The sequence below is a fragment of the Halogeometricum limi genome (genome assembly GCF_900115785.1).
GTDB classification, from domain to species: Archaea; Halobacteriota; Halobacteria; order Halobacteriales; family Haloferacaceae; genus Halogeometricum; species Halogeometricum limi.
On the sequence record NZ_FOYS01000001.1, the window covers coordinates 753,491 to 939,581 of the forward strand.

The 186,091-nt window shown below is 67.1% G+C and carries 195 protein-coding genes, 2 tRNA genes and 1 pseudogene; 94 read left to right on the forward strand and 104 right to left on the reverse strand.

Annotated features, from left to right (window positions below):
* Positions 1-496 precede the first annotated feature (496 nt).
* From BM282_RS19005 to BM282_RS03920, 4 genes are all read right to left on the reverse strand, one after another.
* A complete protein-coding gene (locus BM282_RS19005) occupies positions 497-736 on the reverse strand; it encodes a HalOD1 output domain-containing protein (RefSeq protein WP_089876937.1) in 240 nt (79 codons plus the stop codon).
* A 51-nt stretch (positions 737-787) separates the two neighbouring features.
* The gene (locus BM282_RS03910) at positions 788-1,081 is read right to left on the reverse strand and encodes a DUF7344 domain-containing protein (RefSeq protein ID WP_089876939.1); all 294 of its coding nucleotides are present in this window, start codon (positions 1,079-1,081) and stop codon (positions 788-790) included.
* 95 nt (positions 1,082-1,176) lie between these two features.
* On the reverse strand, positions 1,177-1,836 hold the full coding sequence (locus tag BM282_RS03915) for a helix-turn-helix domain-containing protein (RefSeq protein ID WP_089876941.1): 660 nt from the start codon (positions 1,834-1,836) through the stop codon (positions 1,177-1,179).
* Positions 1,837-2,033: 197 nt separating this feature from the next.
* Positions 2,034-2,885, reverse strand: coding sequence for an IS5 family transposase (locus BM282_RS03920; RefSeq protein ID WP_089876943.1), 852 nt, complete (start codon positions 2,883-2,885; stop codon positions 2,034-2,036).
* 49 nt (positions 2,886-2,934) lie between these two features.
* On the opposite strand from BM282_RS03920, the pseudogene BM282_RS19010 reads away from it, so the two are divergent.
* A pseudogene (locus BM282_RS19010) lies at positions 2,935-3,111 on the forward strand (transposase); the annotation flags it as partial.
* Between the two features lie 266 nt (positions 3,112-3,377).
* Here BM282_RS19010 and BM282_RS03930 read toward each other — a convergent pair.
* On the reverse strand, positions 3,378-5,051 hold the full coding sequence (locus BM282_RS03930) for a histidine kinase N-terminal 7TM domain-containing protein (RefSeq protein ID WP_089876945.1): 1,674 nt from the start codon (positions 5,049-5,051) through the stop codon (positions 3,378-3,380).
* A gap of 334 nt (positions 5,052-5,385) precedes the next feature.
* Between BM282_RS03930 and BM282_RS03935 the strand changes: the two genes are divergently transcribed.
* Positions 5,386-6,861 (forward strand): S8 family peptidase, encoded by a 1,476-nt coding sequence (locus BM282_RS03935; protein WP_245758289.1) that lies wholly within the window; start codon positions 5,386-5,388, stop codon positions 6,859-6,861.
* A 30-nt stretch (positions 6,862-6,891) separates the two neighbouring features.
* On the opposite strand, the gene BM282_RS03940 is transcribed toward BM282_RS03935, so the two are convergent.
* The 3 genes from BM282_RS03940 to BM282_RS03950 form a co-directional block, all read right to left on the reverse strand.
* The gene (locus BM282_RS03940) at positions 6,892-7,266 is read right to left on the reverse strand and encodes a hypothetical protein (RefSeq protein ID WP_089876949.1); all 375 of its coding nucleotides are present in this window, start codon (positions 7,264-7,266) and stop codon (positions 6,892-6,894) included.
* Positions 7,267-7,320: 54 nt separating this feature from the next.
* Positions 7,321-8,316, reverse strand: a complete 996-nt coding sequence (locus BM282_RS03945) for a hypothetical protein (RefSeq protein WP_089876951.1) — start codon at positions 8,314-8,316, stop codon at positions 7,321-7,323.
* A 171-nt stretch (positions 8,317-8,487) separates the two neighbouring features.
* A complete protein-coding gene (locus BM282_RS03950) occupies positions 8,488-8,961 on the reverse strand; it encodes a redoxin domain-containing protein (RefSeq protein ID WP_089876953.1) in 474 nt (157 codons plus the stop codon).
* Positions 8,962-9,191: 230 nt separating this feature from the next.
* On the opposite strand from BM282_RS03950, the gene BM282_RS03955 reads away from it, so the two are divergent.
* From BM282_RS03955 to BM282_RS03965, 3 genes are all read left to right on the forward strand, one after another.
* A complete protein-coding gene (locus BM282_RS03955) occupies positions 9,192-9,944 on the forward strand; it encodes a CPBP family intramembrane glutamic endopeptidase (RefSeq protein WP_139229686.1) in 753 nt (250 codons plus the stop codon).
* 94 nt (positions 9,945-10,038) lie between these two features.
* Positions 10,039-10,869: a DUF2391 family protein gene (locus BM282_RS03960; protein ID WP_089876957.1), complete on the forward strand. Its 831-nt coding sequence runs from the start codon at positions 10,039-10,041 to the stop codon at positions 10,867-10,869.
* Complete coding sequence (locus BM282_RS03965; protein ID WP_089876959.1) at positions 10,866-11,246, forward strand: hypothetical protein; 381 nt, start codon at positions 10,866-10,868, stop codon at positions 11,244-11,246. Before BM282_RS03960 ends, BM282_RS03965 begins: the two co-directional genes overlap by 4 nt.
* 254 nt (positions 11,247-11,500) lie before the next feature.
* Here the strand turns inward: BM282_RS03965 and BM282_RS03970 are convergent, their stop codons facing one another.
* Both BM282_RS03970 and BM282_RS03975 read right to left on the reverse strand, forming a co-directional pair.
* A complete protein-coding gene (locus BM282_RS03970; RefSeq protein WP_089876961.1) occupies positions 11,501-12,295 on the reverse strand; it encodes a transcriptional regulator FilR1 domain-containing protein in 795 nt (264 codons plus the stop codon).
* A gap of 299 nt (positions 12,296-12,594) precedes the next feature.
* Entirely contained in the window at positions 12,595-13,404 is an 810-nt protein-coding gene (locus BM282_RS03975; protein WP_089876963.1) for a DUF502 domain-containing protein, read from the reverse strand.
* 122 nt (positions 13,405-13,526) lie between these two features.
* On the opposite strand from BM282_RS03975, the gene BM282_RS03980 reads away from it, so the two are divergent.
* The 4 genes from BM282_RS03980 to BM282_RS03995 are packed head-to-tail and all read left to right on the forward strand — an operon-like array spanning position 13,527 to position 16,888.
* A complete protein-coding gene (locus BM282_RS03980) occupies positions 13,527-14,504 on the forward strand; it encodes a DUF4129 domain-containing protein (RefSeq protein ID WP_089876965.1) in 978 nt (325 codons plus the stop codon).
* Positions 14,501-15,070, forward strand: coding sequence for a DUF7269 family protein (locus BM282_RS03985; protein WP_089876967.1), 570 nt, complete (start codon positions 14,501-14,503; stop codon positions 15,068-15,070). The genes BM282_RS03980 and BM282_RS03985 overlap by 4 nt, the downstream gene beginning before the upstream one ends.
* On the forward strand, positions 15,067-16,338 hold the full coding sequence (locus BM282_RS03990) for a DUF58 domain-containing protein (protein WP_089876969.1): 1,272 nt from the start codon (positions 15,067-15,069) through the stop codon (positions 16,336-16,338). The genes BM282_RS03985 and BM282_RS03990 overlap by 4 nt, the downstream gene beginning before the upstream one ends.
* A 16-nt stretch (positions 16,339-16,354) precedes the next feature.
* Positions 16,355-16,888 (forward strand): DUF7519 family protein, encoded by a 534-nt coding sequence (locus BM282_RS03995; protein ID WP_089876971.1) that lies wholly within the window; start codon positions 16,355-16,357, stop codon positions 16,886-16,888.
* 11 nt (positions 16,889-16,899) lie between these two features.
* On the opposite strand, the gene BM282_RS04000 is transcribed toward BM282_RS03995, so the two are convergent.
* Complete coding sequence (locus tag BM282_RS04000) at positions 16,900-17,799, reverse strand: halocarboxylic acid dehydrogenase DehI family protein (protein ID WP_089876973.1); 900 nt, start codon at positions 17,797-17,799, stop codon at positions 16,900-16,902.
* 46 nt (positions 17,800-17,845) lie between these two features.
* Positions 17,846-18,796 carry an AAA family ATPase gene (locus BM282_RS04005; RefSeq protein ID WP_089876975.1) on the reverse strand — a complete coding sequence of 317 codons (951 nt, stop codon included), beginning with the start codon at positions 18,794-18,796 and terminating at the stop codon, positions 17,846-17,848.
* 104 nt (positions 18,797-18,900) lie between these two features.
* On the opposite strand from BM282_RS04005, the gene BM282_RS04010 reads away from it, so the two are divergent.
* A tRNA-Ser gene (locus BM282_RS04010) sits at positions 18,901-18,985 on the forward strand.
* A 34-nt stretch (positions 18,986-19,019) separates the two neighbouring features.
* Here the strand turns inward: BM282_RS04010 and BM282_RS04015 are convergent.
* The 4 genes from BM282_RS04015 to BM282_RS04030 all read right to left on the reverse strand — a co-directional run bounded on the left by BM282_RS04015 (position 19,020) and on the right by BM282_RS04030 (position 22,569).
* Positions 19,020-20,000: a hypothetical protein gene (locus BM282_RS04015; RefSeq protein ID WP_394327782.1), complete on the reverse strand. Its 981-nt coding sequence runs from the start codon at positions 19,998-20,000 to the stop codon at positions 19,020-19,022.
* Positions 20,001-20,077: 77 nt separating this feature from the next.
* Positions 20,078-20,335 (reverse strand): DUF4177 domain-containing protein, encoded by a 258-nt coding sequence (locus BM282_RS04020; RefSeq protein WP_089876979.1) that lies wholly within the window; start codon positions 20,333-20,335, stop codon positions 20,078-20,080.
* 87 nt (positions 20,336-20,422) lie between these two features.
* A complete protein-coding gene (locus tag BM282_RS04025) occupies positions 20,423-21,421 on the reverse strand; it encodes a Gfo/Idh/MocA family protein (RefSeq protein ID WP_089876981.1) in 999 nt (332 codons plus the stop codon).
* Positions 21,418-22,569, reverse strand: a complete 1,152-nt coding sequence (locus BM282_RS04030) for a DegT/DnrJ/EryC1/StrS family aminotransferase (RefSeq protein ID WP_089876983.1) — start codon at positions 22,567-22,569, stop codon at positions 21,418-21,420. Before BM282_RS04030 ends, BM282_RS04025 begins: the two co-directional genes overlap by 4 nt.
* Positions 22,570-22,788: 219 nt before the next feature.
* Here BM282_RS04030 and BM282_RS04035 point away from each other — a divergent pair, with 219 nt between their 5' ends.
* Positions 22,789-23,751 carry a glycosyltransferase family 2 protein gene (locus BM282_RS04035; RefSeq protein WP_175501349.1) on the forward strand — a complete coding sequence of 321 codons (963 nt, stop codon included), beginning with the start codon at positions 22,789-22,791 and terminating at the stop codon, positions 23,749-23,751.
* 37 nt (positions 23,752-23,788) lie between these two features.
* Here BM282_RS04035 and BM282_RS04040 read toward each other — a convergent pair whose 3' ends face one another.
* Positions 23,789-25,312, reverse strand: a complete 1,524-nt coding sequence (locus tag BM282_RS04040; protein ID WP_089877381.1) for a lipopolysaccharide biosynthesis protein — start codon at positions 25,310-25,312, stop codon at positions 23,789-23,791.
* A gap of 239 nt (positions 25,313-25,551) precedes the next feature.
* Here BM282_RS04040 and BM282_RS04045 point away from each other — a divergent pair, with 239 nt between their 5' ends.
* Entirely contained in the window at positions 25,552-27,147 is a 1,596-nt protein-coding gene (locus tag BM282_RS04045; RefSeq protein WP_089876987.1) for a molybdopterin-dependent oxidoreductase, read from the forward strand.
* 98 nt (positions 27,148-27,245) lie between these two features.
* Positions 27,246-27,422: a hypothetical protein gene (locus tag BM282_RS18395; RefSeq protein ID WP_175501350.1), complete on the forward strand. Its 177-nt coding sequence runs from the start codon at positions 27,246-27,248 to the stop codon at positions 27,420-27,422.
* Between the two features lie 38 nt (positions 27,423-27,460).
* Here BM282_RS18395 and BM282_RS04050 read toward each other — a convergent pair whose 3' ends face one another.
* The 4 genes from BM282_RS04050 to BM282_RS04065 all read right to left on the reverse strand — a co-directional run bounded on the left by BM282_RS04050 (position 27,461) and on the right by BM282_RS04065 (position 30,820).
* Positions 27,461-29,029 carry a (R)-citramalate synthase gene (locus BM282_RS04050; protein WP_089876989.1) on the reverse strand — a complete coding sequence of 523 codons (1,569 nt, stop codon included), beginning with the start codon at positions 29,027-29,029 and terminating at the stop codon, positions 27,461-27,463.
* Between the two features lie 75 nt (positions 29,030-29,104).
* Complete coding sequence (locus BM282_RS04055; protein WP_089876991.1) at positions 29,105-29,455, reverse strand: DUF192 domain-containing protein; 351 nt, start codon at positions 29,453-29,455, stop codon at positions 29,105-29,107.
* 205 nt (positions 29,456-29,660) lie between these two features.
* Entirely contained in the window at positions 29,661-30,014 is a 354-nt protein-coding gene (locus BM282_RS04060; protein WP_089876993.1) for a HalOD1 output domain-containing protein, read from the reverse strand.
* Positions 30,015-30,130: 116 nt separating this feature from the next.
* Positions 30,131-30,820 (reverse strand): helix-turn-helix domain-containing protein, encoded by a 690-nt coding sequence (locus tag BM282_RS04065; RefSeq protein ID WP_175501351.1) that lies wholly within the window; start codon positions 30,818-30,820, stop codon positions 30,131-30,133.
* Positions 30,821-30,902: 82 nt separating this feature from the next.
* Between BM282_RS04065 and BM282_RS04070 the strand changes: the two genes are divergently transcribed.
* Positions 30,903-31,463, forward strand: coding sequence for a DUF7097 family protein (locus BM282_RS04070; protein ID WP_089877384.1), 561 nt, complete (start codon positions 30,903-30,905; stop codon positions 31,461-31,463).
* A gap of 5 nt (positions 31,464-31,468) precedes the next feature.
* On the opposite strand, the gene BM282_RS04075 is transcribed toward BM282_RS04070, so the two are convergent.
* Complete coding sequence (locus BM282_RS04075; RefSeq protein ID WP_245758292.1) at positions 31,469-32,653, reverse strand: lysylphosphatidylglycerol synthase transmembrane domain-containing protein; 1,185 nt, start codon at positions 32,651-32,653, stop codon at positions 31,469-31,471.
* On the opposite strand from BM282_RS04075, the gene BM282_RS04080 reads away from it, so the two are divergent.
* Positions 32,634-33,185 carry a GMP synthase subunit A gene (locus BM282_RS04080; RefSeq protein WP_089876999.1) on the forward strand — a complete coding sequence of 184 codons (552 nt, stop codon included), beginning with the start codon at positions 32,634-32,636 and terminating at the stop codon, positions 33,183-33,185. The two genes, BM282_RS04075 and BM282_RS04080, sit on opposite strands and share 20 nt — an antisense overlap.
* 40 nt (positions 33,186-33,225) lie before the next feature.
* Positions 33,226-35,136 (forward strand): DUF2070 family protein, encoded by a 1,911-nt coding sequence (locus tag BM282_RS04085; RefSeq protein ID WP_089877001.1) that lies wholly within the window; start codon positions 33,226-33,228, stop codon positions 35,134-35,136.
* A 47-nt stretch (positions 35,137-35,183) separates the two neighbouring features.
* On the opposite strand, the gene BM282_RS04090 is transcribed toward BM282_RS04085, so the two are convergent.
* From BM282_RS04090 to BM282_RS04140, 11 genes are all read right to left on the reverse strand, one after another.
* On the reverse strand, positions 35,184-35,384 hold the full coding sequence (locus tag BM282_RS04090) for an HVO_0649 family zinc finger protein (protein ID WP_089877003.1): 201 nt from the start codon (positions 35,382-35,384) through the stop codon (positions 35,184-35,186).
* Between the two features lie 71 nt (positions 35,385-35,455).
* On the reverse strand, positions 35,456-35,722 hold the full coding sequence (locus tag BM282_RS04095) for a DUF3194 domain-containing protein (RefSeq protein WP_089877005.1): 267 nt from the start codon (positions 35,720-35,722) through the stop codon (positions 35,456-35,458).
* Between the two features lie 4 nt (positions 35,723-35,726).
* Complete coding sequence (locus BM282_RS04100) at positions 35,727-36,116, reverse strand: prefoldin subunit beta (RefSeq protein ID WP_089877008.1); 390 nt, start codon at positions 36,114-36,116, stop codon at positions 35,727-35,729.
* A gap of 67 nt (positions 36,117-36,183) precedes the next feature.
* Complete coding sequence (locus BM282_RS04105; RefSeq protein WP_089877010.1) at positions 36,184-36,435, reverse strand: KEOPS complex subunit Pcc1; 252 nt, start codon at positions 36,433-36,435, stop codon at positions 36,184-36,186.
* Positions 36,436-36,463: 28 nt separating this feature from the next.
* On the reverse strand, positions 36,464-36,598 hold the full coding sequence (locus BM282_RS04110) for a DNA-directed RNA polymerase subunit P (protein WP_006056430.1): 135 nt from the start codon (positions 36,596-36,598) through the stop codon (positions 36,464-36,466).
* Positions 36,599-36,631: 33 nt separating this feature from the next.
* Positions 36,632-36,913 (reverse strand): 50S ribosomal protein L37ae, encoded by a 282-nt coding sequence (locus BM282_RS04115; RefSeq protein WP_089877012.1) that lies wholly within the window; start codon positions 36,911-36,913, stop codon positions 36,632-36,634.
* 87 nt (positions 36,914-37,000) lie between these two features.
* A complete protein-coding gene (locus BM282_RS04120; RefSeq protein WP_089877014.1) occupies positions 37,001-37,723 on the reverse strand; it encodes a DUF2103 domain-containing protein in 723 nt (240 codons plus the stop codon).
* Positions 37,724-37,852: 129 nt separating this feature from the next.
* The gene (gene truD, locus BM282_RS04125) at positions 37,853-39,247 is read right to left on the reverse strand and encodes a tRNA pseudouridine(13) synthase TruD (protein WP_089877016.1); all 1,395 of its coding nucleotides are present in this window, start codon (positions 39,245-39,247) and stop codon (positions 37,853-37,855) included.
* Between the two features lie 65 nt (positions 39,248-39,312).
* Positions 39,313-40,692 carry a PAS domain-containing sensor histidine kinase gene (locus tag BM282_RS04130; RefSeq protein ID WP_089877018.1) on the reverse strand — a complete coding sequence of 460 codons (1,380 nt, stop codon included), beginning with the start codon at positions 40,690-40,692 and terminating at the stop codon, positions 39,313-39,315.
* An 89-nt stretch (positions 40,693-40,781) separates the two neighbouring features.
* A complete protein-coding gene (gene pth2 / locus BM282_RS04135; RefSeq protein ID WP_089877020.1) occupies positions 40,782-41,120 on the reverse strand; it encodes a peptidyl-tRNA hydrolase Pth2 in 339 nt (112 codons plus the stop codon).
* A 109-nt stretch (positions 41,121-41,229) separates the two neighbouring features.
* Entirely contained in the window at positions 41,230-42,375 is a 1,146-nt protein-coding gene (locus BM282_RS04140; RefSeq protein ID WP_175501352.1) for an AI-2E family transporter, read from the reverse strand.
* A gap of 237 nt (positions 42,376-42,612) precedes the next feature.
* Here BM282_RS04140 and dcd point away from each other — a divergent pair, with 237 nt between their 5' ends.
* The 3 genes from dcd to BM282_RS04155 are packed head-to-tail and all read left to right on the forward strand — an operon-like array spanning position 42,613 to position 44,863.
* A complete protein-coding gene (gene dcd / locus BM282_RS04145; protein ID WP_089877024.1) occupies positions 42,613-43,272 on the forward strand; it encodes a dCTP deaminase in 660 nt (219 codons plus the stop codon).
* Entirely contained in the window at positions 43,272-44,180 is a 909-nt protein-coding gene (locus tag BM282_RS04150; RefSeq protein ID WP_089877026.1) for a thiamine-phosphate synthase family protein, read from the forward strand. The genes dcd and BM282_RS04150 overlap by 1 nt, the downstream gene beginning before the upstream one ends.
* Positions 44,181-44,182: 2 nt before the next feature.
* Positions 44,183-44,863 (forward strand): class I SAM-dependent methyltransferase, encoded by a 681-nt coding sequence (locus BM282_RS04155; protein ID WP_089877386.1) that lies wholly within the window; start codon positions 44,183-44,185, stop codon positions 44,861-44,863.
* A 202-nt stretch (positions 44,864-45,065) separates the two neighbouring features.
* On the opposite strand, the gene BM282_RS04160 is transcribed toward BM282_RS04155, so the two are convergent.
* Entirely contained in the window at positions 45,066-45,992 is a 927-nt protein-coding gene (locus BM282_RS04160; protein WP_089877027.1) for a sulfide-dependent adenosine diphosphate thiazole synthase, read from the reverse strand.
* Positions 45,993-46,145: 153 nt separating this feature from the next.
* Between BM282_RS04160 and BM282_RS04165 the strand changes: the two genes are divergently transcribed.
* The 3 genes from BM282_RS04165 to BM282_RS04175 all read left to right on the forward strand — a co-directional run bounded on the left by BM282_RS04165 (position 46,146) and on the right by BM282_RS04175 (position 49,014).
* Positions 46,146-47,123, forward strand: coding sequence for a glutathione S-transferase family protein (locus BM282_RS04165; RefSeq protein WP_089877029.1), 978 nt, complete (start codon positions 46,146-46,148; stop codon positions 47,121-47,123).
* Positions 47,124-47,179: 56 nt separating this feature from the next.
* Positions 47,180-48,298, forward strand: a complete 1,119-nt coding sequence (locus BM282_RS04170; RefSeq protein WP_089877031.1) for a molybdopterin-dependent oxidoreductase — start codon at positions 47,180-47,182, stop codon at positions 48,296-48,298.
* Positions 48,299-48,402: 104 nt separating this feature from the next.
* Positions 48,403-49,014 (forward strand): DUF998 domain-containing protein, encoded by a 612-nt coding sequence (locus BM282_RS04175; RefSeq protein WP_089877032.1) that lies wholly within the window; start codon positions 48,403-48,405, stop codon positions 49,012-49,014.
* A gap of 29 nt (positions 49,015-49,043) precedes the next feature.
* On the opposite strand, the gene BM282_RS04180 is transcribed toward BM282_RS04175, so the two are convergent.
* The 5 genes from BM282_RS04180 to aspS form a co-directional block, all read right to left on the reverse strand.
* On the reverse strand, positions 49,044-49,793 hold the full coding sequence (locus tag BM282_RS04180; protein ID WP_089877034.1) for a 4-phosphopantoate--beta-alanine ligase: 750 nt from the start codon (positions 49,791-49,793) through the stop codon (positions 49,044-49,046).
* Between the two features lie 57 nt (positions 49,794-49,850).
* Positions 49,851-50,732, reverse strand: coding sequence for a pantoate kinase (locus BM282_RS04185; protein ID WP_089877036.1), 882 nt, complete (start codon positions 50,730-50,732; stop codon positions 49,851-49,853).
* Between the two features lie 74 nt (positions 50,733-50,806).
* Complete coding sequence (locus BM282_RS04190; RefSeq protein WP_089877038.1) at positions 50,807-51,232, reverse strand: SHOCT domain-containing protein; 426 nt, start codon at positions 51,230-51,232, stop codon at positions 50,807-50,809.
* Positions 51,233-51,280: 48 nt separating this feature from the next.
* Positions 51,281-51,871, reverse strand: a complete 591-nt coding sequence (locus BM282_RS04195; RefSeq protein ID WP_089877040.1) for a hypothetical protein — start codon at positions 51,869-51,871, stop codon at positions 51,281-51,283.
* Between the two features lie 372 nt (positions 51,872-52,243).
* Positions 52,244-53,548 carry an aspartate--tRNA(Asn) ligase gene (gene aspS / locus BM282_RS04200; RefSeq protein ID WP_089877042.1) on the reverse strand — a complete coding sequence of 435 codons (1,305 nt, stop codon included), beginning with the start codon at positions 53,546-53,548 and terminating at the stop codon, positions 52,244-52,246.
* Positions 53,549-53,691: 143 nt separating this feature from the next.
* On the opposite strand from aspS, the gene BM282_RS04205 reads away from it, so the two are divergent.
* The gene (locus tag BM282_RS04205) at positions 53,692-54,414 is read left to right on the forward strand and encodes a DUF4013 domain-containing protein (protein ID WP_089877044.1); all 723 of its coding nucleotides are present in this window, start codon (positions 53,692-53,694) and stop codon (positions 54,412-54,414) included.
* Between the two features lie 24 nt (positions 54,415-54,438).
* On the opposite strand, the gene BM282_RS04210 is transcribed toward BM282_RS04205, so the two are convergent.
* On the reverse strand, positions 54,439-55,164 hold the full coding sequence (locus tag BM282_RS04210; protein WP_089877047.1) for a phosphoglycerol geranylgeranyltransferase: 726 nt from the start codon (positions 55,162-55,164) through the stop codon (positions 54,439-54,441).
* A 226-nt stretch (positions 55,165-55,390) separates the two neighbouring features.
* Between BM282_RS04210 and BM282_RS18120 the strand changes: the two genes are divergently transcribed.
* The gene (locus BM282_RS18120; RefSeq protein ID WP_139229687.1) at positions 55,391-56,104 is read left to right on the forward strand and encodes a hypothetical protein; all 714 of its coding nucleotides are present in this window, start codon (positions 55,391-55,393) and stop codon (positions 56,102-56,104) included.
* Here BM282_RS18120 and BM282_RS04215 read toward each other — a convergent pair.
* Entirely contained in the window at positions 56,101-58,608 is a 2,508-nt protein-coding gene (locus BM282_RS04215) for a DNA topoisomerase I (RefSeq protein ID WP_089877048.1), read from the reverse strand. The two genes, BM282_RS18120 and BM282_RS04215, sit on opposite strands and share 4 nt — an antisense overlap.
* Before the next feature lie 232 nt (positions 58,609-58,840).
* Between BM282_RS04215 and BM282_RS18125 the strand changes: the two genes are divergently transcribed.
* From BM282_RS18125 to BM282_RS04240, 3 genes are all read left to right on the forward strand, one after another.
* A complete protein-coding gene (locus tag BM282_RS18125; protein ID WP_175501353.1) occupies positions 58,841-61,756 on the forward strand; it encodes a PQQ-dependent sugar dehydrogenase in 2,916 nt (971 codons plus the stop codon).
* A gap of 85 nt (positions 61,757-61,841) precedes the next feature.
* Positions 61,842-63,236, forward strand: a complete 1,395-nt coding sequence (locus BM282_RS04235; protein ID WP_089877389.1) for an MATE family efflux transporter — start codon at positions 61,842-61,844, stop codon at positions 63,234-63,236.
* Positions 63,237-63,310: 74 nt separating this feature from the next.
* Entirely contained in the window at positions 63,311-63,490 is a 180-nt protein-coding gene (locus BM282_RS04240) for a hypothetical protein (protein ID WP_089877053.1), read from the forward strand.
* Between the two features lie 157 nt (positions 63,491-63,647).
* Here BM282_RS04240 and gatB read toward each other — a convergent pair whose 3' ends face one another.
* Positions 63,648-65,138, reverse strand: coding sequence for an Asp-tRNA(Asn)/Glu-tRNA(Gln) amidotransferase subunit GatB (gene gatB, locus BM282_RS04245; protein WP_089877055.1), 1,491 nt, complete (start codon positions 65,136-65,138; stop codon positions 63,648-63,650).
* Positions 65,139-65,257: 119 nt separating this feature from the next.
* Here gatB and BM282_RS04250 point away from each other — a divergent pair, with 119 nt between their 5' ends.
* From BM282_RS04250 to BM282_RS04265, 4 genes are all read left to right on the forward strand, one after another.
* Positions 65,258-66,082 carry an alpha/beta hydrolase gene (locus BM282_RS04250; RefSeq protein WP_089877057.1) on the forward strand — a complete coding sequence of 275 codons (825 nt, stop codon included), beginning with the start codon at positions 65,258-65,260 and terminating at the stop codon, positions 66,080-66,082.
* A 140-nt stretch (positions 66,083-66,222) separates the two neighbouring features.
* Positions 66,223-66,696 (forward strand): DUF7518 family protein, encoded by a 474-nt coding sequence (locus tag BM282_RS04255; RefSeq protein WP_089877059.1) that lies wholly within the window; start codon positions 66,223-66,225, stop codon positions 66,694-66,696.
* 30 nt (positions 66,697-66,726) lie between these two features.
* Positions 66,727-70,320, forward strand: coding sequence for a chromosome segregation protein SMC (gene smc / locus BM282_RS04260; RefSeq protein ID WP_089877061.1), 3,594 nt, complete (start codon positions 66,727-66,729; stop codon positions 70,318-70,320).
* Positions 70,313-71,251, forward strand: coding sequence for a segregation and condensation protein A (locus BM282_RS04265; RefSeq protein ID WP_089877063.1), 939 nt, complete (start codon positions 70,313-70,315; stop codon positions 71,249-71,251). The genes smc and BM282_RS04265 overlap by 8 nt, the downstream gene beginning before the upstream one ends.
* 16 nt (positions 71,252-71,267) lie before the next feature.
* Here the strand turns inward: BM282_RS04265 and BM282_RS04270 are convergent, their stop codons facing one another.
* From BM282_RS04270 to BM282_RS04285, 4 genes are all read right to left on the reverse strand, one after another.
* Positions 71,268-72,515 (reverse strand): ABC transporter substrate-binding protein, encoded by a 1,248-nt coding sequence (locus BM282_RS04270; RefSeq protein WP_089877065.1) that lies wholly within the window; start codon positions 72,513-72,515, stop codon positions 71,268-71,270.
* Between the two features lie 87 nt (positions 72,516-72,602).
* On the reverse strand, positions 72,603-73,463 hold the full coding sequence (gene mtnP / locus BM282_RS04275; protein WP_089877067.1) for an S-methyl-5'-thioadenosine phosphorylase: 861 nt from the start codon (positions 73,461-73,463) through the stop codon (positions 72,603-72,605).
* Between the two features lie 46 nt (positions 73,464-73,509).
* Positions 73,510-74,466 carry an AEC family transporter gene (locus BM282_RS04280; protein ID WP_089877069.1) on the reverse strand — a complete coding sequence of 319 codons (957 nt, stop codon included), beginning with the start codon at positions 74,464-74,466 and terminating at the stop codon, positions 73,510-73,512.
* A gap of 69 nt (positions 74,467-74,535) precedes the next feature.
* Positions 74,536-75,249: a phosphoribosyltransferase gene (locus tag BM282_RS04285; RefSeq protein WP_089877071.1), complete on the reverse strand. Its 714-nt coding sequence runs from the start codon at positions 75,247-75,249 to the stop codon at positions 74,536-74,538.
* Between the two features lie 176 nt (positions 75,250-75,425).
* On the opposite strand from BM282_RS04285, the gene BM282_RS18400 reads away from it, so the two are divergent.
* From BM282_RS18400 to BM282_RS04295, 3 genes are all read left to right on the forward strand, one after another.
* Positions 75,426-75,581, forward strand: coding sequence for a DUF7563 family protein (locus BM282_RS18400; RefSeq protein ID WP_175501354.1), 156 nt, complete (start codon positions 75,426-75,428; stop codon positions 75,579-75,581).
* 89 nt (positions 75,582-75,670) lie between these two features.
* Entirely contained in the window at positions 75,671-76,570 is a 900-nt protein-coding gene (locus tag BM282_RS04290) for a PhzF family phenazine biosynthesis protein (protein WP_089877073.1), read from the forward strand.
* A 72-nt stretch (positions 76,571-76,642) separates the two neighbouring features.
* Positions 76,643-76,951, forward strand: coding sequence for a DUF7344 domain-containing protein (locus tag BM282_RS04295; RefSeq protein ID WP_245758293.1), 309 nt, complete (start codon positions 76,643-76,645; stop codon positions 76,949-76,951).
* A gap of 20 nt (positions 76,952-76,971) precedes the next feature.
* On the opposite strand, the gene BM282_RS04300 is transcribed toward BM282_RS04295, so the two are convergent.
* The 5 genes from BM282_RS04300 to BM282_RS04320 are packed head-to-tail and all read right to left on the reverse strand — an operon-like array spanning position 76,972 to position 79,211.
* Entirely contained in the window at positions 76,972-77,727 is a 756-nt protein-coding gene (locus BM282_RS04300; protein WP_089877077.1) for a proteasome assembly chaperone family protein, read from the reverse strand.
* A gap of 4 nt (positions 77,728-77,731) precedes the next feature.
* Positions 77,732-77,914: an RNA-protein complex protein Nop10 gene (locus BM282_RS04305; protein WP_089877078.1), complete on the reverse strand. Its 183-nt coding sequence runs from the start codon at positions 77,912-77,914 to the stop codon at positions 77,732-77,734.
* A gap of 5 nt (positions 77,915-77,919) precedes the next feature.
* Positions 77,920-78,717 (reverse strand): translation initiation factor IF-2 subunit alpha, encoded by a 798-nt coding sequence (locus tag BM282_RS04310; protein ID WP_089877080.1) that lies wholly within the window; start codon positions 78,715-78,717, stop codon positions 77,920-77,922.
* Between the two features lie 24 nt (positions 78,718-78,741).
* Positions 78,742-78,927 (reverse strand): 30S ribosomal protein S27e, encoded by a 186-nt coding sequence (locus tag BM282_RS04315; protein WP_089877081.1) that lies wholly within the window; start codon positions 78,925-78,927, stop codon positions 78,742-78,744.
* A gap of 2 nt (positions 78,928-78,929) precedes the next feature.
* The gene (locus tag BM282_RS04320; RefSeq protein WP_089877083.1) at positions 78,930-79,211 is read right to left on the reverse strand and encodes a 50S ribosomal protein L44e; all 282 of its coding nucleotides are present in this window, start codon (positions 79,209-79,211) and stop codon (positions 78,930-78,932) included.
* Positions 79,212-79,492: 281 nt separating this feature from the next.
* Between BM282_RS04320 and BM282_RS04325 the strand changes: the two genes are divergently transcribed.
* Positions 79,493-80,854, forward strand: a complete 1,362-nt coding sequence (locus BM282_RS04325) for a PQQ-dependent sugar dehydrogenase (RefSeq protein WP_089877084.1) — start codon at positions 79,493-79,495, stop codon at positions 80,852-80,854.
* 33 nt (positions 80,855-80,887) lie between these two features.
* On the opposite strand, the gene BM282_RS04330 is transcribed toward BM282_RS04325, so the two are convergent.
* Complete coding sequence (locus BM282_RS04330) at positions 80,888-81,136, reverse strand: hypothetical protein (protein ID WP_089877086.1); 249 nt, start codon at positions 81,134-81,136, stop codon at positions 80,888-80,890.
* A 311-nt stretch (positions 81,137-81,447) separates the two neighbouring features.
* Here BM282_RS04330 and BM282_RS04335 point away from each other — a divergent pair, with 311 nt between their 5' ends.
* Positions 81,448-81,705: an HAH_0734 family protein gene (locus BM282_RS04335; protein WP_089877088.1), complete on the forward strand. Its 258-nt coding sequence runs from the start codon at positions 81,448-81,450 to the stop codon at positions 81,703-81,705.
* Here BM282_RS04335 and BM282_RS04340 read toward each other — a convergent pair whose 3' ends face one another.
* A complete protein-coding gene (locus BM282_RS04340; RefSeq protein WP_089877090.1) occupies positions 81,706-84,102 on the reverse strand; it encodes a DUF2298 domain-containing protein in 2,397 nt (798 codons plus the stop codon). It abuts the gene before it with no gap.
* 151 nt (positions 84,103-84,253) lie between these two features.
* On the opposite strand from BM282_RS04340, the gene BM282_RS04345 reads away from it, so the two are divergent.
* The 3 genes from BM282_RS04345 (at position 84,254) to BM282_RS04355 (ending at position 85,639) form a co-directional block, all read left to right on the forward strand.
* Positions 84,254-85,048, forward strand: coding sequence for a glycosyltransferase (locus tag BM282_RS04345; RefSeq protein ID WP_089877092.1), 795 nt, complete (start codon positions 84,254-84,256; stop codon positions 85,046-85,048).
* The gene (locus tag BM282_RS04350) at positions 85,045-85,494 is read left to right on the forward strand and encodes a GtrA family protein (protein WP_089877094.1); all 450 of its coding nucleotides are present in this window, start codon (positions 85,045-85,047) and stop codon (positions 85,492-85,494) included. Before BM282_RS04345 ends, BM282_RS04350 begins: the two co-directional genes overlap by 4 nt.
* Positions 85,495-85,564: 70 nt before the next feature.
* Positions 85,565-85,639, forward strand: a tRNA-Met gene (locus BM282_RS04355).
* A 511-nt stretch (positions 85,640-86,150) separates the two neighbouring features.
* Here BM282_RS04355 and BM282_RS04360 read toward each other — a convergent pair.
* The 6 genes from BM282_RS04360 to BM282_RS04385 all read right to left on the reverse strand — a co-directional run bounded on the left by BM282_RS04360 (position 86,151) and on the right by BM282_RS04385 (position 91,680).
* The gene (locus BM282_RS04360) at positions 86,151-86,570 is read right to left on the reverse strand and encodes a Rieske (2Fe-2S) protein (RefSeq protein ID WP_089877096.1); all 420 of its coding nucleotides are present in this window, start codon (positions 86,568-86,570) and stop codon (positions 86,151-86,153) included.
* Between the two features lie 49 nt (positions 86,571-86,619).
* Complete coding sequence (locus tag BM282_RS04365) at positions 86,620-87,612, reverse strand: aminotransferase class IV (RefSeq protein WP_089877097.1); 993 nt, start codon at positions 87,610-87,612, stop codon at positions 86,620-86,622.
* The gene (locus BM282_RS04370) at positions 87,605-88,222 is read right to left on the reverse strand and encodes an anthranilate synthase component II (RefSeq protein WP_089877099.1); all 618 of its coding nucleotides are present in this window, start codon (positions 88,220-88,222) and stop codon (positions 87,605-87,607) included. Before BM282_RS04370 ends, BM282_RS04365 begins: the two co-directional genes overlap by 8 nt.
* Entirely contained in the window at positions 88,219-89,871 is a 1,653-nt protein-coding gene (locus BM282_RS04375; RefSeq protein ID WP_089877101.1) for an anthranilate synthase component I family protein, read from the reverse strand. The genes BM282_RS04370 and BM282_RS04375 overlap by 4 nt, the downstream gene beginning before the upstream one ends.
* An 80-nt stretch (positions 89,872-89,951) precedes the next feature.
* Positions 89,952-90,827 carry a helix-hairpin-helix domain-containing protein gene (locus BM282_RS04380; RefSeq protein ID WP_089877103.1) on the reverse strand — a complete coding sequence of 292 codons (876 nt, stop codon included), beginning with the start codon at positions 90,825-90,827 and terminating at the stop codon, positions 89,952-89,954.
* 52 nt (positions 90,828-90,879) lie between these two features.
* Positions 90,880-91,680, reverse strand: a complete 801-nt coding sequence (locus tag BM282_RS04385; protein WP_089877104.1) for a shikimate dehydrogenase — start codon at positions 91,678-91,680, stop codon at positions 90,880-90,882.
* Positions 91,681-91,843: 163 nt separating this feature from the next.
* Here BM282_RS04385 and BM282_RS04390 point away from each other — a divergent pair, with 163 nt between their 5' ends.
* The 6 genes from BM282_RS04390 to BM282_RS04415 all read left to right on the forward strand — a co-directional run bounded on the left by BM282_RS04390 (position 91,844) and on the right by BM282_RS04415 (position 97,590).
* A complete protein-coding gene (locus BM282_RS04390) occupies positions 91,844-92,806 on the forward strand; it encodes a calcium/sodium antiporter (protein WP_089877106.1) in 963 nt (320 codons plus the stop codon).
* Positions 92,807-92,864: 58 nt separating this feature from the next.
* Complete coding sequence (locus BM282_RS04395; RefSeq protein ID WP_089877107.1) at positions 92,865-94,187, forward strand: sodium:calcium antiporter; 1,323 nt, start codon at positions 92,865-92,867, stop codon at positions 94,185-94,187.
* Between the two features lie 44 nt (positions 94,188-94,231).
* Positions 94,232-95,563: a D-aminoacyl-tRNA deacylase gene (locus tag BM282_RS04400; protein WP_089877109.1), complete on the forward strand. Its 1,332-nt coding sequence runs from the start codon at positions 94,232-94,234 to the stop codon at positions 95,561-95,563.
* A gap of 99 nt (positions 95,564-95,662) precedes the next feature.
* Entirely contained in the window at positions 95,663-96,823 is a 1,161-nt protein-coding gene (ftsZ, locus tag BM282_RS04405; protein ID WP_089877110.1) for a cell division protein FtsZ, read from the forward strand.
* 145 nt (positions 96,824-96,968) lie between these two features.
* A complete protein-coding gene (locus tag BM282_RS04410) occupies positions 96,969-97,142 on the forward strand; it encodes a protein translocase SEC61 complex subunit gamma (RefSeq protein ID WP_089877112.1) in 174 nt (57 codons plus the stop codon).
* Between the two features lies 1 nt (position 97,143).
* Entirely contained in the window at positions 97,144-97,590 is a 447-nt protein-coding gene (locus tag BM282_RS04415) for a transcription elongation factor Spt5 (protein ID WP_089877114.1), read from the forward strand.
* A 60-nt stretch (positions 97,591-97,650) separates the two neighbouring features.
* On the opposite strand, the gene BM282_RS04420 is transcribed toward BM282_RS04415, so the two are convergent.
* Positions 97,651-97,953, reverse strand: coding sequence for a DUF7565 family protein (locus BM282_RS04420; RefSeq protein WP_089877116.1), 303 nt, complete (start codon positions 97,951-97,953; stop codon positions 97,651-97,653).
* 265 nt (positions 97,954-98,218) lie between these two features.
* Between BM282_RS04420 and BM282_RS04425 the strand changes: the two genes are divergently transcribed.
* The gene (locus BM282_RS04425; RefSeq protein ID WP_175501368.1) at positions 98,219-98,953 is read left to right on the forward strand and encodes a PHP-associated domain-containing protein; all 735 of its coding nucleotides are present in this window, start codon (positions 98,219-98,221) and stop codon (positions 98,951-98,953) included.
* Here the strand turns inward: BM282_RS04425 and BM282_RS04430 are convergent.
* Positions 98,950-99,483, reverse strand: coding sequence for a metal-dependent hydrolase (locus BM282_RS04430; RefSeq protein ID WP_089877392.1), 534 nt, complete (start codon positions 99,481-99,483; stop codon positions 98,950-98,952). The genes BM282_RS04425 and BM282_RS04430 overlap by 4 nt on opposite strands.
* Positions 99,484-99,580: 97 nt before the next feature.
* Entirely contained in the window at positions 99,581-100,108 is a 528-nt protein-coding gene (locus BM282_RS04435) for a CinA family protein (RefSeq protein ID WP_089877119.1), read from the reverse strand.
* Between the two features lie 84 nt (positions 100,109-100,192).
* On the opposite strand from BM282_RS04435, the gene BM282_RS04440 reads away from it, so the two are divergent.
* Positions 100,193-101,317, forward strand: coding sequence for a pyridoxal phosphate-dependent aminotransferase (locus BM282_RS04440; protein WP_089877121.1), 1,125 nt, complete (start codon positions 100,193-100,195; stop codon positions 101,315-101,317).
* 93 nt (positions 101,318-101,410) lie between these two features.
* Positions 101,411-102,622, forward strand: a complete 1,212-nt coding sequence (locus tag BM282_RS04445) for an ArsA family ATPase (RefSeq protein WP_089877122.1) — start codon at positions 101,411-101,413, stop codon at positions 102,620-102,622.
* Positions 102,623-102,672: 50 nt separating this feature from the next.
* On the opposite strand, the gene BM282_RS04450 is transcribed toward BM282_RS04445, so the two are convergent.
* The 4 genes from BM282_RS04450 to BM282_RS04465 all read right to left on the reverse strand — a co-directional run bounded on the left by BM282_RS04450 (position 102,673) and on the right by BM282_RS04465 (position 106,342).
* The gene (locus BM282_RS04450) at positions 102,673-103,518 is read right to left on the reverse strand and encodes an SDR family oxidoreductase (RefSeq protein ID WP_089877124.1); all 846 of its coding nucleotides are present in this window, start codon (positions 103,516-103,518) and stop codon (positions 102,673-102,675) included.
* Between the two features lie 120 nt (positions 103,519-103,638).
* A complete protein-coding gene (locus tag BM282_RS04455) occupies positions 103,639-104,406 on the reverse strand; it encodes an endonuclease V (protein ID WP_089877126.1) in 768 nt (255 codons plus the stop codon).
* A gap of 10 nt (positions 104,407-104,416) precedes the next feature.
* The gene (locus BM282_RS04460; protein WP_089877128.1) at positions 104,417-105,325 is read right to left on the reverse strand and encodes a rhomboid family intramembrane serine protease; all 909 of its coding nucleotides are present in this window, start codon (positions 105,323-105,325) and stop codon (positions 104,417-104,419) included.
* Positions 105,326-105,808: 483 nt separating this feature from the next.
* Positions 105,809-106,342, reverse strand: coding sequence for an inorganic diphosphatase (locus tag BM282_RS04465; protein ID WP_089877129.1), 534 nt, complete (start codon positions 106,340-106,342; stop codon positions 105,809-105,811).
* A 310-nt stretch (positions 106,343-106,652) separates the two neighbouring features.
* Here BM282_RS04465 and BM282_RS04470 point away from each other — a divergent pair, with 310 nt between their 5' ends.
* Positions 106,653-107,009: a PadR family transcriptional regulator gene (locus BM282_RS04470; RefSeq protein WP_089805097.1), complete on the forward strand. Its 357-nt coding sequence runs from the start codon at positions 106,653-106,655 to the stop codon at positions 107,007-107,009.
* Between the two features lie 25 nt (positions 107,010-107,034).
* Here the strand turns inward: BM282_RS04470 and BM282_RS04475 are convergent, their stop codons facing one another.
* Positions 107,035-107,616 (reverse strand): DUF7108 family protein, encoded by a 582-nt coding sequence (locus BM282_RS04475; protein WP_089877131.1) that lies wholly within the window; start codon positions 107,614-107,616, stop codon positions 107,035-107,037.
* Positions 107,609-108,202, reverse strand: a complete 594-nt coding sequence (rnhA, locus tag BM282_RS04480) for a ribonuclease HI (protein WP_089877132.1) — start codon at positions 108,200-108,202, stop codon at positions 107,609-107,611. The genes BM282_RS04475 and rnhA overlap by 8 nt, the downstream gene beginning before the upstream one ends.
* 218 nt (positions 108,203-108,420) lie before the next feature.
* Between rnhA and BM282_RS04485 the strand changes: the two genes are divergently transcribed.
* The 3 genes from BM282_RS04485 to BM282_RS04495 all read left to right on the forward strand — a co-directional run bounded on the left by BM282_RS04485 (position 108,421) and on the right by BM282_RS04495 (position 111,107).
* Entirely contained in the window at positions 108,421-109,296 is an 876-nt protein-coding gene (locus BM282_RS04485) for a transcription initiation factor IIB (protein WP_394327783.1), read from the forward strand.
* 122 nt (positions 109,297-109,418) lie between these two features.
* The gene (gene nreA, locus BM282_RS04490) at positions 109,419-110,684 is read left to right on the forward strand and encodes a DNA repair protein NreA (protein WP_089877135.1); all 1,266 of its coding nucleotides are present in this window, start codon (positions 109,419-109,421) and stop codon (positions 110,682-110,684) included.
* Between the two features lie 105 nt (positions 110,685-110,789).
* The gene (locus tag BM282_RS04495; RefSeq protein ID WP_089877137.1) at positions 110,790-111,107 is read left to right on the forward strand and encodes a DUF7344 domain-containing protein; all 318 of its coding nucleotides are present in this window, start codon (positions 110,790-110,792) and stop codon (positions 111,105-111,107) included.
* A 21-nt stretch (positions 111,108-111,128) separates the two neighbouring features.
* On the opposite strand, the gene BM282_RS04500 is transcribed toward BM282_RS04495, so the two are convergent.
* The 4 genes from BM282_RS04500 to BM282_RS04520 form a co-directional block, all read right to left on the reverse strand.
* Positions 111,129-111,782 carry a helix-turn-helix domain-containing protein gene (locus BM282_RS04500; protein WP_089877139.1) on the reverse strand — a complete coding sequence of 218 codons (654 nt, stop codon included), beginning with the start codon at positions 111,780-111,782 and terminating at the stop codon, positions 111,129-111,131.
* Between the two features lie 429 nt (positions 111,783-112,211).
* Positions 112,212-112,664, reverse strand: a complete 453-nt coding sequence (locus BM282_RS04510) for a DUF302 domain-containing protein (RefSeq protein WP_089877143.1) — start codon at positions 112,662-112,664, stop codon at positions 112,212-112,214.
* Positions 112,665-112,746: 82 nt separating this feature from the next.
* Positions 112,747-113,343, reverse strand: coding sequence for a CPBP family glutamic-type intramembrane protease (locus BM282_RS04515; RefSeq protein WP_089877394.1), 597 nt, complete (start codon positions 113,341-113,343; stop codon positions 112,747-112,749).
* A 113-nt stretch (positions 113,344-113,456) separates the two neighbouring features.
* Entirely contained in the window at positions 113,457-113,738 is a 282-nt protein-coding gene (locus BM282_RS04520) for a DUF5789 family protein (protein WP_089877145.1), read from the reverse strand.
* Positions 113,739-113,901: 163 nt separating this feature from the next.
* On the opposite strand from BM282_RS04520, the gene BM282_RS04525 reads away from it, so the two are divergent.
* Positions 113,902-114,774 (forward strand): DUF7139 domain-containing protein, encoded by an 873-nt coding sequence (locus tag BM282_RS04525; protein WP_089877146.1) that lies wholly within the window; start codon positions 113,902-113,904, stop codon positions 114,772-114,774.
* A gap of 47 nt (positions 114,775-114,821) precedes the next feature.
* Here the strand turns inward: BM282_RS04525 and BM282_RS04530 are convergent, their stop codons facing one another.
* The 3 genes from BM282_RS04530 to BM282_RS04540 are packed head-to-tail and all read right to left on the reverse strand — an operon-like array spanning position 114,822 to position 117,507.
* A complete protein-coding gene (locus BM282_RS04530; protein WP_089877149.1) occupies positions 114,822-115,316 on the reverse strand; it encodes a Mut7-C RNAse domain-containing protein in 495 nt (164 codons plus the stop codon).
* Complete coding sequence (gene polX / locus BM282_RS04535; protein WP_089877151.1) at positions 115,316-117,064, reverse strand: DNA polymerase/3'-5' exonuclease PolX; 1,749 nt, start codon at positions 117,062-117,064, stop codon at positions 115,316-115,318. Before polX ends, BM282_RS04530 begins: the two co-directional genes overlap by 1 nt.
* The gene (locus BM282_RS04540; protein ID WP_089877153.1) at positions 117,064-117,507 is read right to left on the reverse strand and encodes a DUF5788 family protein; all 444 of its coding nucleotides are present in this window, start codon (positions 117,505-117,507) and stop codon (positions 117,064-117,066) included. Before BM282_RS04540 ends, polX begins: the two co-directional genes overlap by 1 nt.
* A gap of 266 nt (positions 117,508-117,773) precedes the next feature.
* Here BM282_RS04540 and BM282_RS04545 point away from each other — a divergent pair, with 266 nt between their 5' ends.
* Complete coding sequence (locus BM282_RS04545; protein WP_089877155.1) at positions 117,774-119,123, forward strand: alkaline phosphatase family protein; 1,350 nt, start codon at positions 117,774-117,776, stop codon at positions 119,121-119,123.
* A 139-nt stretch (positions 119,124-119,262) separates the two neighbouring features.
* On the opposite strand, the gene BM282_RS04550 is transcribed toward BM282_RS04545, so the two are convergent.
* Positions 119,263-120,348, reverse strand: coding sequence for a tubulin/FtsZ family protein (locus BM282_RS04550; protein WP_089877156.1), 1,086 nt, complete (start codon positions 120,346-120,348; stop codon positions 119,263-119,265).
* 76 nt (positions 120,349-120,424) lie between these two features.
* Between BM282_RS04550 and BM282_RS04555 the strand changes: the two genes are divergently transcribed.
* The 12 genes from BM282_RS04555 to BM282_RS04610 all read left to right on the forward strand — a co-directional run bounded on the left by BM282_RS04555 (position 120,425) and on the right by BM282_RS04610 (position 133,790).
* On the forward strand, positions 120,425-120,931 hold the full coding sequence (locus BM282_RS04555; protein WP_089877158.1) for a DUF7310 family coiled-coil domain-containing protein: 507 nt from the start codon (positions 120,425-120,427) through the stop codon (positions 120,929-120,931).
* A gap of 1 nt (position 120,932) precedes the next feature.
* Positions 120,933-121,409, forward strand: coding sequence for a DUF7311 family protein (locus BM282_RS04560; protein ID WP_089877160.1), 477 nt, complete (start codon positions 120,933-120,935; stop codon positions 121,407-121,409).
* A 32-nt stretch (positions 121,410-121,441) separates the two neighbouring features.
* Positions 121,442-123,397 carry a type II/IV secretion system ATPase subunit gene (locus BM282_RS04565; RefSeq protein WP_089877162.1) on the forward strand — a complete coding sequence of 652 codons (1,956 nt, stop codon included), beginning with the start codon at positions 121,442-121,444 and terminating at the stop codon, positions 123,395-123,397.
* Positions 123,394-125,112, forward strand: coding sequence for a type II secretion system protein (locus BM282_RS04570; RefSeq protein WP_089877164.1), 1,719 nt, complete (start codon positions 123,394-123,396; stop codon positions 125,110-125,112). The genes BM282_RS04565 and BM282_RS04570 overlap by 4 nt, the downstream gene beginning before the upstream one ends.
* Positions 125,113-125,166: 54 nt before the next feature.
* On the forward strand, positions 125,167-125,646 hold the full coding sequence (locus tag BM282_RS04575; protein WP_089877166.1) for a DUF7283 family protein: 480 nt from the start codon (positions 125,167-125,169) through the stop codon (positions 125,644-125,646).
* Positions 125,624-126,070, forward strand: a complete 447-nt coding sequence (locus BM282_RS04580; RefSeq protein ID WP_089877167.1) for a DUF7285 family protein — start codon at positions 125,624-125,626, stop codon at positions 126,068-126,070. The genes BM282_RS04575 and BM282_RS04580 overlap by 23 nt, the downstream gene beginning before the upstream one ends.
* Positions 126,067-126,939 carry a DUF7284 family protein gene (locus BM282_RS04585; RefSeq protein ID WP_245758295.1) on the forward strand — a complete coding sequence of 291 codons (873 nt, stop codon included), beginning with the start codon at positions 126,067-126,069 and terminating at the stop codon, positions 126,937-126,939. Before BM282_RS04580 ends, BM282_RS04585 begins: the two co-directional genes overlap by 4 nt.
* Positions 126,939-129,950, forward strand: coding sequence for a DUF7286 family protein (locus tag BM282_RS04590; protein WP_089877171.1), 3,012 nt, complete (start codon positions 126,939-126,941; stop codon positions 129,948-129,950). The genes BM282_RS04585 and BM282_RS04590 overlap by 1 nt, the downstream gene beginning before the upstream one ends.
* A 50-nt stretch (positions 129,951-130,000) precedes the next feature.
* The gene (locus BM282_RS04595) at positions 130,001-130,432 is read left to right on the forward strand and encodes a DUF5791 family protein (protein ID WP_089877397.1); all 432 of its coding nucleotides are present in this window, start codon (positions 130,001-130,003) and stop codon (positions 130,430-130,432) included.
* Between the two features lie 6 nt (positions 130,433-130,438).
* On the forward strand, positions 130,439-131,341 hold the full coding sequence (locus BM282_RS04600; protein WP_089877173.1) for an SDR family oxidoreductase: 903 nt from the start codon (positions 130,439-130,441) through the stop codon (positions 131,339-131,341).
* Between the two features lie 82 nt (positions 131,342-131,423).
* A complete protein-coding gene (locus BM282_RS04605; protein ID WP_089877174.1) occupies positions 131,424-132,617 on the forward strand; it encodes a DHH family phosphoesterase in 1,194 nt (397 codons plus the stop codon).
* A gap of 78 nt (positions 132,618-132,695) precedes the next feature.
* Positions 132,696-133,790 (forward strand): aldo/keto reductase, encoded by a 1,095-nt coding sequence (locus BM282_RS04610; RefSeq protein ID WP_089877176.1) that lies wholly within the window; start codon positions 132,696-132,698, stop codon positions 133,788-133,790.
* 52 nt (positions 133,791-133,842) lie between these two features.
* Here BM282_RS04610 and BM282_RS18405 read toward each other — a convergent pair whose 3' ends face one another.
* Positions 133,843-134,013, reverse strand: a complete 171-nt coding sequence (locus BM282_RS18405) for an HVO_0758 family zinc finger protein (RefSeq protein WP_175501356.1) — start codon at positions 134,011-134,013, stop codon at positions 133,843-133,845.
* Between the two features lie 190 nt (positions 134,014-134,203).
* On the opposite strand from BM282_RS18405, the gene BM282_RS04615 reads away from it, so the two are divergent.
* The 8 genes from BM282_RS04615 (at position 134,204) to BM282_RS04655 (ending at position 142,195) form a co-directional block, all read left to right on the forward strand.
* Positions 134,204-135,400: an MFS transporter gene (locus tag BM282_RS04615; RefSeq protein ID WP_089877177.1), complete on the forward strand. Its 1,197-nt coding sequence runs from the start codon at positions 134,204-134,206 to the stop codon at positions 135,398-135,400.
* 56 nt (positions 135,401-135,456) lie between these two features.
* Positions 135,457-136,554 (forward strand): glycosyl transferase family 2, encoded by a 1,098-nt coding sequence (locus BM282_RS04620; RefSeq protein ID WP_089877179.1) that lies wholly within the window; start codon positions 135,457-135,459, stop codon positions 136,552-136,554.
* Positions 136,551-137,045 carry a DUF7109 family protein gene (locus BM282_RS04625; RefSeq protein WP_089877180.1) on the forward strand — a complete coding sequence of 165 codons (495 nt, stop codon included), beginning with the start codon at positions 136,551-136,553 and terminating at the stop codon, positions 137,043-137,045. The genes BM282_RS04620 and BM282_RS04625 overlap by 4 nt, the downstream gene beginning before the upstream one ends.
* A gap of 748 nt (positions 137,046-137,793) precedes the next feature.
* A complete protein-coding gene (locus BM282_RS04635) occupies positions 137,794-138,234 on the forward strand; it encodes a DoxX family protein (protein WP_175501357.1) in 441 nt (146 codons plus the stop codon).
* Positions 138,235-138,528: 294 nt separating this feature from the next.
* Positions 138,529-139,128, forward strand: coding sequence for an NUDIX hydrolase (locus tag BM282_RS04640; RefSeq protein WP_089877186.1), 600 nt, complete (start codon positions 138,529-138,531; stop codon positions 139,126-139,128).
* 214 nt (positions 139,129-139,342) lie between these two features.
* Complete coding sequence (locus BM282_RS04645) at positions 139,343-140,125, forward strand: DUF7388 family protein (RefSeq protein ID WP_089877187.1); 783 nt, start codon at positions 139,343-139,345, stop codon at positions 140,123-140,125.
* A 97-nt stretch (positions 140,126-140,222) separates the two neighbouring features.
* The gene (locus BM282_RS04650; protein ID WP_089877189.1) at positions 140,223-141,002 is read left to right on the forward strand and encodes a creatininase family protein; all 780 of its coding nucleotides are present in this window, start codon (positions 140,223-140,225) and stop codon (positions 141,000-141,002) included.
* Positions 140,999-142,195 (forward strand): NAD(P)/FAD-dependent oxidoreductase, encoded by a 1,197-nt coding sequence (locus BM282_RS04655; protein WP_089877191.1) that lies wholly within the window; start codon positions 140,999-141,001, stop codon positions 142,193-142,195. The genes BM282_RS04650 and BM282_RS04655 overlap by 4 nt, the downstream gene beginning before the upstream one ends.
* A 1-nt stretch (position 142,196) precedes the next feature.
* Here BM282_RS04655 and BM282_RS04660 read toward each other — a convergent pair whose 3' ends face one another.
* The 3 genes from BM282_RS04660 to BM282_RS04665 form a co-directional block, all read right to left on the reverse strand.
* Entirely contained in the window at positions 142,197-142,784 is a 588-nt protein-coding gene (locus tag BM282_RS04660; RefSeq protein ID WP_089877193.1) for an Hsp20/alpha crystallin family protein, read from the reverse strand.
* Complete coding sequence (locus tag BM282_RS18410; protein ID WP_175501358.1) at positions 142,781-142,939, reverse strand: DUF7559 family protein; 159 nt, start codon at positions 142,937-142,939, stop codon at positions 142,781-142,783. The genes BM282_RS04660 and BM282_RS18410 overlap by 4 nt, the downstream gene beginning before the upstream one ends.
* 81 nt (positions 142,940-143,020) lie before the next feature.
* Complete coding sequence (locus BM282_RS04665) at positions 143,021-143,611, reverse strand: GNAT family N-acetyltransferase (RefSeq protein ID WP_089877195.1); 591 nt, start codon at positions 143,609-143,611, stop codon at positions 143,021-143,023.
* 166 nt (positions 143,612-143,777) lie between these two features.
* Here BM282_RS04665 and BM282_RS04670 point away from each other — a divergent pair, with 166 nt between their 5' ends.
* Together BM282_RS04670 and BM282_RS04675 are read left to right on the forward strand one after the other, a co-directional pair.
* On the forward strand, positions 143,778-144,626 hold the full coding sequence (locus BM282_RS04670) for a DUF429 domain-containing protein (protein ID WP_089877196.1): 849 nt from the start codon (positions 143,778-143,780) through the stop codon (positions 144,624-144,626).
* Positions 144,627-144,699: 73 nt separating this feature from the next.
* Positions 144,700-146,427, forward strand: a complete 1,728-nt coding sequence (locus BM282_RS04675) for a radical SAM protein (protein WP_089877198.1) — start codon at positions 144,700-144,702, stop codon at positions 146,425-146,427.
* 15 nt (positions 146,428-146,442) lie between these two features.
* On the opposite strand, the gene BM282_RS04680 is transcribed toward BM282_RS04675, so the two are convergent.
* The 5 genes from BM282_RS04680 to BM282_RS04700 form a co-directional block, all read right to left on the reverse strand.
* Positions 146,443-146,745: a hypothetical protein gene (locus tag BM282_RS04680; protein WP_089877199.1), complete on the reverse strand. Its 303-nt coding sequence runs from the start codon at positions 146,743-146,745 to the stop codon at positions 146,443-146,445.
* 243 nt (positions 146,746-146,988) lie between these two features.
* Positions 146,989-147,396 carry a TRAM domain-containing protein gene (locus BM282_RS04685; protein ID WP_089877201.1) on the reverse strand — a complete coding sequence of 136 codons (408 nt, stop codon included), beginning with the start codon at positions 147,394-147,396 and terminating at the stop codon, positions 146,989-146,991.
* Positions 147,397-147,535: 139 nt separating this feature from the next.
* Positions 147,536-148,222 carry a YkgJ family cysteine cluster protein gene (locus BM282_RS04690; RefSeq protein WP_089877203.1) on the reverse strand — a complete coding sequence of 229 codons (687 nt, stop codon included), beginning with the start codon at positions 148,220-148,222 and terminating at the stop codon, positions 147,536-147,538.
* Between the two features lie 37 nt (positions 148,223-148,259).
* Positions 148,260-149,045: an MBL fold metallo-hydrolase gene (locus tag BM282_RS04695; protein ID WP_089877204.1), complete on the reverse strand. Its 786-nt coding sequence runs from the start codon at positions 149,043-149,045 to the stop codon at positions 148,260-148,262.
* A gap of 106 nt (positions 149,046-149,151) precedes the next feature.
* Positions 149,152-149,424 carry a winged helix-turn-helix transcriptional regulator gene (locus BM282_RS04700; RefSeq protein ID WP_089877400.1) on the reverse strand — a complete coding sequence of 91 codons (273 nt, stop codon included), beginning with the start codon at positions 149,422-149,424 and terminating at the stop codon, positions 149,152-149,154.
* A gap of 137 nt (positions 149,425-149,561) precedes the next feature.
* On the opposite strand from BM282_RS04700, the gene BM282_RS04705 reads away from it, so the two are divergent.
* From BM282_RS04705 to BM282_RS04715, 3 genes are all read left to right on the forward strand, one after another.
* Positions 149,562-149,954, forward strand: coding sequence for a PPOX class F420-dependent oxidoreductase (locus BM282_RS04705; protein ID WP_089877206.1), 393 nt, complete (start codon positions 149,562-149,564; stop codon positions 149,952-149,954).
* A gap of 204 nt (positions 149,955-150,158) precedes the next feature.
* Complete coding sequence (locus BM282_RS04710; RefSeq protein WP_089877208.1) at positions 150,159-150,875, forward strand: class I SAM-dependent methyltransferase; 717 nt, start codon at positions 150,159-150,161, stop codon at positions 150,873-150,875.
* 65 nt (positions 150,876-150,940) lie between these two features.
* Positions 150,941-151,843, forward strand: a complete 903-nt coding sequence (locus tag BM282_RS04715; protein ID WP_089877210.1) for a glycosyltransferase family 2 protein — start codon at positions 150,941-150,943, stop codon at positions 151,841-151,843.
* An 18-nt stretch (positions 151,844-151,861) separates the two neighbouring features.
* Here BM282_RS04715 and BM282_RS04720 read toward each other — a convergent pair whose 3' ends face one another.
* Complete coding sequence (locus BM282_RS04720) at positions 151,862-152,695, reverse strand: amidohydrolase family protein (RefSeq protein WP_089877212.1); 834 nt, start codon at positions 152,693-152,695, stop codon at positions 151,862-151,864.
* A 240-nt stretch (positions 152,696-152,935) separates the two neighbouring features.
* On the opposite strand from BM282_RS04720, the gene thsA reads away from it, so the two are divergent.
* A complete protein-coding gene (gene thsA / locus BM282_RS04725) occupies positions 152,936-154,498 on the forward strand; it encodes a thermosome subunit alpha (RefSeq protein ID WP_089877213.1) in 1,563 nt (520 codons plus the stop codon).
* An 86-nt stretch (positions 154,499-154,584) separates the two neighbouring features.
* Here thsA and BM282_RS04730 read toward each other — a convergent pair whose 3' ends face one another.
* Positions 154,585-155,202, reverse strand: a complete 618-nt coding sequence (locus BM282_RS04730) for a trimeric intracellular cation channel family protein (RefSeq protein ID WP_089877402.1) — start codon at positions 155,200-155,202, stop codon at positions 154,585-154,587.
* A 33-nt stretch (positions 155,203-155,235) separates the two neighbouring features.
* A complete protein-coding gene (locus BM282_RS04735) occupies positions 155,236-155,775 on the reverse strand; it encodes a nicotinamide-nucleotide adenylyltransferase (protein WP_089877215.1) in 540 nt (179 codons plus the stop codon).
* 168 nt (positions 155,776-155,943) lie between these two features.
* On the opposite strand from BM282_RS04735, the gene lonB reads away from it, so the two are divergent.
* The 4 genes from lonB to BM282_RS04755 all read left to right on the forward strand — a co-directional run bounded on the left by lonB (position 155,944) and on the right by BM282_RS04755 (position 160,053).
* Positions 155,944-158,043: an ATP-dependent protease LonB gene (gene lonB / locus BM282_RS04740; protein WP_089877217.1), complete on the forward strand. Its 2,100-nt coding sequence runs from the start codon at positions 155,944-155,946 to the stop codon at positions 158,041-158,043.
* A gap of 6 nt (positions 158,044-158,049) precedes the next feature.
* Positions 158,050-159,084 carry a CPBP family intramembrane glutamic endopeptidase gene (locus tag BM282_RS04745; RefSeq protein WP_089877218.1) on the forward strand — a complete coding sequence of 345 codons (1,035 nt, stop codon included), beginning with the start codon at positions 158,050-158,052 and terminating at the stop codon, positions 159,082-159,084.
* A 44-nt stretch (positions 159,085-159,128) separates the two neighbouring features.
* Positions 159,129-159,461 carry a hypothetical protein gene (locus BM282_RS04750; RefSeq protein ID WP_089877220.1) on the forward strand — a complete coding sequence of 111 codons (333 nt, stop codon included), beginning with the start codon at positions 159,129-159,131 and terminating at the stop codon, positions 159,459-159,461.
* Between the two features lie 100 nt (positions 159,462-159,561).
* Positions 159,562-160,053, forward strand: a complete 492-nt coding sequence (locus BM282_RS04755) for a DM13 domain-containing protein (protein WP_089877222.1) — start codon at positions 159,562-159,564, stop codon at positions 160,051-160,053.
* A 23-nt stretch (positions 160,054-160,076) separates the two neighbouring features.
* Here the strand turns inward: BM282_RS04755 and BM282_RS04760 are convergent, their stop codons facing one another.
* Positions 160,077-160,529: an MGMT family protein gene (locus tag BM282_RS04760; protein WP_089877224.1), complete on the reverse strand. Its 453-nt coding sequence runs from the start codon at positions 160,527-160,529 to the stop codon at positions 160,077-160,079.
* A gap of 84 nt (positions 160,530-160,613) precedes the next feature.
* On the opposite strand from BM282_RS04760, the gene trpC reads away from it, so the two are divergent.
* The 4 genes from trpC to BM282_RS04780 are packed head-to-tail and all read left to right on the forward strand — an operon-like array spanning position 160,614 to position 164,320.
* Positions 160,614-161,396: an indole-3-glycerol phosphate synthase gene (trpC, locus tag BM282_RS04765; RefSeq protein ID WP_089877405.1), complete on the forward strand. Its 783-nt coding sequence runs from the start codon at positions 160,614-160,616 to the stop codon at positions 161,394-161,396.
* Positions 161,393-162,640 carry a tryptophan synthase subunit beta gene (trpB, locus tag BM282_RS04770; RefSeq protein WP_089877226.1) on the forward strand — a complete coding sequence of 416 codons (1,248 nt, stop codon included), beginning with the start codon at positions 161,393-161,395 and terminating at the stop codon, positions 162,638-162,640. The genes trpC and trpB overlap by 4 nt, the downstream gene beginning before the upstream one ends.
* A gap of 1 nt (position 162,641) precedes the next feature.
* Positions 162,642-163,484 carry a tryptophan synthase subunit alpha gene (gene trpA / locus BM282_RS04775; protein ID WP_089877229.1) on the forward strand — a complete coding sequence of 281 codons (843 nt, stop codon included), beginning with the start codon at positions 162,642-162,644 and terminating at the stop codon, positions 163,482-163,484.
* A gap of 41 nt (positions 163,485-163,525) precedes the next feature.
* Positions 163,526-164,320, forward strand: a complete 795-nt coding sequence (locus BM282_RS04780; protein WP_089877231.1) for a 2-amino-3,7-dideoxy-D-threo-hept-6-ulosonate synthase — start codon at positions 163,526-163,528, stop codon at positions 164,318-164,320.
* A 68-nt stretch (positions 164,321-164,388) separates the two neighbouring features.
* Here the strand turns inward: BM282_RS04780 and ppk2 are convergent, their stop codons facing one another.
* Positions 164,389-165,222, reverse strand: coding sequence for a polyphosphate kinase 2 (gene ppk2 / locus BM282_RS04785; RefSeq protein WP_089877232.1), 834 nt, complete (start codon positions 165,220-165,222; stop codon positions 164,389-164,391).
* A 210-nt stretch (positions 165,223-165,432) separates the two neighbouring features.
* Entirely contained in the window at positions 165,433-166,545 is a 1,113-nt protein-coding gene (locus BM282_RS04790; protein ID WP_089877234.1) for a winged helix DNA-binding domain-containing protein, read from the reverse strand.
* A gap of 179 nt (positions 166,546-166,724) precedes the next feature.
* Here BM282_RS04790 and BM282_RS04795 point away from each other — a divergent pair, with 179 nt between their 5' ends.
* Complete coding sequence (locus BM282_RS04795; RefSeq protein ID WP_089877236.1) at positions 166,725-167,909, forward strand: 3-dehydroquinate synthase II; 1,185 nt, start codon at positions 166,725-166,727, stop codon at positions 167,907-167,909.
* 43 nt (positions 167,910-167,952) lie between these two features.
* On the opposite strand, the gene BM282_RS04800 is transcribed toward BM282_RS04795, so the two are convergent.
* The 3 genes from BM282_RS04800 to BM282_RS04810 form a co-directional block, all read right to left on the reverse strand.
* Entirely contained in the window at positions 167,953-168,390 is a 438-nt protein-coding gene (locus BM282_RS04800) for a DUF7575 domain-containing protein (RefSeq protein ID WP_089877238.1), read from the reverse strand.
* A 28-nt stretch (positions 168,391-168,418) separates the two neighbouring features.
* On the reverse strand, positions 168,419-169,114 hold the full coding sequence (locus tag BM282_RS04805; protein ID WP_089877240.1) for a type I 3-dehydroquinate dehydratase: 696 nt from the start codon (positions 169,112-169,114) through the stop codon (positions 168,419-168,421).
* A gap of 150 nt (positions 169,115-169,264) precedes the next feature.
* The gene (locus tag BM282_RS04810) at positions 169,265-170,227 is read right to left on the reverse strand and encodes a transcription initiation factor IIB (RefSeq protein WP_089877407.1); all 963 of its coding nucleotides are present in this window, start codon (positions 170,225-170,227) and stop codon (positions 169,265-169,267) included.
* Positions 170,228-170,530: 303 nt separating this feature from the next.
* On the opposite strand from BM282_RS04810, the gene BM282_RS04815 reads away from it, so the two are divergent.
* Positions 170,531-171,319, forward strand: a complete 789-nt coding sequence (locus BM282_RS04815) for a cobalamin-binding protein (protein ID WP_089877241.1) — start codon at positions 170,531-170,533, stop codon at positions 171,317-171,319.
* Positions 171,320-171,355: 36 nt separating this feature from the next.
* Positions 171,356-171,865, forward strand: coding sequence for an inosine/xanthosine triphosphatase (gene yjjX, locus BM282_RS04820; protein ID WP_089877243.1), 510 nt, complete (start codon positions 171,356-171,358; stop codon positions 171,863-171,865).
* Positions 171,866-171,874: 9 nt separating this feature from the next.
* Here the strand turns inward: yjjX and BM282_RS04825 are convergent, their stop codons facing one another.
* Positions 171,875-173,710 (reverse strand): flippase-like domain-containing protein, encoded by a 1,836-nt coding sequence (locus BM282_RS04825; protein WP_089877244.1) that lies wholly within the window; start codon positions 173,708-173,710, stop codon positions 171,875-171,877.
* A gap of 246 nt (positions 173,711-173,956) precedes the next feature.
* Here BM282_RS04825 and BM282_RS04830 point away from each other — a divergent pair, with 246 nt between their 5' ends.
* Positions 173,957-174,205: a DUF7123 family protein gene (locus tag BM282_RS04830; RefSeq protein ID WP_089877246.1), complete on the forward strand. Its 249-nt coding sequence runs from the start codon at positions 173,957-173,959 to the stop codon at positions 174,203-174,205.
* Positions 174,206-174,276: 71 nt separating this feature from the next.
* Here the strand turns inward: BM282_RS04830 and BM282_RS04835 are convergent, their stop codons facing one another.
* The 7 genes from BM282_RS04835 to pyk all read right to left on the reverse strand — a co-directional run bounded on the left by BM282_RS04835 (position 174,277) and on the right by pyk (position 182,179).
* On the reverse strand, positions 174,277-174,897 hold the full coding sequence (locus BM282_RS04835) for a winged helix-turn-helix transcriptional regulator (RefSeq protein WP_089877248.1): 621 nt from the start codon (positions 174,895-174,897) through the stop codon (positions 174,277-174,279).
* 88 nt (positions 174,898-174,985) lie between these two features.
* On the reverse strand, positions 174,986-176,203 hold the full coding sequence (locus BM282_RS04840; protein WP_394327784.1) for an SPFH domain-containing protein: 1,218 nt from the start codon (positions 176,201-176,203) through the stop codon (positions 174,986-174,988).
* A 96-nt stretch (positions 176,204-176,299) separates the two neighbouring features.
* The gene (locus tag BM282_RS04845; protein WP_089877251.1) at positions 176,300-176,935 is read right to left on the reverse strand and encodes an NfeD family protein; all 636 of its coding nucleotides are present in this window, start codon (positions 176,933-176,935) and stop codon (positions 176,300-176,302) included.
* A 47-nt stretch (positions 176,936-176,982) separates the two neighbouring features.
* Positions 176,983-178,164 (reverse strand): restriction endonuclease, encoded by a 1,182-nt coding sequence (locus tag BM282_RS04850; protein ID WP_089877254.1) that lies wholly within the window; start codon positions 178,162-178,164, stop codon positions 176,983-176,985.
* Between the two features lie 34 nt (positions 178,165-178,198).
* Positions 178,199-179,992 (reverse strand): DUF7282 domain-containing protein, encoded by a 1,794-nt coding sequence (locus tag BM282_RS04855; protein WP_089877255.1) that lies wholly within the window; start codon positions 179,990-179,992, stop codon positions 178,199-178,201.
* Between the two features lie 130 nt (positions 179,993-180,122).
* Entirely contained in the window at positions 180,123-180,350 is a 228-nt protein-coding gene (locus tag BM282_RS04860) for a DUF7312 domain-containing protein (RefSeq protein WP_089877257.1), read from the reverse strand.
* A 68-nt stretch (positions 180,351-180,418) separates the two neighbouring features.
* Complete coding sequence (gene pyk, locus BM282_RS04865; RefSeq protein ID WP_089877259.1) at positions 180,419-182,179, reverse strand: pyruvate kinase; 1,761 nt, start codon at positions 182,177-182,179, stop codon at positions 180,419-180,421.
* A 143-nt stretch (positions 182,180-182,322) separates the two neighbouring features.
* Between pyk and BM282_RS04870 the strand changes: the two genes are divergently transcribed.
* Positions 182,323-183,150, forward strand: coding sequence for a cytochrome bc complex cytochrome b subunit (locus BM282_RS04870; RefSeq protein ID WP_089877261.1), 828 nt, complete (start codon positions 182,323-182,325; stop codon positions 183,148-183,150).
* Here BM282_RS04870 and BM282_RS04875 read toward each other — a convergent pair.
* Positions 183,126-183,485: a hypothetical protein gene (locus BM282_RS04875; RefSeq protein WP_089877263.1), complete on the reverse strand. Its 360-nt coding sequence runs from the start codon at positions 183,483-183,485 to the stop codon at positions 183,126-183,128. The two genes, BM282_RS04870 and BM282_RS04875, sit on opposite strands and share 25 nt — an antisense overlap.
* A 107-nt stretch (positions 183,486-183,592) precedes the next feature.
* Here BM282_RS04875 and BM282_RS04880 point away from each other — a divergent pair, with 107 nt between their 5' ends.
* On the forward strand, positions 183,593-183,829 hold the full coding sequence (locus tag BM282_RS04880; protein WP_089877265.1) for a hypothetical protein: 237 nt from the start codon (positions 183,593-183,595) through the stop codon (positions 183,827-183,829).
* Between the two features lie 56 nt (positions 183,830-183,885).
* On the opposite strand, the gene metG is transcribed toward BM282_RS04880, so the two are convergent.
* A complete protein-coding gene (gene metG, locus BM282_RS04885) occupies positions 183,886-185,958 on the reverse strand; it encodes a methionine--tRNA ligase (RefSeq protein ID WP_089877411.1) in 2,073 nt (690 codons plus the stop codon).
* Positions 185,959-186,091 lie beyond the last annotated feature (133 nt).

Consider the following 186,091-nt stretch of genomic DNA (forward strand, 5'->3'; position numbering starts at 1 on the left):
GGACGCGAGTCTGTCAACGGCCACATCCGGCTACCAACTCCTGCGGCTAGAACTACGGTTTGCACACGTCCCCTACGAGGATGGGTGGAAAATCTGGCCTTGTTGAAATCCTCAAACGATGATAGGTTTCAGCACCCGCGCTGAATAGAGGAGGAAGCGTCGATCACGTGACTTTCCGGCACTCGGTGTTACGTACAGAGGTGTACTCAGCAGGACTCAGTGATCGAAGTTCAACTTCACGGTTGAACAACTGTTAGAATGGGCTTGTGACCCTCCCAGTTGTTTCAGACGACGGCGACGAATAAGGGGATATAGACGAACAGGACAAGAACCCCAGGATATGCCTACTTGCCAACCAGGATGAGATACCGAGATTGCCAGTGCGAAGACGTGGCTGCGTGACGAAGGCGAGACGGACGACGGCATCAAGGGCGTGTGTGGCGTATGGGGCGGGTGTCCGTCTCGGGGGAGTGTCGTAGCGCCGGATGACCCGCTATTATTCGAGACTCACGTCGCCGTTTGCGGTGACAGTGACTGTGTAGTCGCAGTACGTGAACGTCACAGTGCCGTCTGTCGGGGTTTTGTTTGCGAACAACGAATCTAACGAGCCGGGGTCGACCACGTCGTATAGTTTCTCGGGCAATTCAGTGGGGTGAACATCCATCTCCGTGGCGACAGCCTCGATTACGGCGTAACTCCTCGCATTGGCTGATGAAGTGGGTGATGACGGACTCATGTATAGTATGGGTATGCGACTACGCGTACGAAAGCAATCACCTCTTCGTCGTCACTCCGCGTCGTCGGAGGCGATGCATTCGAGCAATGGCCGGATCTCGTCGAACTGCGGCCCTTTGACGATTTGACCTGTCTCTTCGTTCCACTCGATGTAGCCGTGGTCTTCGAGTTTTGGCAAGTGGATGTGAAACATTTCGATCTGCTCTCGTTGCTCGGCGTCGGTCAGCACTGAGTGTCCTGTAGGGGATTCAAACCCTGCGTCCTGCGGGTTCGATTCGAGGAGGGCGAGCAAGAGCGTACGGCGCTGTTCGTGCGCGAGTGCCTCGAAGTCGAGATCTGCATTCATTATAATCACACAAGGTACTAGGGGCAATCAGGCTGCCTTTTTCGTACACAAACCGTACTTACTCCCTTTTTCGTACACAAACCGTTTTTACCTACTCACTCGGGGTTGACTGTAAGGCCCGAGAGCGCGTCCCCGAGGACTGCCTTGATCCCTCCACGGAGGCGGGAGCCGACGGCCTGCTGTGAGATGCCGAGTTCCTCGCCGAGGGCTTCCAACGTGACCTCGCGGGGAGACTCGAAGTACCCCCGGTCGTAGGCAAGCACCAGCGCCTCTAGCTGGGTGTCAGTGAGGATGACTTCGATCGCCGTCTCAACCGGGGTGAGTGCGGTTAGTGACGTCAGCGTGATCGGGATATCCAGCTCTCGACAGCGCCGTTGAAATTCTACGATGTCACGTTGCTCATCACCGCGGACATCGAACGTCCACTGTTTGTTTGTACCGATAGCCTCGATCAGTGGAATCGATGTCTCTGCCAGTACGGTTAGCACGTCATCGTACTCCAGCGTCCATTCGACGCGTAACAGGTACTCGTCCTCGACAGAGTCGACGAGCCGGATCCCCTGCACGCCGGGGTGTTCAGTGAACGCACTCTCGATGTCAGCGACTTCGGTTCCCCGCACCCAGAAGTAGGGAATCACGACGTCCTGGGCGGGGACGAGTCGCTCCAGCTCGACCGTCACGTTCGGCAGTTGGTTGAACACTGTCCCCAGCGGGAACTGGTCTGACGGAACCGTGAACGTCGCTTCAGTAACCATTGTCTGTCCCATGGGCTTCCAGCTGTAAAGACCTGCTACTGATTGGCACGCGTTTTCGCCCACCGTTCGCGGACGCATCATCTCTCGGCCCCGTATTCGGTACATGGTCCACCCCGGCCCAACCAGTGGGTTCACCGATACGGGATCCGACGTCGGTACCAGCACCCGTTCTATTCAGCAGTCCGCTCCTCTCAGAATCACAGACGCTCGTACTCGTCGCGTGAAATTGCGAGGGCGCGTTCCACGTTGTGAACAACGCATTTGATGACGAGCTCACGGAACTGCTTCCACCAGCGTCGTGAACGGACGAAGGCACCGTACTTGCGTTTGAGCCGAGAGTTCACCGTCTCATTCTGACTACGCTGCCCGTAGAGAGTGGCGTCGATCCGAGCGTTCCACGCCTTGTGGAGCGACGAAAACGTGCGGTGCTTAATGAGCGGACGAACATCCTGCTCGTGGGCAAGCGTTCGAATCTTCTGGTCGTCGTACCCTTTATCTCCGAGGAGAACAACTACTTCGTCGGTATTTCGCTTGATGAGGGACGGTGCGATTTGCGAGTCGTGTTTCCGTGTCGTCGTCACGTGTACGTCGATAATCGCGTTCGCTCTCGTGTCTACGAGAACCGTGACTTTCAACTGCTGAATCGTCAATTTCGTTCGCTTCGTGTAGTGTTTTGAGGCATGACTGCGGTCGAACCCGGAGGCGTCGATCCCGACGATACCGTTGGTCGGGAGAAGCGTAACGGAGAGGTTGAGGAGAACCCGCCAGACAGCCATATTGAGCCGGTTGAACGCTTTACACAACGTCGAAGGAGAGGGGAGTTCTTCAAGATCGATGGCACGTCGAATCCGAGGCATCTCGATGAGTTCGTCGAGAAGCATCCGATACGTCGTGTTCTTCCGGACTTTGAGGCAGAGTAAAACGATGTGTTGGTGGAGTGTGTACCGTCGTTTCGAGAACTTCGAAGAGTATCGAGCGGTTGCTCGACGAGCAAAGTGATACGCCTGCTCAACGAACCGGAGCAACCGAGACTTCGGGAGGGCCTGCATTCGGTCAAACTACTGCTCGGTCCTGTAACTCTCTGAGGATTTCAACAGAGCCAAGAATTTCGTACTGCGGTTCTTCTACTTCGCATTCGCCTGTCTGCTGTACTCGATTTGGAGAGCCGTTGACCTCCTCGTTCAGATCGAGTTGACCGGGAAATACGTTCGGTCACCGATAGTGACGGCGAATACGGTTCTCATGTTGTTGAATAAGCAGACGGGCATAGGATAATCATCTGTCCGCGATAAGCGACCGCCCGGTGGTGAGCGGCGGCGCTATGTCGACGACCGCTACTCCGCACGAGTAGTTAGAATCCCGAAGTGATTCTTCGGTTGAATCTGAGATCGAAGCGTCTCTCCTTCCCTGCTTCACCCAAAACCACGCACCAGAGCCGCTCTCTCCCCTCCGTGGTCTCAACTCCTCCATCGGTCGGAGAGACGGCTTCCGTGGACCTGAGGGTTCGGATGCCGGCCGTCGACTCCGCCCGGTGACCCGACTCACGCCCCGTCTCTCGGCACCCGAACCGTCGCCGTCGCCCCCTCCCCGAACAGCAACTCGCAGCCGAGAATCTCCGCGCCCCAGCGGACCATCCAGAGGTCGAGACTGCTGGCGTGGTTCAGCGCCGTCTCAGACTCGGCGGTCACCGCGTCGACTTCGTGGCTCGGAAGCGGCGTCGCCGTGTGGAACTGGAGGCCGTACGCGTCGTCGGTCACGTCGAGTCGCACGTCGACGTCGCAGTCGGTGTACTCCGCCAGCGCCAACAGGAGGCGGGCGGCCATCGTCGAGAGGAGGTCGGGGTCCGTGCGAGCCACCGCGTCCTCGTCCACCTCGACGGTCACGGTTCGGTCCACGTCCGCGTCGGCGACGGCGGCGTCGACGACGCGCCGGAGCGAGACAGCGTCTCGGGTCACGTCGGTGCGGTCGACGACGCGGTCTATGGTGCGCGCGTCTTCGGCGAGTTCGAGGAGGCCGCTCGCGTAGCGTTCGGCGGTCGCGAGTCGGTCGTCCCGTTGCGTCCGCGCGTGCTGTCCGCCGTCGGCCGAGACGCTCGTCTCCGAGCGGGCGAGTTCGAGGTTGCCGACGACGACGTTGAGGTCGTTTCTGATGTTGTGCCGGAGGACGCGGTTGAGCACGTCCAGTCGTTGCTCGCGGCGACGCTGGGCCGTGATGTCCTGAAAGACGACGCTGTGAGCGACGACGGTTCCGCTCGGGTCGGTGTGCTCGGAGGGGGTGATGGCCAGGTACTGCAGCGAACCGTCGACCCGCGTCGAGATGGTCTGGTCGGTCGCGTCGAGGTCGACGGCTGTGCCGACGAGTTCGTCGAGGTCCCTCTTCAGCGCGGCCGACTCGGCGACGCCGAAGACGGCCGTCGCGGCGGCGTTGAGGTTGATGACTCGGCGGTCGCGGTTGACGACGACGACCGGCGATTCGAGGTGGTCGAGTTGCGTGTTGTCGACGACGCGCCGGGTGGTCGGGTTGAACTCGAACATGTCCGTCCCGAGGACGGCGTAGCCGTCGACGAGGATGTGGGGGATAAATGCGAGGGGGACGAGGTTCAGTTGCGGGTACGGCCCGAGGCTGAGGAGCCAGGCGACTTCGGCGATGCCGGGCGGAATCGTACTGAGGGCGATAGCGATGGCCTCGACGCGGTACAGCGAGTAGCTCACGGCGGTGTCGACGAGGACGAGCGCGCCCGTCGCGGCGATGAAGATACCGAGGACGACGAGTGCGACGCCGACGGGAACCGGGGTGTACACGACCGTCGAGAGACCGGCCGTCGGCACGACGCGGAACGCGGGCCAGATGAGGTGGTGGTACGGATTCGTCAGCATGAGACCGCCCGTCACCACGGGGAACAGGAAGACGACGTGAAACGTGCGCGTGTCCACGAGATGCTCGCGGCCGCTGTAGGAGAGCGTGAACGCGAGGAAGGAGACGACCTGTATCGCGAGCGCCGTCCAGACAGTCGTCTCCAACAGCAGACGAGTCGGGGGGTCCGAGACGAGGTAGCCGACGCCCGTCGTCGCGCAGAACACCGCTTGGCTCGACAGCGTGACCGCGAGCCACGTCGCGCCGGGTTTCTCGCGGTAGGCGAGAAGCACCGTCGCCAGGAACGCAGACCCCAACGCCGCGACGGCGGCGGCGACGACGGGCCAGAGCGCCGGGCTCATCGCCCCCTCTCCGGGCGGCCGTCGTCCCCGACGCGACCCGTCACCGTCGCGGCCGACGCCGGACGGACGCCGAGCGTGACACCTCGTCGGGACCCATACATCGAACAACTGTTAGTTATCGTGACGAACAATAAATCGTACTGATGCGGGAGCGAGGGCGACCCGACGAGAGCGAGAGCGGACGAGGCGAGCGTACGGGGACTCTCGTGTGTTCTCACTGCCTCCGGGAGAGCGAACCGACACGGACGGAACGTGTCGACTTCCGTGAAACCAGCTGACAGTTTCAACCCGTTTGAAAAATCATTAATAATCTCGCTTCGGACAGCGGGACGTTATGTCTCCACTTAGCAGACGAACGTTCTTGAAAGGTGCCGCGAGCAGTGCAGTCGCGCTCACCGCGATGGGTACGGCCAGCGCCGCCGACGGCCGAGACCAGTTCGTCGTCACGTCCTCCGGAAAGGGTGTCCTGAAGCGACTCGAACGCGAGGGGTTCGAGGTAGTGAGTTCCGTCGCCGACGACTCCGTCCACCTCGTCGTCGCCGACTCGGCGTCCGCGCTCTCGAAGGTGAAGGGAGTGAACTCCGTCGACCCGAACGCGGGCTATCGGCTCTCCGGCCCGGCACGCGAGGCGTCGAGTACCGAGGAGTCGACGAACGACGACGACGCGGACATCCAGTGGGACAAGATGGACGACACGACGGGCGCGTTCCGGGCGCACGACACCGCGACCGGAAAGGGTCGGTCCGTCGCCGTCATCGACACCGGTATCGCGACGAACCACCCTGACCTCGACACCGCGACGGGGCGCGGCAAACTGTTCCGCGCGGACGGCGTGTTCGGCAGTCCCGTCGTCGACGGCGACCGGACCGTCGCGGCGCGGTACCCGAACGGACCGGAGATTGCTTCGTACACGTATCTCGGTGCTCCGGCGACGAAGGACCAAGCGGCCGCCGACGACGTGCAGTCGCACGGGAGTCACTGCGCCGGCATCGCGACGGCGAAGAACGAGGAGAAGGTCGGCATCGCCGGGATGGCGCCCGACGCGGAGGCGATTCCGCTCCGCGTGTTCTACTGGAAACAGCTAGACGGCTACCCGTACGACGAGGACGGCGACGGCACCGAGGAAGAGGTGACCGTCACCGTCCTCTACACGACGGACTTCGACATCCTGAGCGCCATCGACTACGCGGCCGACGTCGGTGCAGACGCGGCGAACATGAGCCTCGGCGGCGGCGTCATCAAGGGTTCGGAGCACAGTTCCGGGGAACACGTGGCCTACCAGCGCGTGGTTCAGAGCGCCGTCCAGCGCGGCACCGTCGTCACCGCCAGCGCGGGCAACGCCTCCTCGAACCTCCAGCAGGGCGGGTACTACACGCTCCCGAACAGCGTTCCGGGGGCGATGAGCGTCTCCGCGACGGCGCCGAACAACAAGCTGGCGTTCTACTCGAACTACGGCACCAGCGACATCGACGTGGGCGCGCCCGGCGGTGCGTACGAGACGTTAGAAAAGACGCTCGCGACGGACACGGCGTGGCCGTTCCCGCTGAACCTCGTCTACTCGACGGTTCCGAGAGACCTGAGCGGCGGCACCGGCTACGGGTTCAAAGCCGGCACGTCGATGGCCGCCCCGCAGGTGGCCGGACTGGTCGCACTCGTCCGCGAAGTCGCGCCCGGCCTGAACGCGAAACAGGTGCAGAACGTCATCGAACGGACGGCGCGGTTCAGTAACGGCAACAGCGACGCCGACATCGGCGCCGGTGTCATCTACGCGCCGGACGCACTCGCCGAGGCGCAGAAGTTCGCGAAGTAACTGTCCGCTCGGACGCGACTTTTTTGACGATTAGAACTCTTCTGCGGTGTTCACGCCGACGACGATACCGACCTCTCCCTCGTCGAAGCCTTCGGTCGCGTGCGTGGCCGAGGCGAAGAACTGGTCGGCCTGTTCGGTGTGGGCGCGGACGACGGCCGCCTCGATACGCTCGTCGAAGGTGAAGTCGTTGAGAACCGTCTGCAACCGCTCTCGGCTGATGCGGTACGCGCGGGTGTCGTCGACGGAGACGTAGTCGCCGCTCCGTTCCAGCGTCGAGTGCTGGCCGATGAGCGTCGCGTCGAGTTCGACCAGCGCGGCCATCAGGCCCTCGCTGTCGACGCCGGACTCCTCGGCGACGCGTTCGACGACCGACGACTCGATGGGTATCGCAGTCTCGTCTGTCATGGTCGGTCGAACGGACGGGGCGGGGGTGGTTCGGTCTTTTGGCCCGTCTCCGACTCAGTTTTCGCCCGCCTCGTCCAGTCGCAGTCGGTACTCGAAGTACTCGTCTCCGTACCGGACGACCGTCCGCCGCGGGTAGTCGTCCGCGCCGCCGTCCTTCGAGACGTTGCCGTCGGCGTACGCCCGTTCGTCCAGTCGCTTCAGGAGGGAGACGAACGCGTCGGGGAACGGATGCTCGGCGACGTACCCGTCGGTGCGGGCGTCGCTGAGAATCTCGCGTTCGGACTCCGAGAGCGACTCGGGGTCGAGTCGCGCGCCGACGAGTGTCCCCCGAATCACCGCCTCCATCTCCGCGTCGCTCTCGGCGACGGGTTCGGCGACGGGTCGGTAGACGGCTTCGTGGAACGTCTCCGTCGCCAGTTCGACCGCCCAGACCCGGTCACGGAAGGTGACGTACGACGGTGCGTCGTCGGCGAGGAGGTCGCTGTCTTCGGTCGCCTCGCCGTCGCGGTAGACGTAGCCCCCGCGTTGGACGAGACCCCACGGAACGCCGCCGACGTTGCCGCGGGCACGGGCCGCCATGTAGGCGACTTGGACGGCTTTCCGGTCGACCTGTGGGAGGTCACCGTGGTCGACGGCGGGCGGTGCGCCGGACTCGTCCTCGCTGACGCGTCGCTCTTCTTGCAGTCTGAGTACCGGGTGGGTGACCTCTTCCTCGCCGACGACCACCTCGTCGAGGTGGTAGTACGTCCCCCCGAACTCGGCCCACACGGGTTCGCGCGTCGGAAACGGTTCGACGTACTGCGTCGTGTACTCGCTGTCGTTTCGGGCGGCCGCGAACGCCGCCTCGTCCCACGGCACGCGGGTCTGATTTAGGTCCGTGACGTACCGGTCGCGGAGTCCGGTGTCGAACGGGAACACGCGAAACGTGAGCGTCGAGGCGTCGCCGCCCGTCTCCGTCGCGAGTCGGTCCGAACACCCGGCGAGCGTCGCGAGTGCCGTCGTTCCGGCGGCGGCGAGAAACCGTCGTCTCCCGATTTCGGTGGAGGGCATCGCCCGTGGATATTCCTCTCAGTTGAAGTATCTTGTGCGTCCGGCGGCGACGCCACCGGGTGTCGAACGGTCGAAGAGTCGCGCTGTCGGGTGGTCGAGCGGTCGGGTGGTCGAACGGTCGAATCAAAAGGAAAACGAAAACGAGCGCGTATCGCGGGGTTCGCGCGGCGTCTACGCCGACTGCACCGCGTCGACCAACTCGTCGTAGTCGGGTTCGTTCTCGGGGGATTCGGCCTCCCACGCGTAGCTGATTTCACCCTCCTCGTCGACGACGTACACCGCGCGGTTGGCGACGCCGTACAGACCGAGGTCCTCGATGTCGGTTTCGAGGCCGTACGACGATATCGTCTCTCGATTCATGTCGCTCACGAGCGAGAACGACAGGTCGTGTTCGTCGCGGAAGGCGTTGAGCGAGAACGGCGAGTCCGCGCTGACGCCGTACACCGACGCGCCGGCGTCCTCGAAGTCGTCGATGTGGTCCTCCAGTGCGACCATCTCGTTCGAACACGGCGGCGTGAACGCGCCGGGGAAGAACGCGAGGACGACCGGTCCGTCACCGACCGCGTCGCTCAGCGAGAACTCCTCGACGTCGCCGTTCGCGACTTTGTTCGTGAACTCGGGTGCGTCGTCGCCTTCTGAGACCATACCCTCGCTTGGGTCTTCGGAGGGATAAACAGCAGACACGTCGACATCCTGACCGGGAGCGTGAGCCTTTTCTGCGGCCGAGAGTGGTACTTGAGCGTTGTTGCCGCGGCGTCGGAGTCGCGCGAGAGAGGCGACGGCCGACCGCACCGAGCGAGCACGTCGCAGGCTACAGTCAAGCCCCGAGACGACGTATCTCTCCGCGTCGGCGGACGTGTCCGCCGGTGTTCATCATGAGTACTCAGTTCCCCACAGCCGAACCGAAACCGCGGCGCACGGGCGCCGCGCGGGCCGTCGCCGTCGCCGTCGGCCTCTTCCTCGCGGGGTTCCTCGCGAACCTCGCGTTCGGACTCGCCGTCGCACTCCCACTCGTGTTTGTCGGCCTCGCCCTCACCGGCGGCGCCGTCCTCGTCGCTCTCACGGCCGCCGGCCAACTCGGGTTCGCCGCCGTCGGGGCCGTCTACCTCCACCGGTGGCTCTCCGGCATCCCCGTCCGCCGGCCGACGCGCGCGGACCTCCGCACGGCCGGCGGCTACACCGTCGCGGTCCTCCTCGTCGCCGTGGCGTTCACCGCCGTGAGTCAGTACCTCCCCATCGAACCGACGTCGACCGTCCTCTCGGACGCCGTCGTGGCCGACCCGCGCCTCCTCGTCGTCTTCGCGGTGCTGTCGATACTCCTCGTCGCGCCCGCCGAAGAACTGCTGTTCCGCGGGGCCATCCAGGGCCGACTCCGCCGGACGTTCGGCCCCGTCGCCGCCGTCGTCGGTGCGGGACTGCTGTTCGCGGCGCTGCACGTCCTCAACTTCGGGACGCTGAACAGCGGGGCCGCCGTCGCCCTCGTCGCCATCTTCACCGTCGGCTGTCTCCTCGGGTGGGCGTACGAGCGAACCGAGAACCTCGTCGTCCCCGTCGTGATACACGCGCTCTACAACAGCGTCCTCTTCGTCGGGACGTACGTCGTCTACCTGTTCACCGGGTCGCTCTGAGCGACTCCGGACCGATTCGACCCGACTCGCGTCGGCGTCCCGTCCGTCCGACGGCCTCTCGGTTTATATCCCGACCGGGCGAACCGCTCTGGCGATGCGTGACGACGTGGTCGAAGAACTCAGAGAGCAGGGCAGAGGAGTCGTCGGCGGCTTTCTCGTCCTCGGTCTCTCGGCGGCTTACACACACGAGATATGGTGGTTCGCGCGTGGCCTCCCGGCCTGGTACGTCCTGGCGTACGCCGTCGTCGGCCTAACACTCGTCTACGTCGTGATTCGCGGCGTCGGCTTCCGCGAGGACCACGAACAACATCCGCGACCGTTCGGTCGTCCCGCGTTGACGGACTTCTCGGAGGTGATTCTTCAGAGTCTCGTCGCCGCCTTCCTCGTCCTCTTCCTGTTCGGTGTCGCGGAGGTGGGCGACTCGCCGACGCTCCTCGCCCGCCTCGGCCTGTTCCTCGTCGTTCCGTTCGCGTTCGGAGCGTCGCTCGCGAACTCGCTTCTGACCGACGACGGGCGGTCGAACGGGGTCGCGGAGTCGTTTCCGGGCGACCTCGCGGTGTTCGTCCTCGGCGCGGTGTTCGTCGCGTTCCCCATCGCCCCGACCGACGAAGTGGTCGTGGTGGCGACGCAGATTGGCTGGGGTCGGACGCTCGCACTCGCCGGGGTCGCTCTCTCGACGACGTTCACGACGCTGTACATCCTGGAGTTCCGCGGGCAGTCGAACCGAATCCGCGGGCGGAGTCTCCCCCTTCAGGTGGGAAACACGTTCGTCGTCTACGCCATCGGCGTCGGTGTCGCCGCGACGCTCCTCGCCGCGTTCGGTCGGTTCGACGGTGTTCCGTTCGCCGTCGGTCTCCGTGAGACGGTCGTTCTCGGGTTCGCGTCCACGCTCGGCGCGTCCGGCGCACGGGTGGTGATTACGTGACCCGGGACGACGGCGAGGACGACCGGGAGGCGGTCACCCGCGTCGAACTCGGGGTGATGCTCCTCAGCGCCCTCCTGACCGTCGCGTTGTTCGGCCTCGTCGTCGGAGCCGCGCTCACGACGCCGCAGGCGGCGGCACCGACGGCGACCGTCGACCGGGTCGAGACGGCCGAAAACGGGACCGTCCACGCGACGGTTCGCTTCCTGAATCGCGGCAACACGGGTATCGAGCGCTCGCAGGTCGAAGTGACGTGCGGAGACGAGTCGCGGCAGGTAACGTTCGCGAACGTCCCCGCGAGCGACGAACGCCGGGCGACGGTCGTCTGTCCCGCCGGCTCGGACCCGACGGCCGAACTCCTGTGGTGGGTCGACCCGTAGGCGGCGTTCGCCCTCGTCCGGTGGCGAGAAGTCGATATCGGTGTCGGTGTCCGTATCGGCGTCGGTTACCCCCTCGACCTCCGCTTCGTCGAGCGCCTCGTCGCCCACGCGGAGGCCGAACTCCGCGGCCCGTTCGCGCCAGCACTCGCGGTAGCCCTCTCGCTCGACGGCCCCGGGCATCGACGTTTCTAGACGATGATAGTTCGACGCGGTGAACCACGCGCGAGGCGTCCGTACGACACGGGGGCGCGGACTCAGATAGAACGGGTCGTGGTCACGTCGTCGATGGGTGTCGCGTCCCGCCAGACGGCCTCGAACAGGTCGGTTCCGAACCGGACGGCGTCGTCGCCGTCGGCCACCAGTTCGCTGCTCGGGTCGTACGACCCGTCGAGGCGGGGCAGCGAGAGGAACGTCGTCTCGTTCGCGACGGCGAGCGCGAACGACGCGTCGGCGACGCGTATCGTGAGTCGCTCGGGGACGACGACGTCGCCGCCGTAGCGGTGTATCTCTTCGACCACGTCGGGCGTGACGAGGAGACGACCCGGCCGGTCCGCGCAGACGTCTCGAAGCGTCTCGCCGAGGCCGGGGAAGTGAACGGGGCTGACGACGGCGACGGAGTCGGCCGCCTGAAGGTTGTCGTGTATGAGTCGAACCGCCCCCGCGGGGTCCGTGTCGGAGACGCGAAACACGTCGTGGTCGGCGAGTTCGGTCAGGCGCGCGCGGAACGTCGACGGGAGCGCTCGAACGTCGTGCGTCCGCCAGTAGTCGCGGTCCGTCTCCACCAACGCCTCCACGCTCCGTCGGCGTTCGAGGAAGTCGGCGACGACGTGGCCGAGGCCGGTGAGTCGCAGTCGGTCGTCCGTCGCTTCGACGACGCCGTTCTCTCGGAGGCCACCGGTCGCCGCGTAGACGCCGGACTCGCTGGCGTCGAGCGTCGTACAGAGCGTTCGCGTCGTCTTCGGACCGTCTGTGAGCGCGTCCACGACGGACTCACGAGTCGACGAACTCGTGACGTACCGCACGACGGAGGAGCACGCTGTCTCGGTCACTTTCGACAGTTCGGCGGTGAATCGACCTAAACCCAACGGTGCGGTCGCTGGTGACCGCGTGGAGGGCCGAAGGAAAGCGGGGAGTGGGGCGGCAGACGAGGTGCGCGACGTTGACTGGCGGCGTCAACTGAGGGGTCTCTCGTCCCGCGGACGCACCTGCACGGTGCACGCCTCGGGACAGATAGACACAGACACCGGTCCTACTTCAACCTTTATCAAATCTGACAATAATTTTCCGAAACGGTTCGAAAATTCCAGTCGGACTGGAATCGCGGCCGCGGCGAGAGGCGTCCGGCGTCTCAGTCCGGCGTCCCCGGGAGGTCGTCGGGACTGATTCCGAGGTCGGTCAGGTCGTCGATGCTCATCCCCGAGTCCTCCGTCGGCGAGGTGGCGATACCGCTGGTGACGATGCTCCGGACGCCCTCCTCGACGGTCATGTCGACGTCCATCACCTGCTCTTCGGGAAAGTGCGAGAGGAACCCGCCCATCACGGGGTTCGGCGCGAGGGGGACGAAGAGCGTCACCATCCCCTCGGTGTCCGTCACCTCGCAGATGCTCGGCGGCGACTGGGCCGTCTCGAACCCGATGACGTAGCTTCCGTCCGTGGGGAACTCGACGACTTTCACCGACTGGAAGTTCTCGGTGCCGTCGTCCAGCATCACGTCTCCCATCCGGCGGAAACTGCGGTAGACGGCACCGACGCCGGGAATCTTCGTGATGAAGTAGTCGAACATACCGATGACGTGTTCGCCGTACCGGTGTCGCGCGAGGAGGCCCGCGACGACGACGACGACGGCGAGGAAAGCGAGCGCGATGAGTTCCGAGACGAACCCCACCTCGCTGGCGATGAGTTCCGTCTCCAAGAGAAAGCCGACGAACGGCTGACTTCGAATCCCCTGGATGATACCCGCCCACTGCAACAGACGAACGAGCGGTTCGAGCGCGCCCGAGACGAACCCGAGTGCGAGGTCGAAGATGTATATCGTCACGACGACGGGCATGATGACGACGATTCCGGTCACGACCACGTCTATCGCCGTCTCGTAGGCCGACCGGCCGGTCTGCTTGGCTCTCTCCGCGTACTCTCTCTGTGGTCCCGATGCCGACATGCGTCTCGTGCGTAGGGCCGTCACCCCTCGTCAAAGCCGTTCGGGTCTCGTGACTGTCTTCCTGTCATCTGAATCACTACAATCTCGAAACTCATTTACTGTGTGTCCCGGTACGTCGTGACGTGGATAGACACGCCGCCAGAACCGTCGCCCTCGCCCTCCTCGCCGTCCTCGCCCTCGGCGTCGTGGCGGCCACCATCGACTCCGCCGTGACCGGCGGCGGGGGCGGGTTCGGCGGCGGCACGTCCGGTGCCACCGGTCTCGGTCCCTCGGACCAAGACAGCGTCGGACTCGACGACACGCAGGGCGGCGGACAGCCGTTCGGTTCGCTCTGCCTCCCGATTCTGACGCACCCCGCGGTGATGCTCGGCCTCCTCGCCCTGTTGGCGGGCCTCCTCGCCGTCGTCTACTACGACACCAAGTCGCTCCTCCCCGTCGCCGCCGTCGCCGTGACGTTCGGCCTCCCGGGCTACGTGTTCTGGATGTTTCTCACCGTCTGTGGCCCCGTCGACTTCGGCGGCGCGAATCTCGGCCCCGGGGGCGGGAACTTCTCGCTCCCGCAGGGCGGCGGCGGTATCGGCGGGTCCGGCGAGGGGGCCGTCGCGCCGCCGACGGCGATGTTCGGCTTCCTCCTCGTGTTCGTCCTCCTCGGAGCCGTCGCCCTCCTGTTCTTCTCGACGGGCGACGACGCCGCCGAGGAACGCAGGACCGTCGAAGACGAGGAGGCGGACGTCGACGTCCGCGAACTCGGACGGGCCGCCGGGGCCGCGGCCGACCGAATCGAGGACGACGCCGACGTGGAGAACGAGGTGTACCGAGCGTGGGCCGAGATGACGGGCCTCCTCGACATCTCCAACCCGCGGACGAGTACGCCCGGCGAGTTCGCGTCCGCCGCCGTCGACGCCGGGATGGCGCGCGAGGACGTCGACGAACTCACGCACCTGTTCGAGGAGGTCCGGTACGGCGGGGAGTCGGCCACGGTGACGAGAGAGGAACGCGCCGTCACCGCGCTGAGACGTATCGAGGCGGCGTACGCCGACGCCGACGAGGCCGGCGGAGGCGACACCGCCGAAGGCGACGAGTGGGGGCGTGACTCGTGAACGCCGATACGCTCGCGGCGGCCGTCGGCGTCGTCGCCGTCCTCGGCGGACTCGCCGGCCTCGCGGGGTTCGTCGTCCCCGGACTGAGTGCGACGTTCGTGTTCGTCGTCGTCGTCGGACTCGTCGCCGGGGTGCAGGGCCTCCGGTACGCCCTCCGTCGCCGCAGCGTCGACTACCGGTCGACGGACACCGGCGACCCCGAACTCCGCTACCGCGTGCCGACGCCCGGCGACGACGTGGACCGCGACCTCTCTCGGACGGGCGGGTGGGGGTCGATGGGCGGAACCGACCTCCGCGTCCGCCTCCGAGAGGTCGCGATAGAGTCGCTCGTCCTCCACGACCACTGCTCCGTCGAACGGGCCGAACGGCACGTCGACGACGGCACGTGGACGACGGACCCCGTCGCGGCCCGATACCTCGGCGGCGACGTTCCCCTCGCGTTGTCGACTCGACTCCGCCTCGTCGTCCGCGGCCAGTCGTCGCCGGCGGCGCGCGCCGCGCGGACCGTCGCCGCGATAGAGGCGATTCACGACCGAGCGGACGCCCTCCCGGAGGCCGACGGATGACCCCGTTCGACACGAACCGCTGGACCGGAATCGAGGGTGCGGCCCTCCTCGCCGGGGCGGCGGGCGTCCTCTTTCAGCAACCCCCGTTGCTCCTCGTCGCCGGCCTCGGCGTCGCCTTCACGGCGTACGCGTGGTTCACCGACGCGCCCGAACCGACGCTGACGGTCACGCGGGAACTGTCGGAGACGGCTCCCGACACCGGAACGGACGTCCACGTGACGGTCACCGTCCGGAACGTCGGCGACGGCGCGCTGACCGACCTCAGACTGATAGACGGCGTCCCTCCCGCCCTCGAAGTGACCGACGGGTCCGCGCGCCTCGGCACCGCGCTTCGCCCGGGGAAGTCGGCGACGTTCTCCTACACCGTCGAGGCCGTCCGCGGCGAACACACGTGGGACCCCCTCCGCGCCGTCGTCCGCAGTCCGAGCGCGGAGACCGAACGGAGCGCGGAACGCTCGCCGGAGACGGCGACGGTGCTCCGGTGTGCGCCGTCGCTGGACGCCACCGCGGACCTTCCGCTCAGGGGGTTGACGACCCAGTACACCGGCCGCGTCGCCACGAACGTCGCGGGCGACGGGCTGGAGTTCTACTCCACGCGCGAGTACCGCCGCGGCGACCCCCTCAACCGCATCGACTGGAACCGTCGCGCCCGGACGGGGAAGATGGCGACGCTGGAGTTCCGCGAGGAACGCGCCGCCACCGTCGTCCTCCTCGTCGACGCCCGCACGGAGTCGTACGTCGCGCCCGAGGAGGGCGAACAGAACGCCGTCGAACGCGGCGTCGACGCGGCGACGCGGGCGTTCTCCTCGCTCCTCGACAGCGGTGACCGCGTCGGCGTCGCGGCGCTCTCGCCGCACGAGTGCTGGCTCTCGCCGGGGACCGGTTCGGACCACCGCGTCCGCGCCCGACGGCTGTTCGCGACGAACTCCGCTCTCGCGCCGACGCCGACGGACGAGGCGTACTTCCCTATCGTCGCGATTCGCCGCCTCCGACGACGGTTGCCGGCGGACGCGCAGGTGCTGTTCTTCTCGCCGTTGGCGGACGACTTCGCCGTCACCGCCGCGCGACGCCTCGACGCCTACGGCCACCTCGTCACCGTCGTCAGCCCGGACGCGACGGTGGACGACACGCCGGGTCACCGCCTCTCGCGGGTCGAACGCGAGAACCGCCTCGCCCGACTCCGCCGGGCGGGCGTCCGGGTGGTCGACTGGGGCGAGCGACCGCTCGCGACCGAACTCGCCCGCGCCGGACGGCGGTGGTCGCGATGAACGGAGGAGGCACGCGATGACCGAAATCACTCGCCGGCCGTCGCTGACGGGCATCTCCGTGTCCCTCGTCGCGGCCGCCGTCGGGTTCGTCGGCGTCGGCGTCGCCTCCGCGGGAGCGGTCGCACCCGCCGCCCTCGGCGTCGTCGTCCTCGCCGTCGGCGTGTTCGTCGCCTCTCGCCGCCTCGTCACGCTCGGGACGACGGCGCTGTTCGCGGGCGTCCTCTACGCCGGCGCCCAGGGCGGGGCCGCCGAACCCCTCCTCGTGGCCGCACTCGGCACCGTCGTCTCGTGGGACGCGGGCGAGTACGCCATCGGCGTCGGCGAACAACTCGGCCGCGACGCCGAGACGGCGCGACTCACGCTCGTCCACTCGGCGACGACGCTCCTCGTCGGCGTCGTCGGCATCGCCGTCACCTACGCCGCGTACCTCTCGGTCGGCGGCGGCCAACCCATCGCCGTGCTGGTGCTCTTGCTCCTCGGCGTCGTCGCACTCGTGGCCGCACTCCGCGGCGGCCGGGACGAGGGACGGCGAGTCCGTCGCGGGCGGTAGCGTCTCCGCTCCTACAGCAGGTCGCGTTCGCCCGACGCGCCCACCGTCGCGGCGAACACCGGCAGTCCCGGAAGCACCGTCTGGACCGGACCGCCGTTGAACTGCCGGAACAGCGCTTGCGCCGACGATATCGTCTCGTCGTCGAAGCCGGCGCGTTCGAGGTCGGCGGGCGCGAGTCGGGGGCGGTAGGGGGTGGTGTCCACGAACGACGACACGAGGTCGTCGGTGCGCTCGCACGCCGTCTCGAAGGCGTCGCTCTCTAATCGAGGCTCTGTGTCCGCCCACATCCGCTCGAAGAACGACGGCCACTGCGCGAGCGTCCGGTAGATGCTGGGCAGTTGGTCGTCGAACCCGTGGAACGTCTGTACCGCGTCGACGGTGTCGCTCAGCGAGTCGGGGACGTCCTCGGCGTCGAGCAACGTCGGCGCGCGTCCCCGGTCGGCGTCGAGCCAGTCGGGGAACGGTTCGGTCGCCGCCCGGTCTTCGGCGGGGGCGTGACCGACCGGTTCGTCGTGGAGCGCACGGTCCATCGTCTCGAACAGCACCGCGAGACGGGGCGCGACCACGTCGTACGTCGCGAGTTGCCCCCGCAGTTCGCGGTAGGCGGCGGGTTCGAGGCCGACGTCGCCCGGACGGTACGTCGCAAGCGCGTCCTCGGCGCTCGGTTCCGCGTCGTCCATCGCTTCCAGCACGGCGTCCCGGTACCGGACGGTCAGTCTCGCGAACGCCCGCGTCTGGAAGACGGGTTTGACCTGTCCCCACGCGTGGCGCAGGAACGCCGGTTCGTTGGCCATCGTCGTCCGGAATATCCAGTTGACGATGGGGGCGCGAAACGTCCGTTTGACGTCCGCGTACAGGCCCCGCCGCCATCCGCGGGCGTCCAGTTCGTGCAGTTGCTCGTCGGTGTCCATACGGGACGGTCGGACGGCAGGTACGTAGCTGTCGTGCCCGACGCCGCTACTCGACGGTCGGTACGTCCACCCGGCCGAGGACGTCCGAGACGACGTCTGCTTTCGCTACGTCGTTCACCTGCGCGTCCGGCGTGAGGACGAGACGGTGCGCGAGGACGGCCGGCGCGACGCGCTTTACGTCGTCGGGCGTGACGAACGCTCTCCCCGAGAGGACCGCACGGGCGCGGGAGGCTTCGAGGAGTCGCTGCGTCCCGCGGGGGGAGACGCCGACTTCCACCCGCCGGTCGGTTCGCGTCGTCCGCGCGACGTCGGCCATGTACCGCAGCAGGTCCTCGTCGACGCGCACGTCTTCGGGGACGAGGCGCACGTCCATCACTTCGTCTCGCGTCAGGACCGACCGGACGCTCGGACTGCGCGACTCGCGGCCGACGCGTCGGCGGAGGAGTTCGACCTCGCCGTCGGCGTCGGGGTAGCCGATTTCGGTCTTGACGACGAACCGGTCTATTTGCGCTTCGGGGAGCGGGAACGTCCCCTCGCTCTCGACGGGGTTCTGCGTCGCGATGACGAAGAACGGCTTCGGGAGTTCGTGCGTCTCGCCGTCGACGGTCACCTGCGCCTCCTCCATCGCCTCCAGTAACGCCGCCTGCGTCTTCGGCGGCGCGCGGTTTATCTCGTCGGCGAGGACGACGTTCGCGAATATCGGCCCCTCGGAGAACTCGAAGGACTTCTCGCGTTCGTTGTAGATGTTCGTCCCCGTCACGTCGGAGGGGAGGAGGTCCGGCGTGAACTGCACGCGGGAAAAGGAGAGGCCGAGGGCCGTGGCGACGCTCCGCGCACTCAGCGTCTTTCCGGTGCCGGGGACGTCTTCTAAGAGGACGTGACCGCGGGAGAGGACGCCGAGCATGATTCGCTCGAAGAACTCCTGCTCGGCGATGACGGCCTTCGAGACCTCTGCGAGGACGTCGCCGCACGCCTCGCTCGCTTCGGGGATATCCATACCACGTGTGGAGTCGTCACGTGACTTAGTCCTCCGGGTGACTCCCACGTGGGCCGTCGAAACCGAAACCGATTAAACGCACCACCTCCCAACAGAGAATGCAAGCCGAGGTAGCCTAGCCCGGCCAAGGCGGTAGATTCGAAATCTACTGTCCATTCGGACACGTGAGTTCAAATCTCACCCTCGGCGCTTTCTCACGGACTCACCACTCGGAGCGGCGCGTTCACCGCTGTGAATCTCGCAGAATCAGCGGTTCGATGGCGAGCGTTCGCTTCGCGACGGTGACGATGCGGAGGACGTAGGACGTGAACAGCAAGAACGGAGTCAGCGTCAGCGTGAACGCCGCGCCGACGAGGACCGTCATGTGTTCGACGCCGAACGTCGTCCCCGGGAACGTCGCCGCCTCGACGACGGTGAGCATGACGCCCGCGACGACCAACGCGGGGACGGCGACGTACAGTATCATCTGCGAGAGACTGATGAGCGCCCACTGGAAGTAGAGCGTCTTCACGTGTTCTCGCGCCGGACCGAACAGCGACAGCGCCGTCTTCAGGTCGTGGAGGAGGTCCTCTTCGGGTTCGCCGAGGTCCTCGGCGTGGTCGTGCGCCAGCCGTTCGACCTGGTATATCTTCCAGCCGTAGTTGTAGTTGAGCGCGGCGAACAGCACGTCGAACGTCCCGAACGTCGCGCCGTCGAGTTGGTCGCGAACCGTCTCGGAGTTGCCGACGACGCTGTCGGTGAACTCGTCGACTTCCCACTGCAGTTGCTCGCTGTCGATACCGCTCAGGCCGTCTCGAACCGCCTCCGCTCTCTCTTCTGCGACGTTCACGAGGTCACGGAGGAACGTCGAGGGGTCGGCGGGACTCGGCGTGCCGATGAGTTCCTCGGCGTAGTCGCGAAAGTCCATCGAGTTCTCCATCCGTTCGCGCTGGTCTCCGAGGGGGCCGTTCTCCTGCGAGATGACCAACTGACCGATGGTGACGACGAGCGTCACGCCGGTGATGATGGCGCTGATCATCGTCGAGAACATCGTCTCTATCGTGTCCTGTGCGTCGAGTTGCGGGAGGAGCGACGGGGGGACGACTTCCACGAGGAGGACGAACGAGACGAACACGCCGAGTGCGAGCACCGCGGTGACGTGCAGGCGGTTCGCGGCCAGCAACACCCATATCTTGAACCGGCTCTCTCCTGCCCGGTCACGCATCGTGTTGGCCGTGCTCACGTCGACGCTCCGGTCGACGTCGTCGGAGTACTCCGCGTTGGACCCGCTCGACCCGTCGCTCACCATTCGCCCTCCTCGTCCGCGCGGGTGTCTCCGTTCGCCTCACCGGGCGCGTCGTCGCCGGTGCGAACCGGCCGTTCGAACACGAAGTACTTCGTCCCGCCGCCGGTGTAATCCACCGTCTCGACGAGTCGCCACCCGTCGGCGGCGAGTTCGTTCAGCACCGACTTCGGGTCCTCGGCTTCTTTCTTGGTCTCTCCTCTCGGCGGTCTGATGACCTCGTACTCCCACCGCTCGGTACGGTCGTCTGTCACCATCGTCGAAGTCCACTCTTCGAAGCCCAATAACGGTACTCGCCGTCTGTCGCGCGGACCGTCAGTCGGCTGGCAGGACCGGACTCGGCCTCATCGCTCGACGCTGACGCGTTCTGCGAGGTCGTTCGACCGCTTCGCGGCTTCGAGAAGTTCCACGGTGACCGCGCCGACTTCTCCCGACGCACGCGGCACCGTTCGTGTCTCGCACGCGTCGATGAACGCCTCCACCTCCGCACGGAGCGGTTCGTCCGGGTCCGTCTCGTGCCGTTGCTTTCCCTCGTTCCACTCGCGGAGAACGCCCCCTTCCTCGATAATCTCGGAGTCGTACAGTTCCAGTACGGTATCTTCGAGGTAGTCGATGTACGCCGACCGTTTCGTTCCGACGACGGTCACGTCGCGACGCTTCCCGAACACGGGTACCCGCCACGACTCGTTGATGACGCCGGTCGCCTGCCCGTACGAGAGGAGGACCGTCGCCGTCTCGTCGACGTCCGGTCGAATCGTCGAGTCGAGTTTGCAGTAGATGCTGTCGGGCCACTGTCCGAGGAGGAAGTTGTAGACGTCGATGTCGTGGACGGCGAGCGAGAACAGTACGCCCGTGTCCTCTCGCGGAACTCTGAACGCGAATCGATTCGTGGAGAGATACCGTATCTGTCCGAGTTCGCCGCGGTCGATACGCCGTTTCAGTTCGAGCAGTGCCGGGTGGTACCGGAAGATGTGCCCGACGCCCAGCACGCGGTCGTTCTCCGCCGCCGTGTCGACGATGCTCCACGCATCCTCGCTGTTCTGCGCGAGGGGTTTCTCGACGAGGACGTCGATGCCGTCTTCGAGGAGGTCCGTCGCGACCCGATAGTGCGTCGGTGTCGGCGTCGCGACGACCGCCGCGTCGACGCCCATCGACGCGAGTTCGGCGTAGTCGACGGTGTAGGACACGCCGTAGTCCGCCGCCGACTGCGACACCCTGTCCTCGTTCGTGTCGCAGAGTACGACGGACCCGACGAGTCCCTCGTCCAGCAGTTCGGCGGCGATACGAGCGTGGTTGCTCCCCCAGTAGCCCATCCCGACGACGGCGTAGCAGCGGTCGGTCACCGCCGGTCTCCGTCGCCCTCGCGGCCGTCGTCGCCGTCGAAGTACGCCTCGACGGCCGAACAGACGCGGTCGATTTCGACTTCGGTAATCCGGGGGTGCATCGGGAGCGAGACGATGCGTTCGTACAGTCGGTCGGTGACCTCTAGCGTCGTCTCCTCGGCGTGACCGGCGAGACTCGGGTGGCGGTGAAGCGGCGTCTCGTAGTGAAGTCCCGTCTCGATACCCTGTCTCGCCAGCGACGCTCGGAACTCGTCGCGTTCGCTCGCGGGGACCTGAACCACGTAGAGGTGGTAGACGTGGAACGCACCGTCTCGTTCCGTCGGCGTGACCACCTCGGGGACCGAACCGAGCCGTTCGGTGTAGCGCTGCGCCGCCCCGTTGCGCCCCTCGTTCCATCGTCTGACGTGCCGCAACTGTTCTCGACCCACGGCGGCGTGAACCTCGCTCAGTCGATAGTTGAGTCCGAGCGCTCGGTGGACGCCGTCGCCGTCGCGGCCGTGGTTCCGCAGTCTTCGCGCGGACTCAGCGACGTCGTCTCGGTCGGTGACGAGCATCCCGCCGTCGCCGCCGACGGTCATGTTCTTCGAGGGGTAGAAGCTGAACGCGCCCGCGTCGCCCGCGGTTCCCGCGACGTGTCCGTCGCGTTCGGCGAAGTGCGCCTGACAGGCGTCTTCGACGACGACTAAATCGTAGTCGTCGGCGACGGCGGTGATGGCGTCGACGTCTGCCAGATGGCCGTAGATGTGGACGGGCATCACCGCCGAGGGGTTCTTCGCGCCGGCGACCTTCTCTTCGAGGTCCGCGGGGTCCATCGTGTACGTCTCGGGGTCGACGTCGACGAACACGGGCGTCGCCCCAAGTTTGAGCGCCGGAGACGCCGTCGCGAAGAACGTGTTTCCGGGGACGAACACCTGTTCGTCCTCGCTCCCCCCGACGCCGGCCGCTTCCAACGAGAGGAGGAGGGCGGCCGTCCCACTGCTGACGCCCACGGCGTGTTCGACGCCGCACTCTTCGGCGAACTCTCGCTCGAACGCCTCCAGTTCCGGTCCCTTCACGTACCGCGTGCTTCGAAGCGCGTCGGCCACTCGGTCGACGATAGCGTCGTCGACGTAGATATCGGTGAACGGAACCGAATCGGGGTCGCTCATCGTTCTCCGAGAAGCCGTTCGTATCCGTAGTGAGGGGCGTCGTCGGCAAATCGTGTCAATATAAAACTACGAACGGTCATACACTCCGAGTCGTCCTGATTCTCGATAAACACTTCGGGAATCGTCTCTCTTTGATACATTCTTCGTCTCTAGTACAATCGTCTCAGAACGCTGAACGTAGGAGAATTGATTTAATCTGGCTTCATGTATATTGGCTGTATGACAAGTGTGAGTGTCCTCATCCCGACGTACAACCGGGCGGCGTACGTCGGCGGAGCCATCGACACCGTCCTCGAACAGACGTACTCGGATATCGAAGCGGTTGTCGTGAACGACGGTTCCGACGACGACACGCGGGCGGTTCTCGACGCGCGCGCGGGTGACCGCGTCCGCGTCTTTCACAACGACGAGAACCGGGGCATCTCGTACAGTTTCAATCGGGCGGCGGCGGAGGCGAGAGGAGAGTATCTCTGTATCCTCGGCGACGACGACCGGTGGCACCCCGTGAAGGTCGAGCGGCAGGTTCGGCGAATGGAGTCGCTCGGAGACGAGTACGGCGTCGTCTACACCGGCGGCTTCTGCGTGCGAGACGACGTCGTGACGGACGTCTCTCGGCCGTCGTGGCGCGGTGACATCTATCCCGAGATACTGGGAACGTTCGGCGTCGGTCCTCACTCGGGACACATGATTCGTCGCGAGGCGTTCGAGGCCGTCGACGGATTCGATACGGCGTTCCCTCGCGGCGTCGACTGGGACATGTCGATTCGACTGGCGAAGCGGTATAAGTTCGACTACCTCCCGGAACTGTTCGTCAGGCGGACGCTCCACGACGACAACATCTCGCGCGAACCGGAGCAGATGGACCTGTACAGTCTCGTCCTCGACAAGTACGCCGACGAACTGTACCGCCATCCCGACGCACTCTGCCGACTCTACTCGCAGTGGTACTATCAGAAACGGGCCACGCACGCGTTGCACCGGGGAGAGACCCGACGGGCCGCCCGGTACTTTCTCTCGGCGTTCCGTCTCCGCCCGACGGCCACCCTCGCGCTCTCGTGTCTCGTCTCGATGCTCGGGCCGCGGGGGTTCGACGCGGCTGGCACCGTGCGTCGGCGGATGACCGACTGGCGAATCCGCGCTACCGGCGAGTATCCGTGGACCGGCGTCTCGTCCGGACCCTGACACGCCGACGCCCTGACGACCGGGCGACACTCTCCCGTCACGTCGACAGCGCACCGACTATCGTCCGACCCAGCGTCCCGATGTCGTAGTCGAACCAGCGTTCGAGGAGAAGGACACAGAGACCGTACGTCACCACCCCGACGGCGACCAACACGCAGAACTCCAGGGCGTCCGAGCCGAGGGAGACCGATTCTCGGGTCGCGTACACCGCCGCGCCCATCACCGCACTCGCGGCCGCGGGGTAGCCGAGGACTTTGGCGAGACGAGCGTAGCTCCCGTCGATGGTCTTCATCGCCAGATAGTATACGATGGGCTCGGAGAACAACAGCGCGTTCAGCACGACGACCAGCGCCGTCCCTTCGATACCGAACCGCGCCGTCGCCGGGTAGATGAGGACGGCGACGATGAGCGCCTTTCCCAGCTGAATCTTCGTCGAGTAGTCCGGCCGACCGACCGCGCGAAAGAGCGGGCCGCTCGTCGACCCGAGCGCCCGGACGAGTCCCCAGACGGTCAGCAACTGCAGGGTCAACACGGCGGGTACCCACTCGTCTCCGAGGAACCCGCGGACGAACGTGGGGGCGACGACGACGATACCGACGGACATCGGAATCGAGAGAAACGCCGTCAGCGTGAGCGCCCGGAAGTAGCCCTCTCGGAGTCTATCGCGGTCCGTCTGGACTTTCGAGTACGTCGGGAACGCCACCGTCGAGATGAGCTTGCTCACCATCGTCGCGGGGGTGTTCGACAGCCGATAGGAGTACTGGTACAGCCCCAGCGCGGTCGACCCAAGAAACCACCCCACGAACAGGTCGTCGCCGGAGTTCGTCAGGAAGACGAGGATGCTCCCGCTCGTTATCCACTTCCCGTAGGAGAGCAGTTCTCGGAGGCGAGTCACTTCGAGCGCGGGCCGCGGCCGGTAGTCGTGGACGAGGTACGAGACGACGAGTTGGACGGCCGCGCCCGCGACGGAGCCCGCGACCAGCGCCCAGACGGACCCCGTGGTGAGGGCGACGCCGACGGAGACGCCGGCGCTGACGACGGCGAGACTCGACTGGTAGAGGAACTCCCGGTGGAACTGCAGGTCCTTCTGGAGGTAGACGAGCGCAGGGTTCTGGAGCCCCGCCAGCAACGGCACGACGCTCATCACCCTGAGAATGGGAACCACCCGCGGTTCGCTGAAGAACGCGCCGACCCAGGGCGCAGCGGCCACCAGGACGACGCCGAGAACGACGCCGCGGAGCGACTGGACCGTCCACGCGGTGTCGAGGTAGCTGTCGACGCGCGCCTCCGCCCGTTGGACGAGCGCTTCGGAGAACCCCAGTTGGGTGACTTCCCGGAGTGCGGCCATCGTCAGGACGGCGAGACCGACCAGTCCGAAGTCGCGCGGCGAGAGCAACCCCGCGAGCACGACCAGCTTTCCGATGTTCAGAAACTGCGTGAGACCGTTGGTGACCCCGAGCCAGACGCCGCTCTTCACCGCCTGCTGTGTCACGCTGCCGGCCGGCCGGAGCCGTCGGACGAGCGCGACGAGCGACTCCCTGAGCGACTGTAGCGATATCATGTCTGCGCACTTCCCGTCTCGACCGCGTCCCGACCGCACGTCGTACGGCGACGACGCGGCGTCTCCGGGCTGAAATCCAGAGCGGTTCGGATAGATATGTCTGTGAAACCTGATGAATCTGTGCGTCCCGACGCGCCTCGCTCGCTTCCCCCCTCGCGGCGTTTCCCGTGAGATTCGACGCGAAGTTGGGTGAGATTCTGAAGAAGGTACATCCCCGTCGGACTCCCACTAGCGAACAGATGACACGGAACCGCCTCGGCCGACGACTCGACTCGACGCACGCCACCGCCCTCTTCGCCGGTATCGCGGCCGTCGCCGGGTCGTACGCCGCCGCCGGGTTCACCCCCGCGTTCGTCGTCGCTCCCGTCGAGGCGTTCCTCACTCGGACCGTCCCCGACGCCGTCCTCCGGTTCGCCATCACGACGCTCGGCACGTTCGCCGGCATCGACCACTTCGGACAGTTGCTCAACCTCGCACTCGCCGTCGGCCTCGCGACGGCGGTACTCGCGGGGGCCGCCTTCGCGGCACTCCTCGCTGGCCGCCGACTCGACAGCGCTCTCGCGTCCGTCGGTCTGGCTGGGGGGTTCGCGTGGGGACTGACGGCCGTCCTCACCGGCGCGCCGTCGCTCGCACTCGGTGCCGGCGCGGGGAGTGCAGTCGTCGTCGCCGCCGCGGAACTGGCGGCCGCGACGCCCGCGTCGACGACGGACACCGTCTCGTCCGCCCGGCGACGCGTCCTCGGCGGTCTCACGACGGCACTCGGCGTCGGAGCCGTCGGGTACGCGTTCGGCGACACCGAGACGGCCGGACGCGGTGAGTCGAACGCCGCATCGGTGGACGACTCCGCGGGTTCGGGAACGCGGGGGTCGGACTCGGCGTCCTCGACGGACACCCGGTTCGGCGACCCCGACGCGACGCGCGAACTCCTCGACGAGGCGGACCGCAGGACCCTCGACGTCGAGGGACTCGAAGGACTGGTCAGCGACGACTTCTACCAGGTCGACATCAGCAACGTCGACCCCAACCTCTCGGCGGACGACTGGACGCTCTCGGTCACCGGCGCGGTCGAACGCCCCGCCAGCTACACCTACGACGAGTTGGTCGCACTCGGGGCCGAACAGCGCTTCGTCACGCTCCGATGCGTCAGCGACCCCGTGAACGGCAAGCTGATGGACACCGACCTCTGGACGGGCGTCCCCGTCTCGCGCATCCTCGAAGAGGTGAACCCGCGGGGGACGCACGTGATGTTCCGCGCGGCCGACAACTACTACGAGGAGTTCCCCGTCGAAGCGCTCCGAGAGAGTTTCCTCGCCTACGGAAAGCACGGGGAGGCGCTCCCGCGCGGGCACGGCTACCCCGTCAGAGCGCTCGTCCCGGGCCACTGGGGGGAGATAAACGTCAAGTGGATAACCGAGATAGAGGTGCTCGAGGGGCCGGAGAAGGGCTTTTGGGAGAAGCGGGGATGGCACGGAACCGGCCCGGTCAACACCGCCGCGAAACTGCACGCGACGAACCGACTCGGAGACCGAATACAGGTCGCCGGGCACGCCTACGCGGGCACGCGCGGCATCGACCGCGTCGAAGTCTCCACCGACGGCGGCGACTCGTGGACGGGCGCGACGCTGTCGGACCCCCTCCCCGCGGGAACCGACGAGGCGGGCGAGTTCGCCGAGGACGCGTGGCGACAGTGGGAACACACCTACGACGACCCCGGAGAGAGACACACCGTCGTCGTCCGCGCGACCGACGGCACCGGGACGCTCCAACCCCGCGAAGAAGAGGGACCGTATCCGAGCGGGTCGACCGGATGGGTGTCGAAGTCGATATCGAAGTGAGACCGCCGGCGACTTCGCAGTCGATGCTTCGCAGTCTTCCGATTACACTTTCACTCCGCTAGGATTGGCTACTTATCCGTTCTCGTGAATGTGGATGTATGAACGCGCTCGCCGCCGAGCGACCAGACGAACGCACGAGGCAGACACGCCGCATCGACGTGACCGAGTTCCGGACGAAGCGCGTCGCCGAGTACGCCGCCGCGCGGTTCGACGGCGACGTTCGGTTCGAACGGCGCGGCGGGTGGACGTACCTCGTCGGCGAAGAGCGTCGCTGACGAGGGAGCGAAAGAACGCGAAACGCGAGGGTGCCGACTCAGTCGTCCGCGCGCGGCGGCGACTCGGCGGTGTCGTCGGCGTCGCCCTCGGCGACGAGGAGTCGGTCGAGCGCTTCGACCATCGCCTCGACGCTGCAGCGCGTGATGTCGGAGTCGCTGGTCGCGACGGTGACCGAGCGGTCGGCGTACGACATCTCCACCTCGACGGTGACGACGGCGTCCGTGCCGCCGGTGATGGCGTCGACGTGGTACGAGTCCAGTTGCGCGTCGGCATCGGGGCCGAGCGCCGAGCGGACGGCCTCGACGGCGGCGTCGACCGGACCGCTCCCGGTCCCCGAGGCCACGCGTTCGTCGCCGTCCACGCGGAGGCGGACGGAAGCGGTTGGCGTCCCGCCGCCGGACGCGGCCGTGAGGTCGAGGAGTTCGACCCGGCGGTCGCGCTCTCTGCCCTGTACGTCCTCGGCGATGGCGAGGAGGTCGGCGTCCGTGACGCGCTTGCCGCGGTCGCCGACCGTCTTCACGCGCTGGACGACGGCGGCGAGTTGGTCATCGGTGACGTCGACGCCGTGTTCGTCGAGGGCGGCCGCGACGCCGGCGCGTCCGGCGTGCTTGCCGAGGACGAGACGACGCTCTCTGCCGACCGTCTCCGGCGCGTACGGTTCGTACATCGCGTCGTCTTTCAGCGTCCCGTCGGTGTGGATACCGCTCTCGTGCGTGAAGGCGTTCTCGCCGACGACGGCCTTGTTCGGCGGCAGGGGGACGCCCGTCGCGCGGGCGACTTTCTGCGCCAACGAGTAGAGTTCGTCGAGTTTCGCCGTCTCGACGCCGTAGCAGTGCGAGAGCGCGATAGCCACCTCTTCGAGGGCGACGTTGCCGGCGCGTTCGCCGATGCCGTTGACCGTTCCGTGGACCATGTCGGCCCCGGCGGCGAGACTGGCGTAGACGTTCGTCATCGCCAGTCCCAGGTCGTCGTGCGTGTGCGTCGACACCGGCCCGAGTTCGGCGAGCGCGGAGACGTACTCGTACGTCGTCTCGGGACTCGCGTGGCCGACGGTGTCGGCGTAGCAGGTCCGGTCCGCACCGGCGTTCAGGGCCGCCTCGGCGATGTCGACGAGGAAGTCGAGGTCGGCGCGAGAGCCGTCTTCGCCGATGACCTCGACCCAGAGGCCGTGGTCTTTCGCGTAGGCGACGAGGTCACCCGTCGTCTCGACCACCTCTTCGCGCGTCGTCCCGACCTTGCCCTCGACGTGCTTGTCGCTGGCGGGGACGACGATGGTGACGCCGTCCACGTCGCAGTCGAGTGCGAGGTCCACGTCGCGGCGGACGCCGCGGGCGAAACTCGTTATCGTCGCGTCCAGACCGAGGTCGGTGACGCGGCGAATCGTCTCGCGTTCGCCCTCGCCGGTACAGGCGCTTCCCGCCTCGATGTAGGCGACGTTCGCTCTGTCGAGTGCGCGGGCGATGTCGGCTTTCTCCTCCGGCGAGAGCGAGATACCCGGCGCTTGCTCGCCGTCGCGGAGCGTCGTATCTAACAGCTGTACGTCGTCGTCAGAATCCAGGACGGATGCGAGGGGTGTTGTGGGGTTACCCCCGAATAAATCGACCACGAGTCATGTGCTCACACGCTCCGAGGCCGTGGACGCACTTAAACGAGACCCTCCCGACAGTTTTCGCCGTTCCGATTACGGGTCGACGAGACGGACGGTGTCGCCGCGACTCACGCCGTCGGCGGCCCCGGCGGGCAGTTCGATGATTCGGTCGGCGAGTCCGAAGCCGACCCCCGTCCACCCGGAGAGTCGCTTCACCTTCGTCACCTCTTCGCCGACCAACCAGAGAGCGTCGATGTCGAACGGGACGAACACCATGTGGAGACTCCGCCTGTCGACGTCGTCGAACTCGAAGACGAGGCCGTAGTCGTCGGGGATGCGGCGACGGAACATCAGTCCGCGAGCCTTCGAGAGGAAACTGTCCGCGACTTCCACGTCGCTAGCGAGGGTTCGACCTGTTCCGTTCCGGCGGTGTTCGACGCGCACGAACGGGCCGTCACCCGGCGACTACATAAAATATCCGTGCGACGGCGTCCTCTCGGTCGTCGCGTGCTTCGACGCGTCCCCGTGGCGTTCCCCCTCTGGGAGGCGTCAGAGGCGAGTTGTCGGTCGTGATTTCCCGTCTTCGGTAGGCGGCGAGTCCCCAGTTCGGTTGCGTCCGGTCCCACCGGCCGTCGCTCGGGTTCCGTCCTCAGTCGTTCGCGAGACGTCTCGCGTCCGTCGAGATACCGCCCCAGTCCTCGGCGGCGTCGTAGATGGTGAGCGTGCGGTCGGACTCGACGACGAGTTCGTGGCCGTAGGCCGAGAGTGTCACGGTGAGGTCGGTGGTCGGCCCGTCGAGGAGCGTCGCGATGGCCTCTGCGTCGACGCCTTCGCGGTGAAGCGGCGGCAGTTCCATCGGGTCGTTGCCGGTGGCGGCGGCGACGGCTTCGATGATGGCCGCCGTGAGGTCCTCGGTCGGCCCGATTTCGCGGACGTGTCGCCGCGCCGAATCTGTCGATGGACCTATACCTGATTGCGTCGAGTCGGAGTTTCCATGATGCATGAGTTGTCTCGCCCCGCGGCTGATGTGTGTTCTTTGTGACACTCTCGCCCCGGGCCACCCGCGTCTAGAAGAGACGTCGGCATGAGTGCTCGTCTTCGCTGTCGAAGGAGTTGAAGTCAGTCCCCCGACCGAGGGGAAGACGTAGGTCCGTCGGCTTCGGCGTCGGGGTGGGCGACGAGCGTACTCGCGAGCAGTCGCCCCGTCCCCCGACGGATACGTCCGGACAGCGCTCGGCTGCTCACGTCGAAGTGTCTCGCGAGTTCTTCGGTCGTCGTCTCTCGCGGTTCGGCGAAGTACCCCGCGTGGTACGCCGTCGTGAGCGTCTCGCGCTGGGCCGCGGTCAGACCGTACGTCTCTTCGCTGAGTTCGTGGAGACTGTGAACCTTGACGACGCTCACGTCGATGTCGCGTTCGTTGCAGAGCGTCTGGAACGTCGCGAGATTCTCGCGCTCCGAGAACCGGAGTTCGAACCGCCAGCCCCGCACGTCACCGGACGCCTCCAGCACCGTCCCATCGGCGTCGATGATAGTCGTGATGAACTGGTCCATCGTCGGGTCCCACCGGAGACGGTACAGCGTCACGTCCTCGAACGACTCGACTCGTCTGGCGTTCGCGATACCGTCGATTTCGGCGGCGACGCGTCCGAATTCGTCCGCGCTGTCTCCTCGCACCCAGACGTAGGGGAGCACCCCCCCGTCGACGGGGACGACTCGCTCGAGGTCGACTCTGACGGACGGAATCGCCTCGATGACCCGTCCGAGTGCGAACGTCTCGCCCCCGAGTTCGAACGCCGCTATCGCGCCCATACAATTCCTGGCTCGTGCGCGCGAAATAATCATATCGGTGGCGGTCCGCGCATTGAAGACGGACGGCGCGGAACGAGAACGCATGGAGAAGACGCCCACGGGAACGCCCGTCGGCGTGGACGACCCGTACGACCACGCGGGCGTCTGCGACCACCTCACCGGCGACGGCCGCTGTCGGTTCGCCCTCGACCGTGCGGGCGACGACCCCGAGTTCGCGGCGGCCAGGCGAGCGGACGACTACGCCTGCGTCGCCGCCGACGAGGACGCGTCCTTCCGCGACTGTCCGCACTACCGGTCGACGACGGACGGCCGCGAGTGCGTCCGCTGTGGACTCGAAGAGGTTCGGATGGCCCACGAAGCGGGCGAACGAGCGCTCCTCGAAGAACACCACCTCTCGTACGGCGAGGCCGCGAGCGACGGCGGCGTCCCGTCCCACGAGATAACCGTCGCGCTCTGTCGGTGGTGCCACACGAAGGTCCACAAGTCGTTCGCTCGCGTCGACGACGACGCCTCGCCCGACCCCGAGGCGTTCGCCGCGCGCGAGGCGCGTCGCTCCCGCGAGCGAGCGGAGTTCGGATTCAGTTCCGCGGCGGAGCGATACGGCGCGGACGGGGAGAACGAGCGGACCGACGGCGAGCGGTGACCCGGTTACCGGGGGTACAACGCGGCTAACAGTCCGGTCGCGGCGGCGTCGACGGCGACGACGACCCAGTAGCTACAGACGCGGTACAGCAGTGCGACGGCCGCGGCGGTGCTGACGGGGACGCCGGCCGTCGCGACGAGTCCCGCGGTGACGGCGACTTCGATGCCCCCGGTTCCGCCGGGGAGCGGCGACCACCCGACGAGGCCCGACGCGGGGGCGACGAACAACGCGGCGGCGACGGGGACGTCCGCGCCGAGTGCGGCCGCCGCGAGCGCGAGTGACGAGCCGAATCCGACCCATCCGACGGCCGCGAAGAGGCCCGTCAGCGCCACCCGTTTGCGGTCCTGTCCCACCTCGTCCAGCGTCCGGAAGTAGCTCTCGACGCGCCGTGAGACGCTCTCGGGGTGGAGGTGCCGTTCGAGCGTCGAGATTCCGAGTCGCGTCGCGAGTCGATAGCCGACGCCGAAGACGCCGCCGACGACGCGTTCGAGCACGTCGCGGCGGCGCGTGACGAGGGCGAGGACGCCCGCCGCGACGACGACGGCGCCGACGAGGCCGGCGACGAACGTGCGAACGTCGCCGATGCCCGACCCGACGACGAGGACGACGAGGCCCGTCGCGGACACCGTCACCGCCGTGAGGAGGTTCAACAGGTCCGCGACGGTGACGGCGGCCAGCGCCTCCTCGTACTTCAACTCGAACGGACGCGAGACGGCGTAGCCGATTATCGCCGACCCGCTCAGACGACCCATCGGGAGTATCTGTCGGGCGAAGTCGCCCGAGAAGTACGCGAGGCGGTAGCGGAGGCCGCCGATGACCTTCGTCGTTCGGACGGCGTGGCGGAGCGACTCTCCCCACGAGGCGATGGCGGCGACGCCGGCGAACCCGGCGGCGGCGACGAGCGAGAGGTCCGCGCGAGCGACGGCGGTGAGGACCGCTCGCCCGCCGGTGAGGCTGACGAAGACGGCGAGAACGACGAGAGCGAGACCGACGCCGACCACCGCACGGACGGCCGGGCGGGCGCGGGTGAGCACGCGGGGTGGGTTCACGTCCCCACGGACGGCGGCGAGTGACTTCAGTTGCGTGCCGTCGCCCGGTTGGGCGACGAGCGATTCCGTCGGCGCGTTCCGGACGCTTTTTGACCACCACCCGACTACCAGTTCGCAACTGATGACTCGCATCGTCGTCATCGACAACCACGGCCAGTTCACCCACCTCGAACACCGAGCACTCCGTGACCTCGGTATCGACACCGAACTCGTGGACAACGACACACCGCCCGAAGAGCTAGACGCCGACGGTATCGTCCTCTCGGGCGGCCCCGACATGGACCGCATCGGCAACTGCCCCGACTACCTCGAACTCGACGTTCCCGTCCTCGGCATCTGCCTCGGGATGCAGATACTCGCCGCCGAACTCGGTGGAACGGTCGGCGGCGGCGACTACGGCGGCTACGCGGACGTGAACGTCGACATCCTCGACGAGGACGACCCGCTTCTCGGCTCGCTGGCCCCCGAAACGCGCGTCTGGGCGAGCCACGCCGACGAGGTGAAAGAAGTCCCCGACGGCTTCACCCACACCGCCACCTCCGACGTGTGCGACATCGAGGCGATGAGCGACACGGACCGCGACCTGTACGGCGTCCAGTGGCACCCCGAGGTGGCACACACGGAGGAGGGCGAAGCCGTCTTCGAGAACTTCCTCGCCATCTGCGAGCAGTAATCCACCGGTTTTACCAGATTACCCCGAGTCTCTCTCGACAATGACTGCCACTCAGAGCGATTTGGCGGGGCTCTCACGGTACATCTTCCGTGCCCCCAACTGGTACACCAGCCTCGCCTTCGCCCTCCTCCTCGCCGCGATGGCGGGCGTCGCCGCGTTCGACTCCGGCGAGACGATGCGGACGTGGCGCGGCATCTTCTTCCTCGGCAAGGACGCGTGGGAGGGCATCTTCTTCATCGGCATCCCCACCGTCGTCGCCGCGTTCGCCACCTCGGGCGTCGACCGATTCGTCGGCGGGACGCTCACGCCCAACCGCTCGTCGCTTCTCGCACTCGTCTGCGAGATACTCATCGTCGCCATCGTCACCGTCGCGGCCATCATCTCGGTGTTCACGGGCCTCGGCCAGCGGTTCGTCTTCGACGCTCTCGTCGTCGCCCTCGCCTCGGTGTTCGCCTTCCGCCTCCTCGTCGTGATGGCCGTCTCCCGGTCGTCGCTCCTCGTGGCGGCCGTCCCCGCGAGTCTCCAGACGCTCGCGTCCGCCGTCCTCCTGTTCGTCTACAGCGGAACGCTCACCTTCCTCTCCGTCGGCGGACCCATCCTCGACGCGTACCTGAAGCCGTACCTCGCCCGCGCCGACAGAGCGCCCGCGGCGCTGTCGGCCGTCTCGCCGGACCACTTCCTGCTTCTCGCCGTGATGTGCGTCGTCTACGCGCTCTGCGTCTACGTGTTCATCCTCGTCGTCGACCGCCCGTGGCGACGCAGTCTCGGCGTCTCCGTCCTCGACTTTCTCCGGGGGTTCATCGGTCACATCGCCGAGGGGTCCCGAGAGCTAGAGGAGTTCTTCGAGCAACTCGGCGAGGAGGCTATCGTCCCCGTGACGGTGCTCGCGTTCCGGTCCGCAGAGCGGGAGAAAGCCCGGTTCATCCTCCCGATGATTCACCCCGGGCCGATGGGCGAAATCGGCGGCGGGAACTTCCCCGAACGCGTCGCCAACCGCTCGGAGGGGGTGGCGTTCCCGCCGCACGCCACCGCCGGCCACGACTTCAACCTCGTCACGGAGCGCGAAGTCGACACCATCCTGCAGGCGGCCGACGCCGCGCACGACCGAATCGAGTACACGGCCGACGCGACGCAGTCGCTCCGCACGCGGTCCGGCGAGGCGAACGTGCTCGGACAGGGGTTCGGCGACGACGCCGTCCTCGTCTCCTCGTACGCGCCCGCGTTCGCGGACGACGTGGAGTACGCCGTCGGCCTCTCCGCGGCGGCGGAAGCGCGAACGACGGGCTTGGACGACGTGCTCCTCGTCGACGCGCACAACAGCAACGACGGACTGAACGGTCCGGACCTCGGACACGTCACGCCGGGATCGAAGCGCTCGTTCGACATGATAACCGCCGCGGGACTCGCCGGAGAACGGATGGCGGAGGCGACGCGCGGCGACCTCTCGATGGGCGTCGCGTGGGACGAGACGCCGTGGACGCCGATGGAGGGTATCGGCCCACTCGGCATCCGCGTCGCCGTCACGGAAGTCGAGGGGCAGACCACCGGCTACGTCCTCGTCGACGGCAACAACATGGAACCGGGTCTGCGCGACGACATCCTCTCGGACCTGACCGAGGGGGAGGACGCACTCGTCGACGTCGCGGAGGCGATGACGACGGACACGCACATCGTCAACACGGTCAAAGCGGACAACCAGGTGGGGGCGGCTATCGACCAGTCCGACCTCCGCGAACTCATCTGCGACCTCACGCGCGAGGCCGTCTCTGACCTCGAACCGGTGGAGGCGGGAATGGCCGTCGAACGCGCCGAGGTGACCGTCTTCGGCAACGACCGAACCGAGACGCTCGCCAGTCACGCGAACGCCGTCGTCGCCATGGGCGGCGCGTTCGCCGTCTCCATCATCCTCGTGGCGATGACCGTGAGTATCCTCATCTTCCTGTTCGCCTGACGGCGACGTTCTCGAACCGAGCCGATTTCCCGTCTACGCCCGTGCGCTCAGGTCGTGATGACCACGCTGTCGACGTAGCCACAACTCGGGCAGGTGTGTTCGTACGTCACTTTGCTCCCCGTCGTCGCCGCCGTCCATCCGCCCTCCGTGTCGTGGAATCCGCACTCCTTACAGCGCATCTGGGTTCGGTCGTATCGCTCGCGGAGGCGGTCGAACGGCGTCCCGCCGAGGCTACCTTTGACTGCCATACGGTAGCATACACCAACGTAGTTGATAACGATTCCTCACGGAATCGTGAACGTGAGAGAAGAGACGCGGGCTACGCCGCGTCGGCTTCGAACAGTTCGTCAACGGCTTCTCGCGCGGCCCGCGCCGCCTCGTCGGCGACGGCTTCGGCGTCCGCCTCCGCTTCGTCGGGCGCGTTGACGTAGACGTCCACTTCGAGGACGCCGTCCTCGAACGTGACGGTCACGTCGAAGTCCTTCACCTGCGACTGCTTGTAGCGGGCGAAGATGACGCCTTCGGCGGCTTCTGCGGCCGTCTCGACGACTGTCTCGTCTGTCGGCTCTGTCTCGTCCGTCGGCATGCGCTTACGCGCCGCCTGCGCCGCCGGGGCCCATCGGGCCGCCGCCCGCGCCGCCCTGCAGCATCTGCTGAAGTTCGCTCTGGAGGCTCTCGAACTGCTCCTGCACGCGCTCTTCCTGTTTGCTCAGCTGTTCGACGCGGACTTCGAGGCTCTCGACCTTGTCGCTCAGGTCTTCGTGCGCCGACTCGTAGTCCGTCTCGACGAGGAGTTCGCCGACTTCGCGGTACATGACGGTGTCCTCGTCGATGTCGTCGAGGGCTTCGAGCGCCGTCTCGGACTCCGAGAGCGTGGACTCGGCCTGCTGTTTCTGCGCGGCGACCTTCTGTGCGGTCTCCTGAAGGTCCTGCAGTTCTTCGAGCTTCTCCTGCGCTTCCGGCGGCAAATTACCCTGCATACCCCGACCCACGAGATGCGGACTGAAAAAGACCCGTATTCTCTTCTCTCGGCCGCGCCGCGTGCGACTACGTCACACCCGTCGCGACGGCCTCTGCGACGCCGACGAGATGCGACCACGTGTTCACGCCCGCCCGGAGGGCGACGAGGTCAGCCGCCTCCACGCACACCCGGACGACGCGGCCGTCGCGGTCCACCGTCGCTGCCGACCGGTCGTCGGCTATCTCGCCGACTTCGACCCGGACGCTCTCGGCGACGGTGCGCGCCAGTCGCTCGTCGGGGTAGGTGAACGCGAGCGTGGCGTCGTGACGAGATGACATCGAGAAACGAGACGCGACGAGGCGAGAGTTATTCGACCGGGACTTCCTTGACGGTCGGTGCGCGCTCTTTCAGGAGGACGCGGTGACCGCAGTAGGGACACCGCACGCCGCCGTACTCGTCGAGTTCGACGTCGCGCTTACACCGAGAACACTTGTAGCTCATCGTATGGGTAGTGGTGGGTCGCGGTGATGTGTCTTACGCGCTCTCCTCGTCGCCGTCACTGGAGAGTGCGGCGCGGATGGAGCGACGAACCTGCTTGCCACCGGGCGTCTCGGGACGGTACGTCCCGCCGGTGAACTTCTCGCCGGTCTTCTCGTTCTTCCAGATGCCGGTGCCGACGCGTTTGACGGATTCGCCGTCGACTTTCGCGTCGCGCATGTCGGCTTCGATCTCTTTCACACGTCGGCGGGCGACGCGCCCGTAGCGCGCACCGAACCGCCCGGCACTCCCAACTTTTCGTGCCTTCTTTTCGGCCATAGTATCGCGATGTATCCGTGGTACCGGGATAAAGCCTGCGAGTCGGCCTCGCCGAGTGGGTCCCCCTCACACGCCGGCGCGGACGTCTTACTCCTGTAACTCGGCCTCGCGCAACGCCTCGTTCAGGTCGTCGCGGACGAACTCGCCCGTCTCCGTGTCCATCGCCGTCGTGACGATGCGGTTCTCCTGCACGCTGGACCCGTCTCGGAGGAGGAGGCGGACGTTGCCGTTGGCGTCCGCCCGCGTCACCTTCGCTCTGAGACTCTTCTGCGACCCCATCCCCCCGGCGTCGATGGGGCCGGGGATTATCTTCTTCACGTGCGGGTGGTCCGCGACGACGGCGATGGCCCGCCGTCCGTCTCGGCCGCCGATGAGCGTCGAGTGGGTCCCGCCCACCTTCTCGCGCGGCGGCGTCTCGACGACTTCCAGAGAGCGCTCGCCGCGCCGTTCGAGGACGCGTTCGACGGGGTTCTCGGTCGCCACGCGGTAGAACTCGTGGTGCAACTGCGCGCGCGTCTCTCTGAGCACGTCCCTGTCGCCCGCGGCGTACACTTCCTCGGGTCGTTTCCGTCGAATCTCGTCGGCGACGAGGCCGGCGAAGTTCCGGAGTTCGACCACCTGTGCGTCCCCCTCTTCTTCGGGTATCGTCGTCACCGCCGTCGTTCCGACGACGTCCTCTTCGTCAAGCATCGTCAGTTCCGCTCTGTCCCGTTCGAAGGCGACGACGACGGTGTCGCAGTTCGCGGTGCCGCACGTCAGACAGTAGTCTCCCGGTTTCTCTAACGGCGTGCCGCACCGCCCGCAGTCCATATCTGTGGGTGTCGGTGTGCACGTAAAAGCACGATTGTTCGGGCCGACTGCGTGACCGGCGCAACCGTCGGCCAGTGACCGCCGTATCCGTCGACCAGTGACCGCCGTATCCGTCGACCGCCGCGCGACTCAGAGGTCCTGCGGCGTCGTCTTCAGGTACTCTCTGAGGAGGACGGTCGCGTACGACCCCGAGGGGAGAGAAAAGGAGAGTTCGTAGCCGTCGTCTCCCACCGACGTCTCCACGTCCGTCCGCAGGAGGACGGCCCGACGCGTCCCCGTGGAGTCGAACTCTCCCGGCAGGTCGAAGTCGACGGGCGAGAGGTCGAGTTCGTCCAAAACCGCGCGTTCCACCTCGCCGGCCTCGCCGTCCGCCAGTTCCGTCTCGGTGCCGACGAGTGGCGCGGTGACGAACGCTCGGCCGCGTTCGCAGTGTCGACTCATCACCTCCACGCGACGGCCCGTCGCCACCTGCGTCCGGTCGGGGTCCGCGCGGTACAGACTGTCGGGCACGTCTCGGTCGGCGAAGCAGACGACGTCTCCCTCGACGGGTCGCGTGAGGGGAATCCCGCGGTCCAGTCGCTCCGAGAGGATGCGGTTGAACACGTACGACTGCGCGGCGTTGACGAACAGTCGCTGGAGGTTTCGGGGGACCGCCTCTAAGGCGTGTCGCCAGTCGTCGGCCGTCTCGTCGCCGTCCTCGGCGAGGCGGTGCAGCATCGACCGCTCGAACCGCAGACGGTTCGGCATCTCGGCGAGGGCGGCGTGCCAGTCGGGGTCCGCCGAGTCGGCCTGTTCGTCCACGAACTCGCGCGCGGCCCGCGTCCCTTCCGGTTCCGCGGGGGCGGGGTTGCCGATGTACGCGAGGACGGCCTCGCGCCACTCCTCGCGGGCGACGTGCAGGCCGACGACGTGCGTCACGGGTCGGCGACTGCCGAATCGCTGGTGGCCGAAGTAGTTCGGGACGGCCACCGAAACGGCGTCTTCGGTCGGGGTCGGCGCGTCTCCGTCCGCGTCGGTGTCGGCGTCGTCGCTCAGGAAGGCGGCCAACTGCGCGGTGACGGCGGCGGCGTTCTCCGGGGCGTCGGCGTCGCTGACGCGGATGTCGAACTCGTTGCCGGCGAGGTCACCGAAGTGGAGGTCACGGCCGATGCGGCCGAGCACGTCCACGTCGGCGTTCCGAATCTCCGGCAGGTCGTCGGGCGAGACGTCGCGGACGGAGAACAACTGCGTCGTGACGGCGTACTTGTCCTTCGTCCCCGCCCACGCGACCCGTTCTCGGCTGACGCCGAGGGCGTCCGAGAGGCGGCGCGCGAAGTCGTTCGTGTCCCACTCGCGGAGCGTCACGCGGAGGAGGAGGTACGGGTAGTCGCCGGGGTCCTCGTCCACGTCGACGGCGGTCATCCCCTCGACTTCGCGCACGCGGAAGTCCTCGGGGTCGACCCGGAGACGGCCGCACGTTCCGTCCGCGTCGCTCACGTAGTAGTCGATACCGACCGTCCGTTCCGTCGAGTGTGCCTCGCGCATCGTGTCTCCGGTCCGTGCGGCGCTTTCGCTCGCGCGGGTAAGGCCTCTCCGGTTCGTCGCCCGAGTCACTCGGACAGGCCGGTTATCTCGAAGCACGCGCCGCCCGCGTCGCTCTCGCCGACGACCACGTCCCAGTTGTGTGCGTCGGCAATCTCGGCGACGATGTTGAGTCCGAACCCCGTTCCGTCGGTGTTCGTCGAGTAGCCGTAGTCGAACACGTCGTCACGTTCGTCGGGCGGGATGCCCGGGCCGTCGTCGCAGACGGCGAACCCGTCCGGCAGGCGACGCACCTCCACGACCACGTCGTCGCCGGCGTGGCGGATGGCGTTGTTGAACAGGTTCTCCAGCAGGCGACCGACGCGCGGTCTGTCGCCCTCGACGACGCCCAACTCGTCGTCGACGACCAGCGTGGCCTCCGGCGTCCCGGCGGTGTTCCACGCCTCGCCGACGACTTCCGGGAGGGAGAACGCCTCGGGGTCGGTGACGTACTGGCCCTCGCGGGCGAGCGTCAGCACGTCGTCGATTATCTCCGCCATGCGGTCGGTCAGTTCTTCGAGCGTGTCGACGTACTCGCTGTCGCAGCCCTCGACTTCGCGGAGGAGGGTCAACTGCGCCATCGCGGCGTTCAACGGGTTCCGCAGGTCGTGACTGAGGACGCTCGCGAACCGTTCGAGTTTCTCTTCGCGGCGCTTGCGACGCGTGATGTCCCGAGAGACGCCGACCGCGCCGCCGAACTCGCCGTCGTCCGTCGGCGGCAACAGCGCCATGTTCGACTCGATAGTGCGCTCTGTCCCGTCGTCCCGCGTGATGGTGCCTTCGAGGCGGACGGAGTCGTCTTCGCCGTCCTGCAACTCGTGGATGGCCTCAAGATGTTCGCGCGTCTGCGCTTGGTCGACCGACAACTTCCGCGGGTGCGCCCCGACCAACTCCTCGCGCGAGTGTCCGGTGAGCGCCAGCGTCGCCTCGTTCACGTAGTCGATGCGGTCGTTCTCGTCGAACGTGAACACGGGGTCGGAGATGAGCGAGACGAGCCGTTCGTACCGTTCGAGTTCGAGTTCGTACTCTTTCCGTTCGGTCACGTCTCTGACGACGCTCACGAGGACGGACTGCCCCTCGAGTTCCGTCCGCGAGATGTTTATCTCGGTCCAGAACTCGCTGCCGTCGGCGCGCTTCGCCTTCCACTCGAAACTCGTCTCTCCGTTCATCCGCGCCTCGTCGACGAGTTCGAGCGCGCGCTCTTGGGTGTACTCCGGCGGCCCGGCGCTGTACGCTTCGATAGAGAGGTCACGGAACTCCGCCGCGGTGTAGCCGTACATCTCTTCGACAGCACCGCTGACGGCGAGTGTCTCGCCCGTCTCCGCGTCTCGGACGGTGATGACGTCGTTGACGTTCTCCAGAATCTGGAGCAGCGTCTTGCCCGAGTCGGACGCGGCGAACTCCCTCATGACTCCACTGTCGGGTGTGACTCGTTGTAAGTCGTTCGGCTGTCGAGTCGTCACAAAACTGACCGCTCATCCATTTATCCGCGAATTTTTCAGTACAGCGAGAGTTCGCCGGTCACCGTATCGACCAGGTCGTCTCTTCCCGGGCCGACGGCGAGACAGGTCACCGTCCCCGGTTCCAACTGGGTGTGCCCCGCGTCGCGCACGATGGCGTGCGGAAGCCCCTGTCGCTCCGCCTCGTCGGCGAGGCGAAAGAGGGCATCCTCGCCGTTGGCCTTCAGAACGATTTTCTTCTGTCCGGAGCCTTTCCACTCGCTTCGCGCCTTTCGGTCGGCGTCCTCGTACGCCGAGAGGCTCGCGTGCGCGACCTGTGCGGCGAGTTTTCCTCTCCCCATGCCGAGGTCGGCCCGCGCGACGATGGCCTGCTTCATGCGCCGGAGTCGCTGCCCCGACGATAAAGCACTGCCGAGTCGCGGTCGGCGGGAGGGGCAGAGACGTCTCGGCGGGGACCGCCACGGGCCTTGCAGGCACCTATGGGTGTCAGTCGCTGGAGCCCGACGACCCGGCGTCACCGCCGGACGGTTCCGGGTCGGACGACCCGAGGTCCTCCGCGGCGTCGACCGTCGGCGTCAGCGGGTTCTCGTGCACGAGGTCGGTGAATATCACCCTGATAACCTCGACGACGAGGACGACGACGAGAGGGAGGAGGAAGAAGCCGTACCAGCCCCAGACGATGGGGCCGAGGATGTACGCGAAGAGCAGGAGGCCGGGATGTAGCTTCCGGCCCGTGACGTACGGTTGAATGAGTCCCTGCGGGAGGAGGTCCAAGAAGACGACGCAGACGACGAGGAAGCCGCCGACGAACGCGAGGTGGTTTCCGCCGGACGCTCGCATCGCCGAAATCGCCAGATAGAGCGTGACGGGGACGTAGACGAGTTTGCCGACGACGAGCGGAACGAGGCTCGACACGCCGGTGAGGACGGCGAGGACGAGCGGCATCGGCACGGCGAGGTTCGCGGGCGCGAGCAGGTTCGTCCCGAGGTAGACGACGGCGGCGATGACGGACATGACCACGACGAACAGGAAGTTCCCGAAGTACAGCGACTCTAAGTCGCTGTCGACGGCCGCGGCGTACGTCCCCGTCGCCGACTCTCTGCGGGCGACGTTCTCGTGGAACCACGCGGCGATTCTGTCGTCGTCGCGGAGGAAGTAGAACGCCATCGACAGGGCGAGAACCAGGTGTAGGAGGCCGTTCGCCAACGCGCCGAGGACGGCCGCCCCCTGTTGCAGCATCGAGACGACGGCCTGCCTGTCCATCGCGAGCGACGACCCCGGATTGTCGAGCAGGTTCGACACCGTCGCTAACTGGGCGCTGGGTATCGACTGGACGCCGGTGAACCGCTGAAGCAACGCCTGAAGCGGCCCCGGAAGGCTCCCGAGCATCGACTGGACGCTCGTCGCGGTGTGAAAGCCCGCGTACGCGAGGAGCAGGACGATGGGGAGGACGAACCCCAACACCGTCACCGTCGCGGCGATACCGTCCGAGTCGATTCGCCGACTCAGTCGGTCACAGAGCGGTCGCGCCGCGTAGTACGCGAAGATACCGAGGACGAACGTACCGACGAACGAGTAGACGACGAACCCGGCGACGACGGCGAGCGAGAGGACGTATATCCACCACGCCACGCGAGCACGCTCGGACGACGACTCCGACGAGAGAGGCCACATCGTACGCGGTTGTTCACCCGACCCACCGGAATGAGTTGTGGCCGCCGGTCGGTCCGTCGGACAGTCTGACGGGGGGACTGGTCGCCGTTCGCGACTGTCGGAGGCCCGCCGTCGCCTCGCCCTCGTCTCGCCGTCACCTCGCCGTCGCGGACGGAGAGGAGTGGCTTTACGTCACCCGAACGCGCCTCTGCCAACATGATACTGTCCGACGCTGATATCCTCGAACGACTCGGGGAGGGGGACCTCGTCGTCGACCCACTGGACGACGTCGACATGCAGGTCCAACCGGCGAGCATCGACCTCAGACTGGGCGAGGAGTTCCTCGAATTCCAGCGGACGAACATCTCGTGTATCCACCCGAACAGAGAAGAGGAGGTCTCGAAGTACGTCCGCGAGACGCACGTCGACGAGGGCGACGAGTTCATCCTCCACCCCGGCGACTTCGTCCTCGGGACGACGAAAGAGCGCGTCGAGATTCCGCCCGACCTCCTCGCGACGGTGGAAGGTCGGTCGTCGCTCGGCCGTCTCGCCATCGTCATCCACGCGACGGCGGGCATCGTCGACCCCGGCTACGAGGGACAGATAACGCTCGAACTGTCGAACCTCGGCACCGCTCCCGTCGCCCTCTCGCCGGGGATGCGCGTCTCGCAACTCGTGTTCACGGAGTTGAAGAACCCCGCGGACCGGCCGTACGGGGTCGAACGCGGGTCGAAGTACCAGAACCAGCGCGGTCCGCAGGCGTCGCGCATCGGGGCCGACCCCGAGTTCGCGGCGGCGCGAGAGGCGGCCGAAACCGAAGCCCAAGACGCCCCGACCCGCGACCCGAGCGGCGACGACCCGCCGGAGGAGGAGTGATGCGCTTCATCGAGGAGATAGTCGTCGACGAGTTCCTCCCGACGTTCCGGTCGATGCTGGCCGAGGAACTCCGCGAGCGAGGGTTCACCCAGCGAGAGGTGGCCGACGCGCTCGGAATCAGCCAGTCGGCCGTCTCGAAGTACGCCCACGGCGAGGTGAGCCGAAACGAGGAGTTCCTCGAAGACGAGCGAGTGCAGAACCTCGTCGAGCGAATCGCCGAGGGCCTCTCGACGGGGGACATGACGCCCGTGCAAGCGCTCGTCGAAACCGAGGTGCTCATCCGGCGACTGGAGGAGGGTGACCTCCTCGCGACCATCCACGAACGCGAGATGCCGGCGCTCGCCGAGTACGACGGCGCGCTGAGCGTTCACGACCCCGACAGCACGCTCCGAACCGCAGAGCGCGTGCGGTCGTCGGTCCGTCGCGGTCTGCGAGCGCTCACGAACGCCAGCGGGTTCGCGGGCCTCATCCCGAACGTCGGGTCGAACCTCGCGGAGTGTCTGCCCGACGCCGACGGCATCGAGGACGTCGCCGCGATTCCGGGTCGCATCTTCGACGTGAAGGGGCAAGCGACCGTCCCCGGCGACCCCGAGTTCGGCGTGAGCGAACACGTCGCGTCGGTCCTCCTCTCCGCGCGAGAGGCGGGCCGAGACGTGCGCGGCGCGGTGAACATCTGTCACGACGACGACGTCGTCGCCTCGCTCGAAGCGGCCGGCTACGACGCCGTCGAGTTCGACCCGGACGCGCCGACGGACCCCATCGTCCACGCCCTCGAGGGACGCGACGACCTGACCGACACGTTCGTCCTCTACCAGCGCGGAGCGTACGGAATCGAGGCCATCACGTACGTCCTCGGACCCGACGCGCCGACGGTCGCTCGGGCCGTTCGGGGGCTCCTCACCGAGTGACCGTGTCCGACGGAATCGCCGCGACGCAGGAGTTCTACACCCGGTACGCGGCGCTCTACGACGCCATCGCGCGGCACACGCCGGGCGCCGGGAGTCTCCGAGCGTCCGTCGCGGACGCCCTCGCACCCGAACCGGGCGACACCGTCGTCGAGATGGGCTGTGGGACGGGCGCGAACTTCCCCTACCTCAGAGAGCGAGTCGGTCCGACGGGAACCGTCGTCGGCGTCGACTTCACGCCGGGCGTCCTCGCCGTCGCTCGCGAGCGAATCGACGAGGCGGGGTGGGAGAACGTTCACGTCGTCCGCGGCGACGCCACCAGACCGCCGGTTCGGGACGCCGACGCCGTCCTCGCGACGTTCGTCTCGGGGATGCTCGGGGACCCCGCGGCGGCCGTCCGGACGTGGGCCGGACTCGTCGGCCCCGGCGGGCGACTCGCACTCGCCGACCTCGGCCGAACGACGACGACGCCGTTCAGGCCGCTCAACGCGATGTTCAAGGGAATCGTCCGGGCGTCGTCACCGCCGGGGACGCGGAGTCAACTCGACCGGTCGCCGACCGAGATGCTGGACGCGCGACTCGCCGCCGCCCATCGACAACTGGACGACCTGTGCGAGGACGTGCAGTACGAGACGCGAGCGCTCGGGTTCGCGCGGGTGACCGGCGGACGGGTGCGGGAGGAGTAGGGAGACGAGGCGTCAGTCGGGGGTCGCGTTCGCGTCGGCGGTGACCGTACCGCGTAGTGCGGGCCGGTCGTCGCAAGCAGTCGTACCGCGACGAGCGTAGCGAGTCGCGGCAGGTTTTTGGTCGAGCTTTTTTCCGACGAGGGTTCCCACAGGGCCGCGAAGCGGCCCGAGGAAACCCGAGTGTGGAAAAAAGCTCGTGGTTCTAGTCGTCCGCGGGCGCGGCGGGCGCGAAGTCGATTTCGGGGCCGTCCCGGCCGAGTTCGTCCAGACAGGCCTGCGCGGCGCGCTTGCCCGAGACGAGCATCGCGCCGAACGTCGGCCCCATGCGCGGCAGGCCGTAGACGGTGGCGACGGCCATCCCGGAGGCGACGACGCCGGGGTGGACGACGCCGGTGTGTTCGACCACGTCGTCTTCAGAGCGCCCGACCCACATCGAGTCGTGCCCGGGCGAGTCGTGCCCGGGCGCGCCGTACTCGCCGTCGCTCGTCTTGTCCATGCCCGTGTTGTGCTCTTTCGCGTGTTCGATTCCGGGCGCGTCGAGGACGCCGCGTTCCGCGAGTTTCGAGATGACCACGGCGTCGTGACCGGTGGCGTCGACGACCAGGTCGGACTCCACGGCGACGGGGTCGACGCAGGTGAGTTCGCGCGGGAGGGCGTGGACGGGCGTCCAGTTGAGGACGACGCCGCCGACGCGGTGGTCCTCGCGGACGACCACGTCAGTGAACTCGGTCATGTTCTGCACGTTCGCACCGGCGTCGCAGGCCGCCTCGATGAGCGCGGAACAGGCGTGCGGGCCGTCGGCGACGTACAGCCCCGGCGCTTCGTCGGACTCCTCGTACGGTACCCCGAGTTCGTCGAGGATGGCTTGCGCGGGGTCGCGAACCGTCACCTTGTTCATCAGGAACCCGCCCAGCCAGAACCCGCCGCCGAGGTAGTTGTTCTTCTCGACGATGGTCACGTCCACGCCGCGTTCGGCCAGTTCTTTCGCCGCCACGAGACCGGACGGACCGCCGCCGACGAGTATCACCTCGGTGTCGATGCGGTCCACGAACTCGTCCGTCCAGTCGCTCGCGATGGCCCGCGTCACCTGTGCTTCGCTCACGTCCGCGAATCCGCTGAACTCCGTCATACAACCTAGTAGTATTACTCGATAATAAATAGTTGTCGCTCATCTGTCGGTTCGTTAGACGGCGGTCGCAACGGCCGGTGTCGAACGGTTTACCGGGGTACGGGCCCAACTGCGGACGATGACACGACGACGCTCGCTGCGAGGTGACCGCCGATGAACATGCTCGTCGACGGGGAGTGGCGCACCGACGCCTACCAGACGACGAACGACGACGGCGAGTTCGACAGACAGGAGACGTCGTTCCGCGACTGGATTTCGGCCGACGAGGACGCCGAGTTCCCCGCGGAGTCGGGGCGGTACCACCTGTACATCTCGCGGGCGTGTCCGTGGGCGCACCGCGCCGCGATGACGCGCCGACTGAAGGGACTGGAGGACGCCATCTCGCTGTCCGTCGTCGAACCGGTCCGCATCGACGACGGCTGGGAGTTCTCCGAGGAGTACCCGGACCCCCTCCACGGTGAGGAGTTCCTCCGAGATATCTACACCCGCGCGGACGACGACTTCACCGGGCGCGTCACCGTGCCCGTCCTCTGGGACAAAGAGGCGGAGACCATCGTGAACAACGAGTCCCGCGAGATAATGCGGATGCTCGACACCGAGTTCGACGACCACGCGAAACGCGACGTGGACCTGTGGCCCGAGGGCTACCGAGAGGACGTCGACGACGCCATCGACAGCATCTACGACCCCATCAACAACGGCGTCTACCGCGCCGGATTCGCCGACACGCAGGACGCCTACGACGAGGCGGTGGCCGAACTGTTCGACGCCTTGGACCACTGGGAGTCCGTCCTCGAAGACCAGCGATACCTCGTGGGCGACGTGCTGACCGAAGCCGACGTCGCGATGTTCGCGACGCTGATTCGCTTCGACCACGTCTACCACACGCACTTCAAGTGCAATCGGAGAGCCATCCACGAGTACCCGAACCTCTGGAACTACACGAAGGAACTCGCGCAACTGCCCGGCGTCGAAGAGACCATCAACGTCGAGCACATCACGCACCACTACTACCGGAGCCACGGCGACGTGAACCCGAAGCGTCTCGTTCCCACCGGCCCCGACATCGACTTCTTCGAACCCCACGACAGAGACCGACTCGACGCGGACCTGCCCGAAGCACTCCAGTAACTCCGCACTCTCGACCCGGCGACGGCTTCTTTCTCTCCGACCCGCTAGAGGGTCGTATGAGCGCGCGCGCACGAGAACTCCTCGCGGCCCTCGAACCGCCGCCGCGACTCGTGGACTGGTCCATCCTCGCGTGCGTCCTGTTCGAGGCGGGGAGCGGCGTCCTCAGTTTCGGCGCGGGCGCGCCGGCGAACTGGCCGCTCTTCGAACTCCACGCGCTCGTCGGCCTCACGCTGGTCTTCTTGCTCTTCTACAAGTTCCGCCGCGTCCGCCGCCGCGTCACCGACTCACGCCTCTGGGACCGCGCGACCGGACTCTCCGTTCTGACCGCCACCGTCGCCGTCGCCGCCCTCTTCACGGGGTCGTGGTGGGTGCTCGGCGGCAACGCGCGCGTTCTCGGCTACTGGAACCTGCTGAACCTCCACGTCGGCCTCGGGCTCGTCCTCCTCCCACTCGTCCTCGCACACCTGTACACCCGCTTTCGGACGCCGACCCGCGCGGACTTCGAGGGCCGCCGAACCGCGCTGAAGTACGGCACGCTCCTCGTCGGTGGCGCACTCCTCCTCCGCGTACAGGAGTTGGTCAACGCCGCCCTCGACACCGGCGGCCGGGTGCGACGCTTCACCGGGTCGAAACCAATCGAGAACGACGGACTCGCTCCCGAGGGTGACGTCGGCGACGGCAACGCCTCGTTCCCGGTGACGAGTTGGGTCGCCGACGACCCCGACCCGGTGGACGAGGAGACGTGGCGAATCCGCGTCGGCGGCGACGTCGACTCTCCCGTGCAACTCGCCGCGGCGGACCTCACCGCCGACGCCGACACCGAACGTCGCGTCCTCCTCGACTGCACCAGCGGGTGGTACGCCGAACGCGACTGGCGCGGCGTCCGCCTCGGCGACGTTCTCGACGCCGCGGGACCGACGGCCGAAGCGCGGTGGGTGACAGTCCACTCGGTGACGGGCTATCGCTGGTCGTTCCCCATCGAGGAGGCCGAGGAGATGCTGCTGGCGACGCACGTCGGCGGCGACAGACTCTCTCACGGCCACGGATTTCCGGCCCGTCTCGTCGCGCCCGACAGACGAGGCTTCCAGTGGATAAAGTGGGTCGACGGTATCGAGGTTCGACGGCGGCGCGACCCGGCGCAGTGGGTCGCGGTGTTGGTCAGCGGGTTCGAGTGACCTCTCTCAGAGTTCGTCGGTACCCGACCGACCGTCTCCCGTCTCTGCACGCACCGGTGTATCTATCTCCTCGTCGTCGGTAGGGAGTCACCGAGCGCACATCGATGAAGGATATTCGCCTCGGCGTACGTCCCGGCATCGTCGCCTGTCTCTCGGCGTCGATGCTCGCGTTGGCAGTCGCTCCGCTGTTCGTACCGGCGGGCTACTCGTGGGTCGCTCACACGACCAGCGAATCCGCTGCACAGGGAGTCACGGGTGCGTGGGTCGCCAGACTCGGCTTCCTCCTGTTCGGTCTGGCGGTCGTCAGGTTAGCGGTCGAACGGCGGTCGGACTGGGGGCGACTGGCCGCCGTGTTCCACTTCGGATTTGGTCTCTCGATGGTGACCACTGCGACGTTCTCTACGAGAGCGTGGGACCCGGCGGTACCGTTCGACCCGGTCGAGGACGCGGCCCACTCGGTTGCCGCGACGGCGGTAGGGTTCTGCTTCGCGTTCGGCGTCCTCGCCTTCGTCTACCGTCGTTGGACTGCAGGTCGTCCCGTGCGTCGGCTTGATTTCTCCGCTCTCTTTGCGACAGTTGCGGTTCCCGCCTCGATGGCCGTGTTCGCGGGATACGCTGGCGTCCTCCAGCGATCGATGTTCGCCCTCGCGTACGTGTGGTATCTCAGAGAGTGTCGGGTCCACTCGGACGACACTGGTGGCGACCCGGCCGAGTGACCCCATGTGCGGACGCTCGTCCGGTTCGGCTACGCCAACTCGCCGCCGCGAATCGCCTTTTCGGCCTCCGCTAACGCCGCCTCCCGGTCGAAGTCCTCGACGATAGCCTCTAGCTCCTCGCGGGAGGTGCCCTCCAGTTCCCGCGCGTGCTCCGTCACGTTCGGAATCGCGCGGACGATGTTGTCGATTATCGGAATCGCCGCCGACTGCGCGGAGCGAGACATCGGGTTCAGGTCGACGACTATCTCGACTTTCCCCATCGCCGCGAGGGCTTCGGCCCTGTCGCCGTCTTCGAGGGGGACGAGGACGACGTCCGCCGACCCGATGCCGTCGGCGTCGACTTTCGCGCGTTCGTGGTCGAGGTTCGGAATCCGGCCGTCGGCGGTCTGTCCCTTCACCGCGTCGGCCCCGTGGTCGCGCAGATGCGAGACGATGGCGTCGATTCGCTCGTCCGTTCGGTTGAACAGGTTCACTTCGAGGTCCGCACCCACCGCCTCGGCGAGTTCGACCATCTCGCCGGGGACGAGGGCGGCGACGTTGCCGTTCACCGAGAGGACGGGGTGCTCCGCGAGGAGCAACTGCGCCGCGGCGGCGCGTTCGGCGGCGTCGGCCGAGGGGATGGTCTCCTCGCCGAGCAGGTAGTCGAACGCCTCGCCGCGGCCCTCCGCGATGAGGCCCTGCTTGGAGGTGATTCCCTTCTCGACGCCCTCCTCGATTCGGTGTCTGGTGAGAAGCGAGAGATAGCGCGGGTGGCTCTCCGGAATCTCGATGTCGCTCATAGGCGAACGTGTGCGGTCGGACGAGAAAAACGGGCCGACTTCCGGAGCGACGCTCGCTCACTCGGTGACGAGACTCGACCCCGCGGGGTGGACCGCACACACCTCGGGGTCGTATCCGGCGTCCGACAGCGCCGTCCCGAACCCGAACACGGTGTCGCCGAGCATCGCCATCGCGGCGTCGCCGCCCGCGGCCCGGACGTCCTCTACGGCCGCGGCGACGCGGTCCGTCATCAGTCCCGCCTCGTCGGCGAACCGCCGCGAGAGCGACAGCAGCGTCTCCGGCGTCGGGTCCGCCCGCAGGTCCGACAGCGCTCGCTCGCCCGCCCTCGTCAGCGCCGTCGTGTCCCCGGAGAGCACGTCCGCGGTGGAGAGTTCGCCGAAGGCGACGTACTCGACGCGCGGGCGCGCCGGGACGCCGTCCATCTCGCCGTGGCCGGGCGCGCCGGGTTCGAGTCGAATCGGGAGGCCGCCGCGGGCCTGCGCGACCACGTCTCCGAGTCCGGTCCCGGCCGCAACCTCCGCGCAGTGGGCGGCGGTGACGAGTTCGTTCTCCGACCGACCGCAGTCGAAGACGGTGTTCGCGGCGTAGGCGGTTCCGAGCGCCATCGCACCGCTGACGCCGAACCCCGCGCCGAGCGGAAGCGGTGTCTCCGCGACGACTGTCGCCGCCGGGACGCCCAGTCGGTCTCGAACGCCGGAGACGGGCGGCATCCGAACCGGGTCGCCGTTCAACGTCGCCCTCGGGTCGCTTCGCTCCGTCGCGTCTCGCTCTCCGGTCGCGCCGTCCGTCTCGGCGGTCCGTCGGACCGTCACACGCACGCCGTGCGTGAGAGCGACGCCCGCGCCACGCGACCCGGCGACCGCGGGGTCGTCGTGCGGATGGGCGCTGAAGAATCCCGTGACGTGTCCGGGGACGAAGGCCGTCGCCTCGTCGGTCATACCGTCTCTCGAACGTCGACCGTTATGTCGGGTCCGATTTCGGGTCGAGCGTCGGAGCCACGACGGACGGAGCGTTACTCCGTTTCGCGCTCTCGTTCGGGGCGGGTGCGGACGTACGCCGCGGCGTCGGACGCCGTCTCCGTTCCGAGCAGTCGTTCGACTCGTCGCTCGAACTCGTCTTCGTCTATCTCGCCCGTCGCGTACCGGCGACGGAGCGTCTCTAAGGCGGACCCCGGCTCCGACCGTTCGGCCTCGCGCCGCTTCGCTTCCGCCTCCCGTCGTCTCTCGTACAGTCGCGTGAGGCCGATAGCCATCGGCAACACGCCGGCGAACCCGACGGGGAAGACGACCCAGAAGAAGGGGTAGCCGACCGCGAGGAGCGCGAACCCGACGAGCAGGATGGCTCCGATGACGACGCCGGCGACGACTTCCTGTAGCGGCGTCTCCTCGTCGGATTCACGCCGTTCCTCCCGCGACGCTCGCCCTCCGTGTGTAGCCATGGCATACGTTCTACCGGCGAGAACATCGCTCTTTCGTCGGCGGTGTTCTCAGTCGTGGTCGACGCCGGCGAGTCTGACGCTCGCGTCCGGGTGTTGGTCGGCCCGTTCGGCCAGCGTTCCCTCCTCGCGGTGGCGTTCGAGTTGCTCTTTCGTCTCCGTACGGGTGAGCGGTCCGAGGGCGGTGGCCGCGTTCAGGAGGATGCGTTCCGGGACGCCGACGTCGTGGCCGCCGCGGTCGAACGCCGACTCCGAGTCGCCCACCTCAGCGAGGATGACCTCGACGAACCGAATCAGGTCGTCTTCGCCTTCCAGCGTCTCGTGCCACGCTCTCGGATACGGACTCACGTGGTCGTCGCCGGTGACGTAGAGGTGGTCGGCGTCGACCCACGACTCGCTGCCGGTCGTCTGCTCTGCGAACGCTCGTTCGACGTCGTCGGCGTCGATTCGACGCTCGCCGTCCGGAAGTGCCGCCGCGTACGCCACCAGTCGAGTTCTCGAAATGCCGTACGTGTCCGACTCCTGCGGGAAGGGGTCGTGCCGCATCGCCAGTATCGCTAACTCTCTGACGACGAGGTTGTCCCCGCGGTCGGCAGCGGCTTCGACGACGGTGTCGACGAGGTCGACGTCTGTCTCGGTCATCGTACTCGGGGCTTCGTCTGCGTAGTAAAAGGCGGCGTGCCCGCAGATTGAAGTACCCGTCTGGTCGCGACGGTCGACCGGATAAGAGAACGGAATCGACCGGACGGCTCTCGTCTCTCGTTTCGACACGCGTCCGAAACGACTCTACGGAGAGATTCGGTGGCGCTCCTCTCGATGGTTCACCACGCCTTCGCCTACGGAGTCAGACGCTGACGGTCTCGCGGGAATCCACTCGCGAATCGATGATTCGCTCGCCGTTTCCGCTCGCAGAAACGCCTTCGTCTACGGACTCAGGCGCTGTCTGTCCCGCGGGAACCCACTCACAAATCAGATATTTGCTCGCTGTTCCCGCGTTCGTCGCCGCGGCGTCGCTTACGGCGACAGCCGCTGACGGTCACGCGGGAACAACACGGCCTCGCGGATGTTGTCGAGACCGAGCATCGTCATGACGAGACGCTCGCCGCCGAGACCCCAGCCGGCGTGCGGGGGCATGCCGTACTTGAACATCTTCGTGTAGTACTCGAACGCGTCGGGGTCGAGCCCCTGCTGTTCGAAGCCGTCGACGAGGCGGTCGTAGCGGTGTTCACGCTGGCCGCCGGAGACGAGTTCCATGCGGGGGTGCATCATGTCGAACCCCGTCGAGAGCTGGTCGTCGTCGTCGTGGTCCTTGATGTAGAACGGCTTGATCTCGGAGGGCCAGTCGGTGATGAAGTAGTGCTGGCCGACGTCGTCGCCCAGCGCACGCTCGCCTTCCGTCGGCAGGTCGTCGCCCCAGACGAGTTGCTCGTCGAGTTCGCCCGTCGCGTTGATTCGCTCGATGGCCTCCTCGTAGGTGAGACGCGGGAACTCGCCGTCGGGGACCTCGAACTCGTCTTCGAGACCGAGCGCTTCGAGCTCTTCTTGGCAGTTCTCGGCGACGCCCTCGTAGGCGGCCTTGACGACGTGTTCGCAGGCGTCCATCGCCTCCGTGTGGTCGAAGAAGGCCGACTCGAAGTCGATAGACGTCGCCTCGTTCAGGTGTCGCGGCGTGTTGTGCTCTTCGGCGCGGAAGATGGGGCCGACCTCGAAGACGCGTTCCAGACCGGAGCCGACCATGAGCTGTTTGAAAAGCTGCGGCGACTGGTTCATGAACGCCTCCTTACCGAAGTACGTGATGGGGAACAGTTCCGTTCCGCCTTCGGTTCCGGTGGCGACGATTTTCGGCGTGTTGATCTCCGAGGCACCGAGGTCGCGGAACGCGTCGCGAACCGAGCGGAGAATCTCACCGCGAATCTCGAAGATGGCCTTCACCTCGTCCTTTCGGAGGTCGAGCGTCCGGTTGTCGAGTCGCGTCGAGAGTTCCGCGTCGACCTTCCCGGACGGGTCGAGGGGGAGTTGCGTGTCCGCCTCGGCCAGCACGTCGATGCTCTCGGGGACGATTTCGACGTCCGTCGGCGCGCGCGGCTCTTCTTTCACCTCGCCGGTGACGGAGACGACGCTCTCGCGGGAGACGTCCAGTCCGGTCTCGACGAGTTCCTCGTCCATCTCGTCTTTCTCTAACTTGACCTGAATCTTCCCGCTCTTGTCGCGGAGGATGAGGAAAGCGATACCGCCGAGGTCACGAACCTCGTGGACCCACCCTGCGACGGTGACGCTGTCGCCGGGTTCGGCGTCTGCCGTGTGCGTTCGGTTCTGCATGTCCCGTGCTTCCCGCTGGCCGGTGTTAAAAACGATTGTTTCGGGTCGGCGTGCGGGTCGCAGACACACACTGCGGGGGCCGTCCGCTCGACGCTCCGACGGTGCGTACGTTTATATACTGACCCGCGGCCAGACGGCACAGCATGACTCAGAGACTCGACGACGCGATTCGCGCACCGTTCGACGGCGACAGCACCGACACGCTCGTCGTCGGAACGCTCCTGACGCTCGCCAGCGTCTCGACACCCGTCCTCGGCGTCCTCCTCGCCGGCTACGCCGTCCGAGCGATTCGCCGTCGCGCCCGCGGCGACGGACTCGCCGCGTTCGACGACTGGCGGGGCCTCGCGGGCGACGGCGTCCGCGTCGCCGCCGTGACGCTTCCGCTTCACCTCCCGGCCGTCGGCGTCGTCGCACTCGTCGGTCTCGACCGAACGCTGATGAGCATCTCCTCGCTCGCGCACTTCGGCAGTCCGTTCCTCGCTCCGGACTACGCCGCGGTCGCCGCACTGCTCTTCGTCGTCGTCCTCGAACTCCTCGCGGGCTATCTCTCGGTGGCGGGACTCGTCCGCGTCGCGCAGGTGGGGTCGCTCCGCGGATACCACGTCGGCGACGTGGTGGCCCTCGCGCGCGACCCCGGTTTCGCCCGCGCGTTCGCTCTGGCGTGCGTCGTCGGCGTGGTCGCACGTCTCGCGGGACTGGCCGTCGCCGCCCTCCCGTTCGTCGGCGTCCCACTGGGCGCGTTCGTCGCCTTCGTCGGTCTCGTCGTCGCCGCGTCCGTCCTCGCCGGCGTCGTCCCGACGGACGGCGACGGCCGACTCACGGTCTCGACTGCGACTCGCTCGACGCGGACGCTCTCGGAGGGCTGAGCGCCGACAGGAGAAGAGACGCCGTTACTCGGCTTCGGAGCGCTCTCGCATCGCGTCGCGCGCGCCTTCGACCGTCTCGCGGACCGCGTCGACACCCTCGTCGTGCAGGAGGTCACCGACCACGACGACGTCGGAGTACTGGCCCATCTCGTACGCCGCGTCGTAGTCGCTGACGCCGCCGCCGTAGAACAGCGTCGACTCGTCCAGCGCGTCGTGTGCGGCCTTCACCTTCTCGGTGTCGCCGAACATGCCGGAGTACTCGACGTAGATTATCTCCTGGCCGAACATGCGCTCGGCGACGGCGGCGTAGGAGGCGACGTCGTCCACCGCGAGGTCACAGTTGGCGTCGGTCAGTTGCGCGACGGAGGCGTCGGGATTGAGGACGATGTACGCCTCGGTGTGCGTGCGGTCCCAGTCCATCCCGTTCTCGATGCGGACCCACTCTTTGTGGGCGCCGGTGATCCAGAAGGCGTCTTTCGCGTTGAACACCGTCGGGATGAGGTAGCCGTCCAGCGCGTCGTCGTCGACGACGACGCCGGGGTTCGACGGTTCTTGGTAGAGGGGGACGTCGTGTTCGGCGCAGGCGTCGACGACCCGTTGCATCTTGTCCGCGGTGATGTCCAGCGTGCCGCCGATTTCGATGGCGTCCGTGCCGGTCTGACAGACGTCCTCGAACGTCTCTCCGTCCACGAGGTCCTTGTCTGGGTCCACTTTGAGTACGTGGTTCCACTCGGTCCAGGGCCCGGTCATTGGACGTACTACCAGTTGGCACCGTTAAAAATGGCGCGGATGGGGTCTCTGCGTAGCCCGAAGACGTGCGCGAGGGTCTGACGAACGACGTCGAAACCGTCGAACGCGCCGAAGAACTGGAGGAGAAAATCGAACGAACCGACGAACTGTACGGCCTGACCAACGGAGTGAGAAAAATCGTTGAGGAGTCGGTAAATTCATAGAAGACGAGTCGAACCCCACCCAGATGGATGTTCACGATTCGAACAACATAATCGCTGAGCGAGTTCGACTCTGCCTCACCTCATTCCCTGCGAAATTTCGGGACGTAAACGAGAGTGGAGAACTTCAGAACGTACTTACGACAACTAGAAATCTAAGTGGTCCGCGTGTTCAACAGAGCCCTGAAGATTTCACAGAACAATATCTGATCGAGCCAGTACTCCACGGACTCGGTTTCTTCAATCCCACGAGCGAGAAGTATGATGGACAAAAACCGCACTTCGTTCGTCGACCCACCACGTTCTCGAAGATTGAGCCGAAGCAACCTGATTATCTTCTGAAGAACGTCTCTGACCGACTCATCTGTATTCTCGAAGCAAAAGCAGCCAACAGAGAGCAGTTGTCCGGAAGCAAAAGGGAGGCGACGAGTGATATCGAGGGGTACCTCGAATCAGACACCTTCTGCAAGTATCTGCTGGAACGGGAGAGCCGCTATCTCGTTGGTCTCGGAACCGACGGTTTGCGGTGGACACTCTGGTGGAAAAATCTCTCTACCGGAGAAGTCTTTCGAGAATGCCCCACGGTCGACTTATCTCCTCTCATCAAATCATTAGCCAGAACAGATTCAGTGATTGCAGGCGAACCGACTCACTCTAATCCCGAAATACGGAAATTACTCAGAGAAGAGTTCGTGCCGTATTTCGCAGCGGAAAATCTACCGGAACATGTCGCCGATTAATCTGCTGCGGATTGCCACTTCCGCACCGTATCCGGCCCCACTCCGTCCATCAGGTCGGCCAGCGCGTCGGGTTCGGCCTCTTTCAGCGAGGGCACGTCGTCGATGCCGGCGTCTTTCAGTTTCTCGGCCGTCTTCGCGCCGATGCCCTTCACGCTCTGCAGTTCGTCGCCGTCGACCTGTTCGGCCTGGTACTCACGGTAGTTGCAGATGGGACAGCCGAGTTCCCACGGTTCTCTGTCGCTGTCCTCGTAGGTGATGCGAATCTCCGGCAGGTCGTGTTCCTCGCACTCCTCGTCGGTCACTTCGATGTCGCCCCGGCGCGGGAGGGGAAGCGAGTAGTCGCAGTCGGGGTAGCGGGTACAGCCGACGAGTCTGGACCCGGAACGCAGACGTTTGATGGCCAACTCGCCGCCGTGTTCCTCGCCGCAGTCCGGACAGGTCCCGATGACCAAATCCTCCTCCTCGTCGGCCTCCTCGGCCTTACAGAGCGGACAGCCGTGGACGAACGTCTTCCGCCCGGCCAGCATCTTCACGTGGCTGAGGCCGTGTTCCTCGCACTCCTCCTCTAAGATGAGCGGTTTGCCCGTCGAGGGAAGCGGGAGGGTGTACGTGCAGTCGGGGTAGCCGTCACAGCCGATGAAGTACGACCCGCGTCGACTCTTTCTGATCACCAGGTCGTGGTCCGATTCCGGACAGGAACCGACCGTCTTGTCGGCCTTCAGCGACTTCTGGAGGTGTTTGCCCACCTCGTCGCCGGACTCCATCAGCCCCTCGAACACGTCTTCGAGAATCTCTCTGGACTCTTCTGTCACGTCGTCGAGGGTGGCCTCGCCGCGGGCGATGGCCTGCATGTCCGCCTCCAACTGCGCCGTCATCTCCTCGGACACGATGAGTTCGGCGAACTCCTCGGAGGCTTCGACGACGGCGCGGGCGAGGCGCGTCGGGCGCGGCGGGTCGCTCTCGATGTAGTTGCGGTCGTACAGTTTCTGGATGACGTCGTGGCGCGTCGCCTTCGTTCCGATGCCCATCTGCTCCATCGTCTCGATGAGGCGCGACTGGCCGTAGCGACGGGGCGGTTGGGTCTGTTTGGCGTCGATGCTCGTCTCCGTGACGACGAGTTCCTCGCCCTCGTCCACGTCGGGGACGAACGACTCCGAGGAGTTGAAGTACGGATACACGTCGTGGTAGCCCGCTTTCACGAGACGTTTGCCGTTCGCCTTCAGCGACAGGCCGTTCGCGTCGGCGACGACGCGCAGGTGCTCCCACTCGGCGGACTCCGCGACGGTGGCGAAGAACCGTCGGACGACGAGTTCGTACACCTCCCACTCGTCTTCCGTCAGGTCAGCGCGCGAGGGGAGTTCGCCCGTCGGGTGGATGGGCGGGTGGTCGGTCGTCTCGTTGTCGCCGGCGGTGGGCTCTATCTCCTCCTGTTCGAGGAGATGCTCGGCGTCCTCGCCGAACGTCCGGTTGGCGGTGAACTCGCCGAGGAGTTCGCGGGGGTCTAAGTCCTCCGGGTAGACGGTGTTGTCCGTCCGCGGGTAGGTGATGTAGCCCGCCGTGTAGAGGTCTTCTGCCATGCTCATCGCCCGTTGCGCGGAGTAGCCGATGGAACTGACCGCGCGGATGAACTGGGTGGTGTTGAACGGGGCCGGCGGGTCGTCCGTCCGGGTGCGACGGCGGACGGAGTCGACCGTCGCCGTCTCCGCCTCGCGGAGCGTCTCGTACGCCGTCTCCGCGTCGTCGCCGTCCCAGACGCGTTCGGCCTCGTTGCCGTCCTCGTCGAGGTAGAAGTACTGCGCCTCGAACGACTCCGAATCCTTCTCTAGGTCGGCGAACAGTTCCCAGTAGTCCTCGGGGTCGAACGCGTCAATCTCGCGTTCGCGGTCGACGATGAGTTTCAGCGTCGGCCCCTGCACCCGGCCGACCGAGATGAAGTCGTCACCGAGTTGTCTGGCAGAGAGCGAGAGGAACCGCGTCAGCGCCGCCCCCCACACGAGGTCGATTATCTGTCTGGCCTCGCCCGCGGCGGCGAGGTCGAAGTCGAGTTCGTCGGGGTTCTCGAACGCCTCCGTCACTTCGCGCTGGGTGATAGAGGAGAAGCGAACCCGGTCGACGGGGACGTCCTCGTTCACCTCGCGGACGAGTTCGTACGCCTCCTTGCCGATGAGTTCGCCCTCGCGGTCGTAGTCCGTCGCGATGACGACGCGGCGGGCGCGGCGGGCGAGTCGTCGCAGTGCGGCGACGATGTTCTCCTGCGTCGGGTGTTTGGCGACGGGCGCGTCGATGAGTTCGACCGGTTCGACGTCGCGCCAGTCGTTGTACTCCGGCGGGAAGTCGACGCCGACGACGTGACCGGACAGCCCGATGCAGCGTTTTCCACCCCACTTGTAGACGTTGACACCGTTGACACGCTCGGCCTCCGCGGACTCGCCGCTCAAGATGTCCGCGATACGCCGAGCGGCGTTGTCCTTCTCCGTGATGATGAGTTCCGGGCCGTTGCTCATTGAGCGGCGATATGCGAGGGTGCGGCCTAAACTTTTCGCGGTCCGGCTCGCGGCTCACCACCGAGCGGTCTGCGAAACGGTCCGTTTTCACCCTCCGGCTCACCCGACCGATGGACCGGTGTCCGGCCGAGGACATTCGACGACGCCCGACAATATCAAATGCACGACATTCTTGGACGTCCCCGAATACGTATTTGAGCGTCCCGCGCGCCAGTTCACTGTTGGTCGAAATATGACAAGAACTCCGTCTCACCGAACGACGTTGGCAGTCCTCCTCTCGGTTCTCGTGCTCGTCTCGACGGCGAGTGCGACCGTCGGGGCGACGGGAATGCCCACCGGCGGCGCCTCTCCGCTCGAAGCAGACGAGACGCCGTCGCTCTCTTCGGACCGACCGCGGGACGACCGTTCCGCCGTCACGAACCTGACGCGCCAACTGGCACAGATCGAACCGCAGGCGGCCGGGTCGTTCCGGCAAGAGACGGTGTTCTCGGGGCTCTCACAGCCGATGGACGTGGCGTTCCTCCCCGACGGGAGAGCTCTCGTCATCACCAAGACTGGACGCGTCGTCGTCGGCAACCCCTCCAACGGACAGTACCAGACGTACATGCAACTGCCGAACGTCGACACCGCGCGCGAACGCGGGTTAGAGAGCATCGCGCTCGACCCGAACTTCGCGCAGAACAAGTACGTCTACCTGTACTACGTCCGCGCGTCGAACCCGCACCGCGCCCGGGTGTCGCGCTTTACGCATCAAGAGAACCAGGGTGGACTGTCGAGTCGCGGAGCGGTCGGCTCCGAACGGGTCGTCTGGCAGGACAACGCCGACCCGAAGAACTGCTGTCACTTCGGCGGCGGGATGGGGTTCGGACCGGACGGGAAACTCTACTTGACGACGGGTGAGGAGTTCGACCCCACGCAGTCGCAGGACCTCTCGCAGTCCGGTGGAAAGATCATCCGCGTCAACAAGGACGGCACCGTCCCGACGGACAACCCGTTCGCGGGGGACGGGAAAGCGTCCACGCTCGACACTATCTGGGCGTACGGGCTCCGGAACCCCTTCCGCGCGTCGTGGGACCGACAGACCGGCCGGTTCTACATCGGTGACGTGGGCGGTAACGACGACAGAGTCGCCCAAGAGGAAGTCAACGTGGGTAAGAAGGGGGCGAACTACGGGTGGCCCTACTGCGAGGGGCCATGCTCGCGGGCGGGGACGACGAACCCCGTGTTCTCGTACCCACACGCGGGCGGTGAAGCCGCGATAACCGGCGGCTTCGTCTACCGCGGCGCGCAGTTCCCGAGCGCGTATCAGGGGGCGTACTTCTACGGCGACTACGCGCGCGACTGGATTCGATATCTCAAGTTCGACAGTAACGGGAAGGTCACCGGGAGTTACTCGTTCTCGACGGGCACCGAAAGCATCGTCGACCTCTCTCAGGGACCCGAAGGCGGCCTCTACTGGGTGAGCATCAGCCAGGGGCGGGTATCTCGGTTCGTCTACCAGTCCGCCGGAAGCGAAGCGCCGACGATAACGCGGGCCACCGGCCAACCCACCTCCGGTCCCGCGCCGCTGACGGTTCAGTTCGCCGGGTCGGCGACCGACCCGAACGGTGATAGACTCACCTACCGATGGGTGTTCGGTGACGGCACCAGTGCGTCGGGCGCGTCGGTCTCGCACACCTACCAGAAGAAGGGCCGATACACCGCCTACTTACGCGTCTCCGACGGGACGACCACCGTCGACTCCGGACCCGTCGTCGTCTCGGTCGGTTCCGGGCCCGACGCGCGAATCACCGCTCCCGCCGGCGGAACGACGTTCCGCGCGGGCCAGACGATTTCGCTCCGCGGGACCGGCACCGACCCCGAAGACGGGACGTTGAGCGGAAATGCGCTCACGTGGAACGTCGAGTTCGTTCACTCGGACCACACCCACCCGGTCATCACCGACGCGGTCGGCGGGTCGGCGAGTTTCCAGGTCCCGACGACGGGCCACGACTACCACGGGTCGACGGCGTACCGAATCTCGCTGACGGCGCGGGACTCGGACGGACTCACCGACACGGAGACGGTGACCGTCGCTCCCGAGAAAGTCGACCTGACGCTCAGAACCCAACCGGCGGGGTTGACGGTGAACCTCGATAGCGCTCCCCGGACGACGCCGCTGGTCTACGACACGCTGGTCGGGTTCAGACACGCCGTCGAGGCGCCCGCGACGCAGTGCGTCGCCGGGACGCAGTACCAGTTCCAGCGGTGGTCCGACGGCGGCGCGCGCGCCCACACGGTGACGGTACCCACGTCGGCGACAACGCTCACCGCGACGTACGCCACCGCGGGGTCGTGCACCGGCGGTTCGACGGGAGCCATTCCGACGAACGGCCTCGCACTCAGGTTAGAGTCGGACGGGATTACGACTCGAAGCGGCGGCATCGTGACCGGGTGGGCCGACACCTCCGGCCGCGGCAACGCACTCACTGCGGGCGGCGACCCGACGCTCGCGAAGAGTCCCTCGGGGCAGAACGTCGTCGCCTTCGACGGGAACGGTGACCTCCTCCAGCGGACGAGTCTGACCGCGTTCCCCACGGGCAACACGGACCGAACGGTCGTCATGGTCGGGAGATACGACAGTCCCGGCTTCGGTGGCTTCGCCTACGGTTCCGCCTCGTGTAACCGCGCGTTCGGGACCGTCGTGGACAAGAGCGGGAAGCTGGCTCTGCAGGGTTGGTGCTCCGGTAACGACTTCTCGTCGGCCGCCGGCGGCACCGGCGCGGGGTGGCTCGTCCAGAGCGCGACGCTCCGGTCGGGAACGTACACGCACTTCAAGAACGGACGGCAGATAGGGACGGGGTCGCACACGTACGCGACGACGGGTAACAGCCTCGTCCTCGGGGCCGAACTCTCCCCCGGACCGTACCTCGACATGGACGTCGCCGCCGTCGTCGTCTACAACCGCGCTCTCAGCGACACCGAGCGAAAGCAGGTCGAAAGCTACCTCAGACAGAAGTACCTCGGCGGGACGGCGGCGTCCGTGACGACTGCCGGTATCGCCGTCGATTCGGCCGGACTCGACCGCTCTCGTGACCGCTCGGACACCGGGGACAATTCCCCGACGTTCGAGGCGTCGGCCGCTTCAGTCGCGCGCGGGGACCGGTAGCGGCAACGCCGTGGCCAACCCGAACAGATAGGCGAGCGCTCTCCTTCTCGACAACTCCGTGTCGGACCGCGAGAGCCGAATCGATATGACCGAGGGCGCAGTGACGCCCAAACTCGTCTCGCTCTCGTGGCCTCTCGTCGCCGGCAACCTCCTCCAGACGTTCTACAACCTCGCGGATATGTTCTGGGTGGGCCGCGTCGGCCCCGAAGCCGTCGCCGCCGTCTCGCTCATGTTCCCGACGGCGTGGATGTTCGTCTCCGTCGCGATGGGCGTCACCGCGGCGGCAGTCGCACTCGTCTCCCGACACGTCGGCGCGGGCGACGACCGGGCCGCAGAGCGAGTCGTCGGTCAGACGCTCCTCCTCGCCGTCGCCGTCGGCGTCCTCCTCGGCTTCGTCGGCTACCTCGGCAGGCGTCCCCTCCTCGCACTCATCGGCGCGGAGGGCCGCGTCTACACCGAGGCGCTCGCGTACGCCGAAGTCCTCTTCGTGACGCTCCCGTTCACGTTCGTCTTCTTCGCCTTCCGCGCCGTGCTCCGCGGCGCGGGCGACACTCGGACGGCGATGTGGCTGGTCGTCGTCAGCGCGGGTCTCAACGTCGTCTTGGACCCGCTCTTCATCCTCGGCTACGGTCCGTTCTCGGCGATGGGGACGCGCGGCGCCGCCGTCGCGACGCTGGTCGCGCGAATCGTCGCCGCCGCCGCCGGACTCGCCATCCTCCTGCACGGCGGGTGGGGCGCGCGCCTCAGACTCGCCGACCTTCGGCCGGACCCGGTCTTGCTCCGGAAACTCGTCGACGTGGGCTATCCCGCCACGCTGGACGGCCTCGCGCGCAGTTTCGCGGCCGTCGCCCTCGCGGCCCTCGTCGCTCGATTCGGCGCGGTGGCCACCGCGGCGTACGGCATCGGACTCCGACTCATGTCCGTCTCGTGGACCGTCTCGGGGGCCGTCGGGCAGGCGGCGGCGACGGGCGTCGGCCAGAATCTCGGCGCGGAGACGCCCGACAGGGCCGCGGAGGTGACGTGGAAGGCGACGGCCGGGACGATGGGGATACTCGGCCTCGCGGGGGCCGTCGTCTGGGCGTTCCCCGCCGTCTTCATGCGCGTGTTCATCGGCGACGCCGCCGTCGTCGCCGCAGGCGTCGAGATGCTCACGATAATCGCGCCGTTCTGGGCGTTCTTGGGCGGACTGATGGTGATTCAGGGCGCGTTCCGCGGCGCGGGGCAGACCCGCGTCTCGATGGCGTTGTCGCTCGTCTCTCGGTGGGTCGTCCGTTTCCCGGCGGCGTTCGTCCTCGCCTACGCGCTCTCGTGGGGCGTCGTCGGCCTCTGGTGGGCGCTGTCGCTCTCGGGCGTCGTCACGTTCGCACTCGGGTGTCTGTGGTTCCTCCGCGGCGACTGGCGCACCGCCGTCGTCGACGACGCCGCCGACGAGGGACGGCGTGGCTCCGACGAGACGACTGCGACCGGCACGACGGACTGACGACGACCACGCTCGACCGACTGTCGCCTCGACCCTGCAAAATCGACAAGGTTCCGTCCGACGTGTTCTCTGCCGTGTCTCACTCACCAGACCTTCCGGACCGCTACGTCTGCGAACGCTGCCACGCGGTCTACGCGGGAACCGTCGTCCGCGACGACGACGACACGCGACACTTCGAGGCGCCGTCGGAGTGTGCGGCCTGCGGTTCGACGGCGTTCGTCGCCTTCGAACAGTACGTCCACGCGGACGTCTGAGTAGCGTCCGTCCCGCCGGGTCCGTCTCCCGCCCGTCTCACGGGCGGACCGTCCACGCGTAGGCGTTCCGACAGGGAGCGCCCGGTGCGTACGTCACCTCGCTCTCGCCGTAACTCGGTGACGCCGCGCGGGACCAAGACGGCGAGGAGCGAACCGCTTACTCGTCTAACTTCTCGCGGAGCATCTGGTTCACGTCGCCCGGGTCGGCGCTTCCGCCCGTCTTCTGCATCACCTGACCGACGAGGAAGTTCACCGCGCCGCCCTCGCCGGCGTGGTAGTCCTCGACGGCGTCGGGGTTCTCCTCGATGGCCTCCGCGACGGCGGTGACGACTTCGTCGTCGTCGGCCGCGCCGAGACCCTCGCGGTCGACGATGTCGTCCGGGGCGTCGCCGTCGTCCAGCATCCCGCGGAGGACGACTTCCTCGGCGTTCTTCGTCGTAATCGACCCTTCGGCGACGAGTTCGACGAGGCGGGTGAACTCGTCGAGTCGGTGCGAGACGTCCGTAATCTGCATGTCGCGGTAGTTGAGTTCGCCGAGCAAGTTGTCGGCCACCCACGTCGCCGCCAGGTCGGGGTCGAACTGCTCTGCGACGTCCTCGTAGAAGTCCGCGACTTCCTTCGTCGAGGTGAGTTTCGAGGCGGACTCGGCGTCCAGACCGTACTCCTCCCGGAAGCGTTCGCGGCGGGCGTCGGGGAGTTCCGGGATGGCTATCTTCTCCTTCCAGTCGGCGACTTCGAGGGGTGGCAGGTCGGCCTCGCGGAAGTAGCGGTAGTCTTTCTCCTCTTCTTTCGAGCGCATGGAGACGGTGATACCGCGAGATTCGTCCCAGTGACGCGTCTCCTGTTCGACCGCGCGGCCGCGCGAGATGGCGTTCTTCTGCCGCGTCACCTCGTAGGCGAGGGCCTTCTCCGCGCCCTTGTGACTGGAGATGTTCTTCACCTCGGTGCGGTTCGCTTCCGCGAGCGTCTCGTCCGAGATAGCGCCGTCGTCGCCGACGTTCTCGGCGGGCACCATCGAGATGTTCGCGTCGATGCGGAGCGACCCGTCGCGCGTCGCGTCGAAGATGCCGAGATACTCCAGCACCTCCTCTAACTTCGCGAGGAACGCCCGCGTCTCCTGCGGACTGCGGAAGTCCGGCTTCGTAACAATCTCCATCAGCGGCGTCCCCGCGCGGTTGTAGTTGACGAGCGTGTAGTCGGCCGTGTCGATGCTGCCGCCCTTGTGCTGGAGGCTGCCCGGGTCCTCTTCGAGGTGGGCGCGTTCGATGCCGATGTCGCGGCGTTCGCCCTCGACGGAGACTTCCAGCGTCCCCTCCGCGCAGATGGGGGCGTCGTACTGCGTTATCTGGAAGTTCTTCGGCAGGTCGGGGTAGTAGTAGTTCTTCCGGTGAAAGCGGGTGTGCTCGGCGACGGTGGCGTTCAGCGCCTTGCCGACCTTGACGGCGGCTTCGACGGCACCTTCGTTCAGGACGGGCAGCGCGCCCGGCAGTCCGAGGCAGACGGGGCACGTCCGCGTGTTCGGTTCTTCGTCCTCGGCCGCGTCGGTCGAACACCCACAGAATATCTTGGTGTCCGTTTCGAGCTGGACGTGAACCTCCAGCCCGATGACGGTGGCGAGGTCGCGTTGAGAGAGCGCCTTCGCGGTCATTGAGCGCGATTTGGCGGCGGGCGGCTAAAGACTAACGGGATTGGCGAGTCGTCGCGTCTCGGACGGCGTCGGCGAGACAAGCGCAAACTATTCTATCTCGGAGAATGACGCGCGGACAGATGCGCGACTCGTTCGGTTCTCCGCCCGTCGAAGTCGTCCGGGACGCCGCGTTCGCCGCCCCACCCGAGCGAACGCTGTCGCTGGACCTGTACCGGCCCGCGGGCGAGTCTTTCGACGCCTCGCGTCCTCCCCTCGTCGTCCTCCTGCACGGCGGCGGCTGGCACGCGGGCGACAAATCCGACCTGACCGAGGTGGCTCTCTCACTCGCAGAGCGGGGGTTCGCCTGCGCCGTCCCCGACTTCCGCGGGAGCGGCGAGGCGACGTTTCCGGCGCAGATTCGCGACGTGAAGGCCGCGATTCGGTGGTGTCGCGCGAACGCCGCGCGGACCGCCACCGACCCCGACCGACTCGCCACGTTCGGCACGTCGACGGGGGCGCACCTCGCCGTCCTCGCGGCGCTTTCCCCCGACGAACCGCGGTTCGCGCCCGACCCGGCGAACGTCTCGGCGGCCGTCGCGGACGCCTCCGACGCCGTCGTCGCCGCCGTCGGCGTCGGCGGCCTGTACAACTTCGAGCACACGCCCGAACGCGCCGAACTCGCCGCGCTGTTGGGCGGGTCTCGGAGCGACGTGCCGGAGAAGTACGAACTGGCCTCACCCTCCTCGCATCTCGACGGCGGCGGCCCGCCGACGCTGCTCCTGCACGGCGGCGACGACGACGTGCTCCCAGCGATGGCCTCCGAGTTGTTCTACGACGGTCTGGAGGCGGCGGGCGTCGACGCCGAGTGCGTCGTCGCCGACGGCGTCGGCCACGACGTCCTCCGCGAACAGTTCGACTGGGTGCTGGAGTGGTCTGCGGGCTTTCTCGACCGAGAACTCCGCTGAGTCGCCGGCGGGCCGGCCGCCACCTCGCTGTCGGGTCGGCCACCGCCTCGCCGTCGGCCCGCCGTTCATGACCCATTTCTGTCATATTACGTCTGTATGTCTGACGTACGTTTATGTGGGCGCGGACGGGGTGTACACGCATGAGTAACCGGGTGGAGGAACTCGAATCAAAAGTCGCGGAACTGCAGGCTGCGGTCAACGGCCTGACGGAAGAACTGGTCGAGACGAAAGAGCGCGTTCGACTGCTCGAAGACCAGGTCGAAGTCGACCTCGCCGCAGGCTCCCGCCCCGTGGGACACGCCTCCCCTGACCCCGACCCCGAACCAGACGCACAGCCCGACACGACCGCCGACACCGACGCCGACGCCGACGAGGCGGACGAACCCGAGAACCCCGCGCTCCGCGAGTCGCCGGCGCAGGCGCAGTCTCGGGGTGCCACCTCTGAGCAACCCTCCGACGACGCCAGCTTCATCGACGCCGACTCCGCCGAGGCTCCCGCCGCAGAGCCGGAGCCGTCCGAGGAATCGACGGACGATGCAGTCAAGTCCGACGAGTCCCAGGAGGAAGACGAGACGGAGTCAGCCGAAGACGACAGCGATATCATCGTCGCGTAACTGGGTGGCTCTGTCCCTCACGAGCAACCCATGCACATCAAAGAGCTCGTCCTTGACGGTTTCAAGAGCTTCGGGCGCAAAACCCGAATTCCGTTCTACGAGGACTTCACGGTGGTCACCGGCCCCAACGGGTCCGGAAAGTCGAACATCATCGACGGCGTGTTGTTCGCGCTCGGTCTCGCGCGCACGCGAGGTATCCGAGCGGAGAAACTGACGGACCTCATCTACAACCCCGGCCACGCCGACGAGTCCGGGGGCGGGACCGGCGGCACCAAAGAGGCCAGCGTCACCGTCGTCCTCGACAACTCCGACGGCAAACTGGACCGCTCGCAGGTTGTCAACGCCGCCGGCAGCGACAACGTCGGCGACGTCTCCGAGATACGCGTCAAGCGCCGCGTGAAAGAGACCGACGACAACTACTACTCGTACTACTACCTGAACGGTCGCTCCTGCAACCTCTCGGACATCCAGGACCTCCTCGCGCAGGCCGGTATCACTCCCGAGGGCTACAACGTCGTCATGCAGGGCGACGTGACCGAGATAATCAACATGACGCCCTACCAGCGACGGGGCATCATCGACGAGATAGCCGGCGTCGCGGAGTTCGACGCGAAGAAGGAGGACGCCTTCGGCGAACTCGACGCCGTCGAGGAACGCATCGACGAGGCCGACCTCAGAATCGAGGAGAAGCAGGCCCGCCTCGACCAACTCGAAGACGAACGCGAGACGGCGCTGAAGTACCAGTCGCTCCGCGAAGAGAAAGAGGAGTACGAGGGCTTCCTGAAGGCGGCCGAACTCGAAGAGAAACGCGCCGACAGAGAGAAGACCGAGGCGAGAGCCGAGAAGAAGGAGACGAAACTCGAATCGCTCCGCGAGGAACTCGACAGGCGGCAGGGGAGAGTCTCCCGTCTCGACGCCGAACTGGAGGAGCTCTCGAAGGAGATAGAGCGGAAGGGCGAAGACGAGCAACTCCGCATCAAATCGGAGATAGAGTCGGTCAAAGGCGAAATCGACCGACTGGAGAACGCCATCGAGGCGGCCGAAGACCGAATCGACGAGGCCGAGACCGAACGTCGAAAGGCGTTCGTCGAACTCGACCGCAAGCAGGAGAAGATAGACGACGTCGAAGACGACATCCGCGCGGTCAAAGTGGAGAAAGCGTCGGTCAAATCCGAGATACAGTCTGAGCAGACCGAACTCGCCGAAGTCGAAGCCGAGATAGCGAGCGTCGACACGGAGTTCGACGAACTCAAAGACGAACTCGCCGCGAAGAAAAGCGAGTTGGAAGAACTGAAGACCGAGAAGAACGACCTCCAACGCGAGAAAGACCGCCTCTTGGACGACACGCGTCGCCGCTCTACCGAGATTTCGGAGACGCAGTCGAAGGTGGCGGAGGTTCGAGAGGAGATTCCGGACCTGAAGGCGAAACTGTCGGACCTCCACTCGGAACTCGACAAGGCAGAGAAGAACAAACGGAAGATAGACGGTGTCATCGAGGGCCTCCGCGAGGACCGCTCGGACCGCAAAGACGACCTCTCGGAGGTCGAAGACGACCTGCGGGCCAAGCAGTCCGAGTACGCCGAACTCGAAGCGCGCGCCGGGAAAGACGGGGACAGTTCGTGGCCGCGCGCGGTCACGACCATCCTCAACGCCGGACTGTCCGGCGTCCACGGCACCGTCGGTGACCTCGGGTCCGTCCCCGGCGAGTACGCCACCGCCTGTGAGACGGCCGCCGGCGGGCGTCTCGCGCACGTCGTCGTCGACGACGACGGCGTCGGGTCGTCCTGTATCGACTACCTGAAGTCTCGAAACGCGGGCCGAGCGACGTTCCTACCCATCACGAAGATGGACGACCGGGGCCTGCCGCGGAAACCGAACGACCCCGGCGTCGTCGACTTCGCGCGCAACATCGTGGAGTACGACTCCCGGTACGAACCCATCTTCTCGTACGTTCTCGGGTCGACGCTCGTCGTCGAGGACATGGAGACCGCTCGGTCGTTGATGGGCGACTACCGGATGGTGACGCTCGACGGCGACTTGGTCGAACGCTCCGGAGCGATGACCGGCGGGTCGGGCGGCGGGTCTCGCTACTCGTTCTCGAAGTCCGGGTCGGGCCGCCTCGAACGCCTCGCCGTCGAAATCTCCTCGCTGGAGGACGACCGCCGCGAGATTCAAGACGAGATTCGCGAGATAGAGTCCACGCTCGACGACGCCCGCGAGAAGGCGTCGGACGCCGCCGACCGCGTTCGGTCTGTCGAGGGCGACATCGAACGCGCCGAGGCCGACGTGGCGGAGGCCGAAGACGAAATCGAGCGACTCGAAGCTCGTATCGACGAACTCCGCGAGAAGCGCGGCGACGTGGACGACGAGATGCAGTCGCTGGATGCGGACATCGAGTCCGTCGACGCCGATATCGACGCGGTGCAGTCCGACATCGACGAGTTGGAGGCGGAGTTGGCCGACTCCGAGATTCCCGAACTGACGGCGAAGGCCGACGAGATTCGCGCGACCATCGACGAGAAGGAAGACCGGATGGACGAACTCGACGGCCGCCTCAACGAACGGCAACTGGAGAAACAGTACGCCGAGGAGGCCATCGAGGACCTGAACGAGACGGTCGAAACCGCCCAAGAGCGGAAGGCGGACGCCCGCGACACCATCCGCGAGAAAGAGGAGAAAATCGAGGAGAAAGAGGCGGTCCTCGACGAGAAACGCGAGGCCGTCTCCGACCTCGAAGCGGAACTGACGGAACTGAAAGCCGAACGCGAGGAACTCCGCGAAGACGTGCGCGAGGCGAAGGCCGAACGCGACGAGCAACGCGACGAGGTGGACCGGGTGGCGTCGCAGGCCGAGAGCCTCAGAGAGAGCGCCGAACGCCTCGCGTGGGAGATAGACGAACTGGAGTCGGAAGTCGGCGACTACGACCCCGAGGCGATTCCGGACCACGACGAGGTCCAAGAGAACATCCAGCGACTGACGGGCAAGATGGAAGCGCTCGAACCCGTCAACATGCTCGCCATCGACGAGTACGACGAGGTGCAGGCCGACGTCGAGGAGATGCAGGAACGCCGCGACGTCCTCGTCGAAGAGCGAGACGGTATCGAGGAGCGAATCGACCAGTTCGAAGCGCAGAAGAAGGAGACGTTCATGGCGGCGTTCGACGCCATCAACGACAACTTCACCGACATCTTCGAGCGACTCTCCGACGGGACGGGCGACCTGCACTTAGAGAACCCCGAGGACCCGTTCGAGGAGGGGTTGACGATGAAGGCGCAACCGGGCGACAAACCCATCCAGCGACTCGACGCGATGTCCGGCGGGGAGAAGTCGCTCACGGCGCTGGCGTTCGTGTTCGCCATCCAGCGACACAACCCCGCGCCGTTCTACGCGCTGGACGAGGTGGACGCCTTCCTCGACGCCGCCAACGCCGAACGCGTCGGCGAGATGGTCGACGACTTGGCGGGCCGCGCGCAGTTCGTCGTCGTCTCGCATCGCTCGGCCCTCTTAGAGCGGTCCGAACGCGTCATCGGCGTCACGATGCAGGGCGACAACGTCAGCGCCGTGACCGGCATCCAACTCGGAGACGAGAGCGACGCCGACGAGGAGGTGCCGGCGGATGACTGAGGACGTGACCGCCCGCGAGGCGGTCATTCCCGACGGCGTCGACGCCCCGAGCGACGACGACGAAGTCGAACCCGTCGAACTCCTCGTCCAACTCGCCGAAGAGGGCGAGATAGACCCGTGGGACATCGACGTCGTGGACGTGACCGACGCGTTCCTCGACCGTCTCGACGCGACGGACCTGCGGACGTCCGGGCGCGCCCTGTTCTACGCGTCGGTCCTCCTGCGGATGAAGTCCGACGCCCTGTTGGAACCGGACGCAGAGGAGGAGGACCCGGAACTCGAACCGTGGGAGATGGCGCTCGAAGGCGGCGGCGAGATGGCCGGCGGCGACGAGGGCGGCGCGCCCGGATTCGACCCGGTGGACGCTCTCGAAGCCGAGATGGACCGCCGTCTGGAGCGAAAGCAGGCCCGCGGCTCGCCCGAGACGCTGGACGAACTCGTCCGGGAACTCCGCGAGGCCGAACGCGAGTCGTGGTGGAAGCGCCGTCGGCAGTACGACACCTCCGATTCGCCGCGCGGGTATCGCCGCGGGACGCAGACGCTCGACTACCGGACGGCCGACGACTTCCGCGCGGACGACGAACCCACCGCCGCGGACGTGACGGGGACGGCCCACACAGAAGACATCGAGTCGACCATCGACGACGTGGAGGCGGTGCTCCGCGAGCAGTACGAGAACGGCCGCAAGGAGGTGCTGTACGCGGAGATTCGCTCGACGGCGGCGACGCCGGTGACGACGTACCTCGCGCTCCTGTTTCTCTCGCACCGAAGCACCGTCCGTCTCCAACAGGACGACCTGTTCGGCGACCTGTGGGTACAGGACCCCGCACAGGTGGAGGCGGAATCGGAGGCGGACGGCGAGTCGGACGACGACGCGGCGGGCGAGTCGGACGAGGACGGAGAAGAGGCGGTCGAAGCGATAGCGGACTGAATCGGGCGAAGGGCCGTTACAGGTCGCCGTTCACCGCGCCGGCGACGTCCGCCCGCGAGAACAACCGTTCCTCTTCGGGAATCTCGGGGTACGGTTCGCCGTCGGTGTACTCCGGCCACTCGCCGAACTGCTCCGGATAGAGTTGCTTTGCGCCCATCTCTAACTGGAACAGGTTCATGATAGGTCCCTGATAGCGCATCCCGGCGGGGTAGACGCGTCCCTCCTCGACGGCCGTCAGTTGGCTCCCGACGGGGTGGTCTCTCAGCGCGGACATCGTCTCTTCCATGCTGTAGTTCGGCGTCATCCCCCAGAGGTGGAGGATGACGTCCGGGTCCGCTTCTGCCAGGGCCTCGAAGTCGACGGTACCCCACAGACCGCTCCAGTTCTGGTCTGCGAACGCGTCCGTCGCACCCAGCGGTCGGGTGTCGGCCAGCCAGTACCCCGGTTCGTTCAGGTGGTACGTCCAGAACGTCTCGTTCCCCGCGGAGTAGGTTGCGCGAACGGCCGTCGGCCGGTCTTCCTTCGGCGGGAGGTTCGACCGGATAGTCGAGACGAGGTCCTCGTGGACCGCGCGCAGTGCCTCGTACCGTTCTCGCTCTCGGAACACGTCGGCGACGTGCCCGAACATGTCCCACAGCGTGTAGTAGTCGTAGCCGTCGCGGTAGCCCTCGGGCGGCGACCCGTTCGTTCCGCTGTAGAAGTTGCCGAACCACGGGGCGACCTGTGCGCCGAGTTCGTCCGCGTCGGCGGCGTCCCACCCTTCCTGCGTCGACACCCACGCGGGGTCTGCGAGGTGGACGTCGCTGTCGAGTTCGAAGAGCATCTCCTTTCCTAGTCCGTCCGCAAGCGGGTCGACGAGGCCCTCCCAGTCGAAGGAGACGCCGTCCAGACGCTCGTAGTAGTGATTCATCGTCGTCCCCGACATCTCGGGGACGTACACCGCGTTCAGGGCGTCGCCGTGGCCGAGGGCGACGGCCATATCGGCGTACTGGGGGAACACCGCGAACACGTCCTCCGGAACGGCGTCGAACGTCACCTCACCCATCGGTCGCATCGACGCGGTGTAGGACTCCTGCGTGTCCGTTTCGGTGTCCGTTTCGTTCGTCGTCTCCGCCTCTGTCGTCGTCTCCGTGCCCGTCGAATCGGTCGAACTCGACTGGCCCGCGGACGCGTCGGTGTCGCCGGAACACCCGGCGACGAGTCCCGCGGCGGCGACTGCGCTCGCCCGCTTCAGATACGTCCGTCGAGTCGGTGTGTCTCTCATCTGTTTTAGGCAAACCTAAACAAGTGCAAAGAGGTTTCGATTCGCCTAACAGAACCGGGGCGGACGCGTGGCGTCCGCAGTCGCCTCTCAGTCGACGTACTCGCCGATGAGGGGTTCGAGGTCCGTCTTCACCTGGGGGTCGATGGCGTCGTCGGGGGTGTTGATGGTCCCGTCCAGCGAGGTGTGACAGTCGCACTCGTGGTCTTCGGGGATGGCCTCGATGGCCGCACGGACCGTCTCTTTGATGGCCGTCTCGTTCTTCGCGGCGTTCTTCAGCACCTCTTCGAGGGTGACTTCGCTGTCTTCGTTCCAGACGTCGTAGTCGGTGACGCCCGTCACCGTCGCGTACGCCATCTCGGCCTCGCGGGCCAGTTTCGCCTCAGGGATAGTCGTCATCCCGACGACGTCCCATCCCTGCGCCCGGTAGAACTCGCTCTCGGCGCGCGTGGAGTACTGGGGGCCTTCGATGCAGACGTAGGTCCCGCCGCGAACCACTTTCGCGTCCGTCGCGGACTCGGCGGCGTCGGTCAGAATCTCGACCAACTCCTCGCAGTAGGGGTCGGCGAACGGTTGGTGGACGACGACGCCCTCGTCGAAGAACGTCAGGTCGCGGCGCTTCGTCCGGTCGTATATCTGGTCGGGAATCACGAGCGTCTGCGGCGGCAGGTCCTCGCGGAGGCTCCCGACGGCGTTCGACGCGAGGACGTGCGTGACGCCCATCTCCTTCAGCGCGTAGATGTTCGCGCGGTAGGGGAGCGTCGTCGGCGACCGCTGGTGGTCCGGGCCGTGGCGGGGGACGAAGACGACTTCACGGCCGGTGTCACCGAACTCGCCCACCGTGAGAGGGGCGGAGGGGTCGCCGAACGGCGTCTCGACGTCGACTGTGCGCGTGTCTCGAAGCGGCAGGGCCTCGTAGATTCCACTGCCACCGATGAATCCGATGGTCATATTTGACACTTCACGCGACGGCAGGTAAAACGTGGCGAGTTCCGTCTCAGAACAGGAACCCCGACTCCAGGACGGCGATGGTCACCGTGAGGAGGGGGATGCTGACGAGGGTGGTGACGAACACCGCCGTCGAGACGAACTCCGCCAGTGAGACGCCGGCGACTTGGCCCTCAGAGAACTCCGCGACGAGGATGAGGGGGGTGACCGCCGCGGGCATCGCCGTCTCCAACACGATGGTCTTCGCGACGGTGGGGTCCGAGAAGCCGACGGCGGTCACGACGCCGACGCCGACGACGGGTGCGACGACCATCTTCAGCGCCGTCACCACGCCGACGGTTCGGAGCGTCTCTCCCACGTCGGTCTGAGAGAGTTGGATGCCGAGCATGAGGAGCATCAGCGGAATCGAGGCGTCGCCGACGAGTTTCAGCGTCACCATCGCCGTCGATTCGGTCGGCGGAGCGACGCCGAAGTAGCGGACGAGAAGCGCCGCGAGGACGGCGTAGACGAGCGGAATCTTGAACACGCGCTTCACGCCGTCGAGGCCGCCCCGGCCGCCGCCGCGCGAGGCGATGAACACGCCCAGCGTGTAGATGAGGACGCCCTGAACCGACAGGAAGAGGACGGCCGTCGCCCGACCGGTCTGGCCGAACGCGAAGTTCGAGACGGGGATGCCGTAGTTCCCCGAGTTCGAGAACGCCGACACGAGGACGACGGCGCTCAGTAGCGGGTCCGTCTCGCCGAGGGCGCGTCCGACGCCCTCGGCGAGGAGAATCATCACCAGGTGGTAGGCGACCACCGCGACGACGACTTGCAGGAGCGTCGACTCGGCGATGGTCGTCGTCGCGAGACTGTGAAAGACGAGTGCGGGCGCGAGGACGTAGACGACGACGGTGTTCAGCGGGTCGGTCTGGACGTCTTTGACCCGTCCGAGGACGAAGCCCGCGGCACCGACGGCGAGAATCGGCAGGATGGCGGTCGCGAAGATAGAGAGTACTGAGGCCACGTTCGAGGATTACGAGCGACCGTCTCAAGCCCTTCGGAGACGGCGCGGTTTACCGGTGCGGGGGACGGGCTACGCGCCGACGCCTTCGTTCTCGACGAGACGCCAGGTCCCCTCGTCGACCGATTCGATGTAGCCTCGCCGCTCCATCTCGGAGACGACTTCGGGCATCCGGTCGGGTTGGGCAATCTCCATCTCGATGCGGTCCACGTCGTGGAACTCCGCGAGGTAGTGGCGGATGGCCTCCATGTCGAACGTCTCCTCGTCGGCTTTCTCCATCACGCCCGTCGTGAGGTCTATCATGTCCTCGATGAAGTTCCACGGGTAGACGACCCACGCCCACTCTTCGAGGCGTTCGCCGACGAAATCCGGTTCGAACTCGCTCGTCTGGAGGAGTTGGAGGGTCGCGGTCCGAACCTCGCCCGCGCCGCGTTCGGTCACGTACTCGTGGGCGCGTTCGATAGAACCGCCGGTGTCCGCGATGTCGTCGATGATGAGCACGTCTTTGCCCTCGACGCTGCCTTCCGGCATCGGGTAGCGCACTTCGGGTTCGTTCGACTTCTGGGCCGTCCCCACGTAGTGCTCCATCTTGAGGCTCGTCAGGTCGTCCATTCCGAGGAAGTCGCAGATACATCGACCCGCGAACCACCCGCCGCGCGCGAGTGCGACGACCACGTCGGGGTCGAACTCGGCCGCCTTCACGTGGTCCGAGACGTCGCGGCAGAGCCCGTAGATATACTCCCAGTTCGTGATGGTACAGTTAAACTCGTCGGGGAGGTCGCCCATTGACTTCGTTCACCAGTTCGTGAACGGGGCGTAGCCCCCTTTAACGTGTCCGTCTTCGACGAGGACCCATCAACGCGACAGACAGTCTCGACTGGTCGGGTGGAGCTGTCGCATAGCACGCATATATTTTTATAATGCCGTGTTGTATGGTAACGTGCAACAAGATGTGACTGCCAATGTACACGTGCAACAACTGTGGTGGCTTCGTAACGCGCGACTTCGTCCGCGTCTTCGGCGACAGCGACGACGAGGTGTTCGGTTGCCCTTCGTGCATGAACATGCGCGAGGTGATGGAGGGCGGGGCGTCCCGCCCGCAGGTAGCGACCGAGTAACCGACACGTCGCGTCCGAACCCACCACGACCGCCCTGATAGACGCCCGAACCGCCGGGATTCATACCCGCGAGGTCCGTGGACTCGGCCATGCAGACCCGCCGGACGCTCCTCGTCGACGCGTTCACGACGGAACCGCTCTCGGGCAACGCCGCCGGTGTCGTTCCCGACGGTGACCTCGCCGAATCGCAGATGCAAGCCGTCGCCCGCGAACTCGCCGTCAGCGAGACGGCGTTCGTCCAGCAGTCGAGTAGCGCGGACAGGCGGCTTCGATTCTTCACTCCGACCTGTGAGGTCGACCTCTGCGGTCACGCCACCGTCGCCGCCCACGCGCACCTCTTCGCCGACGGCGCTATCGACGCGGGGACGCACACCGTCGAGACGAACGTCGGCGTCCTCGACGTCGAGGTGGAATCCGACGGCACCGTCTGGATGACGCAGGACGACCCGACCGTCGAGACGGTCGACCTCGACTACGACCGAGTCGCGTCGGCACTCGGCATCGACCCCGCGGCGCTTCGCGACGTCGGCGAGGACGTCCCCTCCGCCGTCGCCTCCACCGGACTCCCGTTCCTCGTCGTCCCCGTGAACTTCCTCGAACATCTCTCCGCGTCCGACCCCGACTTCGACGCCGTCGAGGAACTCACCCGCGAGTACGACGTTGCCGGCGTCTACGCGTTCACCTTCGACGCACTCGGCGCGGAGTCGACGCTCCACGGACGGATGTTCGCCCCCGGCGTCGGCATCCCCGAAGACCCCGTGACCGGCACTGCCAGCGGTGCCTGCGGCGCGTACCTCCGGCACGTCGACGTCTTCGAGGGCGACCTCCCCGAGGAGATGGTGTTCGAACAGGGTCACTTCGTCGACCGGCCGGGACGCGTCCGCGTCCGCGTCGGCACCGACGTCCGCGTCGGCGGCCGCGCGGTCACCAGTCTCGACGGGTCGCTGACGATACCCCCCGCCGCGGACGACGACATTTTAGAAGCCTGATACTACCAGGCCGCTGTGACTAATGTAATAATATATAACCTTCGGCCGTATATTGACTTTCGTGTGACACGAATGGCCCGCATAGACGACCGATTCGGTGCGTTCGCCGACGCGACGCGGCGGCGCGTTCTGCGCGTTCTCTGTACTTCCTCCGACGAGGCGTCCGAGTTACCGCTCGACACGCTCGTCACGAAGGTGGGGGAGAGCGAGCGACTGGGGAACGAAGACGGACAATTGAGACTTCACCTCGTCCACGTCCACCTGCCGAAACTGGAACGGGCGGCGCTCGTGGACTACGACGGTGAGACGGTTCGTCTCACCGTCGAGACGGACGTGGTGACGGACGGATTGCGACTCGCGAAGCGGTTCGAGACGGGGTGAGGTGGGGATTCAGGCGACGCTCAGCCGATGTACCGCAGGTCGTCGTCGCTCATCCCCTGCTGTTGGTTCTGCATCTCCTGAATCTTGCCGACGACTTCCTTCATCTCTTCTGCGCGTTCTTCGAGGGACTCGAATCCCACCTCGAAGCCGATGGCTTCTTGCAACACTTCGAGGACGGCCTGTGCGCTCTGGGGGTCCACGAGGTAGCCGCTCGTCTCGCCCATCAGACAGGCGACGGAGAACCCGCGACGGCCGCCGAGGCCCAAGAGGAGGCCGCTGACGCCGACGATGCCGCCCGCGGGTTCGTCCTCGCGGAACTCGACGTCCGCCGCTTCGAGGCGTTCGACGTCGGCTTCGTCGGTGACGGCACCGAGGACGCTCGGTTCGTCCACGAGTTCGCCCGTCGGGACGCCCCCGAGCGCGTAACCCTCCTCGACGCCGAACGACTCGGCGATGTCGAGGAAGGCGTCGGTGACGTGGTAGTGCCCGGCGTTCGTCTGCGCCTGGTGGTCGCCGGTGAGGACGAGCACGTCGCGTTCGCCCGCGTCCACCGCGTGGAACTCCGCGCGGGCCAACTGCGCGACGCTGTCGTCGTTCATCGTCACCTGTGGCGGGAACTCGTCGGCGTAGACGTATCTGACGGGTTCGCTGTCGAACTCTTCGAGAAGGTGTTCGGCGGCGAGTTTGCCGACGTGGCCGACGCCCGGGAGTCCCTCGACCAGCACGGGGTCCCGAAGGTCGGGGTCTGCGAGTGTCTCCACTTCGATGTCTTCCATGCCCCTACTCGCGGACGCGTCGTTTAAGAGCGCGTCGGTACTCCCCGTACGGGTCTTCGGGGTTGAAGCGCGCGGGTGCGCTGTTGACGGCGTCGGCGCCGCAGTCGGGGCAGGCCTCAGAGAGCGTGTAGACGGGTCGCTCGTGGCGCTCGCGCCACTCGCCGCAGACGCGGATGTCGGACTTCACGGCCGTTACTCGTCGTCTTCGTGGCGTTCGCGGTGGAACTGCGCGGTCCCGCCGGCCGCCTCGATGACGTCCTCGGCGCGCGCCGCGGCGTCTTCGAGGGCGCCTTCGGCCGTCTTGTAGTCCGGCGCGCGCACCTTGATTCGGTACTCGGGCGCACCGACGTAGGTGACTTCGAGCTGAATCTCCTCGGGCACGTCGTCGCCTTCGGCGGCCTTCAGCGCGTCTTTGATGTGGTCGACGCCGTCACCGGTCGGGCACCGGAGGTCGACGTACCCCGTGACGTTGACGTACGGGACCGAGACGTTCTGTCTGGCCGTCTGGACGATGGCTTCGACTTCGTCTTCGTCCAGGTCGACGTCTTCGAGGGCGGCCGTACCGTGGATTGCGGCCTGCTCGAAGCCGTCGTAGAGCGTCTCGTACTCCGCGAGGACCGCGTTCGCGACGGCTCCGTACTCGTCGTCGGAGACGTCCTCGCCGAACGCGATGCTCATCCACTTGTCGGCCTTCTGCTCGTTCTTCCACTCCTGGATCTTCTCTTTGCGCTGGTGTTCGTTGACGTCCTTGATGGTGAGGTCTATCTGCTGGGACCCCGTATCCACCTCTAACACTTTGGCGACGACCGTCTGTCCCTCGCGGACGTGGTCGCGGACGTTCTTGATCCAGCCGCTGGCGACCTCGCTGATGTGGCAGAGACCGCGCTTGTCTTCGTACTCTTCGAGGTCGACGAAGACCCCGAAGTCGGTTATCTCGTCGACTTTGCCGACGACGAGTTCACCGCTGTCGGGCCAACCGCTGTACTTCATGTGTAAATACCTCCAGAGGGGAGCTTACGCCTCGGCCGAGCGTCGTTCGACGGTCTCTACGACGTCGCCGTGAATCTCGGCGTCGCCGCCGGTCGGCGTGGCGAGCGTCGTCCCGCAGACGGCGCAGTTGACGACCGACGACGCCTTGCCGAAGACGACCTGTTCGTTGTCGCAGTCTGTGCACTGAACGAGGTAGAAGTTACCCGCCATGATTACTCCTGGAACTCCAGACGGCCTGCGCGCCAGCCCTCACGCATGTGAGCCTTGCCACAGTCCGAGCAGATGTACTTCAGGTGGGTCTTCTTCGTCGGCTTGTCTCCACCGGGCACCTTCGAGAACTTACCGGCGTTCCCGATGACGGCTTTTCCGCGACGGGTCTGACGGGCGTTCCACTTCATTCCCGTCGGACGTCCTTTGCGGACCTTTTCGACTTCGTGTTCGTGATGCCCGTTGCAGTTCGGGCAGTACGTGTTGAATCGGCGTGGCATCTGCATAGATATCGACCTTGTGCGTGTTTCGATATCGCCCGTTAAAACCCGTTTGGTTCGGCGGCGTCGTTCTCCGCCGCCGTGTGTGGGTATGACGTGCCCCGACGCCGCTCGATTCGAGTTCACCGGTTCGGGTTCGGTCCCGTGCGGCCGAGCGATACGCCGCAACGACGAATCGCGCCCGTATCGACCGTTTCATCCCCACCTGAAGCACCCGTTACGGTCCGTTAGCGGGGGGATATTTATCAGTCGATACGACAGAACATACGGTAGAGCTGTCACTCACTATGAAACGAAGAACGTTTCTGGCCGGTCTCTCCGCACCGGTGTGTCTCGCCGGACTCCTGAACGGCAGGACACGCTGGGAAGCGCACCGCCCGGAGACGAGTCGAATCGAGACCGGACCGGTGGTCGCGACCGAGACGGTCGCGGAGGGGTTCGACCAGCCGATCGGTTTCGCGACGGCACCGGTTCCGTCGGGGTACTACGTCGCCGACAAGACCGGGCGAGTCTACCTTCACGAGGCGGGAGCGACTCGGGAGGAACCGTTCCTCGACGTCCGCGACCGACTGATGGAGTCGACGTCGTGGGAGCAGGGGCTGATCGGGTTCGAACTGCATCCGGAGTTCGCGGACACGCGACGGTTCTACGTTCGGTACAGCGCGCCGAGACGTCCCGGCACGCCGGCCGACTACGACCACACGTTCGTGCTGTCCGAGTTCACGGCGACGGCCGACTACCGGGGGACGGTCCCGGATTCGGAGCGGACGATACTGGAGATTCCGCAACCGGGCCGAAACCACAACGCGGGCGCTATCGCGTTCGGCCCGGACGGCTACCTCTACGTCGCCACGGGCGACGGGAAGCACGGGAACGGTGACCAGGGGCGGGGGCACGCCACCGACTGGTACGCGCTGAACGGCGGCGGGAACGGACAGGACGTGACGGAGAACTTACTGGGGAGCATCCTCCGTATCGACGTCGACGCACGCGACGACGAGGAACCGTACGCGATACCGCCGGACAATCCGCTCGTGGGGCGAGACGGCCTCGACGAGCAGTACGCGTGGGGCTTTCGCAACCCGTACCGGATGTCGTTCGACGGCGACGACCTGTACGTCGGCGACGTCGGGCAGGACCAGTTCGAGGAGATAAACCTCGTGCGCCGCGGCGGCAACTACGGGTGGAACGTGCGCGAGGGCACGCGCTGTTACAGCAACCGCCGGTCGGTGCACGCGCTGTCGAGACTGACGGGCGGCGACCGCTCGTACCCGTACTGTCCGCGCACGACGGCCGACGGCGAACCGCTCGTCGACCCCATCGTCTGTTACCCGCACCACCGCGACGGGCGGTCCTTCGGGTCCGCCGTCATCGCAGGCTACCGCTACCGCGGCGACGACGTCCCGGCGTTGGACGGGACGTACGTGTTCGGCGACGTCGTCGGGTCGCTGTTCGCCGCGACGCCCGCCGACCGCGACGGCGAGATGTGGTCGATGGAGACGCTCCGCCTCTCGTCCGACGAAGGGGAGGCGTTCGAGGGGGCGCTACTCGCCTTCGGGCGGGACGACGCGGGCGAACTCTACGCGCTGACGAGTCAGTTCGCGCCCGGGACGGGTGCGGTGCACCGACTCCGCTCGGCCGAGCGGTGACCGCGGACGTCCGTCGACGGTGGTTCGTGACGACTAGTCGTCTCCGTCGCGGACGCTAGCGACGTGGTCGACGTGGACGTACAGGTCGTCCGTCCGGACCGCGACCTCCTCTTGGCAGAGGTCTCCGAGAGCGGACTCCGTCGCCTCGACGGTTCCGTCCGCGAGACTCGCGATGGACTCCGCGTCTCGTGGCTCGCCTGCGACCGCCAGCGCTGCGCTCACGCGGTCGCACAGAGTGGCGGTGTGGACCCACGAGCCGATGTCGTAGCCTGACTCGTCCATTAGCTATACACGACGATTCGGAGGCATAAGGCGAATGCCTGATAATTCATAGAGCCGCCCTAAATAATGTCTATACGATACAAATTCAATCTGCATAAGTTTGAAAAATATTGCGTGCGGCGTTCTCTGGGCGTTTATTCGAGCGTCACGTGAAAGCGGTGAGCGGACGCCGTCGTCGCCCGTCGACGGAGCGGTTCGCATCGGGCGTTTCGCGTCGGACGACTCGCAGTCTGTCGTCGCCGGACCGATTCGCTCCGCTCCGTGTGCGGGTCTTAGACAGTTTTATGTTCGTTTGCGCGTGAGAATCGCTCATGAAGAAAGTCATCATCCGCGGCGACCCCGGCATCCGGCGGGACGCGGTCATCGAACTCGACGGCGAGGAGGTCGTCTGCTTCTCCATCGACCGACAGGGTGACTACCACGGCCCCGACACCGTCCAACTCTGGTGTACCGTCGGCACCGAAGACGAACGCGAAGCGTTCGAGAAGCGCGAGTTCGTCCCGCACTTCCTCGACGTGGAGGCGATTGACGCCGACGCACTCACGGTTATCTCGAAGCGCGGCGCGTAGTCAGGCAGCCGTCGACTCGTTCGCTAACGCTTCCTGTTCGACCTCGTATATCGTCACCGACCCCGACTGGTGAGCGACGCTGATGGCGTCGGAGTCGAACTCGATGTCGCCGTACCGGGCGCGTTCGCTCGGACCGACCCAGATGTACCGGACGTCGTACTCCCGGAGGAGGCGCGCCCGTACCTCCGCGTCGTCGGTCGTGTACATGACGTCCACGTCGCCCACGCGCGCGTAGTAGGCGTCGGGTCCGCGGTAGCCGACTTCGTGCGCCCATCCCGCGACGGTCGGAAGGCCGGTCAGACTCGACGTCGGGTTCGCGTTCCAGTTGTACATCACTCGCTCCCGGCCGTCCGTTCCGCTGGCGTAGTACTTCGTCCCCGGCGCTTCCAGCAGGACGGGTGCGCCCTCTCTCGCGTCCATCCAGTCGATGGCCTCGTCGTACTCGGGGTGGTACGTCTCGACGAACTGCGTCGCGTCCAACGTCGTCCCGCCCGGCGGTCCCTGTTCGAGGTGCGCGCCGACGGCGGCGACGCCGTAGACGCTCGTCGAGACGACGAGGAGGACGGCGAAGACGACGGCCGCGGGACGACGCCACGCGGCGTCGCCGGAACCGTCGGTGACGACGCTTCGTTCCCCTGCGGCGGCGGCCTCGCGCACGCGAGAGACGACTGTCGCACCGCTCGGAACGCCTCGAATCAGTCCCGGGACGACGACGCCCATCGCCGTCGCCCACAGCACCCACACCTGCATGTACGTCTTGAACACGGTGTTCATCCGCCCGGGCCCGGCCTGTTCGTTCACGAAGACGAGTTCCACCAGCGTGACCAGTCCCGCCCCGGCGACGACGAGGACCGTCTCGTAACCCACCGGTCGGTCACCGCGGAGCGCGACCCACCCGAGGACGACGAGCGGAACCGAGACGACGAGCGCGGCGAACCCGACGTCGAGGCCGACGTAGCCGAGGGCGAGGAGGGAACCGACGAGGTACAGGGGGCGTCGCACGCGGAGACGGGAGACGAGGTAGACGCCGAAGGCGGCGACGAACGCGCCGTGGACGAGGAGGAGTGCGCCGAGACTGCTCCGCATCTCCGGACCGAGGAGGTCCACGGAGCGTTCGCTTCCGCTCGCGGCGGCACCGAGCAAGAACGGCGCGGCAACGACGACGGCGACGGCGGCACCGGCGACGGCGAGGCCGAGGGCGACGGCGACGCGCGCCGTCTCCTCGGTGAGACGAGAGCGGTCGGCGAGTCGCTCGCCGACGCCCGAGAGGCCGGGGACGAGCGTCCACGGGTCGGCGGGGGCGAAGACGACGGCCAAGGTTCCGAGCGCGAGGACGCTCGGGAAACTCCACGTGTTGTGGACGGCCTGCCAGCCCGCGACGACGGGGAGCGTCGCGAGGAGGGCGCGACGACGCCGAACGGCGGGTTCGGGGGTCCTGAAGTAGGCGTAGCCGATAGCCGCGGCGAGGAGCAAGAAGGCAGTCCCCGTCATGTGCGCGTGGAGGTCGCCGTTCAGCCACGCGAACAGGGGGAACTCGTTGATGGTTCCGGGGATGACGCGCGAGGCGTCCCAGTAGGAGAACGACTCGGGACCGGCGAGAATCTGCGCCACCGTGTAGTCGGTTCGGGCGGCGACGAACTCGGCGGTCGGTCGGCGAACGCTCTCCGGGAGGAGGACCACCGCGAACCGCCCGGCCGTGACGAGGTTGCTCGCGAACCCGACGAAGAACGCTGCGAACGTCCCGGTGACCCGCCGCGAGAGGCCGTGGTCTTCGCCCACCGTCGCGGCGAGTTCGAAGGCGGCCGTGACGAGCATCGCGTAGAACCCCGCGAGTGCGAGATTGTAACTGAACTGCGTCGACGTCGCCGTCAGCCACGCGAACAGCGTCGTCACGAGGTGGCCGCCGTAGTAGTACTTCACCGTCGTCCCGGCGAACCACATGTCCTCTGGCGGAAGCGTCGCCGAGCGCTGGAGGCTCTTCAGGAGGCCGTAGTCGAGGAACTTCTCCCCGCCCACCGGGAAGACAGCGGGGTCGAACGCCCGCACCACGACGAGGAACAGAAAGGAGGCGGTGAAGACGACGGCGACGTCGAGAACCGGTCGACGCGGGACGGAGACGGCGAGTTCGAGACGGCCGTCTCGGAGCGCGTCGCGGTCGGCGGCGGCGAGGAGGGACGCCGCGAGGAGGACGACGACGCCTGCGACGAGGGCGGGCAGGCCGAACGCGACCTGTCCGACCCAGTAGGCGGGAATCGTGAGGAGGAGCGTCGCGATGGGGAGTGCGAGTCCGACGCCTCGGCCGCGCGTGTCCGGCAGGAGGCGTGCAGCGAGCGGGAGTCCGGCGGCGAAGAGGGCCGCGTAGAGGACCAACCAGCGAAGGACGAGGGCGTACTCCATACTCTTACCGTCACTCGCACGGGCCGGCGTCATACGCTTTATGATGCGGCCACGTTCGTCCTCGCGAACGGGTCAGACGGCGGACCGGACAGTTCGGTGGCTAATCGCGCGAGCGGTTCGTTTTTTACCCCCGCGGTCGGTACTCCAGCCAATGAGCCGTTCTGTCGGGGTCGTGGTTCCCGCGTACCGCCCGGACCCCCAACGACTCGCCGACTACGTCGACGCGATTCGGTCGCACCTCTCGCCCGCGGCCGTCCGCGTCGAACTCGACGCGCCGCGCCCCGAGATGCTGGACCGACTCGCCGCCCTCCCGGCGACGGTCAACGCCGTCGACGTACGGCGCGGTAAGGGCGCGGCTATCACGGCCGGATTCGAGGCGCTCGTCGACGAAGTGGACGTCCTCGCGTTCGCCGACGCCGACGGCAGCACGCCCGCGGCGTCGTTCGCCGCCGTCGTCGACCCCGTCCTCTCCGGCGCGTACGACGTCTCTACGGGGTCGCGCCGTCACCCCAACGCCGACGTCGTCTCCCACCAGACGTTCGCCCGACGGCGACTCGGCGACGGCTTCGCGTGGATTGCGCGCCGCCTGCTCGACGAACACCTGTACGACTACCAGTGCGGCGCGAAGGCGCTCTCGGCCGACGCGTGGCGGTCCGTCCGCCCCCACCTCTACGAGGCGGGCTTCGCCTGGGATATCGAACTCGTCGCCGTCGCGGGTGCGCTCGGCCAGCGAATCTCGGAGGTGCCCGTCCGATGGGAGGACCAACCGGGGTCGACCGTTTCGCCGGTGCAGACGTCGATTCGCCTCGCCGGTGCGCTCCTCAGTTCCCGACACCGCGCGCGGACGATTCGAGAGCACCGACTCCACACGTTCCTCGAGTCGACCCGCGAGCACGAACCCGCGCTGGTCGACCGACTCGGAGAGACGGCCGACGCCTCCGAATGAGTTCTCGCACGTTCTCCGCGCTCCTGTCGGGCGTTCGATTCGGTAAGTTCGCCTCCGTCGGTGCCGTCGGCGCGGTGTTCGACGTGACGACGACGACGGCGCTCATCGTCCTCTTCGACGTGCTGAACGAGTACGCGAAACTCGTCGGCGCGGAGGTGGCCATCGTCGTGATGTTCTTCGTCAACGAGAACTGGACGTTCGCCGACGCGGGCGAGTCGGGCATCCTCCCGACGCTTCGACGACTGCTCACCTCGAACGTCGTCAGAAGCGGCGGCCTCCTCGTCCAGTTTCTGGTCGTCCGCGCGTTCCGAGAAGCGGGATTCTCGTTTCTCGTCCTCGGCTTCGACGTCTGGGAGCTGCTGCCGATTCCGCTGGCTATCGGTGCCTCGATGCTCCTGAACTACGTCGCCGAGAGCGTCTTCACGTGGCGTATCGGTCAGTCGTGACGACCGGTGGAAATTAGCATACGACGGTCGAATCACAACCCTTAACCGTAACCCCGGATTGTGTTGATACAGCGGGATGGGATAGCCAGGAGATTCCGCCGGGCTCATAACCCGGAGATCGGTAGTTCAAATCTACCTCCCGCTATGGTTTTGCCGAACTCAACTCCGAAGCGCCGAGTCTCGTCTCGGCGTGTCCCACGAGTTCGGCCCCATAGTGTTCGAGGGAATTTGAACCAGGGAACGACGTGAGCGCTAGCGAACGAAGTGACCAGGGTTCAAATCTACCTCCCGCTATTTTCGAGATACCAACCTCCGAGCGCCGAGTCTCGTCTCGGCGCGCACGAGCGGTATCTCGGAAATAGACTACTGGTAGTTTGAACGAGAGAACCGAGCGTCAGCGAGGTTCGCGTCGTTCAAATCTACCTCCCGCTATGGTTTTGCCGAACTCGAACTCACAAGCGAGGCGTCTCGTCGCCGAGCGACGAGCGAGTTCGGCCCCATGGCTCTCTCGTTCTCCGCGCGTTCGAACCACGCGACGCTCGACGGTCCATCCGAACTCCGTCGCGACGTTCGTACTCGTTCTCTGTCCGTCGGGTGCCGTCGTCGTCGGCTACGCGCTCACGGTCCTCTCCTCGACGGAGTGGGTGGTTCTCGGTTCAGCTTCCGGTGAAGTCGATTCGACTGCCCGACGAACGCTCGTGGTCGCCCGACTCGCCGAGGTGGTCGAACTCGTACGCTTCGTCCGTGAGGTAGACGACGCCGTCTTCGACGTCCACGTCGAACGTCGAGAGCACCGACCCCTCGCAGGGGCCGAAGTCGCAGTATCCCGAGTCACGTTGGAACGTCGCGCCGTGTTTCTGACAGACGAGTTCGCCGTTTCTGACGTAGGCACCGGACCCCTTGTCGAGTCGAACGTCGGTCCAGTGCGGACAGGTGTTCTCGAAGGCGACGACTGCGCCGTCGCCGAGTTTGGTGAGGATTGCTTCGGTCGTCTCCGTGCCCTGTCTGAGGGTAACGAGTACGGTCCCGTCTTCGGGAACGTCGTCCGCGGCGATGATTCGACGCGCGTCGTCCATGGGCGGCGTAGGAAGGGAGGCGATTCAAACCTAGCGGTCTCGGAACCGTCTACTCGTCCGGGCCGGTGTCGTCTGCATCGCCCGCGTCGTCCACGTCGTCCGCGTCGTCTACGCCGCCAGCGTCGTCTCCCTCGTCCGCGTAGTGTTCCCGTTCGACCCGCGCGTCGAACAGACGGGAGAGGAGGGTGGTGACCGGGCCGCCGCCGAGTTGGATGCCGTCGACCGACGCGACGGGTCGGAGTTCCCACGTCGTGTTCGTGACGAACGCCTCGGACGCCTCCCGGAGGTGGTCGGGTCTGTACGACCCCTCGCGGACGGGGATTCCCTCCTCGCGGGCGACGTCCAACACCTCGGCGCGGGTGACGCCCGGAAGCACGGGGCCGTCGAGGCTCGGCGTGCAGAGGGCGTCGTCGCGGACGAAAAAGAGGTTGCTCGTCGCCCCCTCGGCGAGGCGGCCGTCGTCGTCCAGCATCACCGCTTCGTCCGCACCGGTGACGCGGAGTTCCAGACGCGCGAGGATGCCGTTCAGGTAGTTGTGCGTCTTCGCGTGCGCGGGAATCGCCCGGTCCGGGACGCGCCGCGTCTTCACCGTCTGGAGCGTCGCCGGCCCGTCCCACACGTCCGACCTCTCGCGGCCACCCCGCGGGAGCGGTTTCACCTGCACGACGACGGTGGGGTCCACTTCCTCGCCGGGCGTCAGCTTTCCCGGTTGGACGCCTCGTGTGACCGAGAGTTTGACGTAGGCGTCCGTCAGGTCGTTCGCGTCCAGCGTCTCGTCCACCCGACGCTTCAGGTCCGCATCCGTGAGGCCGTGGTCGAGTGCGAGTGCGTCCGCTCCCTCGGCGAGTCGGTCCGCGTGCGCCTCCCAGCGGAACACCTCGCCGCCGTAGGCGCGGAGCGTCTCGAACAGGGCGTCACCGTACATGAACCCCCTGTCGCGGACGTTCACCGTCGCCTCCGACGCGGGGACGAGTTCGCCGTCGACGTGGAACTGCAGTTCGTCGTCCGTCGTCTCTTCGGGCGTCACCGCCTCCTCAGTCATCGCCGCCTCCGCTGCTCTGTCCTCTACCATCGTCGCTTCCGCACCACGCGACGAAGTTCTCCACGAGGCGCTTGCCCGCGTCGGTGAGGATGCTCTCGGGGTGGAACTGCACGCCGACGTGCGGCCTGTCGCGGCGGCGGACGCCCATCACGACGCGACGTTCGTCGTCTGTCCACGCCGTCTCCGCGAGGCCGTCGGGGATGTCGTCGCGTTCGACCGCCAGCGAGTGGTACCGACCCACCTCGAAGCGGTCCGGGAGGCCCGAGAAGATTCCGTCGCCGTCGTGGCGGACGACCGAGGGCTTTCCGTGGACCACGTCCGGCGCGTGCCCGACGGGCGCGCCGAGGGCAGCACAGAGCGCCTGGTGCCCGAGACAGACGCCGAGCGTCGGGTACGACAGGTCTCGGAACACCGGAATCGAGACGCCCGCGTCGTCGGGCGTGCCCGGCCCGGGCGAGACGACGATGCCGTCGGGGTCGATGTCGCGGACGCCGTCGGTGTCGACGGCGTCGTTGCGGCGGACGACCACGCTGTCGGCGAACTCGCCGACGTACTGGACGAGGTTGTAGGCGAACGAGTCGTAGTTGTCTATCACCAACACCGTCGTCATCGGCCGTCCCCCGCGGGCGTCTGCGCCGGTTCCGTTCTGTCCGTCTTCGCATCGTTTTCTTCTTCGTTGGCTCCGTGCTCCGCCTCCGTCGCGTCGTCCCCGTCGACGACGCGCATCCCGTGCCCGCCGTCGTCGAGGGCGTCGTCGATGGCGTTCACCAGCGCCCGCCCCTTCGCCAACGTCTCGTCGTACTCGTCGTCGGGGTCGGAGTCGTGGACGATGCCCGCGCCGACGCGGAGGTGATACTCGTCGTCGTGGTGGACGAGCGTCCGGATGACGATGTTGAGCGTCGCGCGGTCGTCGAAGCCGAAGAGACCGATGCTGCCGGTGTACGGGCCGCGCCGCGTCGCTTCGACGTCGTCGATTATCTCCATCGTCCGCGGTTTCGGCGCGCCGGTGATGGTGCCGCCGGGGAAGACGGCCGCCACCGCGTCGGCGACGCTCACGTCCGCCCGCCGCCGCCCTTCGACGACGCTCACGAGGTGCATCACCTCGGAGTAGCGGTCGACGCGGCGGTACTCCGAGACGTCGACGCTGCCGTACTCGGACACCTTCCCGAGGTCGTTTCGCTCTAAATCGACCAGCATCGCGTGTTCGGCCCGTTCCTTCTCGTCGGTGGTCAGGTCGGCTTCGAGTTCGGCGTCGGCCGCGGGCGTCTCGCCGCGCGGCCGCGTCCCCGCGATGGGTTCGGTGACCAGTCTGTCGCCGTCGACCTGCACGAGGAGTTCGGGACTCGCACTGACCAACTCCGCGTCGGGAAACTCGACGAGACCGGAGTACGGCGCGGGGTTCACTCGGCGGAGGGCGTCGTACGCCTCGACGGGGTGGACGACGGCGGGGGCGACCAGTCGCTGCGAGACGTTCGCCTGGAAGGTGTCGCCGTCGCGGACGTACCGCTTCACGGCGCGCACCCTGTCGGCGAACGCGTCTCGACCGCAGTCGCTCTCGAACTGCGCTTCGTCGCCGTCGACGGCCGCCGAACCGACGCTCCCGTCGCCCGCCGTCGCCCGTTCGGCCAGCGACCGCGCCCGTTCGAGGGCGGCGTCGTAGAGAGCGTTCACCTCCTCGTCGCTCGCGCCCGACGGGACGCGGGGGCACGCGGTGACGCGGAGGGTCGTCTCCCCTCCGTCGCGCGGTTCCTCCCACGCCGCGACGCGGTCGAACAGTCCGAGGCGGAGGTGCGGGAGGTTCCGGTCGTCCGTCGCCGTCGCGGGGAGCGATTCGAGTTCGCGCGCCACGTCGTACGAGAGCCACCCGAACAGGCCGCACGGGTACGGAACCTCGACGCCGGTCGCTCCGCGGACCAACGTCTCTTCGTCGAGTGCGGCGTCGAGCGTGGAGAGCGACGGCGACGCGTCGGTACTCGGGCCGCGTCCGCCGTCGTCGTCCGCTCTCGTCTCCGCGTCGGAACCGACGCGGATGCGCGTCTCGGGGTCGACGCCGAAGTAGCCCCATCCGGGTTGTCCCCCGGTGGTTTCGACGAAGAAACCGTCGCCGTCCTCGTTTCGGGCGCGCCGATACGCTTCGAACGGGTCCGTGACCGACACGCTGAGTTCGACCGGGACTCGTGCCCCCGCGGGAGCGTCCGCGGCGGCGGCGCAGAACGCGTCCCGCCGGGTCTCGACGGTCGGCGTAGCGGGGTCTGCCATGTCGGGACGGTGGACCGGTGCCGAGTAAACGGTTTCGCGACGGCGAAGAACAGAACGGGCGTCGCGGTGTGGGGTCGGCGCTACTCGCCGTGGTCGCTCGCGCGGTCGATCCAGCGCTGAACGCGTTTCTCGGAGACGTCTATCGCGTCGGCGAGGTCGGCGGCGTCCGCGTTCGCCAGGTCGCTCACCGTCGCCACGCCGGCGTCGGAAAGTCGTTCCGCGTACGCGGGACCGATTCCTTTGACGTTCTCGACCGGTTCGCCCCCGGCGTCGGACGAGGAGTCGTCCGCGCCGTCCTCGTCGGCCTCCGCGTCGGTGTCCGCGTCGATATCCGTCGACATGTCCTCGGAGTCCGGGCCCGCCGCCTCCGCGGGTTCGGCCGCTTCGGTCGCGTCGTCGGCGTTCTCGTCGTCGACGATGGACCCGGTGGACGCCGCGGCGTCCGTCTCGGCCGCGACCGTCTCCTGTTCGATGGCGTCGTCGGCGTCTACGTCGCCGATATCGTCCGCCCCGTCGACGTCCGTCGACGACGTGGACCCGACGGCTTCGGCGGGTTCGGCCGCCTCCGCCGGTTCGTGTTCGTTCCCGACCATCGAGTCCGTCGACGCGGCGGAGTCGGCGTCACCGGTCGCCGCGTCGTCGTCCGGTTCGTCGGCCGCTTCGTCCGCCTCGGGTTCGGCCTCTTCGATGACCTCCTCGGCGTCGTCGTCGGCCGAGTCCACGGCCTCCGCGGGTTCGCGTCCCTCGTCTTCGTCGACCATCGTCTCCGTCGACGCCGCGGCCTCCGTCTCTTCTGCGACCGGTTCCTTCACCGCAGATTCAGATTCCGCGTCGACTTCGTCCCGCGTGTCCCGTTCGACGGAGACGCGCGTCTCGCGCCGCGACGTGGTAGAAGACGCTTCGTCGCGGCCGAGAAGCGACCGCACGGACGACTTTATCGAGTCGAGTATACCCATCGTGTACCCGTATGAACGCCGCTTATTTAAAAATCGTTACCCCGCTGTCCCGTCATCCGAGGTTCGCTCGGAGCGCGTCGTTCATCGCGTCGACGGGCGCGTCCCGTCCCGTCCATCGCTCGAACGCTTCCACGCCCTGAAACAGGAGCATCCACGCGCCGTCTATCGTCGTCGCGTCGGCGGCCGCCGCCTCCCGGAGGAGGCGCGTCTCGATGGGCGTGTACACCGCGTCGAGGACGGCGAGTCCGCCGTGGAGGTGCGCCTCGGGGACGGGCGTGTCGTCGGACTCCATCCCGACGCTCGTGGCGTTCACGAGGACGTCGGCGTCGTCGATTCGGTCGAGCGTGTCCAGTCCGCCGCCCGTCGCACCCGGGACGTCGTCGGCGAGGGACGTCGCCCGTTCGGCCGTTCGGTTCGCGACGTGGACTGACGCGCCGGCGTCGGTGAGGGCGAACGCCGCGGCGCGTCCGGCCCCGCCCGCGCCGACGACGACGGCGTCTCTCCCGTCGAGTGGCACGCCGTGGTGCGAGAACGACCGTTCGACGCCCGCCGCGTCGGTGTTGTACCCCCGCGGTTCGTCGCCGGAGAAGTCCACCGTGTTCACCGCGCCGATGCGCGCGGCGAGTTCGTCGGCGTCGACCAGTTCGAGCACGTCCCGTTTGAACGGGATGGTCACGTTCAGTCCGGTGATTCCGAGGGCGTCCGCGCCGTCGACGGCCCGCCGGAGGTCCGCGGGTGACGGTTCGAAGGTGACGTAGCGGGCGTCCATCGCGAGGCGGTCGTACGCCGCCTCGTGCATCGGCGGCGAGAGCGAGTGACCGACGGGGTTGCCGAGGAGTCCGAACACGTGCATGAGTACGCCTACTCGTCCGACCGGCGGCGACGTAAAACGTTCCGACACGCGGAGACGACGATAGGCCGGCAGCCGATGGGCGGCGTCTCCCGTGACAACCGTAGTCATAGACGACGCGGACCGTCGCGCTTTTGCCCGCCGGGCCGCCTGTTCGACACGTCTCATGGCCGTAGCCGCAGTTTTCTCCGTCGAGGCGGTCCTCCTCGTCCTCGGTATCGTCGCGCTCTACTTCGGCGCGGAACTCCTCGTCGAGGCCGCCTCGCGACTCGCCGTCGGGTTCGGCGTCCGCGCGGCCATCGTCGGCGTCACCGTCGTCGCCTTCGCGACCACCGCCCCCGAACTCGCGGTGGTGCTTCTCAGCGGCTTCTCGTACACGACGGACCTCGGACTGGGAGCCATCGTCGGTTCGAACATCGCGAACATCGGGCTCGTACTCGGTATTTCCGCGCTCGTGAGTCCGCTCGACGTCGACGACGGCGTCCTCGCTCGCCACGTCCCCTTCATGGTCGGCGCGGCCGTCCTCCTCGTCGTACTCGGCGCGGACGGCTCTCTCAGTTCGATGGACGGCGTCGTCCTCCTCACCGCTCTCGCGGTGTTCACCGGCTACCTCCTCTACCGCATCCGCGCGACGACGCCCGATTCGGTCCCCGTCGAGTCCGTCGACGTGGGCGGCGACGTCTCCGTCCGCGCCCGCGACGTTCTCACGCTCCTCGGCGGGTTGGTGCTCCTCCTCGTCGGGTCGCGGTGGCTCATCCAGGGCGGGCAGGGACTCCTCGAATCGTGGGGGTTCGACGAACGCTTCATCGGACTCACGGTCCTCGCGTTCGGCACCTCGCTCCCCGAACTCGCCGCCAGCGTCCTCAGCGCCGCGAGAGACGAGTCGGAGTTCAGCATCGGCAACGTCGTCGGCTCGAACATCTACAACGTGCTCGCCGTCCTCGGCGTGCTCGCCATCCTCGTTCCGGTTCGCGTTCCGGCGAGTACCGTCGGCGTCGACTTCCCGGCGCTGTTGGTGTTCACCGCCGCCATCGTCGCCGTGATGGTCTCCGGACGCACCGTCTCCCGCCTCGAAGGGACGCTCCTCGTCGGCGGCTACGTGGGCTTCTTCGGCGTCTTCCTCCTCTGAGTGGCGGTCGCAGGATGAAGCACAAGAGATAGGCGTCCACGCCGTGCACCACTCATCGATGAGTTCACGCCTCAGCCATCCACTCAGCGCCGTCGGACTGGCGGTACTGTTGTCTCTCCCGTGGGTCGTCCTCGACGCGACCGGTATCGCGGAGGGACTGCCGGAACTCGCCACCGTCGCCGTCAGCGGGTTGGCGGTCCTCGGCGCATCGTTCCTCCTCGCGTGGGGCGCGGAGACAGCAGAGAAAGACGTCCCCCGTGCGTTCGCGCTCGCGGTCCTCGCGGTCCTCGCCGTCGCCCCGGAGTACGCCGTCGACGCCCTCTACGCGTGGCAGGCCGCCAGCGACCCCTCGAAGGCGAACCTCGCCGTCGCCAACATGACCGGCGCGAACCGCATCCTCATCGGACTCGGCTGGTCCGGCATCGCCCTGTTCTCCATCTACAAGGCGACGCGGGGACGCGCCGACGACAACGTCCTCGACCGGAGCGGCACGCTCCGCGACGCGGTCCAACTCGACAAGAGCATCTCCACGGAGATTCTGTTCCTGTTCGTCGCGACGGTGTACGCCTTCTTCGTCCCGTTGAACGGCGGCATCGACTGGGTGGACACCATCGTTCTCGTCGGTCTCTACTTCACCTACATCGCCATCATCGTCCGCGGCGACGTGGACGAACACGACGAACAGGTCGGGGTCCCCGCCTACTTTCAGGCGAAGTCGCGCCGCGTCCGCACCACCGTCGTCCTCACGCTGTTCGTCTACTCGGGCTTTCTCATCTTCACCGCGGTCGAACCGTTCGCGCACGGTCTGGAGGAACTCGGCCTGCAGTTCGGCATCCCCGAGTTCTTCATGGTGCAGTGGATAGCGCCGCTGGCCTCCGAGAGCCCCGAACTCGTCATCACCGCCTACCTCGTGAACAAGGCGCGGTCGACGGCGGCGTTCAACGCGCTCATCTCCTCGAAGCTGAACCAGTGGACGCTGCTCATCGGGACGCTCGTGGTCGTCTACAGCCTCGCACTCGGCCGGTACGGAACGCTCCCGTTCGACTTCAAACAGGCCGCCGAGATATGGCTCACCGCCGCGCAGAGCTTCTTCGCGCTCACCGTCCTCGTGAACTTCAACATCTCCGTCCGCGAGGCGGTCACCCTCCTCGTCCTGTTCGTCTCGCAGGTCGTCGGGGAGTTCATCATCATCCAGACGGTTCCGAACGAAGCCGTCGCCACCGAGTACTCGATAACCCTGCTTCTGGCGTACACGGCCGTCTACATCCTCATCGGCGGCGGCCTCCTGTTCTACCGCCGACGCGACTTCCGCCAACTCGCCCGCATCACGGTGCGCAACGTGCGCGGCGAACCGGCACCCGAACCCGGGCGGGCGGACTGACCGCCTTCGACGCGTTTTAGCCCGTCCACGGGCCAGTTCTCCTCGTGATAGCCGTCGTCGTCAGCCGTGCCGACAGCGCATCGGTCCACATCGGAGAGCGACTGCTCGAACTCGAAGACTGGGAGGAACGCACCGACGACTCGCGGTCGGACGCGGACGGGGGAGGGACGTACTACCGCCACGCCGACTTCGAACTCCGCGAGTTCGACGCGATGCACCTCGAACTAGCGAACGTCGCCGAGGCGTTCTCCGCGGACCCCGAGTTCGTCGCGTTCGTCTCCCGACACTCCGGCGACACCGGACCCCTCCTCACCGCCCACTTCACTGGTAACTTCGGCCCCGCGGAGTACGGCGGCGAGACGGGACGGTTCGCCCGCGCCTGCCCGAACGCACAGAAGGCGGTGGTCGAAGCGTTCGACCGGCACGCGCCGGACGCGTACGGCGTCGGCGTCGAGTGTACGCACCACGGGCCGACGGACGCCGGCGCGCCCGCGATGTTCGTCGAACTCGGCAGCGACGAAGCCGAGTGGGACGACCCGGCGGGCGCCCGCGCCGTCGCTCGCTCCGTCCTCGCGTTGTCGGGCGTCGCCGCCGACAGAGAGCGACAACTCGTCGGGTTCGGCGGCGGCCACTACGCCCCGCGGTTCGAGCGAATCGTCCGCGAGACGGACTGGGCCGTCGGCCACATCGGGGCCGAGTGGCCGCTGGACGCGATGGGTGCGCCCGAGCACAACCGCGAGGTGATTCGGCGGGCGTTCGAGGCGTCCGCGGCCGAGTACGCCGTCGTCGACGGCGACCATCCCGAGTTGGTTTCGGTGGTCGAAGAACTCGGCTACCGCGTCGTGACCGAGACGTGGGTCAGAGAGACCGAAGGCGTCTCGCTGGACCGACTCGCGTCGCTGGAAGCCGACCTCTCGTCGGTCGACGAGGGACTCCGCCTCGGTGCGCGCGTCGACGACGTCGCGGACGGCGCTCACGTCGTCGTCTCGCTTCCGGACGACTTGCTCGCGGAGGCGGCGGGAATCGACCTCGACGCGGCACTCGCGGCCGTCCACGACAGGGCCGTCGCCTACGAGACGAGAGAGGGCGGGACGAAAGCGACCGGTCGGGCCGCGCTCCCCCGCGAGGACGACTACGACGCCGTCGTCGACGCACTGGCCGCGGTCCTCCGCGAGAAGTACGACCGAGTCAGCCACCAACAGACCGCCGTGGTCGCAACGCGAGAGGCGTTCGACGCGGCCGCGGCGAAGTCGTTGGGGGTCCCCGAAGGCCCCGCGTTCGGGAAGCTATCGGCCGGGAAGACAGTCGAGATAGACGACCGGACGGTGACGCCGGGAGACGTGAACAGCGAAGAGACCGTCGTTTTCCGGATATAACGGCTTAATTGACGACTAAAACGGGCGGCGTCGCGTCTGACACTCGTCCGACGTGAGGGGGAAAGATAATTAGGCTCCATTCGGTAAGGACGCTCATAAATGGACTCTATCGTCGACGATGCAATAGACGAGGCCGAGGAGACGGGGGATGGGAGGACCGTCGACGGACTCGAGGACGACCAGATTCGCCGAAGCGGCACGATGACGGACGAGGAACTGAAGGACGTTCTGCAGGACCTCCAGACCGACATCACCGTCGTCGGGTGCGGTGGTGCCGGCGGGAACACCGTCAACCGAATGCACCAAGAGGGAATCAAGGGCGCGAAACTGGTCGCGGCCAACACCGACGTGCAGCATCTGGTCGAAATCGGGGCCGACACGAAGATTCTCATGGGCGAGCAGAAGACCCAGGGCCGCGGCGCCGGGTCGCTTCCGCAGGTAGGCGAGGAAGCGGCGCTCGAATCCCAAGAGGAGATATACGACGCCATCGAGGGCTCCGACATGGTGTTCGTCACCGCCGGACTCGGCGGCGGAACGGGCACGGGTTCCGCACCGGTCGTCGCCAAGGCCGCCCGCGAGTCGGGCGCGCTGACCATCGCCATCGTGACGACGCCGTTCACCGCGGAGGGTGAAGTCCGTCGCACGAACGCCGAGGCGGGTCTGGAACGACTCCGCGACGTGGCCGACACGGTCATCGTCGTCCCGAACGACCGCTTGCTCGACGCCGTCGGCAAACTGCCCGTCCGGCAGGCGTTCAAGGTGTCCGACGAAGTCCTCATGCGCTCCGTGAAGGGAATCACGGAACTCATCACGAAACCGGGTCTCGTCAACCTCGACTTCGCCGACGTGAAGACGGTCATGGAACGCGGCGGCGTCGCCATGATCGGACTCGGCGAGTCCGACTCGGACTCGAAGGCCCAAGACTCCGTCAAGAGCGCGCTTCGCTCTCCGCTCCTCGACGTTGACATCTCGGGTGCCAACTCCGCGCTCGTCAACGTCACCGGCGGGTCGGACATGAGCATCGAGGAGGCCGAAGGCGTGGTCGAGGAGATTTACGACCGTATCGACCCCGACGCGCGCATCATCTGGGGTACCTCCGTGGACGAGGAACTCGACGGCACGATGCGGACGATGATCGTCGTCACCGGCGTCGAGTCGCCGCAGATTTACGGTCGCAGCGACGGCGGCGAACCCGAACGACGACCGCAGGAACAGCCACAGGCCCCTCAGCAGGGGCAAGACATCGACTACGTCGAGTAGTCGACCGAGGCGCGGCGGGTCGTCCGCCCGCACGACACCCTCCTCGAACGACGGTCCGCAGTGACGACGCTCGCGTTCTCGCCTGTCGTCGCGTCCGAGTGCATCAATAGATAGAAAAAGCCCGCCGTTCTAGCGGAGAGCAACAATGGACGTCAAGTACGACCTGACAAGCTACGTGCGGGTGCTGAAACTGGCGAGCACCCCCTCGTGGGAGGAGTTCTCCCAAATCGGTCTCATCGCCGGTGCCGGCATCTTCCTCGTCGGCTTCATGGGATTCGTCATCTTCGCGGTCATGAGTTTCCTTCCGGGAGGTGTCTGAGGTGCCCATCTTCGCCGTCAAGACCACCGCGCGACAGGAGCGAACCGTCGCCGACATGATCGCGAACCGCGAAGAACCGGAGATTCACGCCGTCCTCGCGCCCGACTCGCTGACGAGTTACGTGATGGTGGAGGCGGACAACAACGCGGTCATCAACCGCGTCTTAGAGGAGATTCCGCACGCCCGCGGACTCGTCGGCGACGGCGCCGCCACCTCCGGGATGGCCGAGGTGGAGCACTTCCTCTCGCCGACGCCGGACGTGGAGGGTATCGCGGAAGGGGACATCGTCGAACTCGTCGCCGGGCCGTTCAAAGGCGAGAAAGCGCGCGTTCAGCGCATCGACGAGACGAAAGACCAGGTGACGGTCGAACTGTACGAGGCGACCGTTCCGATTCCGGTCACCGTCCGCGGGGACCAGATTCGGGTGCTGGACTCCGAGGAACGGTAGTTCGGTTCCGACGCGCGCGAACCGAGACTGCCTCGCGCCGCCTCCACCGTTCCGCGCCGTCTACAGCGCGCCCTGTTCTTTCAGTCGTTCGACGACCGACTGCAGGTCGGCCTCCGACTCCACTTCGCGTTTCACCCGTTCGCGTTCGCGAACGTCCGAGGAGTTCGCGTCGTAGGCGCGGACGAACTCCGCGCGAGAGTGCTCTTCGAACGCGTGTCGGATGGCGAAGTAGCCTTCGGGGACGATGGTGCCACAGACCTTGCACTCGTGGCGTTCGTGCTCGACTGTCAGGTGGATGACGGCTTCCTCGACGTCCTCGAACCGTCCGTCGCACCCGGAGACACCGCACTTCCACAGGGACATACAGGCGGAGACGGATACCGGGGACTAAACCGTTCCGCAGACCCCGTCGTGGTGTCATCGAACTGAGGTGCGGGAAGAGCGAGATGCCACCGGCCGGTCGGGAGATATCGCATCCGCCGCCCGTCACCACACGTTCGACCGCACAACTGTGCGGTCGGACGAGTGGACCAGTGCAGAACGTTCGATAGTAATGACTAACCACGACGACACCACATCGAAAGACGTGACCGCGCCGTCTCCGTCCCACGGGTCCACCCGCGTCGACATGCACGTGAAGCTTCTCGACGAACGTGTCGTCTCTCGGGCGAAAGCCCGCGACATCGACGTTCTGGTGTACGCCCCCCACTTCACCCGTCTACCCGCGATTCGGCGGAAGGCGGCCGCGTTCAGCGACGACGAACTCCTCGTCGTCCCCGCCCGCGAGGTGTTCACGGGGACGTGGCGGCAGCGACGCCACCTCCTCGCTCTCGGCCTCTCCGAACCCGTCCCCGACTTCGTCACGATGGAGGCGGCGTTCGCGACGTTCGCTCGGCAGGAGGCGGCCGTCCTCGTCCCGCACCCCGGTCTGTTCAACGTCAGTCTGGACCGAGAGGACGTCCGCGCGCACGCCGACGAGATACACGCGCTGGAGACGCACAACGGCAAACTGTTCCCGAGCCAGAATCGGTTGGGCCGGGAGCTATCGGCCGAGTTCGGAATCCCGGGCTTCGGGTCGTCGTACGCGCACCTCCGCGGGAGCATCGGCGAGGTGTGGACGGAGTTCGACCGCGAGATTACCTCCGAAGCGGAGTTGGTGGCCGCACTCCGCGAGGGCGCGCCGCGTCGCGTGATACACCGGACGGGCCTCGGCCACCGCGTTCGCTCCGCACTGGAGTTCGCCCACCTCGGCTACGAGAACACGTGGGGAAAGGTCGACAGACTGTTTCTCTCCGGGATGGAACCGACCCACCCCGGCCACATCGCCTACGACGGGAAGTTCGACGACGTCCGCGAGTACTAGAACGCGCCCACCAACGCCGCCGCCTCCGCGAACGACGTGTCCAACGCGAACACGTAGTAGTGGACGACGGCCAGCACTGCGAGTTCGAACGCGGTCACGACGAACGTGACCGGATTCGCCCACTTACTCGACGTGGTGACGCCCGTCGGCAGGTCGTACTCCTTCGAGGAGAACGGGTAGAACAACGCGATGCCGCGTCTGGACCCGACCATGTCGAGGACGTAGTGCGTCGCCACGCCTACCCACACGTACTGGAGGTTGCCGAACACGTACGGGAAGACGAGGAATATCGCGAGAACCGGGAGGTTGTGCAGCGTCTTTCGGTGCTTGCCGAACGCCGTGTCGACGTCGGGGAAAAGTGCGCCGAGGACGACGGGTAAGGAGAGTTCGGCCACCTTCGTCGCCGCCGCGAGTGCGAGCGCCGAGGGCGTCTCTTCGACGAGGGGCCCCATCGTCGGGTCGACGACGAGGATGACCCCCAACCCCAACGCCAACAACGCGCCGTTCAGGACGTGCCCTTCTTTGTTCATCGAGTGACTGTCCGACCGCCGAGAACACAAGCGTTGTGCACGGTCGAGAACCGTCAGCCGTCCGTCAGACGCCGCGGGTTCGCGTCTCGTCGCGCGTTCACGCCCCGTCGCCACCGGACTCGACGGCGGCGAGAAGCGTCTCCAAGGCTTGCCTCGCTATCTTCGCTTTCACCTGCGTTCGGTCGCCGTCGAACTCGTGCCGTTCGACCGTCGCGTACGACGACTGGGTGCCCCACTCGCCGCGGTACGCGAGGCCGACGTACACCGTCCCGACGGGTTTCTCGGGCGTTCCGCCGTCCGGTCCCGCGATACCCGTCGTCGCCACGCCCCAGTCGGTCCCGGCGGTGTCGCGAACGCCGGCGGCCATCTCGCGCGCGACGGGTTCGGAGACGGCACCGTGTTCGTCGAGGGCCTCTCTGGAGACGGCCAACTCGGTCAGTTTCGCGTCGTACGAGTAGGTGACGACGGAGCGGTCGAAGTAGTCCGACGACCCGGCCACGTCCGTGAGAAGCGACCCGACGAGGCCGCCCGTGCACGACTCGGCGACGGCGACTGTCTGGTCCGCGTCGCGGAGGGCGTCACCGACGCGCGCTTCGACCGGCGGGTCTGCTGGACACTCGGGCATGCGAGAGACGACGGCGGGAGGCGACAAAAGCGCCCTGCCGAGGGCGAAAGAGCCACGACCCTCCCGCGTGAGGCGACAGACGAGATGAGCGAGGACGAGACGGCTGGCGACGCCTACGACGAACCGCTGTTCTTTCAGGTGATGGAGTACGCCGCACACGCCGACAGAGACGTGGTCGACATGGTGTCGGGCAACCCCGACTGGGAACCCCCGGAACCGCTTCGAGACGGCCTGCGAGAGTACGCCGACGCCGAACCCGACGAGTTCCAGTACCCGCCGAGCGAGGGCCTCCGCGAACTCAGAGAAGAGATAGCCACGCGCCGGAACGTCGACGCCTCGCGAGTCGTCGTGACGAACGGCACCGGCGAGGCGAACTACCTCACGATGGCGCGCGCGATGGAACGCGACGAGGGGACGGAGTTCCTCCTCACCGACCCCGTCTACCCGTACTACCCCGGGAAGGCGCAGATGCTGGGCGCGACGTCGACGAAGGTGCCGGTGCTTGAGAGCGGCGACCCGGACGTGGACGCGATGCGCGAGGCGGCCTCGGCGGAGACGGCGGCCATCCTCGTCAACACGCCGAACAACCCGACCGGCGCGGTGTACGACCGCGATACCATCGAGGAACTCCACGACGTCGCCGCGGAGAACGACGCCCTCCTCCTCGTCGACGAGGTGTACGACCACTTCGACTTCTCCGGCGACTTCGAGAGCGCACTCGCTCTCGACTCCGACCGCGTCCTCGTCACGACGGGCTACTCGAAGTCGATGGCGGTCACGGGCTTTCGCGTCGGCTACGCCGTCTTCCCGGAGGCGTACGTCGACGCGGCGAAGACGCGACACATGCTGGTGAACGTCGCCACCACCCGACCGGGTCAGGTGGCGGTCCTCCGCGCTCTGAAGGAGACGCCGCCGACGTACTACGAGGAGACGCGGGCGATGCTCCGCGAGCGAATCGACTCGTTCACCGACGCCCTCGACGCCGCGGGCGCGGCGTACACCCGGCCCCGCGGGGCGTTCTACGTGATGGCCCGGTTCGACGACTTCCCCGGGACGCTGTCGAACGTGGAGCGACTGATAGACGAGGCGGGCGTCGCGGGGATGCCCGGCGAGGCGTTCGGCGAGGCGTACAGCGACTGGGTCCGGTTCGCGCTGGTGACCCCCCGGGCCGACGAGGCGGCGTCGCGACTGGCGGACTACTTCGGGTGAGCGTCCCGCCGTCGCCGCCGTCGACGGCCGGCGACTGGCGACCGACGACCGGCGACCGACGGGTACACAAACCGTGACCGCGTGCCCTCTCGCATGACGAACATCGACGTCGAACCCGTCGAACAGGTGGACGACGACGGCGACGAACCGGACGACGACGCACCGGACGGCGGCGGTGACGACTCGACGGACCTCTCGGTGGAAGTCGAGACGCGGGCGACGGACGAGACGGACCTCCCGGACCGCGTCGATGCGCCCGACTACGTCCTCTACGGCGGGAAGGGCGGCGTCGGCAAGACGACGATGGCCGCCGCGACGGCACTCGCGTCGGCCGCGTCCGGAACGTCGACGCTCGTCGTCTCGACGGACCCCGCGCACTCGCTCTCGGACACCCTCGACGTGCACGTGCCCGCCGAACCCACGCAGGTTCGCGACGACATTCCGCTCTACGCGGCCGAGATAGACCCCGACGAGGTCATCGAAGGGCCGTTCGCGACGGACGCCGACGCCGGCGGATTCGACGCCGCCGACCTGGACGCCGACGACAACCCGTTCGAGGACGGGTCGGAGACGCAGAACGGGCAGGCCGACAACCCGTTCGGGATGGACATGGGCGGGATGGAGGACGTCTTAGGTGACGCGATGGGTCCCGGTTCGATGCCCGGCGCGGACGAGGCGGCGGCGATGCAGCAACTCGTCGCCTACCTCGACGACCCGCGGTTCGACCGCGTCGTCGTCGACACCGCGCCGACGGGCCACACGCTCCGACTGCTCGAACTGCCCGAACTGATGGACTCGATGCTCGGCCGCATCGCGCGGATGCGACAGAAGTTCTCCGGGATGATGGACAACCTGAAGGGGATGTTCGGCGCGGGCGACCCCGGACAGGGGATGGCCGACTTAGACGAACTCCGCGGCAGAATCGAGCGACTGCGAACCGTCCTCCGCGACCCCGAGAAGACGGACTTCCGCGTCGTGATGATTCCAGAAGAGATGAGCGTCGTGGAGTCGAAGCGACTCGTCGACCGGTTGGACGAGTACGAGATTCCCGTCCAGACGCTCGTCGTCAACCGCGTCATGGAGAACCTCGCGGACGTGACGACGACGCCCGTCGACTCCGAGTGGGTCGTCTCGCCGAACCTCGAAGACTGCGAGTTCTGTCAGCGACGCTGGGCGGTCCAACAACGGGCGCTCCAGCGAGCGACGGACCTCTTCCGCGGCCGCAACGTCAAGCGGGTTCCGCTCCTCGCGGACGAGGTGAGCGGCGAGGAGGCGTTACGCGTCGTCGCGGCCTGTCTGGCCTGAGCGGACGGGTCCCCACGGCGGAGACGCGTCCGGAAGTCGAGACGGGTCGCTCAGGCGAGTTTTCTGAGGTAGCCGTACAGCGAGTCCACCCACGCGTCCGGGAGGTACCGGGCGAAGACAGCGACGCGAGCGGGCGTTCCGGGATGGTAGCGGGCGTGCGGTTTCGTCGACGACGCGGCGTCGACGATGTCCTCTGCGACGCGTTCCGGCGGGATGGCGGCCGGACCGCCGCCGCCGAGCATCTGCGTGTCCTCGAACAGGTCGTAGAACGACTCGTACGCGCCGGAGCGTTCGATGCCGGGGATGTCGTCGCTGTCGCCGTCGACCTCTTCTTCGACGCGGTCGGAGAAGTTCGTCGCGACCGGACCGGGTTCGACGAGGACGGCGTCGACGCCGTATTCGGCGACTTCGTTCCGCAGTGCGTCGGTCATCGCGCCGAGGGCGAACTTCGACCCCGAGTAGACGCCGCCGCCGGGGAACGCGATGCGTCCGGCGACGCTGGAGACGTTCACGATGGTGCCGTCGCCCTGGTCGCGCATGTGCGGCAGGACGGCGCGGATGAGGCGGTGCGGCCCGTACACGTTCACGTCGAACTGTCGGTGGACCTGTTCGGTCGGGACGTCTTCGAGGGGTCCGAACTGGCCGTAGCCGGCGTTGTTGACGAGGCAGGTCAGGTGACCCTCCTCCTCGACGATGCGGTCGACGACGCGGTCCACGTCGGACTGGTCGGTCACGTCGAGCGTCGCCAACTCACAGCCCTTCTCGCCCAGCGTCTCGATGTCCGCGGGGTTCCGCGCCGTCGCGTAGACGCGCCAATCTTCCTCTCGGAACGCCAGCGCTGCGGCGCGACCGATACCGGACGAACAGCCAGTGATGAGGACCGTCTTCGGATGCACGTTCGCGCTGTCTCCCCGCGGCGAGTTAATTGTACGCGGTTCGTCACGGGTCCGAAGTCGTTCTCGCGGTGCGGGAGGGTCGGTGTCGGGGGTCGCGGTGGCGCGTCCGACCCCGTCCGACTACGCGTACTCCGCTTTCGTCTCGTCGGCGTAGGCGTCCGCGCGGCGGGTCGGTTCGGGGAGTTTGTAGCCGCCGCAGAGTCGCGAGACGAGGTCCGTCGCCGTCGGGACGGAGACGCGGTGGCCGGGGCTGACGTACAGGGGGTTGATTATCGGACTGGAGTCGTACTGTCGGGACTGGTAGGCGTGTCCGATTCGGTCGCCCGACTCGGCGTTCTCGACGGTGTCGTCGGCGAGGATATCGGTCCGCCAGCCCTCGGGTCGGCCCTCCGCGTCCTCTCGCGGGCGGCCGCACAGCAGATTCTTCGCGACGCCGACGCTCGGGACGTCGAACACGACGCCGAGGTGGGTGGCGAGTCCGGCCTGCCGGTAGTGGATGCGTCCGCTCCCGTCGAAGACGACGAGGTCCGGGTCGGCCGAGAGTTCCTCGAACGCCGCGACGATGGGACCGCCCTCGCGGAACGACAGGAGGCCGGGGACGTAGGGAATCGACAGGTCGGTCACGGCGTGGGCGCGTTCGACGACGTCGCCGCCGCGCATGAGGACGACGACGCTCACGGCTCTGTCGTCGAGGAACGCCTGGTCGACGCCGGCGACGAGGGGGCGGTCACCCGTCAGCGAGGCCGCGGATTCGAGCGACACGTCTCGGGGGTCGAAGTCGAAGTCGTCTGTCCACCGCGCGGCGTCGGCGACGTCGTACTGGAGCGTCTCCATCTCCTCGCGCGACAGTTCGGGGTCGGGGAGGAACTCGGGGCGAACCGGTGTCATGGGTTTTCGGTCAGAATCGGCCACCGGGGCCACCTCGGCCCCCGCCACCGAACGAGAGTCTGTTCGGAACCCGCTGGCGACCCTTCACTCGCTGGCCGTACGCGAGGCCGATGAGGAGGCCGACGAGGTGGGCGAAGTGTGCGACGCCGCCCTGTCCGAGGTTCGCGGCCGTCCCCGGCGCGAGGAAGAACACCATCGAGATGCCCGCGAAGCCGAGCGTGAACAGCCACAGAGGCACCGGAATCAGGAAGTAGAGGTATATCTTCAGGTCCGGGTTCAGAACGGTGAGGACGCCGAGGATAGCGAACACCGCTCCCGACGCGCCGTAGACGCCGGTGGCGGTGTTCGGGTCGAGGAGGATGCCAGAGCCGACGTGCGCGAGGCCGGCGAGGACACCGCTCCCGATGAACAGGAGCGTGAACTTCCGAGAGCCGATGTAGCGTTCGACTAAGGGGCCGAAGAAGTACAGCACGATGCTGTTACCGACGATGTGGAAGAAGTTGAACGGACTGTGTGCGAAGATGGAGGTGAACCACGTCCAGACGTAGAAGGGGTTCTCGGAGGTGAGCGCGAAGATGTCGATGAACGTCCCGCGCCCGGCGGTGAAGAGCACTAGCCACTCCAGTCCGAACGTCACCCACATCAGACCGAGAAAGACGTACGCCATGTTGCCGCGGAAGTAGCCCATCGGGCCGCCGGTGCCGGTGAGGCGGTCGAGAAGCCCCTGTGAGCGACTCTTAGAGGTGCTCACCGAGTCGTCGAACCCGCTGTCGAAGACGCCGGAGGGGTCGTTCCACTCCGAGAGGCCGGGACAGGCGTGGTTCTCCGGCAGTCGGTGCTCCGCGCAGAACGTCTGCCCGCACCGTCGGCACTGGTAGGGCAGGTTCTCGTGCTTCCCGCACTCGTCGCACGTAGCCATTGTGTCTGGCTAGTCACGACGGGCTAAAAGCGGTTCCCCTCTCGCCCGCCGGAATCGCACATCGGGCGTGCGATTTCGAGGGGTGCGTGCCGCCGTGAACGCGCCGCGTTCACCGCCTCGGTTTCGACTCGCTACGCGTCGTCGTCGCCCGGTTCGTCTTCGCCGGCGTCCGGGTCGTAGTTGGTCGGAACGACCGTCGCGTGCGCGATGCCGAACGTGGACTGTTTCGCTGCCATCTCGTCTGCATAGTCACGGCTTCGACGACTAATAATTACCCATGCGCATAATTCATGCTGTCGTGGTGTGCGCATAACTATCACGCATCACCCGGCGTGCGGTCGGCGAGTCGACGGTCGGCGAGGCGTCGTCGTTCGGTGTGGCCACTCCGGCGCGTTCGTCTCTCGGTCTCACCGTCGCTTCGGCACCGTCGTCACTCCGAAGCCTTCGTTCACGGCGACTCGAAAATGCGGTGTCGCAGTGGGTCTACGCGAAGTTCTCTTCGTAGAGGTCCATCGCGTGTTCGATGGCGTCCTTCGCGGCGTCGGCGTCTTCCCAGCCGAGCGTCTCGACTTCCTTGCCCTCTTCGAGGTTCTTGTACGTCTCGAAGAACTCCGATATCTCGGCTTTCTGCTGGTCGGTCAGGTCGTCGACGTCCTGGACGTGGTCGTAGCGGGGGTCTTCGGTGGGGACGGCGATGACCTTGTCGTCCTGTTCGCCGTCGTCGTCCATACCCATGAGGGCGACGGGACGCGCCTCGATGATGCAACCGGGGAACGTCTGGTCTTCGACGAGGACGAGGACGTCGAAGGGGTCCTCGTCGTCGTAGTACGTCTGCGGCATGAACCCGTAGTCAGAGGGGTAGTGGACGTTGGAGTGGAGCACGCGGTCGAGGACGACGCCCGGAACGTCTTTGTCGTACTCGTACTTGTTGCGCTCGCCCTTCAGGCACTCGACGACGGCGTAGACGACGTCGGGCGCGTCGGGACCGGTCTCCATGTCTTCCCAGAGATTCGTCATACGTCTCTCTCGTCACACAACGCAAAAAAAGGCCTTTCGCATCGCGTATCCTCCTGCGACCGGGTGAACCCTTTTGCGAACGGTTCTCTTCGGTGTACGAAAACGTCCAACGACGCGCAGATATTATCAGGTGAATACTGGGGACCTATCGACACACGTCCACCAAGTTCCCGAGTACGACGGATTCAGGCGCTGGAAGGACTGCTTTCACGGTGTGTTCTCCAGATACTCTCCGGGGATTCTCATCTTCGTTGAACAAACAAATCGTCAGTTGAGAAAGGTTAAATAGTCTGGTGACATTTCTCCAACCATGTCAGAGGCACAAACAGTCAACGACTCGGGCCTGGCACGCGATCTGACCGCGTTCCAACAGAACATCCTCGTCATCCTCGCCGAGGAACCGATGTACGGACTCGCTATCAAGCGCAATCTCGAAGACTACTACGGGACGGAAGTCAACCACGGTCGACTCTACCCGAACCTCGACGACTTAGTCGAGATGGGTCTGGTCGAGAAGAGCGAACTCGACAAGCGGACCAACCAGTACGAACTGACCGAGAAGGGTCACGACGCGGTTCTCGACCGCTTCGCGTGGATGCTCGACAAGTTCGTCACCGACGAGACGCGCGCCGACGAAGTGCGCGAACTCATCGACGCGAACCTGTAGCGGCGACAGACGAAGGGAGAGTTCGTTAGAACTCGGGCACGTCCGCATCCGCGGCGTCGAACGCGAGTTCGATGCTGTCGCGGACGACGGATTCCTGTTTTTCCGACGGCCACGTGTTGCGCGGATAGTACTCACTCAGGAACTCGCGAATCTCGGCGCGCGAGGCGGTGTCGACGCGGCGAACGTAGTGGTTACCCATAAAATCCGCGAACGCGCGCACGTTCGCGGCGTGTGCGGGGCCGTGTTCGGCTTCCACGCTGTCGACGAGTCCGGCGTTGTGGGCTTCGACGGCCTCCCAGTCGCCGTCGACGTCCGCGCCGGTCAGCGGAATCTCGTAGGCCCGTCCGGTGTCGTCGATGCTGTCGATTCGGACGGTTCCGTCGTCGGCTAACCACTCTTCCGGGTGCAACACGAGCGTCTCGTCCTCCTCGCGGACGCGCGACGTGAAGTCGCGTTCGGCCAGAATCTCGTCGCGCCGGCCGCGGTACGCCGCCGCCTCGTTCTCGTCGACGGCGTCGCGCGCGAGTCGCGTCAGTCGTTCGGCGGCGTCGACCACCGCGTCGGGCAGTTCACCCGTCTCGTCGTCTCGGGTCGTCTCTTCAGGCATGGTCGAGGGCCTCGTTGGCGAGGGAGTCCGCGCGGTCGTTTATCTCCCGCGGAACGTGTTCGAGCGACCACCGGTCGAACGACTCCAACAGTTCGAGGACGCGGACGCGACGCTTCCGGAGTTCGGGGTTGTTCGTCCCGTACTCGCCGCGGACCTGTTTGACGACGAGTTCGGAGTCGCCGCGGACGTCCACCTCCTCGAACCCGTAGTCGCGGGCGGCCTCCAGTGCGCGGGCGAGTGCGTCGTACTCCGCGCGGTTGTTCGTCGTCTCGCCGATGGTCTCAGAGCCCTCCGCGACGATTCCCTCGGAGGTGACGATGGCCCACCCGATGGCGGCCGGGCCGGGATTGCCCCGACTCGCCCCGTCGAAGTAGACGTGCGCCCGCCCGCCGTGGTCTCTGAGGACCGCGAGGAGGTCGGTCGGTCGCGCGCCCTGCACGACCACCTTGTCGTCGTAGGCGACGGCGTTCGCGTCGCCGCGAGACGCCTGCCAGCGTTCGTACTCCGTGTTCCCCGCCTCGACGGTGACGCCGGCATCTTCGAGTCGCCGCCGGGCCTCGTCGGGGTCGCAGTCGACTGTGGGCATAGTCGACTGTTCGGCGGCGCGGGTAAAGCGGATTCGCTCTGTTCTGACGTGAGCCACGAGGTCACATTCGTCCAAGAGTTTAAGTCCGTCGCGACACCGAGTATAAAAATGCGATGACACGCCCAACTCGCCAGCGGGAGCGAGACAGTGACAGAACACGGTGGCGCGGTGACCGGGAAGAAGACACTGCCGACGAGGACGACATCGACTTCGAGGACATGGACGAGGAGGACCTCGTCCGCACGGGCGACGGCGAACTCATCCACGAACCGACGGGTATCGTGGTCGAAGAAGAGCAGATAGACCCCGGCCCGGAGTGGCGGGCGTTCAACCACTCCGAACGGCAGTCGAAGTCTCGCGTCGGCGCGCCGACGACGCAGACGATGCACGACAAGGGGCTGACGACGACCATCGACTGGAAGGACAAAGACGCCTACGGACGCTCTATCTCCTCGCGGAAACGCTCGCAGATGCACCGCCTCCGCAAGTGGCAGGAGCGAATCCGGACGAAGGACGCGGGCGAGCGAAACCTCCAGTTCGCGCTCTCGGAAATCGACCGGATGGCCTCCGCGCTCGGCGTCCCCCGGTCGGTTCGTGAAGTCGCGTCCGTCATCTACCGCCGCGCGCTGAGCGAGGACCTGATTCGCGGACGCTCCATCGAGGGCGTCGCCACCTCGGCGCTCTACGCGGCCTGTCGGAAGGAAGGTATCCCCCGTTCGCTCGAAGAGATATCCGAAGTCTCCCGAGTGGAACGAAAAGAGATTGGACGGACGTACCGCTACATCTCCCAAGAACTCGGTCTGGAGATGAAACCCGTCGACCCCAAGAAGTACGTTCCGCGGTTCTCCTCGGAACTGGACCTCTCGAAGGAAGTGCAGTCGAAGGCGAACGAGATAATCGAGACGACGGCCGAGAAGGGACTGCTCTCCGGGAAGTCGCCGACGGGGTACGCGGCCGCCGCCATCTACGCCGCCTCGTTACTCTGCAACGAGAAGAAGACCCAACGCGAAGTCGCGGAGGTGGCGCAGGTGACGGAAGTCACCATCCGCAACCGGTATCAAGAGCAGATCGAAGCGATGGGAATCCACGGCTAGCGTCCCACCGCCGCACCACCGCACGCCGCCCTCCGTTTTCCGATTCGTCACCCGACGAGTCCGGCGTCTCCCGATTCGCGCGACAGATTCAAGCGAGTCGCACGGCTAGCAAAGCCGAGTAGATGCGTCTCGACGAGTACATGGACCTCGCGGCCGAGTCCGAGCGAGCGAAACGCCGCCGACTCGCCCAGGAGAAGTCCTACGACATCCTCGACCACTTAGCGGAGTTCCAACACCGGTTCGAGGAGACGGTTCAGGGCGACTCGCTGTTCGGCAGCGTCTCACCCTCCATCTTCGTCGGACGTTCGAACTACCCGAAGGTGTCGACGGGTATCCTCTCGCCCGTCGGCCACGAGGACGACGCCGCGCGGTTCGAGACGTCCGCCGGGTGGTACGACGAGGGCGTCTCCATCTCCGACGTGTTCCGCCGCCGGACGAGTCTGTTGAACTCGAACCAGTCGACGGACGCCGTGAACGTTCACGACTCGTGGGACGGCTTCCTCGGCGTCCAACGAGAAGTCGCCATCGCGGACCGCCCCGTGAGCGTCGAAATCGGTCTGGACGGCCGTCCGGACGTCGACTTCGACGTGGGGCGCGACGACGTCGCGACGCCGACGGGGCCGCGGGCGCACGCACGCTCTGCGGACTTAGCGGAGAACCCACACGTCCCTCGCCCCGTCCAGAAGACGCTCGAAGACGACGACTGGAACGCGCAGGGGGCGATGAACTATCTCTACCGGCGGGGATTCGACGTGTACGACGTCAACACCATCCTGTCGGCGGGCGCACTCGGACGGGGAGAGAACCGGAGACTCGTGCCGACGCGGTGGTCTATCACTGCCGTCGACGACACCGTCGGGCAGTTCCTCAGAGGCGGTATCCAGACGAACCCCAGCATCGACTCGGTGGAGATTCACCGAAACGAGTTCCTCGGCAACGCCTTCTGGGTGATTCTCGCGCCCGGCGATTGGGAGTTCGAGTTGGTCGAGATGAAAGCGCCGGGGAGCGTCTGGAACCCCGACCCCGAGGCGGGGATGTGGCTGGCGGCCGACAGCGAGGGATTCGAGGGCCGGACGGGCTACGTCGACGAGACGGCGGGTGCGTACCACGCCGCCCGCCTCGGCGTCTTGGAGTACCTCGAACGCGAGGGGAGACAGGCGAAAGCGCTCGTCCTCCGGCACGTCTCCGAGGACTACTGGGGACCGGCAGGTGTCTGGCAGGTGCGCGAGTCGGTCAGAAACGCCTTCGACGGCGAACGCGCGGAGGCGGAGACGTTCGCCGCCGCGGTCCGACAGGTGACCGACTACCTCCCCGTCTCGCTGTCGGACCTCCGGCGGAAGTCCACGATGGCGTCCGGACTCCAGATGAACCTCGGCGACTTCTCCTGAGGGACGCCGATAATACCAATTTATTGACTATTATCGTGCTATCGGATAACGCCTTGGTATACAAGGCCGCATAACTATGCCGCGAGGGGGTATTAGCCATTTGTGATGGAAGAGACGGTCGATACACTCCGTATCCTGTCACAGCAACGCCGTCTCGCCATCGTGACGGCATTGAAGGAAGCCGACGAACCGCTGACGACGGACGAACTCGCCAGAGAAGTAGCGTTCAGAGAACTCGGAATCTACCCCAGCGAACTCACCGAGAGCCAACTCAGGAAGATACGCTTGTCGTTCCACCACGTCCACCTGCCGAAACTGGTCGCCGCTGATGTCGTCGAGTACACCCCATCGGGAGACACCGTCCGACTCACGGCCGAGTCGACGGACGTCCAGCGTATCGTCGACGTCGTCTTTCGGGACTAGTGCCTCGGTCCGGAGACGGCGTCACTCGGTTTCTATCGTCTGTAGCGAGTTGGTCACGAGCGTGACGATAGCCCGTCGGAGACGCTCCGTCACCGCCTGGTCGGATATGCCCAGTTCGTCCGCGAGTTCGACCGTCGTGATTCGCCGCGGAATGTCGTAATAGCCCTCCTCGACCGCCAAGAGCAGCGTTTCTCGCTGTCGCGGTGTCAGGCCGTACCACGGTCCCGCGTCGGGTTTCGTGGGGTTGTACACCCGATGAACGTCTATCGAGACGCGCGCGTCGACGCACGCCCGATTGAACGCGGCCAAGTCCTCGTACCCCGGGAAGCGACACTCGAACTCCCACGTCTCGGATGACCCCGTCGCCGCGAGGATGTGGCCGCCCGTGTCGAGGAGACTCTGGAAGACGGCGTCGTCGGCGACGTGCCAGTCGAGTGCGACGAGAACCCGGTTCTCGTAGGTGTCTATCTCGGTGATGCTCTCGACGGAGTCGTGGGCACGAGCGGTCTCGATGAACGTCGGTCGGTCGGAGTCGTACACCCAGAAGAACGGCACGGCCTTCTCGCCCAAGGGGACCAGAGCCTCCAACTCCACCGTCGCTCTGGCCCGCATAGAGAGAATCCTCCCCAACTCGAACTGGGAAGATGGAACGCGAAAATCTACGATGATACTCATGGACGTCGATACGTCTGGTAGCCCACCCACCCGTATCAGTCGGTGGCTTGGTACGCCATGCAGTAGGTCGGGAAGCCAGATGAAGGTGGTGTTGGTGGGGGAGGCGACGAAAAATAGTACGGTATGCCGGTATTTCACAGTGTAACCGTACAAAAGGTGATACGTGACGTCGGCGTACTTTCACCAACGCGCTAGTTATCCGAACGTCGGTCTCTACTGCATACTCCTGAGTTCTTTACCCACCTCCGACGAATCGGTAGATACAGCGGAACGATTCACCACGGCGCTCGAACGTCTCCTCAACGAAGCGACCAAACACGATGTCGACGTCGAAGGCGGGTGGGCGTGTCGCGTGTCGAACCCGGGGACCGAGTACGACGTCCTCGTCACCCGGGTCGAACGTTCGAACTCCGACGACTAGCTCCCGAACTACTCGGCCGCGTCGAGGTTCGAGAACGCCTCGTCGACGAGTTCGCCGGTGTCGGCGATGATGTCGGCCATCGTGTCGTCGTCGGGGGCCATCCCGACCAGACGGCCGACGCGCATGATGCTCACGTGATAGACGGTTTGGACGCCCGGTTCTTCCTCCCAGACGACGACGTTACAGGGGAACAGTCCGCCCATCTTCAGGTCCGACGCGTCCAGTGCTCGGTCGGCCATGTTCGGGTTGCACGCGCCGAGGACGTAGTACGGGTCGCGGTCCGCGCCGATTTTCTCGTTCAACATCTCCGAGGGAGAGAACTCCGTGGCGACGCCGAACCCGGCGTCGGTGAACACCTCGCGGACGTGTTCGATTGCCTCGTCGTGGTCCATGTGCAGCGTCGCGCGTTTCTCGCCGATGTCCGACTCGGAGAGTTCGGACGGGTCGATTGGTAGCGTCATCACATCCCTGTTGTACCGGGACGCTGGAAAAGCTATGGGCGTGTGCGCTTCGCACACGACTGCCCGTCGATTCGACCGCAGTTCAGAGCGGAATCGGCAGCCAGCGGAGCCACCCGAGGACCGTCTGGGGCGGGATGAGTGGGTCGTGCATGACCAACCAGTCGAGGAGGCCGAGGCCGAGTCCGTGCGCGACGATAGAGGGGAGAAGCGACTGACTGTCGTAGTCCACCGCGCCGAACAGTACGTCCGTCGGTCCCGAGAGGAGCAGTTCTATCGGCGGCTTGCCGACGTGGTGAAGCGCGTAGACGACGGGGCTGATGAAGATGCTCTTGTAGCCGAACTCCTCGCTCACGCCGACGCAGAGCAGTCCCCGGTAGTACGTCTCCGCGGCGACGACGACGACCAACTGCTGGGCGGCGTGCGGGAGGAAGTCCAAGAGGGCCGGACTCGTCTGCCACATCGGGTAGTACGCGCGAATCGTCGGTAGCGACGACCCGACGATGTAGAACGGGAGCACGAGCGCCGAGACGAGGAGGGTGTTCCGTATCGCCCGCCGATTCACCCGCCACCCGAGGTTGCGGCCGTGGGTGATGGCGAACGCGCCGGGGAGGAGGATGAACACGACGGCGTCGCGGAACGCGCGGTACGTGAGGTTCGACGACGGGACGGTCCACGTCATCCAGAGGACGGTCAAGAACAGACCCAACAGTAGCGACTTCTGGAGCCACGAGAGGCGGTTCACCGAATCGCGAAGACGAGAGAAACCGAACACCGAGAATCGCCTTGCTGCGATTACTTCGTCTCGACGGGCGCGGTGCCGACGACGGACTGGACCGCCTCGACGAACGCCTGTCGAGTGTCGAAGTACGACTCGTCGACCTGTTCGAGCACGTCCGAGAGCGTCTGCGGACCAGACGGCGTCCGGACGACGCTGTCACCCTCCTGTTCGAGGATGCGGGGCTTCTCGTGCGGCCACGTCAACCGCGATGCGACCCGTGCGAGCGGTTGGCCCTCGACGGGCGTCTCCTCGCCGAGTTCCACGACGGGTCCCTCGTTTTCGTCCTCGTCTGCCATATCCTGCGATTTGCCATCACCGACAATGAACCCTTCGACACGTTCGGACGCCGGGACTCGTCGCTCGCAGACCCCGGTCCGACGCCGTCTGCGTGCCCGCACGGCCGAGCGTCGTACGCGCGTCTGACGCATCGTTTTGTGTGATGGGGCTTTACACACGCGCATGACCAGTCTCTCGGAGGCCTATCACACAGGGGAACGCGCGGGGCCGAGCCTCCGGCGACTGTCGCTCGGACTCGGTGTCTTCGTCGTCGGCGTGCTCCTCGTCCTCGCCGGTATCGTCGTCGCAACGACCGAGATTCTCCTCGGCGGCGGGACGACGCTCACGCACGTCCGCGAACTCGGCGGCATCCTCGCCGGCGTCGGCGTCCCGATGGTGTTCCTCGGTATCTTCACCGTCACCCCCTCGGGGCGACTGACGAAGGCGGCGGCGGTCGTCGGCGCGGGAATCGCCCTCGTCGGCGTCGCGTTGTTCTGGCACGCCTACCCCTGCCAGTGGTCGGGGTCGAACTGCGGCGCCGGACTCGCCGACCTGACGCTTCTGACCGTCGTCGTCTACTTCGTCGGCGCACTCACCACGTTCTGGTGTCTGTTCGTCGGCGTCGCCAACTTCAAGACGCGCAACGCGCCGGGCGGCACCGCCACCGTCGAGGTGACGAAGAAAGGCGAGACGCGCTACGTCGAAGTCGACCGCTCCCGCGGCGGACTCGGCGGCATCGGCTTCCTCGGCGGCACGCCCGACGGCGACGCGGAGACGCAGACGGCGGAGGCGAGCACCGTCTCCGACGGCGGCACCGACGCCGAGTCGATAACGTCGCCGCGAGACGCGCAGACGACGCCGGACGCCCCCGACGGCCCGTCCGGTCGGAAGTCCCACTCGTCCGGGCAGTCCGCGGCCGACACCTACTGCGGCAACTGCGCGCACTTCGACTACGTCCGCACGAACGGCGGCATCGAACCCTACTGCGGCTACCACGAGGAACTCATGGACGACATGGAGGCCTGCGACCGGTGGACGCCGCGGACGAAGCGCTAACTCGGACTTCGAACCGAACCCGAACCGGACACGACCCTGCTCCCTTCTCAGACGTCTTCGAGGCGCGTTGCGACGTCGTCCCAGTGGCTCCCCTTCCAGAACACCTGCCCGCAGTCGCGACACCGCCAGAGCGCTTCGTCTCCGGGGTCGGGCGCGTACGCCGGCACCGCGTCCGTGCCGGCCACCCGTTCGACCGGGCCGTTGCACGACCCACAGCGTGCCGGTGTCTCCGCCAGACCGACCGGGTAGCCCGCCGCCTCGAACTCCCGGAGTTGACCGGTCACGTCTCGTCGGGTGAGGAGGACGCTCCGTCGTGCCCGCGCCGCGAGCGATTCGTCGCGCGTCAGGAGCGTCCGCTCCTCGCACCGGACGCGCCCGAGAATCGCGTCGTCGCCGGGGTCCGGGCCGTCGTCCAAGACGTAAGCGGCGTCGTAGCCGCACATCCGCAGATACGTCGCCAACTTCCCGAGCATCGAATCGAGGAGCAGTCGCGGTCGGTCCGCGTCCGCACCGCTCCGCTCGTTTCCGTCCGACCCGTCCATCAGTGCAGGAACGACCGCAGGTCCTCGACGGGCCACGTGTTCAGCACGTCACCCGCTTCGCACCACCCGCGACGGGCGGTGTGGACGCCGTAGCGAACGTAGTCGAGTCCGCCGGGCGCGTGTGCGTCGGTGTTCGTCACGATGGTCGCCCCCGCCTCCAACGCGACGCGCACGAGTTCGCCGCGGAGGTCCAAGCGGGCCGGGTCGGCGTTTATCTCCAGTGCGACGCCGTTCTCGGCGGCCGCCCGTGCGACGCGTTCGACGTCGAGTTCGAGCCCCGGACGCTCGTTGATGAGACGACCCGTCGGGTGTCCCAAGACGTCGACGGACGGGTGTTCGACGGCGTTCACGAGGCGTTCGGTGGCCGTCTCGCGGTCCTGTCCGAGTGCGGCGTGCGGCGAGGCGACGACGATGTCGAGGTCCGACAGCACGTCGTCGCCGACGGAGATTCCGCCCTCCGCGTCGACGTTCGCCTCCACGCCGTGCAGGAGTTCGAGGTCCGTCTCGCCGGCGACGTCCGCGACGGCGCCCATCTGCTCGCGGAGTTCGTCGTCGTCCAGTCCGACGCCGCCGACCATGCCCGGGCCGGTGGCGTGGTCGGTGACCGCGTAGTAGTCGTAGCCGCGTTTCTCGGCGGCGGCGACCATCTCCGACAGCGAGTAGCGGCCGTCGGACCAGTCGGTGTGCGTGTGCAAGTCGCCGCGCACGTCGCCCCGTTCGACGAGCGTCGGCAGTTCTCCGTCCCGTGCGGCCTCTATCTCGCCGGTGTCCTCGCGGAGTTCCGGCGGGACGAGGGGCAGGCCGAGCGCCTCGTACATCGACGCCTCCGTCTCGCCGGCCACCTTCTCGCCCGCGCGTTGGTCCGCGTCGGCGTCGTCCACGTCGCTCACGTCGAAGACGCCGTACTCGTTCATCTTCAGGTCCCGGTCGATGGCGACGTTCCGGAGTTTGACGTTGTGGTCCTTGCTCCCCGTGAAGTACTGCAGGGCCGCGCCGAACTCCTCGGGGACGACGACGCGGAGGTCCACGCGGATGCCGTTCGAGCGGACGCTCGCCTTCGAGGTGCCCGCCTCGATGACCGTGTTCGCGGCGGGCCAGTCGGTGAACGTCTCGACGACGGCTTCGCCCGACTCGCTCGCCACGAGGACGTCGACGTCGCCGATGGTGTCGCGCCACCGGCGAATCGACCCGGCGACGTCCGCCTGCCGGACGTCCTCGTCGTCTCGGAGGTAGTCGAGGACGTCGTCGGCGAGCGGTCGCGCGTCGCCCAGACGCTCGCGCTCCTGCGCCTGCCGGGCGAACGGGACGTTCTCTCGGATGTTCTCTTCGGTCTTCGCGCCGAACCCGCTCACCTCCCGAATCTTCCCCTCCTCGGCCGCGGCTTCGAGTTCGTCGAGCGTGGTGATTCCGAGCGCCTCGTACAGTTTTCCGACCGTCTTCGGGCCGACGCCCTCGACGCTCGTGAGCGTCGCCATGTCGACGGGCAGTTCCTCCCGCAGTTCGGCTAACTCCTCGATAGAACCGGTCTCGAAGTACTCGACGACTTTCGAGGAGATGGCGTCGCCGACGCCCTGTATCTCCTCGACGGCCGCTTGCCCCTCGTCCGCCAGTTCCTCGATGGGCCGCGGATGCTCGCGGATGTTCTCGGCCGCCCGCCGGTACGTGCTCGGCTTGTAGGCGACGTCCCGCGCCTCCAAGAGGTCCGCGAACTCCTCGAACAGCGACGCCACCTCGTCGTTTCGGCTCACTAGCGGCCACCCCGACTGGACCGCCCGCTCTGCTCGCGCCCGAGCGCCTGTTTCAGGAAGCTCATCCACCGCTTCTGGTCTTGCGCCTCCTGCAGGGTAGCCTCCTGTTCGAGGTTCGCCGGGCGCAGTTGCTGGAGGGCGTCCAGCGCGCGTTCGATGCCGATGATGCTCTCGACGAGACGCTCTCCCTCCTCGAAGCTCACCTCACCGTTCTCGATTTGCTGTCGTCGCTGGAGGCGTTCGCGCCGGAGGTTCTTCTTGGCCCGTTCGACCCGCTCTTTCTCGCCGTCCGGAACGGTGTCGCGGCGTTTTATCTCGAAGACGAAGTCGCGCAGTTCGACTTCTTCGCCCTGCACCTCGACGACGTCGGGGATGTCCATCCCGATGGTCGCCCCCTCTCGGTCGATGCGTTCCAGCAACCGCTTTCGCTCGAACTCCTTCACGTTCTTGCCCGCGGGTAGGGGCGGACGACACTTCGCTCCTTCGCCGGCGGCGGGTCCGTTCACGTGACCGTCTCCCCGCCGGACACGTCCGTCCGGTCGGTTCCTCACCGTTCGCCAGACGGCGGCGTCTCGGCTTGTGACGTGTGTTCACGACAGACACTGCCGAAACCCCGCCGCCTTCGCCGGTGTTCTCTCTGCGTCGCAGTCACCGGCAGACGTTCGGAATTAGAAGAAGGTTCTTATGCGTCTCCGCGGAAAGGAGACGTATGGGTTTGTTCGACCGACTACGCGGGCAAGACCACCCGCGTGTCGCTTTCATCGGTATCGACGGCGTCCCCTTTAGTCTCCTCTCCGAGAACCCCGACGAGTTCCCCAACATGGCCGCACTGGCCGACGAGGGGAGCGCCGGGGCCATAGAGAGCATCGTCCCGCCGGAGTCCTCCGCGTGTTGGCCCTCGCTCACGACGGGTGTCAACCCGGGTGAGACGGGCGTCTACGGCTTCCAGGACCGCGAGAACGGTTCGTACGACACGTACGTCCCCATGGGACGCGACGTGCAGGCGACGCGTCTCTGGGACCGCGTGACGGACGCCGGCCGCAAGGCCACCGTGATGAACGTCCCCGTGACGTTCCCACCGCAGCGTAACGTCCAGCGCATGGTGTCCGGGTTCCTCTCGCCCAGCGTCGATAAGGCGGCGTATCCCGACGACTTCCGCGACTCTCTGGAAGAGATGGGCTACATCATCGACACGAACGCGAAACTCGGTCACAAAGACGACAAGACGGAGTTCGCAGAGAACGCGCACAAGACCATCGACAAGCGCTTCGAGGCGTTCAGTCACTACCTGCAACAGGACGACTGGGACCTGTTCTTCGGCGTCTTCATGACGACGGACCGAGTCAACCACTTCCTGTTCAAAGACTACGAGGACGAGACGTCGGACAAAGAGAAGTTCATGGAGTTCTACCGCAAGGTGGACGACTATCTCGGCCAGATTCGCGAGATGGTGCCCGACGACGTGACGCTCGTCGTCGCCTCCGACCACGGCTTCACGTCGCTGAACTACGAGGTCCACTGCAACGCACTCCTCGAAGAGGAGGGGTGGCTCTCCTACGAGGACGACGACCACGAGCAACTCGGCGACATCGCCGACGAGGCGATGGCGTACTCGCTCATCCCCGGTCGCTTCTACATCAACCTCGAAGGCCGCGAGCCACGCGGGTCGGTCCCCGAGTCCGAGTACGAGGCGCGCCGCGACGAACTCAAAGAGATGCTCGAGAACCTCGAAGGTCCCGACGGCCGCAAGGTCGCAGAGCGCGTCGTCGAGAAGGAAGAGGCGTTCCGCGGCGACCACGACGACATCGCACCCGACCTCGTCGTCGTCCCGAACCACGGCTTCGACCTGAAGTCCGGGTTCAAAGGTGACAAAGACGTCTTCGGTCACGGACCGCGCAACGGGATGCACAGCTTCGACAACGCGTCGCTCTACGTCGACGACCCGGACGCGAGCATCGAGGACGCCGACCTCTACGACATCGCCCCGACCATCCTCGACCTGATGGAAGTCGACTACAACCGGACCGACTTCGACGGCGCGAGCCTCATCACGCAGTAAGGGCGCGAAACCACGATTTTCGCGTTATCTTTCGCTCCGAGCGACGGCGCTCGTCCGTTCGCATCGGTCCGCACCGAGCGGTCGCTCTCCGCGTTCGGAACGGCGGGACCGATAGAACCGATGTCGAGTCGGGTGTGACTCAGATGAGGTCGTCGAGTTCGTCGTTACTCCACGCGTCCGCCGGGTCTTCGCGTTCCTCGGCCTCTTTGGCCTCTTTGACCGCGTCCTTCGCGCGTTGCATGAACGCTTCGAGGCGGTCGGAGCGTTCGACGCCGCCGAGGAGGATGAGCGAGGCGATGCGCCCCGACCGAAGCGGGAAGTCGCCGCCGCGGACCTGGAGACTGCCCGTCTCCTCTTCGACCCAGCGACGGGCGCGTTCGACGCCTTTCCGCGGAATCGTGTCTGGTTCGCCAGCGATGACGAGGAGCGCGGAGTCGGCCTTCGACGCCTCGGGCAGACTCGTCCCGGTGAGGAGGGCGCGGCGCGTCGTACTCATCACGGTGTTGATGTTTCCCTCCGCGTCTTCGGCGGACTCCGCGGCCGCGTAGCCGAGCGCGGCGATACCGCCCGACCGGAGCGTGTTGATGACCTCCGAGGAGTCGACGACGCTCTCGGCGACGCCCTCGACGGCCTCGCCGGAGGCGAACAGCAACCCGACGCGCTGGGCGATAGCGCGGTTGATAGCGTCGAACCCCTGTTCGAGGCTCTCGCCGGAACTCCGGAAGGCGTCGTTGTCGACGAGGAGGAGCGAGTCCGCCTCGCGGGCGACGGTCTTCAGCGACCGGCCGGCGTTCACCTGGTACATCGCACCCTCGTTCCGGCCCGGAAGGATACCGAGGGCGTAGACGGGCACGTCGTAGATGCGTTTGAGTTCCTTCACGAGGACGGGTGCGCCACCGCTTCCGGTGCCGCCGCCGAGTCCGGCGACGACGAAGATGGCCTCCGCCTCGGCGCTGACGCTGTCGTCGAGTGCGGAGAGCACCTCCGTCTTGTCCGACTGCATCACGTCCGCGCCGAGTTCGTTGTCGCCGCCGACGCCGTGGCCTTTCACCCGGTCTTGGCCGACGAGAACGGTCTCGAACGGAATCTCTTGGAGGTCCGCTTTCGCAGAGTTGACCGCGACGGCATCCAGAACCGCGCCGAACTCCATTCTGTCGTCGAAGTCGACCAGTTCGCGAGTGAGTTTCCCACCCGCTTGACCCACACCTATCAGGACGGTCTTCATATCCGAATGCTCGGGAGTACCTACCTTCAACTTTCCCCACCGGAGCTTTATCAGTGATGACGGGACCAGACGCCCCATGCCCGCCGATACGACAGACTTCGCGACGCTCGCTGCCCGTTTGGACGCGGTCGAACGAACGCTGACCGACGAGGCGCGCGCGGACGTGCAGTCGAACGCGGACGTGCAGTCGAACGCCGACTCGGAGACGGCGACGCCGCCGTCGGCACAGACGGACCCCGAACTCGAACGACGAGTGGAGTCGCTCGAACGGCGCGTCGGCGAACTCGAAGGCGAACTCGACGCCGTTCGGGGCCTCATCGGCGGCGTCGAGGCCGTGAACGACTCCGTCGAGCGTCGCGCGAATCTCGCGCTCGCGGCCGTCGAACGACTGGCGACCGAGTCCGAAGGCCGTCTCGACGACGACGCGGACGGACTCGTCGTCGAGCGACTGCCAGCGGAGGTCGAAGCGGTCCTCGACGGCGACGGAGAGCGGGCGGAGTCCGCGGCGATGGACGCCTCGGAAGGCGACGCCGACACCGGGACGGACGACTCGCTCGCCGCGAGACTCCGCGAGGCGTTCTGAGGTGATTCGCGTCGTCCTCGCGGCCGTTCTCACCACCGCGGTTCTCGGCGCGTCGCTCCCGGCGGTCGAAGACGCTCGCGCCGACCGAGCGTCGACGGCGGTGGACGCCGACGTGGAGCGTCTCTCCGCGGCCGGGTCGTCGCTCGCGCACGGTTCGGACCCGACGCGCGACCCGGCGACGGCCCCGACCCGAACGGAGACGGTCACGCTCCCGCCGCCGACGTGGAGCAGCGCCGAACTCGCGTACGTCGCCGTCGGCGGGTCGCCGAACGGCCCCGGCAACCGGTCGGTGGTGACCTACGCCGTCGACGACGGCCCGGAGACGTCGCGTCGCCTCTCGCTTCCGCTCCCGATTTCGACCCCCGACGGACCCGTCGTCCTCCGCGGCCGCGGCGACCGCACCGTCTCGCTGTCGCTTCTGACGAGCGTCGACGGCCCCGTCCTCGTCGTCGGCCGGGGGAACGCCGACGGACGCTGAGGTTTATATACTGGTACGCGGCCAGCGACCCCATGCCCCTCGACTTCGCGGCCGGTCTCGTCGCCGCCGCCAGCGCGGTGTGTTCGCCCGGCGAGGACGACTCCGACGACGACTCCGACGACGACTGCCGGTGCGACCACGCCTTCGAGACGCCGACCGGACGAGCGACGGACCGCACGGAACTCGTCGTCGACGCCACCGACTGCCGGGGTGAGGGTGACCTCGCGCGAACGCCCGCGTGCCGGGCGGCCGTCGTCGACGCACTCGCCGACAGCGATGCCGACGCGGTTCGGGTCCGCGCCGACGGCCTCGAACGGTCGTACGACGACGACGCGGCGGGACTGCTCCTCGCGGCCGGCCGGTTCGTCGAACGCGTCCGGTTCCACGACGAATCGCTCGCCGCGCGCGCCCGACGCGACCCCGTCGACGCCGCGGCGCGCGCGACGGGGCGTGCCGGTCCCGTCTCGACCATCGCCGCCGAGACTGGACTCGCCGCGGGCGTCGAACGCGCCGACGGCTACGAGGAACTGCTGTGGAGTTCGGTCGGCCCGTCCGTCGCCCGTTCGCGAGTCGTTCGCCGCCCGCCCGCGGGAGCGACGCTCCTCGACCGGCGCGAACTCGCCACCGGCGCGACGGTGCGTCTGTATCGGACCGCGACCGGCACGCGCTACCACCTCACGCCCGTCGCGCACGGCCTCTCCGCGGACGCGATGGCGACGCTGGCGGCGGCGCACGACTGCCTCGCCCGCGGCGTCGTTCGCGGCGGCGAACGCGCCGCCGGACGGGCCGTTCGCCACGTCGCGAGCGAGGACGACCCGGTGGAGACGCTCTCGGCCGTTCTCGACCGCCACACGCGCGGTAACGGCGTCCTCGACGACTTGTTCTCGGACCCGCGGGTGACGGACGTCGTCGCCTCGGCACCGGTCGAATCGAACCCGGTTCGCGTCACGGTCGACGGCGACCGGGTCGAGACGAACGTCCGACTCACGCCCGACGGGGCCGCCGCCCTCGCCTCGCGCTTCCGGCACGCCAGCGGTCGCGGCTTCTCGCGCGCGTCCCCGGCGCTGGACGCCGCCATCGACGCTCCCGACGGGTCTCGAATCCGCGTCGCGGGCATCACCGCGCCGGCGAGCGAGGGTATCGGCTTCGCGTTCCGCGCGCACGACGACCGCACGTGGACGCTCCCGGCCCTCGTCGGGGCGGGGACGCTCTCCGCGGAGGCGGCGGCGTTCCTCTCGCTCGCGACCGACCGCGGCGCGACCGGTCTCGTCGCCGGGACGCGCGGCGCGGGGAAGACGACGCTTCTCGGCGCACTGCTGTGGGAACTGCCGCGAGACACCCGACTGGTCTCCATCGAAGACACGCCCGAACTCCCGGTCGACGCGCTCAGAGACGGCGGCCGCGACGTGCAACCGCTCCACACCGACCTCGGGGCGGACGGCTCGTTCTCGCCGACCGAAGCGCTCAGAACCGCGCTCCGACTGGGGGACGGCGCACTCGTCGTCGGCGAGGTTCGCGGCGACGAGGCGAGCGCGCTCTACGAGGCGATGCGCGTCGGCGCGCACGGTCACGCCGTCCTCGGGACCATCCACGGCGACTCCCCCGAAGCGGTCCGAGAGCGCGTCGTCTCCGACCTCGGCGTCCCGGAGTCGTCGTTCGCGGCGACCGACCTCGTCGTCACCTGCGCCCGCGACGGTGCGGACCGGCGCGTCGAGACGGTCGCCGAACTCCGGCGCCGCGGCGGCGAGGTCCACTTCGAGACGCTGTACGACCGAGGTCGAAACGGCCTCGAATCGACGGGCGTCGTCTCCCGCGGCGACAGTTCGCTTCTCGCCCGCCTCGCCCGACACGACGAATCGTACGCCGACGTCCTCGCCGAACTCGACCGGCGCGAATCGACGCTCGCGCACCTCGCCGAAACCGACCAGACGCGGCCCTCCGACCGGCCCGCGTCTCCTCTCGAAGTCGAATCGGAGGGGACCCGATGACCGACGCCGCCCGCGTCGCTCGGTCGCTCTCTCGTCTCTACCCGTGGTCGGTCGCCCCGACCGAGGACCTCCGACCCGCGCTCTCGTACCTCGGCAGCGACGCCGACGCGGAGACGGTCACCCGCGCGGGCTACGCGCTGATTCTCCCCGTCGCGACCCTCGCGTTCATCGCCGCGACACTGGTGCTTCCCGACGTCGGGCCTGTCGTCCGACTGTCGTCCGCACTCGCGGTCGGACTCGGCGCGGCGCTCGCCGCGCTCCGACTCCCGGTGGTCGCCGTCCGTCTCCGTCGGACGCGCGCGCTGGGAGAGACGGCGGCGCTCGTCGGTCGCGCGACGCTCCGAATGCGACTCCACCCGGCCCCCGAACGCGCGGCGTCGTTCGCCGCACACACCGCCGACGGACCGCTGGCCGAGAGTCTGGCGGCCCACGTCAGGCGCGCCCGCGGGACGCCCGACTCGGGGTTCGAATCGTTCGCCCGCGAGTGGCGCGCCGAGTTCCCGGCGCTCGACCGCGCCGTCTCGCTGCTTCTCGCCAGCGCCGACGACCGCGCCGACGACCGCGACCGGACGCTGGACCGCGCACTCGACGCCGTCCTCGACGGGACACGCGACGAACTCGCGTCGTTCGCGGCCGACGTCCGCGGACCGACCACCGCCGTCTACGCGTTCGGCGTGCTGCTTCCGCTCGCACTCGTCGGCGTCCTTCCCGCCGCCCGCGCCGGGGGCGTCGTCGTCCCGACCGCCGCGTTCGTCGCCGTCTACGACGTACTCCTCCCGTGCGGACTCGCGGGTGCGTGCGTCTGGATTCTGGTCCGCCGACCGGTCGCACTCGCTCCCCCGCGCGTCGACGCGAGTCACCCGGACGTCCCCGACTCGCCGACGACTGCCCTCGTCGTCGCCGCGTGCGCCGCCGTCGTCGGTTGGGTCGTCGGCGGACTCGTCGCACCGTGGGCGGACGGACTCACCGCCGTCGGGGCCGGCGTCGGGTCGGGACTCGTCGCGCGCTACCGTCCGATGGCACGGGTCAGAGCGCGCGTCCGCGGCGTCGAAGCGGGATTGGACGACGTGCTCTCGCTCGTCGGCCGCCGGGTCGGTTCGGGTGACTCCGTCGAAGTCGCCGTCGACTCCGCCGCAGACGACGTTTCGAGTCCGGCGGGCGAGGTGTTCGTCGAGGCGGCCGGGGTCCGTCGCCGCCTCCGCGTCGGCGTTCGCGAGGCGTTCCTCGGCCGCTACGGGGCACTCGCAGACGTCCCGAGTCCGCGTGCGCGAGGGGCCGCAGCGCTCCTCTCCGTCGCGGCCGTCGAAGGCCGACCGGCGGGACGCGCCGTCGTCGCGACGGCGGACCACCTGCGTGACCTCCGTCGCGTGGAGAGCGAGGCGCGCCGCGAACTCGCGTCGGTGACGGGGACGCTGTCGAACACCGCGGCGCTGTTCGCGCCGTTGGTCGGCGGGGCCACCGTCGCGATGGCCGCCCGGATGGGTGCTGCGGAGTCGACGCTCGTCGAACGCGGGGCACAGACGCTCGGGCCGGACCTCCTCGGCGTCGCCGTCGGCGCGTACGTCCTCGTCTTGGCCGTCCTCTTGACGACGCTCTCGACGGGCTTGGAACGCGGCCTCGACCGAACGCTCGTCGGCTACCGCGTCGGATTGGCACTGCTCTCTGCGACGGCGGCCTACCTCGCGGCGTTCCGCGGGGCGGCGCTCGTGTTCTGAACCCGTCGACGGCGACGGCGAGGGTTTATATACTGAACCGCGGCCAGACGGCCCATGCTCGACTTACCGCTGGACTCGTGGTACGCGTGGTTGGGGCTCTCGCTCGCGGGCGTCGCCCTCGTCGGCGCCGCCTCCGGCCTCCCGACCCTCCCGCCGCCGAACGCCGACGCGGCGGCCGCCACCGTCGACCGCGTGGCCGCGACGGAGTTCGAATCGACGGCGGAACATCCGCTGGACGCGACTGCGGTCCGCATCGGAACGCGTCGCCTCGCGGTCAGGAACGACGCCGGAACCGCGCACGCGACGTTCGCCTTCGGCCCGGTCACGCCCGTCCCGGCGAACGACTCGCGTCTCCGCGACGTGATTCACGGCGCGCATCCCTCGTCTGTCTTCGACTCGCCGACGGCGTTCCAGCAGGCCGTCGTCGACGCGCGGGCCCGCGGGAGCGACGCCCCGTGGCGCGAGGTGGACCGCACGCTTCTCGTTCGCCGCACGACTTGGGAGGGAGTCGATGTCGTCCTCGTGGACGCGTGAGTCGCGCGTCTCGGGTCCGCCCCGACACCGCGGACAGGCGTCGCCCGTCGCGGCGCTCGTCGCCCTGTTCGCCGTCTGCGCGGGATTGAGTCTCTACGCGACGGTTCTCGGCGGGTCGATTCCCGTCGTCGCGGAGCAGACTGTCGCCGCGCCGACGCTGGACCGCGCCGTCGACGACGTGAGCGACGGCGGCGTCGTCTCACTCGACCGGCTGGCATCCGCGGACGCGGGACGCTACGCTCCCGACGGGCGCTCGGTCAACGTCTCGCTCACCTTCGACACCGCGAGCGGTCACGACTACGACTGGGCCGTCGGTCCGCGTGCCCCCGCACGGGCGACCGACCGCGCGAGTCGACCCGTGAGCGTCCGTCTCGGACCGGGCCGCGTCGACGCCGGCCGTCTCGCGGTGGTGGTGTGGTCGTGAACGCGACCGTCGACGCCGCGGTGTTCTTCCTCCTCCTCGGTGCCGCCGTCGTCGGTCTCACCACCGCCGACGTGGGCGCGCAGACGGGCGTCGTCGACGACGGTCGGGCGGACGCCGTCGCCACCGTTCTCGCGACGAGTACGGCGACGGTGAACTACTCGCTCGCACCCGGCGCGCGCGCGGCGAACCAGCGCGGTGCCGCGTTCGAACGAACGGACGGCCCGGAGTTCGAGCGGACGGTGCACGGCTCTCTCGCCGGGCATCTCTCTCGTGTGACCCTCGGGACGGCGGCCTTCGACGACAGACCGGTCACGCACGCCCGCGACGGCTTGCGGAACGCGACTCGTCGGGCGCTCACCGCCGAACTCTCGACCGTCGGCCTCCGAATCGACGCCGTCTGGCGTCCCTACCCCGACGCTTCCGTCGAATCCCGCGTCTCCGTCGGTGAACGCCCCCCGGCGTCGGCCGCGACCGACGCCGCGACGGTGTCGATTCCGGTCGGCGTCGAACCCCTCTCACCGAACGAGACGGACGACTTCGAGACGCTCTCGGAGGCCGTCGCCGCGCGAACCGTCGAGGCGCTGGCGCCCGCCGGACGGATGCGAGTCGCCCTCCGCGACGACGCGCCCGTCTCGACGCTCGCGGCGTACCGATACGACCGACTCGGCGAGGAACTCGGCGTCTCGGTGTCCGAGTCGGTCGAGGACGCGGACACGACGACCGCGAACCGTCGCCTCGCGGCGGCGCTCTCCCCGCGGGTCGAATCCGACCTCAGAACGCAGTACGACTCGTCCGAGGACGCCGCGGCCGCCGTCTCGGTCGCCGAGGTCAGAATCGTCGTCCGGACGTGGGCGACGGAGGGTCGCTGATGCGACTGGCAGACGACGACCGCGCGCGCGTCCCGTTCGCTCTCGTCGGCGTCCTCCTCCTCGTCGGCAGTTCGACGTTCGCCGCCTCTCTCGCCGCGCCCGACGTGGGAACCGTGGACCGGTCGACGGACGTGGCGATGGACCGCGTCGACGCCGAGACGACCGCCGCACTCCGCGTGGCCGTCCGCGAAGCGGCCCGCGCGGCCGCGAGAGACCCGGTGACGACGGCCGGAAACACGTCCGCCGGTCGCGCACTCGGGACGAACCGGACGTTCGAGAACTACCTCCGACTCCGGGTCGCGGTGTCGGCCAGAGACGCGCTCTCGTCGGTCGAGCACCGGCGGAGTACGACGACGGCGAACGCGTCGCTCGCACCGCTCTCCGCCGTCGGTGCCGCCGGTGCGATGCGGAACGTCTCGCTGTCTGCCGTCGACGGCGGACGCTCGCTCTCCGTCACCGTCCGCAACGTCTCGCTCGTCGCCTCCAGAGACGGACGCGTGGTCGCAGAGCGGACCGTCTCGCGCCGCGTCACCGTCGCGGTGCCGGTGCTCGCACTCCACGCGCGGACGACCGACTACCAGCGACGGCTGAACCGGTCGCCGGTGTACGCTCCCGGACTGGCCCGCCGGACGACGGCCGGCCTCCTCGCGGTCACCGAAGCGCGGGCACTGGCCCAACACGCGAACGCACCTATCGAGAACGTCCTCGGGAACCGCCACGTCGCACTGTCGACGAACGCGGGCGTCCTCGCCGCACAGCGCGCTTCCTTCGGCCGAGCGGACCCGGACGCGGCCCGCGGCGTCCGCGCGGCGACGCTCCGAACCGGCGCGGAGGACCTCTTCTCCGCGTCCGGCGCTAGCGGCCCGGCGACAGAGCGACTCCTCGCGGCGGCACCGACGGCGAACCCGTCGCCGCCGCCCGAGACGATGCCGACGAAGACGCTCACCGTCGGCGTGAACGAGACGGCCGACGACGCGTTTCTCGCCCTCCTGCGCGAACACCGCGACTCGCCCTCGCTGCGGAGTCTCTTCCGCATCGCGTACACGCCGAACGTCACCGTCGCCGCCGACGTGACCGACTCCGCGACGGGGCGCAAACCTGCGCCCGACGCGCCCGGTCCCTCGTGGTCGCTCGTCCGCGAACGCGCCGACCGCGAGGTGTCCGCGGAAGCGACTTCGGGGGTCGAAAGTTCGCCCGCCGTCGCCGAGGGGTCGCGCGTCTTGGAGACGGCGACGCGACGGGTCGTCGTCGAACACACCGTCACGCGGACGTGGCGCGGGGCCAACCGGTCGCAGCGAACGACGACGGCGACGTGGACGGACCGCCACCGCGTCCGCGTCGACGTGGTCGGGTCGCTTCGCTCGCTCCCCGGGCCGAGTCGCTCCGTGACGCCGTTGTTCGAGCGAGGTGGTGCGCTCTCGGGGCCGAACTTGGCGGGAGTCGACCGCCGCGCGAGCGACGAACTCGCCGCTCGCGGCGGTGCGGACGCCGTCGCTCGGCGCGCGGTCGAGGGGCGCGTGGACGGACGGCCCGAACGACGCCTCGGCGAGCGTCCGGACGGACTCTATCCGTGGGTGTACGAGGACGTGAAGACGCTCCGCGAGGAGGTTCGAAACCTCTCCGTCGAGGTGACGGCACGGGACACCGCCACCGGAAACGCCAACGCCGCGGCGGCACTCGCGGCCGTCGTCCGCGACCGGCGGCGCGACCTGATCGACGCACCCGCGAGGTACGACGGCGTCTCGGACCGCGTGCGCGTCGCCGCCCGGTCGGCGTACCTCGACGCGGTCCTCGCCCGTCTCGACGAACGCGCCGGGGAGACCGCGGGTCAGAACCGCAGACTCGAAACTGCGCTGGACTCCCGTGGGGTGAACGCGACGGCGACCAGAGAGCGACTTTCGACACCGCTCGTCCGGGCGGAGACCGGGCGGCGAAACGCGAGCGACGACGCCGGCTTCGTCCCCGACGGCGACCCGGCGTATCTCTCGCTGTCAAGCGTCGACGGTCGGGCCGTGGACGGCGTCAGCGACGACGCCTCTTACACGCCGCTCGCGGCGCGAAACACGAACCTGTTCACCCTCCCGTACGGTGACCTCGCTGACTCCGTCGTCGACGGCGTCCTCGGTTCGGGAGGCGTCCCGCTCAGGACCGCCGGCCGTGCACTCATGGCGGCGAACCGAACGCTCGCCGTCCGGAACGACTCGACGCTCCGCGACCGACGAGATGGTCTGACGCCGGCGGTCGCGAACTCGTTGCGAACGGTCGAACTGACGGCCGTCGACGTCGTCGAGTCGGAGGCGGGGCGCTCCGACACCGCCGCCGAGGCCGCCGTCGACGCCGGACTCGCCCGCTGGGACTCGCACGGAGAACGCGCCGTCGCGACGGCGAACGGGTCGCTCGCGGCCGCCGTCGCCGCCGAGGCGGCACCGAACGACGCGACGACGCACGACCGCCTGGAGACGACGCTCCGGGTCGAACTCCGCGAGGAGGCGGCCACCGACAGCGTTCGGGTCCCGAGAGCGGCCGTGAACGAGACGGCGAGTCGAACGCGGACGCTCGCGACCGAACTCGCCGACGAGGCGGCGTCGCGCGGGGCCGACCGGGTCACCGGTCGCGTGTTGAACGGGACGCTCGGGTCGGTCCCCGCGGGTCTCCCCTTGTCGCCGACGCTGAACCCCTGGGTAGCGACGACGAACCTCTGGGTCGTCGAAGCGCACGGCGCGTACGCCCGATTCGCCGTCTCGACCGGTGACGACGCGGTGCCGACGACGTACGTTCGCGACGGGTCCGTCGTCAGACTCGACGTGGACGGCGACGGCGAACGCGAACTCGTCGGGTCGAACGAGCGAGTCGGATTCGAGTTGCGAACCGTCGTCGTCGCCGTCGTCCCGCCGGGCGGAAACGGCGTCGGCGACGTGGACGGCGACGCCATCGAGACGTCGTCCGCGTGGTCGGGTCCCGCGCCGGGGCCGCGGTGCGACACGCCGACGGGGCGGTGTCCGGGCGAGTGACCGTCGACGAGACGAGAAACCGTTTTGGCCGCGGCGCGGTGAGTGGGGGTATGCTCTACGACGCGGCCGACGACCCGGCGACGCTGTCGACGACCGAGTTGCGAACGGCGTACGAGACGCAGATTCGAACCGTCGTCGACGAGGTGGGCGTCCAGACGGCGGCGGCGGACGCCGGTGTGGACGAAGCCGTCGTCTCCACCGTCGCCGACGGCGACGCACCCGAGATGAACGTCGAGGACGCCGCCGCCCTCCTCGCACTCTCCGACGACTACCCCGACCGAGAGGCCATCGTCCTCGAACTCCGCGACCACCTGCTGATGGGGATGACCACCGGCGTCTTGGACGTCGACACCATCGCCTCGAACGTCGAGTTGGACCTCTCCGGGCAGGAGATTCAGCAGGTGCTCGAAGGCCGGTCACCGATGACGCTCGCGCAACTGGCGGCCATCCACCGCTACATCGCCGAGCGAAACGACCGATAGCGACCGATGACGCGCGCTCTCGTCATCGGTTGTGGCTACGTCGGCCTCGAACTCGGGCGACAACTGCTCGAAGACGGACACGACGTGACCGGCGTTCGGCGGTCCGACGACGGCCTCTCGGCGGTCGAAGCGGCGGGTCTCACCCCCGCCCGGGCCGACGCGACCGACCCAGACTCGCTCTCGTCGCTCCCCGACGCCGACTGGGTCGTCTTCGCGGCGAGTTCGGGCGGCCGCGGGGCCGACGCCGCCCGCCGCGTCTACGTCGACGGGTTACGGACCGTCGTCGAGGAGTTCGGCGGACGCGACTCGCCGCCCGAGCGACTCGTCTACACCTCCTCGACGGGCGTCTACGGCGACCACGGCGGCGACTGGGTGGACGAGGAGACGCCGCTCGACCCGACGACGGAGAAGACGCGCGTCCTCGCCGAAGCCGAACGCGTCGCCGTCGAGGAGGCCGCCGACGCGGGCATCGACGGGTCGGTCGCTCGGTTCGCGGGGCTGTACGGTCCGAACCGGTATCGGCTCGACCGCTATCTCTCGGGTCCCGTCACCGAGGGCTACCTCAACATGGTCCACCGCGACGACGCCGCGGGGGCGGTTCGGTTCCTCCTCACCGACGACGCCGCGCGCGACGAGGACGTCCTCCTCGCCGTCGACGACGAACCCGCCGACAAGTGGGCGTTCGCGGACTGGTTGGCCGCGGAGTGCGGCGTCGACAGTCCACCCAAGCGGACGAAATCGGAACGACTGTCCGACGGCGACCTGTCGGAAGCGGCGCGACGACGCATCCTGACGAGCAAACGGTGCTCGAACGGCCGACTCCGCGAGTTGGGGTACGAGTTCGCCTACCCGACGTACCGCGAGGGCTACCGCGCCGCGATAGCGGCGTACCGAGGCGAGAGCGCGTAGAGACGCTCTCGGACGGGAAACTGTCGACCGAGTAGGGTCGAAACGAGGGAATCTTCATACGTTTGGCTCTTGAGTTCGTGATATGGATTCGAGGGGCGCTACCGGCGCGGTCGACGCGGCCGCACAGGTAGTGGGCGGCGCCGAGTCTCTCTTCGGGTCGCACCCGGAGTTAGTCGCGGCACTCATCGTCGGGATGCTGGCGCTGGTCGGCGGCCTGTACGCGATTCTTCGGTTCAAGCGCCCGATGGGGACGCGGTTTCTCGAACGACTCTCCGAGTTGGACGAGGTCGCGGTGCTGATGCATCCGAACCCCGACCCCGACGCGATGGCGACGGCAATCGGCGTCGCCTGCCTCGCCGAACAGGTCGGAACGACCGCGAAGATACAGTACTCCGGGCAGATACGCCACCAGGAGAACCGCGCGTTCGAGACGGTGTTGGACCTCGATTTGGAGGCCATCGACCACGTCACCGACCTCGGCGCGGAACACGTCGTCCTCGTCGACCACAACAGACCCCGGGGGTTCGCGGGCGCCGACGGCGTCCTCCCGTTCGCCGTCGTCGACCACCACCCCGGTGAGGGGACGGGCGAACAGTTCACCGACGTGCGAACGGACTACGGGGCGTGTTCGAGCATCGTCGCCGAGTACTTCCGGGACATCGGCGCGAAACCGGTCCCCCCGGACCGCCACGCGAGTGAAGTCGGCTCGGAGTACACGATACCGTCGACCGTTGCGACGGGCCTGCTCTACGGCATCCTCACCGACACGAAGCGACTGACCGCCGGGTGTTCGGAGGCCGACTTCACGGCCGCCGGCTACCTCTACCCCGGCGTCGACGAGGACATCCTCGACAGAGTCGCCAACCCGGAGGTGTCCAAGGAGGTGCTGGAACTGAAGGCGCGCGCCATCGCGGGACGCGACGTCCGCGGCCCGTTCGCCGTCAGCGACATCGGGACGCTCTCGAACGTGGACGCCATCCCGCAGGCCGCGGACGAACTCATCCAGTTGGAGGGCGTCACCGCCGTCGTCGTCTGCGGCGAACGCGACGGAACGCTGTTTCTCTCGGGGCGGTCACGCGACGACAGAGTCCACATGGGACGGACGCTCGAACACGCCCTCGACAACGTTCCCGGGGCCTCGGCGGGTGGACACGCCCGGATGGGCGGCGGCCAGATTCCCCAACGAGAGGGCCGCATCCTCACCGACGGCGGCGACGCCCTCACCCGGACGACGCTCTGTGAACGACTGTTCGACGCGATGTCGGGCGACGTCTGAGTTCCCTCCGCACTCCGTTTTTCCGAACTCTCCTCGCGAGTCGGTGCCCGTTTACCCGCACGCCGCGTAGCCCCCTCCATGGCGACGACAGCGGGCACGTGGAGCTATCGTGACCGATTCGGCGACGCGTTCGCTCGGACCTTCTTTCGGCGGTTCGGGCCGGGCGTCGTCTCCAGCATCGGGGTCGGAACGTACCTCGGCGACGCGACGGACGACGCGGACGCCGACTACCGCGAGGCGGTGCGGACGGCGCTCGACTCGGGAATCAACCTCGTCGACACGGCCGTCAACTACCGCTGCCAGCGGAGCGAACGCGCCGTCGGCGACGCACTCCGCGAGAGCGACGCCGACCGGTCGGAAGTCGTCCTCGCGACGAAAGGCGGATTCGTCCCCTTCGACGGGTCGCGCCCCGACGACCCCGGCGCGTACGTCCGCGACGAGTTCGTGCGGACGGGTCTGGTCGGCACCGACGACTTGGCGCACGGCAGTCACTCGCTCGCGCCGGGATTCCTCGCCGAACTGTTCGACAGGTCGCTGGAGAACCTCGGCGTCGACGCCGTCGACTGCTACTACGTCCACAACCCGGAGACGCAGTTGGCCGTCCGGTCCCGCGAGGACGTGTACGACCAGTTGGAGGCGGCGTTCGAACTACTGGAGGAGAAGCGACTCGCCGGCGAACTGGGCGTCTACGGCGTCGCCACGTGGGAGGCGTTCCGCGTCCCGCGCGGCCACGACTCGTATCTCTCGCTCCCCGAGGTAGTCGCCCGCGCCGAACGCGCCGCCGAGTCGGCGGGCGCGGACGACTGCGGTTTCTCGGCCGTCCAACTGCCGTTCAACGTGCAGATGGCGGACGCGTTCACCGTCGAGGCGCACGCGCACCCGGACGGCGACGGCGACGTGAGCGCCCTCTGGTACGCACAGGAGGCCGGACTCGACGTGTTCGCGAGCGCGAGTCTCGGACAGGGTTCGCTCGCGGCGTCGATTCCGGAGACGGTGGACGCGCAACTGTCGGGCGACACGGCGGCGCAACGGGCCATCAACTTCGCGCGGAGTGCGCCGGGGGTCACGGGCGCACTCGTCGGCACCGGGTCGCCGGAACACGTCGCGGAGAACGTCGCCGCCGGGACGTTCGAACCGCTCGGCGCCCGCGCCTTCGACGCCGTGTTCGAGTAGACGGTGAGGTCGCCGGACGAGTGTCTGTCCGGTCGGGTCCGCGACGACGCGGTCAGCCGAGTTCCTTCCACTCCGTCGCGCACTCCGGACAGGTCCGAAGCGAGAACACCTCGTCGGGGTCGTTCGTCTTCTTGAGCGCTTCCCCGCAGTCGGTACAGGAGAGTCGACCGTACGTGTCTTTCTCCAACTCGCCGTCGCGAAGCCCCTTCCTCGTCGTTTTCATCCCGCTTCGCCAATCGGGAGGGGGGCGTAAATAGGCGCGGGGGCGGGGGAGAGAGGCCGCACGCGCCGGACCGAGCGCGCGGGACGACCCGCGGCAAGACCCGCCGGGACGACGTTCCGCAACGCTTGAAGCCCCGCGGGCGGTAGCGACGTTCGTGTCACGAGGCCGGCTGTTCGGAACGCTGTGTTCGATGGTGCTACTCGTCAACCTCGCACGGGTCGTGTTCGCACCACTGCTGGAGGAACTCATCACCGTCTTCTCCATCGGCGAGGGGACGGCCGGTCTCATCGCGACGCTCGTCTGGGTCGGAAGCGCGCTTCCGCGAATCCCGACCGGATGGGTGCTGACGCGCGTCCCGCGCCACCGCGTCGTCCTCGGGACGGGCGTCGTCCTGACGGGCGCGTCCGTGTTCACCGCCGCCGCCGACTCCGTCGTCATGGTCGGCGCGGGTGCGCTGTTGATGGGGCTCTCTTCCGGCGTCTACTTCGTCTCGGCGAACCCGCTCGTGAGCGAACTCTACCCCGAACGCGTCGGGCGGGCGATGGGTATCCACGGGACCGCGAGCCAACTGGCCGCCGTCGTCGCCGCGCCGTTCGCGACGCTCGTCCTCTCCCTGTTCGTCGACTGGCGCGTCGTCTTCGTCTGTATCGGCGTCGCCGCGTTCCTCGCGACCATGGCGTTCTACCGGACTGCGAAGGCGACGGACCTCCCGGACGCCGGGTCGTCCGACAGAGACCTGTTGGGCGCGGCGCGGACGCAGTGGAAGATAATCCTCCTCGGCGTCGTCATCCTCGGCTTCACCGGCTTCGTCTGGCAGGGCCTCTTCAACTTCTACGAACTGTACATGGAGACGAAGGGTCTCGCGGACGCGACGGCCAAGAACATGCTGACGCTCATCTTCGCCGCGGGCGTCCCCGCCTTCTTCTTCTCGGGGAAACTCGTCGACCGCCTGCCCCGCATCCCGTACCTGCTCTCCATCGTCGTCGTGTTCGTCGTCAGCGTCCTCGTCCTGACGCGGACGACCGGACTCGTCCCCCTCCTCGTCGTCACCGCGGTCATCGGCTACACCATCCACAGTCTGTTTCCCGCGCTCGACACCTACCTCCTCGACACGCTCCCCGACGAGAACCGCGCGAGCGCGTACGCCGTCTACTCCGCGGGCATGATGGTCGTGCAAGCGTCGGGGTCGTCCGCCGTCGGCCTCCTGCGCGAGGGTGGCGACGCCTACGAACTCGTCCGCGGTCTGTTCGAGGCCCTCCCGATGCTCGGGAGTCTTCCGGCGGGTGGCCTCTCCTACGACGCCATCTTCACCGGCCTCTCTATCGGTCTCGGCGTCGTCGTCGTCGCCCTCGTCACCCTCCAGCGTCGGGGCCGACTCCCGAACTGACGTCTCCCGCGTCGCGACCCGCGCGCTTTTCTTCGGTCAGTCCTCACCTGCGACTGATGGAGTACGTACAGGAGCGGGTGACGACGCTCCACGACTTGGCCGACCCGGTTCCGGACGCCCCGACGGACCGGACGGCGGTTGTCGTCCCGATGACCGAACGCGAGTACGCGGGGCTGGCGGCCGACAGCGTCCTCTCGGAACTGGAGCGAATCGACCCCGCTCGGGTGGTCGTTCCGCTCCGCGCCCCCGCCGAACGGGTCGGCCCGTTTCGCGAGTGGCTCTCGGAGTACGACCTCTCGCTCGACGTGCTGTGGTGCGACGGCCCGCGCGTCGCCGACGTGCTCGACGCCGAGGGACTGAACGGTGCGAGCGGGAAGGGCCGCGACGTGTGGTTGGCGCTCGGGTGCGCCGCGAGAGAGGAGTTCGTCGTCGTCCACGACGCCGACACGAAGACGTACGACCGGTCGTACGTCTCCCGTCTGCTCTTTCCGCTCGCGAACGGCTACCAGTTCTCGAAGGGCTACTACGCACGCGTCGAGGACAGACGGCTGTACGGCCGCCTGTTCCGCCTGTTCTACACGCCGTTGGTCCGGGCGCTCGCGGACGAGACGCCCGCCCCGATTCTGCAGTATCTCTCGGCGTTCCGCTACGCGCTGGCGGGCGAGTTCGCCGCGACGAGCGAGTTGGCGCGGTCGATTCGCGCGCCGCGGTCGTGGGGCCTCGAAGTCGGCGTCCTCGGCGACGCCTTCGACTTCGCGGGATTCGACGGGGCCGCACAGGTCGACCTGGGTGCGTACGAACACGACCACCGCGCCGTCTCCGGGCCGACCGGACTCTCGGACATGAGCGAGTCGGTCGGCGAGACGCTCTTGCGGACCGTCACCGACCACGGCGTTGCGCCCGACTTCGAGACGTTACCCGCCCGCTACCGCGACACCGCGCTCCGACTGGTCGACCAGTACGCCGCCGACGCGGCGTTCAACGGCTTCGAGTTCGACCGGGCGGGCGAACGCGAGCAAGTCGACGCCTATCTCGACGCCGTCGTCGAACCGACGGGCGCGGACGACAGACTCCCGGCGTGGTCCGACGCGCCCGTCTCGGCCGAGGAAGTCTGCGAGGCGGCCACCGCCGACGCCGAGGAGGTGTCGTCGTGACCGCCGACGAAGCGCTGTACGACGACTTGGCGGGCGTCGTCGACCTGTTCGACGGCCTCTCGACGCGGGAGTTAGAACGCGCGCTCGAGGAACTCGCGTTCAAACAGGGTCGCGACGCCGACGCCGACGCGTTGGCGGCGGCCGTCGACGGTGCCGTCTCGGACTACTACCTCGCGACGGCGACGCACGAGGACGGCGAAGACGACGTCGAACTGGTCGTCCCGGGCCCCGTCGCGTTCCCGTCGCTGCCGGAGAACGCCGAGGACCTACCGCACATCTTGGACGTGGACGACCGGACGGTGGACGAGAGCGCGGTCACCGAGGCGACGCTCTCTCGACTCCGCGAGGACGCCGACGCGGCCGTCGAGACCGGCGACGAGGGACGTCTCCGGCACCTCCTCGACGTGACGTACGACGTGGAACTGTGGGCGTCCGCCGACGTGGACGTGAGCAGCGTCCGGTCGCGTCTGGAGAGCGAACTCGACGAGTAGCACCGGTTCGGTTCGAGAGCGACTCTGCGGCACCCTCGGAGTTCGACAGACGTGGCGTACTGACCACAGGAAACGCCGTCGGATTCATCCCCGCGCTAAAGCACGGGGCTTTCTCCTTGATTTTCCGGTAACCCCCGCTCGTTCGTTCCGGCTTCGAGTCGCTGAGTAGGTCGATAGACCGATGTGCCTGTGGCTCGCGGGCAGCGCTCGACGCGACGACTGATTCTCTCCTGTACCGCAGTCGGGGTCACGCTTCTGGATACGGTTCTCAAAGGCGCTTCGTGGCCCACAGTCATCGTCGCCCCCGATAGTGCACACGGAGTGATTTCGACGGGAGAAACGACGAACCCGAGTAATTAGACTAGTCTAAACATTATATTTGATAGAAGCTATTATATATTTCATCTAGTCATTGACTAGCCGACGATGGACGATACGACGCAGTCGAACTCGGAGCATCGATTCTCACGCAGAAGAGCGACTACTGCCGGTACAGAACTTGCCGTTTCTGGCATCGCCGGATGTACGGACAGCAGCGGCAGCACCGAAGTCGAACTCACGAGTGGCTCGACCAACGGGCGCACAACTGGAGACGGGCTTGTCGAGCGATTGTTCGGCGTGACGCAGGTCGAGGACCGTGCGCTCGGTCGCATCGGGGTGGTCGCCCATGGGGAGTGAAAAACCGAGCGTGTCTCGTCTGGTCGACGAGTCGGGAGCCGGACCCGGGAGACTAGCCACCGTTGCGCTGGTGGTTCTCCGTATTGGCCTCGGGTGGATTTTCTTCTATTCTGGGCTGACGAAAGTGCTCGACCCCGACTGGACCGCCTCGGGCTATCTGACCAACGCGGTGCCCGACGGAAACCCCTTCGCAGCCCTGTGGCCAGTGCTGGCGAACGTACCGCTCGTCGACGTGTTGGTTCAGTGGGGAATGGTGTTGACGGGTGTCGGGCTCATCGTCGGTGCGCTGGTTCGCTGGAACGCGTTCTGGGCTTCGTTCATGATGCTCACCTTCTGGGCGAGTAGCCTCCCGTTAGAGAACGGATTACTCGTCGACAGCCACGTCATCTACATCATCGCTCTCACTGGTGTGGCGTCACTCGGCGTCGGTCGCGTCGCAGGCTTCGACGGGGTTATCGAATCGACGAGTCTCGTCAAACGCCACCCGCGACTACGCTATCTCCTCGGCTGACGTCTCTGAAAGCGAAACGCCGAACTTCACGAGAGAACCGCGCACCGTCTCGGTCCGAGTCGCCCCCAATACCGACCGGCCAGTGGCCGATACGCGACCTGTATTCGGCGCAGTCCGGACGAGCGATGGCGCACTGTGGACTCTCGAAAGAGCTGTTCGGTTCGGGTTACGTACTAGTCTCGACGGGGAATCGCGTCTGACTGGACCGGAGCCACCTGGGTCCCGTCCGCGGGCGGCGAGGTTCGCGGACGCCGCGAGAGCTAAGCCTAAGCCCCTCCGACAGTTCGAACCAGTATGGACCTCTCGCGGGTGTCGTCGCACGACGCCGAGACGCTGACGGGTGCGGACCGGCAGGCGGCCGTCGTCGCCCCCATCCTCGTCCGCGACGGCGAGGACCACGTCCTGTTCACGAAGCGCGCGGACCACCTCGGCGAACACCCCGGGCAGATGAGTTTCCCCGGGGGGACGCGCGAACCGAGCGACGCGGACCTGCAAGCGACCGCACTCCGCGAGGCCGACGAAGAGATCGGACTGAAAGCGGACGAGGTCGAGTTCTACGGCCGACTGGACGACATCGGCACGGTGACCGACTACTCGGTGACCCCGTTCGTCGCCCGCGTGCCCGACCGGACGTACGACCCCGACGAACGCGAAGTCGCCGAAATCGCCGTTCTCGCGGAGTCGGACCTCACGGACCTCTCGAACTACGAGTCCGAAGAGCGGATGCACCCGAAGTACGGCCAACACCGCCTGCACTTCTTCCACGTCGACGGCTACACCGTCTGGGGGGCGACCGGACGGATGCTCGTGCAACTCCTCGAACTCACGACCGACTGGGAGGCCCCGCCCGAACCCGACAGGGTGGTCGACCCCGACGCGGACCTGCCTCTGTAGCGCCGCCGTCGACGCGCCGTCCCGACCGCACGCCGCCCGGCCGGACGCCACCCCGAGCGCATGCCCACCGACCGCACGCTACCCGAGCGCAATACCTGCCGCCCCCCGACGAGTTTATCCCGCCCGCTGGGCAACAGGAGGCTACATGGTCGCACAGACGATTGATCGCGTTCCGCGACGACGATAGCCTCCCTCTCGTGAGTAGTGATATCCGATGTTGACCGGTGAGCGCAGCGTCTCGCAGACGGGCCTCGACGCGGTGGCCCTGAAGCCGAAAGAGTGCGACGTGCGGGCGGCCCTCGACACGCCGTTCGGCACCGTCGCCATCGACTACGAGGGCCGAGAACACCTCCCCGACGCCGACGTCCTCCGCGAACTGAGCGAGGCGAAGGAGGTCCGTCTCACGACGCCCGTCCGCGCCGACGGCTTCGACCCGACGGGCGACGACGAGTTGTGGGAGTGGGTGCCCGAGGGCGTCCGTCGCGTCCTCGTCGCCGGCCACGCCGCCTACCTCACCGAGACCGAGCGTCGCCGCGCCGTCTCGCCGCGTCTCGCCGCCGCCATCGAACGCGCGCCGGACGCGTGGGTCGGCACCGAGGGTATCGAACGCGTCGCCCTCGCCGTCGGCGGGACGCAGTACGAACTGCTCTCGCGTTCGACGGCGCGTGACCTCCGCGCCCTCCGGGCGACGGGGTACGACGGCGAGATAGCGATATACGCGCCGACGGTGCTCTCCGACGACGAGGACGAGATTCTGGACGGCGTCGGCGCGTACGCCGCCCGTCGGCGTCCCGTCGCCAAGGCGCTCCCCGAGGACGCCGCCACCGACGCCCGCGCGACGGGTCGCGCCCGCGAGGTGCTGGGGAAAGCCGTCCGCGACTACGCTCTCGTCGGCAGCGTCGCGGACGTGCGCGAACAGGTCGCGTCGCTGAAAGAGGCGGGCGCCGACGTGGTCGTCGGCTACCCCGCTCGCGGCGTCGACGAGTTCGCGGAGTAGCCGCTTCTCGTCCTGTTCGCCGCTCGCTCTCGCCGCTCTCACCTCTCCCCCTTTCCGCGGCACCGACTGCTAAGTACCGCCCCGACGACCGACGGGTATGCCGACACGCGACACACCTCACCTACACGAACACACGACGACGACGGCGAGAGACCGACTGGAAGACGCGTCGGTCGCGCTCCTCCCGACCGGCGCGATAGAACAGCACGGCCCCGCGCTCCCCCTCGGAACGGACTACCTCGCCGCGCGCGCCGTCGCCGACGCCGTCGACCGACCCGACGTGGTGACGCTTCCGCCGGTTCCGGTCGGCGTCAGCGCGCACCACCGGCAGTTCCACGGGACGCTCTCCGTATCGCCGGAGACGTTCACGGCGTACGTCGAGGAGACGGTGGAGAGCCTCGCCGCCCACGGCGTCCGGAAGGTGGTGTTCGTCAACGGTCACGGCGGGAACGGCGACGCTCTGACCCGTACCGCCAGACGCCTCCGCGCGAAGGAAGTCGCTTTCGCCGTCCCGTGGAACTGGTGGTCGAACCTCGCGGAGACGACCGAGGACCTGTTCGGAATCGACGGTATCGGACACGCCGACGAGGTGGAGTCGAGTCTGGTGTACGCCGTCGCCGCGGAACTGGTCCGAGAGGACGCGCTCGAACGAGCGGAGGACGAGGGTGCTGATTCGTGGGGCGTCGACGTGGCGGGCGCGTCGCTCCCGTACGACACCGCCGACTTCACCGACAGCGGTGCCGTGGGTCACCCGACGCGGGCGTCGAAGGAGGCCGGACAGCGCCTGTTCGCGGAGGCGACGGCGGACCTCGAAACGCTCGTCGACTGGCTCGCGGAGCGGTCGTTCGCGTCGCTCTTCCCGCCGGAGCACCGATGACGGGGAAGCGCGACGGCGCGGGTGAGAGCGGCGAGACGGACGACTTCGCTCGGCCGTTCGAGATTCCCGACGGGGCGGGCACCCGAGTCGCCGTCGTCGGCGCGGGCGCGGTGGGTCTCACGGCCGCGTACGACCTCGCGACGGCGGACGCGTCGGTGACCGTGTACGAACGCGGCGACGTCGGTGCTGGCTCGTCGGGCCGCGCGGCGGGCATCCTCTACGACGCCTACGCCGAGGACGTCGACGCGCGGATGGCCGCGCGCGCACTCGCCCGATTTCGGGCGTTCGACGGCGCGCGCGAGTTCTCGGTGACGTCTTGTCCGTACGTCTTCCTCGCGCACGAGTCCGACGACAGGACGGGCGAGGCAATCGCCGAGACGGCCGCACGGATGCGCGTCCACGGCCGCGACGTGACGACGACGGACGGAAGCGGCCTCCGAGAGCGGTTCTGCGACTCGCTCCGAACCGACGACGTGGGCACGGCCGCCGTCGCCGCCGGGGCACTGTGGACCGACCCCGCCTCCTACGTCGACGCGTTGGCGGGACTCGCGCGCGACGCGGGCGCGGAGATACGCACCGGAGACGCAGTCGGCGTCCGGACTGACCCGCCGGGCGTCGTCCGCGACGAGGTGGTGACGGAACGCTACGACGCCGTCCTCGTCGCCGCGGGCGCGCACACGAAGCAGATTCTGGCCGGCGCGGGCGTCCCGATAGCGATGAAGCCGTATCGAGTGCAGGCGCTCGTCAGCGACCGACCGTACGACGGTCCTATCTGTTACGACGCCACGGAGGGCGCGTACTTCCGGCCGCACCCCGAGGGGTTGCTGGCGGGCGACGGCACCGAACCGGTGGAGGCCGACCCCGACGACTGGCGACGCGAGGGCGACGAGTGGTTCGTGGACGACGTGACGGACGTCCTCTCGCGGCGGGCGAACTACGACGCCGACGTGTCGCGTGCGTGGGCGGGCCTCTGTACGGCGACGCCGGACAGAAATCCGCTCCTCGGACCGGTCGCAGACGGCGTCTACGCGGCGACGGGGTGGCACGGTCACGGCTTCATGTGGTCGCCCGCGTCGGGAGAAGCGGTCGCGGCCGCGATGCTCGGCGGTGACGTGAATCTGGACCCGTACGACCCCCGACGGTTCGACGGGTCCGAGGAGTTCGAGGTGGTCGAGGGGATGGCCGTCGAGTGACCTACTGTCGTTCTTCGGGGTCGTCCGGCGGGGACTCGCCGTCGTCGAGGCCGGCGGAGTGGTCGGCGTCGGCCCCGTCTTCGTCGGCGTCGTTCCCGTCGCCGGAGTCCGCGTCGACGTCTCCCGCGTCCATCGCGTCTATCTCCGTCGCGGAACTCGTCGCCTCGACGCCGTCGTCTTCCTCGTCGGTGACGGCGACGTTCTGGGCGCGTTCGTCTTTCGGAATCTCGACGCGGAGCGTCCCGTTCGCGGCGAGCGTCGCCGACGCCTCGGTGGCGTCGACGGCGGCGTCGTCGGGGAGTTTCGCGCTCCCGTCGAGCGAGAGTCCGCGCCCGGGGAAGCGCATCTCGAACCCCTCGTGGAAGTCGCGGAAGCGGTCGATTCGGACCTGTACTTCGCCGTCCAAGAAGCGAACCTGCACGTCGCTTCGCTGGACGCCGGGTGCGTCGAAGACGACGAGATAGGCGTCGTCGCTCTCTAAGAGGTCGGACGGGAGGGGCTTTCGCTCTTGGACGCGACTCACGCCGCGGCCGATGCGTTCGAGGACGTTTCGGGCGGCGGATTCGCCGAACTCTTTGAGTCCGCTCATAGTTCGATGGCTTCGAGGCAGTCGGTCCCTCGGCAGTACGGACAGACGAAGTCCGCCACGCCCACGTCGTCGGGCATGTCGTACGTGTAGTGCATCTCGAACATGTCCATCTCGCAGTCCGAATCAGTACACTTGACTTCGAGGGTCGCAGGCATGCATAGACGTTGATTCGCCACGCTGATAAACACGCGGGCTTCGGCCCACCTCGCCGCGGTCGCACGGTCCGGACGGCCGGTTCACTCCCGAGCAGACGCCGACGCGAACGCGGCGTCGGCGGCCGAGACGGGCCGCGGTGACTCGGGGGCGTTCGGCGGGTCGCGGAGTCGCTTTCGGTACCACTCGATGTCGTGCCACGCGCCGAGTTTGAACCCCGCGTCGGGGAACGTGCCGACGTGTTCGAAGCCCATCGCCTCGTGGAACGTCGCGCTGTCGGGATTCGGCATCGCGAGGGCGGCGTAGGCGGCGACGTAGCCCTGTTCACGGAGCGTGTCGAACAGACGGTCGTACAGTGTGCCGCCGATACCGCCGCGTTGCGCCGACGGGTCGACGTAGACGGAGACCTCGACGGCCCACTGGTAGGCGTCGCGTTCGCGGAGCGTCCCGGCGTAGGCGTAGCCGACGACCCGACCCTCCGACTCCGCGACGTACCACGGGTACCGGTCCGACGCCAGTTTGCGTCGAACCTTCTCTCGCATCTTCTCGGCCGATGGCACTTCCGTGCTGAACGTGACGGGCGTCTCGCGGACGAACGGCGCGTAGATGTCGCGGACGGGGTCTGCGTCGCCCGGTTCGATGGGGCGAACGTCGACGGAGTCGTCGTCGCTCATACGTTCGAGAGGCGGGTGCGCCTACAAACCTCCCTCGGTGACGGCGGTATTGGCTGTGGCGGGGCAGTCGGGGCGAGAGGTTGAGCGGTCAAGAGACCGAGAGGCTGGGAGACTGTGAGACTGAGAGACCGGGAGGCCTATCTCGCTCGCATCCCGACCCACGACGATGACCGAGTTCGTCGCTCCCGAGACGGTGTACGGCGTCGACTTCAGCGGCGCGCGCCGCGCCGGCGACTCGATATACGTCGCAGAGGGAGTCGCCGGCGGCCGCCTCTCGATACGGTCGTGCGTCGCCGCGCCGGACCTCCTGAACGCGTCCGCCGCCCGCGACGACGTTCTCCCGACGCTCGCTTCGTTCGTCGCGGACGCGGGTCCGCGAACGGCGTTCGGCTTCGACTTCTCCTTCGGTCTCCCCTCGTTTCTCCTCGACGCGGCGGGCGTCGAAGCGTGGGAGGCGTTCGTGCGGTGGTTTTCGGACGCGTTCGACGGGCCGAGCGAGTTCTCCGACTGGGCGCGGGCGGTGGCCGACGGGGAGAACGGAGACCGGACGTACTACGCGAGGGAGACGGACGCCGCCGTCGGCGCGACGTCGCCCTACCACTTCTTCGTGAAAGCGCAGACGTTCTACGGTATTCGAGACGTCCTCCGCCCCCTCGTCGCCGCCGACGCGACGCGCGTCCTCCCGATGCAGTCTGCGACGCCCGAGAAACCGTGGGCGCTCGAAGCCTACCCCGCGGCGACGCTGGACCGACTGGGCGCGCACCGAGAGCGGTACAAGACGGACGACGAGACGGGGCGGAGACGACGCCGAGCGAACCTCGACGCACTGGCGTCGCTGGACGGCGTCTCGCTCGACTCCGCCGTCCGCGAGACGGCGCTGGCAGACGCCGACGGCGACGCACTCGACGCCGTCGTCGCCGCGGTGGCGACGTGGCGACACACGAGAGACGGGGCGGGACTGCGACCGGACACCGGCGGGTCGACGTGGCGGCGCGAGGGACACATCTACGCGTAGGCGGCGGAGTGTCGACGCCGCGGCGCGGTCCGAGGTAGTCACCGTTTTACCCGTCCGTCGTCTCGTCTCTGCCATGACCGACCCGGCCGACCTCACCGTGACGCTCGTGGACGGCTACGTCGACGAACCGGCGCACTTCGGCGTGCCGCCGTACATCTCGACGTACCCGCGCTTTACGGCCGGTGCCATCGTCGACGCCGGCGTCCCCGAGGAGAACGTCACCTACCACACCATCGACGAACTCCGCGACGACAGACAGAAGTGGGCCGACGTGGCCGACGCGGACCTGATGGTGTACATCGGCGGGATGACCGTCCCCGGCAAGTACGTCGGCGGGACGCCCGCCGAACCCGACGAGGTGCGCGAACTCGCGTGGACCGCCGACGGCGTCTCCGTCATGGGCGGTCCCATCCGCTTCGGCGTCGGCGAGGAGAACGCCGGCGCACAGGAGATGAAGCGGCAGAACCTCGACTACGACTTCCTCGCGATGGCCGACGTAGAGGCGGCCGCGTACGACCTCGTACAGAACGGACTGGAAGGGTTCGACAACCGCTACCGCGACAACGACGAGTTGGACCGCTGGGCCGCCAAGGGGGCGTTCGTCGTCGAACAGCACCCCAACCACCCCGACTACCTCATCTGCGAGATGGAGACGTCTCGCGGGTGTGCGTACCGATGCTCGTTCTGCACCGAACCGATGTACGGCAACCCGGCGTTCCGGACGCCCGAATCCGTCGTCCGCGAAGTCGGCAACCTCGCCGACAGAGGTGCCAAGCACTTCCGTCTCGGCCGACAGGCGGACATCCTCGCGTTCGGCGGCGACGGCGAGGCGCCGAACCCCGACGCCCTCCGGAAACTCTACGGCGGCATCCGCGAGGTGGCTCCGGAGTTGGAAACGCTTCACCTCGACAACATGAACCCCATCACGGTGGTGAACTGGCCGGAGAAATCCCGCGAGTGCATCCGCATCATCGCCGAACACAACACGCCGGGCGACACCGCCGCGTTCGGCCTCGAATCCGCCGACCCCGTCGTACAGGAGGCGAACACGCTCAACGTTACCGCGGACGAGTGTTTCGAGGCGGTCAAGATAGTGAACGAGGAGGCCGGATGGCGTCCCGGCGAGTCGCCCGCCGACGCGCCGACGCACGGCCCCGACGCGGCGAATCGGCTCCCGAAACTCCTGCCCGGAATCAACCTCCTACACGGCCTGAAAGGGGAACGCGAGGAGACGTTCGCGCACAACAAGCGCTTCCTCCAACGCGTCTACGACGCCGGTCTGATGGTCCGCCGAATCAACATCCGGCAGGTGATGGCGTTCGAGGGGACGGAGATGGCCGACGAGGGCGCGAACATCGCGAAGGACCACAAGAAACTGTTCCAGCAGTACAAGAAGGAAGTCAGAGAGGAGATAGACCGGCCGATGCTCCGCCGCGTCGCCCCCGCCGGAACCGTCCTCCCGAACGTCCATCTGGAGTACCACCAGGACGGCAGGACGTTCGGACGGCAGTTGGGGACGTATCCGCTCCTCGTCGGTATCCCCGGCGAACGCGAACTCGGCCGGACCATCGACGTGGCAATCGTCGACCACGGCTATCGCTCCGTCACCGGCGTCCCGCACCCACTCGACCCGAACGAGGCGAGTATGGACGAACTCACTTCGATTCCGGGCATCGGCAAGCGCACCGCGGGCGACATCGTCGTCAACCGCCCGTACGCCTCCGCCGACGAGGTGTCCGTCGCGGACGTGGACCTCTCGAAGTTCACCGGAAGCTACCCCGTGGAACCGCGGGCGGAGTGAACAGGTCGCGCGAACTCAGCGACGGGCCGACTCGTCCGAGCGGTGGTCGCCTCCCTCCGCGTCAGTCTTTCCCGATTCGGGGGCGAGGAGGACGGCGACGCCGACGGTCGGGACGAGAAGCGCGAGCACGGCGAGAAGCAGTATCACCGCCGTCGCCGTCGGTCCCGAGGCCACGCTGGAGACGACTGCGAGAACCGCGTACAGCGCCACCGGCGCGCCGACAACCGCGAGTGCGACGACGCGCAGTCGCCAGCGGCGACTCTTCGGGGCGTATCTGCCGAGAAGCGTCGTATCGGGTGCGTCGTGAGACCAGCTCATTCCATCACAATTAGTAACGAGTGGCAAACAGTTTTCGGTGGTGCGCGCGGTCGGACCGTTCGGACGGCAGTGATTCCGAGTCGTACCGTGCCGAGCGAACACAGTGAGCGAGGCACGGCCTCTTTTTGGTCGAGCTTTTTGCAACGTTCGCGTGACGCAACGCGTCACGTGAGCCAGCGAGAACGCACTGCGTTCTCGCGAGAGAGGTGCGCCGAAGGCGCACCCGAGTCCGCAAAAAGCTCGTTAGAAGTCCTCTTCGATGACTTCGCCGACGGCGAAGTTCGACTTGACTTCCGTGACCTCTATCTTCACCCGGTCGCCGACTTCCGCGCCGGGGACGATGATGACGTAACCGCGTTCGACGCGGGCGATACCGTCTCCTTGCTTTCCGATGTCTTCTATCTCCACGTACCGGAGTTCACCCACTTCGACGGGGGGTTGCGGTTCTGACGACGGCGTCGTCTGGGTAGTCGTCTCGCCGGACGACGACTCGTCGATTGCTTCACGAGAGATGAGAGCGACGCGGTACGTCTCGCCGGGTTCGACGGTGCCGGCCTCGACTTCGCGCTTCGGAACTTCGACCACGTAGCGGTCGTCCTCCGCGCGCACGTCGGTGTTGAACAGACACAGGAGTTTATCTGAGATTTCCACCGTATAGACCTCCAGACGCACGTCTCACGGGAGTGTTAAATGTGTACCGCCGATGTCGGGCGGTTCTGTGACGGGTTCGGGTGGTTCTGCGGTCGGTCCGCCGGTTCGGCCGTCGCCGCGTCGCGCACCTCGACCGGACTCAGTCCTCGACGGGAGTTCCGTCGGGCCGTTTCGCGCCCTCGGAGTCGTGAACGACCACTTCGCCCGGTCCGGTCTCGACCGGAGCGAACTCGTCTCTGACGCCGATGGCCTCCTCTAGTTCCCGGACTGCGCGTTCTTTCAGCGCCGCCGCCAGTTCCTCGGCGTCCTCGCGCGAGATGTCGCGGCCGAGGCCCTCGCACTCGTGCGCGCGGACCATCCCTTCTTCGTCCACCGCCTCGCCCATCGGCTGACTCGTCCCGCCGAGAGCGACGCTGAACGGGTACGTCTCGCAGATGAGCGGTCGGTCGGGGTGGACCGAACAGGCCCCCTGCCCGTCGGACTCCTCGTAGAAGACGCAGTCGCCGCAGGCGTCGGTCTGAAGCGCCCACTCGAACGTCTCGCCTTCTGGGCCGTCGTCGCCCTCGACGAGGCCGAACGGCATCGGTCGGGCCACGTCGCGCCAGTCGAGCGGCGTCTCGGCGGCGTCCTGCACCTCGCGTACCTCGTCGGGAAACACCGTCGCGGTGTGGGGCTCCGTCTCGTCGCCGGCGTCGTGGCCCGTACAGCAGGCCCCGCAGCGAGTGCACTCGAAGCCGAGAGATTCGATGGCGTCTGCGAGGTCCGAGACCGAGAGGTCGCGGGCGCGTTCGAGTTCGTCTTCCAACGTGGGACCGGCGTGGCTCACACCGGCAGTCGGTGCGTGACCGGCAAAACCCCCTCGATTACGCGAGTTCGACGCGGTGGGTGTTCGACTGGTATCGGAGGCGTCCCTCGGCGGCGAGTTTCTGAACGTGCGCGATGACCGTCGCGCGGGCCAGGTCGCGGACGCCCGAGAGGTCCTTCTCGTAGGCGACGTCCAGTATCTCCTCGACGTCGCGCGCGCCGGCGGTCACGGCGTCGAAGACACGTTTCTCGCGGTCGATTCGGTGCCGAATCAGCCGTTCGCAGGTCGCTTTCGAGTCGTGGACGACGGGGCCGTGGCCCGGATACAGCGCCGGGGGGTCTCTGGCGAACAGGCGGCGGAGGGCGACGAGGTACGCGCGGACGTTCCCCTCGGGTGCGCCGACGACGACGCTCCCGTCGGCGACGACGACGTCGCCGCAGAGGACGCCGAAGTCGCCCTCGAACGCGACGTGGTCGGGCGCGTGGCCCGGCACGTCGAGGACGGTGACGCTCGTCTCGCCGAGCGGAATCGTCTCGCCTTCGGCGAACGTGCGGTCCGGTTCGACGCCCGTGACGTCGGAAAAGCGGAGTTCGCGGCCGCGACGGCACCACACCGCCGCGCCCGTCTCCTCGGCGTACGCCTTGACGGCCCCGGTGTGGTCGGGGTGCGTGTGCGTCACTGCGATGTGCTCGACGGTCGTCTCGGAGACGAGTTCGTCGAGTTCGTCGGTTCGGCCCGCCGGGTCGACGAGGAGTGCCTCGTCGGACCCGACGAGATACGCGTTCGTCGCTCCCGCGGGCGCACGGGTGACGATCGGAACCGATGCGCGGATGAGTGGAGTCACGACTCGCGGTATGGGGGGGTGTCGCAAAACGATACTGATGTGAGCGAACGCGGGATGGCTTGGTCAGTCGCGTCTTCGGCCGCCGTCGCTCACACCGTCTCGCTGTCTACGTGTTGAGGAAGTAGACTTGCTTCCGAGCGTCTTTGAAACTGTAGCGCGACCCGACGAGGTCCGCCTCTTCGAGTCGGTTGAGCGCGTAGCGTACGGTCCGGTCGGGAAGCAGCGAGTCCTCGGCGAGTTGTCCCTGTGACAACGGTGCGTCGCCCTCTAACACTTTGGCGACGAGTTTCGCACTGGGAGGGAGTTCGCGGAGTCGCTCGCGGAACTCGGTCTCCGAGAGGGGGTCCTCACGGTTCATCTCTGCGGTAGTGGTGCTCATACTCCACGAGAACGCGTAGTCCATGGTAAAGCTTGGCTACAAGTGTGTCAAAACAATCCAGACACATAATACACAAATAAGGCCGTATAATGTCTTCGCGGCGAACGGTTTTGTCGTCGCCGCGCGAGAGGGCGGTCGTGATTCCCGAATCGCACCGCGACATCTTCGAGAAGCAGTCGTTCGCACACCTGGCGACGGTCATGCCGGACGGGACGCCGCAGGTCACGCCCGTGTGGGTCGACCACGACGACGGCGAGTACGTCCTCCTCAACAGCGCACGCGGCCGACGAAAGGTGACGAACATCGAGCACGACCCGAAAGTGGGCGTCTCCGTCCTCGACCCCGACGACCCGTATCGCTACGTCTCCGTCCGAGGGGAGGCGGAGTTGGTCGACGACGGAGCGGTGGAGCACATCGACGCACTCGCAAAGCGGTACATGGGCGTCGACGAGTACCCCCACCACGGCGAGGAGTCCGGCGCGCGGGTCATCATCCGCGTTCCCACGGAGCACATCGTCACCAGCGGGTAGTCCGGGCTACTGACGAGTCGTCCGAGTCACCGACGGGTCGGCCGGTCGGTTACCGGGCGCGCCGTCGGGGAAAAGACCCGTTCCGCCCCTCTCGCACGCGTTCCACCCGTGCGTACGCTGTCGAGCGATTACTTCCCGCGTGTCGGCGACGACTAAACGGTATCCAGTACGGTTTTAGTCCGTCGGTGTGCAGTACGACGTAGTGTGAAAGGAAAGGAGTGGTACCAGGCGGACGACGTCGCCGACGAGTACGACTCGAAGCGATTCTCTCGCGGCGGGCGACACATCGACCACCGAGAGAAACAGGCCGTCCTCGACGCCGTCGGACCCGTCGAAGACAAGAACATCCTGGAGATAGCCTGCGGTACGGGTCGCTTCACGGTCATGCTCGCCGAACGCGGCGCGAACATCGTCGGCCTCGACATCTCGCGGGCCATGATGACGAAGGGTCGCGAGAAGGCACGACGCGCGGACGTCGCGGACCGAATCGAGTTCCTCCGCGGCGACGCGGCGCGACTGCCGTTCCCGGACGACCACTTCGACGCGGTGTTCGCGATGCGGTTTTTCCACCTCGCGGACACGCCGGCGAAGTTCCTCGCGGAGATGGCCCGCGTCTCGAAGGACGTCGTGTTCTTCGACACGTTCAACGACACCAGCGCTCGCGTCGCGTACAACTGGCTCTTGCCGATGGGGTCGCGCCTCTACGCCGAGGACGAAGTCGACGGGTTGCTCCACGACGCCGGACTTCGACTCACGCAGGCCACCCACGACTTCGTCGTCCCGTACGGACTGTATCGAAAGCTCCCGAACGGCATCGCGGGCGAACTCCGCGGACTCGACACCTCGCTCGGCGGCACGTCGCTCGGCGAACGACTCGCCTCCGTCTCCTACTGGACGGCGTCCGTCGAATCGAGCGACTGACCCCGCGAACGCTTCCGTCGGTGTCGAGCGGCGACATTTAAGTTTCTCCGTAGATACGAACGCGTATGGACCTCTCGGTCGTGGTTCCGACGCTCAACGGTCGGGACCGCCTCGCCGCCAGCCTCGACGCGTTAGCCGAGGCCGCACCCGACGCCGAAGTCGTCGTCGTCAACGGCCCGTCGGCGGACGGAACGACCGGAATGGTGCGGGACCGAGACGACGTCGACGTTCTCGTCGAGATATCGGACCGGACGCTGAACGTCGCACGAAACGCCGGAATTCGCGCCTCGTCCGGCGACGCCGTCGCCTTCGTCCGGTACGACGTCGCCGTCGAAGACCAGTGGCTCGACGGCGTCACCGACGGCTTAGCGGAGGCCCCGGTCGTCACCGGGCCGTCCCACCGGACGCTCCGCGCGGGCATGACCACCGAGACGCTGGAACGCCGGACCATCTGCGGGCGAGACGTGGTGTACTTCAACGGCGGGAACGTCGCCTTCCGCCGGGCCGCCCTCGACAAACTGGACGGCTTCGACGAGTACCTCCACACGGGCGGCGCGCGCGACGCGGCGCACCGACTCGCGGCGACCGGATTCGGCGTGACGTGGCGACCCGAGATGAGCGTCCGAACCGAGTACGAGGCGGACGGCGGCGTGAAGGAACGCGACTGGGGGTGGAAGTACCGCGCGTTGGGCTATCGACTCGCGAAGAACTACGGGTTCCGACCGACCGTCGCCCGACGGACGCTCAAGCACGCCCGGACGGACGCCGTCTCCGCCGCACGCGACGTGATTCGCGGTGACGCCACGCCGACGGGATGGTTCGGGACGGGTCGAGACGTCGTCTCCGGGATGGCGACGGGGCTCTCGGACGGACTCGTCGCCCGCGCCCGCGACCGGTCGACGACGCGGAACCCGCACGGCTGTTCGAAGCGGGCCGACCGCGCCGTGGCGACGTACGACTGGCGCTGAGAGACCGCGACTCGTGCGCTACGACTGCTCGCCCGGTGCGAGTTGCGGAATCACGCGGGCGGCGTTCTTCGAGAACGCCCGCCGCATCGCGTCCTCGGAGACGTCGAGCGTCAGTATCTCCATCACGCCGACGTTCGGGTGTGCCTCGGGGACGCCGCTTCCGAACATGACTCTGTCCGGATGCTCCAACAGCGCACGCTCTACGACGCCGCGGAAGCGAACGAAACTCGTCTCCAAGTAGAGGTCGTCGTAGCGGTCCAACAGGTCGATACTCCGGTTCATCAGGTCGCGGTCGAGCGGATAGCCGCCGAACGCCGCGAAGACGACGGGAAATCCGCGGTCGAGAAGCGTCTCGGCGGCGTCCTCGGGGGTGAACTCGCGGCCGACGTGGACCAGGGCCGGAAGCCCGACGTCCGCCAGTTGGTCCAACGTCTCCTCGTCCGGGAGGCCGTCGACGGCCGGTGCCAACGTGAACCCGTGGAACCGGTCGTCGTAGGCGTACTGTTCGATGTCCTCGGGGTCTGCGTGACTCTCGTCGCGCGAGGCGGTGAGGTTGCGGAGGCGGGCGGTCGCACGCCCACTCGGGTCGCGCGGACCGTTCACCCGGGCGAACGCGAGGAACGGTCGGTCGACGCTCATCCGCGCGACGGCGTTGTTCGCGCGCAGGTAGCCCTCCCCCTCGGCGCGTCGTCCGGGCGAGACGACGGCGCGGACGACGCCCGCTTGGTGGAGTTCTCGCTCCAACCGTTCGGGGCTTATCTCGCGTCCCCGCGTGGCCACCGACTCCTCGCTGTCGGGGTCCAACCGAGCGTGGACGTCGACCACCCGAAACCCGTGGTTCAGTTCCAGCATCGTTCGACGCTTCGCCCACGGGTTCAAATAGTTTGTAGAAGTGACTGCTCCGAGAACCGAGTCGACCATTCGGCCAGTGGATTTTTATATTAATAGACGTTCGACCATCGTCGACAGAGAGACACGATAGCACGGTAATTCGGTTGCTGTCGTGCGATTTCACAGCACAGACTCAGCGATACATATTTATAGAACCGCAAGCGTCTACTGCGGTGAGGTTTCACAATCATGTCGTCACGAATGCAGCAGCCCCTGTACATCCTCGCCGGTGGAAGTTCCCGAACGCACGGCCAGGCCGCCCAAGACTCGAACATCCGCGCCGGAAAGGCCGTCGCGAGTGCGGTCCGCACGACGCTCGGACCCCGCGGCATGGACAAGATGCTCGTCGACTCCTCGGGCGAAGTCGTCATCACGAACGACGGCGCGACCATCCTCCAGAAGATGGACATCGAACACCCCGCCGCGCAGATGATCGTCGAAGTCGCGGAGACCCAAGAGGAGGAAGTCGGCGACGGCACCACCACCGCCGCCGTCCTCACGGGTGAACTCCTCGCGCACGCCGAGGACCTCCTCGAACAGGACCTCCACCCGACGGTCATCGTCGAGGGCTACACCGAAGCGGCGAAACTCGCACAGGAGGCCATCGACGCGCAGGTACTCGACCTCGACCTCGACGACAGACTCTTAGAGAAGGTCGCCGAGTCGAGCATGACCGGCAAGGGAACCGGCGACGTGACCGCCGACATCCTCGCGAAACACGTCGTGAAGGCCGTCCGCATGGTCCACGCCGAAAACGACGGCCGCTTCGACCGCGACGACGTCCGCGTGATGACCCGCACGGGCGCGTCCTCCTCGGCGACCGAACTCGTCGAAGGCGTCGTCATCGACAAGGACCGCGCCAACGAGAACATGCCCAAGACGGTCGAAGACGCCACCGTCGCCGTCCTCGACGTGAAACTCGACGTGCGAAAGGGTGAGGTCGACACCGAGTACAACATCACCTCGGTCGACCAGTTGGACGCCGCCCTCAAGGCCGAAGACGACGAACTTCGGGGCTACGCGAAGGTGTTCACAGACGCCGGCGTGGACGTCGTGTTCTGCACGAAGTCCATCTCGGACCGCGTCGCGGGCTACCTCGCCGACGCCGGTATCCTCGCGTTCAAGAGCGTGAAGAAGTCCGACGCGCGCGCCATCGCCCACGCGACGGGCGCGAAGCGTCTCGGCACCACGAAGGACCTCGACGCGTCCGACTTCGGACACGCCGACAGCGTCTCGCTGAAGAAGTACGCCGACGACGAACTCACGTTCGTCGAGGGCGGGTCGGCCGCGAAGGCGGTCACCCTGTTCCTCCGCGGCGGCACCGAACACGTCGTCGACGAACTCGAACGCGCCATCGAAGACGCCATCGACGTGGTCGCCGCCGCCATCGACAAGGGCGGCGTCGTCCCCGGCGCGGGCGCGACGGAAGTCGCCATCGCCGACCACATCCGCGCCGAGGCGGCCGGTATCGAGGGCCGCAAGCAGCTCGCCGTCGAGGCGTTCGCGGACGCCGTCGAGGCGCTCCCGCGCACCCTCGCGGAGAACACCGGCATGGACCCCATCGACGCGCTCGTCGACCTGCGCGCGCGCTACGAGAGCGACGGCGTGGCGGGCATCATCTCGTCCGGTCGCTCCGGTGAGATCGGTGACCCCGTCGACGCCGGCATCCTCGACCCCGCCGCGGTCAAGCGCGAAGCGGTCGAGTCCGCCACCGAGGCCGCGACGATGATCGTCCGCATCGACGACGTCATCGCCGCCGAGTAATCCGACCCGGCTCGCTGCCACGAGCCGTCTCCTTTCTATCGACGTCGTCCCACCGAGCGACGGCGCCGTCTCTCCGCCCGTCGGCGTCACTCACTCGCCCGACCGTCGATGCGTATCCTCGGCAGGTGCCAGTCGTAGCGAAGCGCCAACAGGCGCGTCGAGAAGACGAGGACGGCGCAGACGGCCGAGGGGACGCCGGACGGCGCGCCGAGAGCGGCGACGACCCAGAAGGCCGCGCCGCCGAGAACCGCGGGCGTCGCGTAGAAGTCCTCGCGCAAGACGACGGGCACCCGCCCGATGAGGAGGTCGGCGAGAGAGCCACCGCCGACGGCGGTGACCGTCGCGAGAACGACGACGCCGTACGGCGTCAGTCCGGTCTCGGTCGCCACGAGTGCGCCCGTCGCGGCGAAGGCGGCGAGGCCGACGGCGTCGCTGGCGAGAAACGCGGGCGTGTCGCGGATGCGGACGTGTTCGGGGGTTCTGCGGACGAGTACGATGGCGAGGCCGACGCCGAGGAGGGCGGCGGAGGCGTCCCACGTCGTCGCCAGCGAGGCGGGGAGGCGGTTCACGAGAACGTCGCGCGTCGTCCCGCCGCCGAGGGCGGTGACCACGCCGAGAACGGCCACGCCGAACGCGTCGAGTCCGGCGTCAGCGGCCTTCAGCGACCCCGCGACGGCGAACGCGAGGAGGCCGACGACGTTCATCAGGGCGAACGGGTCGAGGCTGTCGAACACGCGTCAGGAGGGGACGGGGTCGTCGTCGATGCCGCCGTTCGAGTCGGTATCGCTGACGCGTTGGATGCGTTCGATGCCGTCTATCTCGTCGACGACGCCCTCGACCGGGTCCGGGACGAGGTCACGCCAGTTCTCGTCGTGGACCATCCGGTCGCGGAGTTCGGTGCCCTCCAACACGTCGCGGTTGAACATCGGCGACTGGCGGACTTCGACGCCCGCCTCCGAGAACAGTTGGATGACGAGGGGGTTGTTCGAGTAGGCCACGTCGAACGCCGGCGACATGCTCTGGACGTGACTCACCCAAACGGAGTTTCGGTCCAAGTCCTCGATGGGGACGGCGTACGTGGTGATGTCGAAGTCGACGACCGACTTCGTCACCATCATGATTCGCTCGCCCGCGGTGAACGGGTTCCGCGGCGAGTGCGAGTCGCCGGCGGACCCGATTCCGAGGACGAGTTCGTCGACCTCGTCGGCTATCTCTTCGACCATCCGGTGGTGGCCGTTGTGGTAGGGCTGAAAACGACCGATGTAGAACCCCCGCATGCACCTCGTTTCTCGTGGCTGGTTTATAAAGGCGACGAGTTGGGTGAACGTACGATATCGTCGTGTATGGCGGCTGAATCTGCCGAATGTCGCCGTGGCGATGGGTGTGCATTTGGGGAGAAAGTATATCAGTCGTGCAGCCTTCATTTGAAGTAGCGAAACAGTTCTATGAGTAACGACATGGATACCGACGACAACACCTCCGAAGAGGGGGTCGACGTCCCCGAGGAGACTCCTCGCCCCCCGTCCGATGTGGACGACGAGGCCTTCTCGGAGTCCGGCCCCGACGACGGGGAGGACGAAGTCGATAAGCGGACCATCGACGACCTCGGTAGCGACGTCGAAGTCGAAGCCGACGTTGCCGACGACGTAGACGAAGACGACCTCCTCGGTGGGCTTCAGATCGACTCGACGAGCGAGATATCGGTTCCCGACCGACTCGTCGACCAAGTTATCGGGCAGGAACACGCCCGAGACGTGGTGATGAAGGCGGCAAAGCAGCGTCGCCACGTGATGATGATCGGGTCGCCCGGGACGGGCAAGTCGATGCTCGCGAAGGCGATGGCCGAACTCCTGCCGAAAGAGGAACTGCAGGACGTCCTCGTCTATCACAACCCCGACGACGGGAACAACCCGAAGGTCCGAACGGTCCCCGCGGGCAAGGGCGAGCAGATAGTCGAGGCCCACAAAGAGGAGGCTCGCAAGCGCAACCAGATGCGCTCGTTCCTCATGTGGATCATCATCGCCATCGTCCTCGGCTACTCGCTCATCATCGCCGGGCAGATTCTGCTCGGCATCCTCGCGGCGGGTGTCATCTACCTCGCGTTCCGCTACGGGTCTCGCGGCAGCGACGCGATGATTCCGAACCTCATCGTGAACAACGCCGATCAGACGGCCGCGCCGTTCCAGGACGCGACCGGCGCGCACGCCGGTGCACTGCTCGGCGACGTTCGGCACGACCCGTTCCAGTCCGGCGGGATGGAGACGCCGAGTCACGACCGGGTCGAACCCGGAGCCATCCACAAAGCGAACAAGGGCGTGCTGTTCATCGACGAGATAAACACGCTCGACATCCGCTCCCAGCAGCACCTGATGACGGCCATCCAGGAGGGCGAGTTCTCCATCACGGGCCAGTCCGAGCGTTCCTCGGGCGCGATGGTCCAGACCGAACCCGTCCCGACGGACTTCATCATGATCGCCGCGGGGAACCTCGACGCGATGGAGAACATGCACCCCGCGCTTCGTTCGCGTATCAAGGGGTACGGGTACGAGGTGTACATGGACGACACCATCGAGGACACCCCCGAGATGCGGCGCAAGTACGCGCGCTTCGTCGCTCAGGAGGTCAGCAAGGACGGCCGCCTGCCCGAGTTCAGCGCCGAGGCCATCGAGGAAGTCATCCTCGAAGCCCGTCGCCGCGCGGGTCGGAAAGGTCACCTCACGCTCGAACTGCGTAACCTCGGCGGTCTGGTCCGCGTCTCCGGCGACATCGCTCGCGCGGAGAGCGCGGACGCGGTCACCCGCGACCACGTGTTGCAGGCGAAGGGGCGCAGTCGCTCCATCGAACAGCAACTCGCGGACGACTACATCGAACGCCGCAAGGACTACGAACTGCAGGTGGCCGACGGCTACCAGGTCGGCCGCGTGAACGGTCTCGCGGTCATGGGCGAGGACTCCGGTATCATGCTCCCCGTCATGGCCGAGGTGACGCCGTCGCAGGGGCCGGGCGAGGTCATCGCCACCGGTCAACTGAAGGAGATGGCACAGGAGGCAGTCGACAACGTCTCCGCCATCATCAAGAAGTTCTCCGACGAGAACATCTCGGAGAAGGACATCCACATCCAGTTCGTCCAGGCCGGACAGGGCGGCGTCGACGGCGACTCCGCCTCCATCACCGTCGCGGCGGCGGTCATCTCCGCCCTCGAAGAGGTCGGCGTCGACCAGTCGCTCGCGATGACCGGCAGTCTCTCCGTCCGCGGTGACGTCCTCCCCGTCGGCGGCGTCACGCACAAGATAGAGGCCGCCGCGAAGTCCGGGTGCACGAAGGTCATCATCCCGCAGGCGAACATGCAGGACGTGATGATCGAAGACGAGTACAAGGACATGGTCGAGATCATCCCGGTCTCGCACATCAGCGAAGTTCTCGACATCGCCCTCGAAGGCGAACCCGAGAAGGACTCGCTCGTGGACCGCCTCAAGAGCATCACCGGCTCTGCGTTCACCGAAGGCAGCAACGTCACCGGGCCGTCCAGCCCGAGTCCGCAGTAACGTCGGATGCCCGACTGGGCGACGTTCGCCGCGTTCGCGGCCGTCGTCACGACGGGCCTCTTGGCGCTCTCCTACGCCTCTCGAGGCGTGATTTCTCACGACGACGAGCCACCGCAACGGACGGGGACTCGGCTCCGTTCGCTCTCGGAGGACGAGTCGGCCTCCGAAGCGGAGGCGGACGGGACGGACGCGGCCGACGAGACGGCGACCGCAGAATCGGACGCGCCGACCGACTTCGCCGGACCGACCGGAACGGGCGAGAGGCCTGCGGACACGACCGCCGAACCTACAGAGACGACCGCCGAACCCGCGGACACGGCCGCCGAACCCACACCCACGCGTGCGGAGGACGTGAGTCGCGAGTTCGTCCTCCCCAAGTCCGGCGTTCGGTATCGCTCGGCACCGTCGGAGGAGACAGCAGAGCTATCGACGGCGGCCCTCCTCGCGAACGTCGCCTTCTCGCAGGGAGTCTTCGCCGTCGCACTCCTCGCCGGCGCGTGGTACGCACAGATACCGGCGTCGGCGTTCGGCGCGCACGTCGAGACGCTCTCGCTCTCGGGACTCCTCCTCGGCGTCGGCCTCGGCGTCGCGCTCTACGCCGCGAACGAAGTCGGCGCGGCCGTCGGCGCGGCGTACGGTCTCGGGAGTTCCGAAGAACTGCGAGGCGCGCTCGCACCGGACTCGAAGGGCGGATGGGCCGTCCTCCTCTTGGTCGTCCTCCCCCTCATCGCGGGGTTCGAAGAACTCCTCTTCCGAGGCGCACTCGTCGGCGTCTTCGCGGCGGGATTTTCGGTCTCGCCGTGGCTCCTCGCACTCCTCTCCTCGGTCGCGTTCGCCCTCGGCCACGGCGCGCAGGGCCGACTCGGCGTTCTCGTCACGGGGACGCTCGGCTTCGTCCTCGCCGCCGCGTTCGTCGTCACCGGGAGTCTGTTCGTCGTCGTCGTCGCGCACTATCTGGTGAACGCGCTGGAGTTCGTCGTCCACGAGGGCCTCGGATTCGAGTGGACGAACCGGCCCGGATTCGGAGACGACGCCGACTGACGGCGGTCCCGAACGACTTTATCCGTCCCCGCTCTCGTTCGGGTATGTCGTCTTCGATGTCGAATCAACGGCTGGGACAGGTGCTCCTCGCCGGATTTCTCGTACTCGTCGTCGCCTCGATACTGACCGGAAACGCCGCTATCGACACGCTCGTCGAAGTCGGGTTCGGGTTCGTCGCTCTCTACTTCGGCTACACGACGTACGCGAACCCCCGCTACCCCGACGGCACGGCGAAGACGGCGACGACGGCGGCGTTCGTCCTCGCCGGTCTCGGACAGTTCGTCGTCGTCGTCACCGGCCTCACGGTCGTCGACCTCGTGACGACGGTGTTGTTCGTCGGCGGGTTCGTCGGCTACGTTCTGTTGAACCGCCAGTGAGTGCTCGCGGCCGGTCGTCGGCCGAGGCGCGGGTCGTCGCCTGTGCGTCGCTGACACCAGACCGACGCGTGACTATGCCGTGAGGCGACGACGGAAGCGTATGCAACGGCGCACGTTCCTCGGTGGTATCGTCGGTGTCGCCGCCGCGGGCGTCGGTGCCGTCGCGGTGGCGGAGTTGTTCCTCCCGGAGCAGTCGACCATGGTCGGCGAAGCGGACGCGTCGACGGGGACGGTACTCCGGCGCGGGACGTTCGAGGGGCAGACGGGCCACGACGTCGCCGGAACGGTCGAACTCCGCCGGGACGACGACAGCCACGCCCTCAGGTTCGTCGACTACGAACAGACGCAGGGGCCGGACGTGTTCGTCTACCTGACGCCGTCACCGACGCCGGAGACGGCCGCGGACGTGGCCGCCGGGACGAAAGTCCTCGTCGACGGCGGGGCCGACGGCGGCGAGAGCACGAAAGAGGGGACGTTCACCCAGCGACTCCCGGCGGCCCTCGACGTGAGCGAGTTCCGCGGGGTGAGCATCTGGTGCGACCGGTTCTCGACGCCGTTCGGGCGGGCGGCGCTCGAAGCGGTCGAGTCGTGAGCGAACGCGACTCGGACGCGCCGCTACGCCGACTCCAGTCGCCGTAACTGCCGAGCGACCGCGTCGGGCGTCGCCCCCGACGCGTCCGAGACGCGGTGGTCGGGGACGAACAGCGGAACCGGGTTCTCGCGGAGTGCCGCCCGCGCCGTCGCCACGTCGTCCTCGTCGTCGGGGTCCAGGTCAGCCATCCGCATCACGCGGCGGAGTTCGAGCGTCTCGCCGTAGGGGAGTTTCCGCACGGCGTCCAGCACTCGGCGGTGGTCCGTCGGGACGGTCAACGCCACGGGCACGTCGTCGAAGTGGTCCTCCGAACCGGCGAGGTAGTCGTCGACGCGGTCCAAGAGCGGATGGTCGGGTTCGGCGTCGGACGGGAGCGACGCGGGAAAGGAGACGCTGATGACGCTCCCACTCGCGACACCGAGTTGCACCGCCCGGTCGAGTCCGTCGAACTCGCGGGCAAACACGCCAGCGTTCATGAACGTCGGTTGGCCGCGACCACCCTTGAACCTTGACGACGACGCGCAAGCCTTATGTGCAGATGAGTGCGTTATTGTACAATGATGAACGCTAGTGAGGATTCACTCGCGCCCGAGGTCCGGTCTATCCTCGACGCCGCGAGAGACCGACCCGGCGGCGACGAACGGGTCTCGGTGACGGCGCGGTCGTTCCCCGACGCCGTCGCCGCGACGGAGGCGGCGGGTCGCGTGCCCGTCGTCGCGGAGGTCAAACCCACCAGTCCGACAACCGACGGCGAACGCACCGATGACCCCGTCGAACTCGCCCGCGAGATGGTCGCGGGCGGCGCGACTGCGCTGTCGGTGCTGACCGAACCGGACCACTTCGGCGGGTCCGTGGAGAACCTCCGACGCATCCGCGAGGCCGTCGACGTCCCCGTCCTCCGCAAGGACTTCGTCGTGAAGGAGTCGCAACTGGACGCCGTCGAGTCCGACCTGGTCCTCCTCATCGCGCGGTTCGTTCCGGACGACCTCTCTGACCTCGTCGCTGCCGCGCGCGAACGCGGGTTCCAACCCCTCGTCGAGGTTCACAGTCGCGCGGAACTCGAACGCGCACTCGACGCGGGTGCGGACATCGTCGGCGTCAACAACCGGGACCTGGGGAAGTTGGACGTCGACCTCGAAACGTTCGAGTCCGTCGCGCCCCACGTTCCGGACGACGTGACGCTCCTCGCGGAGAGCGGTATCCTGACGGCCGAGGACGCTCGCCGCATGCGGGCGGCGGGCGCGGACGCCCTCCTCATCGGCACCGCCATCATGGACGGCGACGTCCGAGAGAACACAGAACGGTTCGCGACTGCGACACCGGAGACGGAGAAATTAGAATGAGCAAGACACGCTTCGACGGGAAGTTCGGCGACTACGGAGGACAGTACGTTCCCGAGGCACTCATGCCGGCCATCGAGGAACTCGAAGACGCGTACGAGCGGTACGTGTTGGCGAACGAGGACGGCTTCATGGACGAGTTCCGCGAACGCCTCGCGGACTTCGGCGGGCGACCGACGCCCACGCAGTACGCCGAACGCCTCTCGGAACGGTACGACCGCGACGTGTACCTGAAGCGCGAGGACCTCCTCCACGGGGGCGCGCACAAACTCAACAACGCGCTGGGACAGGTACTCCTCGCGAAGTACATGGGCAAAGAGCGCATCGTCGCCGAGACGGGCGCGGGACAGCACGGGACGGCGACGGCGATGGCCGCCGCGCACCTCGACATGCCCTGTGAGGTGTACATGGGCGAACGCGACATCAACCGCCAGCGACCCAACGTGTTCCGGATGAAACTCAACGGGTCGGAGGTCAACCCGGTGACCGTCGGTCGCGGGACGCTGAAGGAGGCCATCTCCGAGACGATGCGCGACTGGGCGACGAACGTCGAAGACACCCACTACGTCATCGGCAGCGTCGTCGGTCCGCACCCGTTCCCGGCGATGGTTCGGGACTTCCAGTCGGTCATCTCCGAGGAGGCGCGCGAACAGATGCGCGAGAAGGCCGGAACGCTCCCCGACTCGGTCCTCGCCTGCGCGGGCGGCGGGTCGAACACGATGGGCGCGTTCGCCGAGTTCGTCGACGACGACGGGGTCGAACTGTACGCCGTCGAAGCCGGTGGTTCGACGCTCGACGTGGACGAGGAGGCGGGCGTCGCGCCCAACTCCGCGTCGCTCTCCACCGGTTCCGAGGGCGTCCTCCACGGCGCGCGAACGAAACTCTTGCAGGACCGAGACGGCCAGATAATGGAGAGTCACAGCGTCTCGTCCGGCCTCGACTACGCCGGTGTCGGCCCCGAACTCGCCTACCTCGTCGACGAGGGGCGCGTGCGGGCCGTCAACGTCGACGACGACGCCGCACTCACCGCGTTCCACCGCCTCTCGCAGTTGGAGGGGGTGATTCCCGCACTGGAGACGGCGCACGCCTTCGCTTACCTCGAAGCGAACGACGAGGAACTCGGCGACACCGTGCTGGTGAACGTCTCCGGTCGCGGCGACAAGGACCTCGAATCCGTCATCGAGGAGACGGCACAGCGAGACATCGACATCGCACCCGACATGGACGCGTTCGCGGGGGGGTTCTGAGATGAGCAACCCCGAACTGGACGCCGCTTTCGCCGACGGCGCGGCGTTCGTCCCCTACCTCGCGGCGGGCGACCCGGACTTCGAGTCGTCAATCGAGTACGTCGAAGCGCTCGAACGCGGCGGAGCCGACGTCATCGAACTCGGCCTGCCGTTCTCCGAACCCATCGCGGAGGGGCCGACGATTCAAGAGGCCGTCGTGCGGTCGCTCGAAGGCGGGATGACGCCCGCGCGGTTCTTCGAGTTCGTGGAGGCACTCGACGTGGACGTGCCACTCGTCTGCATGACGTACTACAACCTCATCTACCAGTACGGGGATGAATCCGGCCCCCGACCGTTCGTCGAGAAGGCCGCCGAACTCGGCCTCTCCGGGTTCGTGGTTCCGGACCTCCCCGCCGAGGAGGCGGACCCCCTCCGCGAGGCGTGCGACGAGTTCGGTCTCGACCTCGTGTTCATCGTCGCGCCGACGACGCGCGGGGACCGACTCGAACGCATCATGGAACAGGTCTCGGGGTACGTCTACGTGCAGGCGCGTCTCGGCGTGACGGGCGCACAGGACGACGTCTCCGGGCAGACGGCCGCGAGTCTCGACCGCCTCTCGGCGTACGACGTACCCAAAGCGGTCGGGTTCGGAATCAAGACCGGCGACCACGCCGAACGCATCGTCGAAGGCGGTGCGGACGGCATCATCGTCGGGAGCGCCCTCGTCGACATCGTGGCGGAGGGCCACGAGAACGGTGACGACGCGGCGACGGTGGCGGCGCGACTCGAAGAGAAAGCGCGCGAACTGAAAGACGGCGCAGAGCGCGGATTGGCGCAACGTGCGCCCCAAGCAGAACGCACATAACGACGCATTTGCTACACACTCCCATACCTAACTCACATACCATGGACGTAGGAATCTCAGCACGACTCGAACGTATCTCGACAGGCGGACGATATCTCGTCGTCCCGATGGACCACGGAATCACACTCGGCCCGGTGAAGGGCCTCGTCGATTTGGAGACGACCGTCGACGCCATCACGCGCGGCGGCGCGGACGCCGTCCTCACGCAGAAGGGTGTCGCCCGGCGCGTCCACCCGAAGAAGAACGGCAAAGGCTACATCGTCCACCTCAACGGGTCGACGGTCATCGGCCCGGACTCGAACGACAAACGACTCACCGGGTCGGTCGAAGAAGCCCTCCGCGCCGGCGCGGACGCCGTCTCGTTCCACATGAACGTCGGGAGCGAACACGAACCCGAACAGATGACGCAACTCGGCGAACTCACCGAGAAAGCCCACCGATACGGCGTTCCGGTCCTCGCGATGAACTACGCTCGCGGAGACGACATCGACCCCCACGACCCGGAGAACCTCGCGCACGCCGTCCGCCTCGCGGAGGAACTCGGAGCCGACGTGGTGAAGACGGCGTACAGCGGCGACCCCGACTCCTTCGAACGCGTCTGCGAGGCGACGCGTCTCCCCGTCGTCATCGCCGGCGGCAGTCGCGGGACGGACCGACAGACTATCGAGATGGTTCGCGGCGCGATGGACGGTGGTGCCGCGGGCGTGTCGATGGGGCGGTCCATCTTCCAACACGACGACCCTGAATCCATCACCCGCGCGGTCAGTGCGGTCATTCACGACGACGCCGACGCCGAAACCGCCCTCCGCGAGGCCGGACTGGGTATCGAGGCCTAACCTAACCCGCCCCGCGTCCCCAACTCTTCTCGCGCCCGTCCTCGACGCGCCCCGATAGCGGCGCGCCCCTACGGCGCTTCGTCAGCCGGGTTCGACCCGTACACCGCCGGAATCCAGTTCTGCTCGTCGATGGGTGGTCGTTCGTAGTCCGACTCGGACTGCCGAGGCGGCAGGTCGATGGGGTCCGGCGTCAGGTCCCCGTAGTCGATGAGACTCAGGAGGTGCGTGATGCAGTTCAGTCGGGCGTGTCGCTTCACGTCGGCGTGGACGACGTGCCACGGCGCTTCTTCGATGTCGGTGTGCTCGAACATCGCGTCTTTCGCCTCGGAGTACTCCGCCCACCGCGAACGCGCCGTCAGGTCCATCGGGCTGAGTTTCCACCGGCGCTTCGGGTCCTCGATTCGCTTTCGGAACCGACGCTCCTGTTCCTCGTGGCTGATGGAGAACCAGTACTTCACGAGGACGATACCCGACCGGACCAGCATCCGCTCGAACTCGGGACACGACCGGAGAAACTCCTCGTACTCCTCGTCGGTGCAAAAGCCCATCACTCGTTCGACGCCCGCGCGGTTGTACCAACTGCGGTCGAACAAGACCATCTCGCCCGCCGTCGGGAGATGTTCGACGTACCGTTGGAAGTACCACTGCCCGCGTTCTCGGTCCGTGGGGGTTCCGAGAGCGACGACGCGGGCGACGCGAGGATTGAGTCGTCGCGTGATTCGCTTGATGACGCCGCCTTTCCCGGCGGCGTCGCGCCCCTCGAAGACGACGCAGACGCGTAGTCCCTCCTCTTTCACCCAGTACTGGAGTTTGACCAACTCCTCTTGGAGACGGGCCAACTCGCGCTCGTAATGCTTCTTCTTCAGTACGCCCCGCTTGTTGTACCGCTCCTCTGTCGACACACTCGCTCACGTTCTCTCGACAGCCAGCGGACATATAGTGTATTGCTCGCCGCTGTGACTGTCACGGAGGGTGACTCGGCTCTCCCGGAGTCCGCAGAGACGCCTCGAACGGACAGCATCGGTGGATATCTCGGTTTGATATCGCGGCATTCGATACATCAACTGCAGAACGGCGCGACAGTTCGGCCGTGGAGCGGTGGTCGGTTCGACTCACGCCCCGACGACGAGTTCCGGTTCGATGTCGAGAAATCGCCCGACATCTCGGACTTCCGATTCGAGCGCGGTCTCGTCGGGAAGGACCTCGAACGGGTTGACGCGAACGGTCGGGGTCTTCGCCGACCGGTCGAGCCGCCACGTTCCGACGACGGCACCGTCCGCGACGATGGTCGGCCGGACGACACCGGCACCGGGCCAGACCTGCGACCGGAACTCGGGTGGGACGGGTCGGTTCTCCGTCGCGTAGCCGAGGAGAGACGTGTCGTACGCGGGCAGCAGCCTCAGTACTGGTTCGCGCTCCTCTACCCCGTCGAGAGCGTCGGCGTCGAGCAGTCGTGCCGGCGAGCCTTCGACGTCGACCCCCGTCGTCGTCTCGCGGAGAGACTCCCAGGCGGGCTTCGCGTCGCGCGTGAGGAGACCGGACCACGCGACGAAGTCGTGGAGCGTCGCGGGTTGAAACGCCGCGAGGTACCGTCTCGCCAGTCGTTCGCACGCGGCCTCTCTAGTGCGGTCCTCGGCCGGACGTTCCGACACCTCCAAGAGGGCGTACGCGTTCGCGCCGTCCTTCGGTGCGGTCTCACGGAGGACGCCACGGAGCGCGGCCTGCCGGACGAGGAAGTTCGGCGCCTGACTCCGAGGGTCGACGTCGATACCGTCCGCTCGCAGTCGGTCTGCCAGTTCGACGAGCGTCAGCGGTCCGTCGTCGCCGAGAGACGTTCGGATGCGAGCGACCGCCCGTTCTACCGTCGGTTCGTCGAGTCCCATCTCCGCGAGTCGTTTCGATTCCGGACCGCGCGCGGTGAACCGTGGGCCGAGAAGCGAGAGTAGCCACGGCACGTCCTCGGCCGCGAACAGGTGAAGCGTCCCCCGCATGCACCACGTTCGGACGACGTTCTCGTCCTCGTACAGCGCTCGGTCGACGTCGGCGGCGACCGAACCGGGGAGTCGGGGACGGACGGAGAGCGCCATCGCGGTTTTGTCCTGCGCTTGGAGACCACAGACGCGGCGTGCGACGGACGCCACCGTCTCACCGGCCGGCGGTGACGACAGCCCTTGCGACGCGAACCGGACGCGGTCCGCGACCGCACGGGAGAGTGACCGAGTCATACGACTGAGAGACGACCCGGATTCGTATATAAATAGGGCCACGATACACCGCGTGTTGCGATACGGAATCGGCTCTCGCGGTCGAACGGCGACCCGGTTCCGCGGCGACGGACGGCCGCCGTCCGGCAAACCTCCGGAGAGTCGCCACGCTTTAGCCCCGTCACCGAGTCTCTCCGACGATGACACGGAGCGTCTGGCTGAAGGCCGACGACAGCGTCGGCGACTGGGAGACCCGGAAACGACGGATAACCGCGGGTCTCGAAGCGGGAGTCGACTGGGTGCTGGTAGACGAATCCGACGTCGAACGCGTTCGGTCGTTAGGCGACGTGAACGTCGCCGCCTTCCGCACGGACGCGGACGCGAGCCTCATCGACAACGTCGAAGAGGCCGAAGAACCGGACGACGCCGCTCTCGCCGACACCTACGTCGTCGGCAAGGACGGCGAGGGTGACGGCACCGTCGACTTACCCGGTGACCTCTCCGGTTCCGCGGACCTGACCACGCTCCGCCGCGGCGACAACCGCGCGAACGCCGCCTACGTCCGCATCCTCGCGAAAGAGTACGAGACGTTCGCGGAGACGGCCGCCCAAGACGCCGACTACACCATCGTCGTCGGCGAGGACTGGACCATCATCCCGCTCGAGAACCTCATCGCCCGAATCGGCGAGGAGACGGACCTCATCGCGGGCGTCACCTCCGCCGACGAAGCGCGCGCCGCGTTCGAGACGCTCGAAATCGGTGCCGACGGCGTCCTGTTGGACAGCGACGACCCCGACGAGATTCGTCGGACCGTCGAGGTCCGCGAGGCCGCAGAACGCGAGTCGCTCGACCTGAAGTGGGCCGAGGTGACGAGCGTCGAACGGACGGGGATGGCAGACCGCGTCTGCGTCGACACGGGTAGCCTGATGGAACACGACGAGGGGATGCTCGTCGGGAGCATGGGCCGCGGTCTGTTCTTCGTCCACGCGGAGACGGCCGAGTCGCCGTACGTCGCGTCCCGACCGTTCCGCGTCAACGCCGGTGCGGTCCACGCCTACGTGCGGACGCCCGGGGGCGGGACGAAGTATCTCTCCGAACTGAAGAGCGGCGACGAGGTCCAAGTCGTCGACACCGAGGGCCGGACGCGCGAGGCCATCGTCGGGCGCGTCAAGATAGAGAAGCGACCGATGTTCCGCGTCGAGGCGACGGTCGAAGACGACCGCATCGAGACGCTCTTGCAGAACGCCGAGACCATCAAAGTCCAGACGCGCGAGGGTCGCAAGGCGGTCACGGACCTCGAACCGGGCGACGAAGTCCTCCTCTACTACGAGGACACCGCCCGACACTTCGGCGAAGCGGTCGAAGAGAGCATCATCGAGAAGTAACGGCCTGTCGCCTCCGTTCTCACGTCGTCCTCTCGCGCGACGCTCACTCCGTCTCCGAGCGCACGCTCTCGGCGTCGAACGTTTCGGGGCCGCGCGGTGGGGTCTCGAACTCGGTGGCGCACCACGGACAGAACGTCACCTCGGGGTCGAGTTCGCCGCGACAGACGGGACACTGGAGGCCGTCGGACCGAGGGTGGCCCCGCGCGGCGAGGTAGTACGCGTCGAACGCACTCAAGAACAGGAGGACGAAAATCGGTGCCGTCACCTCGGACGGGAGGTCGGTGAGAGACGCCATCGTCAGCGTCGTCGGGTCCACGGACACCGACACGAGGACGAGACCGACGCCGAGGACGAACGTGAACCACGCGAACCCGCGACGCCACTCGCGGAGGTAGACGTGACCGGCACCGGCGACGCCGACGCTCGCACCCAGTACGCCGACGAGGGCGGCTATCAGTGCGCGACGACGTGTGTCCGTCATCGTGCGTCTCCCGATGATTCCCCCGTGCTTAAGTTTCGGGTTTCTTTTTGAGACTGTCAGTTAGACGTGAAAGTGACGCGAGGTCGTACTGGCCGGGAGCCGTCGCCTCGGCGGCGCGAACGGGGGCGTAGCCGATTTTCGACCCGTAGACGGGTGCGACCGCCCGGGTGTGCCGTCCCGCCTCGCCCATCCCCATCGTCGCCACGGTGTCGCCCCAGGTCGTCGCGGCGTGCGTCGCCGACAGGAGTCTGAGCGCGTCGTCGCGACTGGTCGCGGTGACGGCCACTTTCCCGACGTCGCCGACTCGCGCGGCCTCGTGCAGCAGTCGACGGAGTTCCGAGGTGGCGGGCGTCCCCTCGAAGTCGTGGACCGAGGCGACGACGGCGGCGTCCGCGTCGCGGACGCGTCCGGCGGTCGACGCCCCGCGCTTGGTCCGAAGCGCGTCGAGTTCGACGTCGACGGCGGCGACGGCGTCGTACCGCGCGGCGCGTTCGAGCGAGGCGAGTCGTCCGTCTTCGTCCGCCTCCGACGCGCCGCCCTCCCAGGACGCTCGGTTCGTCACCAACAGCGGAAGTTCGCCGTCGTACCCGTCGAGTTCGGTCAGGGGGTCCTCGGCGAGGTCCATCCGGAACTCGACCGCGTCGGCGTGTTCGCGCGCCGCGGGTTCGTCTTCGAGCGTCGCGGTACTCGCCGCCAAGACGAACGAGTCGAACGAGAGGTGCATACGGTCACCTCGCGTGCGCCGTGACTAAATCCTTTCTCGGGCGGCGACGCTCGCGGTGCGGTCGCTCGGCGGTGTGATAAACGGAGACAGCGGACGGTCGTGAACGTGCAGAACGCGCAGAACGCGAGTCGTCGCGGTTCGGCCGCGGACTCAGGCGAGGCCGAGACTCTCCTCGGCTTCGAGGAGTTCGTGGTAGCGGTTGCGGATGGTGACTTCCGAGATGTCAGCGACTTCGCTGACGGCGGCCTGCGTCGTCTTCTCGTTCGTGAGGAGGGCGGCGGCGTAGACGGCGGCGGCCGCGAGGCCGACCGGCGACTTGCCCGAGTGGACGCCCTTCTCCTTCGCGTTCTTCAGCAGTTGACGCGCGCGCATCTTCGACTCGTCGGAGAGACCGAGTTCCGAGCCGAACCGCGGGACGTACTGTTCGGGGTCGGCGGGCTTGACCTCCAAGGAGAGTTCGCGAGCGATGTAGCGGTAGGTGCGGGCGACTTCGCTCTTCTCGACGCGGGAGACCTCCGAAATCTCGTCGAGCGACCGCGGCACGCCGGCCATGCGGGCGGCGGCGTAGACGCACGACGTGGCGACGCCCTCGATGGAGCGTCCGGGGAGCAGGTCGTCTTCGAGCGCACGACGGTAGATGACGGAGGCCGTCTCGCGGACGTTCTCGGGGAGGCCGAGGGCGGAGGCCATCCGGTCTATCTCGCCGAGCGCCTGCTTCAGGTTGCGCTCTTTGGAGTCGCGCGTGCGGAACCGCTCGTTCCACTTGCGCAGACGCTGCATCTTCTGTCGCTGGTTCGACGACAGCGAGTTCCCGTACGCGTCTCGGTCGCGCCAGTCGATGTTCGTCGACAGACCCTTGTCGTGCATCGTGTTCGTCGTCGGCGCGCCGACGCGGGACTTCTGGTCCTTCTCGGCGGCGTCGAACGCGCGCCACTCGGGGCCGCGGTCGACGGAGTCCTCGGTGACGACGAGGCCGCAGTCGTCACACACCGTCTCTCCGTGTTCGTCGTCGACGACGACGTTACCGCCGCACTCCGGGCAGACGAGGTCCTCGGAGGTACTCTCCGATTCGGTCTCCTCTTCGTCCGACTGTCGGCCCCACTTCTGGCCCATGGACCGCCGCTGGGTGTTGGTCTCGCTTTCTTCCTCTTTCGTTCTCGCGTTCCGGCGAGTGAAGGTGCTCTTCTCGCTCATGGATGTAGGCGACGAATGCTCCAGAGCACAGATACGACTGGGAAAACGGCCCGGAGCGTTCCGTACGACATAGAGCGATGATTCATACATAAGACGTTCGGAATCGCTCTCGCAGACGGGGCGCACAGGCCTTCGTATAGCTGTTTGTGAACGTGTATCGTGCACCTTATATACTATCGCCGAGTCGGAGTCTACATCCCGCGGGCGCTCCGAGGGCCGGGTATGCGAGAGACGACTTCCGACTCCGGTCCCGGTTCGCCTCGCGTCGTCTCACTCGCGCCGAGTACGACGGCGACGCTCGACGCGATGGGTGCGGGCGACTGTCTCGTCGGCGTGACCGCTCACAGCGGGTTCGACGCGCCCACCGTCGGCGGGTGGTTGAACCCGAACTACGACCGCATCGCCGAGTTGGACCCCGACCTCGTCTGCACGAGCGACGGCCTCCAGTCGGACGTGCGCGACGAACTCCTCGACAGGGGGTACGACGTGTGCCACGTCGAACCCGGGCGACTCGCGGACGTCGTCGCGTCGTTCGAGACGGTGGGCGAAGCCGTCGGCCGTCCCGAGGCGGGCCACAGACTCGCCGAGGAGAGTCGGGCGCGACTCGCCGCCGTCGACGCGCGGACGCCCGAGGACGCCGCCCCCGTCGTCTACTGCGAGGAGTGGTCGGACCCGCCGATGGCCGCCGGGAACTGGGTCCCCGACGCCATCGAGGCGGCCGGCGGACGCTGCCCGTTCGTCCCCGCCGGCGAACGCTCCCGAGAGGTCGCTCGCGAAACGGTCGAAGCGGCCGCCCCCGACCACGTCGTCCTCCACCTGTGCGGTCACGGTGACCGGGTCTCAGCCGAGTCGTTTCGAGAACGCGGGTGGGATGTCGACGCCGCGGTACACGTCCTCGACGACTCGCTTTTGAACCAGCCGAGTCCGCACCTCCTCACGGGTATCGAGACGCTCGCGGACCTGATTCACGGCACGGACGACGCGAACGACGCGGCGTCGGCGGACGAATAACGACACGCCCAAACCGGTTCCCGGTGAGGTCGACCCATGCGAATCGCAGTCGGTAGCGGAAATCCGGTCAAACGGGACGCGACGGAACGGGTGTTCGACTCGGCGGCCGTCGTCGCCGAACCCGTCTCCTCTGGCGTCTCGGAACAGCCGACCGGTCACGACGAGACGCGGACCGGCGCGGAGAACCGAGCGCTCGCCTGTCTCGACGCGGATGCCTACGACCTCGGCGTCGGCATCGAGGGCGGCGTCGCACGGTTCGCGGGCCGAGACGACCTGTTTCTCGTCATGTGGGCGGCGGTCACCGACGGTACTCGCTGGGGGCGCGGGACGGGTCCGAGCCTCCGTCTCCCCGAGACCATCGCCGACAGAGTCGACGCCGGGGAGGAACTCGGCCCCGTGATGGACGACGTGCTCGGAACGAACGACGTCGCGAAGAAGCAGGGCGCGGCGGGCGCGTTCACGGCGGGGCGACTCTCGCGAACCGACGCGCTCGAATCGGCCGTCGTCTCCGCCGCCGCGCCGTTTCTCTGCGACCTGTACGACTGACCGATACGACTAGTCCAGTTCGGCGGTCTCACCGTCTCTGGACTCTCTCACGTCCCTGCTCTCTTCGACGGCCGTCGTGAGCGAGACGTTCAGGCCGAGCATCGAGGCGTACCCGCCGACGACGGTGATGACGTTCTTTACCGCGTGGTCCAACACGGCCGCGCCGATGGCGACGGGGTAGCCGACGGGCGTGAGGCCGATGACGAGAAGCGTGAACGCGCCCTCGTAGAGTCCGACGCCGCCGGGCGAGAGGGGGAGCACCTTCGCGAGGTTGCCGACGCTGACGGCGAAGAAACTCACCGAGACGAGTTCCACCGTCGCGAGGCCGGGGTCGAACGCCTGCAGGACGAGCATCGCCGTCACCACGTCGAGCGTCCAGATGACGAGGCTGGAGAGGCCGACGCGTGCGAACCCGCGTCTCGTCCCGGCGACGGACTGCAGGTCGTCGACGAAGCGTTCGACGATGCCCGCGACGAACTCGGCGTAGGAGTCGGAACTCGCCCGGCGAACGAGCGACCCCGCGAGGTTGCGGTCGGACTGCGCGGAGGCGACGATGGCCGTCACGGCGACGAGGGCGGCGACGGCGACGAAGACGGCGACGCCGACGGCGACCTGTCCGGCGCCCTCCGCGCCGACGACCGTCTCCGCCAACTCGGCGGTCTGACCCGTCACCGTGTACCCCACGAGGACGATTCCCGCCAGTAAGGTGATGGTCAGGAGGTCGAACACGCGTTCGGCCGCGAGCGACGCGAACCCGGAGGGGTACGGGATTCCGCGTCTGGCTTTCACCACGTACGCGCGGATGAAGTCACCCATCCGCGCGGGGAACACGAGGTTCCCGGTCTGACTGATGAACACCGCGCCGGTGAGGAACGTCCACCGCTCTTCGAACCCCAACTCTTCGAGGATGTCGCGGTAGCGGACGCCCCTGAGAGGCCACGAGAGCACGTAGACGAGGGCGGCGACGCCGACGAGGACGGGGTCGGCTTGCTGCATCTCCGTCAGGACGGCACCGAAGTCGAGATACTGCGTCATCAGGAGGACGGCGAGGACGGTGAGCACCGCGCCGGCGACGAGTGCGACGCGTTGGGTGATGCGCGGGCGAACGGCGAGTTGCCACCACGTCCTGACGATTTGGCTCCCCATCCCGAACACGTCGCGGACGAGGTCCACTTTCGTGTCGCCCTTCGGCGTCCACGACACGGGGAACTCGTCGATGCGGTAGCCCGCACGCTGTGCGCGGACGAGCATCTCCGTGTCCCAGAACCAGTGTTCGTCCTCGACGTCGTCGCGTAACTCCTCGAACACCTCGCGACTGAACGCCTTGAACCCGCACTGGTGGTCGCGGATGCTCGACCCCAAGAGCAGGCGGACGAACAGGTTGAATCCGCGACTCGGGACGCCGCGCTTCGTCGGCCGGTCGGCGATTCGGCCGGGCATCCACCGCGACCCGGTGGCGACGTCGTACCGGCCCGAGCGGACCCGTTCGACCAACTCTTCGAGGTGCTTCATGTCCGTCGCGAGGTCGGTGTCGAAGTAGACGAGAACGTCACCCTCGGCGGCCGCGAAGGCGTGTTCGAGTGCGCCGCCGCGACCCAGTCGTCGGTCGCTGTGGAAGTGTCGAACTCTGTCGTCCGCGGCGGCCATCGCCTCGGCCAACTCCGGCGTTCGGTCGTCACAGCCGTCTTCGGCGACGATGACTTCGTACGTGCCCGACGGCAGGAACCGAGAGAGCGTCCGGAGCGTCGTCTCCACCGTCGACTCGATGGTCTCCGCCTCGTTGTACGCGGGGAGGACGACGCTCACTTCGACCCCTGCGGACTGGTCGGTGGTCGGGCGACCCATTTACCGTCTATCGCCAGCCACCGCGTATGAATTTTCTGCCTTCCGCCGCTCTTCGGGTGTGACACTGTACCGAGACGGCCGTATTCTCCGGAAGACACTCTGGATTAGCTGACTGTTAGCCGACTGTACCGTGAGAACGACACCCGAGGAGCGAACGACGGACCAGAGCCGAACGAATCGGTAGACAGCGGCGTGTTAACCACTCGTACCAAACCCCTCATACCCGTTCCTTTCCTCCGAACTGGTATGAGCGCCACCGCACCCACCGCCCACCCGACCGCAGACCTCTCCGAGAAACAACGGCGTATCCTCCAGCACCTCCGCTCGCGCGCCGCAGAGCAGACGTACTTCAAGTCCCGCCTCATCGCCGAGGAACTCGGCCTCTCGGCCAAGGAAGTCGGCGCGAACATGCGAGCCATCATCGACGGCGACTTCGACGTGACCGTCGAGAAGTGGGGGTACTCGTCGGGAACGACGTGGAAGGTCACCGTCTGAGTCGGTGTTAGCCGACCGTACCACGGCGCTCTCCTCTTTCGACGTCCGTTCTCCGTCTTCGACGTTCCGTCTCAGGGGTCGTAGCGAATGAGGCTCGCGGCGTCGTCCGCGAGAGCGACGGCGTCCGGGCCGAACGAGTCGGCGTAGCGCACGAGGAGGGTGATGACCGTCTCGGGTCGCGTGATGGCGTAGCCGTCTTCGCGCGAGAGGAGGCCCGCGTCGTCGAGTTCCCGCGCGTAGTTGCTCACCGTCGCCCGAGAGACGTCCAACTGCGCGGCGACGTCGGTGCCGGTGGCGTCGGGGTCACGGAGGAGGGCGACGAGCATCCCGCGCGGCGTCCCTCGACGGAGATAGCCCAGCGTCGTCTGCTCGAAGGAGGTGAACCGCTTCGCCGGGAAGAAGCGCTTGTAGTCGCCGTCGCGGCGGAACTCGACGACGCCGTCGTCGACGAGGCGGCGCAGGTGGTACTGCGTCTCGCCGGTTCCGAGTCGTAAGTCGTCGCGCACCTTCGAGAAATGTGCGCCCGGCGTCGAGGCGACGTAGCCGACGATGGCGTCTCGTGCGTCGCTTCCGGACGTCTCCTCCGCGTCGGCCTCGGACGACCCGAGTCCGACGAGGGGCGTCGCCGCCCCGAGGGCCGCGAATCGCCGGAGCGTCGCACGCTTCTCTTCGTCCACGCCTCGGTCGGTCATCTGTGCTCGTCCCGGAGTAGGCTCGTTCTGCGACAAAAGCTCTTCGCTCCGACGGACGCGGGCCGCGAACCGTCGGCTATCGTGAGCGTCACTCGACTTCTTTCTCTGTCTCGCGCTGACCGTTCGTCTCGCCGCCCGCCCCGGACTCCGTCTGTCCGTCGGATTCGGCGACGACTTCGTCCGGGCTCTTGATGTCGGATTTGTCCTGCGCGTCCGCCTCGGCGACGACTTCGTCCGGGCTCTTGATGTCGGGGTCTGCTCCCTCTTTGATGGCTTGTGCCTCCTGTTCGAGTTCTTCGACGTCCATCTCGGCGGCCTGGTCTATCTGGCCGAGAATCTCTTCGATGTCGTCCAGTCCGATGAGTTCGCGCGTCTCCGCGTCGAAGTCGAGGCTGTCGAGTCCGGCCTGTTCCTGCACGTCGGAGTTCGAGAGCTGCCGGCCGTACCGACCGAGGAGGCTCGTGAGTTCCTGCGGGAGGACGAACGTCGTCGACTCGCCCTGTCCGATGTGTTCGAGCGTCTCCATCCCCTTCTCGATGATTGCGCGTTCGCCCATCGACTCGGCGGACTTCGCGCGGAGGACGGTGGAGATGGCGTCACCCTGCGCTTCGAGGATCTGACTCTGCTTTTCACCTTGCGCGCGGATGATGTTCGACTGTTTTTCACCTTCCGCCGTCTCGACCGCAGAGCGCCGCTCACCCTGCGCCTCCAGAATCATCGCACGGCGGCGACGTTCCGCGGACGTCTGCTGTTCCATCGCCTGCTGGACGTCCTGGGAGGGGTTCACTTCGCGGACTTCGACGGACTCCACGCGGACACCCCACTCGTCGGTCGGTTCGTCCAGTTCCTTGCGGATTCGCGCGTTTATCTCCTGTCGCTTGTTCAGCGTGTCGTCCAGTTCCATGTCGCCGAGGACGGCCCGGAGCGTCGTCTGCGCGAGGTTCGAGACGGCCTTCTTGTAGTCGTCGACCTCCAAGAACGCCTTTCGCGCGTCCATCACCTTGATGTAGACGACGGCGTCGGCGGTCACCGGCGAGTTGTCGCGGGTGATGGCTTCCTGTCTCGGGACGTCCAACGTCTGCGTCCGCATGTCGAACGCGTACGTCCGCGAGACGAACGGCGGGATGAAGTTGATACCCGGTTCCAGTAGTTTGCGGTACTCACCGAAGACGGTGAGCGCCTTCTTCTCGTACGCGTCGACGATTTCGACCATCTGGTAGACGGTCACGACGGCGAGGAGGAGAACTAACAACCCGACGAGGTACGCGCCGAGCGTGAGTCCCACCTGTAACAGCACGGGGTCCAGTACCATGTCCTGAGCTTAGCGTGTTAGTTAAATAAGAGTTCGCCCGTGACAACCGCGGACGGCGCTCTCGACGCGTCTCGCCCGCCTCGGGTCCGGTCAGGCCCGTTCGCTTTCGGTCTCCGTCTCGGTCGCACCGCTCTCTGCGCCGTTGTCGCTCTCTCCCCCGTCGCCGTCGTCGCCGTCGCCGCGCTCACGACGCCCGCGAGCGAGTTCCCTGTCGATGTCGTCCAGCGCAGAGTCGACCGATTCGACGGTGACGACGTTGCCGCCGCCGGGGTCGACGACGATGACTTCGCTCCCCTCGGCTATCTCGCCGCCGACGGACCGGGCCGCGTAGTAGGGGTTGAAGCCGCCGCCCTCGTCCAGTTTCACCTCACCCTGCGTCGGCGTGACGCGTTCCGTGACCCGTGCGCTCCGCCCGCGGAGGGCTTTCGAGTCGCTGGTCTGACCGGTACCCTTCCCGCCGTACAGGTCGAACTCGCGGTAGCCGTACAGCGCGAGTGCGCCGAACAGGAAGACGAGCACGCCGAGGACGAGGGGGCTGGCGAGTGGTCCGAGGACGAGTCCGACCAGTCCCGCGGCTAAGAGCGCGATACCGAGGACGATGAAGTGCGCACCCGGTGCCAACGCCTCCGCGACCGAGAGGCCGAGTCCCGAGACGACGAGGAGGTACGGAAGCATCTCGGGGGGCAGAGACAGTTGGAGGAACGCCGGTGGCGGCGACCTGAGCATAGCGAGACTTAGCGTGCGTGTCGATTAAGCGTTGTCACGTGAACGGGTCACGTCTCGGGTTCGGTCGCTTCCGGGACGATTCCCTCGTCGCGGACGAACCGAACCGTCAGTTCGTCGTCGCGGACGACGAGCGTCCCACTCGTCGCGTCTTCCGGGACGCTGAACGCCACCCACACCTCACGCGGGTCGTTCGGGGCGAACAGTCCGGCCTGCGCGAATCCCGTCGTCCCGTTCAGGGGTTGGTGTCCGTACCGGTCACCGGCGACTTCCAGCGCCAGCGAGTCCTGGTCGAGCGACAGGTGCGAGGAGTCCTCGTTGCTCACGTTCATCCTGACGAGGACGAACGTCTCGTTCGCCGGCGCGGCGTACGTCGTCCCGTTCACCGTCAGCGTGTCCGTCGCCCGCGCGTTCCAGCGGACTTCGGCCGTCGCGTTCGCCCCGGCAGTCGAGAGCGCCGAGACGGACACGTCGCCGGAACCGCCCGACGCCGCACCGATGGCCGGCAGCCCGAGCGCGGGTCCGACGGCCGACCCGACCAGGAACACCACGAGGACGAGAAGCGCCACCGGCAGGACGACGTCCGGTCTCGGGAGACTCGTCAGCGGTCCCGGGAGCGTCGGTCCGTCTCCCTTTCCGTCCGCGTTCGACGTCTCCGCGCTCGCCGACCGACCGCCGTCGCCTCCCTCGCCGCCGACGGCACCCCCACCGTCGCCTCCCTCGCCCGACTCGCTCCCGCCGACCGGCAGTCGGTCGAGGAGCGCCTGAAAGTCGAACGGGAGCGCTTCGGGGACGGGCACGCCGTACGACCGAAGCGTCGCGAGCAACCGGTCGAGCGGACTGCCGCCGCCGGTGTACTCGCGGAGGACGTGTTCGAAGCCGCCCTCGTCGACCGTCTTCGCCAGCGTCTCGCGGTCCAAGAGGTGGATTCCCTTCGACTTCGCTATCTTCCGCACCGGGTCGGCGTACGCGCCCTGCGTCGCGACGACGCCCACGTCGATGCCCTTCTTGCGGCAGAACCCGACGAACTTCTTCAGGTGTTGCTTTTTCACGTGCGAGTCGACCGTCGGGAAGACGTACAGCGCACCGCGCTTGCCGTCGCCGCGTTTGCCGACGATGAAGTACGTCTCGTCGGGTCGCTGTTTCACGGACGTCTCCCACCCGCGTTCGTTCCAGAGGTCTTCGAGGAACGAGACGAACGACTCGGGTTCGAGTTCGGGCAGTTTCTCCATCAGTGCGTCACCTCTCTCGGGTCGGTGTGGTCTCTCACGTGTCTCCCCCCTGTCTGCGAGCGACGAGTCCCGCGGCCGCGAGTATCGCGACGACCGCGACGGCGGGCGACAGCGAGACGCCCGTGCTCGTCGCGTCGGACGGGTCTAGCGGCGTCTCCGAGCGAACGGGGTACGGCGTCGTCGTCGCCGTCGGCGTGGCGGTGGGCGTCGCCGTCGCCGTGGGTGTCGGCGTCGGCGTCGCCGTCTCCGTCGGCGGCGCGCCGAACGAGACGCGCGCCGTGTCGTTGACGACCCACCCCGAGCGCTCGTAGGCGGTGTCGTTCCGCGAGTACGCCTCGTCACCGTCGTCGGTAACCAGTTCCGCGCGCAACGTCTGCTCGTCGTACAACGGAAGCGACAACTCCGCGCTCACGTTTCGGTGTCTCCCCGGCGCGAGGTAGTCGGACCGTCCCACGCCGTCGCCGTTTGCGTCGTGGATGCGGACGAACCCGCCTTCGGGAACCTCGACGCGAGAGAGCGTCACCGTCGCGCCGTCGGGCGACTGGTCGTCGAACCGGACGCTCGCGTTCGGCGCGACGAGGGTCACCTGCTGTGCGGTCTGCAAGAAGAACTCGTCGCCCGAGTTGACGTCGTCGGTCCACAGCGTCGCGTTCACGCCGCGCGTCACGTCGCCCACGTCGAACGTCGTTCGGTACCGTCGCTGACTGTCCACCGTCGCCTCGCTGATGAGGAGGAACGCGTTCGGTTTCGGCGACCGGAGGCGGACTTCGAGCGTCGTGTTCGGCGCGTACGTCGTCGTTCCCTCGACGGCGAACGACTCGTTCTCCCACGGGTAGTGGACGGAGTCGTTCGACGGCGACAGGGTCGCCACGGGGTCGACGAGGGTGAACGACCGTGTCGCCGCCGTCGTCTCCGACTCGACGAGGCCGTTCTCCTCGGTGAGGGTCAGGCGCATCTCGTACTCGTTCCGGGCGGCCTGTTTCCGAACGTCGAGGGCCGACGTGTCCAGTACGAAGTAAATCGTATCCGCCTCGAACGACGGGTAGACGGAGACGTTCGCCTCCGGGTCCGCCGTCGCCACGTACTCGTCGGGCTGGCGGTTCGGACCGGGCGCGGTCTGTGAGACGTTCAGTTTGATGCCGTTCGCGGCGGCGTCGCCCGCCAGTCGGTCGGGTTCGAGCGCCGTTTCGAGACCCGTCTCGTGAACTTTCATCACGACGTAGTCGCCGCGGGCGACGGTGGTTCCCGGCGACATCGTCCCGACGAGTTCGCCCGTGTCGGCGTTCCCGTCCGCGTCGGTGTTCGTCGACGCGCCGAACGACCCGGGCGTGACGAACGACTCCGCGCTCATCTCGCCGCGCGGTTCGACGGTGAGCGTCGACAGGTCGCGTTCGTCGCCCTCGACGGTGACGTTCATCAGGTAGTCCGCGGGCTCTATCGGCGCGTCCGGTGCGGGCGACAGGAGCGTCGCGTCGCCCCCGTCGACGTACTCGTCGGGGTCCGCGGCCGTCGTCGCGTACGTGTCGATGACTATCTCGTCGGTTCCGCTCCCGCCGAGCGCGATGCGGAGGTGGTAGCCGTAGTCGGGGCCGCCGATAGTGACGTTCGCCGGACCGGAGTGGCTCACGGTGAAACGCACCTCGTCGCCTCGGGTGACGTTCACGTTGTCGCTTCCGAACGAGCCGCTCGCTTCCGTCTGGAGGGTGCGTGCGGACTCGTAGCCGCTGGGTGCCCCGTGCTCGTTGGCGAGGGCGAGCGCGGGGGTGGGGCCGGCGGCGACGAGCAGTAACACCGCGGCCAGCACCGTGAGGGTGTGTGTCGATTGCATCGGGGAGACGGCAGTTACTGCTCACTAACCGGTATCCCACATAAAACACTGCGGTCGAGTATTCAGAACTGATAATCTCGTCCGCGAGAACGCCCGATTTCGCGGGGGAGACGGAGTGTGCGGCGGTGACTCACAGCGCGGTGACGAACAGGAGGACGGTGCCGACGGCACCGATGACGACGAACAGCGCGTTCTCGGCCGTCGGTCGACCGGGTTCGAGCGGTTCGAGCGTCCGCGGGTCCTCGAAGACGTCGTCCGTCTCCTCCTCCTCGTCCGCGTCGGCGGACGTGGGTGTCGTCTCCGGCGCAACAGTCGGGTCCGCTTCGGTGTCGTCGACGCCGTCGTCGCGTCTATCCATTACCGGCGGTACGAGACGAGTCGCAAAAGGGCTACCGCCACGCCGTCGGCGCGCGCCGGGCGGTCGGACTACCGGTCTCTATCGGACTCGTGTCGGATGACGTTCCCCTCGTAGACGACGCCGCGTTCGGCGTGGAGGGTGACCTCCGTCCCGGACTCGACGCTCTCGGGGAGCGGTGCGCCCGATATCATCGGGATGTCGAGTTCGCGGGCGACGAGCGCCGGATAGCCGGTCATCCCGGCGCGGGCGTCGATGATGCCGCCGAGTTTCTTCGCGTCGCCGTCGAACTCGCCGTCGAAGTCCGCGGGCAGCGCGAGCAGTGCGCCCTCGGGGACGTCGGTCAGGTCGCCGTCGGCGGAGATAGCCAGCGGACCGGCGACGCGGCCGCCGACGACTTTCCGCCCGGTGGCGACGGCTTCGGCGGCGACGTGGACTTTGAGCATGTTCGTCGTGTTCGTGCCCTCCAACTCGGTCATCATCCCCGAGAGGACGACCAGCGTGTCGCCGGACTCGGCCGCCTCGGCGTCGAGGGCGGCCTCGACGGCGTCGTCCATCATCTCGTCGACGCCCTCGCGGTAGTCGGCGTACTTCGGGATGACGCCCCACGAGAGCGTGAGTTGTCGGCGGACGCGGTCGTTCGGCGTCGTCGCGACGACGGGCACCGCGGGGCGGAACTTCGCCGTCTTCCGCGCGGTGTACCCGGATTCGGAGGCGGCGACGATGGCGCTCGCGCTCACGTCCCGAGCGAGGTATCGGGCCGACCGGGCCAGCGCTTCGGTCCGCGAGTCGTCCTCGGCGACGGGGACGTGCTGTTCTTGGTTCTCGTCGTACTCGTCGCAGGATTCGACCTGTTGGACGATGCGGTCCATCGTCTCGACGACGCGGACGGGGTTGTCGCCGATGGCCGTCTCACCCGACAGCATCACGGCGTCGGTGCCGTCCAGGACGGCGTTCGCCACGTCGGACGCCTCCGCGCGCGTCGGCCGTCGCGAGTGAATCATCGAGTCGAGCATCTCCGTCGCCGTGATGACGGGCGTCCCCGTCGCGTGACACCGGCGGATGATGCGTTTCTGGATGATGGGTACCTCTTCGAGGGGCATCTCCACGCCGAGGTCACCGCGGGCGACCATCACGCCGTAAGAGGCTTCGACTATCTCTTCGAGGTTCTCGACGGCGCCCGCGCGCTCTATCTTCGCGACGACGGGGATGTCCGCGCCGAGGTTCTCCAGCGCATCGCTGATGGTGTAGACGTCCTCCGCGGACCGGACGAACGAGGCGGCGACGAAGTCGGCGTTCTTCTCGGCGGCGACTTCGAGTTCGCGCTGGTCGCCCTCCGTGATGAGGTCGATGTCGAGTTTGACGCCCGGGAGGTTCACTCCCTTCCGACTGCCGAGTTCGCCGCCGGAGTCGACGTGAGCGACGACGACCCCGTCCTCGACGCGGGTGACGGTGGCTTCGATGCGGCCGTCGTCTAAGAGGACCGTGTCGCCCCGTTCGGCGGCGTCGATGGGGTACGAGAGACCGATTTCCTCCGGCGTCGCGTCGTCTCCCTCGACGAAGCGAACCTCGCTATCCGTCTCGAGTCGGATGGGGTCGTCGATGGGTGCGGTGCGCACCTCGGGGCCCTGCAGGTCAACCATCGCCGCGAGGGGTTCTTCGGTGCCCTCGTCGACGGTTCGGATTCGCTCGATGACCTCCGCTCTGTGCTCCGGCGTGCCGTGACTGGCGTTCAGTCGGGCCACACTCATCCCGGCGTCGGAGAGTGCCCGAATCGTCGCCTGGTCGTCGGACGCGGGTCCGAGCGTACAGACGATTTTCGCGTTTCTCATAGCACGGAATAGCAGTCACCTCCTAAAAAAGCCCGACGATAGCACTACTCTCGTGGTAAAAATTCATGTACTACTAACGTGTCGATACGAAACAATTTGCGTCGGAGGACGACCGTTATCTCCGCTCGGGACCAGATGGACGTATGGACACAGGAGAGCGGCGTCGCCGTCCCGACGGGGGTGAGACGGGGAGCGACGACCGGCGGACGACGACTGTCGGCGAATCGACGAACGCGTCCGCGATTCGCGGCGACGGCGGTATCGTCCCGGCGGACCGGACGCCGACGTGGCGCGACCGGAAGGCGCGGACGACGGGCCTCGCGCGACTCACCTACGAGTACTTCGAGCGCTCGCGGTACGAAGACCAAGTACTCAGAGCGCAGTCGGCGTACGTCGAACGCGACGTGCTCGCGTTTCCGACGTGGCCCCACGAGACGGTCAGAAACATGTCTATCGCGAGTTTCTTCGTCGGGATGATTCTGTTTCTCTCGGCGATGCTCCCTCCGCATATCGGCGCGCCCGCGAACCCGAGTTCCACCCCGGCCATCATTTTGCCCGACTGGTATCTCTACTGGTCGTTCGGCCTGCTCAAACTCGACCCCATCAACCCCGAGTTGGCCGTCCTCGGCGGGCAGAAACTGATGGCCGACCGGACGTTCGGCGTCCTCGCGAACGTCGTCGTCGTGGGCTTTCTCGCGATGGTGCCGTTCCTCAACAAGGGGTCGGCGCGCAGACCGGTCGAGCAGCCGTTCTGGGCCGCTCTCGGCGTCGGCGGCGTCGTCTTCGCGTTCACCATCAGCGTGCTGTCGGTGAAGAACCTCGTCCCCATGGACCCGAACGTCCTGTTCGACCTGACGTTCCTCGCGCCCGTCGTCGCCGGCATCGTCACCTACGCGGTGCTGAAGACGATGCGCGAGGGGTACATGTACGACCTGAACCGGCGGTACTACAGACTCCGGCCGCCTCGGTGAGTCTCCTGTCTCGGCATCTCGTCGGGCACCCACTCGGGGCGCGCCCCGCCGTACTCGACGCGCCACTCGCCGTACTCTTTCTCGTCGGCCAGCGACCACACGATGTCTTCGAGGACGGGTGCGTCCACGACGTACGCGCCGTCGGTACGGCCGGTGAAGCGCACGTCGAACGACCCGTCGCCCTGGTCGTGGACGGCGACGCGGTGGACGCCGTCGCGAATCTCCTTCGGGACCGACGCGACGAATCGGAAACTCGCCGCGGCGAGGCCGGGAGAGAGGCGGATGGGAGGGCCGCGTTCGAGGGATACGTCGACACTCGTGAGACCGAAGTACATGGATACTCACTATCTATTCACGAATGAAAACTGTTCGGGGTCGGACGGGGGTTCCCGAACGGAAGACTGCCATCACGTTTTAGCACGAGACGCTTCACCTCCGACCTATGCAACACGTCACAGACGACGTCGTCGGCAAGCACGTAGTCGGCCCGAACGGCGAACGAATCGGCAAAGTCACCGGCGTTCAGGACGGCAAGGCGATGCTGAAGGGCGAGACGGGCGTCTCCGCCGACATGGAGGACGCCTTCCGAAACGACGACGACGAAGCGCTCTCGGTCACCGCCGACCAGATCGTCGAAGTGACCGACGACGAGGTTCGCGTCGACGTCGACTCGCGGTAGTCGGACGCGACCGAAGCGGAGAGAAGAGACGGAAGAGACGAGACGGGCGGCGTCGGTTACCGGACGCGCGTCCCGGGTTCGGCGTCGCCGTGCGTCGTCAACAGGTCGGCCTGTTCGCCGGCGGCCAGCACCATGCCGTTGGACTCGACGCCGAACAGTTCGGCCTTCTCCAGGTTGGCGACGACGACCACCTTCTTACCGGGCAGTTCGTCGAGGTCGTGGAGTTGCTTGATGCCCGCGACGATCTGTCGTTCTTCGACGCCGATGTCGACGGTCAGTTTCGCGAGTTTGTCCGCGCCGTCGATACCCTCGGCGTCGAGAATCTCGGCGACGCGCAGGTCGAGTTCTTGGAACTCCTCGAAGCCGATTCGGCCTTCGAGCAGGGGTTCGTGTTCGTCGCTCACGTCTTCACTCGAACCGTCGGCGGCCTCGTCAGTTTCGGTTTCGTCCGCGGCCGTCGCCGCCGCGACGCGCGATTCGAGTTTCTCGTTCAGTTCCTCGACGCGTTCTTCTTCTATCTTCTCGAACAGTTCGGACGGTTCGCCGAACGATGCGGCGGGCGCGTCGAGTGCCGCCTCCACGCCGGCGGCGTGCACGTCGTCGTCCTCGTTCAGGTCGTTCCAGAGTTGCTCGGCCTTGCCGGGCGCGAGGGGTTCGAGGAGGACGGCGACGGCTTTCGCCACCTGCACGCAGTCGCGGATGACCTGTGCTTTCTCCGCGCCGTCGTCGAGTTTCCACGGTTCGTTCCGCTGGATGTACTCGTTGCCGAACTGGGCGAGTCGGACCACGCTGTTTCCGACTTCGCGGACGGAGTAGTCGTTCACGCCCGCTTCGAACTCCTCGATGGCCGTTTCGATTCGCTCGCGAACCTCGTCGGAGAGGTCAGCCTCGGGGGTGCCCTCGTACTCGCGGTAGGCGAACAGCATCGACCGGTAGAGGAAGTTGCCGACGGTGCCGACGAGTTCGTTGTTCACTCTGTCGCGGAACTTCTCCCACGAGAAGTCCACGTCCTGCTGGAACCCGCCGTTCGTGGCGAGGTAGTAGCGGATGAGCGCGGGGTCGAAGCCCTCCTCCAGATACTCGTCGGCCCAGACGGCGCGGTTGCGAGAGGTGGAGAAGCCCTTCCCGTTGAGCGTGATGAACCCGGAGGCCATGACGGCGCGCGGTTCGACGTGGCCCGTCGCGTGCAGCATCGCCGGCCAGAAGACGGTGTGGTGCTGGATGATGTCGCGGCCGATGATGTGGACGATGTCGCCCGACTCCTTCCACGCCTCCTCCCAGTCGAAGACGTCGGCACCGACGCGGTCCGTGTACTGCTTCGTCGAGGCGATGTACTCGATGGGGGCGTCCACCCAGACGTAGAGGACGAGGTCCGATTCGGACTCTCCGGGGTAGTCGATACCCCAGTCCATGTCGCGGGTGATACACCAGTCCTGCAGTTCGCCTTCTATCCACTCGCGGGGTTGGTTCTGCGCGTTCGACGTTCCTTCGAGACGGTCGATGAACTCGCCGAGGTAGTCCTGCAGTTCGGACACCTCGAAGAAGCGGTGGCTCCGTTCGCGGTACTCGGCGGCGTTGCCCGTGAGCGTCGAGACGGGGTCTTCTATCTCGCCGGGTTCGAGGTGACGACCACAGCCCTCGTCGCACTCGTCGCCGCGGGCGTGTTCGCCGCAGTACGGACAGGTTCCCTCGACGTAGCGGTCCGGAAGCCACTGGTCGGCCTCGGGGTCGTACGCGACGGGAATCTCCTTCTCGTAGACGTAGCCCGCCTCCTCGAGGTCACGGACCAACTGCTTCGTCAGTTCCGTGTTCGTCTCGTCGTGGGTGTGGCCGTAGTTGTCGAACTCGACTTCGAACTTCGGGAACGTCTCCTCGTACTTCTCGTGGTGTCGCAGGGCGAACTCCTCGGGGGTGACGCCCTCCTTCGCGGCGTTGACGGCGACGGGCGTGCCGTGCATGTCCGACCCGCTGACGAACGCCGTCTCTTGGCCGAGTCGTTTCAGCGCGCGACTGTAGATGTCGCCGCCGACGTACGTCCGGAGGTGGCCGATGTGCAGGTCACCGTTCGCGTACGGCAACCCGCAGGTCACCACCGCCGGATTCTCCGTGGGGAAGTCTTCGTGGCTCATGGTGGTTCGTGTCTGGTGATTCGTGGTGGCGGGACCAAAACGCCGTCGGGTTCGCTCGGACTCGCTACGCTCGTCCTCGCTCCCCGACGAGTTCTCGCTCACTTCGCTCGCGAGAACGCCGTCGGGTTCGCTC

What these genes read in the sequence shown, in the direction of transcription:
- BM282_RS04515 (WP_089877394.1), bottom strand. Translation starts at nt 113,343, where the DNA reads ATGACGTGGACCGTCCCGTCGTCGAACCTCACGTACCGCGCGTTCCGC.
- BM282_RS04045 (WP_089876987.1), top strand. Translation starts at nt 25,552, where the DNA reads ATGACACGGAACCGCCTCGGCCGACGACTCGACTCGACGCACGCCACC.
- BM282_RS04550 (WP_089877156.1), bottom strand. Translation starts at nt 120,348, where the DNA reads ATGAAGACCGTCCTGATAGGTGTGGGTCAAGCGGGTGGGAAACTCACT.
- trpC (WP_089877405.1), top strand. Translation starts at nt 160,614, where the DNA reads ATGAACGCTAGTGAGGATTCACTCGCGCCCGAGGTCCGGTCTATCCTC.
- BM282_RS04350 (WP_089877094.1), top strand. Translation starts at nt 85,045, where the DNA reads ATGAGTTCTCGCACGTTCTCCGCGCTCCTGTCGGGCGTTCGATTCGGT.
- BM282_RS18395 (WP_175501350.1), top strand. Translation starts at nt 27,246, where the DNA reads ATGAACGCGCTCGCCGCCGAGCGACCAGACGAACGCACGAGGCAGACA.
- BM282_RS18120 (WP_139229687.1), top strand. Translation starts at nt 55,391, where the DNA reads ATGGATGTTCACGATTCGAACAACATAATCGCTGAGCGAGTTCGACTC.
- smc (WP_089877061.1), top strand. Translation starts at nt 66,727, where the DNA reads ATGCACATCAAAGAGCTCGTCCTTGACGGTTTCAAGAGCTTCGGGCGC.
- BM282_RS18125 (WP_175501353.1), top strand. Translation starts at nt 58,841, where the DNA reads ATGACAAGAACTCCGTCTCACCGAACGACGTTGGCAGTCCTCCTCTCG.
- BM282_RS04640 (WP_089877186.1), top strand. Translation starts at nt 138,529, where the DNA reads ATGGACCTCTCGCGGGTGTCGTCGCACGACGCCGAGACGCTGACGGGT.
- BM282_RS03930 (WP_089876945.1), bottom strand. Translation starts at nt 5,051, where the DNA reads ATGAGCCCGGCGCTCTGGCCCGTCGTCGCCGCCGCCGTCGCGGCGTTG.
- BM282_RS04285 (WP_089877071.1), bottom strand. Translation starts at nt 75,249, where the DNA reads ATGGGCGACCTCCCCGACGAGTTTAACTGTACCATCACGAACTGGGAG.
- dcd (WP_089877024.1), top strand. Translation starts at nt 42,613, where the DNA reads ATGATACTGTCCGACGCTGATATCCTCGAACGACTCGGGGAGGGGGAC.
- yjjX (WP_089877243.1), top strand. Translation starts at nt 171,356, where the DNA reads ATGCGAATCGCAGTCGGTAGCGGAAATCCGGTCAAACGGGACGCGACG.
- BM282_RS04680 (WP_089877199.1), bottom strand. Translation starts at nt 146,745, where the DNA reads ATGAGCTGGTCTCACGACGCACCCGATACGACGCTTCTCGGCAGATAC.
- BM282_RS04465 (WP_089877129.1), bottom strand. Translation starts at nt 106,342, where the DNA reads ATGACGAATCTCTGGGAAGACATGGAGACCGGTCCCGACGCGCCCGAC.
- BM282_RS03935 (WP_245758289.1), top strand. Translation starts at nt 5,386, where the DNA reads ATGTCTCCACTTAGCAGACGAACGTTCTTGAAAGGTGCCGCGAGCAGT.
- BM282_RS04720 (WP_089877212.1), bottom strand. Translation starts at nt 152,695, where the DNA reads ATGCTGGAACTGAACCACGGGTTTCGGGTGGTCGACGTCCACGCTCGG.
- BM282_RS04295 (WP_245758293.1), top strand. Translation starts at nt 76,643, where the DNA reads ATGGCCCGCATAGACGACCGATTCGGTGCGTTCGCCGACGCGACGCGG.
- BM282_RS04095 (WP_089877005.1), bottom strand. Translation starts at nt 35,722, where the DNA reads ATGCCGACGGACGAGACAGAGCCGACAGACGAGACAGTCGTCGAGACG.
- BM282_RS04385 (WP_089877104.1), bottom strand. Translation starts at nt 91,680, where the DNA reads ATGCACGTGTTCGGACTCCTCGGCAACCCCGTCGGTCACTCGCTCTCG.
- BM282_RS03990 (WP_089876969.1), top strand. Translation starts at nt 15,067, where the DNA reads ATGACCCCGTTCGACACGAACCGCTGGACCGGAATCGAGGGTGCGGCC.
- BM282_RS04735 (WP_089877215.1), bottom strand. Translation starts at nt 155,775, where the DNA reads ATGCGGGGGTTCTACATCGGTCGTTTTCAGCCCTACCACAACGGCCAC.
- BM282_RS04420 (WP_089877116.1), bottom strand. Translation starts at nt 97,953, where the DNA reads ATGTCCCTGTGGAAGTGCGGTGTCTCCGGGTGCGACGGACGGTTCGAG.
- BM282_RS18400 (WP_175501354.1), top strand. Translation starts at nt 75,426, where the DNA reads ATGTACACGTGCAACAACTGTGGTGGCTTCGTAACGCGCGACTTCGTC.
- BM282_RS04760 (WP_089877224.1), bottom strand. Translation starts at nt 160,529, where the DNA reads ATGAACGCTGGCGTGTTTGCCCGCGAGTTCGACGGACTCGACCGGGCG.
- BM282_RS04120 (WP_089877014.1), bottom strand. Translation starts at nt 37,723, where the DNA reads ATGGACTGCGGGCGGTGCGGCACGCCGTTAGAGAAACCGGGAGACTAC.
- trpB (WP_089877226.1), top strand. Translation starts at nt 161,393, where the DNA reads ATGAGCAAGACACGCTTCGACGGGAAGTTCGGCGACTACGGAGGACAG.
- BM282_RS04390 (WP_089877106.1), top strand. Translation starts at nt 91,844, where the DNA reads ATGGCCGTAGCCGCAGTTTTCTCCGTCGAGGCGGTCCTCCTCGTCCTC.
- BM282_RS04235 (WP_089877389.1), top strand. Translation starts at nt 61,842, where the DNA reads ATGACCGAGGGCGCAGTGACGCCCAAACTCGTCTCGCTCTCGTGGCCT.
- BM282_RS04130 (WP_089877018.1), bottom strand. Translation starts at nt 40,692, where the DNA reads ATGAGGGAGTTCGCCGCGTCCGACTCGGGCAAGACGCTGCTCCAGATT.
- BM282_RS04855 (WP_089877255.1), bottom strand. Translation starts at nt 179,992, where the DNA reads ATGCAATCGACACACACCCTCACGGTGCTGGCCGCGGTGTTACTGCTC.
- BM282_RS04745 (WP_089877218.1), top strand. Translation starts at nt 158,050, where the DNA reads ATGCCCGACTGGGCGACGTTCGCCGCGTTCGCGGCCGTCGTCACGACG.
- BM282_RS04605 (WP_089877174.1), top strand. Translation starts at nt 131,424, where the DNA reads ATGGATTCGAGGGGCGCTACCGGCGCGGTCGACGCGGCCGCACAGGTA.
- rnhA (WP_089877132.1), bottom strand. Translation starts at nt 108,202, where the DNA reads ATGCCCACAGTCGACTGCGACCCCGACGAGGCCCGGCGGCGACTCGAA.
- trpA (WP_089877229.1), top strand. Translation starts at nt 162,642, where the DNA reads ATGAGCAACCCCGAACTGGACGCCGCTTTCGCCGACGGCGCGGCGTTC.
- BM282_RS03920 (WP_089876943.1), bottom strand. Translation starts at nt 2,885, where the DNA reads ATGCAGGCCCTCCCGAAGTCTCGGTTGCTCCGGTTCGTTGAGCAGGCG.
- BM282_RS04185 (WP_089877036.1), bottom strand. Translation starts at nt 50,732, where the DNA reads ATGACCGACGAGGCGACGGCCTTCGTCCCCGGACACGTCACGGGATTC.
- BM282_RS04060 (WP_089876993.1), bottom strand. Translation starts at nt 30,014, where the DNA reads ATGCATCATGGAAACTCCGACTCGACGCAATCAGGTATAGGTCCATCG.
- BM282_RS04435 (WP_089877119.1), bottom strand. Translation starts at nt 100,108, where the DNA reads ATGCCCGAGTGTCCAGCAGACCCGCCGGTCGAAGCGCGCGTCGGTGAC.
- BM282_RS04750 (WP_089877220.1), top strand. Translation starts at nt 159,129, where the DNA reads ATGTCGTCTTCGATGTCGAATCAACGGCTGGGACAGGTGCTCCTCGCC.
- BM282_RS04035 (WP_175501349.1), top strand. Translation starts at nt 22,789, where the DNA reads ATGACAAGTGTGAGTGTCCTCATCCCGACGTACAACCGGGCGGCGTAC.
- BM282_RS04600 (WP_089877173.1), top strand. Translation starts at nt 130,439, where the DNA reads ATGACGCGCGCTCTCGTCATCGGTTGTGGCTACGTCGGCCTCGAACTC.
- BM282_RS04440 (WP_089877121.1), top strand. Translation starts at nt 100,193, where the DNA reads ATGAGCGAGGACGAGACGGCTGGCGACGCCTACGACGAACCGCTGTTC.
- BM282_RS04445 (WP_089877122.1), top strand. Translation starts at nt 101,411, where the DNA reads ATGACGAACATCGACGTCGAACCCGTCGAACAGGTGGACGACGACGGC.
- BM282_RS04030 (WP_089876983.1), bottom strand. Translation starts at nt 22,569, where the DNA reads ATGAGCGACCCCGATTCGGTTCCGTTCACCGATATCTACGTCGACGAC.
- BM282_RS04370 (WP_089877099.1), bottom strand. Translation starts at nt 88,222, where the DNA reads ATGACGACGGTGTTGGTGATAGACAACTACGACTCGTTCGCCTACAAC.
- BM282_RS04825 (WP_089877244.1), bottom strand. Translation starts at nt 173,710, where the DNA reads ATGGGTCGCCCGACCACCGACCAGTCCGCAGGGGTCGAAGTGAGCGTC.
- thsA (WP_089877213.1), top strand. Translation starts at nt 152,936, where the DNA reads ATGCAGCAGCCCCTGTACATCCTCGCCGGTGGAAGTTCCCGAACGCAC.
- BM282_RS03945 (WP_089876951.1), bottom strand. Translation starts at nt 8,316, where the DNA reads ATGCCCTCCACCGAAATCGGGAGACGACGGTTTCTCGCCGCCGCCGGA.
- BM282_RS04655 (WP_089877191.1), top strand. Translation starts at nt 140,999, where the DNA reads ATGACGGGGAAGCGCGACGGCGCGGGTGAGAGCGGCGAGACGGACGAC.
- BM282_RS04620 (WP_089877179.1), top strand. Translation starts at nt 135,457, where the DNA reads ATGGAGTACGTACAGGAGCGGGTGACGACGCTCCACGACTTGGCCGAC.
- BM282_RS04150 (WP_089877026.1), top strand. Translation starts at nt 43,272, where the DNA reads ATGCGCTTCATCGAGGAGATAGTCGTCGACGAGTTCCTCCCGACGTTC.
- BM282_RS04525 (WP_089877146.1), top strand. Translation starts at nt 113,902, where the DNA reads ATGACCAGTCTCTCGGAGGCCTATCACACAGGGGAACGCGCGGGGCCG.
- BM282_RS04575 (WP_089877166.1), top strand. Translation starts at nt 125,167, where the DNA reads ATGCTCGACTTACCGCTGGACTCGTGGTACGCGTGGTTGGGGCTCTCG.
- BM282_RS04650 (WP_089877189.1), top strand. Translation starts at nt 140,223, where the DNA reads ATGCCGACACGCGACACACCTCACCTACACGAACACACGACGACGACG.
- BM282_RS04315 (WP_089877081.1), bottom strand. Translation starts at nt 78,927, where the DNA reads ATGGCGGGTAACTTCTACCTCGTTCAGTGCACAGACTGCGACAACGAA.
- BM282_RS04800 (WP_089877238.1), bottom strand. Translation starts at nt 168,390, where the DNA reads ATGACGGACACACGTCGTCGCGCACTGATAGCCGCCCTCGTCGGCGTA.
- BM282_RS04615 (WP_089877177.1), top strand. Translation starts at nt 134,204, where the DNA reads ATGGTGCTACTCGTCAACCTCGCACGGGTCGTGTTCGCACCACTGCTG.
- BM282_RS04320 (WP_089877083.1), bottom strand. Translation starts at nt 79,211, where the DNA reads ATGCAGATGCCACGCCGATTCAACACGTACTGCCCGAACTGCAACGGG.
- BM282_RS04195 (WP_089877040.1), bottom strand. Translation starts at nt 51,871, where the DNA reads ATGACCGAGACAGACGTCGACCTCGTCGACACCGTCGTCGAAGCCGCT.
- BM282_RS04675 (WP_089877198.1), top strand. Translation starts at nt 144,700, where the DNA reads ATGACCGACCCGGCCGACCTCACCGTGACGCTCGTGGACGGCTACGTC.
- BM282_RS04830 (WP_089877246.1), top strand. Translation starts at nt 173,957, where the DNA reads ATGAGCGCCACCGCACCCACCGCCCACCCGACCGCAGACCTCTCCGAG.
- BM282_RS04020 (WP_089876979.1), bottom strand. Translation starts at nt 20,335, where the DNA reads ATGGTGACAGACGACCGTACCGAGCGGTGGGAGTACGAGGTCATCAGA.
- BM282_RS04475 (WP_089877131.1), bottom strand. Translation starts at nt 107,616, where the DNA reads ATGCCTGAAGAGACGACCCGAGACGACGAGACGGGTGAACTGCCCGAC.
- BM282_RS04545 (WP_089877155.1), top strand. Translation starts at nt 117,774, where the DNA reads ATGGGTTTGTTCGACCGACTACGCGGGCAAGACCACCCGCGTGTCGCT.
- BM282_RS04070 (WP_089877384.1), top strand. Translation starts at nt 30,903, where the DNA reads ATGGAGAAGACGCCCACGGGAACGCCCGTCGGCGTGGACGACCCGTAC.
- BM282_RS04330 (WP_089877086.1), bottom strand. Translation starts at nt 81,136, where the DNA reads ATGGACGAGTCAGGCTACGACATCGGCTCGTGGGTCCACACCGCCACT.
- BM282_RS04805 (WP_089877240.1), bottom strand. Translation starts at nt 169,114, where the DNA reads ATGCACCTCTCGTTCGACTCGTTCGTCTTGGCGGCGAGTACCGCGACG.
- BM282_RS04835 (WP_089877248.1), bottom strand. Translation starts at nt 174,897, where the DNA reads ATGACCGACCGAGGCGTGGACGAAGAGAAGCGTGCGACGCTCCGGCGA.
- nreA (WP_089877135.1), top strand. Translation starts at nt 109,419, where the DNA reads ATGCGTCTCGACGAGTACATGGACCTCGCGGCCGAGTCCGAGCGAGCG.
- BM282_RS18410 (WP_175501358.1), bottom strand. Translation starts at nt 142,939, where the DNA reads ATGCCTGCGACCCTCGAAGTCAAGTGTACTGATTCGGACTGCGAGATG.
- BM282_RS03950 (WP_089876953.1), bottom strand. Translation starts at nt 8,961, where the DNA reads ATGGTCTCAGAAGGCGACGACGCACCCGAGTTCACGAACAAAGTCGCG.
- BM282_RS04780 (WP_089877231.1), top strand. Translation starts at nt 163,526, where the DNA reads ATGGACGTAGGAATCTCAGCACGACTCGAACGTATCTCGACAGGCGGA.
- BM282_RS04215 (WP_089877048.1), bottom strand. Translation starts at nt 58,608, where the DNA reads ATGAGCAACGGCCCGGAACTCATCATCACGGAGAAGGACAACGCCGCT.
- BM282_RS04075 (WP_245758292.1), bottom strand. Translation starts at nt 32,653, where the DNA reads ATGACGACGATGCGAGTCATCAGTTGCGAACTGGTAGTCGGGTGGTGG.
- BM282_RS04005 (WP_089876975.1), bottom strand. Translation starts at nt 18,796, where the DNA reads ATGGATATCCCCGAAGCGAGCGAGGCGTGCGGCGACGTCCTCGCAGAG.
- BM282_RS04340 (WP_089877090.1), bottom strand. Translation starts at nt 84,102, where the DNA reads ATGGAGTACGCCCTCGTCCTTCGCTGGTTGGTCCTCTACGCGGCCCTC.
- BM282_RS04290 (WP_089877073.1), top strand. Translation starts at nt 75,671, where the DNA reads ATGCAGACCCGCCGGACGCTCCTCGTCGACGCGTTCACGACGGAACCG.
- BM282_RS04325 (WP_089877084.1), top strand. Translation starts at nt 79,493, where the DNA reads ATGAAACGAAGAACGTTTCTGGCCGGTCTCTCCGCACCGGTGTGTCTC.
- BM282_RS04250 (WP_089877057.1), top strand. Translation starts at nt 65,258, where the DNA reads ATGCGCGACTCGTTCGGTTCTCCGCCCGTCGAAGTCGTCCGGGACGCC.
- BM282_RS04570 (WP_089877164.1), top strand. Translation starts at nt 123,394, where the DNA reads ATGACCGACGCCGCCCGCGTCGCTCGGTCGCTCTCTCGTCTCTACCCG.
- BM282_RS04090 (WP_089877003.1), bottom strand. Translation starts at nt 35,384, where the DNA reads ATGGCAGTCAAAGGTAGCCTCGGCGGGACGCCGTTCGACCGCCTCCGC.
- BM282_RS04455 (WP_089877126.1), bottom strand. Translation starts at nt 104,406, where the DNA reads ATGACACCGGTTCGCCCCGAGTTCCTCCCCGACCCCGAACTGTCGCGC.
- BM282_RS03975 (WP_089876963.1), bottom strand. Translation starts at nt 13,404, where the DNA reads ATGTCGGCATCGGGACCACAGAGAGAGTACGCGGAGAGAGCCAAGCAG.
- lonB (WP_089877217.1), top strand. Translation starts at nt 155,944, where the DNA reads ATGAGTAACGACATGGATACCGACGACAACACCTCCGAAGAGGGGGTC.
- BM282_RS18405 (WP_175501356.1), bottom strand. Translation starts at nt 134,013, where the DNA reads ATGAAAACGACGAGGAAGGGGCTTCGCGACGGCGAGTTGGAGAAAGAC.
- BM282_RS04510 (WP_089877143.1), bottom strand. Translation starts at nt 112,664, where the DNA reads ATGACGCTACCAATCGACCCGTCCGAACTCTCCGAGTCGGACATCGGC.
- BM282_RS04015 (WP_394327782.1), bottom strand. Translation starts at nt 20,000, where the DNA reads ATGCGTGACCGGGCAGGAGAGAGCCGGTTCAAGATATGGGTGTTGCTG.
- BM282_RS04555 (WP_089877158.1), top strand. Translation starts at nt 120,425, where the DNA reads ATGCCCGCCGATACGACAGACTTCGCGACGCTCGCTGCCCGTTTGGAC.
- ftsZ (WP_089877110.1), top strand. Translation starts at nt 95,663, where the DNA reads ATGGACTCTATCGTCGACGATGCAATAGACGAGGCCGAGGAGACGGGG.
- BM282_RS04395 (WP_089877107.1), top strand. Translation starts at nt 92,865, where the DNA reads ATGAGTTCACGCCTCAGCCATCCACTCAGCGCCGTCGGACTGGCGGTA.
- BM282_RS04670 (WP_089877196.1), top strand. Translation starts at nt 143,778, where the DNA reads ATGACCGAGTTCGTCGCTCCCGAGACGGTGTACGGCGTCGACTTCAGC.
- BM282_RS04345 (WP_089877092.1), top strand. Translation starts at nt 84,254, where the DNA reads ATGAGCCGTTCTGTCGGGGTCGTGGTTCCCGCGTACCGCCCGGACCCC.
- BM282_RS04755 (WP_089877222.1), top strand. Translation starts at nt 159,562, where the DNA reads ATGCAACGGCGCACGTTCCTCGGTGGTATCGTCGGTGTCGCCGCCGCG.
- BM282_RS04500 (WP_089877139.1), bottom strand. Translation starts at nt 111,782, where the DNA reads ATGAGTATCATCGTAGATTTTCGCGTTCCATCTTCCCAGTTCGAGTTG.
- BM282_RS04860 (WP_089877257.1), bottom strand. Translation starts at nt 180,350, where the DNA reads ATGGATAGACGCGACGACGGCGTCGACGACACCGAAGCGGACCCGACT.
- BM282_RS04460 (WP_089877128.1), bottom strand. Translation starts at nt 105,325, where the DNA reads ATGGCTACGTGCGACGAGTGCGGGAAGCACGAGAACCTGCCCTACCAG.
- BM282_RS04425 (WP_175501368.1), top strand. Translation starts at nt 98,219, where the DNA reads ATGCACGTGAAGCTTCTCGACGAACGTGTCGTCTCTCGGGCGAAAGCC.
- BM282_RS04100 (WP_089877008.1), bottom strand. Translation starts at nt 36,116, where the DNA reads ATGCAGGGTAATTTGCCGCCGGAAGCGCAGGAGAAGCTCGAAGAACTG.
- BM282_RS04520 (WP_089877145.1), bottom strand. Translation starts at nt 113,738, where the DNA reads ATGGCAGACGAGGACGAAAACGAGGGACCCGTCGTGGAACTCGGCGAG.
- BM282_RS04310 (WP_089877080.1), bottom strand. Translation starts at nt 78,717, where the DNA reads ATGAAGTACAGCGGTTGGCCCGACAGCGGTGAACTCGTCGTCGGCAAA.
- BM282_RS04000 (WP_089876973.1), bottom strand. Translation starts at nt 17,799, where the DNA reads ATGGACACCGACGAGCAACTGCACGAACTGGACGCCCGCGGATGGCGG.
- BM282_RS03995 (WP_089876971.1), top strand. Translation starts at nt 16,355, where the DNA reads ATGACCGAAATCACTCGCCGGCCGTCGCTGACGGGCATCTCCGTGTCC.
- BM282_RS04870 (WP_089877261.1), top strand. Translation starts at nt 182,323, where the DNA reads ATGGACACAGGAGAGCGGCGTCGCCGTCCCGACGGGGGTGAGACGGGG.
- BM282_RS04580 (WP_089877167.1), top strand. Translation starts at nt 125,624, where the DNA reads ATGTCGTCCTCGTGGACGCGTGAGTCGCGCGTCTCGGGTCCGCCCCGA.
- BM282_RS04700 (WP_089877400.1), bottom strand. Translation starts at nt 149,424, where the DNA reads ATGAGCACCACTACCGCAGAGATGAACCGTGAGGACCCCCTCTCGGAG.
- BM282_RS04040 (WP_089877381.1), bottom strand. Translation starts at nt 25,312, where the DNA reads ATGATATCGCTACAGTCGCTCAGGGAGTCGCTCGTCGCGCTCGTCCGA.
- BM282_RS04255 (WP_089877059.1), top strand. Translation starts at nt 66,223, where the DNA reads ATGAGTAACCGGGTGGAGGAACTCGAATCAAAAGTCGCGGAACTGCAG.
- BM282_RS04430 (WP_089877392.1), bottom strand. Translation starts at nt 99,483, where the DNA reads ATGAACAAAGAAGGGCACGTCCTGAACGGCGCGTTGTTGGCGTTGGGG.
- BM282_RS04715 (WP_089877210.1), top strand. Translation starts at nt 150,941, where the DNA reads ATGGACCTCTCGGTCGTGGTTCCGACGCTCAACGGTCGGGACCGCCTC.
- BM282_RS03910 (WP_089876939.1), bottom strand. Translation starts at nt 1,081, where the DNA reads ATGAATGCAGATCTCGACTTCGAGGCACTCGCGCACGAACAGCGCCGT.
- BM282_RS04085 (WP_089877001.1), top strand. Translation starts at nt 33,226, where the DNA reads ATGACTGCCACTCAGAGCGATTTGGCGGGGCTCTCACGGTACATCTTC.
- BM282_RS04180 (WP_089877034.1), bottom strand. Translation starts at nt 49,793, where the DNA reads ATGAGCGACATCGAGATTCCGGAGAGCCACCCGCGCTATCTCTCGCTT.
- BM282_RS04665 (WP_089877195.1), bottom strand. Translation starts at nt 143,611, where the DNA reads ATGAGCGACGACGACTCCGTCGACGTTCGCCCCATCGAACCGGGCGAC.
- BM282_RS04565 (WP_089877162.1), top strand. Translation starts at nt 121,442, where the DNA reads ATGCCCCTCGACTTCGCGGCCGGTCTCGTCGCCGCCGCCAGCGCGGTG.
- BM282_RS04080 (WP_089876999.1), top strand. Translation starts at nt 32,634, where the DNA reads ATGACTCGCATCGTCGTCATCGACAACCACGGCCAGTTCACCCACCTC.
- BM282_RS04875 (WP_089877263.1), bottom strand. Translation starts at nt 183,485, where the DNA reads ATGTACTTCGGTCTCACGAGTGTCGACGTATCCCTCGAACGCGGCCCT.
- BM282_RS04300 (WP_089877077.1), bottom strand. Translation starts at nt 77,727, where the DNA reads ATGGAAGACATCGAAGTGGAGACACTCGCAGACCCCGACCTTCGGGAC.
- BM282_RS04165 (WP_089877029.1), top strand. Translation starts at nt 46,146, where the DNA reads ATGAACATGCTCGTCGACGGGGAGTGGCGCACCGACGCCTACCAGACG.
- BM282_RS04660 (WP_089877193.1), bottom strand. Translation starts at nt 142,784, where the DNA reads ATGAGCGGACTCAAAGAGTTCGGCGAATCCGCCGCCCGAAACGTCCTC.
- BM282_RS04810 (WP_089877407.1), bottom strand. Translation starts at nt 170,227, where the DNA reads ATGGGCCAGAAGTGGGGCCGACAGTCGGACGAAGAGGAGACCGAATCG.
- BM282_RS04365 (WP_089877097.1), bottom strand. Translation starts at nt 87,612, where the DNA reads ATGACTGAGGAGGCGGTGACGCCCGAAGAGACGACGGACGACGAACTG.
- BM282_RS04175 (WP_089877032.1), top strand. Translation starts at nt 48,403, where the DNA reads ATGAAGGATATTCGCCTCGGCGTACGTCCCGGCATCGTCGCCTGTCTC.
- BM282_RS04265 (WP_089877063.1), top strand. Translation starts at nt 70,313, where the DNA reads ATGACTGAGGACGTGACCGCCCGCGAGGCGGTCATTCCCGACGGCGTC.
- BM282_RS04485 (WP_394327783.1), top strand. Translation starts at nt 108,421, where the DNA reads ATGGACGAGGAGGACCTCGTCCGCACGGGCGACGGCGAACTCATCCAC.
- BM282_RS04590 (WP_089877171.1), top strand. Translation starts at nt 126,939, where the DNA reads ATGCGACTGGCAGACGACGACCGCGCGCGCGTCCCGTTCGCTCTCGTC.
- BM282_RS04270 (WP_089877065.1), bottom strand. Translation starts at nt 72,515, where the DNA reads ATGAGAGACACACCGACTCGACGGACGTATCTGAAGCGGGCGAGCGCA.
- BM282_RS04410 (WP_089877112.1), top strand. Translation starts at nt 96,969, where the DNA reads ATGGACGTCAAGTACGACCTGACAAGCTACGTGCGGGTGCTGAAACTG.
- BM282_RS04470 (WP_089805097.1), top strand. Translation starts at nt 106,653, where the DNA reads ATGTCAGAGGCACAAACAGTCAACGACTCGGGCCTGGCACGCGATCTG.
- BM282_RS04380 (WP_089877103.1), bottom strand. Translation starts at nt 90,827, where the DNA reads ATGGGTATACTCGACTCGATAAAGTCGTCCGTGCGGTCGCTTCTCGGC.
- BM282_RS19005 (WP_089876937.1), bottom strand. Translation starts at nt 736, where the DNA reads ATGAGTCCGTCATCACCCACTTCATCAGCCAATGCGAGGAGTTACGCC.
- BM282_RS04110 (WP_006056430.1), bottom strand. Translation starts at nt 36,598, where the DNA reads ATGAGCTACAAGTGTTCTCGGTGTAAGCGCGACGTCGAACTCGACGAG.
- BM282_RS03915 (WP_089876941.1), bottom strand. Translation starts at nt 1,836, where the DNA reads ATGGTTACTGAAGCGACGTTCACGGTTCCGTCAGACCAGTTCCCGCTG.
- truD (WP_089877016.1), bottom strand. Translation starts at nt 39,247, where the DNA reads ATGCGCGAGGCACACTCGACGGAACGGACGGTCGGTATCGACTACTAC.
- BM282_RS04845 (WP_089877251.1), bottom strand. Translation starts at nt 176,935, where the DNA reads ATGCTCAGGTCGCCGCCACCGGCGTTCCTCCAACTGTCTCTGCCCCCC.
- BM282_RS04205 (WP_089877044.1), top strand. Translation starts at nt 53,692, where the DNA reads ATGACTCAGAGACTCGACGACGCGATTCGCGCACCGTTCGACGGCGAC.
- pyk (WP_089877259.1), bottom strand. Translation starts at nt 182,179, where the DNA reads ATGAGAAACGCGAAAATCGTCTGTACGCTCGGACCCGCGTCCGACGAC.
- BM282_RS04645 (WP_089877187.1), top strand. Translation starts at nt 139,343, where the DNA reads ATGTTGACCGGTGAGCGCAGCGTCTCGCAGACGGGCCTCGACGCGGTG.
- BM282_RS04495 (WP_089877137.1), top strand. Translation starts at nt 110,790, where the DNA reads ATGGAAGAGACGGTCGATACACTCCGTATCCTGTCACAGCAACGCCGT.
- BM282_RS03960 (WP_089876957.1), top strand. Translation starts at nt 10,039, where the DNA reads ATGCGTGACGACGTGGTCGAAGAACTCAGAGAGCAGGGCAGAGGAGTC.
- BM282_RS04880 (WP_089877265.1), top strand. Translation starts at nt 183,593, where the DNA reads ATGCAACACGTCACAGACGACGTCGTCGGCAAGCACGTAGTCGGCCCG.
- BM282_RS04170 (WP_089877031.1), top strand. Translation starts at nt 47,180, where the DNA reads ATGAGCGCGCGCGCACGAGAACTCCTCGCGGCCCTCGAACCGCCGCCG.
- mtnP (WP_089877067.1), bottom strand. Translation starts at nt 73,463, where the DNA reads ATGACCATCGGATTCATCGGTGGCAGTGGAATCTACGAGGCCCTGCCG.
- BM282_RS04335 (WP_089877088.1), top strand. Translation starts at nt 81,448, where the DNA reads ATGAAGAAAGTCATCATCCGCGGCGACCCCGGCATCCGGCGGGACGCG.
- BM282_RS04730 (WP_089877402.1), bottom strand. Translation starts at nt 155,202, where the DNA reads ATGAACGTCGTCGGCCTCCTCGCGTTCGCCGTCGCGGGGTCGCTGAAG.
- BM282_RS04610 (WP_089877176.1), top strand. Translation starts at nt 132,696, where the DNA reads ATGGCGACGACAGCGGGCACGTGGAGCTATCGTGACCGATTCGGCGAC.
- BM282_RS04530 (WP_089877149.1), bottom strand. Translation starts at nt 115,316, where the DNA reads ATGGACGGGTCGGACGGAAACGAGCGGAGCGGTGCGGACGCGGACCGA.
- BM282_RS04795 (WP_089877236.1), top strand. Translation starts at nt 166,725, where the DNA reads ATGACACGGAGCGTCTGGCTGAAGGCCGACGACAGCGTCGGCGACTGG.
- BM282_RS04595 (WP_089877397.1), top strand. Translation starts at nt 130,001, where the DNA reads ATGCTCTACGACGCGGCCGACGACCCGGCGACGCTGTCGACGACCGAG.
- BM282_RS04115 (WP_089877012.1), bottom strand. Translation starts at nt 36,913, where the DNA reads ATGGCCGAAAAGAAGGCACGAAAAGTTGGGAGTGCCGGGCGGTTCGGT.
- BM282_RS04360 (WP_089877096.1), bottom strand. Translation starts at nt 86,570, where the DNA reads ATGGACGACGCGCGTCGAATCATCGCCGCGGACGACGTTCCCGAAGAC.
- BM282_RS03940 (WP_089876949.1), bottom strand. Translation starts at nt 7,266, where the DNA reads ATGACAGACGAGACTGCGATACCCATCGAGTCGTCGGTCGTCGAACGC.
- BM282_RS03955 (WP_139229686.1), top strand. Translation starts at nt 9,192, where the DNA reads ATGAGTACTCAGTTCCCCACAGCCGAACCGAAACCGCGGCGCACGGGC.
- BM282_RS04850 (WP_089877254.1), bottom strand. Translation starts at nt 178,164, where the DNA reads ATGGAGAAACTGCCCGAACTCGAACCCGAGTCGTTCGTCTCGTTCCTC.
- BM282_RS04375 (WP_089877101.1), bottom strand. Translation starts at nt 89,871, where the DNA reads ATGGCAGACCCCGCTACGCCGACCGTCGAGACCCGGCGGGACGCGTTC.
- BM282_RS04065 (WP_175501351.1), bottom strand. Translation starts at nt 30,820, where the DNA reads ATGGGCGCGATAGCGGCGTTCGAACTCGGGGGCGAGACGTTCGCACTC.
- BM282_RS04160 (WP_089877027.1), bottom strand. Translation starts at nt 45,992, where the DNA reads ATGACGGAGTTCAGCGGATTCGCGGACGTGAGCGAAGCACAGGTGACG.
- BM282_RS04815 (WP_089877241.1), top strand. Translation starts at nt 170,531, where the DNA reads ATGCGAGAGACGACTTCCGACTCCGGTCCCGGTTCGCCTCGCGTCGTC.
- BM282_RS04190 (WP_089877038.1), bottom strand. Translation starts at nt 51,232, where the DNA reads ATGGCTACACACGGAGGGCGAGCGTCGCGGGAGGAACGGCGTGAATCC.
- gatB (WP_089877055.1), bottom strand. Translation starts at nt 65,138, where the DNA reads ATGACCGCGAAGGCGCTCTCTCAACGCGACCTCGCCACCGTCATCGGG.
- BM282_RS04105 (WP_089877010.1), bottom strand. Translation starts at nt 36,435, where the DNA reads ATGTCATCTCGTCACGACGCCACGCTCGCGTTCACCTACCCCGACGAG.
- BM282_RS04790 (WP_089877234.1), bottom strand. Translation starts at nt 166,545, where the DNA reads ATGACTCGGTCACTCTCCCGTGCGGTCGCGGACCGCGTCCGGTTCGCG.
- BM282_RS04210 (WP_089877047.1), bottom strand. Translation starts at nt 55,164, where the DNA reads ATGACCGGGCCCTGGACCGAGTGGAACCACGTACTCAAAGTGGACCCA.
- metG (WP_089877411.1), bottom strand. Translation starts at nt 185,958, where the DNA reads ATGAGCCACGAAGACTTCCCCACGGAGAATCCGGCGGTGGTGACCTGC.
- aspS (WP_089877042.1), bottom strand. Translation starts at nt 53,548, where the DNA reads ATGCAGAACCGAACGCACACGGCAGACGCCGAACCCGGCGACAGCGTC.
- pth2 (WP_089877020.1), bottom strand. Translation starts at nt 41,120, where the DNA reads ATGAAGCAGGCCATCGTCGCGCGGGCCGACCTCGGCATGGGGAGAGGA.